The organism is Pedobacter caeni, assembly GCF_900129215.1.
GTDB classification, from domain to species: domain Bacteria; phylum Bacteroidota; class Bacteroidia; order Sphingobacteriales; family Sphingobacteriaceae; genus Pedobacter; species Pedobacter caeni.
Genome location: NZ_FQUQ01000006.1, coordinates 3,032 through 233,717, shown reverse-complemented (window position 1 = coordinate 233,717; position 230,686 = coordinate 3,032). Strand labels below are relative to the sequence as shown.

General features: G+C 40.5%; 214 protein-coding genes, 3 tRNA genes, 1 pseudogene and 1 riboswitch (1 of these 219 only partly in view). Of the genes and pseudogenes, 120 read left to right on the top strand and 98 right to left on the bottom strand.

The window, feature by feature from the left end:
• The 4 genes from BUC20_RS28125 to BUC20_RS28110 form a co-directional block, all read left to right on the top strand.
• A protein-coding gene (locus tag BUC20_RS28125) for an APC family permease (RefSeq protein ID WP_073236306.1) crosses the window boundary here: on the top strand, positions 1-368 show its end. Its footprint begins 1,051 nt before the window's first position; 368 of the gene's 1,419 nt are visible here — the last part of the coding sequence; the start codon falls outside the window, past its left edge; it ends in the stop codon at positions 366-368.
• Between the two features lie 31 nt (positions 369-399).
• The gene (locus BUC20_RS28120; RefSeq protein WP_073236695.1) at positions 400-1,995 is read left to right on the top strand and encodes an amidohydrolase family protein; all 1,596 of its coding nucleotides are present in this window, start codon (positions 400-402) and stop codon (positions 1,993-1,995) included.
• A 94-nt stretch (positions 1,996-2,089) separates the two neighbouring features.
• Entirely contained in the window at positions 2,090-2,674 is a 585-nt protein-coding gene (locus BUC20_RS28115; RefSeq protein ID WP_073236305.1) for a TetR/AcrR family transcriptional regulator, read from the top strand.
• A 74-nt stretch (positions 2,675-2,748) separates the two neighbouring features.
• Positions 2,749-3,954 (top strand): MFS transporter, encoded by a 1,206-nt coding sequence (locus BUC20_RS28110; protein ID WP_073236302.1) that lies wholly within the window; start codon positions 2,749-2,751, stop codon positions 3,952-3,954.
• Here BUC20_RS28110 and BUC20_RS28105 read toward each other — a convergent pair.
• Both BUC20_RS28105 and BUC20_RS28100 read right to left on the bottom strand, forming a co-directional pair.
• Positions 3,944-4,234 (bottom strand): barstar family protein, encoded by a 291-nt coding sequence (locus BUC20_RS28105; protein WP_073236300.1) that lies wholly within the window; start codon positions 4,232-4,234, stop codon positions 3,944-3,946. The two genes, BUC20_RS28110 and BUC20_RS28105, sit on opposite strands and share 11 nt — an antisense overlap.
• A gap of 126 nt (positions 4,235-4,360) precedes the next feature.
• Positions 4,361-5,323 (bottom strand): hypothetical protein, encoded by a 963-nt coding sequence (locus BUC20_RS28100; protein ID WP_073236297.1) that lies wholly within the window; start codon positions 5,321-5,323, stop codon positions 4,361-4,363.
• Between the two features lie 75 nt (positions 5,324-5,398).
• Here BUC20_RS28100 and BUC20_RS28095 point away from each other — a divergent pair, with 75 nt between their 5' ends.
• From BUC20_RS28095 to BUC20_RS28080, 4 genes are all read left to right on the top strand, one after another.
• Positions 5,399-5,707 (top strand): hypothetical protein, encoded by a 309-nt coding sequence (locus tag BUC20_RS28095; protein WP_073236294.1) that lies wholly within the window; start codon positions 5,399-5,401, stop codon positions 5,705-5,707.
• On the top strand, positions 5,704-6,366 hold the full coding sequence (locus BUC20_RS28090; protein ID WP_073236292.1) for an ATP-binding cassette domain-containing protein: 663 nt from the start codon (positions 5,704-5,706) through the stop codon (positions 6,364-6,366). The genes BUC20_RS28095 and BUC20_RS28090 overlap by 4 nt, the downstream gene beginning before the upstream one ends.
• Before the next feature lie 53 nt (positions 6,367-6,419).
• The gene (locus tag BUC20_RS28085; RefSeq protein ID WP_073236289.1) at positions 6,420-7,382 is read left to right on the top strand and encodes an energy transducer TonB; all 963 of its coding nucleotides are present in this window, start codon (positions 6,420-6,422) and stop codon (positions 7,380-7,382) included.
• An 82-nt stretch (positions 7,383-7,464) separates the two neighbouring features.
• Complete coding sequence (locus BUC20_RS28080; RefSeq protein WP_073236287.1) at positions 7,465-8,103, top strand: ribosomal protein L7/L12; 639 nt, start codon at positions 7,465-7,467, stop codon at positions 8,101-8,103.
• Positions 8,104-8,106: 3 nt separating this feature from the next.
• Here the strand turns inward: BUC20_RS28080 and BUC20_RS28075 are convergent, their stop codons facing one another.
• Entirely contained in the window at positions 8,107-9,291 is a 1,185-nt protein-coding gene (locus BUC20_RS28075; RefSeq protein WP_073236285.1) for a hypothetical protein, read from the bottom strand.
• Positions 9,292-9,396: 105 nt separating this feature from the next.
• Between BUC20_RS28075 and BUC20_RS28070 the strand changes: the two genes are divergently transcribed.
• The 4 genes from BUC20_RS28070 (at position 9,397) to BUC20_RS28055 (ending at position 13,986) form a co-directional block, all read left to right on the top strand.
• Positions 9,397-10,866, top strand: a complete 1,470-nt coding sequence (locus BUC20_RS28070; RefSeq protein ID WP_073236282.1) for a rhomboid family intramembrane serine protease — start codon at positions 9,397-9,399, stop codon at positions 10,864-10,866.
• Between the two features lie 47 nt (positions 10,867-10,913).
• On the top strand, positions 10,914-11,831 hold the full coding sequence (locus BUC20_RS28065) for a bestrophin family protein (protein WP_073236280.1): 918 nt from the start codon (positions 10,914-10,916) through the stop codon (positions 11,829-11,831).
• 127 nt (positions 11,832-11,958) lie between these two features.
• Positions 11,959-13,215 carry a putative DNA modification/repair radical SAM protein gene (locus BUC20_RS28060; RefSeq protein ID WP_073236277.1) on the top strand — a complete coding sequence of 419 codons (1,257 nt, stop codon included), beginning with the start codon at positions 11,959-11,961 and terminating at the stop codon, positions 13,213-13,215.
• A 3-nt stretch (positions 13,216-13,218) separates the two neighbouring features.
• Positions 13,219-13,986, top strand: coding sequence for a TIGR03915 family putative DNA repair protein (locus BUC20_RS28055; protein ID WP_073236275.1), 768 nt, complete (start codon positions 13,219-13,221; stop codon positions 13,984-13,986).
• A 4-nt stretch (positions 13,987-13,990) separates the two neighbouring features.
• Here BUC20_RS28055 and BUC20_RS28050 read toward each other — a convergent pair whose 3' ends face one another.
• From BUC20_RS28050 to BUC20_RS28040, 3 genes are all read right to left on the bottom strand, one after another.
• Positions 13,991-14,890 carry a cation diffusion facilitator family transporter gene (locus BUC20_RS28050; protein WP_073236272.1) on the bottom strand — a complete coding sequence of 300 codons (900 nt, stop codon included), beginning with the start codon at positions 14,888-14,890 and terminating at the stop codon, positions 13,991-13,993.
• Positions 14,883-15,770 (bottom strand): cation diffusion facilitator family transporter, encoded by an 888-nt coding sequence (locus BUC20_RS28045; protein WP_073236270.1) that lies wholly within the window; start codon positions 15,768-15,770, stop codon positions 14,883-14,885. The genes BUC20_RS28050 and BUC20_RS28045 overlap by 8 nt, the downstream gene beginning before the upstream one ends.
• Before the next feature lie 184 nt (positions 15,771-15,954).
• A complete protein-coding gene (locus tag BUC20_RS28040; protein WP_073236268.1) occupies positions 15,955-16,962 on the bottom strand; it encodes an SDR family oxidoreductase in 1,008 nt (335 codons plus the stop codon).
• Between the two features lie 155 nt (positions 16,963-17,117).
• On the opposite strand from BUC20_RS28040, the gene BUC20_RS28035 reads away from it, so the two are divergent.
• The 4 genes from BUC20_RS28035 to BUC20_RS28020 all read left to right on the top strand — a co-directional run bounded on the left by BUC20_RS28035 (position 17,118) and on the right by BUC20_RS28020 (position 22,868).
• Positions 17,118-17,690, top strand: a complete 573-nt coding sequence (locus tag BUC20_RS28035) for a TetR/AcrR family transcriptional regulator (protein ID WP_073236265.1) — start codon at positions 17,118-17,120, stop codon at positions 17,688-17,690.
• A gap of 115 nt (positions 17,691-17,805) precedes the next feature.
• On the top strand, positions 17,806-18,678 hold the full coding sequence (locus tag BUC20_RS28030) for a hypothetical protein (protein WP_073236262.1): 873 nt from the start codon (positions 17,806-17,808) through the stop codon (positions 18,676-18,678).
• Between the two features lie 2 nt (positions 18,679-18,680).
• A complete protein-coding gene (locus BUC20_RS28025) occupies positions 18,681-20,027 on the top strand; it encodes an SWIM zinc finger family protein (protein ID WP_073236259.1) in 1,347 nt (448 codons plus the stop codon).
• 6 nt (positions 20,028-20,033) lie between these two features.
• Positions 20,034-22,868: a DUF6493 family protein gene (locus tag BUC20_RS28020; RefSeq protein WP_073236256.1), complete on the top strand. Its 2,835-nt coding sequence runs from the start codon at positions 20,034-20,036 to the stop codon at positions 22,866-22,868.
• A gap of 115 nt (positions 22,869-22,983) precedes the next feature.
• On the opposite strand, the gene BUC20_RS28015 is transcribed toward BUC20_RS28020, so the two are convergent.
• The gene (locus BUC20_RS28015) at positions 22,984-23,658 is read right to left on the bottom strand and encodes a hypothetical protein (protein ID WP_073236253.1); all 675 of its coding nucleotides are present in this window, start codon (positions 23,656-23,658) and stop codon (positions 22,984-22,986) included.
• A 330-nt stretch (positions 23,659-23,988) separates the two neighbouring features.
• Here BUC20_RS28015 and BUC20_RS28010 point away from each other — a divergent pair, with 330 nt between their 5' ends.
• Positions 23,989-24,537: a TerD family protein gene (locus BUC20_RS28010; protein WP_073236250.1), complete on the top strand. Its 549-nt coding sequence runs from the start codon at positions 23,989-23,991 to the stop codon at positions 24,535-24,537.
• 71 nt (positions 24,538-24,608) lie between these two features.
• Here BUC20_RS28010 and BUC20_RS28005 read toward each other — a convergent pair whose 3' ends face one another.
• The 5 genes from BUC20_RS28005 to BUC20_RS27985 form a co-directional block, all read right to left on the bottom strand.
• Positions 24,609-24,998, bottom strand: a complete 390-nt coding sequence (locus BUC20_RS28005) for a DUF1634 domain-containing protein (protein ID WP_073236247.1) — start codon at positions 24,996-24,998, stop codon at positions 24,609-24,611.
• Between the two features lie 4 nt (positions 24,999-25,002).
• Positions 25,003-25,836: a sulfite exporter TauE/SafE family protein gene (locus tag BUC20_RS28000; RefSeq protein WP_073236245.1), complete on the bottom strand. Its 834-nt coding sequence runs from the start codon at positions 25,834-25,836 to the stop codon at positions 25,003-25,005.
• A gap of 4 nt (positions 25,837-25,840) precedes the next feature.
• A complete protein-coding gene (locus BUC20_RS27995; RefSeq protein WP_073236242.1) occupies positions 25,841-26,494 on the bottom strand; it encodes a FadR/GntR family transcriptional regulator in 654 nt (217 codons plus the stop codon).
• A 74-nt stretch (positions 26,495-26,568) separates the two neighbouring features.
• On the bottom strand, positions 26,569-27,381 hold the full coding sequence (locus tag BUC20_RS27990; protein WP_073236239.1) for a hypothetical protein: 813 nt from the start codon (positions 27,379-27,381) through the stop codon (positions 26,569-26,571).
• 117 nt (positions 27,382-27,498) lie between these two features.
• Positions 27,499-28,980 carry an XAC2610-related protein gene (locus tag BUC20_RS27985; RefSeq protein WP_073236235.1) on the bottom strand — a complete coding sequence of 494 codons (1,482 nt, stop codon included), beginning with the start codon at positions 28,978-28,980 and terminating at the stop codon, positions 27,499-27,501.
• Positions 28,981-29,162: 182 nt separating this feature from the next.
• Here BUC20_RS27985 and BUC20_RS27980 point away from each other — a divergent pair, with 182 nt between their 5' ends.
• A complete protein-coding gene (locus BUC20_RS27980) occupies positions 29,163-29,762 on the top strand; it encodes a tellurium resistance protein TerA (RefSeq protein WP_073236232.1) in 600 nt (199 codons plus the stop codon).
• 43 nt (positions 29,763-29,805) lie between these two features.
• Here BUC20_RS27980 and BUC20_RS27975 read toward each other — a convergent pair whose 3' ends face one another.
• Both BUC20_RS27975 and BUC20_RS27970 read right to left on the bottom strand, forming a co-directional pair.
• Positions 29,806-30,051 (bottom strand): hypothetical protein, encoded by a 246-nt coding sequence (locus BUC20_RS27975; protein WP_073236229.1) that lies wholly within the window; start codon positions 30,049-30,051, stop codon positions 29,806-29,808.
• A 97-nt stretch (positions 30,052-30,148) separates the two neighbouring features.
• Positions 30,149-30,583 carry a VOC family protein gene (locus BUC20_RS27970; protein ID WP_073236226.1) on the bottom strand — a complete coding sequence of 145 codons (435 nt, stop codon included), beginning with the start codon at positions 30,581-30,583 and terminating at the stop codon, positions 30,149-30,151.
• Between the two features lie 274 nt (positions 30,584-30,857).
• On the opposite strand from BUC20_RS27970, the gene BUC20_RS27965 reads away from it, so the two are divergent.
• The gene (locus BUC20_RS27965; protein WP_073236223.1) at positions 30,858-31,514 is read left to right on the top strand and encodes a VOC family protein; all 657 of its coding nucleotides are present in this window, start codon (positions 30,858-30,860) and stop codon (positions 31,512-31,514) included.
• On the opposite strand, the gene BUC20_RS27960 is transcribed toward BUC20_RS27965, so the two are convergent.
• Positions 31,511-32,839, bottom strand: a complete 1,329-nt coding sequence (locus BUC20_RS27960; protein WP_073236220.1) for a sensor histidine kinase — start codon at positions 32,837-32,839, stop codon at positions 31,511-31,513. The two genes, BUC20_RS27965 and BUC20_RS27960, sit on opposite strands and share 4 nt — an antisense overlap.
• A 73-nt stretch (positions 32,840-32,912) precedes the next feature.
• Between BUC20_RS27960 and BUC20_RS27955 the strand changes: the two genes are divergently transcribed.
• Positions 32,913-34,805, top strand: a complete 1,893-nt coding sequence (locus BUC20_RS27955; protein WP_073236217.1) for a PAS domain-containing sensor histidine kinase — start codon at positions 32,913-32,915, stop codon at positions 34,803-34,805.
• A gap of 1 nt (position 34,806) precedes the next feature.
• On the opposite strand, the gene BUC20_RS27950 is transcribed toward BUC20_RS27955, so the two are convergent.
• On the bottom strand, positions 34,807-36,195 hold the full coding sequence (locus BUC20_RS27950; protein WP_073236214.1) for an MFS transporter: 1,389 nt from the start codon (positions 36,193-36,195) through the stop codon (positions 34,807-34,809).
• Positions 36,196-36,318: 123 nt separating this feature from the next.
• Between BUC20_RS27950 and BUC20_RS27945 the strand changes: the two genes are divergently transcribed.
• Positions 36,319-36,810: an Lrp/AsnC family transcriptional regulator gene (locus BUC20_RS27945; RefSeq protein ID WP_073236211.1), complete on the top strand. Its 492-nt coding sequence runs from the start codon at positions 36,319-36,321 to the stop codon at positions 36,808-36,810.
• Here the strand turns inward: BUC20_RS27945 and BUC20_RS27940 are convergent.
• Positions 36,807-37,151 carry a winged helix-turn-helix transcriptional regulator gene (locus tag BUC20_RS27940; RefSeq protein ID WP_073236209.1) on the bottom strand — a complete coding sequence of 115 codons (345 nt, stop codon included), beginning with the start codon at positions 37,149-37,151 and terminating at the stop codon, positions 36,807-36,809. The two genes, BUC20_RS27945 and BUC20_RS27940, sit on opposite strands and share 4 nt — an antisense overlap.
• A 122-nt stretch (positions 37,152-37,273) precedes the next feature.
• Between BUC20_RS27940 and BUC20_RS27935 the strand changes: the two genes are divergently transcribed.
• The 3 genes from BUC20_RS27935 to BUC20_RS27925 all read left to right on the top strand — a co-directional run bounded on the left by BUC20_RS27935 (position 37,274) and on the right by BUC20_RS27925 (position 39,927).
• Positions 37,274-37,780 (top strand): DUF6022 family protein, encoded by a 507-nt coding sequence (locus BUC20_RS27935; RefSeq protein ID WP_073236207.1) that lies wholly within the window; start codon positions 37,274-37,276, stop codon positions 37,778-37,780.
• Positions 37,781-37,947: 167 nt separating this feature from the next.
• Positions 37,948-38,676 (top strand): DUF3108 domain-containing protein, encoded by a 729-nt coding sequence (locus BUC20_RS27930; RefSeq protein WP_073236204.1) that lies wholly within the window; start codon positions 37,948-37,950, stop codon positions 38,674-38,676.
• A gap of 90 nt (positions 38,677-38,766) precedes the next feature.
• On the top strand, positions 38,767-39,927 hold the full coding sequence (locus BUC20_RS27925) for an iron-containing alcohol dehydrogenase (protein ID WP_073236201.1): 1,161 nt from the start codon (positions 38,767-38,769) through the stop codon (positions 39,925-39,927).
• 62 nt (positions 39,928-39,989) lie between these two features.
• On the opposite strand, the gene BUC20_RS27920 is transcribed toward BUC20_RS27925, so the two are convergent.
• Positions 39,990-41,396 carry an MFS transporter gene (locus BUC20_RS27920; RefSeq protein ID WP_073236198.1) on the bottom strand — a complete coding sequence of 469 codons (1,407 nt, stop codon included), beginning with the start codon at positions 41,394-41,396 and terminating at the stop codon, positions 39,990-39,992.
• 153 nt (positions 41,397-41,549) lie between these two features.
• Between BUC20_RS27920 and BUC20_RS27915 the strand changes: the two genes are divergently transcribed.
• The 8 genes from BUC20_RS27915 to BUC20_RS27880 all read left to right on the top strand — a co-directional run bounded on the left by BUC20_RS27915 (position 41,550) and on the right by BUC20_RS27880 (position 53,649).
• A complete protein-coding gene (locus BUC20_RS27915) occupies positions 41,550-42,233 on the top strand; it encodes a response regulator transcription factor (protein ID WP_073236195.1) in 684 nt (227 codons plus the stop codon).
• A 19-nt stretch (positions 42,234-42,252) separates the two neighbouring features.
• Entirely contained in the window at positions 42,253-43,620 is a 1,368-nt protein-coding gene (locus BUC20_RS27910) for a HAMP domain-containing sensor histidine kinase (RefSeq protein ID WP_073236192.1), read from the top strand.
• 205 nt (positions 43,621-43,825) lie between these two features.
• Positions 43,826-44,536, top strand: a complete 711-nt coding sequence (locus tag BUC20_RS27905) for an MgtC/SapB family protein (RefSeq protein ID WP_073236189.1) — start codon at positions 43,826-43,828, stop codon at positions 44,534-44,536.
• Complete coding sequence (gene mgtA, locus BUC20_RS27900; RefSeq protein ID WP_200801062.1) at positions 44,533-47,214, top strand: magnesium-translocating P-type ATPase; 2,682 nt, start codon at positions 44,533-44,535, stop codon at positions 47,212-47,214. The genes BUC20_RS27905 and mgtA overlap by 4 nt, the downstream gene beginning before the upstream one ends.
• 118 nt (positions 47,215-47,332) lie before the next feature.
• Positions 47,333-48,439, top strand: a complete 1,107-nt coding sequence (locus tag BUC20_RS27895) for an efflux RND transporter periplasmic adaptor subunit (RefSeq protein ID WP_073236187.1) — start codon at positions 47,333-47,335, stop codon at positions 48,437-48,439.
• 59 nt (positions 48,440-48,498) lie between these two features.
• The gene (locus BUC20_RS27890; RefSeq protein WP_073236184.1) at positions 48,499-51,630 is read left to right on the top strand and encodes an efflux RND transporter permease subunit; all 3,132 of its coding nucleotides are present in this window, start codon (positions 48,499-48,501) and stop codon (positions 51,628-51,630) included.
• Positions 51,617-52,912, top strand: a complete 1,296-nt coding sequence (locus BUC20_RS27885; RefSeq protein ID WP_073236181.1) for a TolC family protein — start codon at positions 51,617-51,619, stop codon at positions 52,910-52,912. Before BUC20_RS27890 ends, BUC20_RS27885 begins: the two co-directional genes overlap by 14 nt.
• A 17-nt stretch (positions 52,913-52,929) precedes the next feature.
• Entirely contained in the window at positions 52,930-53,649 is a 720-nt protein-coding gene (locus BUC20_RS27880; RefSeq protein WP_073236177.1) for a porin family protein, read from the top strand.
• A 70-nt stretch (positions 53,650-53,719) separates the two neighbouring features.
• Here BUC20_RS27880 and BUC20_RS27875 read toward each other — a convergent pair whose 3' ends face one another.
• Positions 53,720-53,962 carry a hypothetical protein gene (locus tag BUC20_RS27875; RefSeq protein WP_073236174.1) on the bottom strand — a complete coding sequence of 81 codons (243 nt, stop codon included), beginning with the start codon at positions 53,960-53,962 and terminating at the stop codon, positions 53,720-53,722.
• A gap of 13 nt (positions 53,963-53,975) precedes the next feature.
• Positions 53,976-54,797 (bottom strand): RpnC/YadD family protein, encoded by an 822-nt coding sequence (locus tag BUC20_RS27870; RefSeq protein WP_143166949.1) that lies wholly within the window; start codon positions 54,795-54,797, stop codon positions 53,976-53,978.
• A 156-nt stretch (positions 54,798-54,953) separates the two neighbouring features.
• Here BUC20_RS27870 and BUC20_RS27865 point away from each other — a divergent pair, with 156 nt between their 5' ends.
• Positions 54,954-55,247: a DUF6122 family protein gene (locus BUC20_RS27865; RefSeq protein WP_069382158.1), complete on the top strand. Its 294-nt coding sequence runs from the start codon at positions 54,954-54,956 to the stop codon at positions 55,245-55,247.
• A 3-nt stretch (positions 55,248-55,250) separates the two neighbouring features.
• Here the strand turns inward: BUC20_RS27865 and cls are convergent, their stop codons facing one another.
• The 7 genes from cls to BUC20_RS27830 form a co-directional block, all read right to left on the bottom strand.
• Positions 55,251-56,702, bottom strand: coding sequence for a cardiolipin synthase (cls, locus tag BUC20_RS27860; RefSeq protein WP_073236168.1), 1,452 nt, complete (start codon positions 56,700-56,702; stop codon positions 55,251-55,253).
• Positions 56,703-56,718: 16 nt separating this feature from the next.
• Entirely contained in the window at positions 56,719-57,627 is a 909-nt protein-coding gene (locus BUC20_RS27855; protein WP_073236165.1) for an SAM hydrolase/SAM-dependent halogenase family protein, read from the bottom strand.
• 90 nt (positions 57,628-57,717) lie between these two features.
• Complete coding sequence (locus BUC20_RS27850; RefSeq protein WP_073236690.1) at positions 57,718-58,140, bottom strand: RidA family protein; 423 nt, start codon at positions 58,138-58,140, stop codon at positions 57,718-57,720.
• Positions 58,141-58,181: 41 nt separating this feature from the next.
• Positions 58,182-59,006, bottom strand: coding sequence for an alpha/beta hydrolase (locus tag BUC20_RS27845; RefSeq protein ID WP_073236162.1), 825 nt, complete (start codon positions 59,004-59,006; stop codon positions 58,182-58,184).
• Positions 59,007-59,079: 73 nt separating this feature from the next.
• Positions 59,080-60,684: a Na+/H+ antiporter gene (locus BUC20_RS27840; RefSeq protein WP_073236159.1), complete on the bottom strand. Its 1,605-nt coding sequence runs from the start codon at positions 60,682-60,684 to the stop codon at positions 59,080-59,082.
• 49 nt (positions 60,685-60,733) lie between these two features.
• Positions 60,734-61,453 carry a 2OG-Fe(II) oxygenase gene (locus BUC20_RS27835; protein ID WP_073236156.1) on the bottom strand — a complete coding sequence of 240 codons (720 nt, stop codon included), beginning with the start codon at positions 61,451-61,453 and terminating at the stop codon, positions 60,734-60,736.
• A gap of 72 nt (positions 61,454-61,525) precedes the next feature.
• Positions 61,526-61,738, bottom strand: coding sequence for a DUF551 domain-containing protein (locus BUC20_RS27830; protein WP_073236154.1), 213 nt, complete (start codon positions 61,736-61,738; stop codon positions 61,526-61,528).
• Positions 61,739-62,045: 307 nt separating this feature from the next.
• Here BUC20_RS27830 and BUC20_RS27825 point away from each other — a divergent pair, with 307 nt between their 5' ends.
• Entirely contained in the window at positions 62,046-62,564 is a 519-nt protein-coding gene (locus tag BUC20_RS27825) for a DUF892 family protein (RefSeq protein ID WP_073236151.1), read from the top strand.
• 18 nt (positions 62,565-62,582) lie between these two features.
• Here BUC20_RS27825 and BUC20_RS27820 read toward each other — a convergent pair whose 3' ends face one another.
• Entirely contained in the window at positions 62,583-63,419 is an 837-nt protein-coding gene (locus BUC20_RS27820) for a DUF6266 family protein (protein ID WP_073236148.1), read from the bottom strand.
• A gap of 350 nt (positions 63,420-63,769) precedes the next feature.
• Positions 63,770-64,411 carry a hypothetical protein gene (locus tag BUC20_RS27815; protein WP_073236145.1) on the bottom strand — a complete coding sequence of 214 codons (642 nt, stop codon included), beginning with the start codon at positions 64,409-64,411 and terminating at the stop codon, positions 63,770-63,772.
• Between the two features lie 118 nt (positions 64,412-64,529).
• Between BUC20_RS27815 and cfa the strand changes: the two genes are divergently transcribed.
• Positions 64,530-65,639, top strand: a complete 1,110-nt coding sequence (gene cfa, locus BUC20_RS27810; protein WP_073236143.1) for a cyclopropane fatty acyl phospholipid synthase — start codon at positions 64,530-64,532, stop codon at positions 65,637-65,639.
• Positions 65,640-65,641: 2 nt separating this feature from the next.
• Here the strand turns inward: cfa and BUC20_RS27805 are convergent, their stop codons facing one another.
• Positions 65,642-66,490 (bottom strand): universal stress protein, encoded by an 849-nt coding sequence (locus BUC20_RS27805; RefSeq protein WP_159441174.1) that lies wholly within the window; start codon positions 66,488-66,490, stop codon positions 65,642-65,644.
• Between the two features lie 175 nt (positions 66,491-66,665).
• On the opposite strand from BUC20_RS27805, the gene BUC20_RS27800 reads away from it, so the two are divergent.
• Complete coding sequence (locus tag BUC20_RS27800) at positions 66,666-68,246, top strand: L,D-transpeptidase scaffold domain-containing protein (protein ID WP_084529355.1); 1,581 nt, start codon at positions 66,666-66,668, stop codon at positions 68,244-68,246.
• Here the strand turns inward: BUC20_RS27800 and BUC20_RS27795 are convergent.
• Positions 68,236-68,808 carry a DUF4142 domain-containing protein gene (locus tag BUC20_RS27795; RefSeq protein ID WP_073236138.1) on the bottom strand — a complete coding sequence of 191 codons (573 nt, stop codon included), beginning with the start codon at positions 68,806-68,808 and terminating at the stop codon, positions 68,236-68,238. The genes BUC20_RS27800 and BUC20_RS27795 overlap by 11 nt on opposite strands.
• Before the next feature lie 302 nt (positions 68,809-69,110).
• On the opposite strand from BUC20_RS27795, the gene BUC20_RS27790 reads away from it, so the two are divergent.
• Positions 69,111-70,847: a GMC family oxidoreductase gene (locus BUC20_RS27790; protein WP_073236136.1), complete on the top strand. Its 1,737-nt coding sequence runs from the start codon at positions 69,111-69,113 to the stop codon at positions 70,845-70,847.
• Between the two features lie 21 nt (positions 70,848-70,868).
• Entirely contained in the window at positions 70,869-71,495 is a 627-nt protein-coding gene (locus BUC20_RS27785; RefSeq protein WP_073236133.1) for a gluconate 2-dehydrogenase subunit 3 family protein, read from the top strand.
• A 57-nt stretch (positions 71,496-71,552) separates the two neighbouring features.
• On the opposite strand, the gene BUC20_RS27780 is transcribed toward BUC20_RS27785, so the two are convergent.
• Positions 71,553-72,899: an ankyrin repeat domain-containing protein gene (locus tag BUC20_RS27780; RefSeq protein WP_234994610.1), complete on the bottom strand. Its 1,347-nt coding sequence runs from the start codon at positions 72,897-72,899 to the stop codon at positions 71,553-71,555.
• Positions 72,900-72,908: 9 nt separating this feature from the next.
• Positions 72,909-74,099 (bottom strand): ankyrin repeat domain-containing protein, encoded by a 1,191-nt coding sequence (locus BUC20_RS27775; protein ID WP_073236127.1) that lies wholly within the window; start codon positions 74,097-74,099, stop codon positions 72,909-72,911.
• A 182-nt stretch (positions 74,100-74,281) separates the two neighbouring features.
• Between BUC20_RS27775 and BUC20_RS27770 the strand changes: the two genes are divergently transcribed.
• From BUC20_RS27770 to BUC20_RS27760, 3 genes are all read left to right on the top strand, one after another.
• On the top strand, positions 74,282-74,653 hold the full coding sequence (locus BUC20_RS27770; RefSeq protein ID WP_143166947.1) for a hypothetical protein: 372 nt from the start codon (positions 74,282-74,284) through the stop codon (positions 74,651-74,653).
• Positions 74,654-74,717: 64 nt separating this feature from the next.
• Positions 74,718-74,915 (top strand): hypothetical protein, encoded by a 198-nt coding sequence (locus tag BUC20_RS27765; RefSeq protein WP_073236121.1) that lies wholly within the window; start codon positions 74,718-74,720, stop codon positions 74,913-74,915.
• Between the two features lie 240 nt (positions 74,916-75,155).
• The gene (locus tag BUC20_RS27760) at positions 75,156-76,214 is read left to right on the top strand and encodes a hypothetical protein (RefSeq protein WP_073236118.1); all 1,059 of its coding nucleotides are present in this window, start codon (positions 75,156-75,158) and stop codon (positions 76,212-76,214) included.
• A 5-nt stretch (positions 76,215-76,219) separates the two neighbouring features.
• Here the strand turns inward: BUC20_RS27760 and BUC20_RS27755 are convergent, their stop codons facing one another.
• Complete coding sequence (locus BUC20_RS27755; RefSeq protein WP_073236688.1) at positions 76,220-77,092, bottom strand: hypothetical protein; 873 nt, start codon at positions 77,090-77,092, stop codon at positions 76,220-76,222.
• Positions 77,093-77,189: 97 nt separating this feature from the next.
• On the opposite strand from BUC20_RS27755, the gene BUC20_RS27750 reads away from it, so the two are divergent.
• The 5 genes from BUC20_RS27750 (at position 77,190) to BUC20_RS27730 (ending at position 83,478) form a co-directional block, all read left to right on the top strand.
• A complete protein-coding gene (locus BUC20_RS27750) occupies positions 77,190-77,732 on the top strand; it encodes a sigma-70 family RNA polymerase sigma factor (protein ID WP_073236115.1) in 543 nt (180 codons plus the stop codon).
• A gap of 46 nt (positions 77,733-77,778) precedes the next feature.
• Positions 77,779-78,729: a FecR family protein gene (locus tag BUC20_RS27745; RefSeq protein ID WP_084529351.1), complete on the top strand. Its 951-nt coding sequence runs from the start codon at positions 77,779-77,781 to the stop codon at positions 78,727-78,729.
• 133 nt (positions 78,730-78,862) lie between these two features.
• Positions 78,863-81,538 carry a TonB-dependent receptor gene (locus tag BUC20_RS27740; RefSeq protein ID WP_084529349.1) on the top strand — a complete coding sequence of 892 codons (2,676 nt, stop codon included), beginning with the start codon at positions 78,863-78,865 and terminating at the stop codon, positions 81,536-81,538.
• 180 nt (positions 81,539-81,718) lie between these two features.
• Positions 81,719-82,675 carry a hypothetical protein gene (locus BUC20_RS27735; RefSeq protein ID WP_143166945.1) on the top strand — a complete coding sequence of 319 codons (957 nt, stop codon included), beginning with the start codon at positions 81,719-81,721 and terminating at the stop codon, positions 82,673-82,675.
• Between the two features lie 92 nt (positions 82,676-82,767).
• The gene (locus BUC20_RS27730) at positions 82,768-83,478 is read left to right on the top strand and encodes a peptidase associated/transthyretin-like domain-containing protein (RefSeq protein ID WP_159441173.1); all 711 of its coding nucleotides are present in this window, start codon (positions 82,768-82,770) and stop codon (positions 83,476-83,478) included.
• 149 nt (positions 83,479-83,627) lie between these two features.
• On the opposite strand, the gene BUC20_RS27725 is transcribed toward BUC20_RS27730, so the two are convergent.
• A complete protein-coding gene (locus BUC20_RS27725) occupies positions 83,628-84,230 on the bottom strand; it encodes an FMN-dependent NADH-azoreductase (protein ID WP_073236106.1) in 603 nt (200 codons plus the stop codon).
• 135 nt (positions 84,231-84,365) lie between these two features.
• Between BUC20_RS27725 and BUC20_RS27720 the strand changes: the two genes are divergently transcribed.
• From BUC20_RS27720 to BUC20_RS27695, 6 genes are all read left to right on the top strand, one after another.
• A complete protein-coding gene (locus tag BUC20_RS27720; protein ID WP_073236104.1) occupies positions 84,366-84,743 on the top strand; it encodes a winged helix-turn-helix transcriptional regulator in 378 nt (125 codons plus the stop codon).
• A gap of 181 nt (positions 84,744-84,924) precedes the next feature.
• Positions 84,925-85,500, top strand: a complete 576-nt coding sequence (locus tag BUC20_RS27715) for a sigma-70 family RNA polymerase sigma factor (protein ID WP_073236101.1) — start codon at positions 84,925-84,927, stop codon at positions 85,498-85,500.
• 119 nt (positions 85,501-85,619) lie between these two features.
• Positions 85,620-86,738 carry a FecR family protein gene (locus tag BUC20_RS27710; protein ID WP_073236098.1) on the top strand — a complete coding sequence of 373 codons (1,119 nt, stop codon included), beginning with the start codon at positions 85,620-85,622 and terminating at the stop codon, positions 86,736-86,738.
• A gap of 284 nt (positions 86,739-87,022) precedes the next feature.
• Positions 87,023-90,337, top strand: coding sequence for a TonB-dependent receptor (locus BUC20_RS27705; RefSeq protein WP_234994609.1), 3,315 nt, complete (start codon positions 87,023-87,025; stop codon positions 90,335-90,337).
• A 5-nt stretch (positions 90,338-90,342) separates the two neighbouring features.
• A complete protein-coding gene (locus tag BUC20_RS27700) occupies positions 90,343-92,157 on the top strand; it encodes a RagB/SusD family nutrient uptake outer membrane protein (RefSeq protein ID WP_073236096.1) in 1,815 nt (604 codons plus the stop codon).
• Positions 92,158-92,197: 40 nt separating this feature from the next.
• Positions 92,198-93,136, top strand: a complete 939-nt coding sequence (locus tag BUC20_RS27695; protein WP_073236093.1) for a hypothetical protein — start codon at positions 92,198-92,200, stop codon at positions 93,134-93,136.
• A gap of 157 nt (positions 93,137-93,293) precedes the next feature.
• Here BUC20_RS27695 and BUC20_RS27690 read toward each other — a convergent pair whose 3' ends face one another.
• Complete coding sequence (locus BUC20_RS27690) at positions 93,294-94,145, bottom strand: NYN domain-containing protein (protein ID WP_073236091.1); 852 nt, start codon at positions 94,143-94,145, stop codon at positions 93,294-93,296.
• A gap of 203 nt (positions 94,146-94,348) precedes the next feature.
• Positions 94,349-95,128 carry a hypothetical protein gene (locus tag BUC20_RS27685; RefSeq protein WP_073236088.1) on the bottom strand — a complete coding sequence of 260 codons (780 nt, stop codon included), beginning with the start codon at positions 95,126-95,128 and terminating at the stop codon, positions 94,349-94,351.
• Positions 95,129-95,466: 338 nt separating this feature from the next.
• Between BUC20_RS27685 and BUC20_RS27680 the strand changes: the two genes are divergently transcribed.
• The 8 genes and pseudogenes from BUC20_RS27680 (at position 95,467) to BUC20_RS34000 (ending at position 101,837) form a co-directional block, all read left to right on the top strand.
• Positions 95,467-96,744, top strand: coding sequence for a TlpA family protein disulfide reductase (locus tag BUC20_RS27680; protein ID WP_073236085.1), 1,278 nt, complete (start codon positions 95,467-95,469; stop codon positions 96,742-96,744).
• Between the two features lie 52 nt (positions 96,745-96,796).
• Entirely contained in the window at positions 96,797-98,191 is a 1,395-nt protein-coding gene (locus tag BUC20_RS27675; RefSeq protein ID WP_073236082.1) for a sensor histidine kinase, read from the top strand.
• 12 nt (positions 98,192-98,203) lie between these two features.
• Entirely contained in the window at positions 98,204-98,956 is a 753-nt protein-coding gene (locus BUC20_RS27670) for a LytR/AlgR family response regulator transcription factor (protein WP_073236080.1), read from the top strand.
• A 1,009-nt stretch (positions 98,957-99,965) separates the two neighbouring features.
• On the top strand, positions 99,966-100,529 hold the full coding sequence (locus BUC20_RS27660; RefSeq protein WP_073236074.1) for a Crp/Fnr family transcriptional regulator: 564 nt from the start codon (positions 99,966-99,968) through the stop codon (positions 100,527-100,529).
• Positions 100,530-100,600: 71 nt separating this feature from the next.
• A complete protein-coding gene (locus tag BUC20_RS27655; RefSeq protein ID WP_073236072.1) occupies positions 100,601-100,930 on the top strand; it encodes a DMT family transporter in 330 nt (109 codons plus the stop codon).
• 12 nt (positions 100,931-100,942) lie between these two features.
• Positions 100,943-101,101: pseudogene (locus BUC20_RS34480) on the top strand (deoxyhypusine synthase family protein); the annotation flags it as partial.
• A gap of 213 nt (positions 101,102-101,314) precedes the next feature.
• Positions 101,315-101,560: a hypothetical protein gene (locus BUC20_RS27645; protein WP_143166944.1), complete on the top strand. Its 246-nt coding sequence runs from the start codon at positions 101,315-101,317 to the stop codon at positions 101,558-101,560.
• Between the two features lie 121 nt (positions 101,561-101,681).
• Positions 101,682-101,837, top strand: a complete 156-nt coding sequence (locus BUC20_RS34000; protein ID WP_159441172.1) for a hypothetical protein — start codon at positions 101,682-101,684, stop codon at positions 101,835-101,837.
• A gap of 92 nt (positions 101,838-101,929) precedes the next feature.
• On the opposite strand, the gene BUC20_RS27640 is transcribed toward BUC20_RS34000, so the two are convergent.
• Positions 101,930-102,487 (bottom strand): hypothetical protein, encoded by a 558-nt coding sequence (locus BUC20_RS27640; protein WP_073236063.1) that lies wholly within the window; start codon positions 102,485-102,487, stop codon positions 101,930-101,932.
• 44 nt (positions 102,488-102,531) lie between these two features.
• Positions 102,532-103,098 (bottom strand): hypothetical protein, encoded by a 567-nt coding sequence (locus BUC20_RS27635; RefSeq protein ID WP_073236060.1) that lies wholly within the window; start codon positions 103,096-103,098, stop codon positions 102,532-102,534.
• A gap of 198 nt (positions 103,099-103,296) precedes the next feature.
• On the opposite strand from BUC20_RS27635, the gene BUC20_RS27630 reads away from it, so the two are divergent.
• Positions 103,297-103,620, top strand: coding sequence for a hypothetical protein (locus BUC20_RS27630; protein ID WP_073236057.1), 324 nt, complete (start codon positions 103,297-103,299; stop codon positions 103,618-103,620).
• Positions 103,621-103,949: 329 nt separating this feature from the next.
• Here BUC20_RS27630 and BUC20_RS27620 read toward each other — a convergent pair whose 3' ends face one another.
• The 4 genes from BUC20_RS27620 to BUC20_RS27605 all read right to left on the bottom strand — a co-directional run bounded on the left by BUC20_RS27620 (position 103,950) and on the right by BUC20_RS27605 (position 107,681).
• Positions 103,950-105,224 (bottom strand): MFS transporter, encoded by a 1,275-nt coding sequence (locus BUC20_RS27620; protein ID WP_073236051.1) that lies wholly within the window; start codon positions 105,222-105,224, stop codon positions 103,950-103,952.
• A gap of 78 nt (positions 105,225-105,302) precedes the next feature.
• A complete protein-coding gene (locus BUC20_RS27615) occupies positions 105,303-106,166 on the bottom strand; it encodes a helix-turn-helix domain-containing protein (protein WP_073236048.1) in 864 nt (287 codons plus the stop codon).
• Between the two features lie 149 nt (positions 106,167-106,315).
• Positions 106,316-106,681: a transposase gene (locus tag BUC20_RS34340; RefSeq protein WP_143166943.1), complete on the bottom strand. Its 366-nt coding sequence runs from the start codon at positions 106,679-106,681 to the stop codon at positions 106,316-106,318.
• Between the two features lie 13 nt (positions 106,682-106,694).
• Positions 106,695-107,681, bottom strand: coding sequence for a quinone oxidoreductase family protein (locus BUC20_RS27605; protein ID WP_159441171.1), 987 nt, complete (start codon positions 107,679-107,681; stop codon positions 106,695-106,697).
• 90 nt (positions 107,682-107,771) lie between these two features.
• Between BUC20_RS27605 and BUC20_RS27600 the strand changes: the two genes are divergently transcribed.
• Positions 107,772-108,140 carry a winged helix-turn-helix transcriptional regulator gene (locus BUC20_RS27600; RefSeq protein ID WP_073236674.1) on the top strand — a complete coding sequence of 123 codons (369 nt, stop codon included), beginning with the start codon at positions 107,772-107,774 and terminating at the stop codon, positions 108,138-108,140.
• 184 nt (positions 108,141-108,324) lie between these two features.
• Here BUC20_RS27600 and BUC20_RS33820 read toward each other — a convergent pair whose 3' ends face one another.
• On the bottom strand, positions 108,325-108,468 hold the full coding sequence (locus tag BUC20_RS33820; protein ID WP_143166942.1) for a helix-turn-helix domain-containing protein: 144 nt from the start codon (positions 108,466-108,468) through the stop codon (positions 108,325-108,327).
• Positions 108,469-108,649: 181 nt separating this feature from the next.
• A complete protein-coding gene (locus BUC20_RS27590) occupies positions 108,650-108,829 on the bottom strand; it encodes an IS66 family transposase (RefSeq protein WP_073236045.1) in 180 nt (59 codons plus the stop codon).
• Positions 108,830-109,041: 212 nt separating this feature from the next.
• Between BUC20_RS27590 and BUC20_RS27585 the strand changes: the two genes are divergently transcribed.
• From BUC20_RS27585 to BUC20_RS27560, 6 genes are all read left to right on the top strand, one after another.
• Positions 109,042-110,193, top strand: a complete 1,152-nt coding sequence (locus tag BUC20_RS27585) for an efflux RND transporter periplasmic adaptor subunit (RefSeq protein ID WP_200801054.1) — start codon at positions 109,042-109,044, stop codon at positions 110,191-110,193.
• Positions 110,194-110,247: 54 nt separating this feature from the next.
• Complete coding sequence (locus BUC20_RS27580; RefSeq protein ID WP_073236039.1) at positions 110,248-113,391, top strand: efflux RND transporter permease subunit; 3,144 nt, start codon at positions 110,248-110,250, stop codon at positions 113,389-113,391.
• A gap of 11 nt (positions 113,392-113,402) precedes the next feature.
• Positions 113,403-114,809 (top strand): TolC family protein, encoded by a 1,407-nt coding sequence (locus BUC20_RS27575; RefSeq protein WP_073236037.1) that lies wholly within the window; start codon positions 113,403-113,405, stop codon positions 114,807-114,809.
• Positions 114,810-114,913: 104 nt separating this feature from the next.
• The gene (locus tag BUC20_RS27570) at positions 114,914-115,270 is read left to right on the top strand and encodes a hypothetical protein (protein ID WP_073236034.1); all 357 of its coding nucleotides are present in this window, start codon (positions 114,914-114,916) and stop codon (positions 115,268-115,270) included.
• Between the two features lie 125 nt (positions 115,271-115,395).
• On the top strand, positions 115,396-117,735 hold the full coding sequence (locus BUC20_RS27565) for a TonB-dependent receptor (protein ID WP_073236031.1): 2,340 nt from the start codon (positions 115,396-115,398) through the stop codon (positions 117,733-117,735).
• 20 nt (positions 117,736-117,755) lie between these two features.
• Positions 117,756-118,724, top strand: a complete 969-nt coding sequence (locus tag BUC20_RS27560) for a DJ-1/PfpI family protein (RefSeq protein WP_073236028.1) — start codon at positions 117,756-117,758, stop codon at positions 118,722-118,724.
• Positions 118,725-119,072: 348 nt separating this feature from the next.
• On the opposite strand, the gene BUC20_RS27555 is transcribed toward BUC20_RS27560, so the two are convergent.
• From BUC20_RS27555 to BUC20_RS27490, 13 genes are all read right to left on the bottom strand, one after another.
• Entirely contained in the window at positions 119,073-120,200 is a 1,128-nt protein-coding gene (locus BUC20_RS27555; protein ID WP_073236026.1) for an epoxide hydrolase family protein, read from the bottom strand.
• A gap of 113 nt (positions 120,201-120,313) precedes the next feature.
• A complete protein-coding gene (locus BUC20_RS27550; protein WP_073236023.1) occupies positions 120,314-121,030 on the bottom strand; it encodes an alpha/beta fold hydrolase in 717 nt (238 codons plus the stop codon).
• A 150-nt stretch (positions 121,031-121,180) separates the two neighbouring features.
• Entirely contained in the window at positions 121,181-122,335 is a 1,155-nt protein-coding gene (locus BUC20_RS27545) for an MFS transporter (protein ID WP_073236671.1), read from the bottom strand.
• Between the two features lie 11 nt (positions 122,336-122,346).
• Positions 122,347-123,153, bottom strand: a complete 807-nt coding sequence (locus BUC20_RS27540) for an MBL fold metallo-hydrolase (protein ID WP_073236020.1) — start codon at positions 123,151-123,153, stop codon at positions 122,347-122,349.
• 134 nt (positions 123,154-123,287) lie between these two features.
• On the bottom strand, positions 123,288-124,127 hold the full coding sequence (locus BUC20_RS27535; protein ID WP_073236017.1) for a helix-turn-helix domain-containing protein: 840 nt from the start codon (positions 124,125-124,127) through the stop codon (positions 123,288-123,290).
• 90 nt (positions 124,128-124,217) lie between these two features.
• Positions 124,218-124,361, bottom strand: a complete 144-nt coding sequence (gene rhuM / locus BUC20_RS34335) for a RhuM family protein (RefSeq protein WP_084529338.1) — start codon at positions 124,359-124,361, stop codon at positions 124,218-124,220.
• Positions 124,362-124,838: 477 nt separating this feature from the next.
• Positions 124,839-127,736 carry a KGGVGR-motif variant AAA ATPase gene (locus BUC20_RS27520; RefSeq protein ID WP_073236011.1) on the bottom strand — a complete coding sequence of 966 codons (2,898 nt, stop codon included), beginning with the start codon at positions 127,734-127,736 and terminating at the stop codon, positions 124,839-124,841.
• 2 nt (positions 127,737-127,738) lie between these two features.
• Positions 127,739-128,311 (bottom strand): hypothetical protein, encoded by a 573-nt coding sequence (locus BUC20_RS27515; RefSeq protein ID WP_073236008.1) that lies wholly within the window; start codon positions 128,309-128,311, stop codon positions 127,739-127,741.
• Between the two features lie 660 nt (positions 128,312-128,971).
• Complete coding sequence (locus tag BUC20_RS27510; RefSeq protein WP_073236005.1) at positions 128,972-129,772, bottom strand: HNH endonuclease family protein; 801 nt, start codon at positions 129,770-129,772, stop codon at positions 128,972-128,974.
• Entirely contained in the window at positions 129,759-131,330 is a 1,572-nt protein-coding gene (locus BUC20_RS27505; RefSeq protein WP_073236003.1) for an AAA family ATPase, read from the bottom strand. The genes BUC20_RS27510 and BUC20_RS27505 overlap by 14 nt, the downstream gene beginning before the upstream one ends.
• Positions 131,327-132,925, bottom strand: a complete 1,599-nt coding sequence (locus BUC20_RS27500) for a restriction endonuclease subunit S (protein WP_073236000.1) — start codon at positions 132,923-132,925, stop codon at positions 131,327-131,329. Before BUC20_RS27500 ends, BUC20_RS27505 begins: the two co-directional genes overlap by 4 nt.
• Positions 132,926-134,344: a class I SAM-dependent DNA methyltransferase gene (locus tag BUC20_RS27495; RefSeq protein WP_073235997.1), complete on the bottom strand. Its 1,419-nt coding sequence runs from the start codon at positions 134,342-134,344 to the stop codon at positions 132,926-132,928.
• The gene (locus BUC20_RS27490; RefSeq protein WP_073235994.1) at positions 134,341-134,532 is read right to left on the bottom strand and encodes a helix-turn-helix domain-containing protein; all 192 of its coding nucleotides are present in this window, start codon (positions 134,530-134,532) and stop codon (positions 134,341-134,343) included. The genes BUC20_RS27495 and BUC20_RS27490 overlap by 4 nt, the downstream gene beginning before the upstream one ends.
• A gap of 336 nt (positions 134,533-134,868) precedes the next feature.
• Here BUC20_RS27490 and BUC20_RS27485 point away from each other — a divergent pair, with 336 nt between their 5' ends.
• From BUC20_RS27485 to BUC20_RS27465, 4 genes are all read left to right on the top strand, one after another.
• On the top strand, positions 134,869-135,627 hold the full coding sequence (locus tag BUC20_RS27485) for a hypothetical protein (RefSeq protein ID WP_073235991.1): 759 nt from the start codon (positions 134,869-134,871) through the stop codon (positions 135,625-135,627).
• Positions 135,628-135,992: 365 nt separating this feature from the next.
• Complete coding sequence (locus BUC20_RS27475; RefSeq protein ID WP_073235988.1) at positions 135,993-136,304, top strand: hypothetical protein; 312 nt, start codon at positions 135,993-135,995, stop codon at positions 136,302-136,304.
• Between the two features lie 228 nt (positions 136,305-136,532).
• Complete coding sequence (locus BUC20_RS27470; RefSeq protein ID WP_073235985.1) at positions 136,533-137,081, top strand: BfmA/BtgA family mobilization protein; 549 nt, start codon at positions 136,533-136,535, stop codon at positions 137,079-137,081.
• A 1-nt stretch (position 137,082) separates the two neighbouring features.
• A complete protein-coding gene (locus tag BUC20_RS27465) occupies positions 137,083-138,069 on the top strand; it encodes a DUF5712 family protein (protein WP_073235982.1) in 987 nt (328 codons plus the stop codon).
• Between the two features lie 142 nt (positions 138,070-138,211).
• Here BUC20_RS27465 and BUC20_RS27460 read toward each other — a convergent pair whose 3' ends face one another.
• Together BUC20_RS27460 and BUC20_RS27455 are read right to left on the bottom strand one after the other, a co-directional pair.
• Positions 138,212-138,478: a hypothetical protein gene (locus tag BUC20_RS27460; RefSeq protein WP_073235979.1), complete on the bottom strand. Its 267-nt coding sequence runs from the start codon at positions 138,476-138,478 to the stop codon at positions 138,212-138,214.
• Between the two features lie 27 nt (positions 138,479-138,505).
• Positions 138,506-139,105 carry a hypothetical protein gene (locus BUC20_RS27455; RefSeq protein WP_143166941.1) on the bottom strand — a complete coding sequence of 200 codons (600 nt, stop codon included), beginning with the start codon at positions 139,103-139,105 and terminating at the stop codon, positions 138,506-138,508.
• 347 nt (positions 139,106-139,452) lie between these two features.
• Here BUC20_RS27455 and BUC20_RS27450 point away from each other — a divergent pair, with 347 nt between their 5' ends.
• Both BUC20_RS27450 and BUC20_RS27445 read left to right on the top strand, forming a co-directional pair.
• Positions 139,453-139,710 (top strand): helix-turn-helix domain-containing protein, encoded by a 258-nt coding sequence (locus BUC20_RS27450; protein WP_073235974.1) that lies wholly within the window; start codon positions 139,453-139,455, stop codon positions 139,708-139,710.
• Positions 139,711-139,742: 32 nt separating this feature from the next.
• Positions 139,743-140,786 (top strand): DUF7638 domain-containing protein, encoded by a 1,044-nt coding sequence (locus BUC20_RS27445; protein WP_073235971.1) that lies wholly within the window; start codon positions 139,743-139,745, stop codon positions 140,784-140,786.
• Positions 140,787-140,904: 118 nt separating this feature from the next.
• Here the strand turns inward: BUC20_RS27445 and BUC20_RS27440 are convergent, their stop codons facing one another.
• The gene (locus BUC20_RS27440; RefSeq protein WP_073236665.1) at positions 140,905-142,122 is read right to left on the bottom strand and encodes a site-specific integrase; all 1,218 of its coding nucleotides are present in this window, start codon (positions 142,120-142,122) and stop codon (positions 140,905-140,907) included.
• 246 nt (positions 142,123-142,368) lie between these two features.
• Positions 142,369-142,458, bottom strand: a tRNA-Ser gene (locus tag BUC20_RS27435).
• Between the two features lie 316 nt (positions 142,459-142,774).
• Here BUC20_RS27435 and BUC20_RS27430 point away from each other — a divergent pair.
• Together BUC20_RS27430 and BUC20_RS27425 are read left to right on the top strand one after the other, a co-directional pair.
• Positions 142,775-143,464, top strand: coding sequence for a DUF4304 domain-containing protein (locus BUC20_RS27430; RefSeq protein WP_073235969.1), 690 nt, complete (start codon positions 142,775-142,777; stop codon positions 143,462-143,464).
• Positions 143,465-143,627: 163 nt separating this feature from the next.
• Positions 143,628-143,996, top strand: a complete 369-nt coding sequence (locus BUC20_RS27425) for a DoxX family protein (RefSeq protein ID WP_073235966.1) — start codon at positions 143,628-143,630, stop codon at positions 143,994-143,996.
• Between the two features lie 51 nt (positions 143,997-144,047).
• Here BUC20_RS27425 and BUC20_RS27420 read toward each other — a convergent pair whose 3' ends face one another.
• The gene (locus BUC20_RS27420) at positions 144,048-144,308 is read right to left on the bottom strand and encodes a hypothetical protein (protein ID WP_073235963.1); all 261 of its coding nucleotides are present in this window, start codon (positions 144,306-144,308) and stop codon (positions 144,048-144,050) included.
• A gap of 96 nt (positions 144,309-144,404) precedes the next feature.
• A complete protein-coding gene (locus BUC20_RS27415) occupies positions 144,405-144,977 on the bottom strand; it encodes a hypothetical protein (protein ID WP_073235960.1) in 573 nt (190 codons plus the stop codon).
• Positions 144,978-145,094: 117 nt separating this feature from the next.
• Between BUC20_RS27415 and BUC20_RS27410 the strand changes: the two genes are divergently transcribed.
• Positions 145,095-148,286 carry a glycoside hydrolase family 2 gene (locus BUC20_RS27410; RefSeq protein WP_073235957.1) on the top strand — a complete coding sequence of 1,064 codons (3,192 nt, stop codon included), beginning with the start codon at positions 145,095-145,097 and terminating at the stop codon, positions 148,284-148,286.
• 7 nt (positions 148,287-148,293) lie between these two features.
• On the opposite strand, the gene BUC20_RS27405 is transcribed toward BUC20_RS27410, so the two are convergent.
• Positions 148,294-149,217 carry an AraC family transcriptional regulator gene (locus BUC20_RS27405; RefSeq protein ID WP_073235954.1) on the bottom strand — a complete coding sequence of 308 codons (924 nt, stop codon included), beginning with the start codon at positions 149,215-149,217 and terminating at the stop codon, positions 148,294-148,296.
• A 127-nt stretch (positions 149,218-149,344) separates the two neighbouring features.
• On the opposite strand from BUC20_RS27405, the gene BUC20_RS27400 reads away from it, so the two are divergent.
• From BUC20_RS27400 to BUC20_RS27370, 7 genes are all read left to right on the top strand, one after another.
• Positions 149,345-150,673 carry a sugar porter family MFS transporter gene (locus BUC20_RS27400; RefSeq protein WP_073235951.1) on the top strand — a complete coding sequence of 443 codons (1,329 nt, stop codon included), beginning with the start codon at positions 149,345-149,347 and terminating at the stop codon, positions 150,671-150,673.
• Positions 150,674-150,743: 70 nt separating this feature from the next.
• Complete coding sequence (locus BUC20_RS27395) at positions 150,744-154,070, top strand: DUF5107 domain-containing protein (RefSeq protein ID WP_073235948.1); 3,327 nt, start codon at positions 150,744-150,746, stop codon at positions 154,068-154,070.
• A gap of 298 nt (positions 154,071-154,368) precedes the next feature.
• A complete protein-coding gene (locus BUC20_RS27390; RefSeq protein ID WP_073235945.1) occupies positions 154,369-156,558 on the top strand; it encodes a tyrosinase family protein in 2,190 nt (729 codons plus the stop codon).
• Positions 156,559-156,590: 32 nt separating this feature from the next.
• Positions 156,591-158,210 (top strand): SCO family protein, encoded by a 1,620-nt coding sequence (locus BUC20_RS27385; protein ID WP_073235942.1) that lies wholly within the window; start codon positions 156,591-156,593, stop codon positions 158,208-158,210.
• Positions 158,144-158,446: a hypothetical protein gene (locus BUC20_RS27380; protein ID WP_143166940.1), complete on the top strand. Its 303-nt coding sequence runs from the start codon at positions 158,144-158,146 to the stop codon at positions 158,444-158,446. Before BUC20_RS27385 ends, BUC20_RS27380 begins: the two co-directional genes overlap by 67 nt.
• 22 nt (positions 158,447-158,468) lie before the next feature.
• A complete protein-coding gene (locus BUC20_RS27375) occupies positions 158,469-159,899 on the top strand; it encodes a hypothetical protein (protein WP_143166939.1) in 1,431 nt (476 codons plus the stop codon).
• A gap of 70 nt (positions 159,900-159,969) precedes the next feature.
• Positions 159,970-160,872: an alkaline phosphatase family protein gene (locus BUC20_RS27370; RefSeq protein ID WP_073235933.1), complete on the top strand. Its 903-nt coding sequence runs from the start codon at positions 159,970-159,972 to the stop codon at positions 160,870-160,872.
• A 94-nt stretch (positions 160,873-160,966) separates the two neighbouring features.
• Here the strand turns inward: BUC20_RS27370 and BUC20_RS27365 are convergent, their stop codons facing one another.
• Both BUC20_RS27365 and BUC20_RS27360 read right to left on the bottom strand, forming a co-directional pair.
• Entirely contained in the window at positions 160,967-163,549 is a 2,583-nt protein-coding gene (locus tag BUC20_RS27365) for a TonB-dependent receptor (protein WP_234994608.1), read from the bottom strand.
• Positions 163,550-163,930: 381 nt separating this feature from the next.
• Complete coding sequence (locus tag BUC20_RS27360) at positions 163,931-164,905, bottom strand: GlxA family transcriptional regulator (protein ID WP_073235926.1); 975 nt, start codon at positions 164,903-164,905, stop codon at positions 163,931-163,933.
• A 117-nt stretch (positions 164,906-165,022) separates the two neighbouring features.
• On the opposite strand from BUC20_RS27360, the gene BUC20_RS27355 reads away from it, so the two are divergent.
• The 5 genes from BUC20_RS27355 to BUC20_RS27335 all read left to right on the top strand — a co-directional run bounded on the left by BUC20_RS27355 (position 165,023) and on the right by BUC20_RS27335 (position 168,394).
• Positions 165,023-165,454 (top strand): VOC family protein, encoded by a 432-nt coding sequence (locus BUC20_RS27355; protein WP_073235923.1) that lies wholly within the window; start codon positions 165,023-165,025, stop codon positions 165,452-165,454.
• A gap of 36 nt (positions 165,455-165,490) precedes the next feature.
• Entirely contained in the window at positions 165,491-166,021 is a 531-nt protein-coding gene (locus BUC20_RS27350; RefSeq protein WP_073235920.1) for an SRPBCC family protein, read from the top strand.
• A 230-nt stretch (positions 166,022-166,251) separates the two neighbouring features.
• A complete protein-coding gene (locus BUC20_RS27345; protein WP_073235918.1) occupies positions 166,252-167,058 on the top strand; it encodes a hypothetical protein in 807 nt (268 codons plus the stop codon).
• A 55-nt stretch (positions 167,059-167,113) separates the two neighbouring features.
• Positions 167,114-167,767, top strand: a complete 654-nt coding sequence (locus BUC20_RS27340; protein ID WP_143166938.1) for a hypothetical protein — start codon at positions 167,114-167,116, stop codon at positions 167,765-167,767.
• Between the two features lie 45 nt (positions 167,768-167,812).
• Positions 167,813-168,394, top strand: a complete 582-nt coding sequence (locus BUC20_RS27335; RefSeq protein WP_073235915.1) for a hypothetical protein — start codon at positions 167,813-167,815, stop codon at positions 168,392-168,394.
• A 39-nt stretch (positions 168,395-168,433) separates the two neighbouring features.
• On the opposite strand, the gene BUC20_RS27330 is transcribed toward BUC20_RS27335, so the two are convergent.
• The 5 genes from BUC20_RS27330 to BUC20_RS27305 all read right to left on the bottom strand — a co-directional run bounded on the left by BUC20_RS27330 (position 168,434) and on the right by BUC20_RS27305 (position 171,743).
• Complete coding sequence (locus BUC20_RS27330) at positions 168,434-169,084, bottom strand: class I SAM-dependent methyltransferase (RefSeq protein ID WP_073235912.1); 651 nt, start codon at positions 169,082-169,084, stop codon at positions 168,434-168,436.
• Positions 169,085-169,149: 65 nt separating this feature from the next.
• A complete protein-coding gene (locus tag BUC20_RS27325; protein ID WP_073235909.1) occupies positions 169,150-169,857 on the bottom strand; it encodes a helix-turn-helix transcriptional regulator in 708 nt (235 codons plus the stop codon).
• Between the two features lie 357 nt (positions 169,858-170,214).
• Positions 170,215-170,304: transfer RNA gene (locus BUC20_RS27315), tRNA-Ser, on the bottom strand.
• 155 nt (positions 170,305-170,459) lie between these two features.
• A complete protein-coding gene (locus tag BUC20_RS27310; protein ID WP_073235903.1) occupies positions 170,460-170,774 on the bottom strand; it encodes a hypothetical protein in 315 nt (104 codons plus the stop codon).
• A 120-nt stretch (positions 170,775-170,894) separates the two neighbouring features.
• A complete protein-coding gene (locus BUC20_RS27305; RefSeq protein WP_073235900.1) occupies positions 170,895-171,743 on the bottom strand; it encodes a helix-turn-helix domain-containing protein in 849 nt (282 codons plus the stop codon).
• Positions 171,744-171,852: 109 nt separating this feature from the next.
• Between BUC20_RS27305 and BUC20_RS27300 the strand changes: the two genes are divergently transcribed.
• The 5 genes from BUC20_RS27300 to BUC20_RS27280 all read left to right on the top strand — a co-directional run bounded on the left by BUC20_RS27300 (position 171,853) and on the right by BUC20_RS27280 (position 176,612).
• The gene (locus BUC20_RS27300; RefSeq protein WP_073235898.1) at positions 171,853-172,800 is read left to right on the top strand and encodes a polysaccharide deacetylase family protein; all 948 of its coding nucleotides are present in this window, start codon (positions 171,853-171,855) and stop codon (positions 172,798-172,800) included.
• A gap of 217 nt (positions 172,801-173,017) precedes the next feature.
• Positions 173,018-174,442, top strand: coding sequence for an L-dopachrome tautomerase-related protein (locus tag BUC20_RS27295; RefSeq protein ID WP_073235895.1), 1,425 nt, complete (start codon positions 173,018-173,020; stop codon positions 174,440-174,442).
• An 80-nt stretch (positions 174,443-174,522) separates the two neighbouring features.
• Entirely contained in the window at positions 174,523-175,533 is a 1,011-nt protein-coding gene (locus tag BUC20_RS27290; RefSeq protein WP_073235892.1) for a zinc-binding alcohol dehydrogenase family protein, read from the top strand.
• A gap of 33 nt (positions 175,534-175,566) precedes the next feature.
• On the top strand, positions 175,567-175,950 hold the full coding sequence (locus BUC20_RS27285) for a hypothetical protein (RefSeq protein ID WP_073235889.1): 384 nt from the start codon (positions 175,567-175,569) through the stop codon (positions 175,948-175,950).
• Positions 175,951-176,096: 146 nt separating this feature from the next.
• Positions 176,097-176,612 carry a hypothetical protein gene (locus BUC20_RS27280; protein WP_073235886.1) on the top strand — a complete coding sequence of 172 codons (516 nt, stop codon included), beginning with the start codon at positions 176,097-176,099 and terminating at the stop codon, positions 176,610-176,612.
• A gap of 109 nt (positions 176,613-176,721) precedes the next feature.
• Here the strand turns inward: BUC20_RS27280 and BUC20_RS27275 are convergent, their stop codons facing one another.
• From BUC20_RS27275 to BUC20_RS27265, 3 genes are read right to left on the bottom strand one after another with little or no spacing between them, the layout of a single operon-like run.
• A complete protein-coding gene (locus BUC20_RS27275) occupies positions 176,722-177,420 on the bottom strand; it encodes a DUF4142 domain-containing protein (protein ID WP_073235883.1) in 699 nt (232 codons plus the stop codon).
• 48 nt (positions 177,421-177,468) lie between these two features.
• The gene (locus BUC20_RS27270) at positions 177,469-178,521 is read right to left on the bottom strand and encodes a WG repeat-containing protein (RefSeq protein ID WP_073235880.1); all 1,053 of its coding nucleotides are present in this window, start codon (positions 178,519-178,521) and stop codon (positions 177,469-177,471) included.
• A 50-nt stretch (positions 178,522-178,571) separates the two neighbouring features.
• The gene (locus BUC20_RS27265) at positions 178,572-179,252 is read right to left on the bottom strand and encodes a hypothetical protein (RefSeq protein WP_073235877.1); all 681 of its coding nucleotides are present in this window, start codon (positions 179,250-179,252) and stop codon (positions 178,572-178,574) included.
• A gap of 185 nt (positions 179,253-179,437) precedes the next feature.
• Between BUC20_RS27265 and BUC20_RS27260 the strand changes: the two genes are divergently transcribed.
• The gene (locus BUC20_RS27260) at positions 179,438-180,028 is read left to right on the top strand and encodes a rhodanese-like domain-containing protein (RefSeq protein ID WP_084529332.1); all 591 of its coding nucleotides are present in this window, start codon (positions 179,438-179,440) and stop codon (positions 180,026-180,028) included.
• A gap of 190 nt (positions 180,029-180,218) precedes the next feature.
• On the opposite strand, the gene BUC20_RS27255 is transcribed toward BUC20_RS27260, so the two are convergent.
• Together BUC20_RS27255 and BUC20_RS27250 are read right to left on the bottom strand one after the other, a co-directional pair.
• Positions 180,219-180,707: an imm68 putative immunity domain-containing protein gene (locus BUC20_RS27255; RefSeq protein ID WP_073235875.1), complete on the bottom strand. Its 489-nt coding sequence runs from the start codon at positions 180,705-180,707 to the stop codon at positions 180,219-180,221.
• 62 nt (positions 180,708-180,769) lie between these two features.
• Positions 180,770-181,336 (bottom strand): hypothetical protein, encoded by a 567-nt coding sequence (locus BUC20_RS27250; protein WP_143166937.1) that lies wholly within the window; start codon positions 181,334-181,336, stop codon positions 180,770-180,772.
• 477 nt (positions 181,337-181,813) lie between these two features.
• On the opposite strand from BUC20_RS27250, the gene BUC20_RS27245 reads away from it, so the two are divergent.
• The 4 genes from BUC20_RS27245 (at position 181,814) to BUC20_RS34475 (ending at position 185,548) form a co-directional block, all read left to right on the top strand.
• Complete coding sequence (locus tag BUC20_RS27245) at positions 181,814-182,497, top strand: PDDEXK family nuclease (protein ID WP_073236658.1); 684 nt, start codon at positions 181,814-181,816, stop codon at positions 182,495-182,497.
• A gap of 4 nt (positions 182,498-182,501) precedes the next feature.
• A complete protein-coding gene (locus tag BUC20_RS27240) occupies positions 182,502-183,635 on the top strand; it encodes an outer membrane protein assembly factor BamB family protein (RefSeq protein WP_073235869.1) in 1,134 nt (377 codons plus the stop codon).
• Positions 183,636-184,375: 740 nt separating this feature from the next.
• Complete coding sequence (locus BUC20_RS27235) at positions 184,376-185,323, top strand: alpha/beta fold hydrolase (protein ID WP_073236655.1); 948 nt, start codon at positions 184,376-184,378, stop codon at positions 185,321-185,323.
• An 81-nt stretch (positions 185,324-185,404) separates the two neighbouring features.
• Positions 185,405-185,548, top strand: a complete 144-nt coding sequence (locus BUC20_RS34475; protein WP_143166936.1) for a transposase — start codon at positions 185,405-185,407, stop codon at positions 185,546-185,548.
• A 259-nt stretch (positions 185,549-185,807) separates the two neighbouring features.
• Here the strand turns inward: BUC20_RS34475 and BUC20_RS27225 are convergent.
• The 5 genes from BUC20_RS27225 to BUC20_RS27205 form a co-directional block, all read right to left on the bottom strand.
• Positions 185,808-185,894 (bottom strand) — tRNA-Ser (locus tag BUC20_RS27225).
• 97 nt (positions 185,895-185,991) lie between these two features.
• Positions 185,992-186,981 carry a YihY/virulence factor BrkB family protein gene (locus tag BUC20_RS27220; protein ID WP_073235866.1) on the bottom strand — a complete coding sequence of 330 codons (990 nt, stop codon included), beginning with the start codon at positions 186,979-186,981 and terminating at the stop codon, positions 185,992-185,994.
• A gap of 9 nt (positions 186,982-186,990) precedes the next feature.
• A complete protein-coding gene (locus tag BUC20_RS27215; protein ID WP_073235862.1) occupies positions 186,991-187,398 on the bottom strand; it encodes an acyl-CoA thioesterase in 408 nt (135 codons plus the stop codon).
• A 2-nt stretch (positions 187,399-187,400) separates the two neighbouring features.
• Positions 187,401-188,450, bottom strand: a complete 1,050-nt coding sequence (gene mltG, locus BUC20_RS27210) for an endolytic transglycosylase MltG (protein WP_073235859.1) — start codon at positions 188,448-188,450, stop codon at positions 187,401-187,403.
• Between the two features lie 16 nt (positions 188,451-188,466).
• Entirely contained in the window at positions 188,467-189,237 is a 771-nt protein-coding gene (locus BUC20_RS27205; RefSeq protein WP_073235856.1) for a PASTA domain-containing protein, read from the bottom strand.
• A 146-nt stretch (positions 189,238-189,383) separates the two neighbouring features.
• On the opposite strand from BUC20_RS27205, the gene BUC20_RS27200 reads away from it, so the two are divergent.
• Entirely contained in the window at positions 189,384-190,370 is a 987-nt protein-coding gene (locus tag BUC20_RS27200) for a D-alanine--D-alanine ligase (RefSeq protein WP_073235854.1), read from the top strand.
• A gap of 166 nt (positions 190,371-190,536) precedes the next feature.
• On the opposite strand, the gene BUC20_RS27195 is transcribed toward BUC20_RS27200, so the two are convergent.
• From BUC20_RS27195 to BUC20_RS27185, 3 genes are all read right to left on the bottom strand, one after another.
• Complete coding sequence (locus tag BUC20_RS27195) at positions 190,537-191,316, bottom strand: DUF3575 domain-containing protein (protein ID WP_073235852.1); 780 nt, start codon at positions 191,314-191,316, stop codon at positions 190,537-190,539.
• A gap of 245 nt (positions 191,317-191,561) precedes the next feature.
• On the bottom strand, positions 191,562-192,989 hold the full coding sequence (locus BUC20_RS27190; protein WP_073235850.1) for an MATE family efflux transporter: 1,428 nt from the start codon (positions 192,987-192,989) through the stop codon (positions 191,562-191,564).
• 453 nt (positions 192,990-193,442) lie between these two features.
• Positions 193,443-193,862: an acyl-CoA thioesterase gene (locus BUC20_RS27185; RefSeq protein ID WP_073235847.1), complete on the bottom strand. Its 420-nt coding sequence runs from the start codon at positions 193,860-193,862 to the stop codon at positions 193,443-193,445.
• Between the two features lie 173 nt (positions 193,863-194,035).
• On the opposite strand from BUC20_RS27185, the gene rpsO reads away from it, so the two are divergent.
• Complete coding sequence (rpsO, locus tag BUC20_RS27180) at positions 194,036-194,338, top strand: 30S ribosomal protein S15 (RefSeq protein WP_073235845.1); 303 nt, start codon at positions 194,036-194,038, stop codon at positions 194,336-194,338.
• Positions 194,339-194,455: 117 nt separating this feature from the next.
• Positions 194,456-196,603, top strand: coding sequence for a polyribonucleotide nucleotidyltransferase (pnp, locus tag BUC20_RS27175; protein WP_073235842.1), 2,148 nt, complete (start codon positions 194,456-194,458; stop codon positions 196,601-196,603).
• A gap of 99 nt (positions 196,604-196,702) precedes the next feature.
• Here pnp and BUC20_RS27170 read toward each other — a convergent pair whose 3' ends face one another.
• Entirely contained in the window at positions 196,703-197,200 is a 498-nt protein-coding gene (locus tag BUC20_RS27170; RefSeq protein WP_073235839.1) for a GNAT family N-acetyltransferase, read from the bottom strand.
• 171 nt (positions 197,201-197,371) lie between these two features.
• Here BUC20_RS27170 and rpe point away from each other — a divergent pair, with 171 nt between their 5' ends.
• Genes rpe through BUC20_RS27145 form a run of 5 tightly spaced genes read left to right on the top strand, consistent with a single transcriptional unit; the run spans position 197,372 to position 203,797 of the window.
• On the top strand, positions 197,372-198,043 hold the full coding sequence (rpe, locus tag BUC20_RS27165; RefSeq protein ID WP_073235835.1) for a ribulose-phosphate 3-epimerase: 672 nt from the start codon (positions 197,372-197,374) through the stop codon (positions 198,041-198,043).
• Positions 198,044-200,425 (top strand): TonB-dependent receptor, encoded by a 2,382-nt coding sequence (locus tag BUC20_RS27160; RefSeq protein WP_073235833.1) that lies wholly within the window; start codon positions 198,044-198,046, stop codon positions 200,423-200,425. It begins immediately after the preceding gene.
• A gap of 48 nt (positions 200,426-200,473) precedes the next feature.
• Positions 200,474-201,538 carry a 3-phosphoserine/phosphohydroxythreonine transaminase gene (serC, locus tag BUC20_RS27155; RefSeq protein ID WP_073235822.1) on the top strand — a complete coding sequence of 355 codons (1,065 nt, stop codon included), beginning with the start codon at positions 200,474-200,476 and terminating at the stop codon, positions 201,536-201,538.
• An 11-nt stretch (positions 201,539-201,549) separates the two neighbouring features.
• Positions 201,550-202,500, top strand: a complete 951-nt coding sequence (locus BUC20_RS27150; RefSeq protein ID WP_200801052.1) for a D-2-hydroxyacid dehydrogenase — start codon at positions 201,550-201,552, stop codon at positions 202,498-202,500.
• 52 nt (positions 202,501-202,552) lie between these two features.
• The gene (locus BUC20_RS27145) at positions 202,553-203,797 is read left to right on the top strand and encodes a DUF1015 domain-containing protein (protein WP_073235820.1); all 1,245 of its coding nucleotides are present in this window, start codon (positions 202,553-202,555) and stop codon (positions 203,795-203,797) included.
• A 6-nt stretch (positions 203,798-203,803) separates the two neighbouring features.
• Here BUC20_RS27145 and BUC20_RS34135 read toward each other — a convergent pair whose 3' ends face one another.
• Genes BUC20_RS34135 through BUC20_RS27130 form a run of 4 tightly spaced genes read right to left on the bottom strand, consistent with a single transcriptional unit; the run spans position 203,804 to position 205,559 of the window.
• A complete protein-coding gene (locus BUC20_RS34135; protein WP_200801051.1) occupies positions 203,804-203,950 on the bottom strand; it encodes a hypothetical protein in 147 nt (48 codons plus the stop codon).
• Positions 203,951-203,961: 11 nt separating this feature from the next.
• On the bottom strand, positions 203,962-204,471 hold the full coding sequence (locus BUC20_RS27140; protein ID WP_073235817.1) for a hypothetical protein: 510 nt from the start codon (positions 204,469-204,471) through the stop codon (positions 203,962-203,964).
• A gap of 12 nt (positions 204,472-204,483) precedes the next feature.
• Positions 204,484-204,768, bottom strand: coding sequence for a putative quinol monooxygenase (locus tag BUC20_RS27135; RefSeq protein WP_073235814.1), 285 nt, complete (start codon positions 204,766-204,768; stop codon positions 204,484-204,486).
• Between the two features lie 11 nt (positions 204,769-204,779).
• Positions 204,780-205,559: an SAM hydrolase/SAM-dependent halogenase family protein gene (locus BUC20_RS27130; protein WP_073235811.1), complete on the bottom strand. Its 780-nt coding sequence runs from the start codon at positions 205,557-205,559 to the stop codon at positions 204,780-204,782.
• Between the two features lie 102 nt (positions 205,560-205,661).
• On the opposite strand from BUC20_RS27130, the gene BUC20_RS27125 reads away from it, so the two are divergent.
• From BUC20_RS27125 to BUC20_RS27110, 4 genes are all read left to right on the top strand, one after another.
• On the top strand, positions 205,662-206,639 hold the full coding sequence (locus BUC20_RS27125; RefSeq protein WP_073235808.1) for a PhoH family protein: 978 nt from the start codon (positions 205,662-205,664) through the stop codon (positions 206,637-206,639).
• 37 nt (positions 206,640-206,676) lie between these two features.
• Positions 206,677-207,630, top strand: a complete 954-nt coding sequence (locus BUC20_RS27120) for a phosphoribosylaminoimidazolesuccinocarboxamide synthase (protein ID WP_073235805.1) — start codon at positions 206,677-206,679, stop codon at positions 207,628-207,630.
• 171 nt (positions 207,631-207,801) lie between these two features.
• Positions 207,802-208,188, top strand: a complete 387-nt coding sequence (locus BUC20_RS27115) for an STAS domain-containing protein (protein ID WP_073235802.1) — start codon at positions 207,802-207,804, stop codon at positions 208,186-208,188.
• Positions 208,188-209,099 (top strand): ribonuclease Z, encoded by a 912-nt coding sequence (locus tag BUC20_RS27110; protein WP_073235800.1) that lies wholly within the window; start codon positions 208,188-208,190, stop codon positions 209,097-209,099. Before BUC20_RS27115 ends, BUC20_RS27110 begins: the two co-directional genes overlap by 1 nt.
• A gap of 66 nt (positions 209,100-209,165) precedes the next feature.
• On the opposite strand, the gene BUC20_RS27105 is transcribed toward BUC20_RS27110, so the two are convergent.
• From BUC20_RS27105 to BUC20_RS27095, 3 genes are read right to left on the bottom strand one after another with little or no spacing between them, the layout of a single operon-like run.
• A complete protein-coding gene (locus BUC20_RS27105; protein ID WP_073235797.1) occupies positions 209,166-210,119 on the bottom strand; it encodes an MlaD family protein in 954 nt (317 codons plus the stop codon).
• A 14-nt stretch (positions 210,120-210,133) separates the two neighbouring features.
• A complete protein-coding gene (locus BUC20_RS27100; protein WP_073235795.1) occupies positions 210,134-210,979 on the bottom strand; it encodes an N-acetylmuramoyl-L-alanine amidase family protein in 846 nt (281 codons plus the stop codon).
• A gap of 35 nt (positions 210,980-211,014) precedes the next feature.
• A complete protein-coding gene (locus tag BUC20_RS27095; protein ID WP_234994607.1) occupies positions 211,015-211,893 on the bottom strand; it encodes an N-acetylmuramoyl-L-alanine amidase family protein in 879 nt (292 codons plus the stop codon).
• A 56-nt stretch (positions 211,894-211,949) separates the two neighbouring features.
• Between BUC20_RS27095 and BUC20_RS27090 the strand changes: the two genes are divergently transcribed.
• From BUC20_RS27090 to BUC20_RS27080, 3 genes are read left to right on the top strand one after another with little or no spacing between them, the layout of a single operon-like run.
• Positions 211,950-214,661, top strand: coding sequence for a putative LPS assembly protein LptD (locus tag BUC20_RS27090; protein ID WP_073235788.1), 2,712 nt, complete (start codon positions 211,950-211,952; stop codon positions 214,659-214,661).
• 10 nt (positions 214,662-214,671) lie between these two features.
• Entirely contained in the window at positions 214,672-215,919 is a 1,248-nt protein-coding gene (locus BUC20_RS27085; protein WP_073235786.1) for a competence/damage-inducible protein A, read from the top strand.
• 50 nt (positions 215,920-215,969) lie between these two features.
• Positions 215,970-217,295, top strand: coding sequence for a dihydrolipoamide acetyltransferase family protein (locus BUC20_RS27080; RefSeq protein WP_073235783.1), 1,326 nt, complete (start codon positions 215,970-215,972; stop codon positions 217,293-217,295).
• A gap of 72 nt (positions 217,296-217,367) precedes the next feature.
• Here BUC20_RS27080 and BUC20_RS27075 read toward each other — a convergent pair whose 3' ends face one another.
• The 4 genes from BUC20_RS27075 to BUC20_RS27060 all read right to left on the bottom strand — a co-directional run bounded on the left by BUC20_RS27075 (position 217,368) and on the right by BUC20_RS27060 (position 222,624).
• Positions 217,368-218,612, bottom strand: a complete 1,245-nt coding sequence (locus BUC20_RS27075; RefSeq protein ID WP_073235780.1) for a homoserine dehydrogenase — start codon at positions 218,610-218,612, stop codon at positions 217,368-217,370.
• Between the two features lie 7 nt (positions 218,613-218,619).
• Positions 218,620-219,678 (bottom strand): homoserine O-acetyltransferase family protein, encoded by a 1,059-nt coding sequence (locus tag BUC20_RS27070; protein WP_073235777.1) that lies wholly within the window; start codon positions 219,676-219,678, stop codon positions 218,620-218,622.
• 3 nt (positions 219,679-219,681) lie between these two features.
• Positions 219,682-220,989, bottom strand: a complete 1,308-nt coding sequence (locus BUC20_RS27065; protein ID WP_073235774.1) for an O-acetylhomoserine aminocarboxypropyltransferase/cysteine synthase family protein — start codon at positions 220,987-220,989, stop codon at positions 219,682-219,684.
• 234 nt (positions 220,990-221,223) lie between these two features.
• Positions 221,224-221,337: riboswitch (SAM riboswitch) on the bottom strand.
• Between the two features lie 171 nt (positions 221,338-221,508).
• Entirely contained in the window at positions 221,509-222,624 is a 1,116-nt protein-coding gene (locus BUC20_RS27060) for a trans-sulfuration enzyme family protein (protein ID WP_073235771.1), read from the bottom strand.
• A gap of 114 nt (positions 222,625-222,738) precedes the next feature.
• On the opposite strand from BUC20_RS27060, the gene BUC20_RS27055 reads away from it, so the two are divergent.
• From BUC20_RS27055 to BUC20_RS27035, 5 genes are all read left to right on the top strand, one after another.
• Positions 222,739-223,233: a lipocalin family protein gene (locus BUC20_RS27055; RefSeq protein WP_073235768.1), complete on the top strand. Its 495-nt coding sequence runs from the start codon at positions 222,739-222,741 to the stop codon at positions 223,231-223,233.
• A gap of 70 nt (positions 223,234-223,303) precedes the next feature.
• Positions 223,304-224,041: a HEAT repeat domain-containing protein gene (locus BUC20_RS27050; RefSeq protein WP_073235765.1), complete on the top strand. Its 738-nt coding sequence runs from the start codon at positions 223,304-223,306 to the stop codon at positions 224,039-224,041.
• Positions 224,042-224,128: 87 nt separating this feature from the next.
• Complete coding sequence (locus BUC20_RS27045) at positions 224,129-224,896, top strand: sulfite exporter TauE/SafE family protein (protein ID WP_073235762.1); 768 nt, start codon at positions 224,129-224,131, stop codon at positions 224,894-224,896.
• A 10-nt stretch (positions 224,897-224,906) separates the two neighbouring features.
• Entirely contained in the window at positions 224,907-225,899 is a 993-nt protein-coding gene (locus tag BUC20_RS27040; RefSeq protein ID WP_073235759.1) for a cytochrome-c peroxidase, read from the top strand.
• A 20-nt stretch (positions 225,900-225,919) separates the two neighbouring features.
• Positions 225,920-226,390, top strand: a complete 471-nt coding sequence (locus BUC20_RS27035) for a hypothetical protein (protein ID WP_073235756.1) — start codon at positions 225,920-225,922, stop codon at positions 226,388-226,390.
• A 172-nt stretch (positions 226,391-226,562) separates the two neighbouring features.
• Here the strand turns inward: BUC20_RS27035 and BUC20_RS27030 are convergent, their stop codons facing one another.
• Positions 226,563-227,195 carry a response regulator transcription factor gene (locus tag BUC20_RS27030; RefSeq protein WP_073235753.1) on the bottom strand — a complete coding sequence of 211 codons (633 nt, stop codon included), beginning with the start codon at positions 227,193-227,195 and terminating at the stop codon, positions 226,563-226,565.
• Positions 227,196-228,062: 867 nt separating this feature from the next.
• Here BUC20_RS27030 and BUC20_RS27025 point away from each other — a divergent pair.
• A partial coding sequence (locus tag BUC20_RS27025) for a DUF11 domain-containing protein (protein WP_073235750.1) occupies positions 228,063-230,686 on the top strand: 2,624 nt, incomplete at its 3' end.

Sequence of the window (230,686 nt, the reverse complement as noted above, 5' to 3'; positions counted from 1 at the left end):
AACAAGCCGCGAAACTGAATAAATTTGAAGTGCCAGGCTGGGGCTTATGGGCACAGTGCATCTGGGCTTCTGTCTTATGTTTGACGGGTAGGTATGGCGACCTGCTGGATTACGTGATCTTTGTGGTCCTGATCTTTTATATCCTGACCATCGGAGGGATCTTCATCCTAAGGCGTAAATACCCCGATGCCGAACGCCCTTATAAAGCTTTCGGTTATCCCCTGATCCCGGCTTTATACATCATCTGTGCCGCAGTACTGAGTGGAGGTCTTTTGTATTACAAAACAAGTACCTGCGGATGGGGACTGGTATTGGTACTGATTGGCATTCCTATCTATTACTTATCCGGACATGGTCGTAAATCTTAAGGTATAACAGATGAAAATCAAATCTATACTGATGAAAAGAAACTTAAAATGGCTATTGGTAGCCGCGTTTGTATGCGCTCAGTTTAATGGTTTTGGACAGCCACAGAAAGCGGCTCCCAGAAAGGAAGGAGATGGTCCATGGACCCAGCTGATCATTCGGGGAGTAACCCTGATCAACAGTACCGGAGCTCCTGCAATGGGGCCGGTAGATATCGTGGTGGAAGGGAACAGAATTGCATCCATCCGACCTGTAGGTGCACCGGGATTGCCTATAGACCCTGCCCGAAGGCCAAAGTTAAAGGCGGGAGGTAAAGAATTACAAGCGGAGGGGATGTATCTGATGCCTGGATTTATAGACATGCATGCTCATATCGGCGGTGCCGAAAAGGGTTCTGATGCAGACTATGTGTTTAAGTTATGGATGGCGCATGGGGTAACTACGGTCCGGGAACCTGGTTGTATGAATGGCCTGGATTGGGTGTTGGATGAAAAGGCCAAAAGCCTGAAAAATGAGATCACTGCGCCGAGGATCAAAGCTTATACGGTATTCGGACAGGGAAGTAAAACGCCGATTTCTACCGCTGCGGAGGCGAGGGTCTGGGTGCGTGAAAATGCTAAAAAGGGTGCCGATGGGATTAAGTTTTTCGGAGCTTCGCCAGAGGTCATGTCTGCAGCTATTGACGAGAATAAAAAACTGGGTTTGAGGTCTATGGCACATCATGCACAGACTGATGTTGGCCGATGGAATGCACTGAATAGTGCAAGGGCAGGGATGACTTCTTTAGAGCATTGGTATGGCCTGCCGGAATCTATGTTTACAGACCGGACGGTGCAACACTATTCTCCTGATTATAATTATCAGAATGAGCAGGACCGTTTTGGAGAGGCCGGAACCTTATGGAAACAAGCGGCAGCTCCTTATACCGACCGCTGGAAACAGGTGATCAATGAACTGGTCGCATTGGATTTTACCTTGGATCCTACTTTCAACATTTATGAGGCAAACAGAGATCTGATGCGGGCAAGGACTGTAGAATGGCATGCCGATTATACGATGCCCAAACTTTGGGAATTTTACAGCCCCAGCCGCAATTCCCATGGTTCCTACTGGCATTCCTGGGGTACAGAGCAGGAGAACGACTGGAAGGAAAATTACAGGCTCTGGATGTCTTTTATCAATGAGTATAAAAATAAAGGCGGAAGGGTGACCGTAGGTACAGATGCCGGATTTATCTATGAATTGTTTGGCTTTGCTTATGTCAGGGAAATGGAATTATTGCGGGAGGCCGGCTTTCATCCCCTTGAAGTGATCAAAGCGGCAACGATGAATGGAGCACAGGCATTGGGCCTGGAGAAAGAGCTGGGCAGTGTAGAAGTGGGAAAACTCGCTGATTTTGTCATCGTGGAAGAAAATCCTTTGAAAAACTTTCAGGTCCTTTACGGAACAGGAGCGATTAAATTGAATGCTAAAAATGAAGTGGTCAGGGTAGGAGGTGTGAAGTACACCATCAAAGATGGCATTGTATATGATTCAAAAAAACTGCTGGAAGAAGTAAAGGAAATGGTTAAAAAAGAGAAAGCAAAGACCGGCTATATTTTTAGTCAGCCAGGCGTTCACGTTCATTGAGCGGTGTTTGCCTTATGTGTGCAATTATAGTGATAAAATAGTTTTGTACTGATTGGTAAAGAAATGCTATATTTGTCCAGATATAATTTTAAGCATGTCCGGAAGACCCAAAATATTTGAAGAAGAAGTAGTCATTGCCAAAGCGGCAGAGCTGTTCTGGCGTAAGGGGTTTGAAGCCGCCTCAACAGAAGAATTACTGGCCGCAATGGGAATAGGAAAGGGGAGCTTTTATCTGGCCTTTAAGGGCGGAAAGTCTGAGCTTTTTGAAAAAGTAATTGAAGGGGTAAGCAGGAAAGAGCTCCATTTGCTGAATCATACATTAGCAACAAGTCAGAATAAAGTTGAAACCCTGAAAGACCTTTTCAGAAGTATAGGTCTTGCCCCAAAAGAACGCAACCAAAAGGGCTGTTTCTTTGGTCAGACCATAGCAGAGTTCTCCAGTACGGACCTACCTTTCACTGACCTGGCAGCACGACACCTCTTACAGTTGGAAAAGATTTTTTATGAAGTGATCTCGGAAGCACAACAGGATGGGATGCTTAGCACAAAAGAAGCACCTGCTTTGTTGGCCGCCCATCTGATTACGATCTGGAATGGTCTTGGAATCTCCAGAAGAATAGCTCCTCAGCCTAATTCTTTAAGCACACTAATTGAAATGCAGCTAAAAGTCCTGCAATAGTTTTTTTTGTTCTATTGTGTACTGATTGGTACATAAGTAGGCTGACTTGATATTCTCCCATAAATCAACGAAAAATGACCACTGAAAAAGAAAATAAATCTACAGGTTTTTTACCTCCTCTAATGGTATTGCTCTTTGCTGTTGCTGCCGGATTGTCGGTCGCCAACGTATACTATGCCCAGCCTATGCTTCAGTTGATGACTGAGGAATTCGGAATTCCAAAAGGTTCAGCAGGAATGATCGTGACCATTACCCAGATCGGCTATGGCATTGGTTTGCTACTGATTGTACCCCTTGGTGATGTGCTGAACCGCAGAAAGCTCATCTCCGGACAAATGTTACTGTCTGTAGTTGCCCTGATGCTGATCGGCTTTGCACAGCATCAGCTTGTTTTCTTTACCGGAATGATGTTACTGGGTTTGCTCGCAGTGGTGACTCAGGTACTGGTTGCTTATTCTGCTAACCTGGCTGGCCCTTCCGAACGTGGCCGCGTAGTAGGACTGGTGACCAGTGGCATTGTGATCGGGATATTGCTTGCACGTACCATCTCGGGGACGATGGCCGACCTTGCCGGCTGGCGCTCCGTTTATTTTCTATCTGCTGTTCTTACCTTAATCTTAGCAGGGACCTTGTTTAAGGTATTGCCTGCTGAGGATCAGAACAGAACATTTACTTCTTACCCTAAATTGCTGCTTTCCATGTTCAGGTTGTTTATCACCGAAAGGATGTTACTGGTCCGCTCGCTGATTGCCATGTTTCTTTTCGCCGCTTTCAGTACACTCTGGACAGCCCTGGTATTCCCACTGAGCGCCGCACCATTTTTCCTTTCTTCCACAGAAGTAGGCTTGTTTGGACTGGTAGGAGTATTGGGTACACTGGGGGCCACAAAAGCGGGTCAACTTGCAGACAGAGGACTGGCGCAATGGACCACAGGAGTCGCATTGTCGCTGTTGTTACTTTCCTGGCTGGCCATTGCTTTTGTCGGATCTTCGCTATGGTTGCTCATTTTAGGCATCATTATACTCGACCTTGCTGTCCAGGCTGTTCATGTTACCAATCAAAGCATCATTTATACCCTCCAACCAGAAGCAAAGAGCAGAATTGTTGCAGGGTATATGATTTTTTATTCTATTGGGAGTGGAATAGGTTCTATCACTGCAACTAAACTCTTTGCAATAGCAGGATGGACCGGAGTCTGTATAATAGGAGCTGCTTTTAGTGCATTGGCCATCTTTTTCTGGGCTTTAACACTGAGGTATAGCAGCAAGCTCAGGCCTTAGAAAATTCTATATGTTCATGTTCTTCAATAATCCTTACCAGTTTATCGGATAGTTTTTTTCCTAAATCAAGTTTACTCTTTGAAAAATCCTTCCAGATGAGCTTTATGGGCTCTTTATATTCATGAACGCCAAAGCCTCCTTCGAGAAGGTCGCTAAAAGCGTCCAGGTTATGGCCGGTTTGCCAGTCGAGATTTTTGCTGAGTACTTTGTCTGTTTCTACGTAAAATGTTTCTAATTCTGAAAAGTTCTCCCCGTTGATAATGATTGTTTTCTTATCCATTTGATACTATTAAGACCGAATTCAATTGTTCCTGTCGGAAACACAATAGGGCTTAACAATCCGACAGGGGAAATGGTTTTAGATTTGAAGTCAATGTGACTGAAGATAATCCTATAGCAGTGTGATTTAAAAATGTAAATAGTTTTTCATTTCTGTTGCTTTGATCACAAAATCCGGCAGCAGCTGGATTTTCCTGAAAACCGGATAACAGACACTCGTGCTCGTTTTATTGATGGCCAACTGTAACCACTCTGTTTTTGTTGAATCCTTCTGACCGAGCTCATCCCGGTAAACGGTATCGGTATTTTGAAAGTTATCTGAATATCTGTTGATGGTATACACATCAAAATTACCTTGTTTTTTAATCCACGTTTTTTCAAATTCAGGAGTAGCTTCCAAATCGTTCTTATTTATCTTACTGACCTTTCTGACCTTGTGATCAGCATCATAAGTATAATCTACTTTAAAAACACTTCCGGCAACATCATCATGATGTTTATTCCCGATCCTAATTTCTGCTCTGAGTATCATAGGGGCTGGATTTTCTACTCTGCCATACCTCATCTTGTAGAGCATCTCCAGTTCAATGGGATAATCACCTAACTTGTCTTTTAACAGATCCGCCAGATTAAAGATGTTGTTCTGGCCTGAAACGGTCTCAACCAGGTATTTATAGTAAGCCGCATTTAAGTAATAGCTGTCCTTGTTTATTCTGACTTCATTTTGCGGATGAAAGGAAACCGATAAACTATCTGTGATTTTGTTGTTTTGATAGAAATATAGTTTTTTATGGGAATTCCGTGCTTTTTGGCCCCAGGTTAGTAATGAAATTTGTGGATCAGTGGATTTTAAGATGTTTTTATTTCCGTAATTATAAATAAGAATACTGTCAGCAGTAGCAGTGGATATGGTCACATACGTTAAGGTGTCATTTCTTAAAGCTTCATGGACCGGCTGATCATCCATCTTTATCTCCAGATCCATGGATTTTTCCTTGAAAAGAACCATTTCATAATACCTTGGACGATAGGTGCTCTTGCAGGCTGAAAGGGAGAGTGTAAGGAACAGTAAAAAATATAGTTGTTTCATTTTTCTAAAGAAATAATTCCATTGGGATCTTTTATATTTGAGTATAGAGGGCATAAGCGATTCTATTTCTAATTTATGAATACCAGAAAACAAATACGCCTTTTACTTACTTTTTATTCCGGTTTTTTTCCAGCTACCCTTGTCATTTCTCTGGCTTGCGCCGGGCTTTTTCTTTACCTGGGAATGGCTGCTTTAACTGTTCTGATTTGGTTTAAGGTTTTTACATTGGGAATCATTGCTTATTACATCAGCAAGTATAAGTATAAAGAATTCTTATATTATCAAAACCTGGGTATTTCTAAAATTTTTCTCTGGACAGCTTCTTTGACTTTTGAACTGTTGATTTTTGGTCTTTTGTTGATCTTATCCCTGAAACTGTCATGATTCACAAACTTGAAGTAGACAGTGTTCTTCTTGAATATGGCTCCAGAAGAATTTTATCTGATGTTTATCTGAAATGTGAAACCGGAAAAGTAACCGGATTGTTGGGTAGAAACGGGATTGGAAAAACAAGCCTGATGAACCTCATCTTTGGAAGCCTGGTCCCAAATAGCAAGTCTGTTCGTTTTGATGGGGTAGCTGTTCCGAAAGCTTATGCCGTTCAGGGGCTGTTGTCGTACCTTCCTCAGTATAATTTTATTCCGGGAAGCCTAACCCTAAAAAGGGCATTTGACGATTTCGGTTTGGAATATCCTCTTTTTGAACAGTATTTTCCGGAATTCAGATTAAAGTATAAAAGCAGGGTCCTGAACCTCTCCGGCGGACAAAGGCGTTTGGTGGAACTGTATATCATCCTTAAATCAAAATCGAAATTTGTAATGTTGGATGAACCATTTTCTCATTTGAGTCCCTTGATGACAGACCTGATTAAGGAGTGTATGGAGGAAGAAAAGGGCAACAAAGGGATTCTGATCACGGACCATATGTATCCTCATGTGCTGGATGCTGCTGATGAGCTTTATCTGTTAGCAGAAGAAAACGTCCGGCTGGTCACGCAAATTGAGGATCTTGAGCAGTTTGGGTACATTCATTCAGCTCATTAATTCAAATTAATTTTCAGTAAAATTTAAATACCTTAGGGCTTTGATTATATAACATGAATAAAACCGGCGCTCTTCTTATCTCTTTCCTTTGTATCGGGCTTGGGACATTCGCACAACGACAAAATCAGTATTTTCTTAAAGATAACGGAACTTATGTGAAGCTGCGCGACAGTGCAGATTATATACGGATTGTACAGGAGCCTGATCAGGGAAGTCTGTTGTATAAAGTATTTGAATATTATCTCGATGGAACTGATAAGAGTTCCGGACTTTCTAAAAAAATAGATCCTCCGAAATATGAAGGAGCTTATGTTTCCTATTATAAAAATGGGAATAAACATATTCAGGGAAATTATGCCAATGGACAGCTTAAAGACACAGTGGATACCTATTATCCGAATGGTCGGCTTTACACCAGGATGGTCTGGCCATTCAGCGAAGAGCCAAATGTTGTCCGTCAGATGTATGTTCATACCGTTATGGATTCTACAGGGAAAGTACTGGTCCAGAATGGAAATGGAGAAGGGGTTTTCTACAACCCTGACTTTAATGAAGTTCTTGAACGGGGAATGGTTAAAGCTGGTGTTTACGATGGGGTCTGGACAGGAGAAAATCAGAGAAACGGACTTAAATTCAAAGAGAGCTATGAAAACGGAAAACTGATTTCGGGAGAAAGTACAGATGCCAATGGGCAGATTTATGCCTACACAAAGAAAGAAATCCTTCCTGAATTTAAAGGCGGAATGACTGATTTTTATAATCACCTGAAGAAAAAAATAAGGTATCCTCAGGGAGCAATGAAAAAGGGCATTCAGGGGGTGGTGTACCTCCGTTTTGTAGTGAAGAGAGACGGTTCCTTAAAAGACATCAGGGTGATGAATTTTGTTGATCCAGAACTTGCAATGGAAGCCATTCGGGTCACAAAACTCAGCCCGGATTGGACACCTGGTGTGCAACGGGGTATTCCGGTAGATGTGTTTTATAATGTGCCCGTTTCTTTTAGCCTGAGAAGGTAATCTTTGTGAAATGAGCAGGCTGATTCTATGAAATTGTAAATTAACAATATTTAATAAAATTATTCACCTCATCAGATCTGCTATGGAGATTTCTAAAGAACTGGAACATAAAATTCATTTCCTTTTATCAAAGGGGAAAAAAATTGAAGCGGTGAAGCTGGTCAAAAACACCACGAATTGCGGATTAAAGGAAGCTAAAGATTTTGTGGATAGCTTCAGTCCGGCACAGTTCCGGTCTTCTGGTGTTCCTACACCTGATATGGAGGTCGAACTGCGCTCTTTAGTCCAACAGGGGAAAAAGATTGAAGCGGTGAAACTATATAAAGACAGGACCGGAGCTGGTTTGAAAGATAGCCTGGTTTATATCGAGTCACTTATTGAAAAAGCGAAGCCCTTAACCCCCAATCCAGGGATCAAGAGCAGGGAAACACAGTTGGAGGACATCGTTAAACAACAGGAAAAAGAGTTAAAACCCAGATCAGGTTGTTTTATAGCTACAGCCTGTTATGGGGATTATTCCGCTCCGGAAGTATTGGTATTAAGAACATTCAGAGATCAGGAATTGATGACCTCAGTTTTGGGAAGAGCCTTTGTACGTTTCTATTATGTCGTTTCTCCATTTTTTGCCAGACAGCTGGACCGCTCGGATGTGGCAAAACACCTGTTGAGAAAACACTTGTTAAATGGAATGGTCAACAGGCTTTCTAATAAGAGAAAATAGTACTTATCTGATAAAGTTAGGTTGCATTCTTGTCGTTGCCGGAGGAATGAGCATCATGTCGTATTTTTGGATATAGCCAATAACTTCTTTAGAAAGGTTAATCTTCCCCTCTAATCTTGCCTCATTCAGCTGTTTCAAATTGATGAGGCTCCAGGAGTCTTTGTTGGTATATTTAAGCAAGGCTTCATCCTCAGGTTCCAGTAAATCACTGATATTTCCCTGTTCATCTTTTCTGTATCTCGCAAAAGAAATGATGGAGAATGCCTGTGTATTGGAATAATTGGCCAGTTCATAAATGGTATTGCCTACTTCGGGAAAGCCGCTTGAACTGGTTCCTCTTGCAGTATGTACAGCTCCCAGTTTTATGAATACTTTAGGCAATTCCTTTTTTTTAGCTTCATCTTTATACTGTCTGATAAAGCTCTTTTTCATGTTTTCTACTCTTGCATACCATTTGTTGTTGCGTTCCTCGTCCCGGATTTTCCAGGAAAGGATCAATTCCTCCATCAGTTTCTGGTTGGATCTGTTTGCTGGTACCGCCTGGAAAAAAGCAGCAAGCTCAGCAGAATGAAGCATTTTTGAATATATTGGATATTTTATCGTGATTAAGTCCTTTGCATATTCGTCTATAATATATTGAGCGGCCTTTTGGTAAGTGTTTTTTAGGATTGGTTTAGCCTGACTACCAGCATACAATTCATCCAGAATATACAATGGGGCTCCATGACTTTCATAATCGATACCCCATAGTTTGAAATTGTTATCCAATGCGGCATTTAAAAATACTTCCTCTTCTTTTCCATCGAAAAAACCAAAGGGGCCGGAGTTAAAGTGCTTATAATATCTGGAGTTGAATTTCATCAGGCTTTCTTTTTTGCGGTAGATGGAACTGAGCCTTTCTGCGGCCAGCGAACCTATTTCCAATGCAAAATGGCGATAACCGCTGCTTTTCAGAAAAGGCATGAGATCAGCAGTCAGCATTTGAAGTTCAGTCATATCATGTTCTTCTCCAAGCAGGAAGAACTGTGATTTGGAAATATAGGCCTTCAGCGTATCGGCTCCCGGACCAGTCAGTTCCCTTTCTTTGATGGTAAAATGATAAGTTGATTCCCGTACCGGATCGGTCTGGCCATAAACAAGAAGGGCTAAAAAAAGAAAAGTATTTGAAAGTAAAAATCTTTTAATCATAAGATATTTATATTTGTACGAAGATAATGTTATCTTTTTAGGTGGGTTGGATTTCGGGAATAAAAAATGAATCTTTGAACACATCAATATCTGAAGAATAAAAACATGGCCATAGGATTCAACCCAAAACACATAGAAGAGGTTTCACTAGTTCCCGGCGACAGACATTCCTTTCTGGTCTGTACGGTTGAAGTACTCCACAAATTAGGCTGGAAGACCGGCCAGCTGAGTGAATCAGGGGTAATCGCCTATACTGCTAAAAATGCTTTTTCATGGAATGCCGAAGTACGGATTATCATTGGTGAAGAACATGCAACTATTGAAAGTGCCTCTGTCGGATCGGAAATCGCAGACCTGGGTAGAAATAAAAAGACAGTCCGGCAGTTTTTAACTGCTTATGATGAGCTGGAAATCTTTAGTCCTGAGGAACTTTCCTCAAAATATGAAGCTTTAAAATCTGGTTTTGTCGCTCCGGAAGATGACCTTTTAACCTTGCCTCCTGCAACAACTGCAGATCATGTAAAGGAATTCTTATATGTCTTCAGGCCCGTAAAGGGATATGTAGTGACTCCGGTATTAATGTACCTGAACATCCTGATTTTTATCATTATGGCCCTTTCAGGAGTCAATATTTTTGATCCTACATCAGATAGTTTAATCGATTGGGGTGCTAATTTTACACCGCTGACTTTAGGAGGACAGCCCTGGAGACTGTTAACGAATTGCTTTTTACACATCGGAATTTTACACCTGCTGATGAATATGTATGCACTGGTATATATAGGTCTTCTTCTGGAGCCCCATTTAGGTAAATTACGCTTCATTGCGGCTTACCTGCTGGCAGGAATTACGGCTAGTGTTGCGAGTGTATGGTGGAATGACCTTACGATCAGTGCAGGGGCATCGGGCGCAATTTTTGGGATGTATGGGGTTTTTCTGGCGATGTTAACGACGAACCTGATTGAGAAAACCGAGCGTAAAGCACTATTGGTAAGTATCGGGGTTTTCGTCGCTTTTAACCTCGTCAACGGAATGAAGGGGGGAATAGACAATGCAGCCCATATTGGTGGATTGATTGGCGGTTTAATCATAGGTTATGCTTTCCTTCCAAGCCTGAAAAACAAAACCCATCTTTATCTGAAATATGGAACCGTTGCCTTGATCACTGTGCTTGTGTTGAGTACTTCATTTGTGGCGTATAAAAAAATCCCAAATAATTATAGTCTTTATGATCAGAAAATGGCTGTATTTTCAGCATTGGAAGCCAAAGCTTTAGCGGTTTATAAATTGCCAAAAGAGGCCTCAAAAGAACAGCTGCTAAAGGGTTATAAAGAAGAGGGGACGGTAAACTGGAATAAAAGTTTAAAGATCATTCAGGAACTGGATGAACTTGAGCTCCCTCAGGCATTCCATGAGCGAATCCTGATGTTTAAAAAATACGTTCAGCTCCGTATAAAAAGCTATGACCTGGCCTATAAATCTGTAAATGAAAATACTGAGGCCTATAAGGATGAAATGGCTGGTTACAATGCGGAAATACAAAAGATCCTCGATGATATCCTTGGAGAGAAATAAAGCAGACCACAGATTCCATTTCCTGATCACAATGTTTATTTTTGTTCATGATCCAAAAGAAAAATGAACACTGGTTTAGCATGCTTTTTATATGGAGGGGCTCTGTCTTACCACAACTTCTTCCGCGCTTATCTTTGTTGTTTTTGATTTCAGTGGGGATTGTTGTACTTAAAGGGACGCTTTTTAATTTTAAAATCCCCTTAAGTCCTGCACCGTTTACCCTCTTTGGAATTGCCTTAGCTTTGTTTCTGGGCTTCAGAAACAGTGCCAGTTACGACCGGTTTTGGGAAGCACGTAAGTTATGGGGTGCTTTATTGAACGATACCCGCTCATTGGCAAGGCAGGCCATTACCTTTAGTGGTTATCACCGTGACGGTAAAGAGGTGGATACTTTTCTTAAATACCTCATTGCTTTTACTTATGCCTTAAAACACCAGTTAAGGGGGACAGATGCAGCGGAGGACCTCAGGAAGAGGCTGGATCCGGTTCTTGCGGAGAAACTGAGCACGGCAATTTATAAGCCCATTATGCTCATGAAGGAAATGGGGATTTGGGTTCAGCAGGCTAAAGAAAATGGAAAAATAGATACCATTCTTCAAACCGCATTTGATGAGAACCTGAACAAGCTATCTGATATTGTGGGCGGATGTGAAAGGATCGCTTCAACACCAATCCCATATACCTATCATATCCTGCTACACCGCACTGTGTATATCTATTGTTTCCTGCTGCCTTTTGGTTTTGTAGACAGCCTGAGCTGGCTAACTCCTTTCATTGTTATTTTTATCGCCTATACTTTCGTCGCACTGGAAGCTATTGCTGATGAAATCGAAGAACCTTTTGGACTCGAACCCAATGACCTTGCTTTAAATGCCATGAGCGAAATGATCGAAACCACCCTGCTGGAAATGGGAGGGAAGCCGATTCCTGATTATGGAAAAAATAAGCTGGGGATCCTTGATTAAATACTTTATGGTTTTTTGAATCAGGCTTTAATACCAGGATTCCTTTAAAGAGAAAAGCATTCCTTTTTTGTTTGTATGCTATTTATGTTAGTATTGTTTGCTATTTTTGTTAGTAATCAAAAGAAACATGTCAGAGCGAATCAGAGAAAAGTTAAATATCCTTGCCGATGCTGCCAAATATGATGTATCCTGTTCTTCCAGTGGCAGCAAGAGAAAAAATGATGGTAAAGGCCTGGGAAATGGGCATAATTCCGGTATTTGTCATACTTATACAGAAGATGGAAGGTGTGTCTCCCTGCTGAAAATTTTATTGACAAATCACTGTATTTTTGATTGCGCCTATTGCATTTCCCGAAAGAGTAATGATATTGAACGTGCAGCTTTTACGGTGGAGGAAGTGGTAGAGCTGACGATGAATTTCTATCGCCGGAATTACATTGAAGGGTTGTTTTTAAGCTCTGGCATATTTAAAAATGCAGATTTTACCATGGAACGCTTGCTCAGGGTAGTAAAGAAGCTGAGGTTGGAAGAACGTTATAATGGATATATCCACTTGAAAACGATTCCTGGAGCCAGCGATGAACTGATCAGGGAGGCGGGGATGTATGCAGACCGGATGAGTATCAATCTGGAAATGCCTACAGAAGCCGGCCTCAAATTACTGGCGCCTGAAAAGAGTCATCAGGATGTGATTAAACCTTTGGGCTATGTACAAAATCAGATTATTCAGTTTAGAGATGAAAAAAAACTGATCAAAAGTGTTCCAAGTTTTGTCCCTGCCGGCCAGAGCACACAAATGGTGATTGGTGCAACTCCTGAAACAGATAAAGAGATCATGCACACTGCCCATGACTTTTATAAAAAGTTTTCTTTGAAAAGGGTTTACTACTCCGGCTACATTCCAATCAGTAATGACAACCGCTTGCCCGTTTTGGGCTCGGCTCCACCATTGGTTAGGGAGAACAGACTGTATCAAACCGACTGGCTGATGCGCTTTTATGGCTTTCATGTCAACGAGTTGTTAAATGATGCAAATCCGCATCTCGATATTGATATTGACCCGAAACTAAGTTGGGCATTGAGAAATCTCCATTTTTTTCCTGTTGATATCAATATCGGCTCTTATCAGATGATCCTGAGAATACCGGGAATAGGAGTGGCCTCAGCTAAAAGAATTGTGCAGGCAAGAAAATTTGGAAAGCTGAGAATTGACCAGTTGAAGAAAATTGGGATATCTTATAACAGGGCCCGTCATTTTATCAAGTGTGCAGATAGTCCTTTTCAACTGAAAGAATATCAATCCAGCCAGATCAAGTCGTTTATTCTTGCAGAGAGCCAGAGCAAATATTTAAAGAATGATACGCAACAACTGATCTTATTTTAAACGATGATATACCTTTTTGACGGTAGTATGGAAGGCCTTCTTTGTGCGGTCTTCGAGTTTTTTGAGCGTAAGCCAGGTTCCGTTTCCCTCCGTACAGAAGCGGAGCATCAGCCTGATGCTTTTTCAACATATTTATCTGTCCATAGCGATCCGGTAAAGGCAAACAGGGTATGGAAAGCTTTGCAAAAGAGATTGCCGGGGATTTGGATCAGACGGTTATATGCTTGCTTCCTGTCGGAAAAAGCGATTGGCTACAGCAGCTTGTTTGAGTTTTGCTGTTACCTGTTTGTCAGCCCGGTGGGCGCAGAAAAAAACTATGGCAATGAACATGTGTTAACTGTTGCTCAGCTTGCAAAGAAAGTGGAAAGGGAAAAGCATAGAATGGAAGCCTTCATCCGTTTCCAGCATACCTCGGATGGCTTGTTTTATTGTGGAATTGATCCCGACTATAATGTTCTGCCCCTGATCATGAAGCATTTTAAAGACCGATATGCAGATCAGAAATGGATCATTTATGATATAAAACGCCATTATGGTCTTTTTTATAACCTGGAAGTGGTGGAAGAAATCCGGATGAAGTTTGAACATCCTACCTTCAATAGCCCGTCGACAGAAATTTTCTCAGAAAAGGAAGAATTGTATCAGGCCTTATGGAAGGACTATTTTAAAAGTACCAATATTCCCGCAAGAAAGAATACAAAATTGCATTTGCAACATGTTCCAAAGAGGTACTGGAAATACCTGACGGAAAAGCAACCTGTTAAGTCATAGAACCTCAGGTTTCCGAAGGCTGGATAATTACAAAACGTATAAACGGGAATTCCTGTTTGATGACCTCCCGGATGCGTACGATGGCATCGGTAATGTCTTCAGTGTCGATCTCAGGCTCAAAGACCACCATGATCATGAGTAAAACTTCTTCCGGCGACTGATAAGTAGACAATACATTTGAAACGCTGACCACCGCTTCGTCCTGTTCTGCAAGTAACCTGATTTTCTCTTTTGTTTCCGCTGCAATGCCTTCGCCCATCAGCAGGCTTCTGCTCTCCCGGGCAAGAATGGCGGAGACAAAAACCAATAACAGTCCGACAAGAACAGAGGCAAGTCCATCCATGTAATCCAGCTGGAAATGATGGCCGACGAGCATAAAGACGAGTACAATCAATAAGCCCGTTACTGCTGCGCCATCTTCAAAGAGCACCAGAAAGCTCGATGGGTCTTTACTTTTAACAATGGCCTGCCACCAGTTCATTCCATTTCTCACTTTATTGAATTCCTTTATCGCCACGGATAAAGACCAGCCTTCAAAAAGAATACATAAACCAAGTACTGCATAGTTGATCAATGGGTTGCTGATGGGTTCAGGTTCAATGATGTGTTGTATGCCCTGGTAGATCGAGATCCCTCCACCAAGGCCAAATATGAGGATAGAGACGATAAAGGACCAAAAGTAGAGCTCCTTTCCATAACCAAAGGGCCGGCTGCTATCCGGAGCTTTTTTACTTCTTTTTAGCCCATACAACAGTAAAACCTGATTGATGGTATCTACCATGGAGTGGATTCCTTCCGAAATCATGGAGGAACTGTTGGTAAATCCTCCGGCAATAAATTTAGTAATTGCAATCAGAAGGTTAGCGGCTAAAGCACTGTAGATAGAAGCGTTGTTTTTAGTCATGGGTGGTTTCCTCCACGAAATCAATGCCTTCTGTTTGAATGGTGGTATGGCTGATGCCGAAGTTATTCAGGAGATGCTGCTGTACGGTTTTTAATACCACATCAGATTGATGTCCTTGTTGGAGAACAACATGAACACTCATGGCATTTACTCCGGAAGTCAGTACCCATACATGGAGATCGTGAATTCCCGCAACCCCCTCCAGTTTTAGCATTGATGCCCTTAGTTCCTGAATATTGAGGTCTTTGGGCGTTCCTTCGAGTAAAATTCCTACAGATTCTTTTAACAATATCCAGGTTCTGGGAAGGATAAACAAGCCAATTAAGGAGGATAAGATCGGATCCGCATAGTACCAGCCTGTGGTCAGCATAATCACACCTGCTACAATTACCCCAACAGAGGTGAGCATATCAGATAACACTTCGAAATACGCCCCTTTCATGTTCAGGCTGTCTCCGGAGCCTTTTCGCAAAATCATCATTCCGGCAATATTCACCAGCAGACCGATTGCCGCAACGATCAGCATCATTTTGCTCTCTACTTTTGGAGGGTCGGAGAAACGTAAATAGGCTTCATAAAGAATGTAAACAGAGATGACAATGAGAATCACCGCATTGGTTAATGCCGCAAGGATTTCGGCCCGGTAATATCCATAACTGCGTTGTTCATTTGCCGGACGCTCTGCTAAAGTGATGGCAATCAATGACAATGCAAGCCCACCAACATCGGTCAGCATGTGCCCGGCATCTGCCAACAACGCCAGACTTCCGGTAATGATTCCTCCTGCAACCTCTGCAAGAAGATATAAAGCGGTGAATCCAAGAACCAGTTTTAGCTTCTTTTTATTTTTTCCTGAAGAAGAGACCGGAGTTGAAGTCATTGCCAGACTGGATAAATACGGTGATGGTTATCTCATTAACAAAAAATCTTTTTAATAGTTTATTTTTTTTAAGAATGATGTTGATCAGCCCGGTCTGTTAGGGTAAGTCTGACGGGAGCAGAAACCGGTGGAATGAAATTTAGCCGCTGATCTTAAGCGGCTAAATTTTATCCAAACCGAATGATTATAAATTGATGTGTGTAATGACCACACCAAATTCTTTTAACCGGGTAAGTGCAATAGGGGTAGAGACAATGGTTTCAGGAAGGTACAAACCTCCTTTTTCTGGTGCAGAATGTCCCCCCAGTCCTAAAACAGCCTCAGTTGCAAGCAATGCCCCTAAGGCAGTCAGGTGAGACTGCCCTTCAGGATCCGAAACTACGGTTCTGATCTTTGCAGGTTCTCCGGACAATAGGGTTCCTTCGATATCAATATAGAGATCGTGAGATGCCTTTTCTCCTTTATTCCTTCCTATAGATGTTCCTATAGAAATGTCAAACCTGACATTTGGTGAATTTGAGATTGCAGCCAGGCTGGGTACATCTAAGGTTCCCATTGGATAAGCATCTATGGAGCTGCCATCGCTCAGCTTTAGTGACCTTACATTTTCTGTAGCATCCAACCATTCCCATTTTCTATTCCTGCGTAACAATGCCCGTCCGACAAAACTGTCCAGTTGTGCAGCAATCATTGGTCCGATCGGATCTTCTGTATCATAAAGACAAGCAGTCTCGATATGATCGATTTTGCTGAATTGTGCTGCTGTATCTTTGGCAACCAGTGTCAATATTCCTGCCTGCCAGTGATCTGCCAGTACAATTCTGGACTCAGAGGCCCCTTGTTGAAGCAGAAAAATAACAGGGGCAAGTTCGTCGGCAAGTTTTGTGATGCTGATGTGTGCCAGTCCATGGGCAATAGCAGCTTCTATCAGAACATTTTCGGGGTCTTGAAGTGCAGCTATGATCAGGTCAATATCTCCAAAACTGCTAAGATTAAAGTCTTCAGTTAAATCCAGATATTTACTTTCTGCGTTCCCTAGCCGGATCGCCTGCTGTTCTCCTTTTTCAGGATGCCTTCCGCAAAGTACAAGTTCTATGTTTGGGTATTTCCTTCTGATGTGGCCTGCAATGTTGCTGCCAACATGTCCATATCCGCCGGCAATTAAAATTCGTAGTGTTTTTGGTAATCCCATAGTGTATTTTCTGTTTATTTTTCTTAACTATTTTGTTAATGATGATGAAGTAACTTAGCTGAATTCAATTAGGTCGCATGACCTAATTAGTCAAATATAGGTCGAGTGACCTAATTGTTCAAAAGAATAAAATTACTTTTAGATTTGTATGACAAATGAAGAAAAGAGAAGACAAAATCAATATCATTATACGAAGCACGATTTCCTTGCTGCAGGAAGAGGGGGCGGGAAATTTATCAATGAGAAAAGTTGCCGAACGTTCAGTGATGACATTGAGTAATCTTCAATATTATTATAAGGATAAGGATGAACTTTTACTCGCAACTGCAGCATACTATTTTAAGTGCTGTGAGGAAGAGGTGATGAAGACCTGGGAATCGTTAAAAATGTTTGAAGCTTTTCCGGAACAGAAATTCATCCGGGAAATTCTCTCTGCCATCCTGGTAGAAGAGGGACGGAGTGACTTTGCAATGTTTCGGGAAATCTGGGCACTCTCCTTAAGAAATAAGGCGCTGGCAGAGTCCGTTCATCAATATTACCGCAAATATTGCGTCTGGCTTGTAGAATTGATCAGCTCCTTTTCCAAATATCCTGAAAAGGTTGTTGGTTTATTGGTTCCTTATGTCGAAGGGTATTCGATTATGGGGAGCGCAATTCCTTTGGATAAAAAAGGGACTATCGATTTGTTATCAGGGCTGATTGATCTCCTCAACAAACCGGATCATTAATCAGGATGAGCCTTGTCCGGATTCTGAAAAAGACAATTCCATGGGTACTAACAGAAAAACTGTTATAATAGGAAGGATAGAATCAGCGTTAGTTATTTAAAATAGACCATTTTCCATGAAAAAATATGTAGCCTTGTTGCTTATGATGATCATATTCCCAGGTCTGTGCATTTCGCAGGAGGTGTTTAAGGGAGGATCAAAAGAGAAGTTCGAAGAGTCGAGAAAGAAGATAGAGGCCGGAATAACTGAAAAAGAAAAGGATAAGCTGGAGATCGCCTTACGGGTGCTGGCGCTTGCCGTGATCTATGAAAGAGGAGACAAAACCAATAAAAAAAGCTTCGATGAGGTGGTAAGAAAAAGGATCAATGGTAAAAGCCTGTCCGAAGTTTTTAACCTGGCCGAGCAATTTGTGAAGGAAGATCACCAGCGGAAAATCGAAAAAATGGAGGCTCAGATCAAAACGGAAGACCTTAAGAAGCAGAAAACAGATCAACTCAAAGCGAAATTAAACGTATTACAGGCGAAACCTGTCAAAGCAGATCTCCAGAATGGTCAGCTGGTGATCTATTGTGCTTTTACCAATCATACCAACCAAGCCATCAGTAATTATACCACAGTAATCGCTTATTCTTCAACGGAAGATGAAAATGATGGCTGGAGCTGTAGTAAAGGACATGAGGGGACCAGCACACTGGCACCAAATGAAACCAGAATATTTAGCTGCAGTTATCCGTTTGAAGCGGCAAAAAAGAATTCCACTGCCATAAAATGGGATCAGATGAAGTTCCCTGTCACAGATTTTTCAACCTATAATATGTTGATGGACTGTTATACTGAAATGTTGGTGTTAAATGGAACAACTTATGCGCAGGGTAACAACGAGTTTACTAAACAGGAAGAGCGGGAACTGCTAAAAAGCAAAAACGAACTGGAAAAACTGAAGGCTGAACGGGTAGGTCTGGATGATTTAATGATCATCAAAAAATAAAGATGACAGAAATGATTCACTACCGGTATGGGCAGCCTTCCGTCTTATTCAAATCCGTCCAGCATGAAAACCTGTTGCTCTCTAATTATAGCGAGGTTCAGAAAAGTTCGGAGGCGCCCTGTTTTTTCTGGGGAAAGCTGAACAATCCTTTCCTGGTATCCCGGTGTTTAATTGCCTTATCAAATGTAGTGCAATCGGGTTTCAGCTTGTCGCCGGCCGAATTGGCTAAACTTAAAGACCCGATTGTGACTGCCGGAAACGGAAAGTTACGTTTTGAAGGCTTTTCACAATGCGCAGGTGTTTATGCCCGGTTAGATATTTTACCTGATGGACTGGATGGGGAGTTCATCGCGCATGGGACAACCAATGTAGACTTTAATCAGCCGATGATTTCGGCATTAGGCAGTATCCGGCAACAGGAACAACTGATCCTTTCCGTAGGAAGTAAAGACCTGACCTTACATAAGGAAGGCGTAAAAATATCAGAGAAAAAAGTGCCGCTTCCCTTAAAATGGATCAAAGGACTTACTACGGTCCAGATCTTTCTTTCTGAAGCAGCAATATCACATACATTTAATAAATTACAGACCTTACAATTGTTTCAGGGGATTCCCAAAGGGCCGGTTAAAAATGATTATTACCTCGTTAGCCGGGGCAACCGCCCAATGTTTTCTCCTTTGAAATCTCCCGCTGCGGTTTGTATAGGAGGGCTTCACCGGTTGCGTTTACTGGAGCCACTGTTGCCTTATATGGATAAGCTTTGTGTATTTTCCCACCCGCAGATGCAATCGACCACCTGGCAGCTTTATTTTGGCTCCTTACGCTTTAGCCTCTCCTTATCAAGGGAGTCCTGGCGTGGTTTTTCCGGCGAAGGTGCAGCACTGGAATCTTTGATTGAAGATGTGCCGGACAGCTGGGTGGATGCCATGGATAAATACAGCTACGCCAATCAGGAATTTAACCCTTCCTTACTGGCAGTAGAAGAGGGCCTGGATTTCAGGCATGTAGATCAGCTGACGGCAAGATTAGCTGCGATGGGGTTATTGGGTTTTGATCTGGACGACAATCGGTTTTTCTATCGCCGCCTGCCTTATCGTCTGGACCGGATCATGAGCCTTAATCCACGAATGAAAGACGCTGAAAGGCTGATCACTGAGGGGAAAGTTCAGATCTTAAGTAATAAAGAGGGGAAGGTCGATGCCAGGGTGGAAGGATCCGGTGTACTGCATACGGTAGTACTGGAGGGAGAAAAGGCAAGATGTACCTGCGCCTGGTTTAGCAAGTATCAGGGGGATCGTGGGGTATGCAAACATATACTTGCGGTTAAAAAAATGAGGACGAATAGTTAAGAGAAAATGATAGAAGAGTACTTGAATATATTGGAAAAAGGCAGTAAAGATCTGCTGATTCCCTTTTTAAAATCACTCACAGAGAAAGAAAGACATTCACTCGTTCCGACGATAAAAAAGGAAGAACGACGTTTAGATAAATACGAATTCAGAGGTCATGGTAAATATTCGAGATTAGCCACAGAAGAGCAATTGTGGATCCTGGCGGTAAGTACGTTTACTTGTTTTGGATCCTCAGATGCAAAAAAACTGCAGGGATGGACCTGGAGAGCTTATCAGGAGATGGACGAGATTCTGGACTGGCATTGCCCGCCCTGGTTTTCTTCGTTCATTCATGGTTTAAAGGAGGAAGAGTTTCTTCCTGTTCCCTACCAGTATGTGTTGAACTGGCAGGAAAAAGGATACCTTTCTGCAAGTCCTGAACTGCTGGCGGCCATTCTGCCAATGGCGATCTATCTTCCTGATGAGAAAATTACCGGCTACTTTAATTTTCTTCCGGAGGAGTTAGAGAAAAACCCAATCACACTGAGGGAACACATCTGGTATCTGTTCGAATATCCAGGCACTGTAAATCGGGTAGAAAGGTTTTTAAATGTGAGTCCCGGAGAAAAAGAACATGAGAAATGGATGGGGGCCTTCCGAAGGCTGACGGAATCCGGGCAGCTGGACAGAATGCGTGTTCTGAAAGCATGCCTGTTAACCGTTAACCGTAATTTTAATAAAACCCTCAGTGGCTGGTTTATAGATTTGTTCTTGTCATTGAACCCGGTAGAAGAAGAACTGATGCAGTTACAGGATGAACTTTTTTCTGCATTGTACAGTGTGCAGTCTAAAGCCGTAGGGGTAGTGCTGGCACTTTTTAAGAAGTTATATGCCCATCCTGATTTCCGTACTGATGATTTTATCGCCCAGCTTGCCACCCTGTTTTCTTCTGAGCTGAAATCTGTGGCGAAAACCGCACTTTCCATTGCAGAGAAGATCGCAGAATCTACGGTAGCTAAAAGAAAGGATATTTGTGTTCAGGCCATGCCTGTCTTTTTGACTAAAGATGAAGCCATGCAATTGCAGGCTGCAAAGCTGATCAGGAAATATGGAGATCTGGAAAGTGAGGAGTTAAAGGAAGCAGTATTGCCTTATACAGATGCAATTCTGATGTCGGTGAAGCCTTTGTTGCAGCCATGGTTAAGGGTTGTGGAACCTGGTTTTCCGGACAGTCCTGATCAATTGGAAGAAGGCGATCCCATGCAATTCCGGCTGATCCGGGCAGAGAACCGCATTCCTGAACTGAAAAATATAGAAGACCTGATTTTCCTCGCCGGACAGGCTATGGAGAATAATGAACCTTATCATTTTGACCTCCTGCCAGCGGCAATATTACAGTTCGATCAGCAGATCACCGGAGAAACAATAGCGCAGCTGGAGCCTGCTTTTCAACGTGCTTATAAAGTGAACAGTCAATGGTCTTCGGGCTTAGGTTTGTTTGATCGTTTACTGGCTGCATTTCTGACGAGCTATAGTGCTTACCTGACCCTGAAATTTCCTGAATCTGCTGCCGGATTGAAGAGACTAAGACTACAGCATGCCAATGACCTCCTTGACCTGGATTCCTGGGGACGTAAACTAGATATACGGTTGTTTGATCCCTTCAAAATGATCTTTGATGCGGTTCTGGAACAAATAAAAAAAGGGACTTCCATTCCACTACTGTCTACTGCTACACATAGTCCCTCTTATGTTGATCCTAAAATATTAGTGCAGCGATTCAAAGCCTATCAGGAAGCCGGTATTGAACCCCATACTATGGATGTGCAGCTAGCGATGCAACGATGCGCACTGGACGAGACAGAGGAGGCCCTGAAACTGGCAAAGTCTGAACTGACCGGGGAGTATCGGGCCTTAATGACTTACTTTTTAGATCAAAAAGCCTTTTCTACAGGGGAGATCTTACATGCCAACTGGTGGTTAACTGCAACGATGCTAAATAAAGGAGGGCAAATCCCGGAAGTTTTAAGTATTAAAGCAGATCAGGAAGTCCTTCAGACCGTTGTTAAAGGGAAATTTGACTGGAAGGCCTATCTTAAAGAATACCTGGCTTATGGGGAATTTGATGCTAAAACGGGTAAATCCGAGCGCTATAAAGCCTGGAGTCCGGAAATTCTGGTAAAATATCCGGTGCATGCCTCAAAAAAAAGAGAACAGTATCTCTTTGTAGAATACTTCTTTGAAAAAGAGTTTCAGCAAAGCTGGGAAACAGATATTCCAAGATTGATATTTGCTTTTCCCAATCATCCTGACCTGATGCTGAGCAGCCGGATTAACCTTCACCTCAACCTGTCTGGTGCGGATGGGGATCACCTGAGGGCAGCAAATAAAATGTTGATGTCTTTGCGCGAATTAAATGGAGAGCTGTCGCCCTTGGGGTATCTGACTATTGCAGCAGGAATGCTTCATTCAGACAAAACCATTCGTGGGCTGGCGGCAGAACTTTGGTTCGAAAGAGTGGAAGAAAGACGAATGATCAGTGCAGAGACCGGACGGATACTGGGGCTATTGGAACGGATTGAATGGGCGCCTTTGAAAAGGTTGACAGACCTGATGACGACCAATATGATGGGATTGAGTACTGCTCATAACATGGCTCTGGAAGAAATGATCGTCGCATTGCTTTCCCAGCTGGAAACAGAACCGGTTAAAAATCTTAAAAAGCTATTGGAAATTTACCATGAATTGATTGCCTTAAACGGATCTGCTGTAGATCTGGATAAAATTCCTCAGCTCAGCACATGGAACATTACAGGAAGCCTCAAAAAGGTAGTAGGGGAGTTATTGAGCAGGAACTAATATCAGGTCCTTAAAATGAGGTTTGATTTCGAGTTAACGTATCGAAGCATTTTCATATGATAAAATGCTTCGATACTGAATAAACCGACCTGAAGGTCATTATAGGAGTAAAATTTTAAGCTTCAGTAACCGCTTTACTTGATTTAATCCTTAAGTTTTTGAATTGATATTCCGAGATGATGTGTTTCTTTTCACTGATCTGAGTAAACTCGAATTGTTGTTCTTCCTGTAGCGCAAGATAAGCTTCTTTAGCTTTAAGGTAAGCACAACGGTACAATTCTCCACCATTCTGGAGTTTACCACTTTTCTCATGTTGGTAGGCAGCTTTGTATTCGCTGAGTTTGTCCTGGAACATCCGTTCTACTCTTCCTAATGTTCCTGTTTTTGCGCTGAACAGCAACTCCCAGTCGTCATAACCACCATCTCTGGCAGTGCTCAGGTTTAAGGTTAAGGTTTTACTTTTTCCTTCATTGGAAGACCCGATTTTTATCAAAGCACCTCTTCTTGATCCGGAGATGTAGATATAGCCTGGTTTTAGCTCTCTTAGGGCAGCAGCAATTTTAGTCGTATCGCATTGTGGACAAAAGCCTCCGATAGTTTTTAAGGTGTGCGTATCATTTTCGCTGCATGCAGCAGTGTTACAGGCGATCACCTTGTCCGCCTCAGTCATACTTTTCTGCAGATTTTCTGTGATGTCCTCTCCCTCGGCATCGAACAATAGTTCTGATGAGATCTTGTGCTTCTTTAGAAAGGTTTCCTGTTCCTTTGTTAATAGGTGCTTAATTGTCATTTCCAAAATTAGTCATATTAATTGGCTTTAAATTGATTTAGCTGAATCGGGTTTTATTTGAACAATTAATTGTGTTTTTGTATTTTGATTCTTCTCCTGTAATACCTGCCGTAATTTTAGCTTAAGCATCTTGCGCTTAACGTAATGCCTCCGGAAATCATGATTTTTTTGTCTGGCATTGCAATGAAATTTTTATTTAATGGTGACCACAATTTTGGAGGGACTTAAAAATAACGGGGCAGAATTGTTACAAAATAATTTGACCTGGTATTGTTTATGTAAAATAATGTACCAATATTTGAGAATAAAGCAAAAAACAAATCAATACATATGGCTATTAACTTACAAAAAGGGCAGAGGGAAAATTTAAATGCCCCAAAATTTACTGTTGGACTTGGATGGGATACGAATAGTTCAAACGGACATGATTTCGATTTGGATGCCTCGGTTTTTATGCTTGGAGAAGATAAACGACTGGTTTCAGACGCGAACTTTATCTTTTACAACAATTTAAGCTCTCCTGACGGATCGGTTGAACATACCGGTGATAACCTTACAGGTGCAGGTGATGGCGACGATGAAAGCATTAAAGTTGACCTGACTAAGGTAGATGCTAAAGTTGCAGAGCTATGCATCGTAGTAACGATACATGAAGCAGCAGCCCGTAAACAAAACTTTGGACAGGTAAAGAATTCATTTGTTCGCATCATTGATCAAAATGGTGTGGAAATTATGAAATATGAGCTGGAAGAAGATTTTTCTATTGAAACAGCAGTAGAGTTCGGCAGAATTTACCGTAGAAACGACGAGTGGAAATTTGAAGCCGTAGGTGTAGGGATGAACGGTGGGTTACAGGATTACCTGAATAAATACCAGTAACAATAAAATGCCAGTTGCCAATACTGGAAGAGAGAAAGGCTGTCCATTTTTTTATGGACAGCCTTTTTTTGTTAAATCTTTAATCCGCCAAACATACTGAATAAGATGATCGATAACACGATAAGGGTAATCAGTACATAAAGTTTATCCTTCTCCAGTATAAAGGCAAGCAGGGAGAAAACAATCCTAAGGATAGGGGTGGCGATCAGAATGACTACACCCAGTTGTATGATCTCTGTGGCGCTGCCCTGGCCAAGCCCTTTTAGAATTCCGTTCAAACTGGTATAACCCGCCGGCTCTCCGTTGAATGTTGTATAATGTGGGATCGCAGATCCATGCTGGAATAAATACCAGATCCCACCAATAATTGCGACTGCTCCGGAAATCAGTACTCCATATCTGAGAACCTGACCAATAAGTTGCTGTATGTCCCGGTCGGTAACTTTTTTAATCTTCTCCATTTTCTTAAAATTTATGCTGAATGCCGTTGTAAATCATGTTGATTGCAATTAAGGTAATGGCTGCGCAAAAGATAATTTTAAGCCATTTAACATTGATTTTCATCAGTAGTTTAGCACCTGTGAAGGCTCCGGCAAGTACGCCTATGATTACCGGAAAAGCAATACCCGGATCAATGTAACCTCTTTGCAGGTACACAACAGCGCTTGCAGCAGCGGTAACACCAACCATAAAATTACTGGTAGTGGTACTGACACGAAAGGGAACACGCATGGCACTGTCCATTGCAAGTACCTTTAATGCACCTGAGCCAATTCCCAGTAAACCGGAAAGCACGCCTGCGATGGTCATGATCGAGAAGCCTCCGCCAATATTCTTTAATTTATAGTCAACAATGCCTTCGCGTGTCGGGTAACTGCTGTTTAATTTCAAGGCGTAAGAAAGCTTGCTGCCTTCAGTTAAAGCCGTTTCATGTTTTTTTCTGAGGGTCATTGCTGCAGAAAAAATGAGCATGACACCAAACAGGATGGCTACAATATTTACAGGAGTGTAAATGGCCAGAATTGCGCCGATCACTGCACCTGTAGTGGTGGCAATCTCCAGGAACATGCCAAGTCTGACATTGGTGATGCCTTCCTTTACATAGGCACTGGCAGAACCGGAAGAGGTAGCAATGGAAGCGACCAATGCGGCTCCAATGGCATAACGGATGTCTACATGAAAACCAAGTGTCAGTAAAGGGATAATTACTACGCCGCCACCCAGGCCGGTCAATGAGCCCGCAAGGCCCGCAAGATAAGCCCCCAGCAAGAGAATGAGGGTAAAGAATAGAATATTCATGATGTTAATAATTATTGTCCAAAATGGTTAAGATGAGCTGTTCGGCAAGTTTAGGGTTCTTCAGCGCGATTGCTTGTGCCAGGGATTCATGTGAATATTGGCTTTGTGCAAAATGACCGATATCTTCGGCATCTCTTAAGGTAAAGAAGTTCCTCATCACAGATGTGAAATTTTCATAGAGATCGGAAAGTACCTGATTTCCTGATGATTTGGCAATGCTGATGTGGAAGGCAATATCTGCCTCTGCACATTTTTTCTGCTGATTGTTTTCAATGGCCTTCTTTCGGTGTTGCAGATGTTCCTGCATCAGCCGTACGTCCTCATCACTGCGATGTTGACAAGCTAAGCGGACAATTTCCTTCTCCAGTAACAAACGAACACTGTTGATCTCCTCAAAATCCGCCCGTTTTAAACGCTGTAAAAGTGTTTCGTCCTTGATCTTTGAAGTTACAAAAGTACCGGAGCCCTGTTGTACTTTTAAAATTCCGGAAATAGCAAGTGTTTTAATAGCTTCCCTGATCGTGGAGCGCCCTACCTCATAAAGCTCCATGAGCTCTGGTTCAGCAGGAATCTTTTCGCCCTTTTTTAACTTGCCGGAAGCAATGTCCTTTTTGATTCCAATAATGACTTTATCGGAAAGTTTTATAGTTGTTTTCATATTTAAACATCAGATGTTTCAAAGGTAGCTTCTGAAGCTTAAACATCTGATGTTTGTGTTGATATTGTGACGTTTTATTTACCGTTTTCAATTTCGGCAATGGAAAGACTGGTTGCTTTTGCAATGTCTTTGACCGGTAAACCCATTTTTTTGAGTTTCCTGGCAATTTGTACTGCTTTACTGTGTTCTCCTTTCTCCCGTCCTTTCTTCTCACCTTTCTTATAATAGGGATCTCTTTCTTCCTTGAAAAATGTTGATATTGATTCCATAACTTCGTCAAATTGTGTTTCTAAATCTCTTAATTGTAATAATACCCTTACCTGGTTAAAATATTTCTGTTCTGCCAGATCATCGCTGTCAGTGGATTGTATCTCCTTTAATATGTTTTTTATAGCCGTTAAAGGAGGATCATCTTTAAAATCCGCCAAAACAGCAAGCATTTTTTCTTCCGGTTTCTCCGCTTTCAGAAATAATTTGTAATCAAAAGAGGAGAGGGACAACAGGTGGTACCTGAAACTATGGTCTTCAGTTGTGATGCGCTGTGCCATAGCTGGTGTACCTTTACCCATGAAAATCACAAATTGCTTCACGAGGATCCGGTATTTACGCTGCAACATGATGCTGTATTCAGCCATTCGATACACCATATCTTTATCGTCTCTTACCTGATACTCCATATGCAGGACATACTTTTTTCCTAGATGATCGGTCACTTCTTTGATCAGATCGGGTTTGCGTTCTTTAGTATGTTGTATTTCAGCCTGAATTTCTTTGATGCTTACGACCTGAATTTCCAGCAGATGCCTGATGAGGCCAGGGAGTGCCACATCCATGTTCTCCTTGAAAATCTTGTCATATTGATTGGCCTGTCTGGCGATGTAATCCATGTTTATTTATATTACCTAAGCATCAGCTTGTCTAATATAAATAGTTTAATTTATTATATAGGTAATTAATGTAATTTATAATTAATAATATGTGCTGTTTGGTTTCTGATGTCCTGACTAAAATGGATGTTGCAGCTCCTCTTCTTTGACGATACGCTTGCGTTTGATCATCTTCCCTCTGATCATTTTATGATGCGTTTCTTCAATCTGGTCCCCATCAAGATATCTGATTTCGTAATATTCCACCATATTAAGCTTCTTGTTGATCCATTTGTACTTTTCCGCGCCATAATTTCCTGCACCATTGCGCCATGCCGCCGAAATGGTTTTACTTTTTTGATCAATATTTGGTTGTGATAGATCGGAAAGCTGAGCATGATAATCAAATTGCATTGTTTTAGGATTATAGAGATAATAGTTATTCCCGTAATTAGGTCCCGCACCTCCGGAATGAGAATAGATTTGCAGATCAGGATAACCATCAAAATTGGCATCTGCAGTAGGAATGAGCTGAACAGTATCACTGACCAGCCCCGGCTCTTTAATAACCTGTACCAGCCGTTTTCCCTGGTATATCTTTATTCCTAAAATAACCCCCAGACCCTCCGGAAAAGTTTGGTCTTCCGGAAATAAACTATATTTTATCCGAAAATTCAGGCCATTTATAATTTGAGGTTTTGTCTTTCCAACCGATAAATCATCTATGTAAATCCTTCCTGCAGTAACCTGACCATCTACCGAAATGTGTTCTCCCCAATACCACTCATCCGTCTCTTTGGTTAAGGCAATAAAGTCGCCGGCAGGGAACATTTTGAATTGACTGCTGCCCAAAGGGCCAGTGTAAAATTTAACCTGAACCGGAAGATGTAAAAAGGATTGATAGTTCTTTTGTGCTTTGAGTTTAAATGAAGTAAATGCCTGCTCATAGCTCAGGTATCTGTTGGCTGTGGTATAGCCGGAATCTCCCAGCGGATTACTATGATAAGTATTGGAGTCAACCTTTACAGAATCGGTGATCAACTCAAATTTCTTTGATTTAAGGATAAACAGATCTTTACCTGAATAAAAATTACTGTCACTCAACCTATACCGGTAATCCCTGTCTGAGGAGTAATGATCAAATGCCTGGTTCCATATAAAACCATCATTGAAGTACGGCCGGACAGGATTCCAGTAATTTCTTTGTTTTCCTATATATAACTCCATTCCAACAAATTTTCTGGCCAGTGAATCGCTATAGCTGATATGAAAATTATCCGGACGGTATTTGTTTAGCCAAACCATCTGAACACTGTAATATTCCTTATTGTCAGGATCTTCTTTGTTGATCACAACCACATATTCAACCCCGTTAGCGGTATCCAAAAGCTGCTTATACCTGTAGTTATAATAGGTTTTGATATTGAAACCTTTGTTGGTATTTTGGGCATTATAGGGACGGAAATAGGTATTCAGAAAGCTGGCGTCTGTTTGGTAGTCAACCTTATAAATCCCGGTTTTTACCTGTGCTTTTAATCCGGCATTGATAAGGATAAGAAATAAGAATAACGGGATAATTTTGAGAAAGAAAACCTGGGGATTGCATTTAGGGATCAACATAGCAAATAAAAACAATATAGAGATTGAAACAAAAGAAAACAAAGATGATAATAGTTCTTTGTATTAAAGAAAACTGTCTGTTAAAAGCCTTTTCGATTATTGGTTTTTATTTTGTTAAAAAAGATTGCTTTTGTGAAATAATATCTCAACATTTGAGAATAAAACACGATAATCATTAATTTATGGCGATTAACCTGCAAAAAGGAGGCGATAAGCACTCCATCGATCTTCAGAAGAGTTCCGGATCACTATCTATTCATGCTAATTTAAACTGGTTGCAGGAAGCACCGGAAAAAGGTTTCTTCGCCATGTTTAAAAAAAATACACAGGCAGATCTTGATCTGGGCTGTATGTATGAAATGTTGGATGGCAGCATAGGCGTAATTCAACCATTGGGAAACAGTTTCGGTTCAAAATCACAAAGTCCTTTCATTTATCTGGATAAGGACGATAGAAGCGGAGCGGCGAATGATGGCGAAAACATGTTTGTGTTTAAGCCCGAACTGGTCAAAAGGATCATGTTCTTTGCCATGATTTATGAAGGAGCAACAGACTTTATTTCTGTAAAGTCAAGTATGTTTTTTAAAATCAGTAACGGAGAAGAAGTTACACTTACACTCGATAATGCAGGTACCAACAAAATGTTTTGTTCGGCAGCATTGATTACCAATAACAATGGGAAACTGGAGATTCAGAAAGAAACCCGGTATTTTGACGGGCATGAAGAGGCCGATAAATTTTATGGCTTTGGATTCAGGTGGCAAGCCGGATCAAAAGACTAATGACCTTATATTTCCGGGGAGACCATTCAGCTCCCCGGAATGATTAATCTTTTTTTTCTCCTTTTTTAGGTGCGATGCCCCTATCCACATTTAAAGTATAAGCGGATTCTGAAGCATCAAATGCCTGCTTCAATATTTCTGTGTCCGGTTGCTCATTTCCTTCGGGCTGGTCAAATTTTTCATCAAAACCATTGGAATGAATATCTTTTTGGCTTTGCTGATCCTCTGCTTCAGTGTTCAAAGCGTCATCTAAAGGGACATTGTCTTCTGGATTTATTGGAGTGCTCATTGTCTGTTATTTAAGTATATAGGGATAACAGTTCATCGCCTTGCTTGTTTCAGAAATAAATACGATTCTTAAATGGTCTTTCAGAAGGTTGCCTTTGTCAGGACTCAGGCCAGTGGAATACCAGTAAAAAACCATCAGGATCTCTTACATGTAATGCCTTGAAGCCATAAGAGGTGCTGGATGGTGCCTGTAAATCGACTCCGTTTGAAGACAGGTAGGTATACACCTGTTCCAGATCCTGACATCCGAAATAAATGGACATATCGTGACGGTCCAGCCATGCATTCGCCGTAATGGGTTTCGGACAGCTTTTTTCTCCTCTGGGCTCCAGCATAAGTTCAACTCCGTTTAAGCGAAGTAAAGCCCAGTAAAAATCATCTTCACGTTCAGGTTGCTGGTCTGAAGTTTGTACCAGATCGAAACCCAGCAGGTCGCGGTAAAAGCGAACAGATGCCGGCATATTAAAAACAGACAATAAAGGAGCCGATCCCTGAATGTTAATCGGCTTTGCTGAGGTGTTTGTAGTTGACATAGTAATCTCCTTGTATCTTAATCATCTTGGTGAGCATAAGTTAGTTGAATATTTATAAATTACGAAACGCGAATGAGAATTTCAATAATACCTGTCTGTGACATTGCTATAGTACATTATGTCTACTTTAGGGCCAAACAGGGATAAGATAAAAGGAAAAGGATGATAGCTTCATAAGTTGTAAACTGAGCTTCATAAGTTATAAACCGAATTTACGAGTTCTTGAGAACCTTTAATAATCAATAAGAAATACGAAAAAAACAATTGTGCACTCATGAAAATTAAAGAATTACATCTGCTGACAAATAACCTGAGGGAAACTGCTCAATTTTATACACAGCTACTTGGCGCAACGATAACCAAAGAAAAAGAAGAAGAATTGTCTCTTTTAATAGGGGAAACCCTGATTTCTTTTCACACTTCATCAGAAGAAAACCCGGTTTATCACCTTGCTTTTGACATTCCCAAAAATAAATTGGAGGAAGCCTGGCATTGGTTAAAACAAAGAACAACGATTTTACCGGTCAGCGCAGAGACTGAATTTTCTGATTTTGAGTTGTGGAATGCCAAATCTTTTTATTTCTATGATAACAATGGGAATCTGCTGGAACTGATTTGTCGCCATGATCTTGACAATAGTTCTGATCAGCCCTTTGACGGAACCTCTGTTCTGTATGTGAGTGAAATCGGGTTGGTTTCTGAAGATGTGCCTTTTTTAGCGGAAACACTGATGAACAATTATGGTTTAGAAGTTTATGCTAAACAGCCTGCACAAGATAATTTTACGGCTTTGGGGGATGAAAATGGTTTGTTGATCATTGTAAATGCAGATAGAAACTGGTTCCCCACAGAAAAGAAAGCAAAATCATTCCGTACCCGGATCATCTTCAATACCGGAACAGGGGAAGATCAGGAAATCAGCATCTCCTAATGTTCAGTTAAACCCTGATCCAGCGGAATGGCTACATAAAAGGTAGTGCCAATACCTACCTGGCTTTCAAACCATATTTTCCCACCTTGTGCATGTGTATATTCTTTGCATAAGAAGAGCCCTAGCCCAATGCCTTTTTCATTGGCGGTACCATAAGTGGACTGGGCTTTTAAAGAAAATAGCTCAGCCTTGCTTTCATTGGGGATGCCATTCCCATTGTCCTGAACAGTAATCAGGCATTGCCCATCCGATTTGCTGGCGCTAAGTTGAATGAACCCCGCTTCAGGTGTAAACTTAATTGCATTTCCAATAATGTTCCGCACAATCAGCTGAAGCATATGGACATCAGACATTAAGGCCAATGAAGGGTCAATCTGATGGGTAAACCGGATTCTTTTCTCTTTGGAAGCCTCTTTCTGGAGATTAATCACCGGTGTTAATGCCTCGTGTAAATTATTCAGTTCCAGATTTACTTTGCCTTCGTTCAGCTGTGCCTTCGACCAGGAAAGCATGTTGTCCAGCATTTCCTGAGTGCCACTTACGGCATTGGTCAGCTTCCTTTCCATCATTTCTTTTTCTTCCTCACTGAGGATGTCCATTCTGAACAATTCCATATAACTTTGAATGGAGGCCAGAGGAGAACGTAAATCGTGTGATATGATAGAGAAGAATTTTGTTTTCTCATGGTTCATCCGCTCCAGCATCAGTGCTTTTGCTTCCGCCGACCTTTTTTCCTTATAATATGCGGTTTTCAGATAATATAAGCCTATAAATATGACAATGATGTTAATGATATAAGTAGAGGCCATATCAATGAACATGGCGGCATCATCTGTATAAGTACTTTGGATGTATTTCGGGTTTTTGTATTCGAAAAGAAGTAGTCCCAGACCTGTACCTAAAGAAAGGAATGTCCATAACCAATATTGTTTCCTTGGAGAAATGATCATGATCAGGAAAAAGGCAAGGGTAAAAGAGAGTAAAGAAGGGCCTCTGACTCCGGAATTAAAAAAATAATTGCTGCCCAACATCAGCAATACCATTACAGAAGAAATGATAATGCTATATTTAAGTTGCTTTCTGTATCGGGCCAGGTAATAAGTGACACAAAAAGTGATGAACAACACTCCAAATAATGCTGTTGCTACTTCTAATCCGGTATAGTAGCTAAATGGAACATTGTATCCTACAATGACAATAGCGACCACACATATGGAATTGAAAACCTGGTTTTCCAGCTTGAATTGCCCCGGAGGGCCAATAAGAAAATAAATTGTTCTTTTTAAATGGTTTACGAGAAGTGTAGTGCTGTTTGGTAGGAGCATAGCGCAAAAATAAGTAAAGTAATTGCAATTCAAATAAATGGTATGAGTCTTGTACAAAGGTTAATTATAAGATATGGAAGAAAGAACCGTCCCTACACCTGAACTTTTAAGCGCCTACGAAACTGTACCCGGAATGTACCTGGTACTCTCAGATGAGTTGATCATCCTGACTGCCAGTGATGCTTATTTGAAAGCAAGGGGGGTGAACAGGGATGACATCAGGGGGCAATTCCTGTTTGATGTCTTTCCTCCTGATCCTTCAATTCCTTATGCACTTGGTTTTGCAGGTGCCCTTCAGGAAGTCCTCAGCACAGGGAAAGCACACCAGATGCCTTTACTGCGACAAGAATTGCCAGATCCGGGAAACAAGACCCATATCCGTCCACGCTATTGGGACATCTCACATACTCCTTTTCTTGATGAGGAAGGGGAGGTACAATATATTGTCCAGCATAGCTTTGATGTGACTGATCTGGTGCAGGCGAAGAAAGGAGTGGAATTACGCGAAAAAGAACTCTGGGCCAGTGAAAAACACCTCGGTTTTCTTTTAAACGCGATGCCACAACAGGTATGGACAGCTACTGCCGAAGGTGTAATCAATTACGTAAACCAGATCTGCTGTTTCGATTTTGGTAAAAATCCTGAAGAACTTAAAGCACTTGGATGGGAAAGCTTTGTTCACCCGGAAGATCTCCCGGGTTGTTTAAAAGCCTGGAAAACGGCCCTTGAAGCACAGATGGAATATATGGTGGAGTTTCGCCTGCTGATGTGGGATGGGCAATACAGGTGGTTTCTGGGCAAAGCCATTCCAATAATGGAAAACGGAAAACTAAGGTTGTGGATGGGGACCAATACCAATATCGACCTCCAGAAGACCAATGAACAGAAAAAAGATGAATTTCTTTCTATAGCCAGTCATGAACTGAAAACACCGCTAACCACAATGAAAGCCTTTAATCAACTTATGAAACGGACCACTGATCCGGATAAGTTACAAGGCTTTATAGAAAAATCTGCCATTAATATCTCTCGTCTGGAAAAACTGATCAATGATCTGTTGGATGTGACCAGGATTAATGCTGGTAAGATGAGCTATACGATGAAAGAGTTTGATTTCGGACAGATGTTACAGGAAAGTGTAGAAAGTGTCCAGTATATCTCTCCCAATCATAAATTGATCCTGAATGAAAAAGAAAAAGTGCTATATATCGGCGATCGCTTTAGAATAGAACAGGTGTTGAATAACTTCCTGACCAATGCAGTTAAATATTCTCCCGGAGGAGGGAAGGTGCTGATAAAATCTGAAGTTAAATTGAACAACATTATTGTTTCTGTACAGGATTTTGGAATCGGAATTGCCAGTAATGATCTCCAAAGGTTATTTGAGCGTTATTACCGGGTAGACAATTCGGCATTGAGGTTTGAAGGACTTGGACTTGGGCTCTTTATCTCTTCGGAGATATTAAAAGGTCATCAGGGAAGCTTTTGGCTGGAAAGTAAACCCGGAGAAGGCTCTACCTTTTATTTCAGACTTCCACTTTCGGCCAGTAGTACCATAAATCCGATCGCTGAAAAACACCTCTTTTACAAAGACGACAGCATCACGATCTCTTATAATGAGGAACATCATCGCCTGGATGTCGACTGGACAGGTTTTCAAAGCTTTGACTCTGTACAGCGCGGAGGGATGCTTCTGCTGAAAATGCTGAAAGAAAATCAATGCAACAAGATTCTGAACGATAACAGGAATGTATTGGGTACCTGGTCTGAAGCTTCAGAATGGGCAGGGGAAGTCTGGTTCCCCATGATAGAAAAAGCAGGCCTGAAATATTTTGCCTGGATCTATTCCCCAAGTGTATTCAGTCAGCTGTCGGCCAAAAAAAGTGTAGACATTGCCATCGGAAATGTCGTTACACAGTTTTTTACAGACATTAGTATTGCGGAAGACTGGCTGAACAATAAGTAATTTATTCTCCCGCCAGGGAAGGACGTTCCACAGCAACATGCCTTTTAGTATAGGAGGCCAGCCAGGCCAATGCAGCAATCGCATAGATACAGAGCACAATGATAGACGAATTGCTGACCGAATTTCCCGGTCCCTTCGCGATGATAAATAAGGACAGAATAGATAAGCCGATTCCACCGCCCAGAAAGTAAGAAGTGGTTGCCAGACTGGAGGCCAGTCCATAATGCTGAGGTGGAATTCCCTGTACAGAAATGACCGACAAGCTGGTATAACAAATCGTCATTCCCAGTCCCGAAACGCAGGCCGCAGAACAAAGCAATAAAATCAGGTTATGGTTCATCAATACAGAACCCAAAAGAAAGCCGGCACCACCAACCATCAATGTCATTCCAAAAACGCCCGTTTGCCAGACATTTAATCTTTTCATTAAGGGAGGCAGGACAAATTTGGCGAAGAGTGCAGATAAAAGACTAAAAGGAACAAGGGTAACCCCTGCCTTGGCAGCCGTAAAGTGCATGTCTTTCTGTAATAATAAAGACAAAATGAACATGTATCCTGTAAAATAAGCACCCAGAAGCAGGAAAACCCCGATGCCGGTAACCGTAGCTTTGGAACGGAAAAGAGAAGTGTCTATTAAGGGTTCCTTTTGTACTTTTAACCGGTGTTGAATGATCTTTGTCCCTCCAATTATGGCGATGGCTAAAGCAATCAATAATACATAATGTTCCCTGATTCCGCCAAGCTCATGAACACCATAGCTCAACATGAGTAAAACAAGGACCAGCAGGAAACCGGAAATAAGATCTGGTTTTGACTTCGATTCCTTGGCAGGATCAGCAGATAAGTAATACCAGGCAAGGATAATGATAGCGGTTAAAACAGGGACGTTGATGAAAAATACCCATTGCCAGCCCCAATAGGTGGTGATAATTCCACCAAGGGCCAACCCACTTCCTGAACCAATTGCGGCAAAAGAACTGAATATCCCTATGGCCTTAGCGCGTTCGCGGGGTTCCGTAAAGGTATGGGTGACAATGGAAAATGCCGATGGCATGATTAAAGCTGCACCAATACCCTGAGCAGCACGGAAAAAAGCAAGCATCTCAAAAGATGGGGAAAGTCCGGCACCTAAAGAGGTGAGCAGGAATAAAACTGATCCGGCGATAAAGATGTTCTTTTTTCCGATAAGATCAGAAAGCTTTCCTCCAATGATTAAAAAACCTCCATATAACAAGACATACAGCGTTTGCAACCATTGTACCTTATCACTGCTCAGGCCGTAATCTGACTGTATAGATGGAATGGCCAGGTTGACAATCGCAATGTCAAGGGCTTCTACAAATATACCAACAGAGGCGATGGCAAGGATCAGGTTCTTTCTTTGAATCATAAAGTATAATTTTCTTACAAAGGTAGGTGTATGGAAACAGAGTGAAAATAAGTTCTGATTATTTAGAACAAATGATCATTAATTTATATATTGGCAGAACAAACGTGTTTTTAACCACATATTATGGCAGCTCAAACAGAACAAGTCGGACAGCCTCCAATTGTATTAGATGATAAAGACTATGAAATCCTGAGGCTGCTGCAGGAAAACTCGAAATTAACCATTCGGGAAATTGCCTCAAAAGTTCACCTGAGTCCAACGCCAACTCATGAAAGGATCAAACGCCTGGAAAGAGAAGGGGTGATCAGGAAATATGTCGCCTTGCTGGACAACAGAAAAATCAACAAGGGAATTACAGTTATTGTTCAGATTTCACTGAAAGAACATAACAAAAGGGCTGCACAGGAATTCATCGACGCAGTATTGGAGTTTAAAGAAGTAACAGAGTGTTATAACATTTCCGGGGATTTCGATTTTATGCTTAAAATCGTAGTCGAAAGCATGGGCAGTTTCCACTATTTCTCTGTCAACAAGCTGAGCGAAATCTCTGGAATTGCACAGACAAAGAGCATTTTTGTGATGGATACCATTAAGGAAACGCCTTTGTTGCTCTAAGCAGAGATGTTTTCTGTCTGCATCAGGACCTGACCATAGGCATGGAGCTGATCGATCACAGGCAGGGCCTGCTTACCTTTTGTGGTCAGCTCATAATCTACTCTGGGTGGCTTCTCGCGGTAAATGGTTCTGCTTAGCATTCCTTTTTCTTCCAGCTCCCGCAACTGGGTCACCAGCATCTTATCAGAAATGTGCGTGATCCGCTCTTTTAGTTCCCGATATCTTAATGCATGTGTCCGGAGACATAAAATTATCGGCATCTTCCAGACACCTCCAATATGAGCAATGGCAAATTCAACGGGACTATAGTATACTTTGTTCTGATGGATGAAATCTTTCATGTTGTAAAATTAATCAATTGCCAGACAGTGTTTTAGTGCGATTTTCTTTATAGAGAAAAAAGTATGTAAAGGCAAAATAAAGAAAAAAACAGGCAGGTTTGCTTTCTGATAAACTTAAAATTATGAAAACAATCCATGCTAAAAGTTCGGTTAATGCTATTGCTATATTTATTCAGGAGCACATGGCCCAAAACTGGGAATTAACCTTAAAGAATCATCCCTTGAAATTATTAAAGGCCTATGAGGAAATGTCGGAAGCTGCCTATGGGGTTTATTTTCAACTCTTACTTGAGCCAGTTATCCTGGAGCTTCGGAAGCTCGGCTTCCGGATGCGTCCTAAACTGCCGGGAGATCTGAACATTTCCAGGGAATGGGGAGAGGAGCAGCACAGGGAACGCTGGATCTGGACCACCCTGAAATATCCCAATGGGACTGATTGTGGGACCATCGTAATAAAAATCTTCCATGACCATACCAGGTTCAGAATCCCGGAAATGCCATTGGTAATTGCTTTAAAGGTGACCTCCAAACAAGAAATCATCGCCGGGTTATCTGCTATATCTCCCGACTTTGCCCAGGCAAAAGATACCAAAACAGAGTATGCCGGATATTTAGAAAGTTTAAAATAGAGAACGTTTGAAATAAAGCTTTTTTTAGTTCAAGTCCCCGAAGCAACAACTCCGGGGATCGGCTGATATTTCTGTTTAACGTTGAGTTGTACCCCCGGTGGATGTCATCGCAATTGTAACAAAAGGACAGTATATCAGTCTGATAACTAATCTAAAACCCCCGAACGATGAAATTGTCAATTACCTTTTTACTGCTTTTTGCAGTCTCAGCTTTAAGTGCTCAGGATAAGCTGATCCCATCGAAAAAAAACAACACCGAGAAATGGATTAAAAATGAGCAGTTTCAAATGAAATGGTACGCTTTGAAAGATACCTCGAAATTTGAAATCGGATCAATCACCAACAAAGTCTCCCTGGAAAAAGAGAAGGTGATGGTGATCACAACTGTAGAAATGAAACAAATGAAAGGAGCCTGGGCGGATACCACCGTTGCTCTCCGTAAAGACCTAAAACCGGTATATCATTCTTCTTTCAATCCACAGCGCGATATGGCACTTAGTTTTGATCAGACGGTAACCGGATTTTATCACGATAAAATTAAAAAAGTAAAAACCGACATCAACGAAGCTCCTGTACAAGCTTATTTTGACGGTAATTTATATCCTACGCTTCTTCGCTGGTTACCTTTAAAGGAAGGGTATAAACAAGAGATCTCCATTTTCGAATATAATCCTTCAGGAAAAAAAGGGGTGATTACTGCCTTCGTTAAGGATTCGAAGAAAGGAACTTATCAAAGCCTGAAGTCAGGATTAAGAAAGGTCTGGATCCTGAGTGTATCCGATGAAATCGGATCGGGAATGTTGAGTACTTATTATATTGATGAGCTGGACAGAAGACTCTGGAAACAGGAGCTCGATGCCGGAGGCAGAAAGATGCTGATGCAAAGGGTCGAGTAATATGACATTCTATCCGCAATAAACACCACAGCTTCTTTGGAATTGCAATCCATGGATGATAGTTTTGCTGCATTCCAAATCCTATAGAAAATGTTAAATTTTGAATTTAAAAACCCTACCAAAATCGTTTTTGGTAAAGGGGAAATAGAAAAGATAAGTAAAGAAATCCCAACAGGTGCTAAAGTATTGATGCTTTACGGTGGCGGAAGCATTAAGAGCAATGGGGTATATGATCAGGTGATCAATGCATTAAAAGGCTTTGAAGTACTGGAGTTTGCCGGAATTCCTGCAAATCCGGAATATGAAGTCCTGATGCAGGCATTAAAAGTGATTAAAGAAGAAAAGATCACCTTTATGCTGGCTGTTGGTGGTGGTTCTGTAATAGATGGCGTGAAATTCCTTTCTGCTGCGGCATTATATAAAGGTGATCATCCATGGGATATCCTGGCAAAGAGCATCAGAACAGAGGCAGGCCTGCCTTTTGGGTCGGTACTGACGTTGCCTGCAACGGGCTCAGAAATGAATTCAGGCTCGGTAATTACCAGGGCAGAAACCCAGGAGAAACTGGCCATGGGCGGACCGGGCTTATTTCCGGTGTTCTCTATCCTTGATCCTGAAGTGGTAAAATCCATCCCGAAACGTCAACTGGTAAACGGGGTTACTGATGCCTTTACCCATGTGCTGGAACAATACATGACCTATCCGGCTGGAGCGCACCTGCAGGACCGCTTTTCTGAAAGCATCATGCAGACGCTGATCGAAGTAGGACCGAAGGTGATTGCCAACCCGGCTGATTATGAGGCTGCTGCTAATTTTATGTGGAGCTGTACGATGGCGCTGAATGGACTGATCCAAAAAGGAGTTCCTACAGATTGGGCAGTACATGCGATGGGACATGAGCTGACTGCTTTATTTGGAATTGATCATGCCAGAACCCTGGCCATCATCGCCCCAAGTCATTACCGCTATAATTTTGAAGCTAAAAAAGAGAAACTGGCACAATATGGAAAGCGGGTATGGGGGATCAATGAAGGCACAATTGAAGAGGTAGCTACTGCTGCAATTGCAAAAACAGAGGCCTTTTTCCATTCAATGGAGATTAAAACAACACTTGCTGAATATACTGATGATTATCCGGGTACAGCCGAAAAGATCTCGGCACGCTTTACAGAGCGGGGCTGGTTAGGCTTGGGTGAACATAAAACCCTCTCTCCTTCAGATGTACAGAAAATTGTCGAAATGAGTTACTAACTCATTTTATAAAAGGTCATATCAATTCCGGATGCTTAAATTAAGATCCGGAATTGCTGTTTTTAAGGCTTTTTTCTCAACAATTGAATCAGCCATGCACAGAATGGCATCACTGCAAACAGGGAAAACAACCATACGGAAGACTGCTCTGCGCCCTCAATACCTCCGGGTTTGATGATGCCTGCCGAATTGACCACCAATCCGGTTAATGCAGTACCCACCGCAGTAGCCAGCAGTTGTACCGTGGTAATGGATGCCGATGCCTTCTCTTCTTCACCTTTCGCACTGGAGGTTAATACCTGAGTTAAGAAATGGGGCCATCCCATCCCTACACCAATGCCAATCAGAAACAAACAAAAACACATCAGGTAATAAAAGAGACCGCTGCTGCTCTGGCTTAATGGCATCAGAAAAGCGAAGCCAATCAACCCTGCAAGTACAGCCAATGGGCCGCTATTCATCAGTAACTTTGCTTTTTCTTTCGAAACTCCGGAGAAAAATACAGAAGAAAAAGACCAGCCCAATGCAATGATTACGGTTAAATACCCTGATTTAAGTGGCGAAAAGCCATGAATGACCTGCATGAAATATGGAATGTAAATCTCCACTGCCGTAGCGATGGTCAGTAAGGCGATCACGGTATATGTGGCACCTAAGGGATTTGACAATTGATAAGCTCCGGTGGGAAGAAGCCTGTTTCCTGACTTTGCTTCCATCTTTATCAAGCATAAAAAAAGAATCAGGGCCAAACTAATGCCACCAATATTAACAGCTAAGAGGTCAGTAACACTTCCTGCGGAAATGGCTAATGTGGCCAGGGTAAGCAATAACAATTGCGTAAAAGGAACTTTTTGCTGAGCTGAAGATTCAGCAGTCTTTTTTGGTAAAATGTTTTCTGTAATCAGCAGCAGAGAAACAGCAATCGCCACAAGCGTGATAAACGCAACCCTCCAATGCCCGTATTGGGCAAACATTCCCCCAACAAAAGGACCTGAAAAAGCAGAGATACCCCACATTGCAGAAACCAATGCCATTGCTCTTGGCCAGAGCGCTTCCTCAAAAACAATTCTGATCATGGCATAGGAGAGGGCAAATAATAATCCTCCTCCAAGCCCCTGAATGAAGCGGCCAAGGAGTAGTAATCCCATATTTGGTGCGGTAGCGCTGACTATTGATCCGGCAGCAAAGAGCAATGCAGCAATCCGATAGGCTAACCTGGGACCCCTTTTTGAAAGGTGAAGGGAGGAGAAAACTGATCCCATGATGGCTGCAACGACATAGATTGTGGTAGCCCAGGAGTAAAAAGATAAACCTCCGATATCCCGGGTGATTGAAGGCATAATGGTAGTTGCCAGATAAACATCGGTAGCGTGGAGCATGACTCCTCCCGCTAAAGCAATTGACCTGAGTCCGTTTTTTCCTGATAATAAAGTGCTCCAACCATTGGCTGGTGTTTGATTAGTGATCATACAGTATAGTTATGCTACAAAAATACCACTCTTAAGTAATAAAGCAAGTTTATACTTGTTTTATTACTTAAGTATGAAGGTGTTTTTTGTTCAAATGAGGTAATCCGAAATAATTCTGGATATTTGCCGGAACAAGCCCTTTAAATTATAAGTATGAAGCTGTTATTGGTTGAAGATGATCTTCGTGTTTCCGAACTCATTAAAAGAGGACTGGAGGAGCAGGGCTTCCTGATTACCCTGGCTTATGATGGGCTGATGGGAAAGAAACTAATGACTTCCAATTCTTATGACCTGATCATTACCGATATTGTGCTTCCACAGATGAACGGGATTGAACTGTGTAAAGAAATCAGAATGATCTGGCCGGAAATACCAATCCTGATGCTTACCGCTCTGGGAACTACAGATGATAAAATAGAAGGATTTGATGCAGGTGCGGACGATTATCTGGTAAAACCATTTGACTTCAGGGAACTTCATGCCAGAATAAAAGCCCTTCTGAACCGCTCAGCAGGAACTTTACAAACTCCGCTGATGAATGTATTGAAGTATGCGGACCTGGAAATGAACCTGCAAACAAAGGTCGTGAGCCGGATGGGAGCAGAAATCAGCCTGACCCCCAAAGAATTTAAGCTGCTGGAATACATGTTGCGCAATAAAGAACGAATCCTGACACGAACGGAGATCGCAGAAAAAGTATGGGATACCCATTTTGATACGGGAACAAACTTTATCGATGTATATATGAACTACCTCAGAAAGAAGATTGATAAGAATTTTGAAAATAAACTCATCCATACCAAAACCGGAATGGGTTTTATCTTTAAAGAAAGCTGATCCCTTAAAATAGAACATTGTGAAAATCCGTCATAAACTGAGCCTTTTATTTACCCTGCTTTTTGCAGTGCTCATCTGCGGATTCGCTTTTTTTATCTATTTCTCCTCAGCGGAAAACCGGGAGGAAGAATATTACAAGCGGCTAAGACAACTGGCCATCACAAAAACGAATTTATTGCTGGATGCTAAAGTGGCACCCGGTGTTTTACAACTGATCTATAAAAACTCTCCCAGTTCTTTATTTCAGGAGGAAGTCGCTGTTTATGATACCGCTTTCCATTTATTGTACCATGATGCGGTGAACATTGATAAGATCAAAGAGACCAAAGCAATGATCGGAGAGATTGTCCGCAAGGGGGAAATTCAGTTCAACCAGGGGCAACTGCAGGCAGTCGGCTTTTTATACCGGTATAAAGGAACAGATTACGTAATTACCGCCGCAGCAAAAGATGAATATGGACTGGTAAAACTAAACAACCTTCGTTTTATCCTGATTTTATCCGCTTTGGGATCGGTGCTGCTGACTGTTTTTGCGGGTTATTTTTTTGCCAGACATGCCCTGAAACAAGTGGCTGAAATGGTGGATGAAGTAGAAGAAATTACCGCTAAAAATCTCGACCGGCGACTTAAAGTCGAAAACAGTAATGATGAAGTAGGGGAACTTGCCACTACCTTTAACCTGATGCTGGATAGAATTGAAAACTCTTTTGATGCACAGAAAGAATTTGTTTCCCATATTTCTCATGAGCTGAGAACGCCTTTGGCAACGGTGATTGCAGAACTGGAAATCTCTCAAAATAAAGAACGTAGTACAGAGGAATATAAAAAAGCAATCGAACTGGCTTTAACTGATGCCCGGAAACTGGCCCGTCTGAGCACAAGTCTGCTAAACCTGGCCAATGCAAGTTACGATCAGGCAGAGATCAGCTTTAAAGAAATCCGTCTGGATGAGGTGTTGCTGGATGCCAGAACGGAAGTCATGCACAACCAGCAGGGGTATCAGGTGAACATTATCTTTGATCAGGAGGCAGAAGATGATGATTTTATCTCTATTCAGGGGAATGAACACCTGTTAAAAGTTGCGTTTATCAACCTGATGGAGAACAATTGTAAGTTTTCTGAAAACCGGGAATCAGTAGTTTCCATTTCCTATTACAAAGAAAAAACGATCCTCCGCTTCTCTGATCAGGGGATAGGGATTGCAGAAAAAGACATCGAAAACCTTTTTAAACCCTTCTATCGCGGGAATAACAAAGGGTATGCTGAAGGAAATGGTATCGGCCTGGCCCTGACCAAAAAGATCATCGCCCTGCACAATGGAGAAATCCTGGTCACCTCCAAACTAAATGAAGGAACAACTTTTATCCTTATCCTAAACCACGTTTAGCAAAATTCTCCTTTTTCTAATGACTTTCTAATGTGTTTCTAATGGTCCCCTAACGGCCATCCGGCAAAGCCTGCCTTACTTTTGCGTCACAATAAAAAACAAACCCTATGGATAAGCCTCCGTGTGATAAGCCATTATTTTTTAACCTCCCCTCCTCAGAATAGCATGTTGTTGCTGTCCCTGAAAGGGGACAACAACAAAAGCTATGTTAACTACATTAGACTTCACTACCCGTCTTTTACTGGCGCTTACTTTAGGCGCAGGTATCGGAATAGAACGCCAATGGCGTCAGCGGATCGCAGGATTAAGGACCAATACACTGGTGTCCTTAGGCGCAGCAATTTTCATTACCCTCGCCGTAAAGATCGGTGGAGATGCAAGCGGAAGAGTGGCCTCGTACATCGTTAGCGGGATTGGATTCCTTGGTGCAGGAGTCATCATGAAAGATGGAATGAATGTACGGGGCCTCAATACCGCTGCTACCCTCTGGTGTTCTGCAGCAATTGGTGCACTGTGTGGAATGGGATTCATTACCGAAGCAGCCATCGGAGCAGCCTTTATCGTAATGGCACACCTGATGTTGCGCCCATTGGGTATTAAACTGGGGAAAATCTCCATTTTTCAGAAAAGTGAAACAGCTGAAACGGAATACCTCATCGCCATCAAATGCAAAGGAACCGTAGAAAACCACATCCGTGTCCTCTTGCTGCAGCATTTGGGTAACCATGATAAGTTAATGCTCAGGGCCCTGACGAGCAGCGACAACGGGGATCCGGCAAATGCGATCATCACTGCCGAAATTATTGCTGCGGGCAATCAGGATGAGTTAATGGAGAAAATGGTCAGCAGGTTAACAATCGAGAGTGAGGTGATGAGGGTAAGCTGGGAATTAACAGGACAACAATCAGAGTTATGAAAACACTAAAAATGAACCATCAGAAAGCGGTCTCAGGCTTCGACGATGTAGCCGTGACCAAATTGAGAAATGCCTCCAGGGGAGATCAGGATTACTTCTATGCAATGCTGAGCAGCAGTAAAGAAGGACTGGGACCTTCCAATGTCTCTGATAAGAGGAAAACCTTTGGATTAAATGAAATTGAACATGAAAAAGCCCCGGCCTGGTATGTTCAGCTATTTCAAGCGTTTTTAAACCCTTTTATCGGAGTGTTGGTGTCTTTGGCTGTAATTTCCTTTATAATGGATGTATGGCTCGCTAAAGCGCCCGAGCGGGATTATAAAACGGTTATTGTAGTAGGGGTAATGGTGATCCTGAGTTCTTTGCTGCGTTTCTGGCAGGAATACAGCAGTAACCGGGCGGCAGAGCAATTGAAGAGCATGGTGAAAACCACGGTCACCGTGCTTCGTCTAAGAGGCAAAAAGGAAATCGATATTAAAAACATCGTTCCTGGGGATGTGATTTTTTTAAGTGCCGGAGATATGATTCCTGCAGACATCCGGATCATTCAGTCGAAAGACCTGTTTGTCAGTCAGGCCATGCTTACCGGAGAATCTCTGCCATTGGAAAAGAATTCGGAACCGATTCCTGGTGCAGATCATAAATCGCCGCTGGAGCTGGATAACATCTGTTTCATGGGAACAAATGTGGTGAGCGGAACAGCAATGGCTATTGTGGTTACTACCGGAAACCTGACCTATTTCGGCTCTATTGGAAAGGCGATTACCGGAAAACGGGCAGAAACGAGCTTCGATAAAGGAGTGAACAAGGTCAGCTGGCTGCTGATCCGCTTCATGATGGTGATGGTACCACTCATTTTCCTGGTTAACGGCTTAACCAAGGGTGACTGGTTTGAAGCTCTGCTGTTTGGAATTGCAGTGGCAGTAGGGCTCACTCCTGAAATGCTGCCGATGATTGTAACGGCAAATCTGGCCAAAGGGGCAAAGAACATGAGCAAGCGTAAAGTCATTGTGAAACGCCTGAATGCAATTCAGAATATTGGTGCCATGGATGTGCTTTGTACCGATAAAACAGGAACATTGACCATGGATAAAATCATCCTGGAAAGGCACCTGAACGTATTTGGCGACGAAGATGATGAAGTCTTGAAATGGGCTTATTTCAATAGTTTTCATCAAACCGGATTGAAAAACCTGCTGGATCTGGCGGTTCTGGAACATGTGGAACTGCATGACTACCTGAAGGTTGAAGAGGACTATGTAAAAGTGGATGAGATTCCCTTTGATTTTCAACGCAGACGCATGAGTGTCATCCTGGAGCAGAAAAACGGAAAACAGTTGCTGATCTGTAAAGGAGCAGTAGAGGAAATGCTGGACTTGTGTTCCCATGCCTTTGATCCGGGGGAAGACCGGCAGCTCCATATTGAAAAAGATGGGATCGTGCCTATGGATGAAGCCATGCGCAATACGGTGCTCCGCATTTCCAGGAAGCTGAATGCAGATGGACTCCGGGTGCTGCTCGTAGCCATCAAAGAACATGAGGAACGTCCGGTAAATTATACGGTTGCCGATGAGAACAAAATGATCTTAACCGGCTTTATCGGATTTCTTGATCCCGCTAAACCCTCTGCAAAGCCTGCAATCGAAGGTTTACAGAAGCTGGGGATCAGTGTAAAAGTCCTGACCGGCGACAATGATGTGGTAACCCGAAAAATCTGCAGGGAGGTTGGTATTCCTTTTCAACAGGTTTTACTGGGCAATGAAGTGGAACAAATGGGGGATGAGGAACTTTCTGCCCAGCTGGGGGAAACAAGCATATTTGCCAAACTTAGTCCGATTCAAAAATCGAGAATCGTAAAGCTGCTGCAGGCCAAAGGCCATACGGTTGGTTTTATGGGGGATGGAATCAATGATGCTGCCGCATTGAGAGATGCTGATGTAGGGATTTCTGTGGATACAGCGGTAGATATTGCCAAAGAAAGTGCGGATATTATTTTGCTGGAAAAGGACCTGATGGTACTTAGAAAGGGGGTGATCTATGGACGCAGGACCTTTGGAAACATCATCAAATACATCAAAATGACCGCCAGCAGTAATTTTGGAAACATGTTTAGCATGCTTGGGGCAAGTGCATTTCTGCCTTTTCTGCCGATGTTACCCATCCATTTGCTCATTCAGAACCTCTTGTACGACATTTCACAAATCTCTATTCCCTGGGACAGGATGGACGAGGATTTCCTCGAAAAACCGCAGAAATGGGATGCCGGCGGCATCAGCCGTTTTATGATGTACATCGGTCCGATCAGCTCGATTTTCGATTATGCAACTTTTGCCCTGATGTTCTTTGTTTTTAAAGCGAATGCGCCGGAACATCAGGCCTTATTTCAAACGGGCTGGTTTGTCGAAGGACTTTTGTCGCAGACCCTGATTGTGCACATGATCCGGACCCGGAAAATTCCATTTATCCAAAGCTGGGCGACGACTCCGGTAGTGGCTTTGACCAGCCTGGTGATGCTGATCGGGATCGCCATTCCCTTCAGTCCTTTTGCCGGAATATTGAAGCTGCAAGCCTTGCCGCTCAGCTATTTTCCATGGCTCATCGGGATCCTTACGGGCTACTGTCTGTTGACTCAGTATGTAAAAACTGTGTTCATTAAAAAGTTTAACCAATGGCTGTAAGTATTTGAATAAAAAATAGTTAAAAATTGTTAAAATTGAGAGTTTAGTCCTTGTAAACAAAGAAATCTGAGATTTTGCGCTGAGAATTCTCTCTTTCAAACGTAAAAAAACAACACAAATGAAATACATTTTTCTAGCGGGCAGTTTCGTACTGTTCATGGCTTCCTGTGCCCCAAAAAAAGACAAAGAACAAACCGCAAATTATCACCTGCTTGGGGATACGGTAGTGATTGCTGCGAATTCAAATCTGCAACATAAAATAAAGCTGGATACCGTTGCTGAAGTCCCTTACCGCATGAGTCTCAGCAGTGCCGGGACGGTAAAAGCGATTCCAAACTTCTATGCGGACATCGCTCCGCCCTTTTCGGGAAGGGTATTGAAGGTGTTCATGAAGCTGGGAATGAAGGTGGATCCCGGGACCCCGCTTTTCGAAATGGTATCAGCGGAATTTATAGAAACCCAGAAGAATTTTTTCGCTGCAAAATCGGAATTAAAGAAGGCCGGATTGAATTTAAAACGTCAGCAGGACCTCAAAAAAAATGAAGTGGGTTCAGTTAAAGACTTAGAAGAGGCAGAGGTAGCTTATGAGCTGAGTTTAAAAGCGTACGAAAATTTAAAAGCAGCGCTTAAAATCTATCAGACAGACCCGGAGAAAATGGTTTTAGGGCAACCATTGATCATCCGGTCCCCCATCAAAGGTGAGGTGATTCAGAATGAACTGGTGACCGGCCATTACCTGAAAAGTGATGAAGTTCCACACGCTAAAATCGCAGAATTGAATAAAGTCTGGATCGCCGGACAGGTCAAAGAAAAGGACATCCGCTTTATCCGTCAGGGGGATGAAACGACCATAGAGATCGCTGCTTATCCGGGACGTAAAATTGCAGGTAAAGTATACCATGTTGATGAACTGGTGGATGAAGAAACCAGGAGTGTAAAGGTTCTGATCGAATGTGAAAACAAAGATTATGCCCTTAAACCAGGAATGTATGTGACCGTCAATTTTAAAGATATGCCTCAGAATGTAACCGTTGTGCCGCTTAAATCTGTCCTGCAGATGAATGAGGACAGCTTTGTCTTTCTGCAAACCACTGCAGGAAGCTTTATTCGCCGGAAGGTACAGACAGCAGCTACCGATGAAGGGAGAATGGTGATCCTTTCCGGACTTAAACCGGGAGAAACGATTGTGTCTGAAGGCGGTTTTTACCTGCTGGAAGCAAAATAACCCTGCTGAAAGCAACATAACAAAGACCTCAAATCATTACACGTACAAAAAATATACAAATGAAGAATATTGTACTTACCGCCATACAAAAGCGCTGGCTGATGCTGGCTTTATTCCTCCTTCTGGGCATATTTGGCTATTATTCCTGGACAAAACTTGCCGTAGAAGCTTACCCGGACATTGCTGATGTAACTTCTCAGGTCGTTACCCAGGTTCCCGGTCTCGCCGCAGAAGAAGTAGAACAACAGATTACCATTCCGGTAGAACGGGCCTTAAATGGAATGCCTGGGATGCACGTGATGCGAAGCAAAAGTACATTTGGACTCTCTATGGTCACGATTGTGTTTAACGACGGCACAGACGATTATTTTGCGCGTACGCGCATTCAGGAACGGCTCAATGAGGTCGAACTTCCCTATGGAGCGAAACCTGGTCTGGATCCCCTCACTTCACCCACGGGGGAGATTTACAGGTATGTGATTGAAAGTAAGGGGCATGACCTCCGGGAACTGACCGATCTTCAAAACTGGCTCATCATCCCCAAAATCAAACAGGTTTCAGGCGTAGCCGATGTCACTAACTTTGGCGGGATTACGACGCAGTACCAGATCGAACTCCATCCTGAAAAGCTGGAACAATACCAGCTGAGCATTGATGATGTGGAAGAAACGATCGGTAAAAACAATGCAAATGTTGGTGGAAGTATCCTCAACAGAGGAGAACAAGGCTACGTGGTTCGCGGAATCGGCTTGCTGCGGAACCTGGAAGATCTTGGTCGCATTGTGGTCCGGACGCAAAAAGGTGTACCAATTCTGTTGAATGACCTGGGAACGTTAAAATACGGAAATCTGGAGCGGAAAGGGGTATTGGGGTATACCGACCGGAGCCGAAACTATAGCGAGAGTATTGAAGGAATTGTATTGTTGCTAAAAGGGGAAAATCCCTCAGATGTCCTTTCGGGGATCAATAAGGCTGTGGATGAACTCAATAGCGGCCTGCTTCCTGAAGGGGTAAAGATTCACACTTTTTTAGACCGTACGGATCTGGTAGATACCACTTTGAATACCGTTTCCCATACCCTGATCGAAGGAATGGCGTTGGTGATCGTGGTTTTGATTGTCTTTCTGGGCAGTTGGAGAGGCGCGCTATTGGTAGCGATCACGGTTCCGATCTCCTTGCTCATCGCTTTTATCCTGATGAAACTGACGAATATTCCGGCCAATCTGCTTTCGCTGGGAGCGATAGATTTCGGAATTATTGTCGACGGTGCAATCGTAATGATGGAAACGATTCTCAAAAAAAGAGAGGATCATCCTGAGGAAATTCTGGAAGAAAAGTCAATTGCGGAGCGGGCTTTTAGTGTGGCAAAACCGATCTTTTTTGCGACACTGATTATCATCACTGCTTACCTGCCTTTGTTTGCTTTTGAAAGGGTAGAAAAGAAACTTTTTACCCCTATGGCCTTTACCGTCGGCTATGCTTTGCTCGGCGCTCTGGCCGTTGCCTTGCTCCTGATTCCGGGTCTTGCTTACCTCACTTACCGCAAGCCTAAAAAATTGTATCACAACAAATGGCTGGAGAAACTGAGTGTTGCTTACCATAGTAGAATTGGTAAAATCATGCAGCAGCCCCGCAAAGTTTTTCTACCACTTGGGCTAGTTCTAGCCGCGGCTATTGCTTTAAGTTTTTCTGTAGGAAAGGATTTCTTACCTCCTTTAGATGAAGGTTCTATATGGTTACAGGTTCAGCTTCCTCCGGGGATTACGGTAGAGAAGTCCAGAGAGATGAGTGATACCCTACGGCAGCGGACGATGAAACATAAGGAGGTGACTTATATGATGATTCAGGCAGGAAGAAACGACGATGGGACCGATCCCTTTACCGCTTCTCACTTCGAATGTTCAATCGGGATTTTACCTTATTCCCAATGGCCAAGGGGCAAAACCAAGTCCGATCTGATCGAGGAATTGTCCAAAGAATATGAAAGCATGCCAGGGTATACAGTTGGCTTTGCACAGCCCATGATTGATGGCGTAATGGATAAAATTTCAGGGGCACACAGTGAACTCGTGGTGAAGGTCTATGGCGATAATTTTAAAGAGACCAGGCGAATTGCCGAAGACATTCAGCGTACACTGAAAACGGTGAAAGGGGCGGTAGACATTGCGATCGATCAGGAGCCTCCGCTTCCCCAGCTACAGATTCATGCAGACCGGGAAAAGATTGCCCAATATGGATTGAATGTTTCGGATGTAGGAAATCTGATAGAAGTGGCCATTGGCGGAAAAGCAGTTTCTCAGGTCTTCATGGGCAATAAGGTTTACGATGTGATTTGTCGCTATAAAGAGGAGAGCAGGGATAGCCCTGAGAAGATTGGGAACCTGATGCTGAAGAACAATGAAGGGGCAAAAATTCCCTTGTCTCAGGTAGCAGAGATCAGGTTAAGTACAGGAGAAAGTACCATCACGAGGGAAACCAACAGAAGGCATTTGACGGTAAAGCTTAACATGAGGGGTACGGATTTATCTTCTTTACTTAGAGAGGCTAAAGGTAAGATTGATGCGAACGTTAAATACGATCATGATCAATACAGCATCGAGTGGGGAGGTCAGTTTGAAAACCAGAACCGTGCCTATTCCAGGTTGTTGGTGATTGTCCCGCTTGCCTTAGCCATCATGTTTTTATTGCTCTATGTGGCCTTCGGAAAGTTCAATCAGGCAGGACTGATTCTGACCATCGTTCCCTTGGCTTTATTTGGTGGGATGCTGGCTTTAAATCTGAGGGGAATGACGCTCAATGTCTCTTCTGCAGTGGGCTTTATTGCCTTGTTTGGAGTGGCCATTCAAAACGGAGTCATCATGATTTCCCATATCAATAACCTCCGCAAACAAGGGATGGTATTAAAGACTGCGGTAATTGAAGGCGCAAAGCATCGGTTCCGGCCGGTACTGATGACGGCTACAGTGGCTGTTCTGGGCCTGTTACCTGCCTCCCTTGCAACAGGGATAGGTTCCGATGTACAGCGTCCACTGGCAACAGTTATTGTTTATGGTCTGCTCTTTTCTACTGCGATCACCTTATACGCGCTTCCGGCGCTTTACTACCTGCTGGAGCGAAAAGGAGAGGGCAGCAGGACAGATCAGGAAACTAAATTATTAACGACTAATACCAACACGAATGAACTTACTTAATGATTATAAAAACGGCCTCCTGATCTTGTTGATGTTGTTTTCCGGAGGAAGGGTTGCTGCTCAGGTTGATACGGCTTTTAAGCAATTGAAATTAACCTTCCCAACCTATTTGAAAATGGTAGGAGAACACAACCTTGGCTATGCTGCAGAGAAATTCAAAGTCAGCATTGCCCAGGCGGATGCGCTGAGTGCGAAGGTCTTTCCCGACCCTGAACTGAGTTTTGGAGTAGGAGATCATGGACAGCGCCGCATGAAAATGGGTTATGAAATCAGTTCAGGATTAAGCTATACGCTGGAACTGGGCGGCAAAAGAAGGGCGAGAATTAACCTTGCCAACAGGGAAGCAGAGCTGGCGCAGCTTTTATTGGATGATTATTTCAGAAACCTCAGGGTGGATGCAAGCGCTGCTTATCTCAATGCAATCAAGGAAAAGGAACTGTTGCGTGTCAAAATGAACTCTTATGAAATGATGAGAAGACTAAGCAGTTCGGATAGCATTCGTTTAAAACTGGGGGCAATTACAGCCGTTGATGCCCGGCAATCCAGACTGGAAGCAGCATCTCAGCTGAATGAAGTTTTCCAGCAGGAGGCCGACTGGAAAGCGGCGGTCGCTAACCTGAACCTGCTCATCGGATCAAAACAACAGGATTTGTTTTACCAGCCGGAAGCAGATATGAAAAAGCTCGATAGAGTTTTCAATCTGCAAGAGCTGATCTTAAATGCTCAGAATCGCCGTACGGACCTGCTGGCTGCCTTAAAAAGTAACGAGATATCTGTTAGCCTACTTAAGCTTGCTAAAGCCAGCAGAACGCTTGATTTGGGCCTTTCTCTTGGCCTGGCCTCAAATTCTGTTGTTGCGAATGCGGTGGCACCTACACCTTCCTCTACAAATGTGACCATTGGGTTTAGTATCCCCTTAAAATTTTCCAATCAAAATCAGGGCGCATTAAAATCAGCCAGATATGGAGTTCAGCAGGCGGAAGTATTGTACAAACAAACCGAATTGCAGATTCAAACAGAGGTTACCCAGGCCTATTATAATTACCTGGCTAGCCGGAAGCAGGTTGCACAGTTTGGAGAAGGGATGTTACTGGATGCACAAAAAGTGCTGGACGGAAAGGTGTACAGCTATAAACGTGGAGAAACTTCGCTTCTGGAAGTCCTTACTGCCCAGCGAACGTTCAATGATGTTCAACAAAGCTATCTGGAAACGCTGAATGTACATGGAAATGCGTTGCTGGAACTGGAAAGAGCTGCCGGGATCTGGGATATTGAGTTTTAATAGATAAAAAACAGGAAATGAAAAAGATAATTATGGTGTTATTGGGGCTGCTTCTGACAACTGTTGGAATGGCCCAGACAACGATAGGAATAACTCAGGAAGATCATAAAGAAACAGCAGAGGCCGGGAAACTGAGTTTTGGCCTGAAAGCAGGTTATTCCCATTTTTCGATTGCAGGAGCGGGGCTAAGTGAGTTTTCTACGGGAGGAAAACCGCTTTATTTGGGTGGCTATTATTTTGGAATAGAGCTCAATACAAAACTGAACAAATATTTGAGCATCAAGCATGAGCTCTCTATCCTTCAAAAGGGAGCGATACTAAAAATAGCAGAAGATTCGAGTTCTTCGGCTTTTGACAGCAAGTATAAAAATGTTTACCTGGATCTTGCTCCCTTTAGTCTGAGCTTTCAACTGGAGGGCCTGCAGATTTTTGCCGGGCCTTATGCAGCAGTCTTAGTGTCTTCCTCCATTCAGCGAAAAAATGAGTCAGGAGCACTTTACACGGACAAAAGTATTTTTGGAGATGCAAAACAAACAGGGAATTACACTCAAAAACTTGATGCCGGACTTTTGGCCGGATTGGGTTATGAGTTGAAGAATGGCCTGAACATACAGGCCAGATATTCCCATGGTCTTACTCCTTTAATAGAGCATACTGAAAGAAATGACAGTCAGTGGAAGATCTATAACCGGGGTTTTTCCTTAACCCTTGGCTATACACTTTCCGGAAAAAGATAATCTCTATCCCACATTACCTGATTTTGCATCATGAAATTGTTTTCGTGATACAAAATCAGGTAATTCTTGTTTATTTCTTTATGCGGTTCTTTTTGGCTACCGAGTGGCGCTTTGCTTTTACAAAAGCAATGGTCACCCCTGCCAGGATCGCAATGATTTCATCAGTATGATTTGTACCCAGAATCAGCCTTTCTGCAAATTCAGCTGATGCCCTGGCTCTTTCCCTGTTTTTTCCACTCTCAACGCCTTTTTGAAATCCCTTGATGTAATAAGGATCCCTTTCCTCTTTGAAAAAAGTTCTTGTTGAATCCATAATGTGTCCTTATTTATTCATTGATGTTTTTCTTTTTGATTAACGCACGTCGTTTTCTTTTAACAAATGGGACAGTTACGCCAGCTAATTTAGCAATGACTTCATCAGTATGGTCTGTACCCTCAATTAATCTTTCTGCAAATTCAGATGATGCTCTGATTGCTGCCTTAATCGCTGCCTTTTCTGTACCTTTTTGAAATCCCCTGATGTAATAAGGATCTCTTTCTTCTTTAAAAAATGTGCTTACTGATTCCATAATATGATTAAATTGTGTTTCTAAATTTCTTAACTGCACCAATATCCTGAGCTGATTCATATACCTTTGCCCAGCCAGACTTCCCTTGGTTTTTGCTTTTATTCCTTCAATTATTTTTCTTAAAACGGTTTCGGGATCCTCTTTACAAAAATCCCCAAGTACCGCCAGTATTTTCTGTTCCGGTTTTTCTGAGGCCAGGAACACCTTATAATCTATTTGATATAAAACAATCAGATGAAAACGGAATTTCAGATCTCTTTCTTCGATTCTGTTTATCATTGTTGATGTTGTTTTTCCCATGAACAATACATATTGCCTGATGTTGATCCTGTACTTCCTCCTTAACATTGCCCGGTATTCCAGCATCCGGTCAATCATTTCGGCATCGTTTTTCAATTGCCACTCTATATGTAATACAAAGGTTTCTCCTGAATCATCCGTGATCTTTTTCAGCTGATCAGGAATTCTTTCCTTCGTATATTGTATGCGTTCTGCAAGATCCTCTGCTCTTGCGGCCTGAATACCGAGAACACCACTCAGTATATCCGGCATGGCTTCATTCATATTCTCTTTGATCATCTTATCATATTGGCTTGAACAGGAGGGATTCTGCATCTTAACATCTTTATGTATGTCTAATATTGGTAATATATTTTACTATAACAATATTATATTAAAAATAAGTAGCGTTTTTTATATTTTATTTGAAGCCTGCATAGCGGTATATTTGAAGCCATGTTTCATATCTTCTTACATTTTCTGGTACCCGCGATAGTTGCTGTTGTTTTTTTTAGAAAAACCCTGTTGAAAGCATGGTTGATTATGATGGCTACTATGGTGGTAGACCTGGATCATTTATTGGCTGTGCCCATCTATGATCCTAACCGGTGCAGCATTGGATTTCATCCTTTACATTCTTATTATGCAATAGGGGTGTACGTGATTTTGTTGTTCTTTCCTAAGACGAGGTTAGTTGGAATAGGACTGGTAATCCATATGATTCTGGATTACATCGATTGCTTTATGTAGTCATTACAATAATGGAGAAAGCAATCTGGCTATCTTTTCAGGGAACTGTACTCTTGCAGACCTTGCAGCCCAGGTTATGGGGTCAATAGGCAGGGAGAAGCTCAGGTCTTCTTCAAAGGCATTTTTCAGCTCTTTGGCAATTCCGGTATCGTAAATGACGGTATTCACTTCAAAATTCAGCTCAAAGCTGCGTTCGTCCATGTTTGCGGTTCCTATAAAAGACAGCTGTTCATCGATCACCATGGTTTTTGCATGGATAAAACCTTTCTGGTACTGATAGATTTCCACACCAACATCCAGCAATTCCTGGTAATAGGAGCGGGCGGCAGCGGCTACCCAAATGGAATCTGATTCAAAAGGAACCAGGAGTTTTACTTTTACACCGCTTAGGGCAGCTACAAAGAGCGCATCTAACAGACTAATCCCCGGAATAAAATATGGGCTCGTAATCAGGATTTCCTGATCGGCCATTCCTATTGCCTGAATGAGGTTCAGCAAGATCGTCGGGTGGTCTGAATCGGGGCCACTCGCTGCAATCTGGACTTCTACGTCTCCTTTAAGTTTTCCATGTGTATTGAAAAATGCTTCCTGAATTTCTAATGATTCTTCGGAACAGAAATTCCAGTCGGAAATAAATAAATGTTGCAGATAGTGTACACCAGGGCCGATAATCTTCACATGGGTGTCCCTCCAGAATAAAGATTTAGTATCCTGTGCATCGTTGATGTAGCGGTCGCTGATATTGATTCCACCTGTAAATCCAATATTTCCATCCACAATGATGATCTTCCTGTGGTTTCGGTAATTGAGGCGGTTTGCGAGGGCGATGAATATAATTTTATAAAAAGGGAAGGCCTGAACACCGGCTTTTCTGAGCTCCGGAACTAATTTTTTCCTGATCGACCGGCTGCCAAAGTCATCATAAATGAAACGGACCTGTACGCCTTGTTTTGCCTTTTCAATTAGGATGTCTTTGATCTCATTTCCGATTTTCTCATCCTCGAAAATGTAATATTCCATATGAATATGATGTTTGGCATCGCGTAATGCCTGCAATACTTCCGGAAACTTCTGTTCGCCGTTTAGCAATAATTTGACCTCATTCTTTCCGGATAGTCCACTTACATTGCTGTTTAATAGCAATTGGGCCAGTTTTTTATACTTCTGAAGTTCCGGATTCATCTCATCAATGGCCTTTTCTGAATTCAGAACAATCCTGGCATTGATTCTTTGAGAGAGGATGTCATCAGAAATGATTTTTTTGTTATAGATTTTCCTCACCCGGTAATTGATGCCAAAAGAAAAATAAATGATCACGCCGATTACCGGGAGGAATACAGCCAGCATCAGATAAGCAAGCGTTTTGCTCACCGAACGTGTGTCGTAGATAATGCGCAGACAAACCGCTATAATAAAGAGGGTATAGGCAATTTCTAAGACAAGGATCCATTTCATATGAGCTGCTTTGCTGTTATTTGGTCAGGCTTACTTCCACTTTCCATTCATTGCCACTTTGTACCTGATGTTCTGCAGCAAAGTTACCCTGATTGATGGCAAATGACAACTCCAGCAAGCTGTTCAGGTAAGCCAGAGGTTTTCCTTCCTGTACTTCTCCAAATGTAGCATGATAAGGCATGTTTCCTTCATAAATCTTTTTATCCAGGTGATAAACTGCAAGATGAAGCTGATCTCCATACTTAACACCCAGCTGATTTAGCAATTCCGCACCTATATTTGTCCATACATTTCCGTACTGAACATCCAAAACAGGGATATTTCCTTTGATCCTGCCATTTTCCATCAGCGCTTTCTGATAAGAAATCGAAACCACCTGATCAGGCAATTGTTTTCCTACCTGCTCAAAGCTGATGGTTCCTGCCGCCAGTCGTGCAGCAGTATAGGCATAAACATCTCTTCCATGGAAGGTATAGGATTTTCCGGAATCTTTACGTCTGTTGACTGCCTCATTGATTTCTCTGAGCGATTCAATGCCTAAAGATTCAGCAACGAGCGTGAGGGTTCCATTATCAGGGCTGACGATATAATGTCCGCTTTTGGTTTTCAGGACAACAGATTTGCGCTCCGTTCCAACGCCAGGATCAACCACCGAAACGAAAACCGTTCCTTTTGGATAATAGGGGACAGTTTGTAATAACCGGTAAGCCGCTTCCCATATATTGTATGCTGGGATTTCATGACTAAGGTCGAATAATTTTAGATCTGTGGAAACCCCCATTGCCACTCCTTTCATTGCCGATACCGCACCATCTTTTAATCCAAAATCAGATTGAAACACGACAATTTTATTCTGTGCAGAGGTAGTCCGGCAAAGAAAACCCAATAATAATAAGCAGACCAGACGCAGTAAACTAATTTTCATTCCTTTAATGTTTAAGCAGGAATAAATTTAGTCGATTTAGGGTAATAAATGAAATCTCCTCCTGGAGGCCTTCCGGGAGGAGAAATGAGGTTAATCTTTCAAAAGAACTGCCGTTGCATCTATTTCAATCTGCATTCCATCCAGGGCTAGCCGGGATACAGGAATGAGGGTGTTTACCGGGTATTTCTCATCAGGCCATGCTTTTTGGCTCTCTTCAATAAGGATTTTGTGCTTTTCCGGTCCATAATCTACCACTAATGTGGTCAGTTTTGCAATATGTCTAAGGGTTAAGCCCTTACTTTTAAGGGCAGTTTCAATATTTTTGAGGGTAAATCTCACCTGAGTTCTGAAGTCAGCAGAAAGTTCTCCTTTTTCATTGGTCCCCGCCTGTCCGGCTACGAAAACCAGGCTGCTGTTGACGGGAACGGCAGTTACATGTGAATATCCATGCGGACGTGGGTCGTAAAGCCCTTTTGGGTTGCTGATTTCCTGTGATTTAGCTTGAATTGCCATAATACTGAATAGGGTTATAAGTAATGTTGATCTGAGTTTGTTCATGATTGACTAAAATAATTATGGATAAATAAGAGCTGGAATGCAGAAGCCTTTGACCAATAGGTATTGTCGTGCACTCCCGGACGTTCAATATAATCATGGTCAATCTTCAGATCAGTCAGCTTTTTATGTAAAGTCCTGTTTACTTCCAGCAAAGGATCCTGAAGTCCACAGTCAATGATCAACTTCAATTCCTGGTTTTTAAGGGTAGCTACATTGTAGTTTACCGTATGTTCTTCCCAGCTTTTTTCATGACCGGCATAGTCACCAAGACATTTTTCGATGTCATAACCTTTTGTGGCCGCTCTGAAATCTACTGCTCCACAAATACTTCCTGCTGCACCATACAGCTCTTTATGCCGTATCGCAAGGTATAAAGCGCCATGCCCACCCATGCTCCATCCATAAATGGCTCTTTTGGTCCGATCTGCAATTGTAGGGTAGTTCTTATCCGCAAACTGAACCAGTTCTTTGGTGATAAAGCTTTCATACCTGATGCTTTCATCAACAGGGCTGTCGAAATACCAGCTGCCATATCCGCCATCGGCAAGCACAATGATCATTTGCAGGGCGTCTGCCTGGGCTTTCAGATCGGGGATGTCCAGTTTCAAAGTTCTCCTTGCATCTCCTGTATAGCCGTGCAGCAGGTACACTGTAGGATAGTGTTGCTTTTCTTTCAGCTGTTTAACCTGTTCCGGGCGGATAAAAAGACAGGTAATGTCTTTCTTCATGTTTTGGCTGTACACCTTCACCGTATCCACTTTTGCGGCAAAAACGGCGTCTGCAAAGAAAATTGCAGTTAAAATAAACAGTAATCGTTTCATATTCTTTTGTTTTATGAAACAAAGTTCTGCTTACTTTAACTGCAAAACATGTACATATGTTGAGAGGATGAACCTAATAATTGATCTTAGCCTCATCCAGGTCAAGTTGACTTTCCTGTTTTCTGATTTCTTCATCACTGTAAAGGTTCTCTTTACGTAAGAGGTGTAATTCTCTTCTTTGTACGGAGTACAGGTCTAATAAAATGGAATTGTAGAAATCAAGTTCTTCCTTTCTCATGGTATCACATTCCAGAGATTCCAGTCGCTGGTTCTCAATAAACCGGTCACTTTCCATTTGTTCTTTCAGAAAACCGACCAGTTCATTTTCCCTGACTTCCTTCGCAAATTTCTCTTCCAGCCTTTTGAGCGAAGCATGTATCATTCGGAGGCGGATTCCGGCTTCCTGCTCTCCTTCAGGTGGAAAATCATCAATTTCTTTGATGTTTGTCCACTTGATCACTAAAGGTAAAGTCAGGCCCTGAAATACGAGGGTCACCAGGATTACCACAAAGGTGATGAACAGCATCAGGCTGCGGTGTGGAAAGGCCTCGCCATTATTGATCAGTAATGGAATGGACAGGGCTGAAGCCAGAGATACGACCCCCCGCATGCCTGCCCAGCCCACAATCACTGATCCTTTCCAGAGTGGGTTTACAGGATCAGCCCTTTTTCTGTTTCCCATCCATGCCGGAACATAAGCGATGAGGATGACGTAGACTAAGCGGATCACGATGATGACCACACTGATTACCAAACCATAATTGATGGCTTGTCCAATGGAATAATCGCCCAGACTTTCCATAATTACCGGCAACTCTAAGCCGATTAAAATAAAAACCAGGCCATTTAAAACAAAAGCAAGGGTAGCCCAGACGCCTACAGCTTGTATTCTGGAATTGCTATGTGCAAAAATCTCATGAGATCTGTAGGACAGGAACAGTCCACCGCTCACCACTGCCATTACCCCGGAAAAATGGAAATGTTCGGCCCCTATATACATGAAATAGGGGGTCATGAGCGTTAATGCGGCATCAATGCTCGGGGTTGTCGGTAGAAAACGGTGTACCACATATACGATATGGGCAATTGCCAGTCCAATCACCACACCCATCCCTGCAGCAATGAAAAACTGCCCTACAGCTTGTTGCATAGAGAATTGTCCCGAAATGACTGCTGCCAGTGCGAAGCGGAATACAATTAAACTGGAAGCATCATTGATCAGGCTTTCTCCTTCCAGAACAGCCGTTAGCCGTTTTGGTATTTTTATGTTTTTTAAAACGGAATTTGCTGCTACAGCATCTGGAGGAGAGATGATTCCTCCTAACAAAAAGCCCATGGCTAGTGTAAAACCAGGAATCATAGCGCTGGAGGTATAGGCAACTATGATCGAAGTGAAAAACACCAGACCAAATGCCAGTCCGGCAATAGGCCTTTTCCATTTCCAAAAGTCGTTCCATGACGTGTACCAGGCAGATTCATAGAGGAGTGGGGGAAGGAAAATCAGGAAAATCATTTCCGGTTCAATGTCCACCTTTGGAATGCCTGGAATAAAGCTGATGCCTAATCCGGCGATCACCAGAAATATAGGATAAGAGATTTTTAGTTTCTGTGCCAGCATGGTGAGCATAAAGACCGCAAAAAGAAGGACCAGTACAAGAAATAAGGTTTCAGTAAACATAGGTAGAAGGTGAAATCAGCCTTCAATATAAGAAAAAATGCAAAAAGACTTAGCTCAGGGCATCATGGAAAATAATCCCGAGTGTATGCCTTTGTCCTTCGTGCAGCGGGCTGACTCCATGTTTCATATTTACGCGGTAATAGCCCTTAGTTCCTTTTACCGGGCGGAAATTGGTACTGAAGATGAGCATGTCGCCTCTTTTTGGTCTTAAGACATTCGCTTTTGACTGTGCTCTTGGGATTTGCTCGGTCAATACAAACTCTCCTCCGGTATAATCTTCCTCTGGTTCGTTTAAGAATAAAACCAGTTGCATGGGGAAATAAATCTCACCATATAAATCCTGATGAAGTGTATTGAAACCTCCCTTTCCATATTTTAGGATCAAAACTGTAGGTTTTGTCTGTCCGTTATCCTGACAGATTTGCTTAAGTTCCTCATGGGTTGGAGGAAAGGTAGTTTCTATATGAAGGACCTGCATCCACTGATTGGCAATTGGGGCAAGGAAGGGATAAACATTTGCCCTGATCTCTGCAATCAGGTCGGGTAGCGGGTATTGGAAATACTTATATTCACCAAGTCCGAAACGATACCGTTCCATCGTAATGGTTTTTCTATAGGTATGATCTGCCTGATAAGCCTGTATCAGTTGTTCGCATTCTTCTTTTGTCAATACATTTTCTATAGTTGTATAACCATGATCATGCAGCTGATTGCCGGTTTCATCCCAGTTTACCTCATTTAACCTTTCTGTAATCGTCTTTATTTTCATTTTTGTCTCTTAAAAGTATAAGACAAAACTAGGCCGATGCTTTTATCTGCAGAACCCGATTCTTGCGGAAAACTAAGCTAAAAGCAATTTGGGTAAGTCCATCCATCCATTCACTTTCAGGCATGGACTCAGGTTTTCCTCTTCCTGAAGCTCCCATTCCTGAAGGTAGGTATTGTACCTGGCGATCTGGTAAGCATATTCCAGCTCTGGGTTCATCACCGTAATCAATTTATACTCATGATCTTCCGGTAGCCTTTCGTTCGTTGAAATCCATTCTTTAGCCATTGCTGTTTATTTAGTGTAAGCCTTTAATATTCAGTGATCTATATCCTGATTAACAATATGGATGTTCTTTTGTTTTAAAAATTAAACGAAAAGATAAACAAAAGTCATTGCCTTTCTTGAATACTTTGCCATAGTTTTGATACCTTATAAAAACAAATGAAAAAAGTGCTTTTTGAGCATCCGTTTTGCTGGTCTTTTTATGTAGTAACTTCTTTTAAATCAATGTATTTGTTGTTTTTTATGATTTATTTGACGAAATTTATGTTCTGATTTTTTCCAGAATAGCGTTGAACTGACATCCCTGATTATGGCAGATGAATTAAAAAAAATGCGGTTGCAGGATTTCTTCATTGAAGGCTTAGAAGAGGTTTATGATGCAGAAAGAAAATTTATAAAATGCACTGCTGCACTTGGTATTGCAGCAGTGAATGAGGAGCTTCAGCGTTTGCTGAGCACCCATTCTACGATTACTGAAAAACACCTTGGACACCTCGAAGCGATTTTAAACCGATTGGCTCATCAGGCAGGAACCGGAATCTGCGAACTGGTTACCTGCATGAGCGATAAAGCTTCAGAAATGATGAGGCGGACAGAAACCGGCACGGCCTTAAGGGACGTTGCCATTTTACATCTTATTCAGATCATTCAGCACTATAAGATGGCTATCTATCGCAACCTGATCGCTTTGGCCCGGGAGACAAAACATTCAAAAATTACCGTCTTACTGGAAGACTGCCTAAACGATGAAATCAAGACAGGGGCTGATCTAATTGAAATCGGGCAACGTTTCATTTACCCCGCTGCAAAAGCTGAGGACCTTAAATAAGAATTCCGTACTTAATTTTTAACCCGGTTTACCCGGAAGGTCATCTAATTTCTTTTTAAGCACCTGATATTCCTTTTCGAGATGCCGGAAGGCTTTGCTTTCCATATGTTTTCCTTCGTCCTTTTGTTGTAACCTGATATAATCCGCCTCAACCTGTTCAAGTCTTTCTTTTGCCTTTTTATATTTTTCCTGTTTTGCTTTTTCTTCCGGACTTTCTATGTTACCGTTTAGATTTCCAATGTATACACTGTCAGAAACCTCCTTGCCATCAGCAGTTTTAAAGGAGATATAAGCCTCTATTGGCTCATTGAGCCATTCTTCTTCCAGTTCAACCAGGTATTTACCTTCTTCTCTTCTTGCGGCATTGAGAAATGAACGGACCTTTCTTCTCAGGGGGTAGTACAGCAGAATCATGACGCAGTCGTCGTGTCTGAGCTCCCGATCCAGGTAATACGGATCCCAGCTGACAAGCACACCAGTATCTTTTTTTTCCATACTGATGCCTTTGGCTGCGGGTAAAGTGCCTTTACTCAACACCACTTTACTATAATTCACAGTGATGTTTGGATATTCACCCTGCAGGGCCTGTTTCTTATTATAAGAGGTGGCCAGATTGTACGCATTTTTGACCGTGCCTGCAGCCTCCAGACCAAAACCAATGTTGATGAAATCTTTCATTGGTTTGATGAGTTTCATGGTAACGCTCATAGATTGCTGATTTCCCAATTGTTTTCTGCTTGGTTTACCAGGATCACCTATGGTTCTGCTTACATTTTGTCCGTTTAGTACATAAAATACCATATTGCCGATTTTTCCATTTGGATGGCCATAAGGGCCAGGTTTTAAAATTGCCATGATTAATAGATTAATTTATAATACTACAATATAGAAATAAATTATTAATTGAGAAACAATTGCTTTCGGAAAAGTAGTAGTATATGCCCTGAAGAGTTCGCTATTGAGGGGAATGATCTATGAATTTAGGGATAGCTTATTTCAGCTTTCAAAGGGCTATTTGACCTGACAAGGACCTGGCAACCTCCAATCAATATCCAATCAGGAATCACTAAATTCAGGACTCAATACGGCCCATTCGGGAACACATTCCGAAGTTGACATCCTCCCATCTTCAACAATGACTGGACTTAAATTGTATTAAATCTGAAATTAATGACCCTATCCCATAAAACGCGGGTCTGATCCTGTTATTTTTTTAAAAGACCTTTGCTGAGCATGTCCTGAATGAGGACATTGGTGAATTCTGTTGCCAGAATTTGCGGACTATCCGGAGCCGAAGTTTTTGTCTGTGCAGAATAAAGAAGCTGATCAGCACCGAGGCCATAAAAATTGGCTTCCAGTATGAAGTTGGTGCTCAGGGTGTAATATCCAGGCTCATAAATCCTTCCGTACATATGTCTGTAATATCCCCAGAATCCGTAATATGGATAAGGTGCAAAACCTATAGAAGGAGGAGTGTATCGTCTTTCCTTTCTTCTGTCCAGTAAAGCGATGGTAAAGGTTCCGTCATATCCTTTATCCTGTATTTTTTTTAGTGCATCCTTTTCATTTAATCCCTCAAATGCTTTAGGTCCATATTCTGCATAGGCAGAACCTGCATTGATCCCATGTGCGTTCAGTGCCTTTACCATTGAATTTTCAACTTCTTCCTGCAGGGGTCTGTCTTTCGAGCCCATCAACCCAATGACCAATACTTTCTGAGATTGTACAGATGGCTGCTCTGGTTTGGTCCAGGAGGAAACAATACTTGTTCTCGGACTGCAGGAAGTTAATAAAATGGTAAATAGAAAAACCATTCCTATTATGCCGGTAGACATTGACTTTTTCATGATATAATTTACTGTTTTTTATCAACAATTCAAAATGGATGTATTGTTGATTGTTCAATCAAAAAACAAACCAGATGGCTAAATTGATTGTTTTAGTAATGTAAGATTTTTATTGCATATGAACAGATATCAATCAACTATTGAAGCGTTAATCTCGCCGGCAGGGATACACCTGAATGGCATTGATGATTTTGATATTCATGTATATGACGAACGGTTCTATCGCCATGTTTTGCGTTATGGCTCCCTGGGGCTTGGAGAGTCTTATATGAATGGATGGTGGGAATGTAAAGCACTGGACGTTTTTTTGTACCGTTTGCTCAGTGCCAACCTGGAGAAACGGATTAAGCCCTATTGGCAATGGCAAAGCCTCAAAGCGAGAATCTTTAACCTTCAATCCATTACCAAAGCTGTGGAAGTAGCCAAAAAACATTATAACATCGGAAATGAATTGTTTGAAAAGATGCTGGATAAGACCATGATGTATTCCTGTGCCTACTGGAAAAAAGCAAACACACTGGAAGAAGCACAGGAGGACAAACTCGACCTGATCTGCCGAAAACTAAAGCTCAGTCCGGGAATGGAAGTGTTGGATATTGGATGCGGATGGGGTGGGTTTGCTCAGTTTGCTGCGGAAAGGTATCAGGTAAAGGTAACCGGAGTAACGATATCTTCTGAGCAGGCAACATTGGCCAAAGAACGTTGTGCTGGCCTTCCTGTAAAGATCATATTGGAAGATTATCGCTTCCTGAAAGGAAATTACGACCGGATTGTGTCTATTGGGATGTTTGAACATGTAGGTTATAAAAACTATGATGTTTTTATGAAGGTTGTAAAACGATGCCTGAAAAAGGAAGGGATATTTTTACTTCATTGTATTGGCAATAACGAGAGCGGTATCCATACCGATCCATGGATCAACCGCTATATTTTTCCTAATGGAATGATGCCTGCTCCGACGCAACTTGGTAAAGCTGCTGAACCTTATTTTGCTTTACAGGACTGGCATAACTTCGGCCTTTACTATGACCTTACGCTGATGGAATGGCTCAAAAGATTCAGGGCTTCCTGGGACCAGCTGAAACATGATTATGATGCGCAGTTCTACAAAATGTGGGAGTATTATCTATGTATTAGTGCAGCCTCCTTCCGGGCGCATAAAAATAACCTGTGGCAAATCGTTTATACCCATCCGGATTATCCGGAGCTGTATTTCGGAGAAAGGTAGAATTAATCGATGAGCTCAGTTTTTCTGATGAACAAGAGCGGGATATGGCTATGATAAGCAAGTTTTTCGGTGATGCTTCTGTGGAACAAACTTTGAAAAAAGCTGTATTTTTTAGGAATGGCGATGACAAGTTGGATGTCCTTTTCCTCCACAAAATCCATGATGCCTGCCGCACAATCTTTGTGATCGGTAAAATGATACTCTGGATTTTCACTGTCCCATAATTTATGTAATGCTGTTTGTTGTGCAATGATGTCGGGACTGTAATGGTCGCTTTCATTGTGCTCCACATTGAGGATAAACAATTTAGCCTGTAAGGTATGGACAAAGTTTTTGATGGCCATAACCGGGCTGATTTCAGCAACTTCTTTTAAATCTGTAGCCAGTGCTACACGTTTGATGCGCTCTACAGGGGCTTCAAATGGGACCAACAGGAGTGGAACTGTGCATTCCTTTGCGAGGGATAAACAGTTGCTGCCTACCAGTATCTTTTCAATTCGGCTCTTGCCGGTAGTCCCCATAACCACCAGTTCAATGTCCTCTTTTTCAATAAAAGTTTCGATGGCCAGTACCAGCGGATACTCATTGGTATGGGCTTCTATCCTGATTTGCCGGCTGCTGACGGTTAGTAAATCATTTTTCAGGTATTCCAGAAACTCTACACTCTTCTCGTGTAATTGCTGGATATTGTCTGGTTCAGGAAGAGGAAGATCTGAGCTGGTGTATGGAATATCATAGGAATGATATAGAATGATTCTTGGAATTCCAATCTGCATCGCCATAGAGACCGCGTAATAGGCGGCATGGCTTGCTGTCTCTGAAAAATCCGTTGCCACTAGTATGGTTTTCATGATCATTGATTATAAATTTTCATACACCTATATAACACCCGAAAGTTTCTGCTGTTTTAACAATCTTAGATTTCTAAGTGTTTTTTTATCAGGCACTTATTTTTATTTTTTGAGGGGAATATGAAACAATAGAAATCGTCAGGTGTTGTATGGGGGTCAACCTAGTTATCCCGTTATGTTAAAGGCAGTTGGTTGTGGTTGGTTTATGAAAATGTTGATCATTTCATTATGGTTGGTGTTGTTGGCTGCCTGTACCCTGAAAAAAGCAACGGTTACTTCAAAAGAGCCAGGCTATATGCTGGGGAAAGCTCCCGGGCTGGCTGAAGCGAAGGTGCTGAAAATTACCAGGCTTAAAGAGAGCCTCGTCAGTGCTGCTTTTAAGCAGGTACTGTCACTTGAAAAAGAGACAACCGGGGATGTAGACTGGCTGAGACGTTTTTATAAAAACCAGGACTATGAGTTGATTCTTTTAAACCGTTATCTTCCGGGTAAGGATTTGGAGCTTTTGATGGGATATCTGGACAGTGTGGAGCTTCATGGTCTGAATCCTGAGCTCTTTTATCGTACTGAAATCCGGGACTTATGGAGCAAATTGGGAGAAACAAAAGAGGAAAAGACCATGGATGCATACCAGCAGAAAGTAAAACTGGAAGTGCTTCTGGCCGTTTCATTAATTAAATACAGCCGTACCATGCAGTACGGTCTGGTCAGACCAGATAGTATATACACTAATTATTTCATTTCTACCCTAAGTCCAGATAGCAGTCTGGCCGGCAAAGTATTTGCGGTTGCTGATCTAAAAAATTATCTGGATAGCATCCAGCCTAAATCTTCACAATACCTTGCTTTACAGAAAGCGTTGAAGTTAGGGTTCGGTACTAAGGCCATCCCGAGGGAAGAAGCTGATCTTGTGATAAAGGTGAATCTGGAGCGATTGAGGTGGAAGAATAAGGTTGCTGCAGTAAAGTATGTTTCGGTGAACATTCCTGATTTTAGTCTGGAGGTGATTGACCAGGGGAAAGCCATATTACAGATGAAAGTCTGTGTTGGTGAGGGGCGGAATAAAGATGGGATGAATCTGCTTAGTAAGGACCCGGATACCGGTTTGGTGCGCGACCAGCCCATCGCAAAGGAGACCCCACAGTTAAACAGCATGATTTATAGCGTGCAGGTAAACCCGATCTGGCATATTCCTGCAAGCATTGCCAGGGCAGAGATTTCTAAATATGTGGCTTCAAATCCAGACTATTTAGCAGAGAACGATATGGATGTTTATAAAGATGGTAAGCGGATTTCGGCCGGGGAAGTAGATTGGGAGAATGTTGGGCAGTATTCATTTAAACAACGACCCGGAGACCAGAATTCTTTAGGAAAGATTAAATTTCTTTTCAACAATAACAGCAGTGTTTATCTGCACGACACTCCGGTTAAAAGCGCATTTAAAAAAGTAAACCGTGCAATTAGCCATGGTTGTGTCCGCGTAGAAAAACCATTGGAGCTTGCGCTTGCGTTATTTGGAAAGGGGAAAACCTATGATCAGATCAAATCGGCGATGCAAAATGCGTATCCAAGGGCAAAAAACATTTCTTTACCGGTAAAAATACCGGTTTACTTAAATTACATCACCGCCTGGGCAGATGCTAAAGGTAACCTGGCGCTAAGGAAAGACATCTATGGCCTGGACCTTGTATTATATAGTTATATGAAAAACCATCACCTGCTTCCTTTGAACGATCTAAGCTCCGCTAATAACTGACTCCGGCATTGATTTCCCCGGCCCTTTTAAAATGACGTTCCAGCGTACGTAAAGTTTTTGAAGCAAAATTCCTTATTTTGACATCCCCTGAAACGGCAGCTGATTTAAAAAGATCCAATGCTTTTATATGATCTTTCACCATCATATCCATATAGTGTTTATCGAAGGCCGCTCCGGTCATTTTTTTCATTTCTTCCACATGTTTACTGTCGGCAGCAGGAAGGGAGCCTGGTAAACTGACCTTTTTACTATCGGCAAGCACCTTCAAATCATTGGCAATCCTGGTATGGTCATTCACCATTTGCCCGGCGAATTTTTTAATCTTAGGGTTGGCTGCATTTTGCTGCGCAATCTTTCCCAATTCGATCTCCATGATCCCGGCAAGGGCTGCGGTTTTCATAAAGTCATCAGCATCCGCACCCCTGTTTACAGCAGTGGTATCGGTCATGGTTTGTTCGATACTGGAGTCTGTGGTAGATTCATTGATTTTGTCTGTGTTCCGACATGCAGAGAAAGCAAGCGAAACTAATGATAAAGACGCAATTAAGTGTTTCGTTTTCATGGTCTTAGGTTTGTTGTTTAACTGTGTTATAGTTACAAATCAGAAACCTAAATGTTTTAAAATAGAATAAATCCCTTTGTTAAATAAATAGTCAGGCTCAAATTCCTGCCAAAGCAATTAAGAATAGCCGTTTTGACCAGTTCATGGGTACTATATATAGTATGAGGTAATAGGGGGTAAGTCTGTATTTTTTTGTTTACATAAATGCATTACTGCTTATTAAGAATCATTCTTGATTTAGCTATTTGCATATTTAGTAATATTTTTATTAATATTAGATCATCAACCATTCAACCAAATATATGAGTGAATTTCAAATCAAGAAATCGTCTGCCGTCTATGATGTAGTTATCGTAGGGTCCGGAGCAGGCGGAGGTATGGCCGGGTATGTATTGGCCAATGCCGGGCAAAAAGTGCTGATGCTGGAAGCTGGTGCTTATTTCGACCCACGTATCGACGCACAACAGTTAAAATGGCCATGGGAATCTCCCCGACGCGGTGCATCAACCACAAGACCCTTTGGAGATTTTGATGCTTCTTATGGAGGTTGGAAGTTAGATGGCGAACCTTATACCCAGAAATCAGGAACAGAATTTGCCTGGTTCAGGTCTAGAATGTTAGGTGGAAGAACCAATCACTGGGGAAGAATTTCTTTAAGAATGGGTCCTTTGGATTTTAAATGTAAGGATGGACTAACCGACGACTGGCCTATTACGTATGATGAGCTAAAACCTTTTTATGACAAGGTAGACCGTCTTATTGGAGTTTATGGAACGGTAGAAGGAATCGAAAATGAACCCGATGGAATTTTTCTTCCGCCGCCAAAACCAAGGCTCAATGAACTGTTCATTAAGAAAGCCGGACTGAAGACCGGAGTGAAAGTAATCCCTGGCAGGGGCTCTGTACTTACCGAAGCTTTACCGGGAAATAAAGACCGTGCTCCTTGTTTTTATTGTGGACAATGCGGGCGTAGCTGTAAAGTTTATGGAGATTTTTCTTCTTCTTCCTGCCTGGTGATCCCGGCAGTAAAAACGGGGAACTTAACCGTAATTACCAATGCGATGGTAAGAGAGGTGTTAACCGATAAAAACGGATTGGCTACCGGAGTATCTTATATCAACAAAAAAGATGGAATGGAATACCAGGTAAATGCCAAAACGGTGATCCTTGGTGCCAGTGCCTGTGAATCTGCAAGGATTCTGTTGAACTCCAAATCTGTTGCCCATCCTGGTGGACTGGCAAATGGAAGTGGTATCGTTGGTAAATATTTACACGATTCAACCGGAGCAAGTCTGGGTGGCTTCCTGCCACAGCTAATGGACCGTAAGCGTTATAACGAAGATGGTGTGGGCAGTGTCCATATCTATTCGCCATGGTGGCTGGACAATAAAAAACTGGATTTCCCAAGAGGTTATCATATTGAATACTGGGGTGGAATGGGAATGCCGGCCTATGGATTTGGTGGTGGTACTGCCAAACTGAATGGAATGGTTCCCGGAAGAGATGGAAAAATGAAAGAGGCCGGAGGTTATGGTGCATCTTTAAAAGATGATTACAGACGTTTCTACGGTACATCAGTAGGTATGGCAGGTAGAGGAACAGCCATCGCCAGAGAAACTAATTATTGCGAAATAGATCCTAAAGTGGTCGATAAATATGGTATTCCGGTATTGAGGTTTAACTATAAATGGGCGGATGAAGAGATCAAACAAGCCAAACACATGCAGGAGACCTTCCAGTCGATGATGCATGCGATGGGGGCAATCATCACTTCAGATATTCCGGGAGCGGATACCAATTATGGATTGGAAGCACCAGGTAAAATTATCCATGAGGTAGGTACCATCAGAATGGGCGATGACCCTAAAAAATCAGCCTTAAATAAATGGTGTCAGGCACATGAATGTAAAAACCTGTTCGTGGTAGATGCTGCACCTTTCGTACAACAAGGAGATAAAAATGCGACATGGACCATTCTTGCCCTCTCGATGAGGACTGCCGAATACATCCTGGAGCAAAAGAAAAAACAAAATATTTAAGCTGTTTAAAACAAAGAAATTATGAACAGACGTGAATCACTGAAAGTCCTTGGACTAACCACCATCAGTACTGCTGTATTGTTGGAGGCCTGTAAACCGGGTGACGATAAAAAAATAGCAGAAACCGCAGAAGCAGCGGGTTCAGAAGCAGGTAGAGAAGAGTGGGAAGTTGAAAGAGATAAGAAGTTAAAGGCAGAGAAGTTCTTTTCTGCACATGAAATGGCTACCATTGGCCTTCTGGCGGACATCATCATTCCAAAAGATGACAAGTCCGGAAGCGCTACAGATGCGAAAGTGCCCGAATTTATCGAGTTTATTGTGAAAGATATGCCAGAACATCAGACCCCAATGAGGGGTGGATTGAGATGGCTTGACCTGCAATGCCTGAACCGTTATGAAAAACCTTTCAAGGATACTTCATATGCTCAGAAAATTGAAATGATTGATCAGATTGCTTACCCTAAGAAAGCAAAACCAGGAATGGAGCAGGGAGTGGCTTTCTTTAACCTCATGAGAAACCTGACTGCTTCGGGATTCTTTACCAGCGAAATCGGAGTGAAAGACATCGGTTATGTGGGTAATGTTCCGAATAAATGGGAAGGTGTGCCTGCAGACGTATTGAAACAATACGGTATGGAAGGCGTTTAGCACAATCGCTTATGATAAAAAAGAGGTACCGGACAATCCGGTACCTCTTTTTTTTGTTTATCCTTTAAGGACTTTTTGTTTTTCCAGGTCAAACTCTTCCTGACTAAGAATACCGGCATCCAGTAACTCTTTAAGGTCCAGAAGTGCCTGTTTCTTTATGGCCATCTGATTTTCCGGAGCTGTCCCGTTTGATGTTTCCGGTTTTGATCCTGAAACAGGAGCCGCTGCAGTATCTTTAGGGCTATACTTTAAAAGCGCCTCTGTAATTTCATTATATCCTTTGATATTGGAATAGTCTATCGCTTTCTGTTCTTTAACATTCACTACAGAAGGATCGGCATGGTTTTCCAGCAGGTATTTAACAATGTCTTTTTTACCATTGGCTGCGGCATAATGTAGTGCAGTATTTCCGCTTTCATCGGCAATGTTAATGGAAGCTCCATTTTCTATCAATAGCTTAACCATGCTCAGGTGACCTTTCTTTACGGCTACATGAAGTAAGGTTTCTCCGCCATAACTGTAGCTGTTATCTAAGGTGAAACTGCTGTCCAGAGAAATATTTGTGGCACTTTCCACCCAATCGAGGTAAGAGTTCATGGATTCGTCAACACCAGAAAGAGGTTTGCTGAAATTCACATCTATACCATTCTGCAAAAATAAGCTGACGATTTCTTTTTGGTTATTGCTGCAGGCGTACCAGATCGGAGAAAGTCCGTTTTTGGTAGACACTTTGATGTCTGCGCCCCGTTGTACCAATAGCTTGATCAGCATATTATTGCCCTGATAGCAGGCCAGTAACAACGGTGTTTCTCCTCCATGATTGGCATGGTTGATTTCGGCCGAATGGTCCAGCAATAACTCCACAATTATGGTGTTTTTTGAGTTTACTGCATATATCAGCGGGGTGTTTCCAACTTTATCTGTTGCATTCGGATCCGCACCCAATTCCAGCAGTCTTTGAACAATTTCTTTATTCCTGAGACCAGAAGCAAGAAGTAAAGGTGTTTCTGCCTGGTTATTCTGGAGGTCCACTTCCAGTCCTTTTTGTATCAATTGATTGAGTACCTCAATCTGAGCCGTTTTTGCAGTCAGGTGAAGAAGGCTATTGCCCTGAAGGTCGTTGATCTCAACTTTTGCCCCCTGATCTATCAAATAAATAGCGGTCTGTTTTTGTTTTAGTAAACAAGCGAAGTAAAGTGGTGTTTCCCCGTTATGATCTTCGTAATTGATATCTGTTCCGGCTTCAATCAACGATTTTACGATGTCCAGGTATCCCTGATAGGCAGAGTAATGTAAAGCTGTTCTTCCTTTCTCATCGGTATAAGCGACATCGACTTCATTGTTTTTAAGCAGTATTTCTGCAATCTTTCTTTTGCCAGCCTCGCAGGCAATTATAAATGACATGGACATTTCTTAGGATTTTTGGTTGGCAAGCAGTATTTCTACAGTCTTGGATTTCAGGTTATCATTTGAGGCCAGGGCCATTGCTGTTTCGTCTTTCCGGTTGGTCAGGCTGGTATCAGCACCTTTTTCTATCAGGAGTTTTACCTTTTTGTAGGTGTCTTTTGCCACCTCTTTATCATAGTTAACATTAAATGCACATACATAATGTAAAAGCGTATTTCCATCTTCATCCTGTGCATTGAGGTCTACCAGGTCCATATTCAAAATGGCTTCCAGGATTTCAAATTGTTTTTCAGCAGCTACTTCCAGTGGAGTTTTACTTTGTCCATACCAGGTTGAACGCTCCAAAAGATCAGCTCCATCTTCTAAAAGTTTAACAAGAAAATCTACCGCATTCCGATCAGACCTGTAAATTCTTCTCATGAATTCGAAGAACATGGTTACCCCTTCTTTATTCAGCTGGTCAAATTTGGGACTGTCGTATTCCCTGAGTTTAAGGTACCATTTGAGCTCTGACTTATGTACAATGCTCCAGAAGAACGCAGATTCTCCCGATTTGTCCTGGTGATTTGGATCTGCGCCATTTTGCAGCAGCAGGTCAATATATTCTGGTTTATTAAATTCTATTGCTTCTATCAGAGGTGTCTTATTGACAATATCTTTTGCATTTACATCCAGACCCTGTTCAATGAGGTACTGTACATAAGCCATTGACTTTTCCGGTTTGATCCTTCCGTTTTTTATCGTCGCATGCAGGAAAGTCGTATCATAATTGTTCTTATAATTCAGATCAAGACCAGCATCAACGAATTTTTTGATCAGCCATAGATCAGCACCTTCTTCAAAAGCATAACCTAAGAGGGTTTGGTCGGCCACTTCATCTTTGAGGTTCTCCATTTGCCCAAGCAGATCATCCAGAAACTGAATGGATTCCTCATCTTCTTTGAGGTTTGTAATGATGCTTGCGAAAATGGATTTTTTAAAAGAATCGTATTCGTAAACATCTGTTCCTATCAGCTTTTGCTCGATGAGCACAGGAATCAGGTCAAAGGCTTTGTGACTGATGATCTGATCAAGAATCTGGGTATGGTAATATTCATTGAGGTCAGAAGTAAGGTTTTTATCATTTTCTAGCAGCAGTTTTGCTTCCTGGAAGTTGTTTTGTCTGAATGCTTGTAATAAAGCAGTAGTATCTGGCATATCTATAAATACTTAATTTTTTATAGGGCATCAAAAATCAGGCCGTATCAGGGGAATATTTGCAGCAGTTTGTTTCTCCGGATATTGCCTTGCTCATGATTTAAACTGAAAAAAAATCATAGAAAGCTGATCATAAAAGTGTTAACTTTGAAATAGAAATGGAAAAGAGTAAAATAGCCGGTATGAAGAACAGTTCGTCAGCATTTTTGTTGACCGTAACTTTACTATTGAGCTTTTTTATGCTCTCCGGGAATACCGGTTTTTCGGCCATTTCAGCGCATAAACCGCAAACAGAGGTCCTTGCAGGCTTCAAACCGCTTTCTGTCAGACAGGTTAATTATTATGACAATAGAAATGTATTAAAATATGTACATTTTCTTTCTGCGGTTGTTGATCAGGCTGCTGCATTGACTGCTTTTAACAGGTCAGTGGAAGTTGCATATGCACTTTTGCAGAAAGACTGCAGTGAACCTGGACCTTCCAATCATTTTTATCTTCCAAAAATTGTTTCTTCTCAAAGCCAGGATGAAGAGGCCTTTCTTTTGATCGGATAGTGAATATCCTTTACGCGTCATTGACGTAAAAAAGTTCTGTTAGCTACATTTTTTTTATTAAATCATGAAATACTTCAAGAAAACACTGAGGCTGTTGAGTCTTGTGTTAATGATTGCTCTGGCACTTGTTGGTGTTGGTCTGGGGGGAGGAGTTCCCATACCTGTCAGCAACAGGAAAGAGAATCTTATAGAAATCCGGGTGGAATTACCGGAAACAAAAGAAAAGGATTCAGAGTCTGAAGACTTTTTTAACAAAGAATAATCAGAAAAGAACGCTTTATTACCAAAAATCCCACTCTGTGTGGGATTTTTGGTATAGGTTAGCGGCAAAGCAAGAGGTTTTCTGTAAATTAATATACCTTTAACTGAATAGTTTTTGTGAATTAATTTATTTTTATAATTTTTGAACTAAAGCATTCTTAACTAGTCGACTAGCACCGTGAAGCCCGGGAAAAGCAGTTTTGAGAGATAAAAGGAATGTATGTAATCAAAAGACAAAAAGATGAACCTTAACAAACTTCACCTGGATAAAGTAAAAATTCCCAAAAACATTCTGAAAGAAATGGAAGACGACACCTGGGAATGCTATGATTATGAGCCATTCCTGATTAGCATCTCCAATCTGCTGTATAAAGGAACAGAAACGCTCAGCTATTCATTGGAATTCTCTCCTGCAGAAGATGAGTTTAGTCAGCTTAACAAAAAAATGGAAACGCATTCTTATGTCGCTGATGGATACGGGTGGGCCAATTACCTGTTGGATCAGCTTAAAAAAGGAAAAGTTCCTTTCAGTCGGGAAATTGAAAACGATGCTGATACGGAAAGCTGTGTTCTGGTGGCATTTAATGAAAGCGATTTTAGACTGTTGCTCCAAAAAACTTCAGATTACCTCAGGGAACTGTTGACAGTTGTAAAGGGCACAGGAAAGGAAATCGAAAAAAACGAAGAAAATACACGGACAGTTACCATCAGGAGATTTTGGGATAACGAGGATGAAGAGGATGGAATCAGTAAGCCGGAAATCATGTTTAAACGCCCTCGTATTGACCACAGAATCAGTGAATACCTATGGCATTTTCTGGAGACAAATCTATTGATACAGAAGAAGATTTTTCAAAAAAACAGCCTGAGAATTACCTTGTTTATTGGACCGTTAACAAAAAGCCAAAAATTCTTCTATGATTCTGTCTATAATACGGAAACGAAAAAGTATCGCCCTGCATTGAAAGGCAGCAAGCTGAAAGAGATTACCATATCTTGTAGTTATAACGGCTTTACAGAAAAGATGGATCCAACAGCATACGCGGATGTCATTTACGATATGTATTGCGCTTTGATCCTGGACAATTTTAAAAAAATAACAAGGGAGGAATGCGAAGAATTAAAAAGTAAGCTTGATCATAAACTCATCAATTCCTACGGATTTCCTGCGGCATTTGATCTTCAAAAATATAGTGGAGATGAAAGCGGGGGATACGGAGGAAGAGCGATTAATGGAGTTCCTGATGAAAAAGCCATCCCATATAATTACCGGGAATCCTATTTAAAACACTACGAATAGTTGTGCTATTTCATTTCCACGATTTCACTGGCAATTTTGCCATCCCAGATATATTTTACCCGCTTTTTACTTTCTTTATAGGTTAGTTTTTGCTGATCAGGGTCTATAACTTCTCCATCAGTGATGTCTTTAATGATTAAAGAGGGGGCAAGACCATGTTCGGAAGGGAACAGCAATTTTTCTTCATGATAAACAACACCTGCATCACTGACATTGGTCTTTCCAGGTAGATTTATAAATTCCTTGCCTGTCCATCCCAGGTAGTGATGGTCAGTAGATACACCGCAGGCTTCACCGAAAAAACCTATTCTGTAAATTGCTTGTAAGCCTGTTAATCCCATATTACTCAAAATCTTCCCTTCGGTGTAGGTTTGTTCTCCTCTTGTGACTAAAATAGAAGTCCGGCCGGCAACCTGAAGAGCAGGATCTAAAATTTTGATTTCACATAGAGAAAGATGTGCTTCATCATTTGACCGGTTAAGGTATTTGTTGAAGCCATACATCCATAATTTTCCTTCCTTATCCTGATTGGTACCAAGAGCCAACAGCCCCAGCCATATAAATCCTGATCGTTTTTGCTTTCCAATGGTATATTCTACTTTGTGCCAGGGTGCATAGAAATCTTTGATTAATGTATTGTTGTAAGCTTCGCTTTTGATGACCACCCTGGTTCCGGCGCTCAAGGAATCTAATATTGCCCCCTTTAAATTGGGTTGTTCACGTAGGTATGCGATATCTGCAAAGACACAGGCAGTATCATTTATCTTTTTATTCCAGAGATTAGATTCTCCGGTAAGGGCATAGGCAGCGGGACGCTCCTGTGCAAAAACACTAACCGAAAAAACGATTAGCAATGCGACAAAAACTTGTTTTAACATAGCGCAAAGAAACAAAAAAAAATATTTAAATATTCCTGATTTATTTGTACTGATTCTAAATAAAGGTATATATTTGAACTGCTTAGCAAGTGTATTCATGGGGAGACAGGTATTAAGCCGTAATATTCAGACAGATCAGGCATTTAAAATGTTGTATCGGCTTCATTGGAGCAGGGTGTATTCCTTATGTATGCGTTTTTGTCAGGATGAGTCTGCTGCTAAGGATATGACTCAGAATATCTTTCTTTCGGTCTGGGACCGTGGACTGGAATTTCCGGATGATAAAAGTGCAGAAGTATTTCTGACTAAAGCAGCAAGATTTCAGGTGATGAATTATTTCCGGGATCAGAAGATTAATATTCCCACTGATGAGGAGACAGGTGCCGGGAACAGGATAGAGACATGGAGATATAACCCTGAAACGATGTTTACACTCCATGAGTTTAAAGCCGAAATTAATTCACAGGTAAATGCACTTGAGGAACCTACCAGGACTATTTTTATGTTGAGCCGTGATCAGGACAAGAGTTATAGGGAAATTTCTGAAGAGCTAGGCATTGCAGTTAAGACGGTAGAAAAACACATGAGCAGGGCACTCCTGAAACTACGTACGGCATTGCAACCAGACTCAGTGGTTTAAGAAAATCAGATTATTTTCTTTTTTGGTGTAGGGTACTGACCTGATCATGTTATCTATAAGTATGGGGAAACTTGATCCGGATTTGTTGAAACGTTATTCCAACGGGTATTGTACTGAGGAGGAAAAGACAGCGGTGGAGTACTGGCTTGAATATGGGGATGAGGAACCTGAGAACCCGGTACCGGAAAATACTGCACTGGAAGAGGAGATCTGGAATGAAATGATCAGGGATGCCAGGCCGGTTGTTCAAAGATATCATTTCCGACATTTTGCCTGGTTAGCTGCTGCAGCCTCAATACTGATTGTGATGGGGTTGTTTTTATTCCATGATTCAGGAGCCTCTGAACAGCCGGAGACCTTAAATACTTTAAATGTGCCGAATGGAAGGCAGGTGACACTTAAGCTGGCAGATCACAGTGTGATTTGTCTTTCCGGTGGAAGCAGTATTCGATATCCCAGATCTTTTGACGGAAGCAGCAGGGAAGTAACTTTACTGGAAGGTGAAGCATTTTTTAACATCAGTCATGATTCAACAAAGCCCTTTCTTGTACATACTTCATCATCCAGTATCCGGGTTCTGGGGACTAAATTCAATGTCGGGAATTCCAGAAATTCTGACCAGGTGTTTGTTACCTTAACCGAGGGCAGTATACGTTTTCAAACGAAGACTGGAAAATCAGCCTTACTTAAGCCGGGGCAACAACTTGTTTTTTTGAAGAAACAGCAGTTGATCCAGGCGGTTACTCCAATAGATACCAGTATGGCAACCAGCTGGACCAAAGGTTTACTGTGGTTTGACCATACTCCGGTATCCGATGTGCTTGAGAAACTTGAACGCCATTATGGAGTAATTTTTTATAATCCTAAAGGACTGAAGCTTGACGCAAAAGTAACCGCTAAATTTCATGAACAACCAATTTCCAGAGTCCTGGGACTGATAGAGAACTTTACAAATCTTCATTTTAGCCAACAAGGCAAACAAATACATATACTTTAAATACTGAATGAACAGAACAAGCAATAAGGGAAGTCCGAAAGGATTTGTCGGCAAAAAACTACCGGTCGTGCGGCAAACACGCCGGTAGCAAAAATTACCATCAATCTTCAATTAATGAATAATAATCAAATTTATGAATTTAAACTTTACTGTTTACCACTTCCCGTTTATAGCGGCCTTTTTTAAATTAAAATGTTATAAATGGATTTTAGTTCTTGCCGGGTGTCTGCTGATTTTCAGCACTTCTGCTCATGCACAGCAAAATCCAAATCAAAGAATAGAGATCACTCCAGGGACATTAACCCTGAGGTCAGTTTTTGATCAATTACAAGATAAAGCAGGCCTAAACTTTATGTATGCGGGTCTGGATAAAGAACTGGAACAGTTGGTTACTCTGAATCCTGCCAGTACCAGCGTCCGGAATATTCTAAATCAACTCTCCGCCAAAACAGGTTTAAGGTTTACTGCTACCGGAAACGATATTGCAGTACGGCCGCAGTTAAAAGGGAGCGTGAGTGGAACCGTGACTACCAAAGACGGAGATCCTGTAAGGTTGGTGACCATCAGTATCCGCGGATTACGCAACACAGGAGCAGATGCCAGTGGAAGTTACAGCTTTAAGAATGTTCCTGCAGGTACCTATACCATGACTGCAAGTTATGTCGGACTGGAAGCACAAAGCCGGAAAATAACGGTTACAGGAGAACCGGTAGTATTGAATTTTGTATTAGATGAAAGTAAACAGGACCTGAAGGAAGTTGTGGTTAACGGAGCTAAAGTGAATAAGTATGGACGGAAGGAAAGTGAATATGTAGCACGGTTGCCCATCGGTAATCTGGAAAATCCACAGGTTTATAGCGTTGTAAGGAAGGAGCTCATCACCATGCAAATGGCCACGACGCTTGATGAGTCCTATAAAAATATCCCGGGTGCTGTGGTGAGCAGGTCGGGGGCTGGTATGCCTGCAGTTACAGCCCGCGGATTTACCACCAGCGACAATATCAGAAATGGGATGGCTACATGGTTGAAAACTAATATTGATCCGGTTACCGTAGAACGTGTGGAATCAATTAAAGGTCCTTCTTCAACCTTATTTGGTTCATCAATGGTATCTTTTGGGGGATTAGTTAACTATGTGATAAAAAGGCCTTATGAAACTTTTGGCGGAGAGATCAGTTATACCCAGGGAAGTTTTGACCTGAGTCGGTTCACTGCTGATGTGAATTTACCGTTAAATTCAGATAAGTCCCTTCTGTTTCGCCTGACAGGTGCCATTCATAAAGAGAACTCTTTTCAGGATCAGGGATTCCAGCATTTGCAGGTCGTTTCACCTAGTCTGATTTACCAGGTAAATGACAGATTGAAATTTACACTGGATGCAGACATGACCAAAGTAAGAGGTACTTCTTCAATTCTTCTGACTGTACCAACTGGCCTGTTTAATGGCAAAAGCTTTAAAGACCTGCCAATAGGTTACCGCCAATCTTTAATTGATAATTCCCTGGCCAGTCAGAATCAGGTGTCGAATAATGTATTTGCGCAAGCGGAATATAAGATCTCTGAAAACTGGAAATCCCAAACCAATTATGCCTATTCCCTGGGAACTTATGACCAGTTTAATCAATTCAATTACTCCTGGCTTAGTGAATCCAGGATTTCCAGAAAGATCAGTCTTTGGATGCCGGATAAATGGGGTCGTAAACAGATACAACAGAATTTTACTGGAGATTTTAAAGCCGGACCAATCCGTAACCGCTTGGTCATAGGCGCAGATTATATGTCACAGTATCGACAGATGCACTACGGGGTTGTGACTGTGGATGAAATTGACCTGAACAAAAATATTCCGAACATTAGCCTGCCACAGGTAAACAACTTGTTTGCCGCTTTGAATCCTCCCACACAGAGCTACAAACAGGATACCTATAGTGTGTATGCTTCTGATCTGATTAACTTTACTGATCAATTGATGGTGTTGCTCAGTTTACGTGCTGATCTTTTTATCAATAAGGGAACCCGGAATACAGCCAATAGTAACGTAATCGGAGATTATAAACAAACAGCTTATTCCCCGAAACTGGGATTGATTTATCAGCCCGTTAAGGACCAGGTTTCCATCTTTGTAAATTACCTTAATGGTTTTAAGAATCTAGCCAATGCATCACAACCGGATGGTACCATCAGTACATTCAGGCCACAACAGGCCAATCAGGTAGAAGCGGGGGTAAAGCTGGATTTATTTGGTAAGAAGTTAAATGCCAACTTAAGTTATTATCACATCGATGTGAAAAATTCTACGCGTTTTGAAAACCGTGGCGGTCAGAATTTTCTGATCCAGGATGGTACACAGCAAAGTAAAGGGATAGATTTTGAGTTGATTGCAAACCCTCTGGAAGGTTTGAACATTGTGGCTGGCTACGGTTATAATGAGAACAAATATACCAATGGTTCCCCATTGGTTCAGGGAAGAAGAGCGATACAAACACCTGCTCATGCAGCGAATATCTGGGTTAACTATTCCATCTCAACAGGTTTATTTAGGGGGCTCGGCATTGGTCTTGGCGGAAACTATGTTTCTTCCTCCTTCTTTGCCAATACATTGGTTGCAGGTACCAGCCCGGAAACCTTTACAGATTATACTTTTATCCTGCCTTCTTATACTTTTATTGATGCATCGGCGTATTATGACCAGAAGAAGTTCCGACTTAGTCTTAAGGCGAATAACATTGGTAATGTGAAGTCCTGGGCAATTGATGGCAGGGCTCAGAAACCTGCCAACTACCTTGCAGGAATCACCTTTAAGTTTTAAATCTATATCTCCATCTGAAGAGTCAAACCGCCTCTTGAATAATGCAGAGGCGGTTTGTGTTTTCAGGAATCTACCAATAAACCAGTAATTATTGTCATAAGAGGTACATTACCTCGTTGGCGGACATCGTATACCTGTCTATTATGGTGCAATTATTGATCATATTTAATAAAAGAATTAATGAATAATATAGTTAGGTTGCTGATGCTGAGTGTTTTTATAAGTTTGCAGTCTTATGCACAGGTTAAACAAGAAAAGACAGCTGAAAAAGATAAAATAGAGAAAGCAAAAGATCGAAAAGGAGGGATGTTGTTTAAACTGGTGTATGAACATCAGGATTGTTCCTATGAAATATTGGTAAATGATGTGCCGGTAATCACTCATTATGGATTGGGAGAAAGGTCGGGTTTAACAAAAGATATCAATCCATATATTTTGCAAGCGGGAAAGCAAGAGGTTACCATCCGCATATTTCCATCAAAAAAAGATGAAACTGTTTTTTCTCCATCGCTTACTGCAAATTCATTCGTTAAAATCGAAATTCTAAAATCAGATGCAGGCATGTCTTTACTTGATATCATGAACGCAAAGGCAAAGGGGCAAGATTATAAATGGGAGGTTCTACGCTATCAAACACCAATTGTAAAAGATAAGCCCTATGCTGAATATAAAACCTCTTTCCAGGTAGACCCGAAAGATATAAATTGGAAAATTACCGGATGGAGTAAAAGTCAACAGCTGAAAAATGATGCTGACATCCGAAAAGAGGTCGATGCATTTTACGAAGATTTCAGAAAGACCCTTGAGGAGGGGGATCAATTAAAATATCTATCGATGCTTAAAACCAGTATCTACGAAGAAGCAACTGCTACACCATGGGACAAAGGTGCTGAGATGAAACTGACCAAAGGCATGGCAGAACGTATGAAAGATAAAAGGAAGTTCATATATCCATGTAAACAGGCAGAACTTAAATTTTATGGGGAAGGAAGAGTTGTAACTTTAGTCTGTGCAGATATGCAGACTTTTGGATATTCACCGCTTATTTCAAAATCGGATAAAAATATGATGCCGCAGGCACATACCTTTTATTTACATAAACCAAGTGGCTCTGGTAAATTATGTATTATAAGATGAGTTCTCGTTTTCCAGTTGATTTCAAAATAGGTTTGGTTCAGGAAAATTCTTATTTTGTAGGTAATTAAATTCTTATGAAGCAGAATTACCTATTGAATATCGAAAACCCATGCCGGAAAGCGCAATGGGCTTCAATGACTAAAACCGATATCGGGAAGTTTTGTTCCCAATGCTCAAAAAATGTGGTTGATTTTGCGACGTTAACAGATGTGGAGATCATCAGGTTTATTGAAAGCTCTTCAGGAACCATTTGTAGCAGATTAACCCCAACTCAGATGAACAGGCTGTTGGTGGTTAAGCCGAAAAAGAACAGTTTTCAGCTTGGTAAAATAATAACAAGCCTTTTAATCCTTGGGGCGACCGAAAGTTCATTTGCTGCCGGTCAACATTTAGAACACACTGCTTTTGTCGTTGTACCTAATGATAAAAAAACTGAGCCCGATGTGTCAGGTGCAAACAAAATTATTGAAAGAGATAGTTTGAAAAAAATAATATCGGGAAAGGTACTTGAGAGAGACAGAATGGTGAAGCTCACTGAAGTTTTTATCAAAGGCACAGATATTTTTACAAAAACAGATACACTGGGGAATTTTAAATTTGAAATACCAAATGATTTTGCTTCTGATACCATTGTTTTAGTGGTAAAACACAATGGATTTGAAGGTGATACCGAAACCATTGTTTATAAAAAAGATTTACCAGTTACAAATCTCCTCATTAATAAGCGAGAAGTGATGCTTGGGGAAACAGTAATAACGAGGAAAAGGAAATGGTGGGAGTTTTGGAAGAAAAAATACTACTGAGCTAAATGATCATCAGTGAATTTCCAAAATGATCATCAGTAAAATAAAGATACTGTTTTAATAAAAAGAGTTGATAATTGTGATTTAAACCTAAACCATAAAAGCCTGAAATCTTATAACTTCAGGCTTTTATGTGGCTTTTAGTGCTTTTAGTCAACGATTATGCTGTCAATTGCTTTCTCCATTGCCTGTTCTTTTACTCCGGGTACTTTTAGCCCTTCGGCACGAAATACGCTGAGATCTGTCATGCCTAAAAAACCAAGGAAAGCTTTCAGATAAGGAGCAACAAAGTCGTTGGCTTTACCCGGACCTTGTGAATAAACACCACCGGAAGACATGGCCACATAGATTTTTTTTCCTGTTACTTTTCCAACCGGACCATTTTCAGCATACCCAAAAGTTATTCCAGCCCTGGTAATATGATCAATCCAGGCCTTTAATACAGTAGGGATAGTGAAGTTGATCAGCGGTGCACCAATCACAATGATATCCGCAGCCATCAGTTGTTTAACCATCTCATCAGAAAAGCGAATGGCTTCTTTTTCTTCTTCAGTCAGCTGATCTCCGGGAATAAAGAAGGTACGAAGGACAGCGGGGCTAAGGTGCGGAATTTCGATGTCGACCAGATTTAATTCTTCCAGTGTACTACCCGGATACTTATTCTGAACTTTTTCTACAATAGCATGTCCCAGCTTAATGCTGTACGAATCTTTACCTTGTATGCTTGATTTTAAATGAAGGATGTGTTTCATAATGGATTGTGTTAATGATTAAGGGATTCTTTCTCTTGAATTATCATAGGCAAAAATAGAGTTACCCCTTGATCAAAAGTCATTACTTACCCAAAGGAAAGCGGTTACGTTGAGGTAAGTGAGTATCTTTGCTTTATGAAAATCATTGTAAATGAGTCTCTTCCAACTAATGAGGAATGCGCAGGCTCGCTCAAAAACGTACTTGACGCGCTGTATGTGATTAATGGAAAATGGAAACTGGCTGTGATCCTTTGTCTGGTTCAATCTTCAAAGCGTTTTAACGAGCTTCAAAATGAAATCACCGGCATATCCTCCAAGGTATTAGCCAAAGAATTAAAAGATCTGGAATTGAATGACTTTATCACACGTAAGGTATATCCGACCAGTCCGGTAAGCATTATTTATGAAGCGACCGAGTATAGTAAGACGCTGAAAAACGTGATCGGCGAACTAAGTGCATGGGGTGAACAGCATAGGGAGAAAATTAAGCAAAGCATGAGAAAACAATCCTGAGTAATTGCCCTGAGCCCATACCTTTTATTTGCACAAACCAAAACGTTCCGCTAAATTACCGACCATAAGATGATGAGGTTCAAAACAATCGATGGGAGATCCTAAATCGTTTTGCGAGGATTGAAAGAGTTCAAAAAAATAATTATTATTGTGTTTGAGTCCATACCAGGTATAGCAGAAAATGATAGAGTACAGTACACTTTCAGACGACGAACTTACAGTTTTATTGAAATTGGGCGACAGGACTGCTTATACAGAGATCTATCACAGATTTAAGTTTGTACTTCACAATCATGCCTGGAATAAGACCCGCAATCGCGAAGAAGCACAGGATACGATTCAGGAAGTTTTTACGATGCTATGGGCAAAACGTGAAACCCTCGGCCTGCAGATTAATCTTGCCGGTTATCTTTATACCAGCGTTCGTAATCATATCCTTAATCAGATTGCCCGCAGCGGTCTGCAAACTAAATACATTACTTCCATTAAAAATTTTCAGAGCAGTAACCTGTCAACAGATTATCTGGCCCGGGAAAATCAATTTAAAAAAATTATTGATGCTGAAGTGGCCGCCCTGCCACCAAGGATGCGGGAAGTATTTGAAATGAGTCGCAAAGAACACCTTACACATAAAGAGATCGCTGAACGTTTAGGCACTTCAGAACAAACGATCAAAAAACAAATGACCAATACCCTAAAGGTATTAAGGGTTAAATTGGGGCTTCTGATCTATCTTCTTTACTTTATTGAACGTTAGTAAAGGTCCTTATTCGTTAAATGTTAAAAAAATGTTGTTTTTTTTATTTTTCGATACCTCTATACCTATGCCCAATTTGTCTTACCATTACAAGATCACAATGTTGATCTTTTTTGAAAATGGAAGAAGAAGAAATAAAAAACATTTTAGAGAGATATAAAGAGGGGAGAGCATCTGAGGAAGAAAGCGCTTTATTAGAAAACTGGTACCTGACTTATCAGGAACCAGGAGACGATGAGCTTGATATTGAAAGCCGTTCCAAAGATCTTGATGCCATCTTAACAAACCTTCAGAAGGGATATCAGAAGAAAACCATTAAATTATGGCCCCTCTTTGCTGCGGCATCTGTTCTCCTGTGTATTGCTGTTGGGCTTTATTTCTACAGACCATCCGGCCAGCCCCTTTCTATGGAGGAGGTGGTGATCAACAATGGGATTAAACCTGGTAGTAATAAAGCCTACCTGACTTTACATGATGGAAGGCGCATCTCGCTTACTGATGCGAGTAATGGTGAAGTCGCAAAGCAGTCAGGCATCAGCATTACAAAAAACGAGGAAGGGGAGCTCATTTATACGGTGATTCAGTCTGATGCCCCCGGCCCACCTATCTATAATACATTTGAAACACCTAAAGGCGGACAATACCGCGTGTGTTTACCTGATGGCACTAAAGTATGGATGAATGCTGCATCAACTTTAAAATACCCCGCTAGTTTTGCCACTTTTAGAGAACGCAGGGTGAGTTTGGATGGTGAGGCTTATTTTGAAGTATCCAAAGATAAAGGGAAACCTTTCCTGGTAACTACGCGAAAACAGACCATTAAGGTGCTTGGTACTCATTTCAATATCAATGCTTATGCTGATGAGCCAGATACGAAGACGACCTTGCTGGAGGGAAGCATTGAGCTTAGCAATGATAAAGACCTGAAAGTCTTGAAGCCCGGCGAGCAGGGGGAAACAAATGGATCCGGGATATCGGTCTCTACGGCGGATACTGATCAGGCTTTAGCCTGGAAGAATGGTGATTTTGTGTTTGAAGGCGCTTCTCTGAGAACCATCATGCGACAAATCAGCAGATGGTATGATGTAGCAGTCAGCTATGAAGGGCAAATCGCTGATCTCAAGTTCGGAGGTTCGATTTCCAGGACAAAAAATATCAATGTGGTGCTCCGGAACCTGGAATCAACCAAGGGTGTTCATTTTAAAATTGAAGGAAGGAGGATATTAGTTATGCCATAAATCTTTAGCTGCGATGGGTAACTAAAAAAAGAGATAGGAGCGTTAGAGCGCCCCTACTCCGGATTTAGGGTCCTGCATAATTCCAATATTGAGTCAACACAATAATCTTATTAAACGAACCCAAACAAATGTATAAATTTTACACCAGAAAAGTGTATGACGTAACCTGTCATGCCCAAAATCAGCCATTTGCAAAAAGCTGGTTTAGCATTCTCAAGCAACCTAACCAAATCAAATGGCTTATGAGGATAAACCTTACTATTATCTTATTAATATCTGTCTTTATGCAGTATTCAAATGCTGCAAATGGGCAAAATGTTTCTTTGAGCAGAAAAAGCATTTCTATGACTGATGTTTTCAAAGAAATCAAAAGACAAACAGGCTACGATTTTGTATATAGATATGACGTCATTCAAAAAGCAAAAGCCATCACGTTAAATGTAAAAAATGAATCTTTGCTGAAGGTACTGGACAAATGCTTTGATGGTCAGCCGCTGACTTATTACATCGACGAAAAGACCATTGTGGTGGTCGAAAAGGAGGTGCAGGCAAGATTTTCCGGTACACGTCCCCTTGATATTCTCATTCGTGGTGTCATTAAGGATGAAGCGGGTTTACCTCTTCCCGGTGCAGGTATACGTGTTAAAGGTAGTTCTGTAGCAGGTTCTGCTGAGGTAGACGGAACTTTCAGTATCCGGGTTCCCGATGAGAAAGCCATACTTGTCATCACCTATATTGGCTACGAGAGTCAGGAAGTGACCGTTGGTACAAAAACTACCCTGAGTATTCAATTGAAGCCATCTGGAAATGCGTTAGACCAGGTAGAAATTGCTGTTGTTGCTTTTGGTACACAGAAGAAAGAGAGCCTCGTGGGGGCCCAATCCTCTGTAAAAGCTTCAGACCTGAAACAGCCTGTGGCTAACATCAGCTCCATGCTGGCCGGCCGGCTACCTGGTTTGATCGCTGTAAACAGGAATGGCGAACCAGGTTCAGATCAGGCCGACATCTGGATTCGTGGCATCACAAATATTGGAGGAGACCGCAATCCTCTGATCGTGGTTGATGGTGTTCCTAATCGTCCCATTAATGGCCTGAGTCCTTATGATATTGAGTCTTTTACGATTCTTAAGGATGCTGCTGCCACAGCGGTATATGGTATCCGTGGCGCCAATGGAGTCATCCTGGTCGTTACGAAACAAGGCAAAACGGGTAAACCGACCATAGGTGTAGATTATTTTCAGGGTTTAACGAGTTTTACGAAGCAACCTAAACTGATCGACGGTGTTGATTATATGAACCTGGCTAATGAAGCGGGTTTGACGGAGTTCATCAGAACCGCAAATACAGGGACTTATACGCCAAGATATAGTGCTGCAACGATACAGAAAACCGCTTCGGGAGAAGATCCGATCCTCTATCCTAATGTGGACTGGCTGGACGCTATTTTCAGAAGATTTGGACAAAACCGTACCGTGACTACTAACCTGTCAGGAGGGGTGACCAATGCGCGCTATTATGTTTCGCTGGGTTACTACGATGAAACAGGGCTCTTCAAAACGGATAAAAGCCAATCTTATAACTCCAGTCAGAAATACTCCAGGTATACGGTGAGTACGAACCTGGACTGGGATATTACCTCCAGCACGAAAGTGAACCTTGGCATCAGAGGGGTATTAGGACAAGGGAATAATCCCGGGGTCGACAATGCCCAGGGTGTCTTTAACCAGGCTTTCCAGATCAACCCGACTTCATTCCCGGTCATGTACCCGAATGGATATATTCCCGGAATCAGCGCACAGTCGGATCAGAGAAACCCTTATGCTGACATTACCAGAAGAGGATACCGTACCTTTTATAACAATTCCTTATTCTCCAATTTACGTTTGACACAGGACCTGAAGGTGGTCACACCCGGACTCTCCCTGACAGGAATGTTCTCATTTGATGTGGCCAACAGCAATACTGTAAACAGGAACAAACGGGAAAGTACCTATTATATCAACCCGAATGATCCCTACAATGCGGATGGTTCTTATAAATATGGACAGACCTTGCAGGGACAGAATTTTCTGGGTTATGCCTTCACTAACGGAGGTGATAAAAAATTATACGCTGAACTGGCCTTAAATTATAAACGGGATTTTGGTAAGCATTCGGTATCAGGGATGGTCCTGTATAACCAGAATGATAACCTTACACCCTTTGCAGGCAACTTTACCTTGTCTATTCCCTATCGTATGATGGGGGTTGCCGGCCGGGCAAGCTATGCTTACAACGATCGCTACTTTGTGGAGGTCAACCTGGGATACAATGGTTCTGAAAACTTTGCTCCGGATAAACGTTTCGGATTGTTTCCTGCTTTTGGTGTAGGATGGATCTTGTCGAATGAGAAATTCTTCGAAAATCTGAAAAATACATTTCAATTGGTTAAATTCAGGTATTCTGATGGTATTGTAGGTTCCGGGGGTAGTTCTTCCGGCTATGCAGGATCTGAGGGCGAGCGCTTTTACTATCTGACTAAGGTTGGCGATGCCAACGGGTATTCCTTTGGGTTAAGCAGGACGGGAATCAATGGCCTGAACGTAACCGCTTATGGCGTAGACGTGACCTGGTCTGAAACACGCAAGCAGGATTTGGGTTTTGAACTGAAAACCTTTAACAATAAACTTTCCCTGATCGTTGATTTATTTAAGGAACACAGAACAGGAATTTTCCTGGGGAGAGGGAGTGTTCCAAATTATATCGGTTTGGTATCCAACCCTTCGGGTAACCTTGGGGAAACCAAAAACAAGGGGGTCGACGGATCATTGGAGTACAATGCAAGGTTCGGTAAGGACTTTGATGTCACCTTCAGAGCTAACTACACTTACAACAAAGATGTGCTGATTGAGAATGATCAGGCACCCACTAAATATGCTTACCAGGAGCTAAGGGGAAGTAATATCCTTGCCCGTTCAGGCTATATTGCCGAAAAATTATTTGAGAGTCAGGCAGAGATCAATGCCAGTGCTAAACAATTCGGTACGCTGCTTCCGGGCGACATCAAATACAAAGACCTCAACAACGATGGCATCATCGATGCCTTTGACCGTACGATCATCGGTCGGGGTGATGTGCCTTCTGCCATGTATGGCTTTGGATTTTCTGCCCGGTATAAAGGTTTTGACTTTGGAGCTTTTTTTCAGGGCCAGCACAATGCAGACATCGCACTTAGTGGTGATGCTTTACAGCCATTCACTGCCTCCGGAGGGCTAGGGAATTTACACTCCATTGCTACGGATCGCTGGACGGTAGAGAACCCACGCCAGGATGCTTTTTATCCGCGCCTTTCGTATGGTGTAAATAACAACAACTTCCAGACGAGTACCTGGTGGCAACGCGACATCAGTTTCCTGCGCTTGAAAAATCTTGATTTTGGTTATACGTTAAAAAATGGAGTCAGGGCAATAGGCGTCAATAAGCTGAGAATTTATTTTACCGGTTATAATGTGTTTACCATCAGTGATTTCAAAATATGGGACCCCGAACTGGCTTCCAACAATGGGACAAAGTATCCCCTGGTATCTACTTATTCACTCGGTTTAACTGCTAATTTTTAATCAATATGAAGAAGATATATATGTACATCCTGGCTGCCTTATTCATCTCAGGTAATTATGGATGCAAAAAGTTTTTGAACCAGGTACCAGATGACAGGCTGACTTTTGATGAATCTTTTGCCACCAAATCCACAGTAGACAGGCTGCTGGCGAACGTGTATTCTACATTGCCGGATGAAATGCAACAGCGTTTCCCTGCAAACGGATATACTGCCGGGCCATGGACAGGCGCTTCTGATGAAGCCGATTATACTTTGCCCAGTAGTTTTTCCAACAACCTGAACAGTGGTAACTGGGATGCGACAACAGGTCAGGTAAATACCATCTGGCAATTGTACTACAGGGGAATCCAGGCTTCCAGTAATTTCATTGCCAACGTCGATAAATGTACTGATTGTAATGTTAGCGGAACAGATTATATCAACCGTTACAAGAATGAGGCAAGAGCACTCAGGGCTATTTATTATTACTACCTGCTTCGTCAATATGGCCCGGTAGTGCTCCTGGGCAATAACCCAATCCCTGCAGATGCACCAATCGAAAGCATTAGTATTCCAAGAAGTTCATTTGATGAATGTGTCGACTATATTGTCGCTGAACTTGATGCTGCCGCAGAAGGTCTTCCTGCATTACCTACTGCCAACGAAGATTATGGCCGGATCAACAAAGCGGTAGTACATGCCTATAAGGTTCAGGTATTACTGACAGCAGCAAGTCCCTTATTCAATGGAAACACCGATTACGCCACCCTGGTTAACAAAGACGGTAAACAACTGATCAGTCAGACTTATAGCGCAGCCAAATGGTCACGTGCTGCATCAGCTGCAAAGTCTTTTATCAGCACCTATCCAAACTTTAGCCTGTTCAAAAAGGTACATCCTACAGCTCCTTCTGTCTTTAATAATGCTTTTGTAGCCTGCAGGGATGTGATGCTGACAGACTGGAATACGGAGGTCATCCTGGCGAAACCAAATGGAGATGTCACCAACTTACAATACAACATGACACCAAACCATAGTAATGGATCAGGAAGTGATAAAGGAGGCTCATTTCTTTCTGCTTCTCATCAATTGACCGAGGCCTATTTTATGGCGAATGGAAAACCTACCGACGACAATTCCTCAGGATACACCCGAACTGGCTTTACCAACTTCCAGGCACCAGACGACAATGCCCAAAGGTCGGTGCACAACATGTATGTTAACCGGGAGCCCCGCTTCTATGTGGGCATCACTTATACCAATCGTAAGTGGATCAATCCGAACACTACATTGGTCACTAACTTTGAATTCAACGGGAATGCTGGTCGCGGGGGAATTAGTAATAACGATTACTCTTCTACAGGTTATACACAGCGGAAAAACCGTGGTTTGAGTGGGGATGGGGGAAGAACATCCGTCATGATCCGTCTTGCAGAGATTTACCTGGACTATGCAGAAGCTGCCTACGAAGCGAACCCTGCCGATCCGGATGTCCTGACCTATCTGAACCTGATCAGGGACCGTGCAGGAATTCCTCAATATGGCTCAGCCGCAGGTATGCTTCCGGTGCCAGCCGATCTGCGTGATGCCATCAGAAGAGAAAGAAGGGTAGAACTGGCCTTCGAATCGCATCGCTATTTCGACACCAGGCGCTGGAAAATTGCAGAAACTACCGACCGATCCATCCTCGGACTGGATATCGGCAGAAATGCAGCGACCGGATTTTATAACATCGTGCAGCAGGAATCGAGGGTATTTGAAAAGAAACATTACCTGTGGCCAATTCCCAACGGAGAGGTACAGAAAGTGCCGTTGGTGATTCAGAATACTGGCTGGTAATTAAACAACTGATAACAATTAAATTAATCATCAATTTACAATGAACAAATCAATTCTCTTACTGGCTTTGTTATCCTTAACATTGAGCCTGATGCAGTGTTCAAGAAAAAGTGTCGGTCCTTCGACTGTTCCGACCGTAGTTGAAGTCGCTGATCCGGCAGGTGCACCTCCCAAAACATGGAAGGAACACTGGTTTGATCATACTCAACTCCTTACCAGAGTGTTTTATGATGATGACCTGGCCGTTTATTATGATGGAGATGTAGACAAATCCATTACCTGGCCTTTTAAATATATCGGGGATGTGTGGCGATACACCAGGAAAATTTATGGTGGCCATGGTTCGGATCCAAGGTTGTATGCGGTATTTCATACCAATAAATATAGTGGCGGACACCCGGATTATTATTTTAGCGCAGGACATGACTTCAGGAATGTAATTGACTGCGGACCAGGACCCTGGTTAACACAGGCGGGCAATATAGATGTTCCTACTCATGAGGTATTTCATATCGTCGAATCAGCTACTTTTAATACCAAAGGTTCAGCAGGATTTGGTGCTTATCCAAACGGTATCTGGGGCGATAGCAAGTTTTCTGAGATCTATCAATATGATGTTTATCTTGGCTTAGGGATGCCAGCAGAAGCCCAGAGATGGTATGATAAGGTATTGAACGGAAAAGAAAATTTTCCTGCTCCAAATAGTTATTGGTTTAAGGACTGGTTGTTTCCCTGGTATAACAATTATGGAAAGACAAGGGTAATTGTAGATTTCTTTAAACTGCTGGCAGAGAATTTTCCTAAGGACGCAAATCATAAATATACGAGAAAGATGAATTGGGGTGAATACATTCACTTTTCCAGCGGTGCTGCGCGGGCCGATTTAAAGGCAATGGCTACCACTGCTTTTGGCTGGAAAACCCAATGGGAAAATGAACTCCTAAAAGCACGTCTGGATTTCCCTGATGTCACTTATTAATCACTTTGAAATTCAGGAAATTTTGGATGCCTGATCCCGTCAGGCCCTGAAACGGGTGGATTATTTTTGATGCAAATTTTATAAAAAGCTCAGGCATTTTTCAAGAATGTCTGAGCTTTCTTATGGTTGGTTTTAATCAATAATATATATCAGGATTTTAAGTCTTGGTTTTTTCCTGTGGTGTTTTAGGTTTGGTCAATTTTCTTTTGTTGCGGGGCTTTTGTATTGTAGTGACAGGTGCCGGTTGAGTGATTTTTCTGATATAGATGTGTTTAACATTAGCTTTACCACTTTCTCTTTCATCCACTTCAAAGCGGTTGGTACTTTTTATCAAAGGCAGCAATTTGGAGAACCCATAATTTCTGGAGTCAAAGTCTGGTTTTTTCTTCATCATCAGACTGCCCAGATCTCCCAGGTAGGCCCATCCTTCTTCATCTGCCAGGTCGGTAATGCTATCTGTAAAAAGCCTGATGATTCCCGGATCAACTTTGTTCAAGGGCTGCATTTCCGGAGATTTAGAGCTGGTCGTGGCTTGTGATATGTTATTGTCTTCTGAAGGTTGTAGCTTAGGTTTCAGGATCTCAATGTAGATGAATTTATCACAGGCAGTAATAAAAGGCGTAAGTGTTTTCTTTTCACCAATCCCAATAACTTTCATGCCTGCCTCCCGAAGCCTCGTGGCCAATCGGGTAAAGTCACTGTCGCTCGAGACAATACAGAAGCCGTCCACTTTTCCTGTATAAAGGATATCCATTGCGTCAATAATAAGCGCACTGTCGCTCGCGTTTTTACCACTGGAGTAGCTGTACTGCTGAATGGGAGTAATGGCATTTTCCAGCAGTACTTTTTTCCATCCGGAAACTGTTGGTTTAGTCCAGTCGGCATAGATTCTTTTGAAAGTAGGTGTACCATACTTGGCAATTTCCTCGAACATCTCTTTTACATTGGCATAGGGGACATTATCTGCGTCTATCAGTACAGCTAGTTTCAGGTCTCTTTCGTTTTTCATAAGCCTTGGTATGGGATTTTAGTTAAAGATAGGTAAACCTGTATCATTTTTAATTGGAAATACGTTTGAGAAATCTCCGGATTTTTGTGGGGGAGGTAGGATTCAGTGCTGAATTTCAAAGCGGGCATCTGTTACTCTAAATAATAGAAAAGCCTGGAATTGTAAGATTCCAGGCTTTGATGTAAGTTAATTTATTTGGTTACTTATTTTTTAAAATAGTTACCCACTTTTGATACTTTTTCTACCCAGGCGCCTGAACTGGACTGTAAAACGTATTCACTCAGTCCTACCTCTTTTGCTTTGGGTGCCCAATCATAGGTATAACCCAAACGCGTCCAGGGGTAATGGTAATCTGCTGTAGTTGATAATGTCCGGTAATAGGCGAAAAGAATATAATTATTATACCATGAGCTGAAACTTTCAGGACTATTACTGCTTAGTATCGGACTAGCTGTTTTAGTTGTGATCACCCGGCTGCCGGCCGGTCTGTACAAATTTTCCGGGTTTACCCAAATCTCGGCGATGTGTGTATTGCTTCGTTCATTAGCAGGGGGGAGGCCCAACAACTGGCAAATGCGCATTGTTGTATCACTGGCTGCAGTGAAAGAAGAACCTATACGTGCTTTCATTTGTTGTGGGATGAATAGCCAGGATTCGCCCCATGAAGTGGTAATTGAATCGCCAACCGGATAGCTGGATGGATAACGCATAAAGCTAGCCATCAAAACATGTGGTTTACCTTTGATGGTTTTCCATTGCAAAGCCGTGTTTTCAGGAGTTAATGCCCATAGGGTGTCAACTATTTCTGAGTTATCAGCAACCATTGCATCCAGTATGGCGCTTTGGTACAAGTCGCTCATAGAACGTACGGGAGGTTCTGGTTCTGATGGAGTAATCTTGTCTTTTTTACAGCCAAGTAACATACCAAGCATAAGTAAAGTACCTAATAAAAAAGGAGAGTAGTTAATTGTTTTTTCTTGCATTGGATTTTTGATGTTTAGGGATTGAAAATTTGAAGGTAATCTAAAAATATGTTTATCGTATAAGCGCTTAGTTTTGCGCTCTAACTATGGATTGTTAACGATCAACGAAAAAAGCGGCTTGTTTTAGTATATACGTTGAAATTAGCCATCCTTGCACAATGGAAGTCGTACCCATTCATCTTGTTCATTTTTGTATAAAACAGTTTGCTTCGCATTCAAAAATCTTAGTCTAAAAAAATGGCTTAGTTCTGGTTACCCCCGTTACAGAATTCACAGTCAGAAGGTCTGTTCTCACAGTGTGTCTTTCTTTTGCATATGTCCGGGCTTAATTTTGGACTATGCAAAAAAAGAAAACAATCATTACTTTATCAATAATTATGCTTTTTAGCCTCTCATGGTATGCAAAAGCGCAAACTAAACAAACCATGCAAAGCCGGATTCAATCCATGGCTAAAGAAACGAACCCAGAAAAAAATGTGGTTTCGCTGCACAGTATTATCAGGGATTTCAAGCTTGATACGGTCAACAACGCAGAGGATATTGACGTTCTAAAAGGACAGGTGGCGATTTCCTTTCTTAAAGCCGGTGCTTTTCTGAAATTTGAAGTCTACCTCGGTTTAATGAGCAACAAGTTTAATCAGACTTCTTATTTGAACCTTGCAGTGGGTGAGTTGCTTGAGGGGAAAATCAACCTGGATTACGCAAAGGTTCTGGCACAAAGGACCGTCGAATTGTATGATTCTTATAAGGATGACCCTTCAGCCAGGCCAGGAAGTTTTCCTCTGGAAGATTGGACCCGGTTTATGCGAATGGCGGCATATCCGTATTATGAGACCTATGCAGAAATCCTTCATGCAAATGGCGAGGACAAAACCGCATTATTCTTCGAAGAGAAAGCATTAAAAGGCATTGATCTGGAAGATGCTATGCCCTCATCAGTGTCACTTTATACCGCTCTTTTAGCATCGCAGGGACAAGAGGATAAAGCGTATGAGATCTTGCTGAAAATGGCCAGTGTTGGGAAATCAAGCTTAAATATGAGTCTTCAACTCCGAAAACTATGTGTGAAGAAAATGGGTAGCGATAGGACTTCTGTCTTTTTGGATTCTATTCAAAGAAATATCAATAACACGTACAAGGTTGAGCTTGCTAAGAAAATGATGGTTAATCTGGAAGCCCCGGATTTCAGCCTGTCGGACCTGAGTGGAAAGTATGTGACACTTGCTGGTTTGAAAGGGAAGGTTGTAGTACTTGACTTCTGGGCCACATGGTGTCAGCCCTGCATTGCTTCAATGCCGGCGATGGAAAAAATAAGTAAAGCGCATCCCGAAGTCGTTTTCTTGTTTGTAGCCACTGGGGAGAATGGAAAAGATGCAGTGAAACGCATAGCTTCCTACGTTAAAAAGACTAAGTTTCCCGTTCATGTGTTGATGGATATCCCTCTAAAGGGAAACCAGAAGCTATTCCAGGTGGCATGCGCCTATAAAGTAGATGGGATCCCCACTAAAATAGTCATCGATAAAAAGGGCAAACTCAGGTTTTCAACAAAGGGATATTCATCAGATGCTGAGCTGATCAATGAACTGGAAGCGATGATCGCTATAGCCAGTGAGTAATAGGTGGCCAAATGGGATATATAAGATTATATTAGCAGTTTAAGAGAGGGATATGAATTTAGTTGCCTTTATTTTATTTTTTGTTGCCTGTGTTCAAAATGTTTATGGGCAGCAGGTTCAGACAGGAAAATCATACTTACGTTTTGAAGCTGCAGAATTGCCTGGCAGTGAGATTAGGGAAATTGGACAGGGAAAGCAGATTAAGGTTTATACCTCAGGTGGTTTTATTCGCGTTCATACCACTGCAGCATTCGATGAATTATCTCACAGGCTTTCAGAAAAGGGGCTGACAAAAGAAACTAAAATCAGGGAGGGAGGTTTCGAGGCTTATGTATCTCCCAATAAGGAGTTTTCTATTGATGTATTGGACAGAAAGACAGATACCATCCTGCGCAGCTATGTCATCAAAAGACCGAACTTAATTCCTGAAATCAAGTTTTATCATCAGGCAAAAAATAGCGAAGGTCCTTTCTATATTTCATCTTCCGGAGATGATACTGATGAGTTCAGCACATCAGCGGGAGAAATAAAATTAGGCATTTCCGAAAGAACTGATTTTAAGAATATGGAAGTGGAATATGCTTTGGTAAACTTAAAGACAAGAAGATCTCAGCGCGGACTGAGCAAAACCGACTTACCTTCTTTAAAGCTAATCGCAAACACAGATTATGAATTAAGGGTTAACTATGTGGTTCAAAAGGAAAGTCAACACAGGATCTACATCCATGTCAAACCTTATTTGTATCAATCCACGATCACCTATATGATATTGCTAGCCATAGTTGTAGCCCTTGGTTTTCTTGTGGTCACAAGAGGTTTAAGGAAAAAGATCAAATCCTCAGAAAAGGAACAGCAAAAAATGGAAGAGGCGGCGATCAGATTACAATCACTGCTAAATCCGCATTTTACGTTTAATGCACTCAGTTCCATTCAGGGCCTGATGAATACCGGGCGGATTGAGGAAGCCAATGAATATTTGCAGGAATTCAGTTCTTTATTAAGAAAAACACTGGCTAAAAGCCGGCAGGTTTTTAACAGTCTTGATCAGGAGCTGGAAATGATGCGCATGTATATACACCTGGAAGCTTTGCGCTTTAATTTTTCCTGGGATATTGAGCTCTCCGAAACGCTCCATACCTCCGATATAGAAATACCTACTTTGCTTTTACAACCCCTGATTGAGAACGCGATTAAACATGGACTCTCAGGTCTTGGCGACAAAGGGCGCTTGCTAATCATTTGCAGGGAAGGAGAGAAAAAGAATACTTTTGTAATTGTAGTAAAGGACAACGGAACCTGGCTGGAAAAAATACCGGATTCAGGCTATGGCCTTTCTTTAACTGCAGAAAGAATCCTGACCATTAACAAGCTGAAAGAAGAACAGGCAATTGTGCTTGATTTCAATAAACAATCGGGCACCGAAGCTATTTTAACATTTCACAATTGAATCAATAATTAAATGATAACTGCAATAATAGTCGACGATGAGCGCATCAATATAGATAACTTACAAGCTTTACTTGTCCGTCACTGTGAAGATATTGAGGTTGTGGCCACAGCGATAAGTGCAGATGAGGCAAAAGAGCAGATCCTGGAATTAGAACCGGACGTGGTTTTTCTTGATATAGACATGCCTGGAAAGAACGGCTTTGATCTTTTGAGGTCGATAGAAGATCCTTCTTTTGATGTTGTTTTTGTCACCGCTTACGATGATTACGGGATCATGGCGGTTAAATTTTCAGCACTGGACTATCTGCTGAAACCAATAAATATTGCGGAGCTTAAAATTACGGTCTCGAGAATCGCCCAATCGGTTATTGCCAAAAGACATAACCTGCGACTAAATAACCTGCTTAAACTGTTAGACAGAACCTTGCCGGATGAGCAGCAGAAAATCGCTTTGCCCAGCCTGAAAGAAACTTATTTGGTTCCGGTAAGGGATATTGTCCGCTGCAGCTCTTCGAATAACTATACCACGTTTTTTTTGATCAATGGGACGGAACATCTGATTTCAAAACCCTTATATGAGTATGATGAATTGCTGAGCCCTTACGGATTTATACGATGTCACCAGTCGCATTTGGTAAACAAAGCACATGTGACGAGCATTTTGAATGAAGATTCCGGATACCTGGTTATGGATTATGGCGGTCAGAAGGTCCCTATTTCGAAACAGAAAAAAAGTTCGATCAAAACGTTGTTAAAATTATAAATCCCATTTTCTTTCATTCAGGTAAGGTACTTTAAGTTGGCGAAAAGTCTTCTATATGCCGTATAAGTTTTGATTCTAAGTCTTTTTCCAATAAGGATTTGTTCCAGGGAACTACAAGGAATTCAAATACATATAGATTTTTCAATAAGTCTTCAGGCTTAGAAAATTTTTGCCCTTTTTGTGCCAGTTCTAATACCCAACGATGTTTATTTACATGTATTCTGCAGAATTTGCGCATCCATCATAATTTTATTATCCAAAGCCAAAAAGTAACTTTTATAGCTGTTCATTAATAACTTCAACGCACAAAAATCTGCAATGTTTTTATTGTAGTTAATCTGTATCCCTTCAGTTGAGGAGCTAAGTTGCTCAAGCCCGTGCAGGGATACCATATTCTCATTATGTCCGATAGTTATGGCGTATCCGCTCGGTCCGTTAACGGACTTCAGGCCATCCAATCCACTCAGATCCTTTATCTTTGTTCATACGATCTCAAGTCATGGAAATCAAACCAATCAGAATACAAGTCATTAAATGTTTGGGTAGTTATTTGGCGCATATATTCTTTTATTCCTAGAAAAAATAGTATGCGATTACAGGCTATACTTACACAGTTTTAACGCAAATAAACTAAAAATATATGTCCTGGTCATGAATCTGTAACTTTAGATATTATACTCATACTAATGAGGGGTAAAATTGACATCGTTAACCTTATCCCTGCTTAAATGTATTGCGCCCCTGTTTAGGTGTTAAAACGCCATTTAAGGTGGAACTTACATATAGTTTCTCAAGTGCCGTCAGCGAACGAAATTGAGTTTTTCTACAAATTAGATAACAAACACTTTTCAAGTATCAGCTTCATTCGAGTATATTTCCGGACTTATTTGTCTGGGTTATTTTTTTAACATTTGTTAAATTAATTGTCAATGCAATTAGCGATTTTTATAGATTATTCCTTGAAAAGATGAGAGCTAAAACAAACATCCAAAACCTATTAATATTTTAAATGAATTTAGATGAAATCTTAGATGCCATCTACCTGTTGCCAAAGGATTCAAAAGCCAAGCTAAGAGATCTGGTTACCGAGGTGACATTTCCCAAGGGACATATCCTGCTCCGAGAAGAAAAAGTGGAAAGGAGTATCTACTTTATCAAAAAAGGTATTGTTCGTGCTTTCTCCATTAAACCAGAAAAGGAGCATACTTTTTGGTTCGGTAGCGAGGGAGAAACTGCAATGTCTATGCAGAGCTATATCAACGATCTCAAAGGTTATGAAAGTATACAGTTGCTAGAGTACAGTGAACTCTACAAGCTAAACACAGCGGCTCTTAAAAAACTATTTTCTGAAGATATCCATATTTCCAACTGGGGCCGCCGCTTCGCTGAACTTGAACTAGTCAAAACAGAGGAGCGCTTGATCTCGCAACAGTTCCATACTGCTTTGGAGCGGTACACAGTATTAGTGGCCAGTAATCCAGACCTGATACAAAGAGTACAGTTAGGACTAATAGCATCATATCTTGGTATTACCCAAGTTAGCCTGAGTCGTATAAGGGCTGAACTAAAATAAATTCCTTTTTTATCATTTGTAAAATTTAAGAAGGAATCGATTCTTCAACTTTGTGGTTTAATCACAAAACAATGAATTGGATCATATTAATTATTGCGGGCATTTTCGAGGTCGCATTCGCGTCATGCTTAGGCAAAGCAAAACTTGCCACAGGGACAGCAGTTTACAGTTGGTACGCTGGTTTCATTATATTTCTTGCAATCAGTATGCTACTACTAATGAAAGCTACACAAACGCTACCTATCGGTACAGCTTATACGGTATGGACTGGAATTGGTGCAGTTGGGACGGTTTTAGTAGGTATCATCGTGTTCAAAGACCCCGTTACTTTTTGGAGAATCTTCTTTATAACGACCCTTGTGGGATCCATTTTAGGCCTAAAATTAGTAACATCACATTAATTTAAATACACAATGAGAAAAATAGGAGCAGTCTCCCAGTTCCTGGAGAAGAACTTTCTACACTTCAATTCAGCATCGGTAGTTGATGCAGCAAAGGGTTACAAGGCACATCTAACCGATGGAGGCAAGATGCTGATCTCACTAGCTGGCGCCATGAGTACCGCCGAACTAGCAAAACCTATCCCATATTTGGTATTCCTGCAAATGTGATCATTGATCAGAGCGGTAAAATTATAGCCAGCAACCTTACGGGAAAAGAGCTTGAAGATAAAATTACCAATCTGTGTAAATAGAGCATAAGATGGTTGTTATAAATAGTTAATTGGCGTACTGCCCTTGGTGGTCCTGCTCATTGTTGCGGCAAAGGCCCCCTTAAAGTTGTTCGTGCTTACGGGTATAGTTTCCGGGAAAAACGGACAGCTTGTTTCTCTGGTTGATGAATCCGGAGAAGTTAGTCGGGTACTATGTACAGTAACGATACAAAATAATCAGTTTCGTCTATCCTGCAAAGTGGAACAGAAAGCCCTGATTTCGCTGGTATTTGGCGAGGGAAAAGAAAAAACAACGTATCCTATTATGCTGGAAGAAGGATATTTTAGTTTCAGTGACCACAAACCTGAACAAGGTTAGCATTATAATTAAAAAGATACAGATCTTCCCAGCGATACGATGCCTTAAAAATTCCATCTAACCCTGTTGCGGGGAAGTAGCAGGTGCTTGCCTATCAGGCGGGCACAAAGAACTTTCTATTATGCAGACGGAGCTGGGAAACGTTTATTTTTACAATAGCATAAAGCAAACAGTAGAAGAAAAAATCAGTATTAAAAACAGTAAGGCAGGCTATGTATTTGAAAGATTAAAAGAAATAAATGGCAAAAAGGAAATGCAACAACTATATGTAAGCTAACACTACGGTGCATATTGACATGAGTTTTTAATAATTTGGGTTACAAAAAAACCAAAGTTTAGTTGTAATCTTCTGCAACTGATCAATTGTGATCAAGGGCGAATGCTGCAAGTCATGATCTCCGTACCATTAGACTGTTTTACGATTTTTTTTGTGTTTCTAAGTATCAAAGTATGGCTTCCAAGTTTGCTATATGAAACAAAGTCTCCGTCCGGAGTTTGTTTGCATATGACAAACATATGCCAGCCCCTGTCCGCAGGAAGCGAAATGATAACTTTTTTCTTAGCCCTCAATTCTTTTTCAATAGTTTGGAAAAGGCTGTCCATCGGAAAGCTCGCATCCCGGGGTAAAACAAATTTTTGAGAGAAAGTGATGCCGTATAATTCTTTATTGTGAAAGTCCCGGAAGGAACCGTCATTTTTGTTTTTCCATTTATTTTGTAAGTCGTAAAAATCGAGATCTACGACTTTATAATACTTTAGTACCATTTCGACAGCAGATGGAATGCAAGACAATTCAAAAAGCTGATCGTGGTTATTTACGACAGTTTCAAAAAAATCAAAACTATCTGTCTTTTGTGCTTGAGCCTTCAATTGAAAAATAAAAGATGTGGATATGAGTACGATCAAACTAAAAAGGATCTTTTTCATAATTTGAATTATTTTTGATGATTAAGAGCAATAAAGAAAGCTCGCTACAAACGAGGCGAAGTGATGTAAGTCATTATCTCCGTACCGTTGGACCTTTTGACAATTTCTTTTGTATTTCTAATTATTAAAGTATGGCTTCCAAGTTTGCTGTATGAAACAAATTCTCCATTCGGAGTTTGTTTATGAACGACAAAAATAGGCCAGCCCGTCTCCAGTTGCAATGCTATAATTACCTTTTTACCAAACCTTAATTCTTTTTCTATAGTTCGAAAAATACTATCTATCGGAAAATTTGCATCCCGAGGTAATTTGAATTTTTGGGTAAAAGTAATTCCATATAATTTTTTATTGTCAAAGTCACGGAAAGAACCATCGGTTTTGTTTTGCCATTCATTTTGTAACTTATAAAAATTAGTATCCACTGCTCTACAATACTTTAAAACCAATTCGATAGCTGAAGGAATACCTGAAGACTGAAAGATCTGATCATGGTTGTTTACGACAGCATCAAAAGGATCACAATTATCGTTTTTTTTCATTTGAGCCTTCGAGTGAAAAGCAACAAATGTAGATAGTGATATGACTACCATATTGAAAAGGATCTTTTTCATAATTGGAATTATTTTACCCAAACAATTGATCACATTCATTGAAATATTGGTTTTGCTCTAAGATACATTCTCCACCGTCCGTAGATCACCTCGAACGCTAGACAGCTGTCTGCTTTTCTAAAAAAAACAAGGCCGATACGGTTGATCGCGTATTTTATCTTTTTTTTATTACAATAATAAGCAAAAAATAAAATACGTGTGCTTTTTCAGCTAAAAACTAGCTTTTTAGCTGAAAAAGAATACAGAAAAGCCAGGTATTCAGTAAAGAGAAAACAATTATTTTATGGTGCGGTTACGGCAAAGCTGACTAAGATTTCAGGGAAATATCTTGCCGGAAATATGATCATCAGCGATAAATTTAGCTCAACAGTCCCTGTGAGTGATGTGGTACTGCGTTTTCAACGTCCTTCAGTTGATGCAGGTGGTTGCAAGGCAGAAGGAATCCGGGCAAAAGTCATTCAGACAAATAGCTTTTATATAACCACTTTGGGAGGTTCCATCAGCAGTTACGTTGTACACTAGTTTATCAGCCCTACTCTCCCAAGACCGGCACTTTCGCTTGAATAGTAACTTCCTTTAAAATGCTCACATCAACAATAAGGCGATACTTACCCTGAGGAATCGATTGGAACTTAAATTCACCCTTTGAGTCTCTACTGATCTGGGTAAAAGGTTCGTTAGCACCTTGTTTAAATAAACTAATGGTAGCGAAATCAGTTCCAGTGTATGTAACAGAGTCAATCACAGTTCCAATGAGCTGAGTTTTTGTATCCGTTTGTGCCAAAGTGAGCGTCGAAATAGTTGTAAACAATAGGTTACTATTATGATATGATTGAATAGTTTCATGACATTTAAATCTTGGGATGAATATCTTCAAGGGAGAAAGGTATGTACTTTTTGGTTTTACAATAGGTAATTATAACTACAGTTAAAGTCATGCATCCCCCTAAGATTACTGTTGGAACTGTACCGATAAAGCCAGCGAGTGTGCCAGATTCAAAGTCTCCGATTTCATTGGAGGAGTCTATAAACATAGAGGTAACTGCTGATACCCGGCCGCGCATGGCATCTGGTGTTAATAGTTGCATAATGGTGCCACGGATCAACATATTTATGCTGTCAAATCCGCCACTGGCAAAAAGAAGAAAAAGCGATAAGTAGAAATTTTTGGAGAAGCCAAAGCAGACGATGGATAAACCAAAACCTGTGATGGCCAAAAGAAGATTCCGCCAAGGTCTGTTCATGAGAGAATATTTTGTCATTAGCAGCATCACCAAAATTGCCCCTGCAGAACTTGCTGCCCTCATGATTCCCAGTCCTTGGGGGCCAACTTTTAGTATATCGTTTGCGAACACTGGCAGCAGGGCTACGAAACCTCCAAAAAATACGGAGAACAGATCAAGGCTCATCGCACCAAGCATCATTTTATTTCTAAAAACAAACTGTATACCCTCTGCCAGACTTTTCCACAAATTATCTTTTGGTGTAAAAACAGGTGGGAATTTCTTAAGGAATGATGCTATGACCAGTGCAATTAAAATAAATAGGACAATTAAGCCTAATGCAGCAGTGATTCCAAAATACCCGTAAACGATACCGCCCGCTGCTGGCCCGAGAATAGAGCCTGCCTGCCTCGCTGTGCTATTCCAGCTGTTTCCATTTGCATATGCTTCTTTGGGCAAACTATCTGCATAGATCGTAAAATTAGCAGGCCCTAAAAATGCCCGGGCTATTCCATTACAGAAAATGAGAAAGAATATGATTCTTATTACTCCTGCCCTGGATACATAGATACTTACACCGGTCAGCGTTACGCTAAACATGATGATAGAGCAGAATAGTATAGCCATATAAATACAGAGCAGCATCTTCCGTTTTTCAGATTTATCGGCAATGTACCCACCATAGAGCGCAATGGTGATTGCAGGTATAGCTTCAAAAAGCCCAAATAATCCCAGGAGAAAAACACTTTTTGTTAAGTGATAGATATAAAAGCCTATGATCACAGTTTGCATCTGATATGCGAAGGTGAAAAAGAAACGCGTTCCAATATAAATCCGGAAATCCCGGTACCTTAAAGCTGTTATAGAATCCGTCATGACAGGAATCTTGTCATTTTTTTGCATATACGATTGTATTTAGTACATGCAAAGTGACTGAGATCTACGGACTATTTAAATGGCAAGAGGATCGCAATGTTAGCACTATTTTCGGTATTTGGCACGAAACGCTACCGCTGAGGTTCCTGTAATTTTTTTAAAGAACCGGGAAAAGTAAGATTGATCATCATATCCCAATAAGATTGAAATTCCCTTGATGTCTAATTGGCTGTAGTAAAGCTGCCTTTTTGCTTCCAATATAACTTCCTGGTTTATCCAAAAACTTACCGGGAATCCAGTTACCTTTTTTACCACTTCGTTCAAATAGGATTCAGAAACATTTAACTTGTTTGCGTATGAGGAAGGCTTTTTGATCGTGCGGAAGTTTTCTGTCACCAGCCTTTTGAACTGTTGGGAAATTTCAATGGGCCGGGATAACTTCAGACTCATATCTGGCTTGGTATTGAAGCATTTAGCGGTCATAGCCAGGAACAACTGAAGCATTGCATGAACGATCGGAATATATAAGGGATCGTCTTGGTCTTCCTGGATTTTTGTGTCCATTAGTTTAAGTATCCCTTTCCACTCTTTAAACTGAACTGTGTTCAATAAATGAGGTTCTTTAGAAAATGAAAGGTGATCAAAAATATCAATGTAACTCAATGGGATTAGAGAAGGGTCTACTTGTAAGATCCATCCGGTAGCTTCTTTATGATTGATTCGGTGATGGACCTGAGATGGTATTACATAGAATAATGTTCTTGCTTGACACTGCCTTTCCTTAAACTCAACCTGAATAGAGGCATGTCCTTTTTCCACTAAAAAAAACAAATAATGGTCATCCCGGTGGGCACCCATAGCTTCCATTTTGGAATCAGAAGAATCATCCATTTCAAAATATTGAAGTTCTACGCCTATTGTGGTACTTAAATCAAGTTTATGAAATGGAAGGTCATGGATTTTTGTCATTCAAATAGTTCTTTAGTTCTGTTGCCACTGGCACAAAGGTAATTCAAAAATTCTGACAATTATAAGGCCCGGAATCTCACAGGTATTTGCACAAAACGAAGCAACCATGAACATCCTGTTAAAATATCCCGTTAATTTAGCTATACTCCTTACAATGAAACCATGGTAATTTCAGGTGTCATTGTAAGCTTTAAAGGATGTTTTAGCTTATATCCAATACACACCAATAACCAGTCGTTATTGGTGTGTTGTTCTCCTTTGAGTAAAAATCGCCTAAAGCCTAAGACTTCTTTTATGATTCCAAAGACCGGTTCAACGATTTGTTTTCTCTTTTTATATAATGTGCTTCCCTCAAGGCAACGCAGTCGCTGTCTCATTCGCTCAATCACTGTGTCGGCCGCTTTACTTTCGGTATACTTATCACCCTTATATGTCAGTCCGGGCTCAGGGAAATGCTGCTGCCCATCTATAACTCCAGGAAACAAGTACTTACCGGTATATGTAGAAGCAAGCACATTGGTGTTCTTTTTAACGATTTATCATTACTAACTTTCTTCCAAAAGTAAGGTTACTTTCCATTAAGCGATGTGCCTCTTTTACAGTTTCTACGCTAAAGTTTCCCACAACATTTACTTCTGGCACCGTAATTTTACCTTCGCTAACTATACTAGCAAGTGGTCTAAGCTGTTGATTTAAGTAAATATTTGCATATTCGGCTATATTGAGTATTGTGGCAGCTTTGTCAAATAATATTTCATGTGTCAATTTAGTACCGTGAAAGGTGACATCAACATAATTTCCATTTACCCTCAATATCTGCGCTGTTACTTCCGAAATAGGTCCACCCACTAAATCCACAACATGATCGTACAAATTTCCATTATTCATACGGAGGATTTTCTCCTCTAAACCTTGCTCATGATAATCTATGATGTTTTCTTCAGTAACACCAAGTCCCTTAAGTACAGCTACACTGTTAGGATTTCCTGCTGTTACCACTATATTTTTAAAATCATGGTATTTAAGTAGGGAGATTAATAATCTACCTACTCCTCCAGACGCCCCGTTAATAAATAGGTGATCATCATTTTTGCAGTTCATTCTAGTCAGGCATGCCTTTGCGGTTAATGCAGCAACTGGTAAAGACGCAGCTGCGGCAAAGTTTATATTTTTTGGTTTAAGGACAAGTTCCTGATATGGGAGAGATATGTATTCTGCATAAGTACCATTTGAGCCTCTAAGTATCGAACAAGACATCACTTCATCGCCGACTTGGAATCCAACAACATCTTTTCCTAAATCCACAATAACGCCTGAAAATTCTATCCCCATTATTGAACCCATCATTAATGCTTTCTCTCTCTGCCCGCTCCTCATCTGATAATCTATGGGATTAAAGGCGCTCGCCTCTATGCTTATAAGTACCTCATCAGACTGCATTTTGGGCATTTCAAGTTCTTTCAGCTCAAAATTATCTGTGGTTCCGAAACCGTTTAATGTTATTACTTTCATCATTTTATAACTATTTTTAGCAAATCTAGATAAATGCATTTTCACAAAGCCATACTCCCTAAATTGAGAGTTACTCACAAAAAAGACAGTCATATGAAAAAAGAGGACTCAACAAATTCCATAAATAAAGAATTTCTACATAGAGTCTGTAAATTGAATGAAGGACTCGATCTAATATCCGGGCGATGGAAAGGTATAATTTTGATCTACATATCAGAAAATATCAATAGATTCAGCTTACTAAAGTTGGCATTATCAGACAAAATAACCGACCAGACTTTAGGTCGGCAATTGAAAGAGCTTGAGAAAACCAATTTAATTGAGAAGACCTTTATCCCTGGATTCCCTGCACGAGTAGACTACAATCTGACTGCTGCAGGTGCGGCTCTGCTACCAATACTGGTTACTTTGGACCAATGGGCAGAAGACCATTATCCGGAAAAAAATGATGAAAAATCATGAGTTAAAAAGTAAACATTAAATAAATCTATTTGAGAATCAAAATATAGTTTAAATGTTGCTACATTTTGTAAGCCTTCCTGAAGTTAGGAATGTAGAAGGCGAATATTCGTAATTCTGATATCGCTGATGCAAGGAAAGACAAATCTAAAGATTTCAAAGTTCAGATTATAAATAGTGAGATATTTTACTTTCTAAATTCTCCAGGGGAAATCCTGATGATTTTACTGAATAACCGATTGAAGTATTGTGCGTCTTCAACCCCCAATACATTAGCTATTTCTTTTCTTGCAAGATCTGAATAGCGCAACAACCTTTGTGCTTCCCTCATTAATTCGTAAGCTAACACCAGAGTGGTGATTCATGGCTGAAAGGAGTTTATGATTTGATCAAAAGAGATCTTAAACAAGCTCTTTTGTGCTTTCCAGAAGGTCTTCGTTTATTTTTTCCATTTATGGGGTAGCAGTTCCTGTATCTGTACCGGTGGATGATTATTTATTTTTTTCAGCACATCAGCCAACCATGGGATTAATGCCTTGCAATTTGCATGTTCCCATGAAAGAATATAGCATGACACTTCTTTGCGCTCCATCATGGGAACCGCAGAATAAGTAATTCTTTCTTCCCAGGGAAAGGCCTCTGATACTGCCCTCAATAGGATTGTTGTCAATAGCAAGTGAGCCAGTAGTCATCTTTGGTGGCTTTCGGTAAGACAACCTTGATTTGTCCAAACATTACAATGAAGAGTCCATTTGCAGCCATAAATGGATTTCTAATTTCGCATCGGATATCATTACTTCATAAATCCGACGCGATAATTCGTGAAAATTTACTACAAGAACGATAACAGGCTTTGAAATCAAATTGACTTCTTATGACTGAATAAATATTTATTATGACGAGAATGAAAAATACAATTTTCTTAGTATCAGGTTTATTTCTTATAGCCATTAATTTTTCCTGCAAAAATGGAGGCCCAAAATCAACTGTCACATATCAGCAGCAAGAACCTAATCCATATCAGTTTATAACAGTTGAAGAGAGGAAAGCCATAGTTTATGAAGAATTTCCTGCAAGATTACAAGGGAAACAAAATATCGAAATACGTCCGAAAATCGATGGATTTATAGAAGATGTATACATTGATGAAGGAGCGTATGTTAAACAAGGACAATCTCTTTTCAGAATCCGCAACCCCCAATATGAACAACAGGTAAAAGTTGCAGAAGCTGCTATAAAAAGTGCACAGACAGAGGTTGCTACAGCTCAGATGCAGGTAACCAAAGCACAGTCTTTAGTCGACAAGGACATTGTTTCCAAATACGAGCTACAATCTGCTATGTTGGCTTTACAAGCAAAACAGGCTAATCTTGCTCAGGCACAAGCTAATTTAAATATTGCAAAAGTAAATCAAGGCTATACGCTGATTACAAGCCCGGTAACAGGTTATGTAGGGCCATTACCACATCGAAATGGAAGCCATGTAAGCAGTACAACCCAGGAGCCTTTGACTACAGTGTCTGATATCAGAAGTATCTATGCCTATTTTTCAGTTAATGAAAGACAAATGTTAAAATTTCTGAAACATTCAATAGGAGAAAGTATTCCCGAAAAGCTCAAAAATGCACCAACAGTTAGTTTGGTTTTATCAGATGGTAGTGAATACAAAGATAAAGGAAGAATTGAATCAATAAGTGGTCAGGTAGATCCGGAAACAGGATCGTTTATGATGCGTGCCACTTTCCATAATGAAAATGGATTGATCCGAAGCGGGTATAGTGCTACACTTATGCTCCCTGCATATCTTGAAAAAGCAATTATTATTCCACAGAAATCCACTTATGAAATGCAAGGAAAAACCTTTGTATATATAATAGAAAAAGACAACAAAGTGAAATCAATAGAAATAGAAGTCGTCCGGCTTCAGGATGGTGTAACCTATGCCGTAGAATCCGGGCTGAAAGCTGGTGATAAAGTTGTTGTGGAAGGTGTTGGTAGTCTGAAAGAAGGAACTGAAATAATTCCTAAACAAACCAGCCTGATCTCCATTCAATAAAATGCCAGCTAAAAATTCAAACTAAGGAATAATACTTATAATCTATTTATAAACATGTTTAAAAAATTTATAGAGAGACCAATACTTTCTACCGTAATATCTATAATCATTGTGATTCTTGGTATTTTAGGTATTGTCAGTCTCCCAGTGTCTCAATATCCAGATATTGCCCCGCCAACAGTAGTGGTTAATGCCAACTACATGGGGGCTAATGCAGATGTTGTATTAAAGAGTGTGATCGTGCCTTTAGAAGAGCAGATTAATGGTGTAGAGGGAATGACCTATATATCTTCTTCGGCCACTAATGACGGAAATGCGTCGGTTTCCATATTTTTCAAACAGGGGGTAAACCCAGATATTGCAGCTGTAAATGTACAAAATAGGGTTTCCCGTGCAAACAGCCTTTTACCTAAAGAAGTAATACAGGCTGGGGTAACCGTTGTAAAAACGCAAAGCTCAAATGTACTTATTTATGCGTTAGAGAGTGATAACTCCCAATATGACCAGATCTTTTTGCAGAACTACATAAATATCAATATTATCCCTAAAATGAAGAGGGTCAGTGGGGTTGGAGATGTGGCCATATTCGGGACCAAAGATTATTCTATGAGAATCTGGTTATATCCAGATAAAATGGCTGCCTATGGACTGGTGCCAAGCGATATCAGTACGGTTCTTAATGAACAAAACATTGAGGCCGCTCCTGGTAAGATTGGAAACCAGGGTAAACAAAGCTTTGAATATACCCTGAAGTACAAAGGACGTCTAAGCAGTATTCCGGAGTTTGAGAATATTGTGCTTAAAGGAAATATAGGAGGGCGAGTTCTGAGACTTAAAGATGTTGCCAGGATAGAGCTTGGCGCTCAGGATTATTCGGGGAATACATTTACAGATGGAAAGGCCGCAGTTGGCGTAGCTATAGCACAAACTGCTGGTTCCAATGCCCAGGAAGTAATTAATGAATGTGTTTCAGTGCTGGAGAATGCCTCAAAAACCTTTCCTAAAGGTATCAGTTATATTACAATGGTTAATGCCAATGAGTTCCTGGACGCCTCTATTCAGAAGGTACTCTCCACATTATTTGAAGCCTTCATCTTAGTATTCATTGTGGTATATATATTCCTGCAAGATTGGAGATCAACATTGATACCTGCAATTGCTGTACCTGTAGCAATTATTGGAACATTCTTCTTTTTAAATCTGCTCGGATTTACCATTAACCTTTTAACATTATTTGCATTGATTCTTGCCGTTGGTATTGTAGTCGATGATGCAATTGTGGTTGTCGAGGCCGTTCACTTTAAGCTGGAAAATGGTGAGAAATCCTCAAGGCAGGCCGCCATTTCTGCAATGAATAATATATCAGGAGCTATTATTAGTATTACCTTAGTGATGTCGGCAGTATTTATTCCGGTTAGTTTCATCACCGGTTCTGCTGGTGTTTTCTACAAGCAGTTTGGTTTAACGCTTGCCATTGCCATTATACTATCAGCCGTTAATGCATTAACATTAAGCCCAGCACTTTGTGCATTATTTTTGAAACCCCATGCAGGACACGATGTAAAGAATAAAAGATTTATTCAACGATTCTTCTCAAATTTCAATACAGCATTCCAGGTGACTACTATGAAGTACACAAAGGGAGTAAGTTTCTTATTGAAAAGAAGATGGTTAACACTGGCCGCATTACTTAGTTTTACAGGTTTATTTTGCTGGCTTATGGTGTCTACCCCTAAAGCATTCGTACCGAGTGAAGATATGGGTATTATATTTTCCGATATAGCACTGCCATTAGGTGCTTCTGAAGAAAGAACCGAAAAAGTATTGACAGAGGTTGAAAAAATAGTTAATAAAATACCAGAAGTAGATCATGTAATGAAATCCTCTGGAAGAGGTACGATCAGTGGTATCGGCAGTAATTACGGAAGAATAATTGTAAAACTTAAAACATGGACGCAAAGAAAAGACAAGCAACAGTCCCTGTCTGCAGTAATTGGAAAATTGTATGCTCAAACAGCAGGGATAAAAGATGCCAGGATTATTTTCTTTGGCAAACCAACACTTCAGGGCTTTGGTAATGTTGCAGGATTTGAGATGCAACTTCAGGATCAAAAAGGAGGAACAATCGATGACCTGAATAAAGTAACCACTGATTTTATCGACGCGTTAAAGAAACGGCCCGAAATACAGAAAGCCTATACTTCATTTAACCCCAATTTCCCGCAATACCTTATCGATCTAAATGTTGCTGAAATTAAAAATGCCGGTTATTCCGTTTCAGATGTATTGAGTGTTATTCAGGGATATTTTGGCGGAGTTTATGCATCCAATATCAATTTATTCGGGAAGCAATACCGTGTTATTTACCAGGCACCGCCTGACCAGAAAGCAAATGTAGAAAGCTTCAATGAAATGAAAGTTAGAAGCAAGAATGGTACTATGGCTCCCATTAACAGGTTTATTACACTGAAAAGAGTATACGGACCAGAGAGTATAAGCCGTTTCAATCTATTTACTTCAGTTTTGGTAAATGGTACACCTAATCCGGGATACAGTTCAGGAGATGCTATAAAGGCAGTAGAGGAAGTCGCTGCCCAAGTAATACGGCCCGGTTATGGTTACGAATTTTCGGGTTTAACCAGAGAAGAAGTTAATGCAGGAAGTCAGACTATGATGATATTTGCACTTTGTTGTATTTTCGTATATTTTCTGCTTTGCGCACAGTACGAAAGTTATATGCTCCCCTTTGCTGTAATGCTATCATTGCCATTTGGATTGGCAGGCGCATCATTCTTTACCTGGATTACTGGCACAACTAACAATATCTATACGCAGATTTCCTTGATCATGCTGATCGGGCTATTGGCTAAAAATGCAATTCTTATTGTAGAATTTGCACATGCTGCCAGATTAAGCGGGCTATCAATAGGAAAGGCTGCACTTCGAGGAGCTCAACAACGATTACGCCCGATCCTGATGACATCGTTCGCTTTTATTTTTGGACTTGTACCGTTAGCTATAGCATCAGGTGCCGGATCAATTGGAAACAATGCTATTGGTATTGCTTCTATCGGAGGGATGCTTTTCGGAACCATCTTCGGAATATTCTTCATCCCGGTACTGTTTGTGGCATTTCAGTTCTTACATGAAAAAATTTCCTTTAAGAACGTACAAAATATAGGTATAGAGAACAACTAACGGATTAAAAAATGAAGAGAAAAAACAACCTATTGCTTTTTATATGTTCTGTATCCATGCTGATTGTTTCATGTAAAGTAATACAGCCATATCAAAAACCTGAAATTTCAAAAGATAAGTTAAATAGATTATATGGGAAAACTAATGTAACAGATAGTTTATCTACAGCCAACGTATCCTGGGATAAAATTTTTACTGATGTCAACCTACAGAATATTATCAGAAAAACAGTTCAGAATAATCTGGATCTGAAAATTGCAATTTCCAGAATTAAACAGTCTGATGCCTATTTCAAGCAAAGCCAGATGGCCCTTTTGCCTGCTATAAATGGAGGTCCTATAACAACGACTTCTAAAAGTAGTCCGGCTGCACAAGCTAATTCTCTTTTCCCCACACAGCATATGGAGAATATTCAATTAGGTATCAATATCGGTTGGGAAATAGATATATGGGGAAAACTGGCTTCTGCTAAAAGAGCTGCCTATGCGGCGCTTCTAGCTAGTGATGCATCTAAAAGAGCTATTCACACACAATTGGTAAGTCAAACCGCTGCGCTTTATTATCAATTACTGGCATTTGATAAACAGCTTAAAATAACCATTTATACAATTGAAATCAGAAAAAGACAATTTGAAACCGTAAAAGCATTAAAAGAAACCGCTATTTTAACAGGAGCAGATGTAACTCAAAGTGAAGCAAATCTATATGCAGCACAAGTTTCTGTCCCTGACATAGAATTGAACATCAAGAATGTCGAAAATGCGCTTGCATTATTGATGGGAGAAGCTTCTCTAACAATTGAGCGAGGTAATATCGATGAACAAATTGTTTATTCTGACTTGAAAACAGGCGTTCCTCTACAGATGGTAAGAAACAGGCCTGATGTTCAGATGGCTGAATATAATTATCAAAATGCATTTGAAATAAGGAATTTAGCTAAGGCAGATCTTTTTCCATCGCTGAATATCACCGCGGCATTTGGCCTCTCTGCTTTTTCAATAAAAGACTTTTTTCGTAACTCCTTTATGTATTCCGCAAGTGGGGTATTGAACCAAGTGATTTTAGCCAAAGGTACCAAGCGCGCCCAACTAAAGGTTTCCGATGCACAGAAAGAACAAGCGTATCTGGCTTACGAAAAAAGTGTTCTAACAGCAGGGAGTGAAGTATCCAATGCATTATATTCTTATCAGAAAGCAGTTGCTAAAGAATATACCAGAAAGCAGCAAATAGAAACCCTTGTAAGAGCAGTAGATGCTAATATGGAATTACTAAAGTACACATCTAAAACTAATTACACTGATGTATTGACGTCTGAACAAAATTTATTGGCAGCGCAACTCGCTGGAGTAAATGATAAACTTCAACAGCTGATCGCTACTGCCAATTTTTACAGAGCCATAGGAGGATGGCAATTTTAACGAAACATAGTTGCCCAGAAATTCATTTGTAAGTAACTAAATAACAACATACATTTATATATCTTTTGAAGACAAAAACACGATATTATCGGCTTACTGTATTTATGTTATTTGCAGCCTTGCTTGCTCAAATATTCAGTAGGACATTTGTGCTTGCAGATTATTATATCAATACCGCAAAGTATGCTAATAATTGTGAAAATAAGTCCAGGCCAAAAATGCATTGTCAAGGCAAATGTCAGATGATGAAAAAGCTTAAAGCGGCTGAGGAAAACGAAAAAAAAGAAGCTGATAAAGTTCGTTTAAGTAATTCAGATATACCCTTCCCCCAAAAATCAGACATTATTTTTTTGCCACTGATTAACGATCTTACACTTAACATTTCATTTCCTGAATATGTATGTATTTATAGCAGCCGCTATATTGACACCATCTTTATACCACCCAAGGAGATCGCTTAATACTTTCTTTTTTATTGTGCCGATACGAACAGTTTATATGTACTGTTTGCACGCAACATTATTTGACATTTGGAAGAGGCTGCTCAAAATGGGCTGCGCCTTTAACTATGCTATTAAGCGATATTATGAAACTCCTATATACGATATTTATACTCTTATTTTCCAGTGCAACTTTTGCTCAAAGCATTGATGGAACAATCAAAACGCAAACTGGAGAACCGGTACCACTAGCTACCATTAGTGTTTTAAACAGCACAAAAGTCACCACTTCTGATAAGGAAGGTAGGTTTAACCTCATTTTAACAGAGGGAAATTATCAGTTATCAATAAGCGCTGTTGGTTTTGCCACTCAATTTAAAAATCTTAAAGTGACCAATAAGTGGCCTAACAATTTAATGGTTCGACTTCAGGCTTCCAGTCAGCAACTGAACGAAGTGGTCGTGACCGCAGATAATATGCAGCAGGATATTCAAAAAGTTCCCGCGGCTATTACTTCTTTGGATGCCAAGCAGATCAGGGACTATCGTCTTTGGGATATTACCAACCTGACCGCTATTGCGCCCAACTTGTTTACCGTTGAACATGGTAACAGCACCAGTTCTAATTTCTTCAACATACGCGGGGTGATGGGTTTTTCCGGTGAACAAGCTGTAGCCACATATGTGGATGGTGTATACCAGTTTGATTATTTTTCTGCACCGCCTTTGTTCAATGATGTACAAAGTATCGAGATCCTACGTGGACCGCAGGGGACATTGTATGGCCGTAATGCTTTTGGTGGTGTGGTAAATATCACCACAAAACAACCCGGTAAAAAGCCAAGCGGCTATTTTGAAACCACTTTTGGTAATTACGGACAACAGCGTTATACAGCCAGCTTGTCAAACCCGATTATCGTCAATAAACTTTTTGCCAGTGGTTCTTTTACCTATAATCACCGAGGATCGATTTATTACAACGAATTTACTAAAAGCGGCTTTGACCGGAGAGAGGATTACTCTGGTAACTTCAACTTGCGTTACCTGCCATCGGCGGCCTGGTCACTTGCACTAAATGCAAAATTAGAAGATGACAATGACCGCGGCAGCTTTCCTTGGCTGGTCTCAATTGATGAAGTTTTGTCTAAACCTTACCAGGTGAACACAAATAACACCAACGTAGAGCGCAGGAAAAACTTCAATACTTCTTTAGCCGCCAATTATTACGGAAAGGATTTTAATTTTACTTCGGTATCTGCTTATATTGACTGGCATGCTTATTACGAGGGAAGGGGTGTTGATTATGACTTCAGTCCTTTAGATGCCCTAAGTAACGCACCCGATCAGCGACAGCATGTTTTTTCGCAGGAAATTAGATTTACCTCACCATCGGCAAGTAAGAGCCGGCTTAAATGGGTAGCAGGAGCCTACGGATTCACACAAAACACGCGCATAGATGCAATTACGTTCTTCGGGCCGGATTATGTGTTACTCGATCCTAAAGCTACCAATGCCCCGTTCATGAACACCAGTTTCAGCAAGGGTAATAACAAAGGTTACGCCTTCTTTGGACAAGCAACCTATGCAATCACAAACAAACTGGACTTTACTGCAGGTATCCGCTATGACCACGAGACCCGTAGTCTCAGCCAATACACAGACTATGAGAAGGTTGGTGATCCGGTAATCTCCTCGCCAAAGCAGGATTACAAGGCGAACTTCAATGCAGCAACACCAAAGGTTGTGCTTAGTTATAAGTTACAGGACAACATGTTATTGTACGGCAGTTATGCACGTGGTTTCCGTGCAGGCGGTTTGAATACCAACGCGACCGATCCTGCCCAGGTTCCTTACCAACCCGAGCATTCTGATAATTACGAGATCGGCTGGAAAAACACGTTCTTGGACAATAAGCTGAAATTAAACCTGACTACTTTTTACTTCGAACAGCATAACCAGCAGATCAGCACAGCAATGGATGGTATCAATGAATTAATCCTGAACGTGGGCGAAATGCACAACAAGGGTGTGGAACTTGAAGTCACGGCACTGCCCGTAAAAGGTTTGCAGATCGACTGGAACGCCAGTTATTCCCATGCGCGCTATGCATCGCTGTTATTGTACAGTGCAGACGCAGGTAAAGTGATCAACTTTAAAGGGAATAAACCGATCAATACGCCACCTGTCAGTTCTATGCTTGCTGCGCAATACACCTATGGCTTCACAGGCGGCAAGCAAAAACTATCTGCATTTATCAGGGGGGAATATCGCTATCTGGGTTCATACGAATTTGATTTTATTAATAATAAAAACCAGCCTGCTTACAGTTTATTCAATGCAAAAGCGGGCATCAGTACAAAATATTTTGAACTGAACTTTTGGGCACAAAACCTCATGGATAAAAAGTACATAGCTTATGGCTCTTTTAATGCATTCTTGTTGGGAAGCCCAAGAACCTATGGAGTGACCCTGATTGCTAATTTTTAAACAATTAAACAATAATAATTATGAAAAAACTGATTTTTGCTGCCACCATGATCTTAATGCTTGCAGCTTGTAAAAACAAAACAAACGATCTAGAAACAACAACAACAAAACATACTGAACAGATGGATATTAGTTTTCCTGAGCCTAAAGTGAAGATTAAGACAGTGGGTATTTTGCTTTATGATAATTACGCTGTTCTGGATGCGATGGGCCCCTACCATGTATTGAGCGAACTGATGGGCGCTAAGGTGTTTTTTGTGGGACGGCATAAAGGACTCATCACTACAGGAGAGGGACTGAAAGTGCAGTGTGACTCCTCGATCGCTGAGGTAAAGCAGTTAGATATCCTGGTTATTCCAGGCGGACTGAACGAAAGTTACATGGCTACAAAAGATACCGTCTTGCTGAACTGGATAAAAGCGATCGACCTCCACTCTAAATATACCACAAGCGTGTGCACCGGTGCCTGGATCCTAGCTGCTACCGGTTTATTAAAAGATCATCAGGCCACCACGCATTGGTTTGGAAAGCAAGTACTGAAGGATCAATTTGGGGTAGCCTCTGAAAATAAACGGTATGTAAAAAGTGGCAAATACTGGACGAGTGCTGGTGTTTCCGCGGGTATTGACATGAGCCTGGAAATGATCAATGAAATCATGGGTGAAAAGTATACCCAAATGGTCATGCTGGACCTGGAATATGATCCACAGCCACCAGTCAAAGGTGGCAGTGAACAGAATACTGATAAAAATACTGTAGAAAGCATGCGTTCTATGTACAACAGTGCTATAGCACCGCTACTACATCCTGAAAACCCATCATCTACTAAAATAAAGATTGATAACGACAAAGACCCGGTTTGTGGTATGTCCTTATCAGCAGTCTATTCAGACACGTTGAATTACAAAGGAACAGTATTTGGCTTTTGTTCCTCTGTGTGCAAACAAGCATTCAAGAAAAAGCCAGCTTTTTACCTGGGGACAGAATAACCTGGCAAATCTTATATGCTTTTGTATGCTCAGTAGAATATACCATTGAGATAGTCAAGAAGTTGAAAAGTCAAATCAGTAATGTGTATATACTAATATGAGGGCACTTTTTTCAATATAAAAACTCCATTAACACATTAAGCAGGATTGTTTTTATAAACATCCTGCTTTTTTATTTCTCCAATAACGAGGAACGTCTTGCGAAAATCATCTCCTTAGCTAAGGAGTTAAACGTGGTGGTTGAGAAGAAAAATGCTGATTTAAATCAAAAGGCCAGAACTAATCTAAAAAATCGTATTCTTAATTTTAAGGCTGAAGAACCTTCTTCTTTTGGTGGTATTATGTCGATTAACCCAATCTTGAGAAGAAATCTGTAATATCTTTTGAAAGCAATTCTGGTTGTTCCATTGCAGCAAAGTGCCCGCCAGCGGGCATTGTTGTCCAATGTCGGATATTAAAGCCTCTTTCAATATATGACCGGGGTGGAGTTGGCAATTCTTTTGGAAATTTAGCAAAGCCAACTGGCACTGTTACATATTCATTTTTTTTAAATACCAATGGTTTTTTACTGTTTTCGTTATAAATCCGCATAGAAGAATGTATGGTTTGTGTGATCCAGTATAAGGTGATATTGGCGAGCAGCTCATCTTTGGTAAAAGTATTTTCAATATTTCCATTATTATCACTCCAGCCCTTGAATTTTTCAACGATCCATGCACATAATCCAACAGGAGAATCATTTAACCCATATGCAGCTGTCAATGGTTTCGTAGCGTGCATATATGCATATGCACCTTCTCTGGCAGACCATTCCGCTCCGGCTTTCTGAAAAGCTAATACTTCTTCAGAAAGCTGTTCACCATCCGCTATATAGGGCTTATAAGAGCCAGAGATATAGTTGAGGTGCAAACCAATAATATTAGATGGATATTTTAAAGACAACCATGTGCTGATCCCCGCACCTATGTCACCACCCTGTGCTCCATAACGATGATACCCAAGTTCCATCATTAACTGATGCCAAATGTCAGCAACAAATTCGCTGTTGCAACCGGGATGAATAATTTTACTGGAAAAGCCAAATCCTGGAATAGAAGGGATCACCAAGTCAAAAGAAAAGTAAGGGTTTTCAGTCAATAGGGGGATTAGTTTCATCATTTCCAGAAAAGAGCCAGGCCATCCATGGGTAATTATCAATGGTACTGACCGCTTACCCTTTCCTTTGATATGCATAAAATGAATCTGGTGCCCATCAATATCAGCCATGAAATTGGGATAAGAATTGATTTCAGTTTCAACTTTTCGCCAATCAAATGTTTTCTGCCAATATTTTGTCAGTTCTTTCAAGTAAGAAAGATCAGTGCCATAATTCCAATCGGATCCTGTTATCCGATCTGGCCATCGGGTTAGATTTAACCTTAATTTTAGATCATCCAGAACTTGTTGTGGAACATTGACTGAAAATGGTTTAATCATATTGGTAGGTGTTGACATATTTATAAATTAATGATTTATTTCTGTGATGAAAGGTAACTCAATCAGAAGTTGATGGTTTTCATTGGTAAAACCAGGACCTTTTTCTGAAAACTCTAGCGGTGCAGATTAGAAATTTCGGATGATTTTGCAGCTTCTAGAATCAGCTGAGCTACTTCTTGAGGTTTGGAAGCTAATGAAAAGTGGCTGGCTTCTAAATAAATTATTTTTTTAGGTTTCATTCTTTCTGCCATTTCTCTCTGTGTTTCTGGCAAAATCATTTGATCGTTTGAAGACACCTGATACCAGGTAGGTTTATTCCTCCAGGCTGGATCGCCCATGATTCCAACAAAACATTTACTGTGGATTGGTTTTTGTGCCAGGGAGGCCACCAAGGCATTAGTTTCATCTAAGTCCTGGCAAAAACTTTTGTGGTGTTCATCATATTTAATCCATAAAAAGCCTTTGCTATCAGGATAGATGCTTGTTCTTCCAGACGGCTGCTCTATCTTTTCTGCGGATATACTCCCTAAACTCTCTCCTTTGTCGGGTGCAAATGCTGCAACGTAAACCATTCCTACTACCTTGTCATTATTTCCGGCGCCGGAAATTACTGCTCCCCCATAGGAATGACCTACCAACAAAACCTTGCCATCTTGCGCATCAATTAAATCATTTGTTGTTTGGATATCGTCCTCTAAAGAAGTTAGGGGATTCTGGACACTCCTGACTTTATATCCTTCTTTGTGCAACAGCGGAATAATATGTCTCCAATTAGAACCATCCGACCAAGCCCCATGTACCAATACAATGGTTAAATTTTTTGTTTTCATTTTTGATTATTTTAAAAGTTTAAAATTGTGATCAATTAGCTATTTTGTTTTTTTATTAAATTTTTCGATCTTCTTCCTTCATCTATAGATCATTTGTAGTGAGATATCTCTCTTCTATAAGATCGTTTTCATCAAATTCCAAATTCTCATTTAGCGGCTTGGGAAAGCAAACCTGCGCCCCATAACCACCAGCGAAATCACGATAACCATCAATAGAAAACTTGTCCATGATATTGCATCGGGACCTTTATAATCCAAAACCAACCCGCCGATAAATGCTCCGGAAAAAACCCCTATATTATAAACAGTGACAGTTATTGAACTTCCTATTTCAGGAAGCCCATTAGTAGCATTGATAGTTGCGGTTTGCAATAGCGAGGGTAGGCCACCAAAGGAAATGCCCCAGAATACGATACAGGTATAGAAAACAAAATAAAAATGACCCGCCAAAGAAATGATGAATAATACGCTCGTTCCGAGAACTATGGATGATAATAACGTTGATCTCATATGGGTATCAATAAACCTTGCAGTAATGAGAATTCCCAGCACCGCCCCCATGCCGAATAATCCCAAAGCAAGACCTGCATTATCTTTAATTCCATTAGTGACCATGATTGGCGAAAGATATGTGTAGGCTACATACACCGCAAGTGAGGTTGTAAATGTTGTGGTCATAACCAGAAACACACCTGGCATCTTGAATATTTTAACTCGTATGTTCATTTTCTTTTCATCAGCTTTAAGGTCAGGAATTTTCCATGCTATCCACACAATGAGCATAAATATCAATGCAGACAAGCCCGCAAAAGTACCTCGCCATCCAATGATCTGACCTAAAAAAGCTCCTATAGGCAATCCAACGGAAAGCGCAATGGTACTGCCGGCCATTACCATTGATATGGCCTTCCCCATATTCTTTTCATTTACCAATCTCGCCGCATAACCAGTCATAAGCGGCCATAGGACGCCGCTAAAGCCCCCTGCCAGTACTCGCATTACCACAGTAAGCAGGTAATTTTGTGAAAGAGCCGTAATGGCATTTGATAAAAAAAATCCAAAAATAACAATCATCAATAAAGGCTTACGTGAGAGGCCACTTGTTAATGCGGTGGCGGGAAAAGCTGTTAAGACTGTACCTAACGCATAATATGAAACCAGTCTTCCGATGCTTGATTCACGAACTTGCAGATCATTCGCCATATCAGGCAGTACACCTGCAGGTAAAAGTTCAGTTATGATAGCCGAAAAAGCAACCATTGTAAAGGCTAACAGCAAAAAAAACGGAAATTTTTCTCCGGGCATTTTATTAGTTATTACCATAATTCAAACCAATCACCAGGTTCTTTAACCATAATGCCCAGGTTTAAATCTCTTAAACTGGCAGTCAATCGCTCTATTGGATTTGCAGTCTCGATATAGGTTGGTGGTTTATGCATAGCATCATAATGTATTGGAACCACAAAGCCAGCTTTAAGGATACTTGCAGCTACGGCAGCCTGCTCCGGAGTCATTACAGCCTCAATGGAACTCATCGGTCTAAGCGGTGGAAAATCTACAATTGGAGCGTTTATTGGCAAGAATGCGACATTCAAGGGGCCAAACCTGTGAAAAATCCTCCACCATGAACCATGATGTAAGGTGTCTCCGGCATGAATGATTTTAAATCCCCCGCACTCTACAACCCAGCTAAGCTGGGGATCACCGAATCCATCAACAGCAGGTACCGAAAAAATTTGAAACGGCCCGACTTTTCTTTCTTCCCACTCACCGACTATTTCAGTCCTGAGTTTGTACTTTTTGAATTCGGTCTCCGCATACTTTGTCAGTGCCAAATCCGCATCGTTGCCCTTGGCCATAATCGGTCTAAAAACTGGCGCATCTTTGCTAAGCGCAACATCTAATGCCCCAGGATCCGCATGGTCATTGTGTAAATGTGTTAATAATGCGACTGAGGTTGCGCCTGTTTTTGAAGATGCTGGAAATCGCTCATCAGGATTACGTATCATCGGCAACTGCGAAATATCCTGAACATAATCTATCAAAAGCGTTTCACCTGCACACTCAATTTCCACGCCGGCCCAACCCAGCCTCCGCACCCTGACTTTTTCTTTATTACCCATAATTTTTTCTCGTTTTTTATTGACGAGACAAATGTGCAGGTAAAAAAGACACCATTGATAGACAGATCTTCCTTAAGAGTTAGCAATTCTTCCTGCACCGGATAAATGGAAACACTATGGAAATTTAAGAAGGTTTACTTGTATTGCAATGCGAATTTATCGCGATATTGAACAGGAGACATGCCTTCCCTATTGCGAAAAAAGCGACTAAATGTCTGAATATCGTTATAACCCAATTGATGGGCAATTTCTTTGATTGAGAAGTTGCTATAATTAATCTGCCTTCTGGCATGAATCATGATTCTATCATGAATAATTTCACGCGGAGTACGTTTTAGTACGGTAGAAAATAAGTTGGCCAGTGTTTTTGGTGACTTATTTAATTTTGAGGCATAAAAAGCAACGTCATGATGTTTGAGGAAGTGGGAGTCGACCAGATAATTAAATTCCCTGATGATATCCAGTTGTTTTTTCTCCAGGTTTTGTAAATCGGTAGATTTATTTAAAATTCTGACAGAGAGAATTAGCATTCTCTTCAGCATGGTTTCCAACATTTCTTTCTTCAGGAGATTTTCGTTAAGCATTTCTTTAGAGAAAATTTTCCATGAGGTCTCAAAATCCTCGGCGTCACTTGCATTTAAAACCAAACTTGGGACGTGTGTTGCGCTATAAAACAACAAACCTTTGCTCCCCACTTGACTATCCTGATCAATCATACAAAAAAAAGATTTATTGAACCGAATCATGCGGGCGCTACGAAGTCTTACATGATCTATTTTGTGAAATTCGGTTAAAAAGATAACCTCATTTTTTGAAAGTTGGTAAGGAACGTTATCAATGGTTATTGTTAAATTGTCTGCTGTATTCCAGATAAAAGTCTTGACCATTTTCTGAGCGCAAAAAACACTATCCTGATTTTCAGTATCAAGTTCAGTAAGACTGAGAAACTCTTTAGAGTCATTTTCGAAAACCATGGTTACAAATATAACTCCCTTCTTGAAACCGTCAAGTATCCTGTTTAAAGAATGGCCTTTTATCAGATATTCCTTCAGAAGTTTATTAGCCTAAATGCGAAATTGGGTGCCTAGTTTTGAATTTATTCTATAGCCAACTGAAATGATAAGATCCAAATTGTAGTGGATCACCTCTCTTTTTATAGTTCTTAAGCCTTCTGTTTGAACTTGTGCAAATTTTGCACAGGTTGATATCTCATCTAATTCTCTTTAGTTACCATAATCTGGATGGAATAGGTATGAACCTATATAAAAAGCATGAATAAAACACAGGTCGAGGATTAAAAAATAATTAATGGAGGAACCATTTTTAATTATTACTATAGGATGATTTAAAACAAAAAAGCCTGAAATCTTACGATTCCAGGCTTTTTGTATGGCTTTGATGACCATTTCAGCGGAGAGTGGGGGAATTGTACCCCGGGTTAAAACCCCGCTTTAATATGGTTTCGGAGAGGTTTGTGATTGGCGACTCACCGAATCACTCACCAGTCTTGTTTCTTTTTTTGCTGCAAATGCTATAGCAAAAGTAATCTTTTTTGCATAAAGTGAGGGCTTGGTTTTATAGAAAAGTTGAATACAGACAAATTCTTATATCTTAAACTACAATTGAAAATGATGTCGTTTCCAAAGGCTTTTTGCTAAAAGTTCCTTAGCGTATTTAAATCTTATCTACCTACGTCTTTTAAATTCATACTTTCGGCTTCTTAACCCTAGCCAATATTTATACAATTGCGCAAAATAAAATATACTTTCATTTGGCTTAGGTATCTCATGAATAATACCATTCGATATTAATATTTCTTTCAGTTCATCAATGTTTTCACTTTCTAGTTGTGTATTATAATACTTTAAAACCTCACCTAGTAAACTGTATAGTTCTGTTTTACCTAAAAATATGTGTTTATATTTGTCCCCCTTTTCTTTTAAGTAATTAAAAATTAGGGCTAAATCATTATTGAAATCTTCTCTAATTAAATCGTCAAAATGTTGCTTAACTGCATTGTTTCGATTCTCTCGAGAGGAATAATATTGGTAATGAATAATTGGAATTGTCTCTTGTGGTGTGTTAGAAAGAGCATCATCAATTGATCCATCAATTAAATTTATGAAAGGTCTTAAACTTATTGATTGTTGATCAGCATTGGTTAGATTGAAATAAAGCCAATCAAATGTTTTCCCTAGTAGCCCACCTGAAGTACTCTTTACTTCTTTTCCAAAAAAGCTAGTCATGAACGGCTCTATTTCATTCAAAAGCAATTTGAGTTGGAAGTTGTTCTTTTCGAGATACTTTTTTGTGTTCTTGAAAAAACGATCTTCATACCGTTTGCTTCTTTCCATGAGTGTAAATAATGCATCGTAAGAAGCAGGGTTAGAAAGTATCAATTTAAAAAAGTATGAGTAGACTTCCTCCTTTGACCATTCGATTTTTATAATATTATTTTCAAGGCGAGTTGTATTAGTTCCGGTAAGTCGATTATATAAATCAGTTCTAATAAAAATTTTTGGCGCTATATTTTTGAATCTATTTAGGCTATCCCACCAATAATCAATAAGTGGTGAAACAGTTTCACGCCACACATTTGGTTTTATTAAGTTATCGAGTTGATCATATAGAACAAATGTGAAAATTTTATTTTTCACTAAATGTTCGTCAAGATTTAAGAGATCTTTTTCTATTTCGGCTAATTTGTTCTGATCATAAATTAGATCTTCAAATCTTTGTTTTGTCTCTATAGAAGTAGCATAAGGTTTAATATATTCTTGTAATTTAGAGGCTGTTAGATAACCTAATTTTGATTTTGCATCTAAGAATATTGAATTCCATGTATAAACAAGCCAGAAATTTTTGAAATAGTAGGATTTATCTTCAATCTTTGATAATTGTATTTGATCGAAATCAAATGATTTTGGCTCTCCTTTACCCTTTAAAGAAATTATATCTATAAATCTATAATCTTTCTTGTCATGTTTACTCGCTCGTCTAAGTAGTTCATCTTTTACTGCTATTAATTTAGGATCTCTTAGAGCATTGTATAGGTAGGTTTTTCCTGTTCCCTTAAATCCTTGAATTAAAAATTTATTCTTGTCAAATAACATGCTCATTTGCTCTCGATAGAAGAAGGTTTTTGGATTAACTTCAGCATCTTCTGCAAACAAAATAGGATTGCCATTTTCATTCCTTAATGACGATCGTAAATTTTTTAATATTAAATTTCTAAGAGCGAGAGATCCCTTGACAGGCTTCGCAACTGTAGTAGGGAACATTTTATTTAAAGCCTTTGTATTATTTATGGCTTTAAATATTCCATTAAAGTCACTGAAATTTTTGGACTTAATAAGATTAATATGGTTTTGAAAATCCTGTTGTTCATCGTCATTTTGTTTAATCCCCAGCTTCTCTAGTGTGCTGTTTCTCCTTAACTTAAAAAAAGAAGGAATTTTACTATCTTCATTAGAGGAAATGTACTTCAATTTCTTTTCTTGAATAAATTGAACATATTGACCAACTTCAGATATAAACGCATTATGAAATGATTCACTTTCGCTAAGATCCTTTGGAAGGATAGAGTTTATAAGGAGTAATTCTGTGTCATTTTCGATATCACTATTTAATTCATAAAATTTATCTAATAGAAATCTTAAACCTGGTTTTGTTTGCTCGCTGCTTCCAAAAAATCCGACTATCAGGTTAGAAAGCATAAGTGCAGTTGTTCCAAATATATCATTGAAGCCTGTTCTTGAATCAATTAATATAACATCAGGTTTTATCTTTTCATGGATTCTTTTAAAAAGATTATTGAAGCCCTCTATCAGCGTGTATTCATTGGATAGATCTAATCTCGATAACCCTTCCAAATATTGATCACGGTGACTAACATATTCATCTGAGTCATTCACTGTTGTATCACTAAGGTTACCAGCGGGAACCAAAAATATATTTTCAATTCCTTTAATGCCTATGTCAGGTGAAATAATATAATCCTCAATGTCTACGGTCTCTTTAAATGCATAATCTACTAGAAACTCTACAACACCATTTTTTTCGCCAGATTTTAAAATAAGGTTATTAGCTAAATTAAAAAAGTTCAAATACCCTGGTGCTTCAAAATCGCAATCTATTATGCAAACCCTTTTATTATGGTTTAAAGCTAAATCTAAAGCATATGATGTTAATGTTGTTGTTCTTCCCATACCACCTTTGTACGAATAAAATGTAACTATTGGCACAGGAAAATCTTTGGTGAACTTATATAGCGAATTATGCCCCTTGTTGAGAAGTGAATTTAATCGATATTTTAATCCATAATCAATTGATTCAATCTCTTTAAATGAGTCGGATAGATAAGGGTATTCCTCAATTTCTTCCCGAGAAAACTTTCTGAAGTTGACTGCATATCCTTCATACTGCTTTTGTTTAGATTTAAAAAAATCATCATCGTTGCAAACTATGTAGACATCAATTTCTAAATTAAGACGAATTAATATCTTGTAGTCTTCGATTTGAAGGTTTTTACTCAATTTTAATTCTTTATTTAGCCGATTTGCTATTTCTAAAATTTTAATCATTGTTATCCAACTAATTTCATTAATCCATTGTAAACTTGGTCTGTTGTGGAGACAAATCTTTTAATATTGTCTATTGTTAATTCTATTGTGGAATATTGTGTTGACTCAGGATGATATCTAATTTCGACTTTCCAATTTAAAAAAAGGTTGATTAGGTCCTTATCCACACTAATGGTTCGGTCTATTAACGGAACTTTTGAATTGGGCAATGCTTTACTTAAAATTTGAATATTCCTACTGAATTCATGTTGCGAAATATAAAAAAGATAATTCCCTCTGCCATTTTGCCTAGGCACATCTGGGTAAAAAGTCAAATCGCATTTAGAACTAAAATTATGATCGATTTCATAAATAGAGCTTTTGCTCCATCTGAAATGTTTATATATTGAGTAATTGATGATGCTTTCCAATGTGTATCCCGATAAATAAAATAAATTATGCAATAATACTTTTATCTTTTGGTTATGATTTTTAGTGTCATTATTCTCTGAATTTAAAGAATCTAAGACTAATAAAATTGATTGACAAGATAGAAGGTGCTTGGCAGATGCCTTTTGATAATCTTGGTAATTCATGTGCTGGTAACTCTCAATGTGCAAAAATGGGAAGCGATACTTGACAAAGCATAAAATTGAACTTTTAAAGTAGTATTCCCTTAAACTGAATAATTAATTTTAGTAAAACTCGGATCCAATTAGTTTGACAAATTTTGGTCATTGATTGGAATGAGCGAAATTTGTTTCCTTTTAAAGATTTCCATGTTTTATCATTGGTAATCTTAAAAACTCAACTACTTCTGGAGAGTTCCATTTTGTTTATTGTCGTATTTATAGACAATTTTCTAGTCTTAAAATTTTCCATGAGTCGTTAATTATTTTTCTTATGTGGCTAATATAACAGGAAAATGTAAGATTTAACTGAAATGTATATGGATTTTGAAAATTTTATTGTTTTGTTGAATAACTCAAATGAGTTTATATAGATCGGATATTTTGGAGGGGGATTTTTTTACACTTGTTGCATTATAGGAAGGCCTTGCGTTTGATCTTGGTGTATTTTACTTTGTAATTTTTGTAAACATTTCTGTAAAATGAGAGTTTTCTTTTTTTGACCTTAAATAAGGCTTGTAATCATTTACTCAGTAACCGTATGATGTTTTGTAGCTACAAACACTATTTTAAAGTATTGATAATTTGTATCTTATCAATAGACGTTATTCTAAATTGTGAATATATTTAAGCTACTAAAAGATCTGAAGCCCAGTCATGGCCAGAACTTCTTAAACAATACTTCGCAGTAGCTGAATATTCTGATTCGGGATTTGCTAACTCTCTTAGTTCTTTCATCATTTTAATTATTTCTGCTTGCCTTGCTAAGTCATGATTAACTATTTGCAGCGTTAAGTGATTTTGAATTTGCATAATAAGTACTGTTGTTTTTCGATATTTTTCTCTTCGACCTTCCTTTAGCCCTTCTGAATTCAGATTATAGCGTTCAATTGAATAAAAGGCTCTTTTATAATCCCGTGAGTTCTGATCAGTAAATCTTGGTGTAACCTTTCCTTCCCCGTCGTAAGCTAGCTTGCTAGGGTCACTGATGTTAATTGGATCCAAAAATAATATATCTTCAAGTAATATGTTATCCCCGTAATTGTTTGCTTTATTCTGTAATACTGGAAAATAATCCTTTTTCCTTACGTTTATAGCTGGGCCCGCATATCTGTAATTAAGCCAATCAAATGCTAACCACCAATAGCCTCCTCTGTTTACTTTATTCTGATCTAAAGCCTTTGTTTTTGGTCTAAAATGATCTACATGACAATGAGCACCATCATTGATTGACTCAGAATACCAACATTTTCTATTACTTAGATTTTTTAGGAACTCTTTTAATTCTCCCCATAGATTTTGGTTTGCGTCTATAATAACTTTACGAGAAGCTTCATTTGGAGCTTGAATGAGCTGTTGAGTAATTAAATCAGCTCTATTTAACCAATTTTGATCAGGTAGATTTCCTTCTAAGTTAATGTAAATCATCTTTTTCCTCCTTAATGATAGTTGCAAGAATTTCTTGGGCTAATGTATTTTGTTTCGCTCTTTGATCATTATTCAGATTTTCAACTCTAAAATCCTCAATTTTACTCATTGCAATTAAGAACTTTTCAAAAAGTGGATCTCTATCGGTTGTATTTATACCTAAGACTGCTAATTCTTGGAATATTTTATTTAATTCGACTTTTTCATCATTGTTTAGTTGGAGTGAATCTTGTTTTACTATTAAATCATTTCTTCGATTTAATAAGTTGAATGTCTCTCTATCTAATGTACTAGGAAGCCCAAAAAAATCACTCGTTAATATTCCTGCTACGCCTAGACCTTTTGGATCGAAGTCAGGCTCTGTTGCTTTAATTTGCTTAGTAACTTCGTCGGAATAAAATATTCTAATTTCTTCTTTTGTTAGCCCACCAATCACCAGAGGGTCGTGAGTTGTCATTATAATCTGGCTACTGTTATCTTCATTAACAATTTTTTCCAGTAAACTCATATAGTTCCATTTCCATAAAGGATTTAGATGAGTATCTGGTTCGTCTAATAGCATGAGGGACTCCTCTTCCTTGGTAAATCTTAATAATCCCAATACAGTTAGTAATTGTTGTTCACCCTCACTTAGTTCTTTGAACGTAACATGACCATCAACATTCTTTTTTTGCACTTTAATTCTTACTTCTTGAATTAAGTCGGAGATATAGGTGCTTTCTAACATTTTAAAAAAATTAGCATTCGTCAAGTATTTAGTTGCTAATTGTTCCAATTTCTCTTGATTTGAAATATAAAGATATAGTTGCTCCTGATCCGGACTATGTAAAAAATCCAAACGTACTTTCTCTTTTGAAGGAATGGGAGCTAAGGAGAGATCCCAAAGATTACTTAAAAAGTCTTTTACTACCCCTTTGGCATACCAAAATCTGGGATCTCCACCCTTAATAGGTTTACCTTTAAACCAATCTGGTCGTTTTAATACAAATAAAACTGATTCTAGACCAGTAATATTTAAATATTCATTGAGAAATTTTTTAATATTCTCATTACCAAACGCATAGAAAGCCATTAGGACGAAATGACTATGAATTAGTCTGGCGTAGAACAAATGTCTCATCGGGTCATCTTTTCCGTCTAACAAATCTTTATAGAATCTTCTTTGATGTGTATCGAAATGTTCTTCTAATCTATTGCTTACCCCTGAGTAGTATGAAAAAACATACCTCGGCAGATATTCTGATTTATTTCTGTAGAATGCCGCTTTGGGCATCGAAGTGTCATTGTTATTAATGAAGAATTCGTAACCAGATGAAGAAGTCGGGTTTCCAACTATTCTGATATTGTTAGTTTTACATTGATATTCAATTTCAAACTCAAATAATGGATTTACTCTTAAATCTAAATCTCTAAAAATAATGACTAAGGCCTCCAGGAAATTGGATTTACCAGCTGCGTTTTGGCCTAGTAAAACTGTATTCAACTTAGAATTATCTAATTCAATTTCAAACCCCCTTAAATTCTTAAACCCATTTATTTTTACTTTGTCGATTCTCATTTTGTTAATTCTAGGTATCCTTTTTCAGATTCTATTATTTTTTTCTCAACCTCTACAAGTTTTTTGAGTTCCTCATAGAATTTATCAATACTGTCACTATACTCCGACATTTTCCATAAGTTGACTGCGCTCATTTTTCCATTTTTTTTGAGGAGTTCTTCAAGTTTCATGTTCATTTCAGTTTTTACCTCAGAAGAGGTGTGGGGTTCATCAAATAAGTTTATCTTGTTTTCATTTAAACCTTCAAAAGTAACAAGTCGTATACCTTCATTGGGGTTACCAATTAGTTCCTCGATATGAGATAAACTTAGATGTTCTATATCAATTATATTATTCTTAATATAACCTTCTAGTTGATCAAAATATACTATTAAAGATTCAATTTTTTCAGATATTACAACTTGTTCTTCCAAGCTGGGTATTGGAATCTTGATGCTTCGAATGTCAGATAATCTAAAACTGTTTTTAATCCCTCTATTAGGTTCTGAAAATTGGGATCTAGCTACAGTTGAAAGTAAAAAGTAGCCAATATATTTATTTCTAATTATTTCTGAAAGCCTTACTAAGGCTATATGTTGATTAATATACGCTTCTCCGAATTCTTCAGGTATCAAACCCAGTAGACCAACTTCTCCGGTTATAGAAATAAGATAGTCCCAGGCTTGTAAACGTGTTCTTGTTCCTTCGCCATCCAAAGGAGGAAGTACATGCTGAATATTTTCCATTCTTAGCTTGAAAGATTCTTTCGACAAATTGCCCATTCTAACAAAAATTGCACCTTGGTTAGAGTAATATTGCGCCCAGTCGCGAGAGCCGCTTGATATGAAGTCAGAAATGTCGTCCAACGTTGCCCATGCCCAAGTTGTGGGAATATTGTATAAAGGTTCGCTTAACGTTATACCAGTACTTGAAGAGAATAGATCTTCCTTTTGTTTTGAAGGTTTATTAGTCTTTTGGTTAAAAATCCGCTTCAATAAATCATAACCGCTTTCTTTGGGTTTATTTGATTTTCGCCATTCTTTTGTTAATTCTCCTTTAACTCCTTCTAAAATACTTGAGGCTTTCAAATCATGGATAAGATCAATTTGATAACTAAATTCTCTCTTACATTCAACTAGTTTTTTCTCTATGTTTCCAATTGAATCTAATATTCGTTTTTGCTCTTCTTTTGGTGGTAGGTAGATGTTTAAATCAAATAATAACTTTCGATTAATTCTTTTAGAACCAATCCCTTTAGTGAATTGCTCCAGTTTCAAATAAAAATTACCCTGCTTGAAAAAATAAAAAATCCATTCAGGATAACATGAATCATGTACGTCAAATGCAGGTATATCTGATGAAGATTCAAAGTCATTTAATTCGGGCGGAATAATTCCGAAAGCACCTTTGTGGAGATTTTGAGCACCAAAGATAAATTGGCCGGCTTTGCGGATGAAATACTTTGTAGCCCCTTCTTTATCAATTATTTCTGGTCGTTTTTCAATGCCACCTATGTTAAGCCTTACTCTTAATCTTTTATTCGGATCCGGGTTATCCGAATTTATTTTAGATTCTAATAATAAATCACCTAACTTTACTGTTATCCAATTTTTCATTTAGATATCTTGTTTAATTAAGGACATAAGTTGCTCACTTCTTTTTATAGATTTTTCTAAGCGCTTAATTATTTCAGAACTGGTTAGTTGTTCATCCGTCTTTCCGAAATAAGGGCTGGAGATATCAAGATTGTAATTCCTACCTTTAATTTCTTCAATGGAAACCTTCCAGGTATAGTCAGTTTCAGTTCTATTATTCCACCAGCTTTTTTCGCCATTAAATTCTTCAATGCTGATAGGCCTAGACCTATTATAACTTTTTTGACCTTTCGGGTATGGATGTTCATAGTACCAAATGTCCTTAGTGGAACTTCCTTTATCAAAGAATAATATGTTAGTTTTTATATTAGTATAAGGATTAAAAACTCCATTTGGTAAACGAACAATCGTATGAAGGTTACATGTGGCCAACAATTCTTCTTTTATCCTGGTTCTTACGCCTTCCCCAAAGAGGAAGCCATCTGGTAAAACCACGGCAGCTCTGCCGGATGGTTTTAAAAGGCGCATAATTAAAACCATAAATAGATCTGCTGTTTCTTTTGTTCTGAATTGTATTGGAAAGTTAGAGTCTGTTCCGTCCTCCTCTGCACCACCAAACGGGGGATTCGACAAAATTATATTTACTTCATCTTTTGCTTCCCACTCATCAAACTTTTTCGATAATAAATTATCGCGCCTAATTGATGGCACATCAAAACCGTGCAACATTAAATTTGTTGTGCATAATAAATGTGGTAATGGTTTTTTCTCTATGCCTCTTATTGAATCTTGAAGTATACTTCTATTTTTCGAATCATATACATATTCTCCTAAACTATTTATGGTACATTTTAAAAAGCCTCCGGTACCACATGCTGGATCTAATACAGATTCTCCAATTTTTGGTTTTATTATATCAACCATAAATTGAGTGACTGCTCTCGGAGTGTAGTATTCACCTGAAGAACCTGCACTTTGAAGTTCTTTTAAGATGTTTTCATAAATATCATTGAAAATATGCCCATTATGAGAATCCGAAAAGTCAATTTTATTGATTTCATTTATAACTTGACGGAAAAGCACTCCGTTTTTCATATAGTTATAAGTATCTTCAAATACTGATCTGACAATTTTTGCCTGATCTGTTGTGGTGTTTTTAAGACTCTTCAACGTGGGAAATAATTCCGAATTGATGAATTCTATCAAAGGCTCTCCAGTTAAACCTGTTGTGTCCGCTGCCCAATTCTGCCATTTTAGCTCTACAGGGATTGGACTAACATAATTTTTGACTTGTGTCTCCCATTCATTTTCCTTATCGGCAAAAATTTTAAGGAAAAGCATCCATACCATTTGTGAGATGCGTTGCGCATCGCCATCTACACCCGTGTCTTTTCGCATAATATCACGAATAGACTTAATATTAGCAGTTAAATTGCTCATTCAATATTATTAATTAATTCCTTTGGACTTACTTTCAAAATTCTGGCGATTTCAAAAAGTACTTCGAGCCTAGGTTGCTGCCTATTTTGTACATAGGAGTTAACCATGTTATAGCTTTTACCGAGCTTTTCGGAAAGCCATTTTTGTTTAATTTTTTTCTCAATTAAAACCTCTTTGATACGGTTCATACTTGCTGAAAGTTTAGCGAAAATATGATATTATATACAATGTATCTCACTTTATAAGATGTTTTTTTATTACTGCTTAGTTTCTAACAACATACTTTAACCTTGCCTAGGTAATTGTGAAAAATCATTGATTTACTCTCCTCATCAAATCTAGTATAGAAATAGTATTTAAGTCGTGTAATTCGATTATCGGATATTAAACATGTTGGAGTGTGTGCTTTTTGTTGTCCATTGGTTAATGAGTTTAGTGAAGTAGGTATGTGTCTCTGTCTTAAGTTAGGTTTGTTGCGTTGTTTTTGTGATATTTACCTTAATGTGACTTTAGTTGGGTTTTTTATGAAAATAAGCTACTTTAAACCGCGCAAATTTTTGGATTTTTCACCCCATCCTTATGACATTGGTAATCTAATGGGGCCTTGGCAAAAATATGAAGACAATCATCTTTTAAATAGGATATACGAGCTCGAAGAAGCAGAATTTGAAAGCTTTTATATGTGTCATCTTGCACACGCCTTAAAAAACAACGCGTGTAACGAAGAGACGTTCTTTTTTAAAATATGGGAAATTGTTGAGAATAGAATTAATAGGCTGAAAGGAGAAGATCCTTTCTCGTATTATCATGATAGACATGTGTTTAGGGTCGAAAAACTACAGCAGTTCCAGAAATGCCTAAATAGTATTGATCAATGGAATGCCAGGCCAGACCATATCATTATTACTGAAAAAGAAGAAATCATCCAGAAACAAAAGAAAGAAATTGAACAGCTTCAGGGCCGTTTGGATGCACTAAAGGCATACGAAGTCTCTCAAAAGATTTGGATCAAAGAAGGTTATCTGACCACTGTGATTGATTTATTTCAAAAAATAGAAAAGTTGGAAGTGCCTGGTGGTGGGAATCTCTTAAAATACGATCACCAAGTTGCTTATCCCAGAATGATCAGTAAGTATTTCTCGCATGGAGGTAATGATATACCCATTGAAACTTTGCGTAATTATTATGTTAGCAAAAAGGATGATGAGCCAGTAAAAGGAACTTCGATCCAATCGGAACGGAAGCTTTTCAAAATTGTACCTGTAAAGGGTACAAAAAAATAACAACCGGTTCAGGGTTTGCACATGACCACGTTAAACCTGTGGTCATGGTTTCGGGTGCTTTATGATCCACATTTGCTCCGTAAACTTAATAACGAAGGTAATATGCAAATCGAGGTTCTAACAAAAGAAGAACTGTTAAAGTTCAAGTCCGAACTTATTCAGGAAATTAAACAGGCCATCAAATCAGAGGATGTGCAACCCAAACAGTGGCTTCGCAGTTCCGAAGTCAGAGATCTACTAAAGATTTCATCCGGTACGCTTCAAAACTTGCGCATTAAGGGAATACTACGGTATGAAAAGGTAGGAGGTATATTCTATTATGCCTACACGGATATTGTTCAGTTGTTGGGCGAAATTGGGAACTCATGATGGATACAGGAAAACAACTCACCAGCTTTTTAAAGTTGGCCAGTGAAAACAATCGTTTCCATCAATCACACTTTAGCCTTTATTCGGCCATACTCATGTGCTATACCAAAGGCTTGTGTCAAAATCCTTTCCGGGTTTCAAGAAGGGAACTAATGAAGCATTCAGCGATTCATTCTTTTGCTACCTACCACAAGTGCGTGAAAGAACTGGTTAGCCATGGATACATCGACTACCAGCCTTCGTATCATCCCAGGCTAGCCACTCAGGTTACTTTGTTAACTGATGTTGATGCAGATCATGAGGGGTAGGCTTCTTGCAAGTTATGTCCTTTTCCTTCTTCGGGAAAAGGAGCAAGCGGAAGTTGGGCAGTGGCCCTACTTGCTTGCCGTATGCCTTGCAAACGGTGTTTAAAGAACCCTCCAGGGGTTCTTTAGTGTGCTGAAAGCACATTAGTAAAAGAAAAGCGATCCTCAGGGAGGGTGCTAAATAATTGTTTATACAGCTATACAATGATATAGCTATAAAGATATACTGATATGCAGGAGAGTTTAAGAACAGTAAAATATTCGGCATCAGATGCCATCAAGTTTGAAAAGGTTGCCTTGAAACTAGGCAGGTCTAAGCGCTTGGTTTTTAACCAGATGGTTGATTATTTCTATCGAAGTAAGAAAGATCCTACAGACCTGAACGATGAGCTTTTGAAAAATACCATATTAAAAGGCCAGAAAGAGTACATCGGTTTTATTAAAACCCAGGAAGCAGAATTACTCATTCCCATTAAACGGGATGTGGTCAGAATGGTAGAATCTCAAAAGACAATAATGGGCTGTTTCAACAGTCAGGTATTGCAGTATAATAATGACGCGTTAAAGAACCAGAACCAACAAGTATTAAGCCTTACCAGAATTCAGGAATTTATAAAAGGGATTAGTGATAAAGTGGATGAGAAGGAAAAACTAAAAGTAAAGTTTCTAAGTATCCTGGATACTTATATCAGACTAAGGGATTCTTTTGGGTTGATGACTTCCGGCAAAGATAAAGAGGTGCTGATTGATAATACCCGGAAACAAGTTGCTAGGCTGTAATATGTACATCAATATTACCGATAGTGAAATCTCAAATAATAAAGGGAGCAGTAGTGAGCTTACCAGTTATCTGGAAAAGGAAAACAGGTTGTACAATAAACAAGAACCTGAGTATTGGTTTAATCACAATAGCCAGCATATAGAGCCTTTTGAAGTCAGAAGGGCTATTGATGGTAATATTGCAAAGCTTTGTAAAACTGATGCTAAATTCTTCCTGATTAATATCAGCCCAAGTCAAAAGGAATTAAACTTCCTGAAAGAACGGTTTGGAGCAGCAGGAGTTAAGGATCAATTGAAACGGTACGCGGAAAAAGTAATGGATGAATATGCGAGGAATTTTAAACGTACAGGAATTGACAGCGCTAAAGACCTCATGTGGTTTGGTAAGGTAGAAAATTACCGTTACTATGGTTATAAAGATAAAGAAGTCTTAGAGGGCGTTAAAAAGCGTGGAGAGTGTAAAGAAGGTGAGCAGATGCACATCCAGATTATAGTAAGCCGTAAGGATGCTACCAATAAGATTAAACTGAGTCCTATGAACAATTCTAAAGGAAAGAACGAAGGCCATTCCAAAAAACTAGGACAATTTCACCGGGTAGCTTTTAAGCAGTCCGGTGAAACTGTTTTTGATCAGTTCTTTCATTTCGACAGACAACTAAAAGATACCATGGCTTATGCCAATATCCATAAGAATGGAGATCTAAAACAAAAAGAGCAGTTGTGTGCATTGGAATTTGGTGCAGAACGAAATTATCATTCCAAATCCATCGCGAATGATTTTGCAAAAGAGGTGGCAGCAGGTCTTTTCCATTCTACAGCCGATATGTTTCAAAGCATAGGCAAGACTGCTTCCGATTTCTTTGAGATTCTGATGGAGCCAGTGTATAGTCCCGGATTAGACATAAGCCCAGTGGAGGAAGCAGAAAAAAGAAGAAGAAAAAAACGGAAAGGTCGAAATCAAGATCACGGCCAAGGGCTTAGTCGATAATGGTGGTGGATTTTACAAGGGCAGTTTTGCCCCACGCGCATTTTCGGCCTGCAAAATCCCTTGCGCTCATTGCCCAATTGGGATTTTGCTCTGGTGTTTACGGAAAAGGCCTCTGCTGTAATAGGGGTAAGAAGCTTAACACTCAATGGAGGAGTTCTTTTAAACTTCGGGCTTCCGGATTTTGGCTTGCCAGTGTTCCCGGCTCAAAGTCAAACAATTGTTCCATGATGACTACTTTTTCGTAGGGAATATCCTGAACATCATTTATCAGGATTTTCCGGTAATTGTGAAATGTGTTTAAGGAAACACCCAATAGTTTTGGAAGAAGTTGTATTGCTTTGCGGTATTGCCATACGTTTAGGTTGTACAAATATTCGTTGATCCTGTATTTGCTAATCTGTTCGTTCATAACATTAGTTTAAGGGTGTATATGACTTTAGTTTACGGTGGTGGTATTGCTTATATAGAGTACAGTTTGCGTAATGTCAATCAGGTAAATGACCTCTATCAGCTTTTCCAGATACTCTTTTACAATTACCATCGCGCTTCCATCCTCAATGACCTCATCAATGGTTGTCTGACGATAGGCGTATTCAACGATCCGGCTCAACATTAACCGCCATTCGTTCAGGCTTAGAAAACTGAAAAAATCTTTAAAAAAGCAATGGGTGTTTTTAATCTCTTCCTGAGAAAGACTTTTAAAATGGGTACTTATTAATACGTTGTAATAGCGGGTGAGGTCTTTTGCACAAGGTGAGGCATTGGAAGAAGCACAGTGAAGTGAGAACTTTGTACCCTTACAAAAGAAGATGTGTCCAGCTTCTAAAAGTTTAAGCAGACATCTGTAATTATAAAAATACTCTTCGCTTTTACCGTGCTGTATGGTGCTGCACGCAGAGCGGATCAGGTCATGGATTTGTGTGCGGAAGGCTTCTATGTCAATTTCATATCTGCAAAAGTCCGCAATGAAGGTGTGAGGGTTTAAGATCTGCTTATCTGTAAGCTGATTGTACCGAAGGTTTCTTTTGTTGCTCATAATTTTGAAAATTAACTGAGCCCTGGAGATGCAGAAATAGGTGCGGAACTGCATCTCGTGGTTGCATAAAAGTTTCTGAAGCCTTACGTAACACGAGTGTACAGCAGTCCCGCACCTATTTTAGGAATATGCAAATATAGCATATTAGTAAATAGGCTTGGTATTCTGCTGTCTTGCGTTACGGCTTCAGAAATGCAACCGCAAGACCCTTAATGTCTTAATAACTGTTTATTATCGCATGTATAATTATTTAACACTCTAAGATAAGGATATAGCTTGTATACTCCAAATAAAAATACTCTTTTTATGGAGTGTATTAAAATGGAGTATTTGCTTTACTTTATTTCATGGCAAACAAGAATCTTTTAACAAGTGAACAAGAATTAAAGAAGATAGGTTTAAGACTTAAAAGCCTTCGTAAATCCAAAGGTTACACAAGTCCAGATACGTTTTCTTATGAAAATAACTTGAATCGTTCTCAGTATGGTAAGTATGAGGCTGGAAGCGCCAATATAACTATTGGCACGTTGATCAATATTTTAAATTGCTTCGGTGTAAGTTTAAGCGAGTTTTTCAATGAGGATTATGACAATCCAAGCAAATAGTAAATTCCTTATGATTATCTGACTTATAAGCAATGAGACTATTTGATAAAATATTTAAAACCAAAAAAGGGGCGGAGCCAACAGACTTAACGACAATTACACGAACGGAAGTTATTGAAGGTTTCTCAATTCCAGGGATTATATTAAACATGCAATATCACTATACTGACTTGCAAGTTTATAGTGATGGACTTATTTCTTGTTGGGAGATGGTTGACCTTGAAATGTTCAAAGAAAAATTGAATAAAAACTGGGTTATTACTTCTGTACCTGATGGGGAAGCGATCTCAATTTTCAGTTTGGGAAATTGGTATATTGATAACGGTGATTGGATACATACAAAAGAGACACTTTATAACCATGTTTACTCGCTGGTGAAAAGGCTTAATCCTACTACTGAGAACCTTTACAATTACAATGGCAATAATTCAAGAATGATTGGCAAGACAGAAGTCGCTAAGCATTTCATGCCTGACCCAAAACCATATCGCTATGAAGATCCAGAGTCTTTCTTCCCCAAAAAGATAAATGGCGAAAAGTTTAATGTTTTCTTTAGAAACAGCGACAATAGAACATATTTAGCAGAACTTTCGGTTTATAAAAGCGGATATATTGAGATTACAAATATCCCTGTAAAGAGAATTTTCAAAGTCGATGATTTGAAACTTTTAATATCTGAAGGACAAATTACTACAAGCCCGAAAATTGGTGAGACTATTACAATTTTAGGATTGGGATCATTTTCTGTAACGTCTGGGGAAGGGGTTGATATCACCCATAAGTATGATGAATTTATGGACAAATACAATGAACTCAATGGTAAAGAAAATAGCATCGCAAAATGTGCAAGAATTTTTGAAGAGTACAAGAAACAACCAACTCAGAAAGCAAGACAGGAGCTAAAACAAGCTTATGAAGAGGTTCCCACGCATAATAGAATTTTTGTTGGAACAATGGATACTAAAGACTATGAAGTTCGTCACGTAATTTATGGCGACATAGTGAAAAGTGAATTTGAAGATGAAAATGGGTATGAATATCCTTATGATGATATGCCCAAACCAAATGATGAATAATAACGATATTCTATTAAATAGAAAAGCGGAAATGATCTCCGACCATTCCCGCTTTATAAATTAACGCTCTCATATATAAAAACGCTAAGAAGAGTTAAATATTGTGTGGTCCTATAGATTAAATCACAGCATATTTCTTTTTCAATAGCGCCATATCAGCACCAACCTTAATATCCAGAATTTTAGCGTAATGTTGAGTGGTCTGGATGTTTGTATGCCCGAGCATTTTTGAAACACTTTCTATAGGAATTCCATTTAGTAGGGTTACTGTTGTTGCAAATGTATGGCGGGCAATGTGAAAGGTTATTGGTTTATCTATACCACAGAAGTCAGCTATTTCCTTTAGATAGCTATTCATCTTCTGGTTGCTTAAAACAGGGAACAACATTCCGGTATTTAAGCAGATCCGGTTCTCCTGATATTTATTTAGTAGGCCAGAGGCCATTGGCAGTAACGGAATGCGGGAAGGAGTGTTGGTCTTCTCTCTTTTTATGGAAATCCATTTTTCGCCATCTATGCCGTTTACAATGTCCATTCTCCTCAAATTTTTAACGTCTATATAAGCCAGTCCGGTGAAACAGGAAAACAAAAAGATGTCCCTTACATGAGTTAGTCTTTCAGTTGCCATCTTTTTATTGGCTATTAACTCAATCTCTTCGGCATTGAGATAAACCCGATCTACCTTTTTGACTTTAGGTTTGTAGTTTAAGAACGGATCAATGGTTAACCAACCATTGGAAAGGCAAATACGGATTATCTTACCAAAGTTCTTCAGGTACTTTACCGCAGAATTGTTTGCGCATTTACGGACAGAACGGAGGTAATAATCGTACTCTGAAATGAAAGTATAGTCTACTTTTTTGATATCAATATCTATGAGTTCGTATTTCCAGGTTAAGAAATCTATCGTGTGTTTTAATGAGGTCCGGTAACGTTCCGCAGTTCCCTTTTTAAATTCACTTCCAATCAATGACTCCATTTTCAGGTTATGATCTTTAAAGACTTCAATCAAAGTCATAAACTTTTCCGTTTTGCCCTGGAATTTATTACGCAGTGTTTCAGCAGTAATCATTTCATCTGCTTCCATTAAAAGACTGTGGGCTTCATAAACTTTGATCTGTAGATGATCTAAGAAAGTGTTCAGTGTCTTTATTTCTTCTTTGTTACCATTTGCTCTGCCTACACGAGCATTCCATCGGGAAGGCTCACAACTACGTCCAGTAGTTACTTCTGATCGGTTACCATTCACTGTAATGCGAAGATAGATAGGGGCAACGCCTTTTTGATAATTCTTTGGCTTCTTCATGTAGAAGAGCAAGCTGAAATTGGTTTTCATAATGTTAAACATTAAAAAGTAAACAAATTTAGCCTTGCAGTGATTGAGAATCAAGATGTTTAGTCTCGTAACATGTTCATTATCAGTTTTGTATTTGATTTCTGGTGAGTCATTTCCTTTTCCGGATTTACTCACCGAATCACTCACCAATCTTATGGGAATTAATGAGAATTTTGATACCTGATAAAAACAAAAAAGCCTGCTATCTTACGATTTGCAGGCTTTTTCTTGGTTTTGATACCATAGTGGCGGAGAGTGGGGGATTCGAACCCGCGGACCCTTTGACAAGTCAACAGTTTTCAAGACTGCCGCAATCGACCACTCTGCCAACTCTCCGCCGCAAAAGTACAAATCCTTATTGATTTTACAAATTAAGTTTGATTTATTTTTAATCTCACTGAAAAAGAGGTTTTTTGCTGCTTCTAAGGGCGAAATGCAGTGTTTCTTTGACCTTTTTCGAGCAGCATTTTAAGCGATTTCGAAGCTTTTGAATCAAGATATCCGGTCGGTTTAGACCTTAATTTGTTCATTTGATCAGGGTTTACTCCATTTTTACAGGTGTACATCAAGCTATTTCTTCTGTCTTATAACCCGGAAAATTGGTTTGCTGAGCTGACAAAAATGTTTAGTTTTGAGCGCAAAGTAATCCTTTATGAATCCAAGAGAAACTTTTTTAGCAGCATGTAACCAGATCGGCGAGGGACTTACAGAGTTTGGCTTTAAGGCCAGCAGGGCCGGACAAACCCTAAAAAAAACAACAACAAATAAGGATATTACTTTTGAAATCGACTTTCAATCCAGTTCTTTAAACAGTACAGGTTCTGTGAAATTGTTAGTCCATGTTATGATCAGCTCAAAACGATTAAAAAAGTGGGCACTGGAACAAAATGATGGTGAATATGGGCAGGGAATGATCTACGCAGAGCAGTTGGGGTATCTTACTCCTTTTAAGGAATGGAAGTCCTGGAATGTTTCCGAAACTGTTCAGGAAAGAGCTGTTGCCGAGGTTATTGAAATGATAAGAATGTATGTTTTACCTATTTTTGACTTATTTGAAAACAGCGAAAATGCCCAACAATTTTTGCAGCTTAATGGGACGAAATTCAATCGTTATGCCAATAAATCTCTAAGTCCGATGGCTTTTATGCTCTGCTTTGCAGGAAAAGAAGCTTCGCAGGAGTTCTTTCTTAATTATCTTGCAGATGCTACCGGAAAAGGGTTGATCCTGAAACTCTATCATGAACTAGAAGGAGGGGAGAAGATCAACTTAATGCATTCGGAGTTCGCTGAGTCTGTTTCTGTGAAGCTGGCCTTCCTAAATGACCTCAAAACCAATATATAATACCCACTCTTGTTCGGGAAGGAATATCTCATTTGAGAAGTAACATCTCATTGTCTGATTTCCCCCCTGATTATGTCGTTTTTGCACAACCTTAAACTGATGAATCGGACTTAATTTTGGAATGGTAAAAGAATTATAAAAATTAACCTATAACCAAACCAAAATGAAAAAGAATAAAATAATTTATTGGATTGCAACCACCCTGATTTTCCTGTTTGAAGGCGTGATGCCAGCATTGACTTCTCAAACGGAACTGGCTAAAGAAGGCATCAGACACCTGGGGTATCCTGAGTATTTCGGAGTGATGCTGGTGGTGTTTAAAGTGCTGGGATCTTTAGCCCTGATCATTCCCAAAACGCCGAAACGCGTCAAAGAGTGGGCATATGCAGGATTTGGCTTTGACTTTATTGCTGCCAGTGTAAGTCATTTCGCAGTAGATGGCTTTGGCTTTAATGGCTTCTTTCCTTTAATTGTGATGGCAGTTTTAGCGGTATCTTATGTTTATTACCATAAGATCAGCGATGTGCTTTAAGAGATAGATGGGATTCATTCCGGTACGACCTGCGTTGTACCGGAATGTTTATTATTTACCGCTCTTTGTACTTTTTAAATTCTCAAGGTAGGTCTCTAAAATACTTTTCAGGTAAAGTTCAGGTTTTGGCATCGTAATGATTGCTCCTGGTTCTTTATCTTGTGATTGCTTAATGTAATTGGCCTTTATCTTTCCCCAATCCAGAGAATAAAGCTGAATAAAGGTGTCCACAAATTGCTTGTCTGTATACTCTTTTGGAAGCTTACTCAGCACCATTTCAATTTTCTCTTCTTTTCTATGTAATACTGCCATGTTGTTTTTTTTCTTTTCAAAGCTACGAACAAATTTGATTAACACCTTATGTTTACTACTTTCTGTAAGTCTGGTGATTCCCTTTACAATTCTGTTTTAGTTTTCATTCATTTCCTCAAGATCAGCCTTTATCCCTTTGATTTTTCTGGTTTCAAAATGCTCAATGTACTCAGCTCTTGATCTGAACTGCGCATCAGGATTTTGCTCATAGCAGTAAATTGCCTTAAGGATTTTCTTGTTTTTCCTTTTGTCCTTCTGCTTGTTGTTCAGATATGCTTTGGTTTCCTCTTTATCAAATCCAAAAACGAGCTCCATATCTACATAAACCTGAAGATCTGTGTAAGCGCCAAATTTAGCTTCATAGAGTTCGTAGATGTCTTCGATTTCCATATGTTTATATAACATAAAAGCACAAAGGTCTACCGTATAAACAGGTGAATCTATTTGTGATGCTTTCAGCTCTTCGATCAAGAGCCATTTTATTAAAGTTTTATCATCAGCGCTATAATCTTCGTACAATTCAAGGATCAGGTCTTTTCTTTTTCCATAATTTAAGTCGAGGGATTCACCATAACCGCTTTTGCCGTTATGAATAAATTTAAAATCTTCCAGAACCGATTCTTCCTTCGATGCGTTATACTTCCCGATGACTTGTCTTAATTCGTTCATGTCCCGTAAAATTATCCATCATTAACGACATATTATCCATTCTGAATAACTTTCCTTCATTTAAGTTTGTACTTTATCAATTGATCTGGTTCTGGTTTATTTTATTAAATGCAATTTATGAAGTTCTTTATTGCTCTTTTTCTGTTTGTTTTAGTGTTTCAAACATCTTTTGCACAAGATCGTGTTTCACTTGCCGGTTCCTGGAATTTTCAGTTGGATCCTTCGGGGAATGGAGAAAAGGAAGGCTGGTATCAACGTGAACTTAAAGAACAAATCCAGCTTCCCGGTACGACAGACCAGGGGAAAAAAGGAATAAAAACAACAGGTGCTGATTATGGCATTTTATCCAGGGAATACAAGTATGTTGGAAAAGCCTGGTACAGCAGGGAAATTAATATTCCCCTGGCCTGGAAAGGAAAAGAGATAGAATTATTTCTGGAGCGGGTGATGTGGGAATCGAAAGTATGGATCGACGGAAAACCCTTAACCACAAGGGATGCGCTGGCAGTGCCACATCTGCATTCTTTAGGCAAACTAAAACCTGGAAAACATATCCTGACACTGCGGATCGATAATGGAATGATCTACAATATCGGGGATAAAGGCCATGTATACACTGAGTATACCCAAAGCATTTGGAATGGCGTTGTTGGAAAGATTGAGCTGAGGGCAAGGGCAGAAACCCGGTTAAGTAATGTGCAGGTTTTTCCTGATGCCACACAGAAAATACTGGAACTGAAATTGAAGCTTGAAAATCCATCAGCAATGAAACTGAAGTATACGATCGTGGATTTGCAGACCAGTAAAAAGGTATTCAGCAAAGAGTTGGAACTGTCTGTGGAAGCACAGCAAAACCATCGTCTGCAACTGAATTTCCCTTTAAAGCTGTGGGATGAGTTTTCTCCCAACCGCTATCGCATAACCGCAGAACTACAAAATAAAAACAAAACAGAGGTCGACTTTGGCTTCCGGAGCATCAGCCATTCTGCTTCCAAAATCATGATCAACAATGCTCCGGTATTTATGCGGGGAAATCTGGATTGTGTCCATTTCCCACTTACCGGATATCCTTCCTGCGACGTAAAAGAATGGGAAAGGATTTTTAAAATCTATAAATCATATGGCCTCAACCATGTTCGTTTTCATTCCTGGTGCCCGCCAGAGGCTGCTTTTGAAGCTGCCGATCAACTGGGGATTTATATTCTGGCAGAGACAATCTGGATCGATTGGTGGATGACCGATCCGCCTAAAGACCGGCCTGATATGATGACCCTGGGACTGCCACAAGGCCTTGGCAAAAATCCATCTGCAGATCGGTTTGTACAGGATGAATTGCAGCGAATGCTGGATACCTATGGCAATCATCCTTCCTTTACCATGATGGCTATTGGCAATGAACTGGGGAATTCTGATTTCGATGTGATGCAGGAATGGATTAAAAAGTTAAAAGCATCAGACAACAGAAGGTTGTATGCGGTGTCTACGGCAAGAAAAATCATGCCTGTTGATGATTTTTCAGCCACACATAACATCCCAAAAGTGGGAGGTACTTATGGATTGCAGGGTGCCCGTACGGATTATGACCTGGAGAAAAATTATTCCAAAAGTAATATCCCCATTCTCGCCCATGAAGTAGGCCAGTTTCCGGTATATCCTTTATGGTCTGAAATTGACAAATATACCGGTGTACTCAAAGCGCGTAACCTCGAAGTGTGCAAGGCCTCAGCCATTGCCAGCGGACTTGATCAGCAAGATGAAGTTTTTCATAAAGCGAGCGGTGCATTGCAAAGGGTTTTATATAAAAGTTTAATTGAGAATTTCTATCGTACGCCTTCATGTGGTGGTTTTCAGATGCTCAGTATGCAGGATTATCAAGGACAGGGAGAAGCACTGGTGGGTTGGCTGGATGTGTTTTATGAGGATAAAGGGACAACATCGCCAGCGTATTTTAAACAGTATAACAATGCTGTTGTCCCACTGGCGAGGTTTAAAAAGTTTGCCTGGGAAAGCAAGGATACATTTAATGCAGTTCTGGAACTGGCAAATTACGGTAGTGGTGAATTGAGTAAAAATTTGAAATGGCAACTTTTGATGGAGAACGATATTGTTCTAGGGGAAGGGACGATGGAAGCAGTTGTTAAAAGAGGAGAGGTAAAACAGGTTGGTACCATAAATGTGGTTTTAGAAAAAGTATTGAAGGCAAGTAAAGCCAGGCTCGTGCTGAGTCTGCCCGGGACAGAGTATCGCAATGAATGGGACTTGTGGATTTATCCGGAGATTTTAGCAGAACAGCCTTCTGCCCGGAACGCCTCAGGACAACAATCTTCGGTTCAGTCTGCTGATGTGATCGAAACAGATGTCCTGGATGAAAAAACAATAACCGCATTGCAGAATGGGAAGACGGTGTTGCTCTACGCAGCAAAACTGGGGAATACAGAAAGTTTCAGGCCGGTATTTTTTAGCCCTTTATTTTGGTCGAATGTGTTTTTCCCTGGTCAGGAAAATACAACATTAGGTGCTTATATCAATGATAGACATCCCATATATCGTGACTTTCCTACAGACTCCTGGACGGATTGGCAATGGGAATCTATCAGTAAAGGAAGCCGGGCATTTAAGCTGGCCGACTGGCCTGAAAGCATCAAACCAATGGCACAGCCAATCAGTGATTTTCACCTTAATGAAAAACTGGGTAGTTTGCTGGAATGTAGGGTTGGGAAAGGGAAGCTTCTGATTTGTGGTTATGATGTTCAGTCTGCCAAAAATCCTGTGGCAAAGCAATTCCGGTACAGTTTAATGAAGTATGTGAATTCCCCGGATTTTAATCCGGACACAAAAGTGGATGAGGCATTTCTGAGCAAAAGCTTTCCGCTGATCAAGCAGGCAGAAAGTAAAATTCCTGTACCCGCTGCATTTGCGGATGCTTTACTGTATGCAAAAACAACAGCACCTAATGCTGTACTGAAACGCAATACTCAGTACAAGCTGGAGGGTACCGAAGGCATCTGGCGTTGGGACAATAATGCGGCCTGGTATGGTAAAAAGATGGATTTGGAAATCAACCCTCCCCAGGGCGTAATAGGGGAGTTATTTATACACTTTGCAGACTGGAACAACGAGGGCCGGGATGCCAGAATCTGGATCGAAGGCCGTGAATTTAGCACTGGTAAGTTAAGTAAAGAAGGTAAATGGGTAAAGCTGTTTGTGATGAGAGAAGATACCAACGATGGAAAAGTAAAGGTCCGCATCGAATCTCTGGCAGGGAGCAATGCGATGATCGATGAGCTGGTATTTGTGGAAACTAAATAAGCTGTTTTTATAAAAATTTGGTTTCCCTGAGTGTTTCTCTTCTGCTCTTGTAATCTTGTGGAGAGACTCCCATAATTTTAGAAAACATTCTGGAAAAATAGTACTGGTCATCTATACCCAGTGTGGCTGCAATCTCCTTGATGCGGAGGTCTGTGAACTGAAGATACTGACAGGCTTTCTGAATCTTAATGTGATTAAAATATTTAATTGGCGCAAAGCCGGTTTGCTCTTTAAATAAGGCTGAGAAATGAGAGGGAGATAAATTAACCGCTTTGGCAACCTCTTCAAGGGTAAAGGTGCTGTGGAGGTTTTTTTGCATAAACTCTATCGCCACATCAATGGGATTGATCATCTGCTTCCTCGAAGAATAGTTGAATTTTTCATCAAATATAAAAGAGGAGAGAAAGTGAGAAAAACTCAGGTTTACATAACAGAGATTATCAGTACTATATCCTCTTTCCAGGTTCAGGTAGATATCTTCAAAAAGCTTTATCCTGGACTCATTGAACTGGACGAAACCTTTATATCCCTTTTGTCTTTTTGCCATCAATGTGATGAGGGGCTTTACCAGGTGACCTTTGAAGTGAGCCCAGTAAATGGTCCATGGATTGTTCTTGTCTGAAGCATAAGAATGAGACTGATCTGCAGGAATAACGATGAAATTTCCAGCAATCAGGGAATAGGAAGTGTCTCCAATTTTCGCTTCTCCTTTTCCGTCAATACAGTAAATCAGGATATATTGATCCAGGCCCTGATCACGTTCCCGATAGTGAAACTTTGCTTTTGGATAGAAACCAATATCTGTAAGGTAGATTCCAGACAACAATGGGTTCGAAATACAGGTTTTTATTAAAATGGATCTCGGCAATACAATCGCCTTTTGTCCGTTAAATCCCTCTTTTTTCTTAATTTCAGTCGTTTTGTTATCCATGTGCTGTCTTCTGATGGCGTGAATTTATATAGATTATTCCGTAATATTGTCCATTACTTTCGTAAATATCTCTATTGTTCAGCTGCGGGGATAAGTTCAAATTTGATTAACCAACCTAAACCTACAAATGCAGCAATTTAAAACTTCGTACCTGTTGTCCATCTCTTTTATCTCTGCCTTAGGGGGATACCTTTTTGGCTTTGACTTTGCCGTTATTTCGGGTGCATTGCCTTTTTTGCGGGATCAGTTTGGATTAAATGAATACTGGGAAGGTTTTGCTACCGGTTCATTAGCCCTCGGGGCAATTATCGGCTGTTTAACTGCTGGCCGGGTAGCCGATAAATACGGGCGTAAACCCGGATTATTTATCGCTGCCCTTATTTTTGGTCTTTCCTCTCTGGCAATGGCTTTTGCTTCTGGTCTGGGTGTTTTTATTACCGCCCGTTTTGTGGCTGGAATAGGAGTGGGGATGGCTTCCCTATTGTCGCCGATGTATATTGCAGAAGTTTCTCCTGCGCAATACCGGGGCAGAATGGTGAGCATCAACCAGCTGACCATCGTGCTTGGAATCCTGATCACCAATGTGATCAATTACTCGCTGAGAAATAGCGGACCTGATGCCTGGCGCTGGATGTTTGGTCTGGGAGCAGTGCCCTCTGCATTATTTGTATTGGGGGTCATCTGGTTACCGGAAAGCCCGAGGTGGTTGCTTAAAGCAGGGAAAGAAGCGCAGGGGAGGAAAGTACTGGAGAAAATTGGCGGAACAGACTTTTCGGACAGTTCTATGGATCTGATTAAGCTTTCTTTGAAAGGAAATCAACAGCTGAGCTATAAAGCGGTATTTGCAAAGGCCGTATTTCCGGCAGTCATGATCGGAATTGTCCTCGCTGTATTTCAGCAGTTATGCGGCATCAATGTGGTCTTCAATTATCCGTCAAATATCTTCGCCAGCATTGGCGCATCAAAAGACGACCAGTTGTTGCAAACGGTATTCATAGGTGGAGTAAACCTGTTTTTTACCCTTCTTGCGATGGTGTTGGTGGATAAAATCGGCCGAAGACCACTCATGCTGTTTGGAGCAGCGGCCCTGGCCGTGTTGTATGTGGTCATTGCACAGTTACTTTCTATTCATTCTGCTCTGGTAGGCGTATTTCTGCTGGCCGCGATAGGCACTTATGCGATTTCTCTCGGACCTGTCACCTGGGTGCTGATTTCGGAGATCTTTCCAAATCATGTCAGAGGAGCAGCATCATCCATTGCAGTCTTGTGTTTATGGGCAGCCTATTTTATCCTCACTTTTACCTTTCCGGTATTGGCAAAATGGATTGGAATGCACAATACCTTTTACCTCTATTCGGGCATTTGTATGCTGGGCTTCCTTTTTATAAAGGCAAAGGTGAGGGAAACCAATGGGAAAACACTGGAAGAGCTGGAATCGGTATTTAGTCCGCATTAGTTTCTATTGAACCACATCAATTATTAGTTATACCTCATTAATCATTATCTAACGGTTAAGCAATATTATTATGGAAGTAAAAGCATGGATGGAGAAAGTGACCATTCCGACTTACGAAACAGGTAAACCAGAAAAGAATCCGATATTTCTGGATAAGAGAGTTTATCAGGGAAGTACAGGTGCGGTGTATCCACATCCTGTGATTGAGAAAATATCCGACGAAAAAAAGGATAAGGAATACCTGGCCATTTATATAGAAAATGACTTTTTGAAAATCATGGTGCTGCCCGAGTTGGGTGGGAGAATTCAAAGAGCCTTTGATAAAGTGCGGAACCGTGATTTTATTTACTATAACCAGGTCATCAAACCTGCGCTGGTTGGCTTAACAGGACCATGGATTTCCGGAGGTATTGAATTTAACTGGCCACAGCATCATCGCCCGAGTACTTTTGATCCCCTGGATTATAGCATAGAGGAACATGCCGATGGAAGCAAAACCATCTGGGTAAATGAGCTGGAGCTGATGACACGGACCAAAGGAATGGCCGGTTTTACCTTGTATCCGGACAAGGCGTATCTGGAAATTAAAGGCAAAATATACAACCGTACGCCATTTCCTCAAACCTTTTTATGGTGGGCAAATCCTGCGGTAAAGGTGAACGATCATTACCAGTCTGTTTTCCCCCCTGATGTGTATGCTGTTTTTGATCATGGTAAGCGGGATGTTTCTGATTTCCCTATTGCTACCGGAACGTATTATAAAAAGGATTATGCTCCGGGAACAGACATCTCCAGATATAAAAATATTCCGGTACCGACTTCCTATATGGCCATCCGTTCTGAGTATAATTTTATTGGAGGCTATGAACACGATACTCAGGCAGGGATGCTGCATGTCGCCAATCACCATGTGGCACCAGGTAAAAAACAATGGACCTGGGGCGATGGGGATTTCGGACAATCCTGGGACAGAAACCTGACCGATGAGGATGGGCCTTATATTGAACTGATGACAGGTGTGTTTACTGATAATCAACCGGATTTTTCCTGGTTGCAGCCAAATGAAGAAAAGACTTTTGAACAGTATTTCATGCCTTATGCCAAAGTTGGCGCAGTTAAAAATGCCACTAAAGAAGCGATGCTGAATGTGGAAGTCAATGGAGATCATGTGGAGGTAAAAGTCTATGCCACATCGGCATTTCCCGCTGCAGAGATTAAATTGTTTGTAGATGGAGTGCTGATTGATACCAGTGTTTTTGACCTTTCACCATCGGCGATCTTCGAAAAAAGTATTCCTTTGATGGCGGAAGTAGGTCAGGAACGTATTGCTGTCCGTGTAGAACAGGCAAATCATAAACTCCTGGTGGGATTTGAACAGGAAGAGGTGCTTTCCAAGGAAATCCCTCCGGCAGCAACTGCAGCGAAGGATCCTGTCGCCATTGAGGCGATAGAGGAATTATACCTGAACGGTTTACATATAGAACAATACCGTCATGCAACTTATCTGGCGACAGATTATTATGAGGAAGCGTTGAAGCGGGAGCCGGGAGATGTCCGTTGTAACAATGCCATGGGTTTATGGTACATGAGACGTGGACAGTTTGCCAAAGCAACACCTTTTTTCCGTACTGCAATCGCAACATTAACCCTCCGGAATCCGAATCCTTATGATGGAGAACCCTATTATAATCTGGGCTGGTCGCTAAAGATGCAGGGGGAATCAGATCAGGCTTATGAAGCTATTTATAAATCTACCTGGAATGCAGCCTGGCAGGATGCTGGTTTTTTTGCACTTGCAAGGATCGCCTCAGAAAAAGGAGACTTAGAAGATGCCTTATATCTTGTTAATAAATCACTGATGCGGAATGGTCAGGCCCATTCGGTGCGCCACCTCAAAGCGGCCATTCTCCATAAAATGAACAGGGTTAAAGAAGCCCTGTCCTTTATTGAAGAATCCCTACTGACTGATCCTTTCAATTTCGGTTGTCTGTATGAAAGATATGTCATCTATCGGGAAGCCGCTGATCTGAAGGAATCGGAGAGGGCAGGACTTCACTTTGTGCAACTGATGAGACAAGATGTACACAACTATATAGAATGTGCACTGGACTATAGTCATGCGGGATTGTATGAAGAGGCAGTTGCCCTTTTATCAGTATATGTCGGAGAGCAGGAGGGAATTGTATATCCAATGGTGTATTATTACATGGGTTGGTGCTGCGCGCAGCGGGGAGATGAGAAATCTGCAAAGGATTATTTTTTGAAAGGACAGTTTGCTGCCCCTGATTTCTGTTTTCCACATCGCATTGAAGATGTAAATGTTCTGACATCCGCAATCGCCCTGAATCCTGATGACGCAAAAGCCCATTATTATCTGGGGAATTTTTGGTTTGGCAAACAACAATATAGAGAAGCAATCGCATGCTGGGAGAAATCAGTAGCTGCAGACCCTTCTTTTCCAACGGCTCATCGCAACCTGTCGCTGGCTTATCAGAATCAGTTGAAGGATTCAGACCGGGCATTGGTTGAACTGGAGAAAGCCTTTAGCCTGGATGTAAATGATGCAAGGGTTTTCATGGAGCTGGATCAGTTGTATAAGAAATTGGGATATGCTCCTGAAAGACGACTGGCTCTTTTAGAAAAGTATTCGGAGCTGGTAGATTACCGTGATGATTTATACCTGGAAAGGGTAGCTTTATGTAATCAGCTGGGGCGGTTTGAGGAAGCCCGGACGCTCCTGGCAACAAGACAGTTTCATCCATGGGAAGGTGGAGAAGGAAAAGTAGTAGGTCAATATCTGAGGTGTCATATTGGGTTGGCAAGAAAAGCAATGATGGAAGGGACATATCAGAATGCTTTAGACCTGCTTTCTGCTACGGAACAATATCCGCACAACCTTGGCGAAGGCAAGTTGTATGGCGCACAGGAAAATGACATTCATTACCTGCAAGGTTGTATTTATGAGCTGATGAATTTAAACGATCAGGCGAAAGAAAAGTTTAGGATCGCTACGGAAGGACCAACAGAACCTGTGCAGGCTATATTTTATAATGATCCGCAGCCGGACAAAATTTTTTATCAGGGTCTGGCATGGCTAAAACTTAATGAAAAGGACCGGGCTAAAGAAATTTTCGAACGTTTTGTGGAGTTCGGTAAGCTACATTTGAATGATGAAATCCGGATTGATTATTTTGCGGTTTCACTACCGGATTTACTCGTGTTTGATCAGGATCTGGATCTGAAAAATCACATACATTGTTGTTATCTGATTGGCCTGGGGTATCTAGGTCTCGGGCATTTTGATGAAGCGAAGAAAATGTTTAATGAGGTGTTGGAGATGGATGCAAATCATCAGGGTGCAAATACCCATCTTGATTTAGTTTCTGTTGTTAAGTAAAGACGTATCCAAATGAAATATTATAATATATGAAACAGAAAGAGCGCTGATTAACCGGGTTTTTAAACATGGATTTACGGAGGGCAAAGTATTTCGAATAAAATACCAACTATTAGGTATTTTATTCAAAATACTTTGCCTTTAACTTTGAGTACGTGTCAGTTAAGTGATTGGTGTTTTTGAAATCATGTCTTACACCTAGTGCGCTCTCATGCCGATAATTGTGGATATCAACATAAACACTGATTCCATCCTATCATCATATTGAGGGGTTAATACCTGTTAAATATTTTATAAGATGGATATAAAAATACTAATCGGCGGTTCAGCTGAGGCTTCAACCCGCTATATCGGTTGGAGTAGAACAAAATGTGAATTGAGGTTCACTGCTTTGGAAAATGAACAATTGCCATCCCGGCTGTTGTTGCAAAACATTCAAGATGCTCAGGCTGGTAAAATCGTGTTTCTGAGAAATACGGACGACCAGGAAAACGACCAGCTGGAGCTGACCATACCCCTTGGGGCAACACAAATTGAGGTTTACATTGCAGGTAAATATCCGCACTACAGCAAGGATGGCAGAGATGCCGGAATCGAGATTATTGATCCGGAATCGGGTGCTCTACTTCATCGGGAAGCCTTTATGGTACGTGTGAGGAGGAATGCGAATAAACTTTCAGAAAAAGAAAAGAAGGTGTTTTTAGAAACACTTCAAGTATTAAATGACAAAGGGAAGGGCCGTTTTGCTGAATTCAGAAGCGTTCATTCCGTTGATCCTCAGAATTTGGCTGAAGGCAATAAATATTATTTCCAGGCACATGGCTCCCTGGGGTTTCTTCCATGGCATAGGGCATTTCTGCTGGACCTTGAGCGGGAAATGCAAAAGATAGAACCAAGTGTAACCCTCCCTTACTGGAAATTTGATGAGGTTGCCGAAAAGGTTTTTACAGAAGATTTTATGGGTAGTCACGCATCAGGAAATGTTAAGTTTTCCAAATCCAATCCTATTGACGACTGGCTGGCAGATGGCATGCCAATTCGAAGGACAGCAGATTTTAATGTCCTGACCCAACCCGCACATAATGAGTTTGGTGCTTCTGTGTTAAGAGAAGAGCAGGTTATCGCTGCAGATTCATTTATTGATTTTACTAATTTAGAAGGAAATCCGCATTCGACTGCCCATACCAGTTTTAATCTGGACCTTACCAATGCACATACTGCGGTGAAAGATCCGCTGTTTTTTTTACTCCATACCAATGTAGACCGTATTTGGGCGAGGTGGCAATGGGAAAAAGATTTTTTCGACAAAAATAATGAGAGCGTTTATCCTCAGAACAGCAATGAACCTGAAGGTCATAATTTAAACGATACCATGTGGCCATGGAATAATGCTTCAGGGGGCAGTCGTCCGGCAACTGCACCCGGAGGTACATTGGCACCTTCTCCTCTGGTTAATGCACCTGGTCTCCGGCCTAAAGTAAGTGATATGATAGATTGGCAGGGACGTCTGAATAGCGGCGATCAGCTTGGATTTGATTATGACAATATTCCTTTTAAAAAATTCCGGGATCCGCTTGTTCCAATTGCAGCAGCAATTACATTCGCTCAGCCAGAGGGGAGCTTTACGGTCAGCAACCTGAAAGAAACAGAATTGCTGACCGGACAGGTAAAAAGCTTAGCCCTGGATGCCCTGGCAAACGAGGCTGGAAATCTGGCTATACGAAAAATGGTCATTCAAAAATCAGGGGCCTCAATAAGAAATGAAGATCTGTTCATTTCTTCTCTTTTAAGCATACTTGGCCGTAAAACAGAGCCGGTGGCGCTACGGCTTTCTGCACTCGTACAGTTACAGCAGTTGAGCATCACTTCTGCTAAGTTTCCGGCATCACGGGCAGAATTTGCAAACATCCTTAGAGGTATAGTTGATGATCCGGATCACACATTGCGTAAAAAAGCAATTATGATTCTTGCGATGCAAAAGGATCGTTATGTACGTGAAAAGCTAATTGAAGGACTTAAAGATCCCAACAAGGCATTAATCAGCCCCCAGGATGCGATTCAGTTACTTCGTTATGATATTCACGCCGACCTTTATCCGATCTTAACTGAGATCATCAATAACCCACCCAATAACGATGCCCGTAATGAAGCAATTTTGCTTCTTGGTCAGGATGCCGGTTCAGCCCTGCTGATCAGTAAAATATTAATGGATAAAAATGAACCTGTTGATGTGCGTATTATTGCGGCAAAGGCACTTCAAACTGCCGATGAGGGGTTGTTTAACACCTTGTCTAAAGGGCTCGTCTCAGAAGATGATGAAGATGAAGAGCTGCGTATCAAATTGCTCAGTAGTCTGTCTTTTAGCACAGCTATCCCCGCAATCGGACAGGATCAGGGATTTATCAACAAAGTAAACAAGCTTCATCAACAGCAAATTTCGGGACAAATGCAGGTCGTATCCGAAAGGTTTCTCCACAATTTAAAGTAATTTTTAAGTTAAATCAATTTAAAACCTTTACCATGGTTAAGGTGATCACAGATGACAGTCTGGCCAACCTTCCTACTGTAGCCATTGCAGCAAAAATAGATGCAATGGCAGCTCAGGGGAAGGGTAGGGACCTGCTTGACTACCTTCCAGAGCAATTCTATGGTTACCATGGGCGGAGTTCGGGGGAAATCAACAGGATAAAAGGATATACTTTTGCAGCCTTTCTTAAAACAGGACTGCCTGACGAAGCAATTCCTTTTGTGCTGGATGAGTTGGAGAACGGACTTGATGCTTATCTCGTTGCTGGCGCTGCAAGGGCTTTAAGGGGATTGAATCATGCGCTTCCAGCCGCCAGTTCGTACCTCATCAAAGCATTTTATAACATGCTCTTCATGGATGATGCACTGAGCTTCGAAAGCTTTAATGTAAAATATCCGCTTTCATCATACACCACGCCCCTTTCGGAAATCCTGGAGACGATGAAGTGGCTGAAAGTTGAGGATAAACACACACTGGATGCTTTAGAAAAAGTCTATGCCGTACACCAGAACATCCTGAGTAAATCGGCAAAAACCTTACTTCTGGAGACAATTGAATTAAGCAGACCGCACATAAGTGTGGAGAACGATTGTTGCGCTATACCGCTGCATGCTCCGGTTCATACCTTTATTCATAAAAGACGGATGAGAAGGGAAGTGCAGGAGCAGGTCCGGCTGGAAGATCAGGATGAGCAGGCACTCTCCTATAATGACTTTTTTACTTCCGGATTTACAGTGCTGATCTTCTTTTATACCAGATGTGATAACCCTAACAAATGTTCCTTATCGGTCTCCAGATTCAGCAGATTGCAATACTTACTTGAAGAAAAAAGGCTGAATCAGATTCGGCTCGCGGGCATTACCTACGATGCCGGATATGATGTATCCTCCAGGTTAAAGAGCTATGGTGATAACCGCGGTTTTGCTTTTAATCGGCAGCAACGCTTTTTTAGGGTAACTTCCGGATTTGAGACATTAAGGTCTTATTTAAATCTTGGGGTCAATTATGCAGGATCGGTAGTCAACAATCACGCTATAGAGCTTTACATACTGGATAAAAAGGGAAATGTAAAGGTGGCGCAGACACGTCTGCAATGGAACCCGGAAGAAATCAGAGATATACTGATCTCTTTATTGTCAAAAAAGGAAAGTGTTTCCATCAGGAAAGTCCTGCGTATTGCCGGCAATACACTTTCTGGTATACTGATTGCCTTTTTTCCAAAGTGTCCGGTGTGCTGGGCAGGATATATGAGTCTTTTTGGTGCAATTGGACTTCAATCGATTCCATATACTCCCCAATTGTTCTATGTTGTCCTTATGGGAATGTTGCTAAACCTATATGTTAATTATAGGACCTGCAGAAAAAAGAACATCAGAAATGCATTTTATATCAATGTATTAGGATGTTTCCTGGTGATCACCGGGTATCTGTGGAAATTTCAGTTCGCCATATATGGAGGGATTGTAGCATTATTGATCAGCTCCATGTACATCAACCTTTCCGGTATTTTTCAATCTCTTTTTCGAAACAAAAACAATCAAAGAATATGGCTATCTCAAGAAACTGGAAGGCAATTTCGTTCGACGGAGTTGCAGGACCTGAAATTAAAGTAAATGCTGAAGTGAATACCGGCATGTTAACGGTAATGCCGGAATTGACAAAAAGAGGTGTATTGGAAAGCTTTCCTGGAGTTCTGGAGTTAAATCTCCTGAATGCAAGCGATGCTGCTCATGAGCATTTTTTACCGGTTCAGTATAATGAAAAGATTCCCTCTGTCAAGGAATATGGATCAGTACAAATCTTTTATAAGGACCAGCTGATTAAGTCAATTAAAGTGGAAATCGTTTAAACGATTATTAAAACGAATCAAAATGAAAACATCTAAATGCTCAGTCTCAATTCTCGCCGCATTGGTGATGTTTTGCATGACATCAGTAAAGGGTCAATTGAGCCGGGTACCCTATGGTACTGATCAGCTTAAAACTCAGATACAAGGTATTCTTAGTTTAAAGGGTACAAAAACGGCTGTAACGGATACTATCTTTGATAAAAAATTAGACTCTGTTCTAAACAAGGTGAGTGGCTTAACTTATAAAGAAGGAAAAGCGGGATTTTCTTCTGCTACAGTTGATGACAAAGGCATAACCATCAATCTTAAAATTTTGGATAACAGCTGGCAAACTTTACAGGTTTCGATTGCCGGAGAAGCGAAAGACAAGTTTGTAAACCTATTCTCTAAAGGAAGCTATGGAAGGACATTGAGTGGGGGACTAACCTGGAATCTGTTCCCCAGATGGAACCTGGCAACGATTGACAATGCTGGCAAGATCTCACTTGACAATAAGATCGCCAAGGTTGTCAATGAATTTGAGGCGAAAAGAAGTCAATGTATCGGACTAAATGAAATCACAGATTTAGTTACCCTATTCCGGACTCATGGTAGGTATATCCATAAAAAATCTGAGGCAGTTATCGATTCTATTGATATAGCGTCATATGATGAAAAAATATCCAAACTGAAGAATCTGCTCAAAAAGTATAAAGGTTATCTGCCCAAGGACTTTGATGAAAAATCGTTGAAAGCGCAGCAGATCGAGATTGGTTTGTTTGAAAACAGCAAAACTGAGGCGTATGAGAATTTTTCTTTACAAAAGGAGCTTGATACCATAAATAATTTGCAGCTTGGATATGATAATAGAAGGACCTGGTTTTTTTGGGGAACTATTGGAGCTAAAATTAATAATGATCAATATCCGGTTTTTGACATAGATAAACCAAAAACTGATTATGTGAGGACCACGCACGATAATTTCATCGGTTTAACTGGATCAGCTAACATTTTACTTAAAACCAAAGGGATGTCTTTATGGATTTCGCCAACGTTCAGGTATAAGAATGCGCGTGAATTTGATACTGATAACCTGAAGTTTTTAGATCTGCCAAAAGAGACACAAACCATCGATGGTAAGCCACTTGTCGAATATAAGCAAATCTCGTACTATCAGGAGATTGCAGCCAGAAAAGATCATTATACGGCCGAACTGCCATTTATGCTTTTTTTTCCAAAAGCAGGTTTTGGATTTGATCTCGCGATTAATCACCGTTTAAATTATGAAAAGGAAAAATGGGGTGGCAGATTTGGTGTTTTTGTTCCAATCGGAATAGGAACCGAGCAACTGATCATAGAGCCTTTATGGACATTAAAGAAGCTTGATCAAAAAGACCTTGATTTTTGGAAAGATCAATCATCAATTGGTGTGAGTATAACCGTAACCATTCCCAAATTTGTCTCCAATAAATAGCCAAAAGGGTATTGGGATTGCATCTGATACAAATCGTGGATATGTAAATCAGATAATTGTACTTTTAGACATGAAGAAGTTTTTATTTAAGTTGTTTTTTTTATCAGTCGCCTCGGTTTCCGTGATGGCGCAAGGGAGTCCGGCCAGGGTATTGATCATTGGCCTTGATGGCTTTAGTACAGAAGGTTACAAGGTTGCAAAACATCCCAATATCGATAAGATGGTGGCTGATGGGGTACTTTCGTTAAGTACCAGGCCAGTGATGCCCTCGATTACTTTACCTAACTGGACCAGTCATCTAACAGGTTCCGGTCCTGAAGAACATGGGATTACGGCAAATAACTGGACTTTAGAGAAGCATCCTTTGCCGGCAATAGCTGTTGATGAGGAGGGCTATTATCCTTCTATTTTTAAGCTGTTGAAGGATATGGTGCCTAATGTGAAAACAGCCTACTATTATAACTGGAAGGAGCTGATCAATCCCATCAATAAGAAATACCTTGATGAGGTCGCTTTTGAGGAGAATGATGGCTATTCGGCGAATTATAGTAAGGCCTTTGATTTCATTCTGAAACATCAGAAAGACCCGGCTTTGATTTTTCTCTATAGTGTTCACACGGATCATGCCGGTCATGAATTTGGTTGGATGTCTGATCCATATATCAAGGCAATTGAAGACGCTGATGTCGCAATAGGGGCTTTATTGGATAAGTTAAAAAAGGAAGGCCTTTACAAAGGCACTCATTTTCTGCTGATCACCGACCATGGAGGAATCAACAAAGGTCATGGCGGTGTTTCAATGAATGAAATGCAGGTTCCCTGGGCAATTACGGGTCCTCAGATTCGAAAAAGAGGATTGGTGACAGACTTCAATAGCAATAAGAATACTTCATTTGTGCTGGCGAAAATTTTTAACATCAGCAAATTGCCGGATGCCTGGACAGCTATTTTGCCAAATGTTATTTTTAAATAGGACTCGTTGAGTTTTGCGTAAGCACTGCGATTCATAGAACAACCGCCTCATATTTTATCTATGAGGCGGTTGTTTACAGGATATTTAAGCAATATTAAAAAGCATAACGTAGTGTAATTCCATAAGTTCTGGGGTCACCAAGTACCCCGGCATATAAACCGGAGTTACCTGCTGCAGCCTGCAATTGTTCGTAATAATTTTTATTGGCGATATTTCTTACCCAACCTAATACAGAGAATTTATCTGATTTAAATCCTAATCTCGCATTCAGCAATGAATAAGCTTCCACATTCAATACACGTGAAGGTGTTGGATTTGAAGAATATTGAGAACGGTAACTGGCATCAGCAGCTATAAAATATCTTCCTGCGGTATTGGCTAAATTTCCAGGGTTACTGAACTCTGCGCCACCAGAAACATTCCACTTAGATACCCCCGGTAACCTGCCTCCTGAAGCATCTTTAAAAGCTACCTGCGTAGCCACGCCATTAACAAGCTCTGTATGTCCCGTTTCTTCCAGTGGGAGCGGTGCATTTGTAAATTTTACATATTTCCCATCAAGATAAGCCACGGCGGCATTTAAAGTCAGGAACCTTCCCAATTGATAACTTCCATCCACTTCCAGTCCTTTTACATTCACTTTTTCTGCATTGGCAAGATAACCTCTGTTTACACCCAGTTGTGGTGATTGGACATTCGTTTGATAATCTTTAATATCCGTATTGAAGGCGCTTACATTGATCAATGTACCTTTAAAAGGTCTGGTCTTAATACCTAATTCATAATGCTGAACATATTCTGGTTTTACGATCGCCACAGACAAGTCTGGTTCACCAGTAGAAGTAGTTGGTAAGCCGCCTACGTTAACACCAACTGGTTTATAAGCGGTAGAGAAAGTTCCATAGGCATTTAGCTTAGTTGTAGGGCGGTAGGCCAGGGTGATGTTACCTGACAAATTATTGTTGTCTACACTGGTATTGAATTTCTGATTATTATAAACCGCATTTTTAAGGGTAATTAAATCAGCATTTGAAGTCTGAAGTCCACCATAAGTGACCCTGTCATAATCCACATCTTTTTTATCATAGGTATACCTTAAACCAGGCAAAACATGAAAGTGATTTAGAAATTCCCAATCCACCTGTGCAAATACCGCAGTACTTAATGATTTGATGGTTGAATTGGTTCTGATGCCATAACCATCTAATAAGCCTGGTGTGGAGTATAATGCCTGAGTACCGGTATTACCTGTTTGTACGAACCTCCACTGATCTTTTCCCACTTCTTCTGTCTGGTCCAGTCCTTTCAGGTTCTGACTTAGGGCAAATACACCAATTACAGCACTTACTTTTTCTGCGATATTACCAGCGTATCTGATTTCTTGCGAATATTGATCATGGCGGGAGTTTCCCTGAGACTTGGTTAGTGCAGACAATTCAGAGAAATCCCTGTCGTTTGTAGGATTCCAATTCCAGAATCTCCAGGCAGTAGTTGAAGTCAGTGTTCCATTACCGATCTTGTAATCCACATTTGCGGATATGCCACCAATGGACTGGTCATGCTTCCATGGGGTGTTGGTATTGATGGTTCTTGAAGAAGGATCTGCCACAGGCTGCTGATAACCCAAATCGGAAACAATTTTAGCATATTGGCGGTAAGCGCTTCTTTCTGTGGTGGTCACGCCTGCAATTACAAGCGGGTAACCTGCTGGGTGCTGAATGCTTGCATCCCCACTTAACAACACCTGTAATTTCTCTGAAGGTGTATAATACAACTGACCTTTAAAACCGAGGTTGTTTTGACCACTATATCTGCGTTCTTCTTTAGTATTGAAAATGGTACCATCCCGTTGAGTTCCGGAAATGGATAACCTGGCAGCAAGATTTTTTGCCACGCCACCCGAAACCGAGGTCTTGGCCTGCAGAAAATTATAGTTTCCAAAACTCAGTTCAACTTTTGCGCTTGGTGTTTGAGTTGGTTTTGAGGTAGTGATGTTAAATGCACCTGCAGTGGTATTCTTGCCGAATAAAGTTCCTTGCGGGCCACGTAGTATTTCTATCCGTTCGATGTCAAGAAAATCTGTAGAGGTAGCTGCCGGACGAGCCTGGTAAACCCCATCTACATAAAAGCCTACTCCGGGATCTATACCATCGTTGGTTAGACCGAATGTTGAGCCTAGTCCTCTGATGTTAAGGGTCGTGTTTCTGGCATTTGAAGCATATAGCTGTACGGACGGAACCAGTTCTTTTAAACGGTTAACATTAAAAGCTCCTGCGTTTTCCGCAGCTTGTCCGCCGATCACCGTGATTGCGATGGGCACATCCTGAAGTACCTCAGAACGTCTTCTTGAGGTTACAACGATCTCATCCAGGAGCTCACTTTCAATCAGTACCAGTTCAAAAGGTGTATCCTGAAGCTTTAATACCTGGAAATCCTGTGATTTGTAACCAACGGAACTTACCCGGAGGTAAAATGGAAGATCCTGCTTTGAATCGATGCTGAACTTACCTTCGTTATCGGCCATTACCGCAATCTTAGTGCCTCTGATCGATACTGTTGCGTTTGGTACCGGAGTACCGTTACTACTTTTTATAATACCTGTTATCGGGCTTTGGGCAAAAACATAACTGGCCGTAAGCATAAATGAGAGGATAATAAGTAAATGTTTTTTCATCATATAAATATTAAATGGTTTGTGGTGATACGCGATCTGACATCACGTATTTTGTTTTGTCTTTTTAAGAATAAATGGCATAGTAAGACCATGAGGATATTTTTCGTGTCCTGTCAGGTTTTAAAAAATGCGATGTGATTTGTGGGTGTTTTAGTTTTGCTCAGTGATTACTGAAAGAAATCAACAACAACAGTTACCGTCTAATAGAAAGAGCGTTCCTTCTTCAGATGTTTTTCTTTTCATTTTTATAAAATGTAAGCCTGTTTTCATTGGGTTCTAGATTGTTAAGGGTTCGTTTGATAATGCGAAGATAGCATTCTTTTTTGGTATTCAAATAAAATCTATGGAATTTGTAGTATTTATTTAAATAAGCAGTAATTACCATTAAGCGGGGGGCATATTATACTTTTCCCTATAGGCAACAGGTGTAAGATCGGTGATCTTTTTAAATGCATCCCGGAAACTCTGTGTATCTGTATATCCCACTGTCACCATTACCTCGGAAACAGACCTAAGCCCCGTTTCCAAAAGTTTTTTAGCCGCTTCTATTTTGATGCGCTGTATATATTCCGCAACTGTAAGATGGGTTGCCTTCTGGAACCTGCGCTCAAAAGTTCTTCTTGTGATGTGATATTTTTCAGCCAGATCGGCAACGGTTATTTTGTCTGTAAAATTTTGTTCAATAAAGGCCTGGATTTCTTTGATCAGTTCATCATTGTGTTTTTTAAATCCTTTAAACACGACAAAGGGGGTTTGATTCACCTTGTTGATGTCCACTACGAAATGCTTGGCAACCTGTATTGCTGTTTGCCTGTCCGTAAACTTTTCTATAAGGTATAAAAGCAGGCTCCAGTAAGCATTGTTGCCTCCACTTGAGTAAAGCCCTTTGTCAACCGTAAAAATTTTATCTTCTGCCAGCCGAACTGCGGGGTAATAACTTCTAAATTCATTGGCATAATCCCAGTGTGTGCTGCATTGCTTGTTTTTAAGTAATCCGCTAAAGGCGAGTAAAAATGCGCCTACACAGAAGCTTGCAACTTCTGCACCATTTTTATACTGATTGGCTATCCAGCCCGCATAGTCCTTATTTAAATAGGTAGCGCTAATCATATCGCCCGACATAGGTGGAATCACAATCAGATCATGCCGCTGTTCTTTATAAATCTGTCCATCCGGCCGGATGGTAAACAAACCGTTGTTCAATTGTACATCCTCTCCCAGTCCAACCAGGGAAACCCTAAATAGCTCTGGTTTGCCCATCTGCTTTAGCAAACTATTGGTGTAGGTAAACACATCATACGTATCGGTAATGGCTGCTAGAACCGCACGTTTTATGGCGAGTATGGATATCTGGATCATTCAGTAAAAATAAAAATTATAATTGTCGCATTCCCCTTCTATACTATGTCGCATTTACCCATCACCACCCAGGTGAAATGCATTTACCTTTGTTAAACAATTAAATCTTCATTCCTTATGATTGGCACGAATACCTATCTCCATTTTACCGGAAATGCCCAAGAGGCATTTAATTTTTATAAATCAGTCTTCGGTGGTGAATTCAAAAATATTCAGCATTACAAAAGCCTGGACAGCGGAAAAAAAATGTTACCCGAAGACCGGGAAAAACTCATCCACATTACCTTACAGATTTCAGATGGCATCAGTATTATGGCTTCTGATGTGCTGACTTCAATGGAAATACCTTTTAATGCGGGAAACAATTTCCACATCTGTATGCACACGGAAAATGAACAAGAAGCCGATCGGTTGTTTGGGGCACTTTCTGCAGAAGGGAAAATAGATATGCCGTTAAACAAGACATTCTGGGGAGCCTACTTCGGAATGTGTCGTGATAAATTTGGCATTCAATGGATGATCAATTTCGACAATCAGCAGTCCGCATAACGTTTCAAACAATTAGAATAAAAAATGTAAATACGAATGAAAATGATTATAAAAATAATAGTTGTCATAATTGCCATTGTTTCTGTATCCCTGGTTATTGCCATGTTTTCCAAAAACAAGTATACATTAACGCGTGAAATTATTGTCAACCAACCAGCGGATACTGTTTTTAATTACCTCAAGTATTTAAGGAACCAACCTGAATACAACAAATGGTTACTACTTGACCCAAATACGAAAATTAGCTACAAAGGTGAAGCTGATGGATTGCCAGGTGCTATACTAACTTTTGAAAGCAGCGATAGTAAAACAGGTAAAGGTGAATTTGAAATTAAAAAAATAACAGCTGGTGAGAAGGTTGATTTTGAAATTCGCTTTCGGGCCTTTACAGCCAACGGATATATGGCCGTAAGAGCCCTGTCGCCAAATTCAACAAAACTAACCTGGGTTTATAACAGTGGGATGAACTGGCCGGTTAATCTTGTGCTGCTGTTTATCGATATGGATAAAATCATCGGTAATGACATTGCCGAAAGCCTGACTAATATGAAACACCGACTGGAATAACATATTTTCATAATTTTCCAGCGTTATATACACTTGCGCCTGCTAAGCATTTCATTACGAATGATAGCCAGGAATCATCAAATATACGCTGCTTTTGGGCGAATAATAATTGTCGGATAAACTGCTAAATAATAAGCTTATTTTTAAGTATGTTAAACCTGGTGGAAAAACGGAAGAAAGTTGCAGTAAGGTATGCCAATAGATAATCCACCAGCGTTAAGATCTTAAATATGAAAACAAACTTTTTATTGGCGCTTCTACTTTCTTTATCGATAACTAGTGTTGGGCAGCATAATAATTATCAGAAAAAATTGACCGGACAGATCAAAAAGAACATCAGCTTCATTCGTAGTTATGTTTATGCAGAACACCCGGATTACAATATTGATAGCCTTTGCAAGGTAACGGCGAAGAAGGTGGTGAATTTAATGGCAGGCAATAATTATTCGTCAATTTATGATCAAAGTCTCGGTTTAAAGTTGTCTGCAGAGCGCAAGGACAAAACAGCCATTAAAATTTATAATTTTGGTTATGATTGTGGGGGAACGAGGAGGATCATTACACACCCTATTATTCAATGGAAAAATGAATACGGCAAAATCTTTGCCTACAATTTATCTTCAAAGATTAACTGCAATTTTGTCGAAATACATCAACTCAAAAGCCAATCGCGTAATTTATACTTGTTAATTGGGGCAGAGGCTGGTGATGGTAGTTGTTATCAAGGCATCGCATATGTAATTGAGATTAGGGGTGATTATTTAATCGTAAATCATCCGGTTTTTGTTAATCGACCCTACCTGAATTTGTGTAACAGAGAATTTGACTTCGACACTAAAACACAGGTTTTAACTAGTTTTCTGGGACATCCCTCAGTTCCTTCTCCCTTAAAATATGCGGTAGAAGGCCAAGGAGATTATTCAAAAGATAAAATGGCCAATATAAAATTAACAGCATTAATAGGTGCAGGCTACAATAGCGAACCAAGTATTTTCTATTTAAAATTTAACGGACATCAGTTTGTCAAAGAAAATTAAAGACATGAAGATTTCGAAATTACAAATTGGGCTCATTTTTTTTATCATAAGCTATTTGACAAATAGTAATTCAAAAGTATACGCTCAGGCTGCAACTGTTATTTCTGATACATTGAAGAAAAACAGCATAAATGATAAAATAGGAAGAAAAATAGTTACTGATTCTCTGATATTGTATAATGACTCTTTGTATGGCAACCTGAAACTAAATTTTACTGAAATATCGAAGAATAATTTTCAATCCTACAAAAGGAAATATAAAACAAGTTGTGTTTTGGATTCCGGACAATTTATCAGTGGCTCAGGTCTTTATGTAATTCAGGGCTGTGAAGAGATTTGTGAGACTTATCTGGCAGAAAGGAGTACGAATAGAAAAATGTTAATGCCTTCAAACTATGATGCAGGAATATTAAAGATGTTACTTTCTCCATCGTGTCATCAACTCGTAATTTGTTCATCCTATGATGGCTCTGATTATGGAGCCTATTATGAATATAGAGCGGAAATTTTTTTATTCAATGTTTCAACAGGAATCGGGTTAAAAGGAATAACACCTTCTCTTAAATATTATACCAAAGACTGGTCAATTAATGATTTGACCTGGGTGGACGAGAATACTATAGCTCTTGAATTGTATAATGGAACACGGACGGGGAATGACGAGAATTTAAAATTCAGGTATTTCAAGTCAAATTTAAATGCGAAATAGCAGGTAATACAACGAATCATTAATTGAAGATAAACAGAGAAATACATGAAAAAATCAGCGGTAACCTTAATTTTTCTATTCACTCAATTGATAGCTTTTGGACAAAACGAACTATTAAAAGATGTTGATCATGATGGCATAATAGATACTGTCTATGTTGACTCCACAAAATATACAATCGTTTGTAAATTATCCACAAAAAATTACAACCCAATATCAAGTAAACCTATTGAGATTTTGAATTTAATGTCGGGTGTTGTTGGAACAAAAAACGGTTTCGAATTTTTTAACGACTGGATGCGTGCTGGTTATAAAAATCAATTTAGATACAACACTAAAACTAAGAAAATACAATTAATTGGTATGAGCAGATATGAATTTGGGAATGCTGTTAACGACGGAAGTGGTGAGTCTAGTGTCAATCTTTTAACTGGAGATTATATTGGAAATTGGAATTATTATGATGAGGATAAAGATAAGTTAACTAAAATACCAACTATAAAAGCTAAAATGAAGTTCAGTTCAATAAATTTAGAGGACTTTGGAGAAGAAATCTATTTTGGTTATTCTGAGAATTGTGCTGAATTATTTTATAAACACAAGAAAATAAGAATGAATAGAAGGTAGCGACTATAAGTAAATAAAGTGCCTGAGCTGCTTGATGGTTTATTTTTCGGCTTGGTAATAACAGTAGCTCCCAAGTTGGGTATTGATGAAACCTGTTTCAGTTACATTTTTAAAACCTGCCGAACTCATATAGGATGGCAGTAGTCCGTTTAGGTTATCTGCAGTCGTTTTAAAGCCGTCAACAATTTGCACCAGGTAAAAGGCTAGCCGCATGTGTTTAGATTTGGCTTTTCCCCAGTCGCCTATTGTGAGTGTTCCGCCGGGTTTCAATATGCGGTAAATCTCTTTCAGACATAGCGCCTTGGTGTCTCTGTCCAGGTGATGGAAGACCAGGGAACTGAATACTTTGTCAAAGTACTGATCGGGATAGGGAAAGGTTTTGCCGTCGTAAAGGTCAATGGGTAGGATGAATCCCTGTTTGGCCATGTTTTTTACAGCTAATGCTTTTACTTTGGGGTCGATGTCCAGCCCGCTGAGTTTAACACTGGGGTTTTGCCGGTGGATTTTGATGAGGTTTTGTGCGGTTCCGTAGCCAAATTCCAGTATGGTCTCTCCGCTTTTGGGCGCGAGTTGATCGATCAGTCTGGTTCTGAACTTGTTTTCTGGCATGGTGATTTTAATGGTAAGGTCATAAAACCGGGTCAGAAAGTCGAATGCCAGGGCTGGTGTATATCCTTTTTTTGTGCTCATGTCCTTTGCTTTAGGGTAGAACACAAAATTCCGCGAAGAACAGGTTTAAAACTTGTATAAAACGGCTAACTTTTGAGTACGAAAGAAGGGGTAAGCCCAAACATTTTATAGAATGCTTTATTAAAATGGGCGGAATCGGCAAAACCCGCAAAGTGGGCGCAGGTGGTTAAAGAGTGCCCGGTTCTTGATTTTAGAACAGCTAAGGAGATTTTTTTCCAAAGGATGTACTGATGAATGGAAATGCCCATTTGGGCTTTAAATAAGTGAGCTAGCCTGTCTTTGGATAAAAAGGAAGTCTCCGACAATTGGGAAATACTGATTTTCTCGTCTGAAAATAATGTATCTATGGTTTTAATGCAGTTCAGTACCCTGGGGTCAGTGTGGTCAATTCGCTTACCTTCAGCAAGCGCTGAAAGGATGGAAATGTCAAATTTTCCCGCCTGATGTAACTGATCCAGCCCGGCAACGTTCAACAGTACGTTTTTAGCGGATGCTAAATGGTATTGTTGCATGAAATAGCTACCTATGGCCGATAAAGGATCTAAAAACAGGAGGTCACAACTGCCGTTTATACAGCTGAAACCATGGGCAAGGTTTGGGGGGATAACTGCACTTTGAAGGCCGGTATGACTGGTATGGGCAGTTATCAGATCAAAAGATCCGTTCAGGCAGTAAACGATTTCAATGGCATAATGCGAATGCCTTTTAGTTTGGTAGTTGCTCCTGGAAAATATGGTATAGCCTTGCTCAATATTAAATGATCCGATAGACACGTCGATAGTTTTAAACAGCAAGACTAAATTAATAAAAATATAACATGTCTTTTTTGAAAGTTAATTCTTTGGCTTCTTCATATAGAAGAGCAAGCTGAAATTGGTTTTCATAATGTTAAACATTAAAAAGTAAACAAATTTAGCCTTGCAGTGATTGGGAATCAAGATCTTTAGTTTTGTAACTTGCTCAATATTAGTTTGATATTTGGTTTCTGGTGAGTCATTTCCTTTTCGGAATTTACTCACCGCATCACTCACCAATCTTATATGAATTTAGGAGAATTTTGATGCCTGATAAAAACAAAAAAGCCTGCTATCTTACGATTTGCAGGCTTTTTCTTGGTTTTGATGGCCATTTGGCGGAGAGTGGGGGATTCGAACCCGCGGACCCTTTGACAAGTCAACAGTTTTCAAGACTGCCGCAATCGACCACTCTGCCAACTCTCCGTTGCGAAAGTACGAATACAAGGCGGTTTTACAAACTTTGATTTATTGATTATTGCCTTTGCGTTGATCCTGAGCATGTTTAAATTGAAATAGATCATTATGTCTGCGGTCCATAAATAAAAAACAAATTTATATCGTTATTCAGGTTCTTATTTTTAAGGATTGAGTTTTACTTTTATTTCTTGTTTTGTTCCATTTATGGTAAGGCTGATGTTGAGATTACCTTTCTCAAGGTCATTCCCTGCATGCGCTAAAATACTGATCTCTGGTGCATTATTTTCCTCATAAGGGTATACGATTGTGATAAACCCTTGTGAAGCAGCGTCATTTTTAGATTTTTCAAATACAAATGCAGGCCTTGGTACTTCCTTTCTATACACATACGACACCTTACCTTGTTCTTCATTCAGGCTTACTTTATCCGCGTTTAGCGACTGTATTTCAGGGAACTCGTTTTCTACTCCGGCCATTTAAGGATCCTGGAGAAATGAACAACCTGACGCTAACTGCATCTGGCAAAAAAAAGCTGGATATCTTGCGCAGCTATCTGAAAAAATGGTGTCAGCGCAATGGCGATCGATTTTTTGAGTCTAACTAAGCTGACGCGCTGATTTCGGACTCATTCCTCTATATTTTTTATAGGTTTTATTGAAATGACTTGCATCGGTAAAGCCTAGTCTGGCTGCGATTTCGTTGATGTTGTGACGGCCATTCTTTAGTAATTGTTCTGCTGCTTTTAACTTTGTCTGGACGATATGTTGTTGTATGGAATCGTTGCTGTGTTTTTTGATGTAGATGCTGATATAATTAGGAGACATTGCAAACTTTTCAGCAATATTTTCGATGCGCATCTTATCTGAATCCATGGCATGCAACCTGATGTAACTCAATATTTGATTGAGTTTGTCCAGTTCAGTATTGCTTGGACAATGCTCGCCATGCATTGCTGTAGAATGGCTTCTTGCAACCATCATCATTATTGCTCCGAAAAGTTCCAATACCACCTCCCTGCTATAAGCACAGGTCTTGCTGAACTCAATCAGCAGGATCTGTAATAGATGTAAAAGATGCTTTCTGTCTTCCATATCCGAGACTAAACTGCCACTTGCAGTGGATGGGTTCTGTAATAAGGTCTTGATGACTTCCATCCATTTGGCTGTTTTTCCACCTTCCAGCTTTTCTATGAACAGTTGTTCTGTGAATTTTACAAAAATGAACTGGCTATGTTCAGCAATCTCAAAATAGTGAGCGTCTTCAGGTCTTAACAAAAATACGTCCCCTTCTTTATAGTTATAAGACTTGTCATTCAATACATGGTTCCCGGTACCTTGTTCTACAAATATAAATTCATAGAAATTATGGTTGTGGGTAGGGTATTTCCATTCGTCAAGTATTAACCGGAATACATTTAAAGAATGATAGCTTTTGAAACGTTTCATGTATTTGTTGTCATTAATTCTTACAAAAATACAATGAAATCTTACCATTTGTTGGAGGTCTGTGAAAATATCTTTGTACGAAATAATTAATTAATCAAATGAAATAATCATGGTTCCAAACATCAGATCCTCAATGAGCATCAGCTCTTTAATTTTAATCCTTATTTTCCTGACTTCCTGCAAGACCAGGCCGGTCCGGTCTCATTGGCCTAATGGCGCTCAACTGGTCATCTCCATTTCTATGCAATTTGAGACGGGTGGTCAGCCGGAAGGATCAGAAAGCCCTTTCTCAGGTAGTCCTTTGCCGAAGGGGCAACCCGACCTTCCAGCAGAAAGCTGGTATCGTTATGGCGCTACAGAGGGAATCTACAGGATGCTTGACCTTTGGAAGAAGTACGACATTAAAGTCACTTCACATGTAGTTGGAGCCGCTGCAGTTAAATATCCGGAGCTGGCCAAAGCCATTGCCAATGGAGGGCACGAGATTGCGGCGCATGGTATGTCCTGGGATAATCAGTGGAACAAAAACTATGCGGATGAATTGCAATTTGTAAAGCAGGGCGTAGATACCGTAGCGGCGATAACGGGGCAGCGTGCGGTAGGATATAACGCCAATTGGCTGAGACGCAGTCCCAATACCCTAAAAGTGCTGCAGAATCTGGGTTTCTTATACCACATCGATGATTTAAGCAGGGATGAACCTTTCCTTACTAAGGTAAACGGTAAAAACTTTGTCGTTATGCCTTATACGCTCCGGAACAACGATATCGTCAACATTGCCGGCAATCACTGGACACCTGAAATGTTTCTTTCGCAGCTAAAAATGGAGTTCGATCAATTGTATGCTGAGGGGCTTGCTAAAAGGCGTATGATGAGCATCAGTTTTCACGACCGCATTGGTGGAACGCCAGCGGTAGTAAAAGCGATGGAAGATTTTATTAAATATACAAAAGAGAAAGAAGGAGTTGTGTTTATGCGGAAGGATGATATCGCCAAAATGGTAATGAATGATCCTGATACCCCGGTTGACGATGCAGAAGCTCAGTATAATAAATAATTTTTTTCAATTCAATTTAGAAAAACGCATGGTGGACATGTCATTTCCGACGAGATATCTTCCATGAAAATAAAAGTCAGCGTAAATAAAAAAAACGGATATCAGATTGTATTGCCTCAACAGAACATTTGACCGCCAATGGGCACAACCTGCTCCAACAAAAAGCACCTGCTAATCAGAAGATAAATCTCAGTTAAAACAATTAAACTTTATAAAAATGATAAAACAAAGACTGGCAGCAATTGTTGCTATCGTAATCATCTCGATTACAAATATGGTATCAGCACAAGATCTAAAGCAGATACAACACTTTAAATTCGACGATAAAGGATGGGAGCAGATGGCGGAGAAGCTGCAGCGCAAATATGTTTATGGCGAACAAGGTATGTTAGCGCTGTTCAAAATGGATAAAGGTGCCATGGTTCCCTTACATCAACATCCCAATGAGCAAACCAGCTATATCACAAGGGGAAGCGTAAAAGTCTGCATGCAAGGGAAGGATTATATTGTAAAGGCTGGAGAGGTGTTGATCATTCCTGGAAATATCCCACATTCGTTTGAATGCCTGGAAGACGGTACACTGGATATTGATTTTTTTGCCCCGCCCCGAATGGACTGGATCAACGGAACGGCCAGCTATTTTAACGGTACAGCAAATAAACAACCAGAGCTGGAAGAAGTTGCCGCAATGGACATACGTCCTGGTGATGTCGCCGTTTCTGCTGAAGGAAGGGTCTTTGCAACAATTCATCCATTGGGTAGTCAGCAAACACAACTGGTAGAAATCATAAAAGGGAAAGCAGTACCTTATCCGGACGCTTCCTATCAGAAAAACAATAAAAAAGCCAATGATGCGCAGTTTGATGCGATGCTGGGTTTAATCTTTGACAAGCACAATAAACTCTGGGTAATTGATATGGGGCTTGAGTTGGGTAAAACAAGACTCTGGGCTTTTGACATCAGCAAGGATAAGGTGACAGAGAAAATAGAATTGCCAGCATCCATAGCACCTAAAGGTACTTTTACTCAGGATGTAACCATCGATGAAAAGAATGGTTGGGCGTATCTCGCGGATATTGCAAATCCAGGAATCATTGCTCTTGATCTTAACACGAGAAAAGCCACAAGGTTTAGTGGTCATCAGGCGTTACAGGCAGAAGATAAAGATATGGTGATCAATGGAAACGTTGTTCATTTTGGGGGCAAGCCGGCCCGGGTAGCCATAGATCCGATTACCCTTTCGGCAGATAGAGAGACTTTGTTTTTTGGTGCTATGGTGGGCAGCTCCTGGTATCAGGTTCCGGCAAAGCTCTTCAGGACGGGGAAAGATGATCAGACGATTGGTAATGCAATCAGCAAAGTAGGAGAGAAACCTTTTAGCGATGGTGCAGTTACTGATGACCTTGGCAATCATTACTTTACCAATCTGCAGGAAAATGCAATTACCAAACTGGATGCGAATGGTAAACTGAGTCACATCATACAGGACAAGGAAAAACTATTATGGTCAGATAATGTGTATCTGGCACCTGGTAACTGGATGTATATTTCTACCAACCAGCTCAATACCACCCCTGCGTTTACGGGTAATGGAGATCTTGGTAAAGCCCCTTTTTATATCTACAGATTTAAACTTAACTAATTCTTCACAGCATAACTGGCTCCGGAAAAGCGATTAGAGAAATACAAAATACATACAAGAGAAACATAAAATACATATATATGAAAGCAATAGGATTTAAGACATCATTACCTATCAATGATGTAAACAGTTTTCTGGAATTTGAAATGGAAAAACCAGCACCGAAAGGAAAGGATTTGCTGGTAAAGATTGCTGCGGTTTCTGTAAACCCTGTCGACTATAAAATACGTCAAAACAGCGCAAAAGATCAAGTGCTGGAAGTACCAAAGGTGATCGGTTGGGATGCGGTAGGCAAAGTAGAAGCGGTTGGTGATGAAGTGAGTTTATTTAAGGTTGGAGATGAAGTTTACTATGCAGGTGACATTAACAGGTCTGGAAGTAATGCAGAATACCAACTGGTTGATGAACGTATTGTTGGCAAAAAGCCAAAAAAACTTAGTAATGAAGCAGCAGCGGCAATGCCCTTAACGGCTCTTACAGCTTGGGAAATCATGTTCGACCGCATCAGGATTAATGAAAAAGATAAAGGTAAAACCATCTTGATTATCGGCGGTGCCGGTGGTGTGGGTTCTATCGCGATTCAGATTGCAAAAAAAGTGGCTGGTCTGACTGTGATTGCTACTGCAAGCAGGCCGGAAACAGTCGAGTGGTGTAAAGCACAGGGTGCAGATTATGTATTTAACCATAAGGATCTGATTAATGAAATGCATGAGGCTGGTTTTCAGTCTGTGGATTTTATCCTCGATTTTGTGGACATTAATATGTATTGGGATATCGTAACCGAACTCATCAAACCACAAGGTCATATTGCCTCCATCACGGGATCTTCTGACCCTGTAGCACTGAATAAGCTGAAAAATAAAAGTGTAAGTTTTTCCTGGGAACTGATGTATACCCGATCGATCTTTCAGACAGAGGACATGATTGAGCAACATCATATTCTGAATACAGTAGCTGACTTGTTGGACAATGGAATCTTAAAAAGTACGCTGAATGAAACCCTTTCGGGGTTCTCCGCTGATCATTTAAAAAAGGCACATCAACAGTTGGAAAATAACACAACAATAGGTAAGATTGTGATCAAATTTTAATCCATAGGGAGCTTATTCCAGAGGTACTTTGGTATGAAAAACAAACTCAGAAAAATCACAATTGACAATTCGAAATACTTATGGCTGGTTACAGGTAAATATCATTCGGAAACTGAAACGAATACACTTACGCTGAAGGTGTTTTTGGAAGGATATAAACAGAGTCCACTCATCATTGAGTTTTTAACCCTGGACCATTATTATGTTGGCCAGGTTTTAAACTCGGGAATTTCTTTGATCAACAAAAAGACAAATTCTACTGATGTTGTAAATATTAACGAACCCGGATTTGTACGGAAATTGATTTTAAAAGGTATTAAGGCCGGCTGGACCGGAGTGAGCAAAATTGACAAGCAGGATGGGCTTCAGTACCTGGAGGAGCTAGGTTATGATACCTTGGCTCTGCATCCTCTATAAATTTTCACATCATAAAATTCTCATAAAGTATGCACTGTACCAGTTAAAACAGCTCATAAAATATTTTTCAAAAAAAAGTGTAACGAATTCTGGTAGATCAATACTTATTTATTGAAAACCAAAAATTGAAAACTTTAAACAAAAATATGATGAGAACTTTAACTGTAAAATCTGAAGGAACAAAACCATTCCAATTGTTAGAAAACAATCAAATCCTGGCTGAATTAAATTACCCAAAATGGTATGGTACTTTTCAGGCGGAGCTGAGCTCAGCAAAAAGTGATTCCGTTTTAACTATAAAAGCGAGTGGCTTCTGGAAGAGTCAGGTTGAGCTGTGGGAGGGAGAGGAGTGCATTGCCAAGTCGACCCTGAACTGGAGCCTTAGTGTGATCATCAGTATTAATGGGAAAGAGTATCTGCTTAAAATGAAAAGTCTGACAGAAGGTCTCTTTGTATTGATGGATTCCGATAAGAATGAATTGCTTTATATTGATGCCGATATGGATTGGTCAAATTTAAAAGCATCTTATCACATCTGGTTCAATGAAGGTATAAAAACTGATTTATCAAACGAGATACTGTTGTTTTTAGTCCATAACTGTAATTACTTCAGTGCACTGAGTGGTAATGCCAGTTGCACTGAATATCTGGCTGCAATGTAAGTTTCGGATGAAATTACAACGGATTCAATCCAGATATTACTCCGGCCCATTGCCATTTCTATTCGCTGTATGGTTATGCCGGAGTATTATTTACTTATTTAAGGCTTGTCTAATTTGATTTTATTTCTTTGGTCAGTTCCTGAGCGGCCTCCAGGTTTTTTTTCAATAACGGCAATTTCTTTAATGCAAATGCTCTTAGTTCAGCGTCCTTCGCATTGCTACCCGCCACGGTGTAAAGTGTAATGAGGTTACGGTTACTTTCTATCATCGTTTTAACAAATCCCAAATCCGTTTTAGGACTGCTATTCCATGATGCTTCTGCATCCATAACCATATTTTTCTGCAAGGCAATGCTTGTCAATTCTTTTTTTATCTCTGTATGCTGCTCTATAATGAGGTTGGCGTAATCTTTTATTTTGGTACTCGAGGTGGTTTGAAGGGCACTTTTACTTACGCTAATTTCCGTCTGTTGGGCAGCTGTCATCCTGTTGATCAACTCTGTATCTGTAAGTGTCTCCAGTTTTTGCTGTTTGCCTTTAGCTATCGCATTCGCTCTTTCAATGGCATCACTTGCAATATTTGTTGCATTTTCTTTTGATCCGGCACCCCTTGGTTGATTAATTCCTTGCGACAGTCCATCGCCACTTGCATTAATCACAGAGCCGCTCGGGGCTTTGATAGCAGGATTAATAGTAGTTATTTTAGTACGTTTCTTTTTCCCCTCCGGAGATGAGTTTCTGGAAGTAGAACAGGAGTAAATCAGACAGGATAAAAGGGCTGAGGTTGCAATTAGACGAAGTGAGTTCATAGTTCCTTTATTAAAAATGTTATGCTGATCAAAACTAGAGAATAATCCCTATTTATTCTTCCATTCTCTTAAATGTTTTTTTACGTCAAATCTGTTTGGGGCATTGGGATGATTCCGGATATATTCCTTACTCTCTACTAACTTAGAAATGATAAATTTCCGTAGTGAGGTATGCTCTTCACTAACATAGAAGGAGTAATGAAAGATTCGTTTACCATCTTCAGTCACCAGAAATTTGTAATCTTCATCTATCTTCTGGTTCCCGTAACCCTGTAAAATATAATATGGGAAGCGCTGATCTGGCCTTTCAGTAATCTCAAACTGCAGCTTTGGAAGATCTTTTGCATCGCTGTATCTGAGCTGAAATATACGATTTAAGACCTCAAGGCTATTGAGCTGATCCGTTATTTTTTGTTCTTTAGCTGTGTAGGAAAAGGGGTAAGGATAGTAGCTGCCATCAGACAAATAATCTTTCGGGTTTTGCTGCTTTACTAAAGGAAGGACTTTTTCTCCGTTCCGGTTAATGACATGGCTACCTGCGTCTTCGGAATCCGGTGCAATTGTCCAGTGTTCACCACCTTTTTCATAATTCCGTTTCCATTTTCCGGTATAGGCCTGGCTGTAACCATAATTAAAAGGGTCAACGAAACTCCATTGTGCAGCAATAACCTTATTGCCATATTGGTCAGCGAAGCCCATTTTATCTCCATCTACGTAACGGCGCAGCCCTTCAGCGTAATAGTCAGGACCATTATCGAAGAGCTGAGGATAGTATAAAAATTTGCCTTCCCGGCTGTATACCTCACCCATGGGGATAGCAGGAGCATCTTTTCTGCTCGAGCCTGCACTTGTATCATAGAATTCTATTACAGGATCATTAATCGGCTGTGTAAAATCGTAATTGAAACCCGCATGATGGGTTGCAGGAATAATGATCTTACCCAGATGATCTTTAACCCCTACAAAGTTGCTGTCTGCACTGTAGAAATAGTAGAGTATGTTTTTCCCTGCTTTTGAATGATTGTTCTTTTGTGCATCTGCATCAGAAACGATTAAATAAAAAAAGGCAGTATATAGGAGTTGTTTAAGGTTGAATTTCATTTTTATTGGAGAATCGATTCAAAAATAGTTAATAAAAAATGCTTATTGACTCAATGTCTGTTCAAGATTCGACCTTCAATTTTGCTACTGGTAGAAAATTGCTCTTCGCAACTTCCATTGACAAAGTACATGTCGTTAATTTGCTCATCAAAAACAATTTCTTTACCATATTCAATAAGATGGATGCCCCCTGACTTACATATATTAAAGGCAATCCTTTCATTTACATCTGAGAAATAAATGTACGCTGGGGCACTTGCATCACAACGTACGATCCAGAATGCGATTTCAATAAGAACCTGCAGGTCTTTCAGGTCGATTTTAAACGCTTCTTTGTATTTCAGATCTTGTGTGATTTCCTCAAACTTCTTCAGCACTTTTTGGAAAGGTGGATATTTGTGATCAGGATTTCCAATAAAACTTAGCTTCAGGTCAGCAACAACGATTAGCTCGCTGACATTGAGTGTGGTCAGTAATTTAGTAAGCTTTTCAGATAGCTCAAATGTAAATGTACTAATGTCACTATGATGGAAAGAAATAACGCTGTAATGGTTTTTTATGCCATTATGGGGGATATTGATGGCATCATGCATGATGGTATACCACTCCCCATCATCACCATCCTCAAATAAGGGATCGGTATCAAACATGGCCTTTTGAATATCAACTATTACCGAGGTGATTGCAGGATAGTTATTGAAAACGGATTGTCTCGTTATACATTTGATCATATTTTCCTTTTTCTGGTCCCAACTATTTTTGGAAATTGATTTTTGAATTCTTTAATTTAGTTAAATTAATAAGCTATTTTGATAAATAATACACTTATTTTAGATTGAAACGTTATCTCTGAACACTGATTTCATTAGAATACCACATATTGGCCAAATATCTTTTAAAACTAAAATTTATACAGATGAAAAATTTAATATTAATAGTTCTTTTCTCCTTTACCAGCTACCACGTTTATTCGCAAACTTCGACAAACACAAAAAAGAAGTCGACACCGAAAAGTTATCCGAAAGCATTGGCAAGCTACAGTGATTTTAAAAATCTGGTGACTGAAATTGAAAAACACAGAGCCAGGAATTTACTGGACCTTAATGCCTTTCTGAAAATGAGTAAAGAAAAGAATGTTGTGATTCTGGATAGCCGTTCAGACTATCGCTATAACAGAATACATTTAAAAGGAGCGATTCATTTAGATTTTACAGACTTTACTCAAGAAAACCTTTGGAAATTAATTCCGGATCCTCAGACCAAAATATTGATTTATTGTAATAACAATTTTAGTGGGGATCAGACAGATTTTGCTTCTAAGATGTCAAAACCAATGAATAAAATCGAGTCACAAATATTATCCAACAGGAAGCCAATTATGCTCGCGTTAAATATTCCAACATACATTAACCTGTATGGATATGGGTACAAGAATGTTTATGAGTTGGATGAGTTGGTAAGTGTTAACGATAAAAGAATAAAATTTGAAGGAACTAAAGTAAAATAAGGAAAAAGCATATCTGCTGCTTATTTGGGGTTGAAGGGGGCAAGAACCCTATCAGGCCCCATCAACCCCCGACGTTACCCTGATCTTAGCCACGATAATTTAAAACATGGGTTAGCTATCTCACTGATCTCATACAGAGGAAGGTGGAGAAAGGGGTTTATAGATGTTGACTCGCTGACAAGAGATTACCTTATTTTTTGTCAATACAGTTTTTTAGTTGCTCAATGATTTCCGAAATATCGGAAAGTGTCTCGATTCGCCCTTCCTCATCAAGCATTTCAAATAAAATGAATTTGTCCGGATTATCCTGAATGTCAGTCAATGCATTCTTTAGCGTTACCAATTCTTCTTTTGTGATGTCAAAAATCAGTGATTTTGAACCGTATGCATTAGACAAATCAGCACTGCCATTTAATTCGCTTTCGACAACAACTGCAGTCAATGCGATTACAGCATCTTCATAATGTAAAAACTGGTCAAAATCCGGGTTGGTAAGTTTTACGTTATTGTCAGTCCCTTGATGTAATAAGCCGGGCTGATCGAAGTATTTTTTCAAGTCACAACGTTCGTAAACTTTTGTCAATGTTAATTTGTCGTTTGAAATTTCCTCTAAAAAACTTTGAAAATCTCCGCCATAATCACTTCCAAATGCGGTGTCTTTCCATTTTTCTATATACATGTTCTTAGTCTTATCGTTAGTGTTTTATTCAATTTTCTCGTTTTGCAAAATGGAGGATACATTTATATTTTAACTTTTACTTTTTCAAAATCACCGTTTTCATTTTCTTTCCATTGATTTTCTCCGATTAAATAATAGTTCCCTTTTTCTTTGATGATTCGATTTTCAAAATCTTGATTCTCTGAAATGAATGCTTTAGTCCTGGCGATTTCATTCCACTTTCTGCCTTTAAATGACCAAACGGATATGTTATTCCAGTAACCTTCATTGGTTTGAGCAAAAATTATGATTTCATTTACCTTGTCATTATTCAAATCTTCAGTTTTAGCAATAAAAATCCCCAAGCTTTGATCCAAAGTTATTGAGGGAATACTGTCTTTAAACTCAATTTTCATACAACAATTATTTTCCAGACCTTCAATTTCATTAGTTTCTATATTCCGTTTAAAACTTATAAATGCAGTGTCATTCTCTTTGTCATTATTGATGTCGCCAACATAAAACTTCTTAATCTCTATTTTTGGTTGAATAGCTTTTTCTACTTTCTTTTTTGGTTGTTTACAACCAAAGATCACTAAAAGCAAAAATAAACAGCTTAATTTCATATTAAATCTCATTTTTCGTTTCATTTCGCAAAATTGGCGGATAACATTTTGCAAGCTGGCGACAGTTGGAAAATGTGAATTGTGTGCGCTCAGTGAGGACAAAACGAAGTTATTAAAAAAGCGGTTTTCTACAACAACTAAAATTGCAATTGTACCAAACCATTGCTGACAATAACTGTCAATTCAGCAAATCGAATAAAGCGTGCTATCCTGTCTGTTTTTTAAGTTAAATTGTCTGGTAAATGGAGCATTTGAAACCAGCTTTAACGACAATGATAGACCTGCTTTTACTCATCAGCGCGGTAAGAAAAAGTTTATAGACGATTTGACCTTAAATCCCGAATAATAATCCAACGGCAACAAATAAAAACGCAGGTCCAACGAATAATAATGTTGGTTTTTTTAGTGTAAAGCAATCCCTATTTTAGCGTAATTATATAAAACCTTCAATTAAAAAAGCCAGTACTACCAATGGAGAAACTAAGCAATAAACCGGATCAAATGAAAAATGAACCATTCTTTAAACGATATAAAAAAACAGTCATCAGCTTTAGTGTAATTATAGCCCTGTTTTTGGGCTTAGGTTATTATGTGGGTTTTCAGCATATCCCGCATCATGTCAAAGAACTCTGGCAAATGATAGCGGGTAATACGAATCAGGAAGAACAGCCCGCAATGGATGCCAGTATTGCGACCGAAGGTATCACAACGGAGGTGGCTTCACGGGCACCAGAATTCCCGATGGATACTTTAATGTGGGTCAATGCGATAAAAAATGGAGATTATATTCCTGATGGGGTAAAGGAGGAGTTGGCAGCCATTAGAAAAACCGATTTTTCTAAAATGAGTGTTGCTACCGACAAACCAGATGATTTTGAAATTAAACAAGCAATTGTGCAAAGATTTGGCGAAGAGGCTATTAATCTATTGAAGCAAAATGATGCTACCCTAAAAGGTGGAAAGGCTTATAATGCGCCTTTACAAAATAGCCAGAAAAACGGTCAGGAAATTGCTCGGGTTACGATGATGGTTACAGCCTTCAACAGTAAGAATGATAACTTGATGAACATTCAGGAACCACTATTACCAGTATATGATTTTGTGAAGTTCGAAAGTGATCCTAATACCTGGTATGTCACCGACATTAGCCAAACCATTCCTTACGATTACAAGTTAAATAAATAAAAAGATGAGGTTACTTCATTATGCCGGGTTTTTACTGTTAGGTATTGGTTTATTTGCCTGTACCAAAAAGCAGGAGCCAATTAAAACTAATCTGTTAATTGCCACCAGTAATGGCGATCTGTACAATGTCAATCTGGCTACTGGTAAATTACAATGGCAAATATTAGATCAAAGAAATAATACTGAGCTGACTTATTTTACGCAACAGGATCAAACCATTTTAAGAGCATATTCGGATAAGCGTATTGTGGAAATTGATAAGCAGACCGGAAAAATCAATTGGGTTTTTACAGACGAAGTGTCGCCCAACCAAGCCGAATATGGTTATAACTTTAGCGATGTATCCCATCTGTTATTTGCTCAGTACCCAATTATACAGGGAAGTAATTTTATTTTTGGCAGTAGCCAGGGTGAATTTAAGTCGGTAGACCAGAAAACACGAAAAGTGAAATGGACACATCAGATTCATCAACCTATTTTTTGTTCTCCGGTAATGTTCAACAATAAAGTAGTCATAAATGCCAGTTCTTCAATCAGAACATTAAATCTGACCAATGGCAAGCGGATCGCAACTTTTGATTTAGAAACACCCGTTTTTCTGGCTCCCATTGTAAATGATAATCTGCTTTACCTGGTTGATGAGCATGGCGGTGTATACTGCCTTGACGCTGATTTGAATTTGAGTTGGAACCATAAACCTGAGATCGAGATGTTTCAGCAGACTAAACTCAATTTTAGTGAAAAGGATATCATCTATGGTGATACCGCAATGGTTTCATTAAAGAAAAATGGTGGTAAGTTGAACTGGCGAATTGTTTTGCCTCATCAGGTAGATAAAGAAGGGAAGAATAATCTTTTACAGTCTATGGAGGTGAGGGATGATGTCATTGTTGCAAATACCCCACATTATTTGCTCGTTATTGACCAGGATAATGGTAAGGTTTTAAAGCAGAAACATTTTGCAGACAGGGAAACGATCGGGCAGATCAAATATTATAATGGATTTTACTATTACCTCTGTTCGGATAACAATTTATATAAGATTGATCAGGATTTGAAGGAAGAAACAGTGGTGGCAAAGAATATTAAGTATCAAACCGAAAGAGCCATGGATGATACGTACATCGAGCTGTATTGAGATCGCCGATATTAAGAGAATTTTGTTACCTGATGAAAATGAAAAAAGCTTGAAATCTTAGGATTTCAGGCTTTTTGTATGGCTTTGATCACCATTTAGCGGAGAGTGGGGGAACTGTACCCACGGTTAAAATCCCGCTTTAAAGTATTGTATCGAAGGATAGAGATTGGTGACTCACCGAATCACTCACCGATCTTAATATCTTTTATAGCTGCAAATGCTGTATAATAAATTTAGGTATAAATATTTTAAAACAAAAATCTTCTCCAACATGATAGGTCGTAGAAATTTTATGCTCAGAAAGTTTGTCTTTTGGACATAATTCATTAAAAACTAATAGCGTGTTTTCCTAAAAAAATTAACTTTAATCATTATGGGAAGACCAAAAAAAACAATCCCCGAAAATTTTATCAAGGATGTACGTCGCAGTACCCGAAGAATCTTCACTGCAGAATAGAAATTTTGATCGTGATGCAAGCGCTACGTGCAGAGAATTCTATCGCCGAGATCTGTCGTAAGCACAGTATTAACTTAATACAAATTTACAGAAATTTTTATTAAGTGGTAGCAATGAAAGCGCAAGAACTAAGAGCAGGAGTAATCGCAGTATTTTTTATAAATTTGTATGATCTTATAATTGGCATAGGTTGACCGAAAACACTGGTCATCAACATTCCGAAATGCCCAAGTGATTAAATATTGAAGCTGTAATCTTGCAAAATAATACCGAAATTAAAAAAATGGATAAAAACCGTCCTTCGCTCATAATGAGAATATCAAAAATATTTTTAAAAACAATCATAGGAATTGTAGCCATAATCGCTATCCTACTCATCACGACATTCCTGATTCATCAAGTCAATTCAAGCATCGAAGCTGATAAAATTGAAGATTATGGTCAAAAAATAAAAATTTTTGACGGTACAATGAATATTACAATAGATGGCCATGATCCAGACACGGTTGTGTTACTCACCGGATTTGGAACGGCAAGCCCAAGATTAGATTTTGAACCATTAATCAGAGAATTAGACAAAAAGTATACAGTGATCACGATTGAACCTTTTGGTTATGGATTGAGTAGTGAAACAAATCGTGAACGCAGTTTGAATAATATGTCGGAAGAAATCCATGAAGTTGTGAAACAATTAAATCTTAATCGTTTTATATTAATGGGGCATTCCATTGCAGGGCTTTACAGCTTAGCATACATTAACAATTATCCAGGTAAAGCAATCGCATTTGTAGGTATTGATACCAGTGTGCCAACACAACCTTGGCCGGGTTATAATTCGGCACCTATGGATTTTTTAGCCAAAGTAGGTGTAATGCGTGCATTTTTAAAGTTTTTTGGAAATGAAAAACCTAAAGAAGAATCAGAAGTACACCGTTTTGAACAAGAACATATGATCACGATGAAAGTAACCGGAAACAATACTTTGCACAGAGAAGCAACTTCATTAAGTAATAGTTTTAAAGATGCTCAAAAATTATCTTTCCCGAAGGATTTACCGGTTTTATTATTTGCAGACGAAAACTCAGCTGTCAAAGGCTGGACAGAACTGCATCAAGCGCAAGCTAACAGCGTGGATAAGGGAAAACTAATCTTATTGCCTGGTTCTCATTATCTACATCATACACAATCTAAACGAGTTGTAGCAGAACTTGAGTCTTTTTTAGGAAAATAAAATAATTGATCCCGTCGTAGCGCTTCCTTGTTTGAAGTGTATAATAACAGCAATTAAATCTGTATAACATTCACTACTTGGATGATCTCGGTAAATCACACGAAGAAAAAAGTTCACAGTGATCAAGGTGACATGGCTATTCAGGTCCCCAGGGATCGAGACGGCTCTTTCAACCCAATTATTGTTCCCAAACAACATAACATGATTGACGGGTTGAAAAAGTAATCGTATCGCTGCATGCAAAAGCTATGAGTGTGTCTGATATTGAAAACATGATGCGCGATGTTTAGTATACCTTATCGTTTGGATGGTTGTATATCAAATAGATATACGAAATTCGGTGAGTCATTTCAATTTCCAAAACTACTCACCGAATCGCTCACCTACAGGATGGGAAACGGTGCATGTTTTGGTACCTCTAAAATGCAAAAAGCCTGAAATCTTACGATTCCAGGCTTCTCGTATGGCTTTGATCACCATTTAGCGGAGAGTGGGGGATTCGAACCCGCGGACCCTTTGACAAGTCAACAGTTTTCAAGACTGCCGCAATCGACCACTCTGCCAACTCTCCGCGACAAAAGTACAAATACCGCTTGATTCTGCAAATTAACAATCAGATAAATTAACGAAAACTTGATAAGCCCTTAAAGATGAGTTAGAAAAATTTTTTATCTTTCTGAATTGCCGGGGTTGGAAGGTGTTTTTTTGAACATATTGAAGTTCGGACGGATAATTTTAACGCTTCTTTTTGATAAATCTACGCTTGCATTCAGCTCAAATCCGACCAATAGGATCAAAGAGTTCAGGTAAAGCCAGATCATCAGGACAATCAGTGTACTGATTGAACCATATACTTTATTATAGGAACTGAAGTTGTTGATGTAAAAAGAGAAGCCCCAGATCGTTAAAAACGCGAGGACGGTAGCCAGGCAGGAACCTGCGCTAAAGAATTTCCATTTCTTCGCATGTGCCGGTCCGTACTTGTATAAAATAGAAATCGTTACAAAATAAAGAATCCCCAATAATGACCAGCGTGTCAGCTGAATCAGGTAGGCGATAAAGTTCCCTTTAATATTCAGCTCATCATCAATATAGTTCAGGGCAACCTCTCCAATGGTCATTGCCACGATGCATATAATTACCGATAGGGCGATGGCCACCGTCAGTAAGATGGCGATTAAACGTTGCTTTACCCAGGTTCTGGTTTCGATGATCAGGGAAGACCTGTTAAAAGCCATCATCAGGCTATGTACACCGTTTGTAGCGAAAAATAAAGACAGAAAGAAACCGAAGGATAACAATCCGCGGTTAGGCTTGTTCACGATCTCATTTAAGGTCGCTTCAAAGGCTCTGTAGGCATCAGCAGGCAGGATGAGTACAATGAAGTCCATTAGCTGCTTCTGGAAGCCTATTCTCCTTGGGATAAAGGGAATCAGGGTAAAGAGAAAGATGATGGCAGGAAACAACGCGAGCATAAAGTTATAGGCAAGCGAAGAAGCTTTATTGACTAAAGAATCCTTTCCAATCTCTTTGAAAAAAAACGAAGCAACAGTATAAAGCGGCAGCGGACTGAAACCAGGAAGTATACATACTTTGGTCCAGGCTATAAACAAAGCATAAATTCTGATTTTTAATAGTTGCCTATGTACCCACTCCATCTACCAAATTTAATTAAAAAATACCTTTAACTTCTCCATGAAATTTTCCGGAGGGGAGCAAGGTTTATTCTTCGCCATATCCACGAATACGAGGGTTGTTTTTCCAATATTGATCAGTTCCCCGGCTTCGTTAAACAGTTCATAAACGAAATGGATGCGCACTCCGGGAAGCTCATGGATCGTCGTTGTAATCGTAATCTCCTGATCGTAAAGTGCAGGTTTAATGTATTTGCAATTCAGCTCTAAAACAGGCATCATCACCCCACTGCTTTCCATACTGGCATAATCCATTCCCAGGCTGCGGAGCATCTCTACACGGGCAACTTCATAATATTCTGCGTAATTGCCATAATATACGTATCCCATCTGATCCGTTTCTCCGTAACGTACCCTTACCTTAGTGCTATGTGTATACATCCTTATTTGTAAATGTTGCGTTTGTTTAAAGCTTCTCTGTATTTTTTTGCATTGATCTCATGTTCCTGAACGGTAACAGCAAAATTATGGAATCCCGAGAAATCCTCCTTCGCACACATATAGATGAAATTGTTATTGTCTTTATTTAATACAGCATCAATTGCATTGATACTTGGCATCATGATTGGTCCCGGAGGCAATCCTGCATATTTGTAAGTGTTATACCTCGACTGAACCTGTAAAAGAGAATTGGTTACCCTTTTTACGGTGAAATCATCATTGGCAAAGATCACCGTTGGATCTGCCTGAAGTAAAATCCCTTTTTGGAGACGGTTTAGGTATAAACCCGCGATGATTGGCATCTCTTTATCATATAGAGCCTCAGAATCCACAATAGATGCTAAAATTGAAACCTGAATCGGACTCAGGTTTAATGCTGCTGCTTTTGCTTTGCGTGAATCATTCCAGAACTTCTCATATTCTTTCTGCATTTTCTCAAAGAACTCAGAAGGAGCGGTATTCCAGTACAGTTCATAAGTATTTGGAATGAACATCGTATAACTGTTGTCTTTATTGAATCCGTATTTTTCAATCAGTGCAGCAGAATCCAGTAATTTGATGAAAGTAAGTGAATCTGATTCTAAATTTTTAGCCAGATAGCCTGCAAAATTCTCTTTCTTTCTGATATTTTGAAACTTCAGTTTTACAGGTTCCTGATTTCCTGCTTTCAGCATATTGATCAAACCACGGTTCGTCATTCCTTTAGCGATTTTATAGCGTCCTGGTTTTAAAGCTCCCTTTAAATCCATTTTTGCTGCAGCCTGACTAAACGATCCGATATCTGTAAGGATGTCTTTCTGGCGAATCTCCTGAAATAAATCATCCAGTGTATGTCCTGTTCTTACATAAAGAAATTTCTCTTTCCCTGTGGTATTTGGAGCGAAGTAGACCTTGTAGAATTGTAATCCATAATAACCGCCAATAACCAGTATCACCAGCAATGCCGCTAATATTACCTTAGTCTTTGTTTTAAAGCTTTTCTCGTTTGTCATAAGATGATCGTAAAAATTATTTCTTGTTGGATAACGTAATATTTATCGGACTCCAGATTTTAACTTTCGAAACGGAGTCCGTTAAGAAAGGGTCCTGTTTAACAATAACGGCATTTAGGCTATCTGTGATCTCTCCTTCATAAGTTATTGTGCCTAAAGTAAGCATAGCGCCATTTTTTAATGCAAATATAGCCTCATCTTTAGTCAGGCCAATTAAGGAAGGTATGTCAACTTCCTCGTTTCCTTTTCCGTCACCCAGCACAAAGTCAATCCTTGAGCCTTTTGGTAAAGATTCTCCGGTTTTAAGTGGTTGTCCGCCAAACATAGCCTGAAGCACTACATCCTTGCCTACATCAGATCTATATGTGGTGTCACCAAGCTTAAGGCCATAATTTTCAATGAGTGCCTGTGCTTCTCTCAATGGTTTCATTTCTATATCGGGAAATTTAACATTTGGTGCTAATGCCACATTTACCGTTAAATAAATCGTTCTGTTCCCTTTTACAAAAGTATTCGCTTCAGGATCCTGGTCAATCACAATGCCTGGAGGCGAATCCATCACAAATACAGAATCTACCTCATAACGAAGACCCAGGTCTTCCAGTTTACTTACTGCCTGTGTAAAAGCAAGGCCTTTCAATACAGGTACATTTAATCCTTCACCGTGTTTGGTGTAATATCTTAAACTAAAGAACGCAGCGAGCACAATCACCACTACAGTTACAATCGCGGCAATAAAGTTGTTTCTAAAGGATTTCGTCTTTAGGTAAGATATGAAGTTGCTCATAGGTGTTTTTTCGTTCTTATTGTATTTTGCCCAAAAATAGGCTAAAAAAATATTTTATTGGAATTAAAATAACATCTGCACCAACTAATTTATATTTGTGCATACATTTAGCTTATTACTTTTAATAGGTTTTAACACGCTTAAAAATGAAGAAAACATTAGCATTACTAACCGGTGGTACCACAGGTGAGTGGGTCGTATCGGTTAAAAGTGCAGCCACTATCGCCCAAAATCTGGATGCCGACAAGTTTGATGTTTATAAAATTATGCTAACCCAGCAAGGTTGGTTTTATGAACCTGCAGACTCTGTGAAAATTGAAGTCGACCGTAACGACTTCTCCCTGACCATTAAAGGCAGGAAAATTATGTTTGATGGTGTATTTATTGCCATCCATGGTTCTCCGGGTGAAGACGGTAAATTACAAGGATATTTTGACATGCTTAACCTTCCTTATACCACCTGTGATGCCCTTACTTCGGCCATCACCATGAATAAAGGATATACCAAAGCAATTGTGCAGGGGATTGAAAATCTTCATATCGCTAAATCTGCTCAAATCTTTAAAAATACTGCTTATAGCCTGGAGCAAATAAAAAAAGACCTTAAAATCCCATATTTTGTAAAGCCCAATAATGGAGGAAGCAGTATTGGAATGAGCAAGGTGACTCATGGTGCAGATTTGCAGGCTGCGATTGATAAGGCCTTCAAAGAAGATACACAACTGCTGATCGAAGAGTTTATTTCCGGTCGTGAATTTACGGTAGGGGTAGTGAAGCTGGATGGTAAAGTAACCGTATTACCGGCTACAGAAGTAGAAACAGCGAAAGAGTTTTTTGATTTTGAAGCCAAGTATACCCCTGGGGTAGCAACAGAAACCACTCCGGCGCCAATCAGACCGGAAACAAAAGCAAGAGTAGAGCAGATTGCAAAAGATGTATACCTTAAACTGAACTGTAGCGGTGTGGTGCGTATTGATTTTATCCTGACGGAAGATGAGGGGGATTTTTACTTCATCGAGATCAATACTATTCCAGGACAAACTGCAACAAGTTTTATCCCTCAGCAGGTTGCAGCAGCAGGAATGAAGCTCAATGACTTTTATACCAAGTTGGTAAAGGAAACTATAGGTTAGTTCCTTTTTACTTAAAAAACGCGAACCACTCTTTTCATCCCCGAATCTTTGCTGAAGGGCAAATACTCGAATGTCTTCAAAGAGGATTCGCGTTTTTTTATTAATACTGCAAGAACTTTTGGTTCCTTGTACGGAGTCAAAAAAATGCAATCCCTAAATAGGGGCGTTAAAAGCGGTATCCGATGCTCAATCCTGATCTTAAACCTGCCCATGGGCCATCAAAATCTATTTTGGCACCGTTTCCATCAACTGTATATTTGGTTTTTACCAGAGGAAGATCTTTAAAGTCCTCGTCAAGTGCCTTTCTCAGTTCGTCCTGTTCCATTGAATTCAGCGTTTTCTTACCTGAAATATTTCCGGAAGCAAAGCCGTAATTTGGTCCTGCGATCCACAGATCAAGAGAAATGGACTTGCCCAGACTCCATTGCGCTCCAATCATCACACCCCCGGTAAAGGTATCTACGCCTCCGTTAAAGTCCATTTTATCCTTAACTGTAGTTGTTGCGTTTTGTTGGTATTCATAATGGAAAGGAAGGTCAGCATTATACCTGGCGTACCTCAGAAAAGGAGCGACATAGAAGCCCTGAAAAACGCTTTCCCCAAAATAATACCTGAATTCAGGGGTAATGGAAAAGTTTCCTGTTTTAAAGTCCTTAATGCTGTTCCAGGTCTGGTCATCATCAATGGCATTTTTCAAAACTGAGCTAAATGGCATGCTTGATTTAGGCATAAACCTCAAACCAAGTGCTAAAGATGTTTTTCTGCCGATCGCCTGCTCATATTGAAATGAATAATTTTTAAGCAGCAATGCGGCAACATTCCACTTCACTAAATGTTGTGCACCTTCGTCATTCGTATTGTTTTGTTGGGCATAACCATTACTTGCGGTTAACATCAGTGCCAGGAAACTGATGGATAAAATTGTTCTGGTAAAGGTTTTTCTCATACTGTGTATGTTTATTCGTTTGTTTATCCAAAACTACGTATTACACCTTCAGCATAACAACATTTGTTCCTGTTTAAATTTCCCACCACATGGTATACCGGCCCAACGGAACTTAATTTCTCAAAAAAAGATGCGTTCCAGGAAAAGGCATAGGAAAATTTTGCGCTTTTTCAGCGCAAAAGATTCCAGCCTTTGAGTGGTAATGCTTCTTTTTTAAACAGAACCTTAATTTCAAATGAAAGGTATTACACCTTAATCGTTTTCCATCTGCCTTTTTTAAAGAGAAGAAAACCTGCAATAGCAATCCCCGTTTCCGCTACCGGAATCGCGATAAACACCCCGGTTGGTCCCATATTAAAATGTTTCGCCAGTAAAAAAGCCAGGGGAATCTGAAACAACCAGAATCCAAAAAAGTTAACCCAGGTTGGGGTCCAGGTATCACCTGCACCATTGAACGTGCTGATCAATACCATTCCGATTCCATAAAAGATGTAACCAAGGCTCATGATTTGCAGGGCACGGAGTGCTACTTCCTGGACCAGCTTATCATTGGTGAAGAAGGAGATGAAGTAATATCCGCCAATAAAAGTAAACACCATTACAGAAGCCATGTAGATGACAATATATTTTGCGGTTTTCATGACCGATTGTTCTGCACGGTCTATGCGTTTTGCGCCCAGGTTCTGTCCGACAAGTGTGGCTGCAGCATTACTCATGCCCCATGCTGGTAACATAAAGAACATCATTAACCTTAAAGCGGTCTGATAACCTGCTGAGCCATGATCTCCTCCGGTGGTTGCGACAAGCTGCGCTAAGAAGATCCAGCTGCAGGAAGCAATAATGAACTGGAAAATTCCGGGAGTAGCGATCTTCAGTAAAGCTTTAATCTGTTCGAAATGTGGTTTAAAATAAGACAGATGAAGCTTTAGCAGACTTTTTCCACTTACCAGGTGATACACCTGATAGCACACACCAATTCCTCTGCCGATAGTGGTTGCAATTGCAGCACCTGTTAGCCCAAATGCCGGGATCGGACCAAAGCCATTGATCAGAATCGGACATAGAATGATATTAGCGATATTGGCAATCCATAAGCTCTTCATTGCTATAGCTGCATTTCCGGCACCTCTGAAAATACCATTGATCAGGAAGAGCAACACGATGATCACACTTCCTCCCATCATGATTCTGGCAAATGGAGTACCTTGTACTGCTGTTTCTGCTGATGCGCCCATGAGGAGCAGGATCTCTGAAGCATAAATGAAAGCGATGATGCTGATCACTATATTAACGGCGACAGCTATAATAATTGCCTGAACACCGGCTTTTGCTGCCGCTTCCGGATTTTTCTCACCTATACGCCGGGCAACTACTGCAGTTGCCGCCATGCTCATACCTATGGCCAGTGAATAAATAATGGTCAGCACTGATTCCGTTAGTCCGACGGTTTGTATCGCATGACTACTATTGTGAAGGTGACCTACAAAATAAAGGTCTACCAATGCAAATACGGATTCCATGGCCATTTCCAACATCATTGGAATAGCAAGTAGAAGAACCGCTCTACGAATACTGCCTTGGGTAAAATCAAGGTCTTCGCCTTTTAGAGCCTGTTTTAAAAGAATAAAAATTTGAGATAGCTTACCTGATGAAGCTGTTTGCTGTTGTGACATAAATAGGGGAAAATGGGTACAATAAACCGTTATCAGCATGAATGCTGAATCTTTTAATTGGTGGAAGGAGGGGAGTCCTCGGTCTTAGAACCTTAAACGGACTGCGAATACAATCATCGTATTGCGGTTTAGTTAGGTACCAAATATAGTTTTTTTATGATTAAATCTTAAAAAAAGAAAATATTTTTTGCTCCCCGGAGAAAACAGACCGATGCCAGGTTCATCTCCAGGGATTGCCAGTCAATCAAAGGCTTTTTTATGTAAACGTATATCAGGAATTAGACGGCTTTTGGACTGCTCCCAGCTATACACGCTCTAAGCTCGGTCTATACTCGGTGCACACTCGGTCAGAAGCCTGGTAAAGGCGGGTAAGCAACGAGTAAAAACTGGGGATAAAATGGGGGATACCCCCGGCAGGCCCGGAGGTGGTATGGTGTTGTTAAACAGGAAGCATTAAATGCTGTAAGCCTGAATCATTTCTTCATTCACTTTACAACCTTTTCCAGTGTTCGTATCGATCATCACATAATCAAACCAACCATCAGATGCGATCTTTCCGGTTCTCTTGTTTTCAATCTCAAACTGTACCCTGCATCCTTTTTCGTTGATGGTGAGGATTCCTGTTCTTACCCCAATCACATCTCCAAGAATCAGAGGACGCTTGAACTCTACATGGGCGGTACGTACTACCCAGCCGAAACCACTTTCCAGAAAAGATTCCATAGGCATCTTGTAAAATTGCTCCATCTGGTCGTACCTGGCTGCAAGGACATAATCGAAGTATTTGCTGTTGTGAACATGTTGAAACATGTCTATGTCATCCGGACGTACTTTTAATTCACTTTCAAATATGCTGTATTCGTTCTTTTCCATGTTTTCTTCGTTCTGGGGGCAAAAATAAGGTTTAGATTTTATTTATATTTGCTCCCGCTGAGTAAATTAAAAGCAGATGACAATTGTGGGCTTACAACTTGCTATTCATTAAAACTTAAACTATCTTTGCAGCCAATTAATTAATCCATACACACTTTAGTATCATTCAAGAAATGTATTTAAGTAAAGAAAAGAAAGCCGACATTTTTAAAACACACGGCGAAGTAGAAACCAACACGGGTTCTGCAGAAGGTCAGGTAGCGTTATTTACATACCGTATTGCGCACTTAACAGAGCATTTAAAGAAAAATCGTAAAGATTTCTCTACTCAGTTGTCACTACAAAAACTAGTAGGTAAACGTCGCGGTATTTTGGCTTATCTATTTAAAAAAGATATTAGCCGTTACCGTGCTATCATCAAAGCTTTAGGGCTAAGAGATATCATCAAACCTTTAGGTTCGAGAGATAGCAAATAAGCGTTAAAATATCAAGAAAAGCCATTCTAAAGGATGGCTTTTTTACTTTGAAAAATAAAATAAATATATATAAATCAGGTGTGTAGAAAGAGGAAAACACACCACAACACTCTTTAAATGAATGTAATAAAAAAATCGTTCGACTTGGGCGATGGAAGAACAATCGAAATTGAAACAGGGAAATTGGCGAAACAAGCTGATGGTTCTGTAGTTGTTAGAATGGGCGATACCATGTTATTGGCTACTGTAGTATCTTCAGTAGGTGCAAAAGCTGGTGTTGACTTTTTACCACTATCTGTAGATTATCAGGAGAAATATGCTGCCGCAGGCCGTATTCCCGGAGGATTCTTACGTCGTGAGGCTAGATTATCAGATTATGAAGTTTTAATTTCACGTCTGGTTGACCGTGCTTTACGCCCGATGTTCCCTGAAGATTATCACTCAGATACTCAGGTGATGATCACTTTGATCTCTTCTGACAAAAATATAATGCCAGACTGTTTAGCTGGTTTAGCGGCTTCGGCTGCGATCGCGGTTTCAGATATTCCTTTCAACGGACCAATCTCTGAAGTACGTGTGGCTAAAATCGATGGTAACTTCGTAATTAACCCTTATGTAAGTGATCTTGAGCGTGCAACTATGGAATTCCTTGTTGCAGGAACTGAAAATGACATCGTGATGGTGGAAGGTGAAGCTGATGAGATCTCTGAGGCTGACATGGTTGAAGCAATTGAATTTGCACACAAAGCAATCGTTGTTCAGGTTCAGGCACAAAAAGAATTGGCTGAATTAGTAGGTAAGACCGTTAAACGTACTTATTCTCATGAAGACAGCAATCCTGAATTAAAAGAAAAAGTGTATGCAGCTACTTATGATAAAGTATATGCAATCGCAAAAAGCAACACGAGCAAAGGTGAGCGTGGTGATGCTTTCGGTGCCATCTTAATGGACTTCATCGCTACTTTAGGCGAAGATATCGATGATGTAACCGGATTCTTATCTAAAAAATATTTCCATGATGTACAATATGATGCTATCCGTAACCTGGTATTAGACGAAGGAATTCGTTTAGATGGACGTGATGTACGCACTGTACGTCCGATCTGGAGTGAAGTAGGTTACCTGCCTTCTGCTCACGGATCAGCAGTATTTACACGTGGTGAAACCCAATCATTAACTACCGTTACTTTAGGTTCTAAAGATGATGAGCAAATGATTGATGGTGCTTTCATCAATGGATACAACAAATTCTTATTACACTATAACTTCCCTGGTTTCTCTACTGGTGAAGTTCGTCCAAACAGAGGTGCTGGCCGTCGTGAAATTGGTCATGGTAACTTAGCCATGCGTTCATTGAAGAAAGTATTACCTGGACTGGAAGAAAATCCATATACCATCCGTATCGTTTCTGATATCTTAGAATCTAACGGTTCTTCGTCTATGGCAACTGTTTGTGCTGGTACTTTAGCATTAATGGATGCAGGTATTAAAATCAAAGCTCCGGTATCCGGAATTGCAATGGGTTTAATCACTGATGAGAAAACTGGTAAATATGCCATCCTTTCAGATATCTTAGGTGATGAAGATCATTTAGGTGATATGGACTTTAAAGTAACAGGTACTGAAAAAGGTATCGTTGCTTGTCAGATGGATTTAAAAATCAATGGTTTGAAATGGGAAGTGTTAACTAACGCTCTAAATCAAGCTAAAGAAGCTCGTTTACACATCTTAAACGAAATGAAGAAAACGATCTCTGCACCACGTGAAGATTACAAAGATCACGCGCCACGTATCGTTTCTCTAAGCATCGACAAAGAATTTATTGGCGCTGTAATTGGCCCAGGCGGTAAAATTATCCAGGAAATGCAACGTGAAACCGGCGCGTCTATCTCTATCGAAGAAGTAGGTAACAAAGGTATCGTTGAAATCTTCGCTGATAATAAAGCGGCTATTGATGCTGCTGTTAGCCGTATCAATGCAATTGCTGCTAAACCAGACATAGGTGCTACTTATGATGGTAAAGTGAAATCTATCATGCCATTTGGTGCATTCGTAGAGATCATGCCAGGAAAAGATGGATTATTACATATCTCTGAGATCGACTGGACTCGTTTAGAAACGATGGACGGTGTGTTCAAAGAAGGTGACAGGATTCAGGTGAAACTTTTGGATATTGACAAACAAGGAAAAATGAAGCTTTCAAGAAAAGCATTATTGCCTCGTCCACCAAAACCGGAAGCAGCTACAGAAAACAAACCTGCATAATGCAACATCAAAAACCCCGCAATTTGCGGGGTTTTTTGTTAAAAAATCTTTTGTTTAAAATGAAATCTGCTTTGATAGCAAGGAGGCTTCTTTTAAAGGTTAAAATACTTTTTCAAAGGCCTTTCGTGCCCCTCCTCTGAAGTATACTTCTCCGCAATAGCTATAACCTAGTTTTTCCAATATTTTCAGCATGGGGATATTGTCGAAGTTGGTGTCCACTTTGATGCTGTGTACTCCTCTGTCAAGACATACACCTTCAATCATTTGAAAGAGCTTTGTGGCAATGCTTTTTCCTTTCGCCAGTTCCGAAGCGGCAACACGGTGTACTACTGCATAATCGTTATTGCTCAGCCATGTTCCTTCTATGGTTTCGTAGGCCGGTTCTTTATCAAAAATGATCGCCGCGTAAGCCAGTACGACTTCGTCTTCAGTAACGACGTAAGCATTTCCATTGTCTGAATCTGCCTGTATGGTGTTCTGATTGGGGTAGCCATCCTGCCATTGATCGCTGCCGTCTTTTCTCCTTTGTTCGATGGCATATTGTATGATTTCCCAGATTACCGGTAACTCCGCTTGTTTTGCCTTTCTTAAGATCATAATGAATGTATTTACTGGTTGTAAAACTAGAATTATTTTTAATTCTAATCACTGGACATGTACTGAATTCTCATTTTTATACTTTCCCCTGATAAATTGCATGACCTGTAGTGTACCATAAAACGGCTTTATTTTTTATATTTACTGCATTAACACTAAAACCCGTTGATCATGAAACACCTCATTGCCCCTTCCTTACTTGCCGCCGATTTTGCAAACCTTCAGCGTGATATTGAAATGGTCAATTCCAGTGACGCAGACTGGTTCCATGTAGATGTAATGGATGGTGTTTTTGTGCCCAATATCTCTTTTGGATTTCCGGTGATGGAAGCGATAAAGAAACATGCCACCAAACCGCTCGATGTACATTTGATGATCGTCAATCCGGATCAGTACATTGAACGTTTCGCAGCAGCAGGGGCATCGGTGATTACTGTTCATTATGAAGCATGTACACACCTCCACAGAACGGTGCAGGCCATTCATGCTGCAGGTTGTAAAGCAGGGGTAGCGCTGAATCCGCATACTCCGGTTACCTTGTTAAAAGACATCCTTGCAGACCTGGACCTGGTACTGGTCATGTCGGTAAATCCCGGTTTTGGCGGACAAAAATTTATCCCCAACACCCTCCATAAATTAAGAGAATTGAAAGCAATGGCGGCCACATTAAACCCGGAGCTGATCATTGAAGTAGATGGTGGGGTAGACATTCATAACCTTGGAGATTTAATCCAGGCCGGGGCAACAGCCTTTGTTGCGGGAAATGCCATCTTCGCAGCAACATCGCCAAAAGAAATGATTTCTGAATTAAAAAATCTCAATGCGGGTCTCCTAAAAGTTTAAATGCATAAACGCCTCCTGTTGCTCTTTGTTCTTCTCCTGGCTTTAACAGGGTTGAAGGCGCAACCTTTAATAAAGGTGACAGGATTGGTGACGAATGAACTGAAACAACCTTTGCCGGAGGTTACCGTCCGGGTAATGGGGCAGGACCAGTCTTCCTTAACGGATGAGAAAGGCAATTATACCATTTACTCTTCGAGCACTTCCTTCGTTTTAAAGTACTTCCTGCTGGGTTATAAACCGGTACTGATCACGATCAGTCATGATCAGGCCGGCCGGTTGATTCAGAATGTCAGCCTCAGCGAAAGCAGTAATGAACTCGAACAGGTCCGCATTACCAGCAGACAAAATCAGCTGAGCAACAGCACAACGATAAATATTGCCGGAATAGCAGCAATGCCATCTCCCTCGGGGAATTTTGAATCCATCCTTAAAACCCTGCCTGGAGTATCTGCTAACAATGAACTATCAGCCCAATACAGTGTAAGAGGAGGGAGTTTTGATGAGAATCTGGTATATGTAAATGATATTGAAATCAACCGCCCTGTCCTGATCCGGAACGGACAGCAGGAAGGACTGAGCTTTATCAATAGCGAATTACTGAGCAGCGCTAAGTTTTCTGCCGGAGGTTTTGAGGCCAGGTATGGAGATAAACTTTCTTCTGTACTGGATGTTAAATATGGACGGCCAGATAGCAGTCAGACGGTTTTAACGGTAGGCTTGAACGGAGCTTCTTTAAGCACTAAACTGCTAAGGCAACATAGTTTCCTGCTGGCAGGATTACGCTATAAAAACAATACAGGCATCTTAAATACACAGGAAAACAAAGGAAGTTACCGGCCGAACTTCACAGATGCACAGCTGATTTTTCAACAGGAACTCTCTCCGAAGGTCAGCCTCAACTTTCTGGGAAGCATCAACAGCGGAACGTTTAAACTCATTCCGGAAAGCCGGCAAACAGAGTTCGGTACTTTAAGCAGAACGATGAGACTGAATGTGGATTATGATGGAGAAGAAACAGATGATTACCGGACCCTGGCTGGGGCAATCACCACCTTGTATACCCCAAAACCAAATATGGTGGTCAAATGGATCAACAGCTATTTTAATACCCTGGAAAGGGAGAAAATAGACATCCAGGCAGCTTATTTTTTAAGTGAGCTGAGTCCTGTACTCGAAAATCAAGGTTCCGGACCAGGCGCAACAAATAAAGGTATTGGCGGATATTTTACTTTTGCAGATAACAGGCTGCGCTCCCAGAGTTTTAGTTCTGAATTAAAAGGAGACCAGACCTTTAACAGCCATACTTTTTCCTGGGGATTGCGTTTTGAACATAAAAATTATAACGACCAGCTAAACGAATATAGCCTGATCGACTCTGCCGGAATAACCCGGTTTTACGGAGGACCAGTTATTGAAGCTAAGAATAAGCTGAACATCCGTTATTACAGTGCCTATGTTCAGGACAGTTACCGCCTTTCTGCACATACAGACCTTCAGCTTGGGCTGAGGGTGAATTATAATGACCTGAGTGAGCAATTGCTGTTTAGTCCGCGTTTATTGCTGGCTTACCGGCCTTCCGGGAACAACAAAATTTTCAGATGGAGTGCCGGAGTTTACCAGCAGGCACCAGACTACCGGAGCATCAGGGATTTCCTGGGGCAACTGAACCTCCGTCAAAAAGCGCAAAGATCTTACAATGCTTCTGCGGGAATGGATTATGCTTTTGATGGATTGGGAACAAGGTTGAAGTTTAGTACGGAAGCCTATTTTAAATACCAGGACAGACTGATCCCTTATATGATGGACAATGTGCGGATCAGATACCTGGCCGGCGAAACGGCGAAAGGATACACCTATGGTGCAGACTTCAGCATCGGTGGTGAGTTTGTGAAAGACCTGGTTTCCCATTTCAGGCTCTCCCTGATGAAAGCGGAACAAAATATAGCGAATGATCAGGCTGGTATGCTGAAACGTCCTACAGATCAGCGGCTGAACTTCTCCGCCTATTTTCAGGACCGCCTGCTCAATAGTCCAACTTATAAAGTACACCTGAACCTGCTTTACGGATCAGAACTGCCCATTGGTGCGCCCTCCTCAACCCGTTACACCGACAATTTTCATATTCCTGCCTATAAACGGATAGATATTGGTTTCTCCAAAGATTTTCTGGACGATGCAGCCTTAAGAAAACCGGGCTTTCTGGATAAATATTTCAGCTCCTGCGCGCTTTATGCAGAGGTGTTCAATTTATTGAATATAGATAACACGGTGTCCTACCTCTGGCTGAAAGACCTGAATAACGTTCAATATGCCATCCCTAATTATTTAACAGGCAGAAGAATCAACCTGAAACTCATCATTAAGTTTAAAAATTCGAAATAATAAACCACAGAAAATATTACATTTACAACTAATAAAAATAACATAAAAATGAGACATAATTTCGGCGCTGGACCCTGTATCCTACCACAGGAAGTTTTCAAGCAAGCATCACAAGCAGTACTTGATTTTAAAGACGGCTTGTCTATTCTGGAGATCTCTCACCGCACACCTGAATTTGAAGGTGTAGTTGAAGAGGCCGGGAAGTTGGTTAAAGAATTGTTAAATGTTCCTGCCGGTTATTCCGTTCTCTTTTTGCAAGGTGGTGCGAGTTTGCAATTTGCAATGGTTCCTATGAACCTATTGCCTGAAGGCCAAACAGCCAGTTACCTGGAAACAGGCGTATGGGCTAACAAAGCGATTAAAGAAGTCGCTACTTTTGGAACTGCTAATATTGTAGCTTCCTCAAAATCATCGAACTATACCTTTATTCCTAAAGACTATAGTATCCCTGAAGATAGTGCTTATTTTCATTGCACCTCGAACAACACGATTTATGGAACAGAAATGTTCAGCCTGCCTGAAACAAAAGTTCCTGTAGTTTGTGACATGTCATCAGACATCATGAGCCGCGTAATTGATGTTGCTCAGTACGATCTGATCTATGCTGGTGCACAAAAGAACATCGGCCCTGCAGGTTTAACCGTAGTGATCGTGAAAGACGAAATCTTAGGTAAAACAGGTAGAAAGATCCCTTCAATGCTGGATTATAAAGTACATGCAGAAGGTGGTTCTATGTACAATACCCCTCCGGTATTCTCTATTTATGTAGCCATGCTGAACCTGAGATGGTTGAAATCTAAAGGTGGTGTAGCTGAAATTGAAAAAGAAAACATCGCTAAAGCGAAAGCTTTATATACTGAAATTGATAGAAATCCATTGTTCAAAGGTACCTGTGCAGTAGAAGACCGTTCAAGAATGAACATTTGCTTCGTGATGGAAAACCCTGAACTGGAAAAACCTTTCTTAAAGTTCGCAGAAGAAAATGGCATCGAAGGCATCAAAGGTCACAGAAGTGTGGGCGGATTCAGAGCATCGATGTACAATGCACTTCCGATTACGAGCGTACATACTTTAATTGAATTAATGCAGATTTTTGCTGAAAAACACCAATAAAATAAAAATTGATGATTAAGATACTTGCAAACGATGGAATAGATCCCATCGGTAAAGCCATGTTAGAACAGGCAGGTTTTGTTGTGGATACAGAAACTGTTGCCCAGGATAAATTAGTTGATGCTTTACAGAATTATGATGCGATTACAGTACGTAGTGCTACAAAAGTTCGTCAGGAACTGATCGATCAATGCCCAAACCTGAAACTGATTGGCAGAGGTGGAGTAGGAATGGACAATATTGATGTGGAATATGCAAGAGGCAAAGGCCTTGCGGTAATCAATACCCCTGCAGCCTCATCCTTATCTGTTGCAGAACTGGTATTTGCACACTTATTTACCGGTGTCCGCTTTTTACAGGATGCCAACAGAAAAATGCCTGTTGAAGGAGATACTAAATTCAATGCATTAAAAAAAGCATATGCTAAAGGAGTGGAACTGAGAGGTAAAACGATCGGTATCATCGGCTTCGGCAGAATCGGAAGAGAAACAGCTACAGTAGCTTTAGGCCTGGGAATGAATGTCCTGGCTTATGATCTTTTTCCTTTCGAAGGAAGCCTGACCTTAAACCTTCAGGGTGGCATTAAAGTAGATATCCCGGTGAAAACTGTTTCCCTGGAAGAGGTGATCTCCAACAGTGATTTCATCAGTTTACATACGCCATTTGCAGATAAACCTATCTTAGGTGCAGAAGAGTTTGAAAAAATGAAAGCTGGTGTTGGTGTTGTGAACTGCTCAAGAGGCGGAACGATAGACGAACCTGCTTTGATCGCTGCTTTAGATAGCGGTAAAGTTGCTTTCGCTGGTTTAGATGTATTCGATAACGAACCTACACCTTCAACTGCGATCTTACAACATGCAAAGATTTCCTTAACGCCACATATCGGTGCTGCAACAAATGAAGCACAGGAACGTATCGGTGTTGAACTTGCTACATTAATTATTGAGCATTTTAATAAATAGCTTTTAATGAGGTACCCGAACAAATAGGGTACCTCATTTCCCAATCCATCCTATGCCAAATATAAAGCCTTTCTGCGGACTAAAACCTGCAGTTCACCTCCAGTCGAAGGTGGTTACCCGTCCATTGGAAAACTATGGAACAGGTGAAGCCCGGTTAATTGCGTCCGAAAATGCCTGCAGTTTCCTGCACCTGATTAACCCGGAACTGGACAATCCATATCTCAGGGGGACCCGTCAGGAGCTGATCTTTAAGAAAATAGCGGAAAATTTCGAAGGATTTCTGGACCACCATTACCTGGTCAGAGAAGCCAATCCTGCAATTTATGTGTATCAGGTCGAACACGATGGCTTATGTCAGACAGGGATCTGGACACTTACCCACATTAAAGATTATCTGGAAGGAAGGATCAAAAAACACGAGTCTACTGTAGAACGCAGGGAAAAACTGCTGGCTGATTATTTACAACAAACCGGACTGGATGCCAATCCGGTTCTGATCACCTATCATCCGGATCAGGTGATCGATCAGCTGATTGTAAAATATACTGCTTTAACTCCGGATCTTGATTTTGCTTTTGCAGATCAGAGCCAGCATCGGGTCTGGGCGATTACTGAAACTGCTGATCTTCAACAAATGACGGCTGCTTTCCAGGCAATACCTGCGGTTTATATTGCCGATGGCCACCACAGGGCGGCTTCTATGGCAAAAATGGGCCTTCAGAAACAAGCATTAAACGGGAGCAAACACCAGGGCGACGAATTGTATAATTACTTTACCACGGTTTACATGAATACCAGTGAAGTAAAAGTGTTGGAATTCAATAGATTGGTCCGGGATCTTGGTGCATGGACAGCAACAGCGTTCATGAACGCATTGGAGGAGTGTTTTGTCCTGAAACCATCGGCTACACTGGTGAAACCTCAGGAGTTGCACCAGATTGGGATGTATTTTAACAAACAATGGTATATCTTAAGTCCTAAACCTGCTATTTATGACGACAATGACCCGGTAGGCGTATTGGATGTCAGTATTTTACAGGACTTCATTCTGGAACCTATCCTGGGTATTCAAGACCCAAGAACGGATGCAAGGATCACTTTTGAAGGGGGCAGGACCGAAGTCTCTGCTTTGCAAAGTAAAGTAGATAACGGACTATTTGCGGTTGCTTTTACCTTATTCCCCACCTCTGTTTCACAGGTGATCGCGGTTGCCGAAGCAGATGGCGTGATGCCTCCGAAATCTACCTGGGTAGAGCCTAAATTCCTGGTTGGATTGCTGACCAACTATTTTAATTAACAGAAATTAACGGAGCGAATTGGTCAATACCCAATAACGATAGCCCAGTATTACTTTCTGTAGGTTACTGAGCTTCATCGGATCTTTTTTGTATAAGCTGGGAAGGACAACTTTGTTGACCTTCGCCAGTATTTTGAAAAGCCATGCTTTCATCTGCTGTTGGATTAAATTTTCTTCATTTTCTTAAGCAGCACAAAAGCCGTTCCGCCAAGGGCCAATACCAAAAATATAATCACATAAACGTAAAAGGTCTTGCCTTTTTCCGCTTGTTGCGCTTCCTTTTTAAGAAACTGATTCTGGTCTTGTAATTTCTTGATGGAAAGCATGTACGCCCCGATTCTGCTATTGGTCGTATTGGCCGTATTGATCACTTCTTTTACTTCCTGATCTTTATAATCCATCAGGATTTTGAGTTCCTTAAAGATGTTGTTATCGTTGAGCACAATCTGACGAAGGATCTCATTGGAGTTTTTAATGTCTCTTTTGGTTTGAAATCCGAAGATTCCCGTCCTTGCATCTAAACTCTGGTCATATTGGCCGAAACGCTCGCTTCGCTCTGCAAGAAGCCCGTTGATTTTTAACCGTTGAATCTGATAGGCACTGGTGTCACTTTGAAATGCAGCTGCCTGGAGACCGAACCCAAGCAACAGGAGAAGCAATAAATTTTTGATCATTTGTATGTGTTTCTAAGAGCTCAGCAAACTCCATGCCTCAGCTTTAGACTGGAAGTTGGGTTTTACCACCGTCCAGGTTTCCCGGAAGAGGAGCGACTGTCGATAGTCCTCCAGATGCTGCTCATCCTCCCAGTGACTGATCGTAAAGAATACATTGGGGTCTGCGCTGTCCTGAAGCAATTGGACGGCGCTACAGCCTTTAAATGCAGCGATTTTTGGTTGTACTGTTTTAAAAGTCTCTTTGAATTGGGTAATGAAAGCTGCAGAGAAATGCATTTTTACCAGTCGTATCAACATGAAATTATTTTTTAAGGATGAAATTCAACCCTGACAATATCGCTCAGGTGTAAGCCCAGTAAGCCACTGGCTTTTCCTTTGTTAATGGCGATTTCCAGGTGGTTACTGATGCCAAAAAGACAGAGTTTCTCTCCTTCCGGAACTTCATTGTAATGCCAGCTCAGCTGGGTAATGGTTTCACTCTTTCTGAAGTATAAAGTAAAGTCCCTGTTCCGCTGGATTTTCGTGAATAATTCTTTCGTAATATTGGTAATGACATTGGAGAAAGTATCGATATAGATGACGCTTCCACGGATGATATCACGCTCAATTACAGGGTTTAATAACATGCGCTCCTCGACACTGTCGGTCGGCATTCCGATGTCCCTTAACCTGCCGCCTTTGGCCAGATGGATGGCTGCTTTTACAAAAATATCCACCAGTGGGAAATGAAGGTATTTCAGGTCCTGCATGATGTTCAGCTCCACGATTTCATCTGGAATTTCCTCAAATAACAAAGAGAAAATACCATTGTCAGCACCCACAAAATAATGATCCCTGTATTTCAGGGCAATGTATCTGGTGTTTTCGCTGAACACAGAATCGATACCGATCAGGTGCACAGTGCCTTTAGGGAAATAAGGATAAACATTCTTTAAAACGAATGCCGCATAAGAAATATTGAAGGAAGGAACCTCATGCGTTACATCAACAATATTGGCCGTAGGTAAGATACTCAGGATACTGCCTTTAAGGGCAGCCTGATAAAAATCTTTGGAACCTAAATCTGTTGTTAATGTAATAATGGCCATTAAAAATTGAATATTTATTCTTAATCTTGCGTAAGCGGCAAATCGCGTACAAATATTCAATTTTTATATCAAAATATACACCTCTATCTAAAAAACAATATTTTGAACGAACTTAAATTAACATTAGAATCGGTAGATCCGGTCCAGTTTTGGGGAGCAAACAATGAGAACTACGAGATCATTAAGAACGCTTTTCCTAAGCTTAAAGTAGTGGCCAGAGGCAATGAGCTGAAAGTATTGGGGGATGAGAAAGAGCTGAAAGTTTTTGAGCAGAAGTACACGCTGTTGCTGAATCAGCTGGAGCAGTACAGCTCATTAACGGCAAGTGACGTAGAATCTATCCTGGTTTCTAAGAAATCAAGTCCGGCTTCGGAAAATGGAACAGCCGAAAAGGCGGCTCCAGCCGGAGGTAGTGGTGGAGGTGAAGTCATCGTGTTTGGTACCAATGGTTTAATGGTGAAAGCCAGGACAGCCAACCAGAGACGCATGGTGGACAGCATCGTAAAAAACGATGTGCTTTTTGCCATCGGCCCTGCCGGAACAGGAAAAACCTATACCGCAGTAGCGCTTGCCGTAAGGGCATTGAAAAATAAAGAAATTAAAAGGATCATCTTAACCAGACCTGCAGTAGAAGCAGGAGAGAGCCTGGGCTTTTTGCCCGGCGATCTGAAAGAAAAAGTAGATCCATACCTTCGTCCGTTATATGATGCCCTGGATGACATGATCCCGGCAGAAAAACTGAAACTTTACCTGGAAAACAGAACGATAGAAATTGCTCCTCTGGCATTTATGCGTGGAAGAACACTGGACAACTGTTTTGTAATCCTCGATGAGGCCCAGAATTCAACTGACCTTCAGCTGAAAATGTTCCTCACCAGGATGGGGCCTTCCGCAAAGTTCATTGTCACGGGCGACATTACCCAGATCGATTTGCCCAAAAAGCAAATGTCCGGATTGCATAATGCCTTACGTATCTTAGATGATATTCCCGGTATTGAAATTATTTACCTGACAGGGGAAGATGTAGTGCGGCATAAACTGGTAAAAAGAATTTTAAAAGCCTACGGCGATATCCAATAATTTAAGAACAAATAACAACAGCTCTTTGGCAAATACCATGACAGCAATTAAAGAAACAAATTTTAGCTTTCCAAAGCAAACCAATTTTTACAAGGGAAAAGTGCGTGATGTATACACGATCAATAACCAGTTTATGACCATGGTTGTAACAGACAGGATATCTGCATTTGATGTGGTATTACCCGAAGCTGTTCCTTTTAAAGGACAAGTGCTGAACCAGATCGCCGCGAAATTCCTGAATGCCACGAAAGACATCGTCCCGAACTGGGTGATCGATGTGCCGGATGAAATGGTGACCATTGGAAGGATCTGTGAGCCTTTTAAGGTAGAAATGGTGGTGAGGGGATACCTTGCAGGACATGCCTGGAGAGAATACAGCGCTGGCAGACGCAGTGTCTGCGGAGTGGCTTTACCGGAAGGATTGAAAGAAAATGACAAGCTGCCTCAGCCGATCATCACCCCAACCACTAAAGCTGCGGTAGGACATGATGAAGACATTTCCAGAGCAGACATCTTAGCGAAAGGGATCGTGTCTCTTGAAGATTATACTCAATTGGAGGCCTATACTTATGCTTTATATGAGCGTGGTACTCAAATGGCTGCCGACCGTGGACTGATCCTGGTAGATACGAAATATGAATTCGGTAAAGTAGGAACAGAAATCTTCCTGATTGATGAAATTCATACGCCGGACTCTTCACGTTATTTTTATGCGGAAGGATATGCCGACAGACAGGCTACAGACGAACCTCAGAAACAATTGTCGAAAGAGTTTGTACGTAAATGGTTAATCGAGAATGGTTTTCAGGGTAAAGACGGACAAAGCATTCCGGTGATGACACCAGAAATTGTCAACTCTATCTCCGATCGTTATATCGAACTTTATGAGCAGATCACCGGAGATACCTTCGTTAAAAATGAAGCTTCGGATGTGGTTAAACGCATCGAGGCCAATGTAGTAAAATCTTTAAACGGACTTTTAGCAAACTAAAACCCATTTTTAAAACCAGCGGTTGTCATTCGTATTCCATCGGATGACGACCGTTATATCAACCAGCCAAACCGGATTGCCAACCTTTAACAAGGAAATTATTATAGCATATCCTTACTAAAACAGATAAAATTAATTACTTTAGCAACAACATATAAATAAATCAATATCATGAAATTTTCAGTAGACAAGCACGAAAAGTATGTGGTTCTAAAACTTAGAGAAACTAAGTTCACGAACGACAATACCCCTAAGTTAAAATCTGAGTTCATTTTATTGAACGCAGAAGGTTACCACAACATTGTTCTGGATTTATCCGCTATAAAGGAATGTAATGATTCTCAGGACCTGAGCAGCTTACTGGTGGGAGACCGTTTATGTAAAAATGCAAACGGCATATTTATTCTTACCGGAGTAAATGGCGTTGTTGCTAAAATACTGGAAATGTCTAACCTGGACCAGTCATTGACCATTGTGTCGAAACTTAAAGAAGCAGAAGACCTTATTTTCATGGAAGAGATTGAAAAAGAGTTGTTGGGGAGTGTAGATAAAGGTTAATGAAGTTTGAGGTTACCATTTTAGGTAGCAGCTCTGCTACTCCTGTATACAATAGAAATCCAAGTGCCCAGCTTCTGAACTGTAATGAGAAATTTTACCTGATCGATTGTGGGGAAGGGACCCAGCAACAATTGATCAAGTATGGTTTTAAAGCGAGCAAAATAGATTTTATATTCATCAGCCACCTTCACGGGGATCATTATTTCGGATTGATCGGATTGCTCTCTACCATGCATTTGAATGGAAGGATCAAACCGATTAAGATCTTTGGACCTGCCGCTTTAATGGAGATTCTGGAGCTGCAGTTTAAACATTCTGAAACGATACTCCGCTATCCTTTGGAATTTGTTCCCATCACTGCGGATGAACCCCGTCTGATCTTCGAAAATTCCGACCTGACCGTATCAACGATTGTCCTGAACCACAGGATTCCCTGCACAGGATTCGTTTTCATGGAAAAGAAAAGGTTACGTAAAGTGATCGTTGAGAAACTGGAAGAAGAAAACATCCCACTGGAATACTATCCTTTATTGAAAAGAGGGGTGGACCTGACTTTACCAGACGGAAAAGTACTCCTGAACCTGGATTATACCACAGACTCAGATGAGCCCAGAAAGTATGCCTATTGCTCAGATACCCTTTGCGATGGCAGTTATTTTGAAGAGATCAAAGATTGTGACACGCTGTACCATGAAGCGACCTTTTTACAGGAGATGCTGGAACGGGCAAATCAAACACACCATACGACCGCTTTACAAGCCGCTCAGACTGCGGTAAAGACGGGAGCAAAGAAATTACTCATCGGACACTTTTCGTCCAGATACAAGACCTTACAGCCGCTATTGGAAGAAGCTGTACAAGCTTTTGAAAATACCCAGCTGGCTCAGGAAGGAAGTACCTTTCAGATCTAAAGGAAATTAAGCATAAAAAAAGGCTTCAGGATATCCTGAAGCCTTTTTTTATGGGTCCTGTGTGGACTATTTATCTTTCTTTGAACCACCACCGAATACCGAGAAGTGAACGTAACGTTTAGGATTTTCTTTTAAGTCGATGATCAGCTTGTCCAGGTTCTGTGAAGCACTGTTCAGGTTGTCATACATTTTAGTATCGTTGATCAACAGGCCTAAAGTACCTTTACCTTCATTGATCTTGCCTACGATCGCCTGTAGATCTGCCATTGATTTATTGGCATTGTCTATGGTCTGCTTGAAGTTTGCTGCAGCTACCTGATCGGTAATGCTGCCAATATTGTTCAGGATGCCGTTGATCTTTTCATTATTGTTTTTCAGGTTCGCAGAGATCGCCTCTACATTGGCAAGGATAGAAGAGATTCTCGTTCCTTCAGAACCTACCAGGTTGTCTACCTTTTTAGAAGTCGCCTCTAAAGAAGCAAGGGTAGAAGCAATGCTGTTGAAACTCTTGTCTACATTTTTCTGGAAGTTCGGGTTAAGGATAGAGTTTACACTCGTTAAGATCGAATCCATTTTTGCAATGATCAGCTCTGCCTTTTTCTGTACCGGCTGAACCGTTTCCATCAGGCCTTTAGCCACATTTGCGTTTAAAGTATCTCCGTCTTTCGCATATACATTTCCCGTTCCTAAAGCCATGATGATCGCTTTACCACCTAAAAGGTCAATACTTTCCAGTTTCGCTACACTATTTTTAGGGATTTCATATTTCCCTTTGATTTTTAAAGTAGCGATAATCGTTCCGTCAGATTGAAGGGTGAGCTTATCTACACGGCCGATCTGATAGCCGTTGATCAAAACAGGTTTAGATACACCAAGTCCGTCTACGTGCGAATATCTGGCATACAATACCGTCTCGCTGGAAAAAATGGCATTGCCTTTTAAAAAATTGTAGCCAATGATTAATAGGGCTATGGAAAAGGCTGCTAGTATGCCTACTTTGGTTTCGTTTGCTATTTTCACGTATATGTGTTTACTTAATTTACTTCTGTTTGTTTCTTATATTTCTTTACGGCATCAAAAATAGCACTCACGATTTCCGATTGTCCGCTGGCAGAATTCATATAATTCTCCTCCGCCGGGTTTGATATAAATCCGATTTCCGTTAACACAGCAGGCATTCCAACCCTTTGTAAAATTAAAATCCCCTGCTCTTTTACTCCTCTGTTTACTCTTTTATTCTCGTTTGTGTAGTTGTCCTGAATCAAACGGGCCAATTTCAGGCTTTTATCTCTAAATGTATTCTTAAACAAAGATAGTATAATAAATGTTTCAGGATCATTGGGATCGTAACCGTCGTAATTTTGTTTGTAGTTTTTTTCCAGCTTGATATCGGCATTCTCCCTGATGGCCACATCCTGCTCATTGAGGCGGTGTGTACCGGCCACGAAAGTCTCCGTACCGCTGGTTGAAGAGTTCTTTACATAAGCATATTTTGGAATCTTTTTGCCTTTTTTCCCTTTGGTATATCCGGCAACCACCCTTCTGTCGGGCATGGAGTTACAGTGGATAGAAATAAAGATATCTGCTTTGGCATCATTGGCTATTTCAGCCCTCTTATAAAAATCCACATCCACATCGGTTTTCCTCGTATACAGGACCTTCACCTCAGGCATGTCTTCTTCAAACTTTTTCCCCAGTCTCAATGCCACCTGTAGGGCTACGTTTTTTTCTACGGAGTAACTGCCTGCAGCTCCCGGCTTGCCGCCCCCATGGCCGGCATCGATCACAATGGTTTTAACTTTATATCCTTGCGAAAAAGCAAATTCTGAACTTATAAACAATAAAATGGTAAACAAGAATATACTTCTTTTCAATCTCATCAGGCTTAACTCTTTATTTTATCAGTATCTAACTATTATCCTTCTATCTTGTGCTGGTAACTCTGTATCGCTTTAAGCAGACAGTTGGTAATTTCTATCTGTCCGGCTTCAGAGTTCATGTAGTCTTCTTCTTCAGGGTTACTGATAAAGCCGATCTCTGTTAAGATAGCCGGCATTCCTGCCCTGGCCAAAACAGCAAGGCTTTTTTCCTGTACCCCACGGTTAACCCTTCCTACATTAACATATTCGTCCTGCACAAGTTTTGCTAATTTTAAACTTTGTGTTCTGAACGTATTTTTCATCAAAGATAGTATAATATAGTTTTCCGCATTATTCGGGTCAAATCCTTCATAATTCTCTTTATAGTTATCCTCCAGGAAAATGGCTGCATTCTCCCTTTTGATCACCTCATCCTGTTCATTGATCCTTCCCATACCAGAAACGAAGGTTTCTACACCACGGGTAGAGGTACTTTTTCTATAGGAACTTTCAGTAATCGGAATTCTCTTTCCATTCCGTCCTTTTCTGTATCCGGTAATGGAAGTGGAACGGATCACTGGCATATCGTTACAGTGAATGGAGATAAAAAGATCGGCTTTGGCATTGTTCGCAATGGCAATCCGCTCATAAAGTGGCACAAAAACGTCAGTCGACCTCGTGTAGATCACTTTTACATCCTTCATACTTGCTTCAATAGCAGCGCCAAGGCGTAAAGCCGTTTTCAGCGCAACATCTTTTTCTGTGGAATAAGCGCCTCTTGTAGAGCCGTCTCTTCCACCATGACCAGCGTCCAGAACGATGGTTTTTATTTTATATTCCTGCGTAAATGCTTGATAACTAGTGGTCGTAGCTAATATCAAAGAAATAAATACGATCAAAATTGCATTTGGTCTGAGCAATGGCATATTTTTCATTAATTTTGAACGTTTTGGATTAAACATTAATGCAAAAATAACATTCACACACGAATTTGAAACTTTTAAGCGACATCATTTTTTTAAAACGGCTTGTTTTATTAACTATTGTTAGTATTCCGGCATTTGCATCTTCTGGTTTTTCCTCCACGCAACAAGTCATCCCTCAGGTAGATACGACCAAAAGAGCTGGCGTAAAGACGGGCATAAAGAGTAACCCTTCGGATACCGCCGGTACCAGTGATAAAATCGAGTATTCTGCAAAGGATTCTACCAAAGTGGATAAAAAAGGGGGGATCGTTTATTTATATGGTCGCGCAAGAGTGGTATACCAGGGATTGGAACTGGATGCCGATTACATCATGTTCAATAGTAAAACCAATCAGATCTTTGCGAGTGGGAAATACGATACAAAAGGAAAATATGTAGGCCGGCCGATTTTTAAAATGCCAGGACAGGGGAGTTCCCTTGCTGATTCGCTGCGTTACAATACTAAAACAGGTGCCGGAAAGATCTATCAGGTGTTTACCGAGCAGGAAGGTGGCTTTTTCTCCGGTGGAATCGCCAAAAAGCAGCCTGATGATGAAATCCATAGTAAAGGGCAGACCTATAGTACCTGTAACCTGCCTCATCCTCACTTTGGGATTCACATTACCAAAGGTATCGTCACCAAAAATCAGATCATTACAGGTCCCGTTTATTTAAAAATAGAAGACATTCCTTTACCTATTGGTTTACCCTTCGCCTTTTTTCCGAAACCCAATAAGAAATCCTCCGGGATCATCTTACCCAGTCCGGGTGAAGATTATACCAGGGGCTTCTTCTTAAGAGATGGAGGTTATTATTTCGGGTTGAGTGATTACTGGGATGCAAAACTAATCGGATCAATCTATACAGGCGGATCTTATGACCTGAACCTGTTCTCTACCTATACCAAAAGATATAAATACAGTGGAAACGTACAGCTCAGCTATTCCAGTATTGTCACCGGATCTGAAGGTACAAAGTCTTTCGGCAGGCAAAAGCCCTTTGCCATTAACTGGACGCACAGTCAAAATGCAAATGCAAACCCGGGAAGTACCTTTAGCGCTTCCGTGAATATCAGGACCAGTAGTTATAATAGCTTAACTGCTGCCGGTAATACCTATGACCCTGGCCAGCTTTCACAAAACATATTAGGTTCCTCTGTGAGTTACTCCAAGCAGTTGTTCGGAGGTTTATTCAGCCTTTCCACGAGTGCCAGGATAAATCAGGATATTGCCCAGAAAACGATTGACCTTACTTTACCTGATGTCAGTCTGAACATGACAAGGAGTATTTTTCCTTTTGCTTCTCAGACCAGTACAGGAGATCAAAAATGGTATGAAAAGATTTCGGTAGGATATAGCATGACCAGTAGTAACTCTGTAAGGAGTTCTGACAGCTTGTTGTTTAAGAAAGAAACCCTCAGGAAGTTCAGCAACGGGATGAGACATAACATTCCTATTCAAATGAATTTTAACGTGGCAGACCATTTCAACTTTAGCACCAATGTTAACTACACGGAAACCTGGCATTTTCAAACGATCAGGAAAACTTATTTTAAAGCTACAGGGGGAGGAAGCGACCTGACCAGGATTGATACCGTTCCCGGATTTAACCGTTATGGAACTTATAATGTAGGTGGTTCGGTTTCTACAAAAATTTACTCGCTTGCCCAGTTTACCAAAATGGGAAACCTGAAAGCCATCAGGCATGTCATGACCCCAAGTATCGGGTTTAGCTATGCTCCGGATTTTTCAACGCTGAGTAAAGGAAATTATCTGATGTCCCGCTATGCTGATGGTACACCTGTTCCTAATCCGCAATACAACCCCAATAATCCAATCAATGGGGTGCAGGAATTCCAGACCTATGCCCGTCAGGAAGGAATGTTATATGGTGGCCCGCCTTCAGGCAGATCGGCTAACATCAGTTTTGGTATTCAGAATAACGTGGAAGCAAAGGTGGCAGTGCCTAATGATACCACTGGAAAAGGGGAAAAGAAGGTTCCGATCATTAATAACTTATCGATCACCTCCAGTTATAATTTTCTGGCACCAAGATATAACCTAAGTAATTTTAACATTAGTGGAAGCACGCCTTTTACGCCTAAATTTCAGGTGAATTATAGTGCAATACTTGATCCTTATTATATCCAGCAGGGAGTAGATCCATTAACCAAGGCGACTACTTTCACCCGTACAAATACCTATACCTGGCAAAGAGGGAAATTACCAGGCCTAAGGTCTTTCAGTTTATCATTTGACTATAGCCTGAACCCGGAAGCCCTGAAAAAGAAAAACCTGAACCAGCAGGAGTTGAAGGATCAGAACATTCAAAAAGGAATGACACCTGAGCAGGCAGAAGCAATGGCATTGGTAAGCAGGGATCCAAACGCTTTTGTGGACTTTAAAATTCCATGGAACTTTGCCTTCAGGTACAGTTTTAACTACAATACAAATGAGATGGGGAAGCAAAGCAGGATCACCAACAGCCTTTCCTTTAATGGTGATGCGAACATTACCCCTAAATGGAAAGTCACCTTTGACTCCGGTTGGAATTTTGATACCAACAGCTTTGCCATTACCAGGTTCGGGATCTACCGCGACCTGCATTGCTGGGACATGAGTTTCAGCTGGGTGCCCTTCGGAACGCAACAGAGTTATTCTGTAGACATCAAGGTCAAAGCCTCTGTGTTACAGGATTTGAAACTGAGCAAGAGAAAGAACTACTATACGAGATACTAAAACTATTGATATGCTGGCGGAAATTATAACCATAGGTGATGAAATCCTTATCGGTCAGATTGTAGATACCAATTCTGCATGGATGGCAAAACAACTGAACCTGATCGGAATGAAGGTGAAACAGATCACCTCAGTCTCTGATGACGCAGACCATATCATCGAAGCCCTGCAAGAGGCAGAAAAACGGGCCGATGTCATTTTGATTACCGGAGGACTGGGGCCAACCAAGGACGACATTACCAAGGTTACCCTTGCTAAATATTTCAATATGGGTTTCAGAAGAGATGAAGAAACCCTGCAGCATGTTACTGAGATCTTTGAGCGCTTTAACCGCCCGATGATTGACCTGAACAGAAAACAGGCAGACGTCCCTGACAGATGTACAGTCATTAAAAATAAAAACGGAACGGCCCCATGTATGTGGTTCGAAGAACATGGAAAGATCTTTGTTTCCATGCCTGGTGTTCCTTTTGAAATGATGTACTTAATGGATGATGAGATCATTCCCAGAATCAAAGCTGCATTTAAGCTTCCAGTGATCTACCATAAAACCATCCTTACTTCAAATATTGGTGAATCCTTTCTGGCGGTACAAATTGAGGAAATCGAAGATGCTTTGCCTGCACACATCAAACTGGCTTATTTGCCTAGATTGGGGCAGGTTCGGTTGAGATTGAGTACTTCGGGAACGGACGAAGCTTTACTGCAAAAGGAAGTAGAGGTTTATGCCCAGCAGATCATTGCCAAAGTAAAACCTTACGTGGTTGCTGAAGAAGACATTACTCTGGAAAAGGCGATTCTGAACTTTATGGAAGAGCGGAAACTTACCTTATCTACTGCCGAAAGCTGTACCGGTGGCTACATCGCTCACCTGATTACACAGCATCCGGGATGTTCTTCTGTTTATGAAGGTGGAGCAGTCACTTATTCTTACGAGCTTAAAATGTCCGTTCTTGGGGTTCAGCAGGAAACTTTAGCTAAATATGGCGCGGTAAGTGAAGAAACCGTCAGGGAGATGGCGCTTGGTGCAATAAAACATTTTAAAACAGATTATTCTGTAGCGGTGAGCGGCATTGCCGGACCTGATGGTGGTTTGCCGGGTAAACCGGTCGGAACTGTCTGGATAGCAGTGGCTCATGCCAAAGGAGTGGTGTCAAAAGTATTCAGTTTTGGCAACAAAAGAGCACAGAATATTGAACGTTCTGCCAGTGCTGCCTTGTCAATGATTTTGAATGAACTCCAGCAACATGAGGATTAAGTGTCCGAAATACTTTACTTTTGTACCTGATACCAATCATAAAATAAAAAATGGCTCAATACGAATTATTGTTACCTAAAATGGGGGAGAGCGTTGCAGAAGCAACCATTATCAAATGGGCGAAACAACCAGGAGATATGATAGAACTGGACGATACAATTTTGGAAATCGCTACAGATAAGGTAGATTCTGAAGTTCCGTCACCAATCGCCGGTAAGTTAATCAAACAGTTATTCAAGGAAGATGAAGTGGTTCAGGTAGGTGCAGTAATTGCCATTATCGAAACCGATGCCAATGCTGCTGCAGCACCTGCTGAAACAGTTGCCACTCAGCCTGAAACTGAGGTTCAGGCCGAAGAGATTCCCGGTACAGAACAATTGCCTTCAAACGATTCAAATGCAGAGCCGGTAAAACAGAGTTCAGACCGCTTTTACTCTCCATTGGTGAAAAATATCGCTGCTCAGGAAAATATCGAACTGAGCGAGCTGGACCGCATTACAGGTACGGGAGCAGAAGGACGTTTAACAAAAGACGACCTCTTAAATTATATTCAACAGAAAACAGGCGGTGTTGCCCCTAAAGCAACCGAACCGACGATAACAGCGGCCCCTGTGGTTAGTCAGCCGGCACCTTCCAAACCGGTACAGCCGGTAGTGAGCATCAATGGTGGCGACGAAATCATTGAGATGGACAGGATGCGCAAGCTGATCGCCGATCACATGGTGATGAGCAAACACAATTCCCCACACGTGACTTCCTTTGTGGAAGCCGATGTAACCAATATGGTGATGTGGCGTGAAAAAGTGAAACGCAACTTTGAGAAACGTGAAAATGAGAAAATCACTTTTACACCGATCTTTATCGAAGCCGTAACTAAAGCAATTAAAGATTTCCCAATGATCAATGTTTCGGTAAACGGAACGCAGATCATCAAGAAAAGAGATATCAATATCGGTATGGCAGCTGCTTTGCCAAGCGGAAACCTGATTGTTCCGGTCATCAAAAATGCAGATCAGCTGAACCTGGTAGGTTTAACAAAATCGGTGAATGACCTGGCCATCCGTGCCCGTAATTCAAAACTTAAACCGGACGAAACCCAGGGTGGTACTTTTACACTGACCAATGTAGGATCTTTTGGAAACGTGATGGGCACACCTATTATTAATCAGCCTCAGGTAGCGATCCTTGCAGTAGGGGCGATCAAAAAGAAACCTGCGGTACTGGAGACTGAATTTGGAGATGTCATTGCCATCCGCCATATGATGTTCCTTTCGCTATCTTATGACCATAGGGTGGTAGATGGTGCCCTGGGTGGATCATTTGTCCGCAGGGTAGCAGATTACCTGGAAAGCTGGGACATCAACAGAGAGATTTAATCTTTTTCGAAAAAATATAGCATACGCAAAAGGCCCCGGATTCCGGGGCCTTTTTACGATCAAAACAATTTATTATGAGTTAAAAAGTACTTCTTCTTCAGTCACCGTCTGGATCTGCTGCTCGGTATAGGTATACCTTCCGGTATGTGCAATAAACACATCTTTCTGCTCCAGTAAACTGCGGTTGGCCAATAACGTTTTTAAGCTCACACTTCCGATCACATACTTGTAATCCTGACGGCTAAAGCGTTCCACGATATTTTCTACCTGTAATTTTTCTATCGTATACTCATGAACATAACGCAGGTAAACTTCAATGTTTACATTGTCGGTATGGATCAATCCGTTTTGCTGGTGGTATTTTTTGTATTCATAACGGTAATCATACCTTAAGGCTGCAATGTCTGAAAGTACGGCTGCTCCTGTAGGGTGGCCACCGGCACCTTTTCCGAAGAAAAACTGTTTGTCTGCAAAAGCGGCCTGAACAGTTACCCCGTTATATTCGTTCTCTACATTGTACAGGAAATCGTCTGATTTCACAAACTTTGGCAATACATAGGTAACCACCTGTTTGGTGCTGATCTTACGTGCCGTAGGAACAAGTTTGATTTTAAAGTTTTTCTCTCTTGCATACCTGATGTCGTTCTCGCTCAGGTTCTGGATGCCTACATTCAGGATCTTGTCCGGATTAATGAACAAACCATAGGCGTGTGCGGTCGCAATGGCCAGTTTAAATTTAGGATCATAACCTCCCACGTCCAGAATCGGGTCGGTCTCTGCAAAACCAAGGTCCTGTGCCTGTTTCAGGGCAACGCCATATTCCAGGTTTTCATTGAAGATCTTAGAAAGGATATAATTGGAAGAACCGTTAAAGATTCCACTGATGCCATGCAGCAACTCATTGTCGTAATATTCTTCCAGGTTCCTGATGATCGGGATACTGCCGCATACTGCACCTTCGTAAAGTAAGGATGCACCATGTTTTTCCTGTAATTCTACCAGTTCTGCCAGGTGGGTAGCAATCATTTTTTTATTTGCTGAAACCACGTTCTTACCGCTGATCAGGGCACGTTTGGTAATGTTGAAGGCCGCATCTGCATCATCGATCAGCTCGACAATGGTATTGATCTCTTCATTATTTAAAATCTCGTCGTGATTGGTGGTGAAAAGGTGGGCATCTAAGCTGCGTTTCTTATCCGGGTTTTTGATGGCGATTTTAATGATCTCCAGGTTGAGGTCCTGACCACGAATGATGTCGTGTAATCCCTGACCTACAACTCCAAATCCAAATAAACCAATTTTAAGTTTCTTGCTCATCTAAGTACTATGCTGTTTTATGTAATTTAATTATTTTCTTGTTGGTGCTTTCTTTCAGGAAGTTGCCGATCACATTGGTCAGAATATCTGTTTCAATAAGGAAGCCATCATGCCCATAGGCAGATTTGATGGAATGAAAGGCGGCATCCGGAATGTGTTTGGCTAAAAACTGCTGTTCAGTGATGGGAAACAATACATCGTTCTCCACACCAATCACCAGGGTGTTTGATTTTACGGTAGCCAGGGCTTCTGTGACACTTTTCCGGCCTCTGCCCACATTGTGGCTGTCCATCGCTTTGCTCAGGTACCAGTAACTGTAGGCATTGAAACGCTTACATAATTTTTCGCCCTGGTAATTCTGATACGAGGAGGCCCTGAAAGAGCCGGTTTTGTCGTTTACGCTTTCCAGCTGGGTATCGGTATAGGCATCATAACTGCGGTAAGACAATAAAGCTATGCTTCTTGCAGTTTTCAACCCTTTCAGTCCACCATCAGGTTTCTGAGCGTAAAAACTTCTGTCGGTACTGATGGCCAGACGCTGACTTTCATTAAAGGCAATGCCCCATGGAGAATGAACGGCATTGGTAGCTACCAGGATCAGGTTTTCTATCGCTGAACCATCGGTAACAGCCCATTCCAAAGCTTGTTGCCCACCCAGTGAACCACCGATCAAAACTTTAATGTCTTTAATGCCCAGGTGTTCGGCAAGCAAACGATGCGCAGCAACCAGATCGCGGATGGTAAATTCAGGGAAAGAAAGGTAATAAGGTAATCCGGTAACCGGGTTTTCACTTAATGGGTTGGTACTTCCATAATGAGAACCCAATACATTGGCACATATAATGAAATGTTCTTCCGGATTAAAGAGGTCGTTATTGCCAAAAAGGCCTTTCCACCAATCTAAAACATCCGAATTAGCCGTCAAAGCATGACAAGCCCAGATCACGTTGTCTTTCTTGGCATTCAGTTTTCCATACGTCTGATAAGCCAGCTCTATTTTGCGCAATTTCTTGCCATTCTCGAGCTTGAAAGTCTTGGTATGTGTATATGTGGATATAGTGCTCATTGTTTATTTTACGTTGATGGCTGCAAATGCCTGTTCAAAATCAGCTTTTATGTCGTCGATATGTTCTATTCCTACAGAGACACGCAATAAGTTTGGCGTTACTCCGGCAGCGATCTGCTCAGTTTCGCTCAGTTGCTGATGTGTGGTTGCTGCAGGCTGGATGATCAGTGTCTTGGCATCTCCGACATTGGCGAGATGACTTACCAGTTTCAATTGATCCACCAAAGCAGTAGCCTGGCTTTTCTCTCCATGCAGTTCGAATGACAACACCGCTCCGAATCCGTTTTGCAGGTATTTCTTTGCATTGGCATGATAAGGGCTGCTTTCCAGACCCGGATAGTTGACGCTTTTTACGGCTTCATGGTTTTCCAGCCAGGTGGCTAAAGCCAGGGCATTGTCTACATGGCGTTGCACACGAAGGGAAAGGGTTTCCAATCCCTGAATCAGCAGGAAGGAGTTGAAAGGGGAGATGGCCGGGCCAAAGTCCCTTAAGCCTTCTACACGGGCGCGAATGATGAACTGTATGTTTCCAAATGGTCCGCCAGTGCCAAAGACATCGTTAAATACCAATCCGTTATAGCCTTCTGAGGGTTCTGTGAATTGCTTGAATTTCCCATTGCCCCAGTTGTAATTTCCTCCGTCAACGATGACCCCGCCGATGCTCGTTCCATGTCCGCCGATCCATTTGGTAGCCGATTGAACCACCACATGTGCACCATGCTCCAGGGGGCGGAAGAGGTATCCGGCAGCACCGAAAGTATTGTCTACAATTAGAGGAAGGTTGTGTTTTCCGGCGATAGAAGAGATCTTCTCAAAATCAGCAATGCTGAAAGAAGGGTTTCCTATGCTTTCCAGATACAAGGCCTTGGTATTTTCATCAATTTTAGCTTCAAAGTCCGAAGCGTCATCGCCATTGGCAAATTTCACCTCTATGCCCAAACGTTTGAAGGCAACCTTGAACTGGTTGTAGGAACCACCATATAAATGAGAAGAAGAGACGAAATTATCTCCGGCTTCCAGAATGTTATTTAAAGCAATGAACTGAGCTGCCTGTCCGGAGCTTACTGCAAGGGCAGCAACCCCGCCTTCAAGTGCGGCAACACGTTTTTCAAAAACGTCGGTTGTAGGATTCATGATCCTGGTATAGATATTTCCGAATTCCTTTAGCGCAAAGAGGTTGGCTCCATGCTCTGAATTTTTGAATCCGTAAGAAGTAGTCTGGTACAATGGAACGGCTCTTGAACCTGTTGTTGGGTCGATTTCCTGACCTGCGTGTATCTGAAGGGTTTCGAATTTATGGTTGGTTGACATATGTTATTCTTTTAAGCGTTTGGTAAATAAGGGGTTAAGGGGCCTGCTTATGCGGTAAACTTGCATAAGGGCATATAGCTGTTTAGCGTACCTCAATGGAGGCCTTCCGGATGGATCAAGAATGCAAAAGGAAGATTTTGTTGATTATCGTATGCAACAGCACATACAAATCGCATGCTGCGGGCAACAATAATTAAAAGAATCTGATGTAATTTTAACTGTTCTCATTGTCTTAATTTATCTCTCCAGATGGCACCATGCCAGCCGGTCAGGAATTGGCACCTTCTCCATTTTGGGAGGGTTGCCAGTGGGTCAAAGAGCCTGTCTCTCGCCACTTCTTTATAAATCAAAACCCAGTTTAAGAGGTGATGACTTGAATAGCTTTCGCTAAGAATAGTTCAAATGTAAAGCTAAGTGACAAAATAACCAAAATTATATTCTGGTTATTTTGTAATTATCTGATAATAAGCTTTATAAATTGATGTTTTGGGAATTTGTTTTTTGTTGTTTGTCGGATTTTTAGGCCAAAGCCTGATCGAAATCTGCGATAAGATCATCTATATGTTCCAGTCCAACAGAGATCCGAATTAAATTCTGTGGGGTTTTCGTGTCCGGGCCTTCCACCGACGCACGGTGTTCAATCAGGCTTTCCACACCTCCAAGACTGGTGGCCTGGGCAAAGAGCTTTACGGTATTCACCACTTTACGGGCTTCATCGGCTCCGCCAGCTACCAAAATAGACAACATACCTCCGAAACCACTCATTTGCTGGCTGGCAATCTCATGCTGTGGGTGTGCAGGGAGTCCGGGATAAAATACTGCTTCTATTTTTGGATGTTTTTCCAAATGCAGGGCCAGGGCCATTCCATTTTCGCAATGCCCACGCATGCGGTAAGGAAGTGTTTTGATACTTCGAAGGAGTAAAAAGCAATCGAAAGGAGAAGGGACTGCTCCACCAACCTGCTGAATATTTCTGATCTTTTCCCAAAGCGGTGTCTTTTCTGCAGTAATCAGGACACCTCCTAAAACATCACTATGCCCACCAATATATTTAGTTGAAGAGTGCATCACTATGTCGGCACCCAATGCAATCGGGTTTTGCAGACATGGGGAAGCAAAGGTGCTGTCGCAGGCCAGAACGAGCTGGTGCTTTTTGGCAATCGCTGAAATGGCTTTAAGGTCTGTGATTTTCAATAACGGGTTAGAAGGGGTTTCTACCCAGATCAGGACGGTATTTTCCCTGATGTAATCCGGAATGCGGTCCACATCGGTCAGGTCAATAAAGTCGATGGTCAGGGTATCGGCAAAAATAGATTGTAATTGTTTCTTGAATCCCCAGTACATATCATCAGGAGCAATGATATGGCTTCCTGGTTTCAAGGCCTGAAAAAGAGACATGCCTGCCGTATTGCCGGAAGAAAAGGCACAGGCATCAGCTCCATGCTCCAGATCTGTCAATACTTGCTCCAGTGCAGAACGGTTCGGGTTACTTACCCGGCTATACATGTGTCCGCCAGAATAGCCACCATCTTCATCTCTGAAAAAAGTTGTGGACAAATTAATAGGCGGGGTGACATCTTTTGTGCTGCTTTCATACAAATTTCCGGAATGTATTGCTAAAGTTTCTGGTTTCATTTTCAGGAGGATAAATAGTGAATTAAGGGTCTTGGTACAACAAAGCTAAAGGTAAAAATTATTCTGTTGAAGTTTTGGCAAGATTTATGTATTAGAGAAGAAAAACAAATTGATATGAAAAGAATATTCCTGATAGCAGCCATTTTATGCAGTTCATTAATGGTTTTGCAAAGTTGTTCACCAAAAGGTGGTGGCGCTGCTCAAACTGTTGTTAAGCGTGGTGATGTGACTGGTAACTGGGTGCTGAACGACATTACTTATGAAGGCATTCCTCAGGCATCTGTAAAATCATTGTTTGGCGAAGCTTCACCTGCCTGCTTTGTAGGAGGTACCTGGAGATTAACAAATAGTGGTAACGGAAGTTACAGTTTGCCAGGTGGAGCATCATGTGCAGCAAAAACACAGACCATTTACTGGTCGGCAAGTGTTCCGGATCAAACTTTCCAGTTCAAGAAATTATATGAAGGTGATAAAGCGAAAAACGTAACTGAAGGTTACAGATTGGTGCTTTCTTCTTCAACAAAAACATCATTGGTGATCAAATCTCCAGTAGAATATGGTAATTCAACTGCTTATATTGTGTTAAACTTTACAGCAGCAGCAAAATAGTTTTTAGTAAATTTTGGTTTAGGTTAAAGGGGACTCAGTGGTGTGAGTCCTCTTTTTTTATATCATAAATATGGAAAAAGATCAGGGTATCAATGAAACGGACTATATCATGGAGCAAGAGCTTCAGGCTTTTGAAAAGGAAAAAGAACACCTGGAAAATCTGTTTAGTCCTGATCCGGAACTCAGGCAGAAGACGGCTGCGTACTTTAGTAAATTTGCCCGGAACTCAGGCAATAAATTTCGTGGATTTTTCTTTTCCCATCCAAAAACCTTTGAAATCTTAATTCCTGCATTGAAAGATCCAGACCCTAAAGTAGTGATCTCTATGATTCAGACTTTGGGCTGTGCCTACAATCGCTATCACGAAGATTCTGGAGTTCAGAAAGCGCTGTATGAATTATTTGATCATGCTGATAAAGATGTTTTGTATGCCACATTAATCTGGACCCGGTTTTTCGAAAACGAAGAGAGATTTAAATACATTTTCTCCCTGCTGGAAAAGAAGCAGTCAAAAAAAATGCTGATGGTGTTGTCTGATCAATTTGGAAAGACAGACTCGACAGCGATCAAGATCAAGGCGCAGCCTTTACTGATGGATTGCTACCACCGTAAAATAGATGCCATAACGAGGAAAGCAATTGTGAGGGCATTGGGCCGTACCCTTGATGAAAGTACGATTCCTGAATTTATCAACCTGATTGACCTGAAAGCCGAAACTGAGTTTAGTGAACTGATGAAGGAACAGATCTTAATGTATGAACCACAGGAACGGATTGATTACCTGATCAAGGAACTCTGGGGACATTAATTTTACATCCTGCCCACAAAAAATAACTGCTGTTCCCAGCATCAGCCACTTTAAAAAACGCTATTTTTGCGGCAATTCAGAAATGCTATGGTTACAGACCTGATTATACTTTGTATAGTCTCCTTTTTTGCCGGATTTATTGATGCCATTGTTGGTGGGGGAGGTTTGCTTCAAACTCCGGCCATCATGATCGTTTTGCCGCAGTATTCTGTGGCTACGCTGTTTGGAACGACCAAAATCCCTTCTCTTTCAGGAACTGCATTTGCCGCCTGGAAATATTCACAGAATGTAACGCTAAACTGGAAATTACTCATCTATGTAGCCATGCTGGCTTTTGTTGGGGCGATTCTGGGTGCCCATAGCATTACCCTGATCGACAATACGGTGGTAAAGCCAGTGGTCCTTTTTATTCTGATTGCTGTAGCGGTATATACCTATTTCAACAAGAGCTTTGGCGTGCATCAGGATAAAGACCATAGTATATTACAGCAAATGCTCATTGGCCTTTTCTTTGGTTTTGTCATAGGTTTTTATGATGGACTGATCGGGCCGGGAACGGGAACCTTTTTTATCCTTGCTTTTATTGCTTTACTAGGCTATGATTTTCTTCATGCCAGTGCGAGTGCAAAGCTGATCAATATGGCCACCAATATTGCTGCAATATGCTATTTCGGAAGTACCGGACACATCCTTTATGAGTTTGCCATTCCCATGGCTTTTTGTAATGTGGCTGGGTCGTTTCTGGGGACTAAACTGGCCTTATTGAAAGGCAATAAATTTATCAGGATCTTTTTCCTGGTCGTTGTTTTCGGGACGATCCTGAGGTTTGCCTATGATATCTTTATCAAGGCATAATTGATTTTAAATGAAGAAAAATAAACTTTTTGTTGTTGCAATTATTGCGTTCTCTACTTTACTTTTAGGTCTTGCTTTTGGCCTTTCTACCATAAAAACGGTGGTTGCCGTGAGAAGACCAGTTAACTTTCCCGTTCCTTTTCAGCAGGACCCTGCCTTAACGGTAGAAGGGATCACACTGGGACAAAAGCTATTTGATGATCCGTCTTTATCCAAAAATGGAAAAGTAGCCTGTGCTTCCTGTCACAATCAGACTGACGCTTATTCCAGTGCGGGAATTAAGATCAATGAAGGGGTAGATGAACAGATATTGGGAACAAGAAATACACCTGCGCTAATGAACCTGCAATGGAAACATTCCTATTTCAGAGATGGCCGGGAACCGAAATTGCAAAATACTGCAATCAATGCATTAACCAGTCCGGCAGAAATGGGAGAGACCATGGATAATGTGGTCAGAAAATTAAATGCATCTCCAATATACAGACAACATTTTAAAACAGTTTTTGGTGTAGAAAAGATCAGCGCCAAAGACCTGACCGGAGCCATTGAGCAATACCTGCTTTCCCTGGTTTCTGCCAATTCCCGTTACGATCAGCTGGTAGCAAAACAGAAAGATACCTTTAGTCCGGACGAAAAGGAAGGCCTGAAGCTGTTTCAGCAAAATTGTGCTTCCTGCCATTCTACAGACCTGTTCAGTGATGAATCGTTGAGGAATATAGGAACAGCTGCGGACCATGATCCGGTAAAGAAATTTAAAGTACCCGGTTTAAGGAATATAGAAGTTACCGGACCTTATCTTCATGATGGCAGATTCAATACACTGGAAGAAGTGCTTCAGTTTTATGCAACCGGAATCAAGAAAGATGCACAGCTGGATCCATTGATGCAGCAACATGGAAAAACAGGAATTCCTTTGACGGCCGCAGAGCAGAAAAAGATCATCCTGTTTTTGAAAACCCTGACCGATCATGCTTTTATCAATAAAATAACACTTCAATAGTTTAAATCAATACCTGCGACATGAGTCTTTTACAAGATGTATTTTACCAGAATTACGTGCTGGGAGGTGTGTTGATCATACTGCTTTTTCTTTTTATGCTGATTATTCTCCTCGATATTACAAGAATAAGCAGCCATCTGTTTTATGGGAAAAAGGAGCATAAAGTTTCACCAGGTATGATGATAAAAATACCCTTAGGCAGTAAAAGCCTCATCGGCAAATTACTCGGCTTCTATATCATGTCTTTTGCTGCGGTTACCTGCTATTTCGTCTATTACTTTCAAGTCCACAGAGAATTGCCTGTAAATAGCAGCAGATCAGTAATTTATATTGGGTTATTTATCATTTTCTTTGTAACTACTTTAATCTTAGCCGCCTTTATCTCTAAAAGGATCCAGGCTACTATAGCTACCAGAAAACAACTGATGTGTTATTTTGTGATTGAAGTATTGGTTTTTATTGGAGTGTTCTGTTTTATAATTTACTGGTAGCCATTGGCGCAACAGACCAGTTTTCTAAGGAATTAAAGGCCTGGACAGTCATACACCAAAAAAGAGGATGATCATAGCCCTGGACTTTACCTGAAGAACATCCCTACATTCGTCCGGTTTTGTGTCATAGATATATATCCTCGATCTTTATCGTATATTTTTTAGACTGAGTTTAGATCAGTTCGTTTTTGCGGGCATACAACAATAACTCTGTAATAGAAGTTACGTTTACCTTTGACATCATCTTCCGGCGATGTGCAACGATAGTGTGTTTGCTAAGATGTGCCTTCTCTGCGGTATGAGCAATGGATAATCCTTGCGCAAAATACTGTAAGATTTCCAATTCCCTGGGCGTAAGTGCCATTTTACTCATGTGGTGTGTATGCTCAACAATTTCGCTGATCACAGGGCAGATATACTGATTGCCATTGGCGATTGTTGTCAGGCATTGAAGTATAGTATCAAAACCAGACGATTTGGAGATAAATCCCTGGGGTTTATAATCCAGAATATTTGTTATTGCTGCAGGGCTTATGGTTGAGCTCATTACAATGATGATCAGTTGTCGGTTCAAGCGTTTTACCTCGTTGATGAGTGTAAGACTATTTCCATTTTCCAGGTAATAATCCAGAAACAGGTAGATTTGTACCTTTGGATGCTTTATAAGAAAATGTGTCAGCTCTTTTTTATCGGTAAGCGCGTGAACAGCGCTAAAAAGTTCCAGCAGTTCTACGAGTGCCGAAAAAGAATCGGCAAATAAAAGGTGGTCATCAAAGACAATGGCAATCGTATTGGTTTTCTTCATACACTTGCCGAATGTAGCAAAAGTATGTGATTTTATTTACTATTAGTATGTCTGAATTACTAATGAATGCATCATATATAGCTAATTAATGCTATGTGTAAGTTAAACAATACTCTTTTTTTGTTCCTGCCGACTGTTGATGAATTTAGGTCGGACTTAAGGAAGCCATGAGGCTATCTGACTCAAGTATGTATTCTGGTTCTTCTATCAACACCGTTGTCAATCGTGAAAATTTTGATTAAGAAGACCTCTTCGTTTTATTTTGAATAGCACTAACTTACCTGGTTGCATCCTCAAATCATATAGCAAATTATTGCTATATGATTAAATTTTATAGCACAATATTGCTGTATTGACCTTGTATCTGTTTTTGATTGTTAAAATGTGTAGTTTTTTTACTTAAAATTGAATCAATGAATTCACAAAGTTAAAAAGTATAAACGCATAAATTGACTTATGAAACATACCAATTGAACTAGATTATAAAAAAGCCTATTTAACCTCATTATCACATTTGGGCTACTGTTTGCTCTCTATAATCCTGTAAGGTCATAGTTTATGATTTGATAAATTGAACACAATAGGAGAAGGACATTTGAAATCACATCTCGAATGTCTTAATGTGCCACAGACCTTTTATTCCGATTTCGCGCTTGTCATTAATTCCTATCCGAATCTATGACATCTTATTTAAGACATATTTAGGAGCATAAAAATTAACTGCCTGATTACCGGTTTTTGAAAAACCGTAGCCTGTGGACACTGATGGCATCTACAAACTATTATATGAAAACGTCATAGACATTGATAGAATCAAACCAAAGGTCTGCTAGGACCATAACATAATTTAAGGAGAAAAATTAACGCATGAAACATTTTACTAAATTTTATTATTTCGCATCATTATTGATCTGCTTTTTGTTCTTTGGGCAGTATAGTTATGCCGATGGATCAAAAGATTTGTACCCTGGAGGGAATGGCGGAAGAGCTAAACTGAGATCAAGTACGTCTGCTTCTGCTTCTTATCCATTTGCCAGTTTAAATACACATCATGTTTATGCAAAAGCAGGAGAGACCATTACTATGGCAAGTAGCGTAATGGGACTTGGCAATGCAAGGATCAAACTAACAAAACCTGATGGGACAACTACCAGTTATTCGGGACCAACGGGCTTGATCAGTAAACGGGTTAATGAAGTTGCGGGTCCGAGATTACCCGGGGTAGTGGGAGGAGACTATTACGATCCCATTTTATATGCTGTTCCCGTTGGAGGAGATGGGATTTACAGTGTCGATTTTGTTCCACCAGTAGGAGAAGCCGGTACAAATACCAACGGAAGGGAAACCAGTGGTGTTTTAGCAAGCGTTGATTGGAAAGTTCCTACGAGCAGTGATGTCGTTATTGCAGCATGGGATGTATCTATATACGGTTCTAGCAATGCGTTGATAAGCGGTCGTGTTTATTCTAACGTTCTTAATCTTGATATCTATAATGATTTTAGTGCAACAAGAACCTATTATGGAAAAATGTATGTGCTAACTAAAGATGGATATATTTATAAGGTAGATAACAATGGAAACAATGGTATCAGTTTTGAGTTTTTTGTAAATAGTAACGGCTTCGTTAATGGGGCGGGAGAACCACTATATAAAAGTTTAAATACATCAACAGGTATTTCATCGCAGATTAAGGACCCCCGGACAGCAGATAATACAACGAGTGTAACCCATAAAATGTTTTATACGCTTCCAGCCAATGATTTACCCCAAAGTGCATCTGGAGCGGTGGCTGGGGGTACCGGTACAACCTGGCTTAAAAATCCGCGACTGGTTCCTAAGGTTTCTGATTTAAAATTATTTGGTGTAGAGGGAACCGAAGGGCAGGTAAGTAATAAGGGGGGCAATATAAAATTTAGTGCGAATGTTTCAGGTCGTTATATCATTGAGATCAGTGCTATTGCACCTGCCAGTTTCCCAACCAGAACCATTACCGGTTTTGCAAGTGCTGGATCCAATTCAGTCAATTGGGATGGAAAGGATGGCTCAGGTAATCCTCTTCCATCTGGAAATTCACCAGCTAAGTTAACAGTCAGGCTTCAGGGGGCTGAAGTTCATTTCCCATATTTTGATATGGAAATAAATCCGAATGGGATCAAATTAGAATTATTGAATGAAGGACTTAATGCTGTAGAATCAGATGTCGTATTTTGGGATGATACCGACATCACTCTTACTTTCGGGGCTAATAATTCACCTTCAAATCCAATCAATGCCAGCCAATCCGCTGTTCCTGCTGGAACTTCAAGTAATACCAATGGGCATAAATGGGGTAATAATTCAAGTCCGGCTTCCGGAACATTTGGTGACAACAGATCTATGGATACCTGGACATTTGTTTTGGGAGCAGAAGAAACGTTAAGTACTGTGATCTCCACTAAGATTGCAGATTTAAAGGTAAATAGTATCACTCCAAATGTGTCGACTGTAGGTGCTAATGGAAACATCACTTATACAGTAGAGGTTCAAAATAGTGATGGTTCCGCTGCTTATAGTGATGTAGCCAATGCTCCTTTTTCTTTTAATGTTCCTGCAGGAATGGAAATTGTATCTGCTGTTTATGTATCTGCTTGCGGTACAGAAACCAATGGAACTATTTCTGCTGATAAATTACACTATAACGCTGAATTAACACTGACAAACGGATGTAAAGGTACCTATACAATTGTGACCAAAGCGGTTGGGCTGCCTTCCGGAAAAATAATTGTTGAAGCCACTATTATGAGGCCAAATGACGTTAACGATCCAGATGCAACCAATCCGGATCCAAATGTGCTTCCTACCGACCCTCATTTGGAATGCAAAAATGGAACGGCTACTGAAAGCTGCAATAATATTAAATACAACAACGTTGTTACGCTCATTAATAAAATTACCGCTGTTAAATCTATTGTAGGTAATCCGGCCACAGTAAAACCGGGTGACGTTTTGACGTATAATATTATCTTGACAAATACGGATGCGCTTCCAAAAACAGGTGTTACTGTTAGTGACGCAGTTCCCTCAACGTTGACAGCTATTTCTGCGATTGATAACGGTGGGGTTGCCACGGGCAACACGATCAACTGGACCAACTTAACCGTTCCGGCGAACGGTACTTTAACATTAAGTTTCAAAGCAACGGTAGTTGCAAACTTGCCAGTAGGTACCATTTCGATCAAAAACACTGCATCGGTGATTGATCCAATCGATCCGACTACACCGATTACCCCAGTCGTTGAGAAACCAACAGAAGGGAAGATCACAGCGGTTAAATCTATTGTCGGTGACCCCGCCACGGTAAAATCTGGTGATGTTTTGACCTACAACATCGTATTGACAAATAGTTTTGGTACGGCCAAGACTGGTGTTACCGCCAGTGATGATGTACCAAATACATTAACAGGCATTACTGCGATCAGCAATGCTGGAACACTGGTTGGCAATAAAATCGA

Excerpts from the sequence above, each read along its gene's own strand:
- BUC20_RS28105 (WP_073236300.1), bottom strand. The coding sequence starts at position 4,234 with ATGGATAAGAAAACAATCATTATCAACGGGGAGAACTTTTCAGAATTA.
- BUC20_RS34000 (WP_159441172.1), top strand. The coding sequence starts at position 101,682 with ATGCAGACGGAGCTGGGAAACGTTTATTTTTACAATAGCATAAAGCAA.
- BUC20_RS27710 (WP_073236098.1), top strand. The coding sequence starts at position 85,620 with ATGGAAGAAGAAGAAATAAAAAACATTTTAGAGAGATATAAAGAGGGG.
- BUC20_RS27375 (WP_143166939.1), top strand. The coding sequence starts at position 158,469 with ATGAAAACATCTAAATGCTCAGTCTCAATTCTCGCCGCATTGGTGATG.
- BUC20_RS27370 (WP_073235933.1), top strand. The coding sequence starts at position 159,970 with ATGAAGAAGTTTTTATTTAAGTTGTTTTTTTTATCAGTCGCCTCGGTT.
- BUC20_RS27550 (WP_073236023.1), bottom strand. The coding sequence starts at position 121,030 with ATGAAAACAAAAAATTTAACCATTGTATTGGTACATGGGGCTTGGTCG.
- BUC20_RS27990 (WP_073236239.1), bottom strand. The coding sequence starts at position 27,381 with ATGGATTACATCGCCAGACAGGCCAATCAATATGACAAGATTTTCAAG.
- BUC20_RS27045 (WP_073235762.1), top strand. The coding sequence starts at position 224,129 with ATGGTTACAGACCTGATTATACTTTGTATAGTCTCCTTTTTTGCCGGA.
- BUC20_RS27465 (WP_073235982.1), top strand. The coding sequence starts at position 137,083 with ATGTACATCAATATTACCGATAGTGAAATCTCAAATAATAAAGGGAGC.
- BUC20_RS28070 (WP_073236282.1), top strand. The coding sequence starts at position 9,397 with ATGGCCATAGGATTCAACCCAAAACACATAGAAGAGGTTTCACTAGTT.
- BUC20_RS27945 (WP_073236211.1), top strand. The coding sequence starts at position 36,319 with ATGGCAGCTCAAACAGAACAAGTCGGACAGCCTCCAATTGTATTAGAT.
- cls (WP_073236168.1), bottom strand. The coding sequence starts at position 56,702 with ATGAAATGGATCCTTGTCTTAGAAATTGCCTATACCCTCTTTATTATA.
- BUC20_RS27205 (WP_073235856.1), bottom strand. The coding sequence starts at position 189,237 with ATGAGCAACTTCATATCTTACCTAAAGACGAAATCCTTTAGAAACAAC.
- BUC20_RS27655 (WP_073236072.1), top strand. The coding sequence starts at position 100,601 with ATGAATTGGATCATATTAATTATTGCGGGCATTTTCGAGGTCGCATTC.
- BUC20_RS27495 (WP_073235997.1), bottom strand. The coding sequence starts at position 134,344 with ATGAGCAATTTAACTGCTAATATTAAGTCTATTCGTGATATTATGCGA.
- BUC20_RS27030 (WP_073235753.1), bottom strand. The coding sequence starts at position 227,195 with ATGAAGAAAACCAATACGATTGCCATTGTCTTTGATGACCACCTTTTA.
- BUC20_RS28085 (WP_073236289.1), top strand. The coding sequence starts at position 6,420 with ATGAATAAAACCGGCGCTCTTCTTATCTCTTTCCTTTGTATCGGGCTT.
- BUC20_RS27745 (WP_084529351.1), top strand. The coding sequence starts at position 77,779 with ATGTTATCTATAAGTATGGGGAAACTTGATCCGGATTTGTTGAAACGT.
- BUC20_RS27265 (WP_073235877.1), bottom strand. The coding sequence starts at position 179,252 with ATGATCAAATGTATAACGAGACAATCCGTTTTCAATAACTATCCTGCA.
- BUC20_RS27475 (WP_073235988.1), top strand. The coding sequence starts at position 135,993 with ATGATGGATACAGGAAAACAACTCACCAGCTTTTTAAAGTTGGCCAGT.
- BUC20_RS27120 (WP_073235805.1), top strand. The coding sequence starts at position 206,677 with ATGACAGCAATTAAAGAAACAAATTTTAGCTTTCCAAAGCAAACCAAT.
- BUC20_RS28010 (WP_073236250.1), top strand. The coding sequence starts at position 23,989 with ATGGCTATTAACTTACAAAAAGGGCAGAGGGAAAATTTAAATGCCCCA.
- BUC20_RS27575 (WP_073236037.1), top strand. The coding sequence starts at position 113,403 with ATGAAGAGAAAAAACAACCTATTGCTTTTTATATGTTCTGTATCCATG.
- BUC20_RS27770 (WP_143166947.1), top strand. The coding sequence starts at position 74,282 with ATGAAGAACAGTTCGTCAGCATTTTTGTTGACCGTAACTTTACTATTG.
- BUC20_RS27240 (WP_073235869.1), top strand. The coding sequence starts at position 182,502 with ATGAGGTTACTTCATTATGCCGGGTTTTTACTGTTAGGTATTGGTTTA.
- BUC20_RS27775 (WP_073236127.1), bottom strand. The coding sequence starts at position 74,099 with ATGCCAGATACTACTGCTTTATTACAAGCATTCAGACAAAACAACTTC.
- cfa (WP_073236143.1), top strand. The coding sequence starts at position 64,530 with ATGAACAGATATCAATCAACTATTGAAGCGTTAATCTCGCCGGCAGGG.
- BUC20_RS27350 (WP_073235920.1), top strand. The coding sequence starts at position 165,491 with ATGAAAATGATTATAAAAATAATAGTTGTCATAATTGCCATTGTTTCT.
- BUC20_RS27075 (WP_073235780.1), bottom strand. The coding sequence starts at position 218,612 with ATGAGCAAGAAACTTAAAATTGGTTTATTTGGATTTGGAGTTGTAGGT.
- BUC20_RS27305 (WP_073235900.1), bottom strand. The coding sequence starts at position 171,743 with ATGAAACGTTTCAAAAGCTATCATTCTTTAAATGTATTCCGGTTAATA.
- BUC20_RS27050 (WP_073235765.1), top strand. The coding sequence starts at position 223,304 with ATGGAAAAAGATCAGGGTATCAATGAAACGGACTATATCATGGAGCAA.
- BUC20_RS27800 (WP_084529355.1), top strand. The coding sequence starts at position 66,666 with ATGTTAAAGGCAGTTGGTTGTGGTTGGTTTATGAAAATGTTGATCATT.
- BUC20_RS27540 (WP_073236020.1), bottom strand. The coding sequence starts at position 123,153 with ATGGGTAATAAAGAAAAAGTCAGGGTGCGGAGGCTGGGTTGGGCCGGC.
- BUC20_RS27845 (WP_073236162.1), bottom strand. The coding sequence starts at position 59,006 with ATGAAACGATTACTGTTTATTTTAACTGCAATTTTCTTTGCAGACGCC.
- BUC20_RS27675 (WP_073236082.1), top strand. The coding sequence starts at position 96,797 with ATGAATTTAGTTGCCTTTATTTTATTTTTTGTTGCCTGTGTTCAAAAT.
- BUC20_RS28090 (WP_073236292.1), top strand. The coding sequence starts at position 5,704 with ATGATTCACAAACTTGAAGTAGACAGTGTTCTTCTTGAATATGGCTCC.
- BUC20_RS27080 (WP_073235783.1), top strand. The coding sequence starts at position 215,970 with ATGGCTCAATACGAATTATTGTTACCTAAAATGGGGGAGAGCGTTGCA.
- BUC20_RS27765 (WP_073236121.1), top strand. The coding sequence starts at position 74,718 with ATGAAATACTTCAAGAAAACACTGAGGCTGTTGAGTCTTGTGTTAATG.
- BUC20_RS27035 (WP_073235756.1), top strand. The coding sequence starts at position 225,920 with ATGAGTCTTTTACAAGATGTATTTTACCAGAATTACGTGCTGGGAGGT.
- BUC20_RS28095 (WP_073236294.1), top strand. The coding sequence starts at position 5,399 with ATGAATACCAGAAAACAAATACGCCTTTTACTTACTTTTTATTCCGGT.
- BUC20_RS27715 (WP_073236101.1), top strand. The coding sequence starts at position 84,925 with ATGATAGAGTACAGTACACTTTCAGACGACGAACTTACAGTTTTATTG.
- BUC20_RS27955 (WP_073236217.1), top strand. The coding sequence starts at position 32,913 with ATGGAAGAAAGAACCGTCCCTACACCTGAACTTTTAAGCGCCTACGAA.
- BUC20_RS27410 (WP_073235957.1), top strand. The coding sequence starts at position 145,095 with ATGAAGTTCTTTATTGCTCTTTTTCTGTTTGTTTTAGTGTTTCAAACA.
- BUC20_RS27555 (WP_073236026.1), bottom strand. The coding sequence starts at position 120,200 with ATGATTAAACCATTTTCAGTCAATGTTCCACAACAAGTTCTGGATGAT.
- BUC20_RS27425 (WP_073235966.1), top strand. The coding sequence starts at position 143,628 with ATGAAAAAGAATAAAATAATTTATTGGATTGCAACCACCCTGATTTTC.
- BUC20_RS27085 (WP_073235786.1), top strand. The coding sequence starts at position 214,672 with ATGCTGGCGGAAATTATAACCATAGGTGATGAAATCCTTATCGGTCAG.
- BUC20_RS27740 (WP_084529349.1), top strand. The coding sequence starts at position 78,863 with ATGAATTTAAACTTTACTGTTTACCACTTCCCGTTTATAGCGGCCTTT.
- BUC20_RS27535 (WP_073236017.1), bottom strand. The coding sequence starts at position 124,127 with ATGGTTTTCGAAAATGACTCTAAAGAGTTTCTCAGTCTTACTGAACTT.
- BUC20_RS27245 (WP_073236658.1), top strand. The coding sequence starts at position 181,814 with ATGAAAAATGAACCATTCTTTAAACGATATAAAAAAACAGTCATCAGC.
- BUC20_RS27905 (WP_073236189.1), top strand. The coding sequence starts at position 43,826 with ATGTTAACTACATTAGACTTCACTACCCGTCTTTTACTGGCGCTTACT.
- BUC20_RS28035 (WP_073236265.1), top strand. The coding sequence starts at position 17,118 with ATGAAGAAAAGAGAAGACAAAATCAATATCATTATACGAAGCACGATT.
- BUC20_RS27830 (WP_073236154.1), bottom strand. The coding sequence starts at position 61,738 with ATGGCTAAAGAATGGATTTCAACGAACGAAAGGCTACCGGAAGATCAT.
- BUC20_RS27485 (WP_073235991.1), top strand. The coding sequence starts at position 134,869 with ATGAAAATAAGCTACTTTAAACCGCGCAAATTTTTGGATTTTTCACCC.
- BUC20_RS27850 (WP_073236690.1), bottom strand. The coding sequence starts at position 58,140 with ATGGCAATTCAAGCTAAATCACAGGAAATCAGCAACCCAAAAGGGCTT.
- BUC20_RS27490 (WP_073235994.1), bottom strand. The coding sequence starts at position 134,532 with ATGAACCGTATCAAAGAGGTTTTAATTGAGAAAAAAATTAAACAAAAA.
- BUC20_RS28120 (WP_073236695.1), top strand. The coding sequence starts at position 400 with ATGAAAAGAAACTTAAAATGGCTATTGGTAGCCGCGTTTGTATGCGCT.
- BUC20_RS27300 (WP_073235898.1), top strand. The coding sequence starts at position 171,853 with ATGGTTCCAAACATCAGATCCTCAATGAGCATCAGCTCTTTAATTTTA.
- BUC20_RS27220 (WP_073235866.1), bottom strand. The coding sequence starts at position 186,981 with ATGGAGTGGGTACATAGGCAACTATTAAAAATCAGAATTTATGCTTTG.
- BUC20_RS27975 (WP_073236229.1), bottom strand. The coding sequence starts at position 30,051 with ATGAGCACTCCAATAAATCCAGAAGACAATGTCCCTTTAGATGACGCT.
- BUC20_RS27385 (WP_073235942.1), top strand. The coding sequence starts at position 156,591 with ATGGTTAAGGTGATCACAGATGACAGTCTGGCCAACCTTCCTACTGTA.
- BUC20_RS27285 (WP_073235889.1), top strand. The coding sequence starts at position 175,567 with ATGAAAAACAAACTCAGAAAAATCACAATTGACAATTCGAAATACTTA.
- BUC20_RS28020 (WP_073236256.1), top strand. The coding sequence starts at position 20,034 with ATGATAGAAGAGTACTTGAATATATTGGAAAAAGGCAGTAAAGATCTG.
- BUC20_RS27505 (WP_073236003.1), bottom strand. The coding sequence starts at position 131,330 with ATGAGAATCGACAAAGTAAAAATAAATGGGTTTAAGAATTTAAGGGGG.
- BUC20_RS27835 (WP_073236156.1), bottom strand. The coding sequence starts at position 61,453 with ATGAAAATAAAGACGATTACAGAAAGGTTAAATGAGGTAAACTGGGAT.
- BUC20_RS27390 (WP_073235945.1), top strand. The coding sequence starts at position 154,369 with ATGGATATAAAAATACTAATCGGCGGTTCAGCTGAGGCTTCAACCCGC.
- BUC20_RS27970 (WP_073236226.1), bottom strand. The coding sequence starts at position 30,583 with ATGTCAACTACAAACACCTCAGCAAAGCCGATTAACATTCAGGGATCG.
- BUC20_RS27140 (WP_073235817.1), bottom strand. The coding sequence starts at position 204,471 with ATGATCAAAAATTTATTGCTTCTCCTGTTGCTTGGGTTCGGTCTCCAG.
- BUC20_RS27200 (WP_073235854.1), top strand. The coding sequence starts at position 189,384 with ATGAAGAAAACATTAGCATTACTAACCGGTGGTACCACAGGTGAGTGG.
- BUC20_RS27395 (WP_073235948.1), top strand. The coding sequence starts at position 150,744 with ATGGAAGTAAAAGCATGGATGGAGAAAGTGACCATTCCGACTTACGAA.
- BUC20_RS27865 (WP_069382158.1), top strand. The coding sequence starts at position 54,954 with ATGTTTCATATCTTCTTACATTTTCTGGTACCCGCGATAGTTGCTGTT.
- BUC20_RS28055 (WP_073236275.1), top strand. The coding sequence starts at position 13,219 with ATGATATACCTTTTTGACGGTAGTATGGAAGGCCTTCTTTGTGCGGTC.
- BUC20_RS27925 (WP_073236201.1), top strand. The coding sequence starts at position 38,767 with ATGTTAAATTTTGAATTTAAAAACCCTACCAAAATCGTTTTTGGTAAA.
- BUC20_RS27780 (WP_234994610.1), bottom strand. The coding sequence starts at position 72,899 with ATGTCATTTATAATTGCCTGCGAGGCTGGCAAAAGAAAGATTGCAGAA.
- BUC20_RS27275 (WP_073235883.1), bottom strand. The coding sequence starts at position 177,420 with ATGAACTCACTTCGTCTAATTGCAACCTCAGCCCTTTTATCCTGTCTG.
- BUC20_RS28050 (WP_073236272.1), bottom strand. The coding sequence starts at position 14,890 with ATGACTAAAAACAACGCTTCTATCTACAGTGCTTTAGCCGCTAACCTT.
- BUC20_RS27430 (WP_073235969.1), top strand. The coding sequence starts at position 142,775 with ATGAATCCAAGAGAAACTTTTTTAGCAGCATGTAACCAGATCGGCGAG.
- BUC20_RS27695 (WP_073236093.1), top strand. The coding sequence starts at position 92,198 with ATGAACAAATCAATTCTCTTACTGGCTTTGTTATCCTTAACATTGAGC.
- BUC20_RS27735 (WP_143166945.1), top strand. The coding sequence starts at position 81,719 with ATGAATAATATAGTTAGGTTGCTGATGCTGAGTGTTTTTATAAGTTTG.
- BUC20_RS28100 (WP_073236297.1), bottom strand. The coding sequence starts at position 5,323 with ATGAAACAACTATATTTTTTACTGTTCCTTACACTCTCCCTTTCAGCC.
- BUC20_RS27405 (WP_073235954.1), bottom strand. The coding sequence starts at position 149,217 with ATGGATAACAAAACGACTGAAATTAAGAAAAAAGAGGGATTTAACGGA.
- pnp (WP_073235842.1), top strand. The coding sequence starts at position 194,456 with ATGAATGTAATAAAAAAATCGTTCGACTTGGGCGATGGAAGAACAATC.
- BUC20_RS27820 (WP_073236148.1), bottom strand. The coding sequence starts at position 63,419 with ATGGCAATTTTAAAACCTGGCCCTTATGGCCATCCAAATGGAAAAATC.
- BUC20_RS27635 (WP_073236060.1), bottom strand. The coding sequence starts at position 103,098 with ATGAAAAAGATCCTTTTCAATATGGTAGTCATATCACTATCTACATTT.
- BUC20_RS28030 (WP_073236262.1), top strand. The coding sequence starts at position 17,806 with ATGAAAAAATATGTAGCCTTGTTGCTTATGATGATCATATTCCCAGGT.
- BUC20_RS27660 (WP_073236074.1), top strand. The coding sequence starts at position 99,966 with ATGAATTTAGATGAAATCTTAGATGCCATCTACCTGTTGCCAAAGGAT.
- BUC20_RS27565 (WP_073236031.1), top strand. The coding sequence starts at position 115,396 with ATGAAACTCCTATATACGATATTTATACTCTTATTTTCCAGTGCAACT.
- BUC20_RS27420 (WP_073235963.1), bottom strand. The coding sequence starts at position 144,308 with ATGGCAGTATTACATAGAAAAGAAGAGAAAATTGAAATGGTGCTGAGT.
- serC (WP_073235822.1), top strand. The coding sequence starts at position 200,474 with ATGAGACATAATTTCGGCGCTGGACCCTGTATCCTACCACAGGAAGTT.
- BUC20_RS27130 (WP_073235811.1), bottom strand. The coding sequence starts at position 205,559 with ATGGCCATTATTACATTAACAACAGATTTAGGTTCCAAAGATTTTTAT.
- BUC20_RS27620 (WP_073236051.1), bottom strand. The coding sequence starts at position 105,224 with ATGCAAAAAAATGACAAGATTCCTGTCATGACGGATTCTATAACAGCT.
- BUC20_RS27470 (WP_073235985.1), top strand. The coding sequence starts at position 136,533 with ATGCAGGAGAGTTTAAGAACAGTAAAATATTCGGCATCAGATGCCATC.
- BUC20_RS27950 (WP_073236214.1), bottom strand. The coding sequence starts at position 36,195 with ATGATTCAAAGAAAGAACCTGATCCTTGCCATCGCCTCTGTTGGTATA.
- BUC20_RS27840 (WP_073236159.1), bottom strand. The coding sequence starts at position 60,684 with ATGTTTACTGAAACCTTATTTCTTGTACTGGTCCTTCTTTTTGCGGTC.
- BUC20_RS27150 (WP_200801052.1), top strand. The coding sequence starts at position 201,550 with ATGATTAAGATACTTGCAAACGATGGAATAGATCCCATCGGTAAAGCC.
- BUC20_RS27040 (WP_073235759.1), top strand. The coding sequence starts at position 224,907 with ATGAAGAAAAATAAACTTTTTGTTGTTGCAATTATTGCGTTCTCTACT.
- BUC20_RS27815 (WP_073236145.1), bottom strand. The coding sequence starts at position 64,411 with ATGAAAAAGTCAATGTCTACCGGCATAATAGGAATGGTTTTTCTATTT.
- BUC20_RS27755 (WP_073236688.1), bottom strand. The coding sequence starts at position 77,092 with ATGTTAAAACAAGTTTTTGTCGCATTGCTAATCGTTTTTTCGGTTAGT.
- BUC20_RS27380 (WP_143166940.1), top strand. The coding sequence starts at position 158,144 with ATGGCTATCTCAAGAAACTGGAAGGCAATTTCGTTCGACGGAGTTGCA.
- BUC20_RS27805 (WP_159441174.1), bottom strand. The coding sequence starts at position 66,490 with ATGAAAACCATACTAGTGGCAACGGATTTTTCAGAGACAGCAAGCCAT.
- BUC20_RS27160 (WP_073235833.1), top strand. The coding sequence starts at position 198,044 with ATGCATAAACGCCTCCTGTTGCTCTTTGTTCTTCTCCTGGCTTTAACA.
- BUC20_RS27875 (WP_073236174.1), bottom strand. The coding sequence starts at position 53,962 with ATGGATTCAACAAGAACTTTTTTCAAAGAGGAAAGGGATCCTTATTAC.
- BUC20_RS27895 (WP_073236187.1), top strand. The coding sequence starts at position 47,333 with ATGAAATACATTTTTCTAGCGGGCAGTTTCGTACTGTTCATGGCTTCC.
- BUC20_RS27870 (WP_143166949.1), bottom strand. The coding sequence starts at position 54,797 with ATGATCAAAGAGAATATGAATGAAGCCATGCCGGATATACTGAGTGGT.
- BUC20_RS27885 (WP_073236181.1), top strand. The coding sequence starts at position 51,617 with ATGAACTTACTTAATGATTATAAAAACGGCCTCCTGATCTTGTTGATG.
- BUC20_RS27680 (WP_073236085.1), top strand. The coding sequence starts at position 95,467 with ATGCAAAAAAAGAAAACAATCATTACTTTATCAATAATTATGCTTTTT.
- BUC20_RS27940 (WP_073236209.1), bottom strand. The coding sequence starts at position 37,151 with ATGAAAGATTTCATCCATCAGAACAAAGTATACTATAGTCCCGTTGAA.
- BUC20_RS27455 (WP_143166941.1), bottom strand. The coding sequence starts at position 139,105 with ATGAGCAACAAAAGAAACCTTCGGTACAATCAGCTTACAGATAAGCAG.
- BUC20_RS27930 (WP_073236204.1), top strand. The coding sequence starts at position 37,948 with ATGAAATTGTCAATTACCTTTTTACTGCTTTTTGCAGTCTCAGCTTTA.
- BUC20_RS27060 (WP_073235771.1), bottom strand. The coding sequence starts at position 222,624 with ATGAAACCAGAAACTTTAGCAATACATTCCGGAAATTTGTATGAAAGC.
- BUC20_RS28065 (WP_073236280.1), top strand. The coding sequence starts at position 10,914 with ATGATCCAAAAGAAAAATGAACACTGGTTTAGCATGCTTTTTATATGG.
- BUC20_RS28000 (WP_073236245.1), bottom strand. The coding sequence starts at position 25,836 with ATGAATATTCTATTCTTTACCCTCATTCTCTTGCTGGGGGCTTATCTT.
- BUC20_RS27440 (WP_073236665.1), bottom strand. The coding sequence starts at position 142,122 with ATGAAAACCAATTTCAGCTTGCTCTTCTACATGAAGAAGCCAAAGAAT.
- BUC20_RS27095 (WP_234994607.1), bottom strand. The coding sequence starts at position 211,893 with ATGAAAAATATGCCATTGCTCAGACCAAATGCAATTTTGATCGTATTT.
- BUC20_RS27360 (WP_073235926.1), bottom strand. The coding sequence starts at position 164,905 with ATGATCCAGATATCCATACTCGCCATAAAACGTGCGGTTCTAGCAGCC.
- BUC20_RS27185 (WP_073235847.1), bottom strand. The coding sequence starts at position 193,862 with ATGGAAAAGAACGAATACAGCATATTTGAAAGTGAATTAAAAGTACGT.
- BUC20_RS27330 (WP_073235912.1), bottom strand. The coding sequence starts at position 169,084 with ATGAGCACAAAAAAAGGATATACACCAGCCCTGGCATTCGACTTTCTG.
- BUC20_RS27855 (WP_073236165.1), bottom strand. The coding sequence starts at position 57,627 with ATGAAAATTAGTTTACTGCGTCTGGTCTGCTTATTATTATTGGGTTTT.
- BUC20_RS27725 (WP_073236106.1), bottom strand. The coding sequence starts at position 84,230 with ATGAAACACATCCTTCATTTAAAATCAAGCATACAAGGTAAAGATTCG.
- BUC20_RS27605 (WP_159441171.1), bottom strand. The coding sequence starts at position 107,681 with ATGATGAAAGTAATAACATTAAACGGTTTCGGAACCACAGATAATTTT.
- BUC20_RS27100 (WP_073235795.1), bottom strand. The coding sequence starts at position 210,979 with ATGAGATTGAAAAGAAGTATATTCTTGTTTACCATTTTATTGTTTATA.
- BUC20_RS27965 (WP_073236223.1), top strand. The coding sequence starts at position 30,858 with ATGAAAATTAAAGAATTACATCTGCTGACAAATAACCTGAGGGAAACT.
- BUC20_RS27980 (WP_073236232.1), top strand. The coding sequence starts at position 29,163 with ATGGCGATTAACCTGCAAAAAGGAGGCGATAAGCACTCCATCGATCTT.
- BUC20_RS27720 (WP_073236104.1), top strand. The coding sequence starts at position 84,366 with ATGAAAATCATTGTAAATGAGTCTCTTCCAACTAATGAGGAATGCGCA.
- BUC20_RS28025 (WP_073236259.1), top strand. The coding sequence starts at position 18,681 with ATGACAGAAATGATTCACTACCGGTATGGGCAGCCTTCCGTCTTATTC.
- BUC20_RS27295 (WP_073235895.1), top strand. The coding sequence starts at position 173,018 with ATGATAAAACAAAGACTGGCAGCAATTGTTGCTATCGTAATCATCTCG.
- rpe (WP_073235835.1), top strand. The coding sequence starts at position 197,372 with ATGAAACACCTCATTGCCCCTTCCTTACTTGCCGCCGATTTTGCAAAC.
- BUC20_RS27195 (WP_073235852.1), bottom strand. The coding sequence starts at position 191,316 with ATGAGAAAAACCTTTACCAGAACAATTTTATCCATCAGTTTCCTGGCA.
- BUC20_RS27890 (WP_073236184.1), top strand. The coding sequence starts at position 48,499 with ATGAAGAATATTGTACTTACCGCCATACAAAAGCGCTGGCTGATGCTG.
- BUC20_RS27355 (WP_073235923.1), top strand. The coding sequence starts at position 165,023 with ATGATTGGCACGAATACCTATCTCCATTTTACCGGAAATGCCCAAGAG.
- BUC20_RS27790 (WP_073236136.1), top strand. The coding sequence starts at position 69,111 with ATGAGTGAATTTCAAATCAAGAAATCGTCTGCCGTCTATGATGTAGTT.
- BUC20_RS27515 (WP_073236008.1), bottom strand. The coding sequence starts at position 128,311 with ATGAATTACCAAGATTATCAAAAGGCATCTGCCAAGCACCTTCTATCT.
- BUC20_RS27415 (WP_073235960.1), bottom strand. The coding sequence starts at position 144,977 with ATGAACGAATTAAGACAAGTCATCGGGAAGTATAACGCATCGAAGGAA.
- BUC20_RS27255 (WP_073235875.1), bottom strand. The coding sequence starts at position 180,707 with ATGTATATAGAAAAATGGAAAGACACCGCATTTGGAAGTGATTATGGC.
- BUC20_RS28040 (WP_073236268.1), bottom strand. The coding sequence starts at position 16,962 with ATGGGATTACCAAAAACACTACGAATTTTAATTGCCGGCGGATATGGA.
- BUC20_RS27115 (WP_073235802.1), top strand. The coding sequence starts at position 207,802 with ATGAAATTTTCAGTAGACAAGCACGAAAAGTATGTGGTTCTAAAACTT.
- BUC20_RS27190 (WP_073235850.1), bottom strand. The coding sequence starts at position 192,989 with ATGTCACAACAGCAAACAGCTTCATCAGGTAAGCTATCTCAAATTTTT.
- BUC20_RS27270 (WP_073235880.1), bottom strand. The coding sequence starts at position 178,521 with ATGAAATTCAACCTTAAACAACTCCTATATACTGCCTTTTTTTATTTA.
- BUC20_RS27260 (WP_084529332.1), top strand. The coding sequence starts at position 179,438 with ATGAAAAATTTAATATTAATAGTTCTTTTCTCCTTTACCAGCTACCAC.
- BUC20_RS27055 (WP_073235768.1), top strand. The coding sequence starts at position 222,739 with ATGAAAAGAATATTCCTGATAGCAGCCATTTTATGCAGTTCATTAATG.
- BUC20_RS27615 (WP_073236048.1), bottom strand. The coding sequence starts at position 106,166 with ATGACAAAAATCCATGACCTTCCATTTCATAAACTTGATTTAAGTACC.
- BUC20_RS27135 (WP_073235814.1), bottom strand. The coding sequence starts at position 204,768 with ATGTTGATACGACTGGTAAAAATGCATTTCTCTGCAGCTTTCATTACC.
- BUC20_RS27880 (WP_073236177.1), top strand. The coding sequence starts at position 52,930 with ATGAAAAAGATAATTATGGTGTTATTGGGGCTGCTTCTGACAACTGTT.
- BUC20_RS27935 (WP_073236207.1), top strand. The coding sequence starts at position 37,274 with ATGAAAACAATCCATGCTAAAAGTTCGGTTAATGCTATTGCTATATTT.
- BUC20_RS27600 (WP_073236674.1), top strand. The coding sequence starts at position 107,772 with ATGAAAAAAGAGGACTCAACAAATTCCATAAATAAAGAATTTCTACAT.
- BUC20_RS33820 (WP_143166942.1), bottom strand. The coding sequence starts at position 108,468 with ATGAGGGAAGCACAAAGGTTGTTGCGCTATTCAGATCTTGCAAGAAAA.
- BUC20_RS27235 (WP_073236655.1), top strand. The coding sequence starts at position 184,376 with ATGGATAAAAACCGTCCTTCGCTCATAATGAGAATATCAAAAATATTT.
- BUC20_RS27460 (WP_073235979.1), bottom strand. The coding sequence starts at position 138,478 with ATGAACGAACAGATTAGCAAATACAGGATCAACGAATATTTGTACAAC.
- BUC20_RS27110 (WP_073235800.1), top strand. The coding sequence starts at position 208,188 with ATGAAGTTTGAGGTTACCATTTTAGGTAGCAGCTCTGCTACTCCTGTA.
- BUC20_RS27280 (WP_073235886.1), top strand. The coding sequence starts at position 176,097 with ATGATGAGAACTTTAACTGTAAAATCTGAAGGAACAAAACCATTCCAA.
- BUC20_RS28080 (WP_073236287.1), top strand. The coding sequence starts at position 7,465 with ATGGAGATTTCTAAAGAACTGGAACATAAAATTCATTTCCTTTTATCA.
- BUC20_RS27960 (WP_073236220.1), bottom strand. The coding sequence starts at position 32,839 with ATGCTCCTACCAAACAGCACTACACTTCTCGTAAACCATTTAAAAAGA.
- BUC20_RS27560 (WP_073236028.1), top strand. The coding sequence starts at position 117,756 with ATGAAAAAACTGATTTTTGCTGCCACCATGATCTTAATGCTTGCAGCT.
- BUC20_RS28110 (WP_073236302.1), top strand. The coding sequence starts at position 2,749 with ATGACCACTGAAAAAGAAAATAAATCTACAGGTTTTTTACCTCCTCTA.
- BUC20_RS27445 (WP_073235971.1), top strand. The coding sequence starts at position 139,743 with ATGAGACTATTTGATAAAATATTTAAAACCAAAAAAGGGGCGGAGCCA.
- BUC20_RS28115 (WP_073236305.1), top strand. The coding sequence starts at position 2,090 with ATGTCCGGAAGACCCAAAATATTTGAAGAAGAAGTAGTCATTGCCAAA.
- mltG (WP_073235859.1), bottom strand. The coding sequence starts at position 188,450 with ATGACAAACGAGAAAAGCTTTAAAACAAAGACTAAGGTAATATTAGCG.
- BUC20_RS27215 (WP_073235862.1), bottom strand. The coding sequence starts at position 187,398 with ATGTATACACATAGCACTAAGGTAAGGGTACGTTACGGAGAAACGGAT.
- rpsO (WP_073235845.1), top strand. The coding sequence starts at position 194,036 with ATGTATTTAAGTAAAGAAAAGAAAGCCGACATTTTTAAAACACACGGC.
- BUC20_RS27500 (WP_073236000.1), bottom strand. The coding sequence starts at position 132,925 with ATGAAAAATTGGATAACAGTAAAGTTAGGTGATTTATTATTAGAATCT.
- BUC20_RS28045 (WP_073236270.1), bottom strand. The coding sequence starts at position 15,770 with ATGACTTCAACTCCGGTCTCTTCTTCAGGAAAAAATAAAAAGAAGCTA.
- BUC20_RS27510 (WP_073236005.1), bottom strand. The coding sequence starts at position 129,772 with ATGATTTACATTAACTTAGAAGGAAATCTACCTGATCAAAATTGGTTA.
- BUC20_RS27785 (WP_073236133.1), top strand. The coding sequence starts at position 70,869 with ATGAACAGACGTGAATCACTGAAAGTCCTTGGACTAACCACCATCAGT.
- BUC20_RS27545 (WP_073236671.1), bottom strand. The coding sequence starts at position 122,335 with ATGCCCGGAGAAAAATTTCCGTTTTTTTTGCTGTTAGCCTTTACAATG.
- BUC20_RS27450 (WP_073235974.1), top strand. The coding sequence starts at position 139,453 with ATGGCAAACAAGAATCTTTTAACAAGTGAACAAGAATTAAAGAAGATA.
- BUC20_RS27400 (WP_073235951.1), top strand. The coding sequence starts at position 149,345 with ATGCAGCAATTTAAAACTTCGTACCTGTTGTCCATCTCTTTTATCTCT.
- BUC20_RS27310 (WP_073235903.1), bottom strand. The coding sequence starts at position 170,774 with ATGGCCGGAGTAGAAAACGAGTTCCCTGAAATACAGTCGCTAAACGCG.
- BUC20_RS27915 (WP_073236195.1), top strand. The coding sequence starts at position 41,550 with ATGAAGCTGTTATTGGTTGAAGATGATCTTCGTGTTTCCGAACTCATT.
- BUC20_RS27570 (WP_073236034.1), top strand. The coding sequence starts at position 114,914 with ATGTTATTTGCAGCCTTGCTTGCTCAAATATTCAGTAGGACATTTGTG.
- BUC20_RS27065 (WP_073235774.1), bottom strand. The coding sequence starts at position 220,989 with ATGTCAACCAACCATAAATTCGAAACCCTTCAGATACACGCAGGTCAG.
- BUC20_RS27640 (WP_073236063.1), bottom strand. The coding sequence starts at position 102,487 with ATGAAAAAGATCCTTTTTAGTTTGATCGTACTCATATCCACATCTTTT.
- BUC20_RS27520 (WP_073236011.1), bottom strand. The coding sequence starts at position 127,736 with ATGATTAAAATTTTAGAAATAGCAAATCGGCTAAATAAAGAATTAAAA.
- BUC20_RS27920 (WP_073236198.1), bottom strand. The coding sequence starts at position 41,396 with ATGATCACTAATCAAACACCAGCCAATGGTTGGAGCACTTTATTATCA.
- BUC20_RS27685 (WP_073236088.1), bottom strand. The coding sequence starts at position 95,128 with ATGCAAGAAAAAACAATTAACTACTCTCCTTTTTTATTAGGTACTTTA.
- BUC20_RS28005 (WP_073236247.1), bottom strand. The coding sequence starts at position 24,998 with ATGGAGAAGATTAAAAAAGTTACCGACCGGGACATACAGCAACTTATT.
- BUC20_RS27170 (WP_073235839.1), bottom strand. The coding sequence starts at position 197,200 with ATGATCTTAAGAAAGGCAAAACAAGCGGAGTTACCGGTAATCTGGGAA.
- BUC20_RS27335 (WP_073235915.1), top strand. The coding sequence starts at position 167,813 with ATGAAAAAATCAGCGGTAACCTTAATTTTTCTATTCACTCAATTGATA.
- BUC20_RS27070 (WP_073235777.1), bottom strand. The coding sequence starts at position 219,678 with ATGAGCACTATATCCACATATACACATACCAAGACTTTCAAGCTCGAG.
- mgtA (WP_200801062.1), top strand. The coding sequence starts at position 44,533 with ATGAAAACACTAAAAATGAACCATCAGAAAGCGGTCTCAGGCTTCGAC.
- BUC20_RS34135 (WP_200801051.1), bottom strand. The coding sequence starts at position 203,950 with ATGAAAGCATGGCTTTTCAAAATACTGGCGAAGGTCAACAAAGTTGTC.
- BUC20_RS27750 (WP_073236115.1), top strand. The coding sequence starts at position 77,190 with ATGGGGAGACAGGTATTAAGCCGTAATATTCAGACAGATCAGGCATTT.
- BUC20_RS27145 (WP_073235820.1), top strand. The coding sequence starts at position 202,553 with ATGCCAAATATAAAGCCTTTCTGCGGACTAAAACCTGCAGTTCACCTC.
- BUC20_RS27365 (WP_234994608.1), bottom strand. The coding sequence starts at position 163,549 with ATGATGAAAAAACATTTACTTATTATCCTCTCATTTATGCTTACGGCC.
- BUC20_RS27290 (WP_073235892.1), top strand. The coding sequence starts at position 174,523 with ATGAAAGCAATAGGATTTAAGACATCATTACCTATCAATGATGTAAAC.
- BUC20_RS27795 (WP_073236138.1), bottom strand. The coding sequence starts at position 68,808 with ATGAAAACGAAACACTTAATTGCGTCTTTATCATTAGTTTCGCTTGCT.
- BUC20_RS27995 (WP_073236242.1), bottom strand. The coding sequence starts at position 26,494 with ATGAAAACAACTATAAAACTTTCCGATAAAGTCATTATTGGAATCAAA.
- BUC20_RS27700 (WP_073236096.1), top strand. The coding sequence starts at position 90,343 with ATGAAGAAGATATATATGTACATCCTGGCTGCCTTATTCATCTCAGGT.
- BUC20_RS34475 (WP_143166936.1), top strand. The coding sequence starts at position 185,405 with ATGATCTCGGTAAATCACACGAAGAAAAAAGTTCACAGTGATCAAGGT.
- BUC20_RS27760 (WP_073236118.1), top strand. The coding sequence starts at position 75,156 with ATGAACCTTAACAAACTTCACCTGGATAAAGTAAAAATTCCCAAAAAC.
- BUC20_RS27580 (WP_073236039.1), top strand. The coding sequence starts at position 110,248 with ATGTTTAAAAAATTTATAGAGAGACCAATACTTTCTACCGTAATATCT.
- BUC20_RS28015 (WP_073236253.1), bottom strand. The coding sequence starts at position 23,658 with ATGACAATTAAGCACCTATTAACAAAGGAACAGGAAACCTTTCTAAAG.
- BUC20_RS28075 (WP_073236285.1), bottom strand. The coding sequence starts at position 9,291 with ATGATTAAAAGATTTTTACTTTCAAATACTTTTCTTTTTTTAGCCCTT.
- BUC20_RS27985 (WP_073236235.1), bottom strand. The coding sequence starts at position 28,980 with ATGTTGATCCCTAAATGCAATCCCCAGGTTTTCTTTCTCAAAATTATC.
- BUC20_RS27825 (WP_073236151.1), top strand. The coding sequence starts at position 62,046 with ATGGCAGATGAATTAAAAAAAATGCGGTTGCAGGATTTCTTCATTGAA.
- BUC20_RS27705 (WP_234994609.1), top strand. The coding sequence starts at position 87,023 with ATGCAGTATTCAAATGCTGCAAATGGGCAAAATGTTTCTTTGAGCAGA.
- BUC20_RS27250 (WP_143166937.1), bottom strand. The coding sequence starts at position 181,336 with ATGAAACGAAAAATGAGATTTAATATGAAATTAAGCTGTTTATTTTTG.
- BUC20_RS27690 (WP_073236091.1), bottom strand. The coding sequence starts at position 94,145 with ATGAAAAACGAAAGAGACCTGAAACTAGCTGTACTGATAGACGCAGAT.
- BUC20_RS27670 (WP_073236080.1), top strand. The coding sequence starts at position 98,204 with ATGATAACTGCAATAATAGTCGACGATGAGCGCATCAATATAGATAAC.
- BUC20_RS27585 (WP_200801054.1), top strand. The coding sequence starts at position 109,042 with ATGAAAAATACAATTTTCTTAGTATCAGGTTTATTTCTTATAGCCATT.
- BUC20_RS28060 (WP_073236277.1), top strand. The coding sequence starts at position 11,959 with ATGTCAGAGCGAATCAGAGAAAAGTTAAATATCCTTGCCGATGCTGCC.
- BUC20_RS27345 (WP_073235918.1), top strand. The coding sequence starts at position 166,252 with ATGAAAACAAACTTTTTATTGGCGCTTCTACTTTCTTTATCGATAACT.
- BUC20_RS27590 (WP_073236045.1), bottom strand. The coding sequence starts at position 108,829 with ATGACTACTGGCTCACTTGCTATTGACAACAATCCTATTGAGGGCAGT.